The sequence below is a fragment of the Delftia acidovorans SPH-1 genome (assembly GCF_000018665.1).
Taxonomy (GTDB): Bacteria; Pseudomonadota; Gammaproteobacteria; order Burkholderiales; family Burkholderiaceae_C; genus Comamonas; species Comamonas acidovorans.
This window is the reverse complement of sequence record NC_010002.1, coordinates 2,143,826-2,370,100: the sequence shown is the minus strand read 5'-3', so window position 1 is coordinate 2,370,100 and position 226,275 is coordinate 2,143,826. Positions and strand designations below refer to the sequence as shown.

209 protein-coding genes and 4 tRNA genes (2 of these 213 only partly in view) are annotated in these 226,275 nt (G+C 67.0%); 121 read left to right on the top strand and 92 right to left on the bottom strand.

The genetic code is table 11. The annotated features are described in order from the left end of the window. Positions 1-326, top strand: partial view of a symmetrical bis(5'-nucleosyl)-tetraphosphatase gene (locus DACI_RS10790; protein WP_012204079.1) — the 3' portion only. Its footprint begins 520 nt before the window's first position; 326 of the gene's 846 nt are visible here — the last part of the coding sequence; its start codon lies beyond the left edge, outside the window; it ends in the stop codon at positions 324-326. 85 nt (positions 327-411) lie between these two features. Here the strand turns inward: DACI_RS10790 and DACI_RS10785 are convergent, their stop codons facing one another. The 3 genes from DACI_RS10785 to DACI_RS10775 form a co-directional block, all read right to left on the bottom strand. Further along, positions 412-1,926 carry a DEAD/DEAH box helicase gene (locus DACI_RS10785; protein WP_012204078.1) on the bottom strand — a complete coding sequence of 505 codons (1,515 nt, stop codon included), beginning with the start codon at positions 1,924-1,926 and terminating at the stop codon, positions 412-414. Positions 1,927-2,145: 219 nt separating this feature from the next. Continuing rightward, the gene (gene ypfJ, locus DACI_RS10780) at positions 2,146-3,024 is read right to left on the bottom strand and encodes a KPN_02809 family neutral zinc metallopeptidase (protein ID WP_012204077.1); all 879 of its coding nucleotides are present in this window, start codon (positions 3,022-3,024) and stop codon (positions 2,146-2,148) included. Between the two features lie 108 nt (positions 3,025-3,132). After that, a complete protein-coding gene (locus DACI_RS10775; protein WP_225971072.1) occupies positions 3,133-3,489 on the bottom strand; it encodes a hypothetical protein in 357 nt (118 codons plus the stop codon). A 101-nt stretch (positions 3,490-3,590) separates the two neighbouring features. On the opposite strand from DACI_RS10775, the gene DACI_RS10770 reads away from it, so the two are divergent. The 4 genes from DACI_RS10770 to nadB all read left to right on the top strand — a co-directional run bounded on the left by DACI_RS10770 (position 3,591) and on the right by nadB (position 9,092). Beyond that, the gene (locus DACI_RS10770) at positions 3,591-4,538 is read left to right on the top strand and encodes a delta(1)-pyrroline-2-carboxylate reductase family protein (RefSeq protein WP_012204075.1); all 948 of its coding nucleotides are present in this window, start codon (positions 3,591-3,593) and stop codon (positions 4,536-4,538) included. A gap of 15 nt (positions 4,539-4,553) precedes the next feature. Continuing rightward, the gene (locus DACI_RS10765; protein ID WP_012204074.1) at positions 4,554-6,305 is read left to right on the top strand and encodes a sensor domain-containing diguanylate cyclase; all 1,752 of its coding nucleotides are present in this window, start codon (positions 4,554-4,556) and stop codon (positions 6,303-6,305) included. Positions 6,306-6,448: 143 nt separating this feature from the next. After that, complete coding sequence (gene nadA, locus DACI_RS10760) at positions 6,449-7,582, top strand: quinolinate synthase NadA (RefSeq protein WP_012204073.1); 1,134 nt, start codon at positions 6,449-6,451, stop codon at positions 7,580-7,582. Between the two features lie 10 nt (positions 7,583-7,592). Next, a complete protein-coding gene (gene nadB / locus DACI_RS10755) occupies positions 7,593-9,092 on the top strand; it encodes an L-aspartate oxidase (protein WP_012204072.1) in 1,500 nt (499 codons plus the stop codon). 49 nt (positions 9,093-9,141) lie between these two features. On the opposite strand, the gene dcd is transcribed toward nadB, so the two are convergent. The 3 genes from dcd to DACI_RS10740 all read right to left on the bottom strand — a co-directional run bounded on the left by dcd (position 9,142) and on the right by DACI_RS10740 (position 12,294). Continuing rightward, complete coding sequence (gene dcd / locus DACI_RS10750) at positions 9,142-9,714, bottom strand: dCTP deaminase (protein WP_013803686.1); 573 nt, start codon at positions 9,712-9,714, stop codon at positions 9,142-9,144. Positions 9,715-9,782: 68 nt separating this feature from the next. Continuing rightward, positions 9,783-11,075: a guanine deaminase gene (gene guaD / locus DACI_RS10745; RefSeq protein WP_043781152.1), complete on the bottom strand. Its 1,293-nt coding sequence runs from the start codon at positions 11,073-11,075 to the stop codon at positions 9,783-9,785. A gap of 112 nt (positions 11,076-11,187) precedes the next feature. After that, positions 11,188-12,294, bottom strand: a complete 1,107-nt coding sequence (locus DACI_RS10740; RefSeq protein ID WP_012204069.1) for a BMP family ABC transporter substrate-binding protein — start codon at positions 12,292-12,294, stop codon at positions 11,188-11,190. A gap of 461 nt (positions 12,295-12,755) precedes the next feature. Here DACI_RS10740 and DACI_RS10735 point away from each other — a divergent pair, with 461 nt between their 5' ends. After that, complete coding sequence (locus DACI_RS10735; RefSeq protein WP_012204068.1) at positions 12,756-13,196, top strand: HIT family protein; 441 nt, start codon at positions 12,756-12,758, stop codon at positions 13,194-13,196. A gap of 6 nt (positions 13,197-13,202) precedes the next feature. Here DACI_RS10735 and DACI_RS10730 read toward each other — a convergent pair whose 3' ends face one another. The 4 genes from DACI_RS10730 to DACI_RS10715 form a co-directional block, all read right to left on the bottom strand. Further along, positions 13,203-14,252, bottom strand: coding sequence for an adenosine deaminase (locus DACI_RS10730; RefSeq protein ID WP_012204067.1), 1,050 nt, complete (start codon positions 14,250-14,252; stop codon positions 13,203-13,205). Further along, positions 14,252-15,259 carry an aromatic ring-hydroxylating dioxygenase subunit alpha gene (locus DACI_RS10725; protein ID WP_043781150.1) on the bottom strand — a complete coding sequence of 336 codons (1,008 nt, stop codon included), beginning with the start codon at positions 15,257-15,259 and terminating at the stop codon, positions 14,252-14,254. Before DACI_RS10725 ends, DACI_RS10730 begins: the two co-directional genes overlap by 1 nt. A gap of 187 nt (positions 15,260-15,446) precedes the next feature. After that, positions 15,447-16,604 (bottom strand): BMP family ABC transporter substrate-binding protein, encoded by a 1,158-nt coding sequence (locus DACI_RS10720; RefSeq protein ID WP_012204065.1) that lies wholly within the window; start codon positions 16,602-16,604, stop codon positions 15,447-15,449. Between the two features lie 192 nt (positions 16,605-16,796). After that, positions 16,797-18,266: a S41 family peptidase gene (locus tag DACI_RS10715; RefSeq protein WP_012204064.1), complete on the bottom strand. Its 1,470-nt coding sequence runs from the start codon at positions 18,264-18,266 to the stop codon at positions 16,797-16,799. 141 nt (positions 18,267-18,407) lie between these two features. Between DACI_RS10715 and DACI_RS10710 the strand changes: the two genes are divergently transcribed. Next, positions 18,408-19,088 carry a response regulator gene (locus DACI_RS10710; protein ID WP_012204063.1) on the top strand — a complete coding sequence of 227 codons (681 nt, stop codon included), beginning with the start codon at positions 18,408-18,410 and terminating at the stop codon, positions 19,086-19,088. Further along, the gene (locus DACI_RS10705) at positions 19,085-20,515 is read left to right on the top strand and encodes a sensor histidine kinase (RefSeq protein ID WP_012204062.1); all 1,431 of its coding nucleotides are present in this window, start codon (positions 19,085-19,087) and stop codon (positions 20,513-20,515) included. The genes DACI_RS10710 and DACI_RS10705 overlap by 4 nt, the downstream gene beginning before the upstream one ends. Positions 20,516-20,544: 29 nt before the next feature. Here DACI_RS10705 and DACI_RS10700 read toward each other — a convergent pair whose 3' ends face one another. The 5 genes from DACI_RS10700 to DACI_RS10680 all read right to left on the bottom strand — a co-directional run bounded on the left by DACI_RS10700 (position 20,545) and on the right by DACI_RS10680 (position 26,433). Beyond that, positions 20,545-21,717 carry a BMP family ABC transporter substrate-binding protein gene (locus DACI_RS10700; protein ID WP_012204061.1) on the bottom strand — a complete coding sequence of 391 codons (1,173 nt, stop codon included), beginning with the start codon at positions 21,715-21,717 and terminating at the stop codon, positions 20,545-20,547. Between the two features lie 48 nt (positions 21,718-21,765). Next, positions 21,766-22,686, bottom strand: coding sequence for an ABC transporter permease (locus DACI_RS10695; RefSeq protein ID WP_012204060.1), 921 nt, complete (start codon positions 22,684-22,686; stop codon positions 21,766-21,768). Then, a complete protein-coding gene (locus tag DACI_RS10690; RefSeq protein WP_012204059.1) occupies positions 22,686-23,792 on the bottom strand; it encodes an ABC transporter permease in 1,107 nt (368 codons plus the stop codon). The genes DACI_RS10695 and DACI_RS10690 overlap by 1 nt, the downstream gene beginning before the upstream one ends. Then, on the bottom strand, positions 23,779-25,380 hold the full coding sequence (locus DACI_RS10685; RefSeq protein WP_012204058.1) for an ABC transporter ATP-binding protein: 1,602 nt from the start codon (positions 25,378-25,380) through the stop codon (positions 23,779-23,781). The genes DACI_RS10690 and DACI_RS10685 overlap by 14 nt, the downstream gene beginning before the upstream one ends. Before the next feature lie 120 nt (positions 25,381-25,500). After that, entirely contained in the window at positions 25,501-26,433 is a 933-nt protein-coding gene (locus DACI_RS10680) for a LysR family transcriptional regulator (RefSeq protein WP_012204057.1), read from the bottom strand. A gap of 282 nt (positions 26,434-26,715) precedes the next feature. On the opposite strand from DACI_RS10680, the gene DACI_RS10675 reads away from it, so the two are divergent. Together DACI_RS10675 and DACI_RS10670 are read left to right on the top strand one after the other, a co-directional pair. Further along, the gene (locus tag DACI_RS10675) at positions 26,716-29,007 is read left to right on the top strand and encodes a DUF6351 family protein (RefSeq protein ID WP_012204056.1); all 2,292 of its coding nucleotides are present in this window, start codon (positions 26,716-26,718) and stop codon (positions 29,005-29,007) included. 101 nt (positions 29,008-29,108) lie between these two features. Then, a complete protein-coding gene (locus tag DACI_RS10670) occupies positions 29,109-29,804 on the top strand; it encodes a Crp/Fnr family transcriptional regulator (protein WP_012204055.1) in 696 nt (231 codons plus the stop codon). A gap of 16 nt (positions 29,805-29,820) precedes the next feature. Here DACI_RS10670 and DACI_RS10665 read toward each other — a convergent pair whose 3' ends face one another. After that, on the bottom strand, positions 29,821-32,103 hold the full coding sequence (locus DACI_RS10665; RefSeq protein ID WP_012204054.1) for a sensor domain-containing diguanylate cyclase: 2,283 nt from the start codon (positions 32,101-32,103) through the stop codon (positions 29,821-29,823). 120 nt (positions 32,104-32,223) lie between these two features. After that, positions 32,224-32,859: a Crp/Fnr family transcriptional regulator gene (locus tag DACI_RS10660; RefSeq protein WP_043781147.1), complete on the bottom strand. Its 636-nt coding sequence runs from the start codon at positions 32,857-32,859 to the stop codon at positions 32,224-32,226. A 140-nt stretch (positions 32,860-32,999) separates the two neighbouring features. On the opposite strand from DACI_RS10660, the gene DACI_RS10655 reads away from it, so the two are divergent. Then, positions 33,000-34,883, top strand: a complete 1,884-nt coding sequence (locus DACI_RS10655) for an EAL domain-containing protein (protein ID WP_012204052.1) — start codon at positions 33,000-33,002, stop codon at positions 34,881-34,883. A 97-nt stretch (positions 34,884-34,980) separates the two neighbouring features. On the opposite strand, the gene DACI_RS10650 is transcribed toward DACI_RS10655, so the two are convergent. Both DACI_RS10650 and xdhC read right to left on the bottom strand, forming a co-directional pair. Then, positions 34,981-36,312, bottom strand: a complete 1,332-nt coding sequence (locus tag DACI_RS10650; RefSeq protein ID WP_012204051.1) for a urate hydroxylase PuuD — start codon at positions 36,310-36,312, stop codon at positions 34,981-34,983. 186 nt (positions 36,313-36,498) lie between these two features. Beyond that, on the bottom strand, positions 36,499-37,383 hold the full coding sequence (gene xdhC / locus DACI_RS10645) for a xanthine dehydrogenase accessory protein XdhC (protein ID WP_012204050.1): 885 nt from the start codon (positions 37,381-37,383) through the stop codon (positions 36,499-36,501). A 130-nt stretch (positions 37,384-37,513) separates the two neighbouring features. Between xdhC and DACI_RS10640 the strand changes: the two genes are divergently transcribed. Further along, on the top strand, positions 37,514-38,002 hold the full coding sequence (locus tag DACI_RS10640; RefSeq protein WP_043781144.1) for a hypothetical protein: 489 nt from the start codon (positions 37,514-37,516) through the stop codon (positions 38,000-38,002). A 43-nt stretch (positions 38,003-38,045) separates the two neighbouring features. Here the strand turns inward: DACI_RS10640 and DACI_RS10635 are convergent, their stop codons facing one another. Further along, positions 38,046-38,435, bottom strand: coding sequence for a hypothetical protein (locus tag DACI_RS10635; RefSeq protein ID WP_012204048.1), 390 nt, complete (start codon positions 38,433-38,435; stop codon positions 38,046-38,048). 93 nt (positions 38,436-38,528) lie between these two features. On the opposite strand from DACI_RS10635, the gene DACI_RS10630 reads away from it, so the two are divergent. After that, a complete protein-coding gene (locus DACI_RS10630) occupies positions 38,529-38,858 on the top strand; it encodes an Arc family DNA-binding protein (RefSeq protein WP_012204047.1) in 330 nt (109 codons plus the stop codon). Between the two features lie 65 nt (positions 38,859-38,923). Here the strand turns inward: DACI_RS10630 and DACI_RS10625 are convergent, their stop codons facing one another. Then, positions 38,924-39,508 carry a BPSL1445 family SYLF domain-containing lipoprotein gene (locus DACI_RS10625; RefSeq protein WP_012204046.1) on the bottom strand — a complete coding sequence of 195 codons (585 nt, stop codon included), beginning with the start codon at positions 39,506-39,508 and terminating at the stop codon, positions 38,924-38,926. A gap of 316 nt (positions 39,509-39,824) precedes the next feature. Here DACI_RS10625 and DACI_RS10620 point away from each other — a divergent pair, with 316 nt between their 5' ends. Beyond that, a complete protein-coding gene (locus tag DACI_RS10620; protein ID WP_012204045.1) occupies positions 39,825-40,214 on the top strand; it encodes a DoxX family protein in 390 nt (129 codons plus the stop codon). A 110-nt stretch (positions 40,215-40,324) separates the two neighbouring features. Here DACI_RS10620 and uraH read toward each other — a convergent pair whose 3' ends face one another. Continuing rightward, positions 40,325-40,675 (bottom strand): hydroxyisourate hydrolase, encoded by a 351-nt coding sequence (gene uraH, locus DACI_RS10615; RefSeq protein ID WP_012204044.1) that lies wholly within the window; start codon positions 40,673-40,675, stop codon positions 40,325-40,327. A 339-nt stretch (positions 40,676-41,014) separates the two neighbouring features. Here uraH and ggt point away from each other — a divergent pair, with 339 nt between their 5' ends. Next, on the top strand, positions 41,015-42,835 hold the full coding sequence (ggt, locus tag DACI_RS10610; protein WP_012204043.1) for a gamma-glutamyltransferase: 1,821 nt from the start codon (positions 41,015-41,017) through the stop codon (positions 42,833-42,835). A gap of 96 nt (positions 42,836-42,931) precedes the next feature. Here ggt and glxR read toward each other — a convergent pair whose 3' ends face one another. The 3 genes from glxR to gcl form a co-directional block, all read right to left on the bottom strand. Beyond that, a complete protein-coding gene (gene glxR / locus DACI_RS10605; protein ID WP_012204042.1) occupies positions 42,932-43,846 on the bottom strand; it encodes a 2-hydroxy-3-oxopropionate reductase in 915 nt (304 codons plus the stop codon). A gap of 50 nt (positions 43,847-43,896) precedes the next feature. Beyond that, a complete protein-coding gene (gene hyi / locus DACI_RS10600; RefSeq protein WP_012204041.1) occupies positions 43,897-44,697 on the bottom strand; it encodes a hydroxypyruvate isomerase in 801 nt (266 codons plus the stop codon). Between the two features lie 115 nt (positions 44,698-44,812). Continuing rightward, positions 44,813-46,603 (bottom strand): glyoxylate carboligase, encoded by a 1,791-nt coding sequence (gene gcl / locus DACI_RS10595; protein ID WP_012204040.1) that lies wholly within the window; start codon positions 46,601-46,603, stop codon positions 44,813-44,815. 121 nt (positions 46,604-46,724) lie between these two features. Here gcl and DACI_RS10590 point away from each other — a divergent pair, with 121 nt between their 5' ends. Further along, positions 46,725-47,642 carry a LysR family transcriptional regulator gene (locus DACI_RS10590; RefSeq protein ID WP_012204039.1) on the top strand — a complete coding sequence of 306 codons (918 nt, stop codon included), beginning with the start codon at positions 46,725-46,727 and terminating at the stop codon, positions 47,640-47,642. A gap of 83 nt (positions 47,643-47,725) precedes the next feature. Here the strand turns inward: DACI_RS10590 and DACI_RS10585 are convergent, their stop codons facing one another. From DACI_RS10585 to DACI_RS10575, 3 genes are all read right to left on the bottom strand, one after another. Continuing rightward, positions 47,726-49,048: a glycerate kinase type-2 family protein gene (locus tag DACI_RS10585; protein ID WP_012204038.1), complete on the bottom strand. Its 1,323-nt coding sequence runs from the start codon at positions 49,046-49,048 to the stop codon at positions 47,726-47,728. A 104-nt stretch (positions 49,049-49,152) separates the two neighbouring features. Further along, positions 49,153-50,130, bottom strand: coding sequence for a tripartite tricarboxylate transporter substrate binding protein (locus DACI_RS10580; protein WP_012204037.1), 978 nt, complete (start codon positions 50,128-50,130; stop codon positions 49,153-49,155). 52 nt (positions 50,131-50,182) lie between these two features. Continuing rightward, complete coding sequence (locus DACI_RS10575; RefSeq protein WP_012204036.1) at positions 50,183-51,289, bottom strand: tartrate dehydrogenase; 1,107 nt, start codon at positions 51,287-51,289, stop codon at positions 50,183-50,185. Positions 51,290-51,413: 124 nt separating this feature from the next. On the opposite strand from DACI_RS10575, the gene DACI_RS10570 reads away from it, so the two are divergent. The 8 genes from DACI_RS10570 to DACI_RS10535 all read left to right on the top strand — a co-directional run bounded on the left by DACI_RS10570 (position 51,414) and on the right by DACI_RS10535 (position 61,689). Further along, positions 51,414-52,337, top strand: a complete 924-nt coding sequence (locus DACI_RS10570) for a LysR family transcriptional regulator (protein ID WP_012204035.1) — start codon at positions 51,414-51,416, stop codon at positions 52,335-52,337. Between the two features lie 86 nt (positions 52,338-52,423). Then, positions 52,424-53,101 (top strand): GntR family transcriptional regulator, encoded by a 678-nt coding sequence (locus tag DACI_RS10565; protein ID WP_012204034.1) that lies wholly within the window; start codon positions 52,424-52,426, stop codon positions 53,099-53,101. Further along, positions 53,098-54,054 (top strand): allantoinase PuuE, encoded by a 957-nt coding sequence (gene puuE, locus DACI_RS10560; RefSeq protein WP_012204033.1) that lies wholly within the window; start codon positions 53,098-53,100, stop codon positions 54,052-54,054. Before DACI_RS10565 ends, puuE begins: the two co-directional genes overlap by 4 nt. A gap of 6 nt (positions 54,055-54,060) precedes the next feature. Next, positions 54,061-55,836: a 2-oxo-4-hydroxy-4-carboxy-5-ureidoimidazoline decarboxylase gene (uraD, locus tag DACI_RS10555; RefSeq protein ID WP_012204032.1), complete on the top strand. Its 1,776-nt coding sequence runs from the start codon at positions 54,061-54,063 to the stop codon at positions 55,834-55,836. Further along, positions 55,833-57,125, top strand: coding sequence for a M20 family metallopeptidase (locus tag DACI_RS10550; protein WP_012204031.1), 1,293 nt, complete (start codon positions 55,833-55,835; stop codon positions 57,123-57,125). Before uraD ends, DACI_RS10550 begins: the two co-directional genes overlap by 4 nt. Positions 57,126-57,529: 404 nt before the next feature. Then, positions 57,530-59,017 carry a nucleobase:cation symporter-2 family protein gene (locus DACI_RS10545; protein ID WP_012204030.1) on the top strand — a complete coding sequence of 496 codons (1,488 nt, stop codon included), beginning with the start codon at positions 57,530-57,532 and terminating at the stop codon, positions 59,015-59,017. A gap of 185 nt (positions 59,018-59,202) precedes the next feature. Then, entirely contained in the window at positions 59,203-61,500 is a 2,298-nt protein-coding gene (locus tag DACI_RS10540) for an NADP-dependent malic enzyme (protein WP_012204029.1), read from the top strand. A gap of 101 nt (positions 61,501-61,601) precedes the next feature. Further along, a tRNA-Ser gene (locus DACI_RS10535) sits at positions 61,602-61,689 on the top strand. On the opposite strand, the gene DACI_RS31145 is transcribed toward DACI_RS10535, so the two are convergent. Continuing rightward, complete coding sequence (locus DACI_RS31145) at positions 61,675-61,974, bottom strand: YdaS family helix-turn-helix protein (RefSeq protein ID WP_012204028.1); 300 nt, start codon at positions 61,972-61,974, stop codon at positions 61,675-61,677. The genes DACI_RS10535 and DACI_RS31145 overlap by 15 nt on opposite strands. A gap of 128 nt (positions 61,975-62,102) precedes the next feature. On the opposite strand from DACI_RS31145, the gene DACI_RS10530 reads away from it, so the two are divergent. The 12 genes from DACI_RS10530 (at position 62,103) to DACI_RS10490 (ending at position 71,050) form a co-directional block, all read left to right on the top strand. Then, on the top strand, positions 62,103-62,459 hold the full coding sequence (locus DACI_RS10530) for a hypothetical protein (RefSeq protein WP_012204027.1): 357 nt from the start codon (positions 62,103-62,105) through the stop codon (positions 62,457-62,459). A 94-nt stretch (positions 62,460-62,553) separates the two neighbouring features. Beyond that, positions 62,554-62,775, top strand: a complete 222-nt coding sequence (locus DACI_RS10525; RefSeq protein ID WP_043781133.1) for a hypothetical protein — start codon at positions 62,554-62,556, stop codon at positions 62,773-62,775. A 466-nt stretch (positions 62,776-63,241) separates the two neighbouring features. Further along, positions 63,242-64,348 (top strand): replication initiation factor domain-containing protein, encoded by a 1,107-nt coding sequence (locus DACI_RS10520; RefSeq protein WP_012204026.1) that lies wholly within the window; start codon positions 63,242-63,244, stop codon positions 64,346-64,348. Between the two features lie 20 nt (positions 64,349-64,368). Then, complete coding sequence (locus tag DACI_RS10515; RefSeq protein WP_012204025.1) at positions 64,369-64,689, top strand: hypothetical protein; 321 nt, start codon at positions 64,369-64,371, stop codon at positions 64,687-64,689. Positions 64,690-64,731: 42 nt separating this feature from the next. After that, positions 64,732-64,935 (top strand): hypothetical protein, encoded by a 204-nt coding sequence (locus tag DACI_RS10510; protein WP_043781130.1) that lies wholly within the window; start codon positions 64,732-64,734, stop codon positions 64,933-64,935. 82 nt (positions 64,936-65,017) lie between these two features. Further along, positions 65,018-65,239, top strand: coding sequence for a major capsid protein (locus DACI_RS10505; RefSeq protein WP_012204024.1), 222 nt, complete (start codon positions 65,018-65,020; stop codon positions 65,237-65,239). 121 nt (positions 65,240-65,360) lie between these two features. Beyond that, entirely contained in the window at positions 65,361-65,714 is a 354-nt protein-coding gene (locus DACI_RS31935) for a hypothetical protein (RefSeq protein ID WP_085121353.1), read from the top strand. Between the two features lie 355 nt (positions 65,715-66,069). Next, a complete protein-coding gene (locus tag DACI_RS31140) occupies positions 66,070-67,038 on the top strand; it encodes a virulence factor TspB C-terminal domain-related protein (protein WP_157059642.1) in 969 nt (322 codons plus the stop codon). Further along, entirely contained in the window at positions 67,038-67,328 is a 291-nt protein-coding gene (locus DACI_RS10500; RefSeq protein ID WP_012204021.1) for a DUF2523 domain-containing protein, read from the top strand. Before DACI_RS31140 ends, DACI_RS10500 begins: the two co-directional genes overlap by 1 nt. Beyond that, a complete protein-coding gene (locus DACI_RS31135; RefSeq protein WP_012204020.1) occupies positions 67,329-68,354 on the top strand; it encodes a zonular occludens toxin family protein in 1,026 nt (341 codons plus the stop codon). Positions 68,355-68,597: 243 nt separating this feature from the next. Beyond that, complete coding sequence (locus DACI_RS10495; RefSeq protein WP_012204019.1) at positions 68,598-69,170, top strand: recombinase family protein; 573 nt, start codon at positions 68,598-68,600, stop codon at positions 69,168-69,170. Between the two features lie 347 nt (positions 69,171-69,517). Next, the gene (locus DACI_RS10490) at positions 69,518-71,050 is read left to right on the top strand and encodes an ArnT family glycosyltransferase (protein ID WP_012204018.1); all 1,533 of its coding nucleotides are present in this window, start codon (positions 69,518-69,520) and stop codon (positions 71,048-71,050) included. 24 nt (positions 71,051-71,074) lie between these two features. Here the strand turns inward: DACI_RS10490 and DACI_RS10485 are convergent, their stop codons facing one another. Beyond that, positions 71,075-71,602, bottom strand: coding sequence for a hypothetical protein (locus tag DACI_RS10485; RefSeq protein ID WP_012204017.1), 528 nt, complete (start codon positions 71,600-71,602; stop codon positions 71,075-71,077). Between the two features lie 260 nt (positions 71,603-71,862). Between DACI_RS10485 and DACI_RS10480 the strand changes: the two genes are divergently transcribed. The 10 genes from DACI_RS10480 (at position 71,863) to DACI_RS10435 (ending at position 81,701) form a co-directional block, all read left to right on the top strand. Continuing rightward, positions 71,863-73,296 (top strand): amidase, encoded by a 1,434-nt coding sequence (locus tag DACI_RS10480; protein ID WP_012204016.1) that lies wholly within the window; start codon positions 71,863-71,865, stop codon positions 73,294-73,296. Position 73,297: 1 nt separating this feature from the next. Next, on the top strand, positions 73,298-74,173 hold the full coding sequence (locus DACI_RS10475) for a polysaccharide deacetylase family protein (RefSeq protein WP_012204015.1): 876 nt from the start codon (positions 73,298-73,300) through the stop codon (positions 74,171-74,173). Positions 74,174-74,201: 28 nt separating this feature from the next. Then, positions 74,202-75,647, top strand: a complete 1,446-nt coding sequence (locus DACI_RS10470; RefSeq protein WP_012204014.1) for an MFS transporter — start codon at positions 74,202-74,204, stop codon at positions 75,645-75,647. A 7-nt stretch (positions 75,648-75,654) separates the two neighbouring features. After that, positions 75,655-76,431: an SDR family NAD(P)-dependent oxidoreductase gene (locus DACI_RS10465; RefSeq protein WP_012204013.1), complete on the top strand. Its 777-nt coding sequence runs from the start codon at positions 75,655-75,657 to the stop codon at positions 76,429-76,431. Positions 76,432-76,442: 11 nt separating this feature from the next. Further along, a complete protein-coding gene (locus DACI_RS10460; RefSeq protein ID WP_012204012.1) occupies positions 76,443-77,201 on the top strand; it encodes an SDR family NAD(P)-dependent oxidoreductase in 759 nt (252 codons plus the stop codon). Between the two features lie 191 nt (positions 77,202-77,392). Continuing rightward, positions 77,393-77,737, top strand: coding sequence for a hypothetical protein (locus DACI_RS10455; protein ID WP_225971097.1), 345 nt, complete (start codon positions 77,393-77,395; stop codon positions 77,735-77,737). Further along, entirely contained in the window at positions 77,734-78,828 is a 1,095-nt protein-coding gene (locus DACI_RS10450) for a CobW family GTP-binding protein (RefSeq protein WP_012204011.1), read from the top strand. The genes DACI_RS10455 and DACI_RS10450 overlap by 4 nt, the downstream gene beginning before the upstream one ends. Positions 78,829-78,851: 23 nt before the next feature. Next, the gene (locus DACI_RS10445; protein WP_012204010.1) at positions 78,852-80,042 is read left to right on the top strand and encodes an ABC transporter substrate-binding protein; all 1,191 of its coding nucleotides are present in this window, start codon (positions 78,852-78,854) and stop codon (positions 80,040-80,042) included. A 64-nt stretch (positions 80,043-80,106) separates the two neighbouring features. Then, entirely contained in the window at positions 80,107-81,183 is a 1,077-nt protein-coding gene (locus DACI_RS10440; RefSeq protein WP_012204009.1) for a GntR family transcriptional regulator, read from the top strand. A 128-nt stretch (positions 81,184-81,311) separates the two neighbouring features. Next, on the top strand, positions 81,312-81,701 hold the full coding sequence (locus tag DACI_RS10435) for a hypothetical protein (protein WP_012204008.1): 390 nt from the start codon (positions 81,312-81,314) through the stop codon (positions 81,699-81,701). A 57-nt stretch (positions 81,702-81,758) separates the two neighbouring features. Here the strand turns inward: DACI_RS10435 and DACI_RS10430 are convergent, their stop codons facing one another. Both DACI_RS10430 and DACI_RS10425 read right to left on the bottom strand, forming a co-directional pair. After that, complete coding sequence (locus DACI_RS10430) at positions 81,759-83,258, bottom strand: L,D-transpeptidase family protein (RefSeq protein ID WP_012204007.1); 1,500 nt, start codon at positions 83,256-83,258, stop codon at positions 81,759-81,761. Further along, on the bottom strand, positions 83,258-84,622 hold the full coding sequence (locus tag DACI_RS10425; RefSeq protein WP_225971071.1) for a L,D-transpeptidase Cds6 family protein: 1,365 nt from the start codon (positions 84,620-84,622) through the stop codon (positions 83,258-83,260). Before DACI_RS10425 ends, DACI_RS10430 begins: the two co-directional genes overlap by 1 nt. Positions 84,623-85,100: 478 nt before the next feature. On the opposite strand from DACI_RS10425, the gene DACI_RS10420 reads away from it, so the two are divergent. From DACI_RS10420 to DACI_RS10315, 22 genes are all read left to right on the top strand, one after another. After that, positions 85,101-90,212, top strand: coding sequence for a beta strand repeat-containing protein (locus DACI_RS10420; RefSeq protein ID WP_012204005.1), 5,112 nt, complete (start codon positions 85,101-85,103; stop codon positions 90,210-90,212). An 82-nt stretch (positions 90,213-90,294) separates the two neighbouring features. Next, positions 90,295-90,819 carry an OmpA family protein gene (locus DACI_RS10415; protein WP_012204004.1) on the top strand — a complete coding sequence of 175 codons (525 nt, stop codon included), beginning with the start codon at positions 90,295-90,297 and terminating at the stop codon, positions 90,817-90,819. 112 nt (positions 90,820-90,931) lie between these two features. Continuing rightward, the gene (locus tag DACI_RS10410) at positions 90,932-94,150 is read left to right on the top strand and encodes a Mur ligase (RefSeq protein WP_225971070.1); all 3,219 of its coding nucleotides are present in this window, start codon (positions 90,932-90,934) and stop codon (positions 94,148-94,150) included. A gap of 99 nt (positions 94,151-94,249) precedes the next feature. Continuing rightward, positions 94,250-96,121: a peptidase domain-containing ABC transporter gene (locus DACI_RS10405; RefSeq protein WP_012204002.1), complete on the top strand. Its 1,872-nt coding sequence runs from the start codon at positions 94,250-94,252 to the stop codon at positions 96,119-96,121. Continuing rightward, complete coding sequence (locus DACI_RS10400; RefSeq protein ID WP_012204001.1) at positions 96,118-97,494, top strand: HlyD family type I secretion periplasmic adaptor subunit; 1,377 nt, start codon at positions 96,118-96,120, stop codon at positions 97,492-97,494. Before DACI_RS10405 ends, DACI_RS10400 begins: the two co-directional genes overlap by 4 nt. Continuing rightward, positions 97,494-99,236 (top strand): TolC family protein, encoded by a 1,743-nt coding sequence (locus tag DACI_RS10395; RefSeq protein WP_012204000.1) that lies wholly within the window; start codon positions 97,494-97,496, stop codon positions 99,234-99,236. The genes DACI_RS10400 and DACI_RS10395 overlap by 1 nt, the downstream gene beginning before the upstream one ends. Before the next feature lie 105 nt (positions 99,237-99,341). Then, positions 99,342-99,518: a Flp family type IVb pilin gene (locus DACI_RS10390; protein ID WP_013803749.1), complete on the top strand. Its 177-nt coding sequence runs from the start codon at positions 99,342-99,344 to the stop codon at positions 99,516-99,518. Positions 99,519-99,609: 91 nt separating this feature from the next. Beyond that, positions 99,610-99,786 carry a Flp family type IVb pilin gene (locus DACI_RS10385; RefSeq protein ID WP_012203998.1) on the top strand — a complete coding sequence of 59 codons (177 nt, stop codon included), beginning with the start codon at positions 99,610-99,612 and terminating at the stop codon, positions 99,784-99,786. Between the two features lie 2 nt (positions 99,787-99,788). Beyond that, entirely contained in the window at positions 99,789-100,358 is a 570-nt protein-coding gene (locus DACI_RS10380) for an A24 family peptidase (RefSeq protein WP_012203997.1), read from the top strand. A 192-nt stretch (positions 100,359-100,550) separates the two neighbouring features. After that, entirely contained in the window at positions 100,551-101,597 is a 1,047-nt protein-coding gene (gene cpaB, locus DACI_RS10375; protein WP_043781123.1) for a Flp pilus assembly protein CpaB, read from the top strand. 25 nt (positions 101,598-101,622) lie between these two features. Then, positions 101,623-103,101: a type II and III secretion system protein family protein gene (locus tag DACI_RS10370; RefSeq protein ID WP_012203995.1), complete on the top strand. Its 1,479-nt coding sequence runs from the start codon at positions 101,623-101,625 to the stop codon at positions 103,099-103,101. A gap of 4 nt (positions 103,102-103,105) precedes the next feature. Further along, entirely contained in the window at positions 103,106-104,632 is a 1,527-nt protein-coding gene (locus DACI_RS10365; protein WP_012203994.1) for an AAA family ATPase, read from the top strand. 7 nt (positions 104,633-104,639) lie between these two features. Continuing rightward, positions 104,640-105,962: a CpaF family protein gene (locus tag DACI_RS10360; RefSeq protein ID WP_012203993.1), complete on the top strand. Its 1,323-nt coding sequence runs from the start codon at positions 104,640-104,642 to the stop codon at positions 105,960-105,962. Next, positions 105,959-106,921 (top strand): type II secretion system F family protein, encoded by a 963-nt coding sequence (locus tag DACI_RS10355; protein WP_012203992.1) that lies wholly within the window; start codon positions 105,959-105,961, stop codon positions 106,919-106,921. The genes DACI_RS10360 and DACI_RS10355 overlap by 4 nt, the downstream gene beginning before the upstream one ends. A 48-nt stretch (positions 106,922-106,969) precedes the next feature. Further along, a complete protein-coding gene (locus tag DACI_RS10350; RefSeq protein WP_012203991.1) occupies positions 106,970-107,974 on the top strand; it encodes a type II secretion system F family protein in 1,005 nt (334 codons plus the stop codon). 2 nt (positions 107,975-107,976) lie between these two features. Beyond that, on the top strand, positions 107,977-109,008 hold the full coding sequence (locus DACI_RS10345; protein WP_012203990.1) for a tetratricopeptide repeat protein: 1,032 nt from the start codon (positions 107,977-107,979) through the stop codon (positions 109,006-109,008). 10 nt (positions 109,009-109,018) lie between these two features. Then, positions 109,019-109,459: a DUF3613 domain-containing protein gene (locus tag DACI_RS10340; protein WP_012203989.1), complete on the top strand. Its 441-nt coding sequence runs from the start codon at positions 109,019-109,021 to the stop codon at positions 109,457-109,459. Positions 109,460-109,492: 33 nt separating this feature from the next. Then, a complete protein-coding gene (locus DACI_RS10335) occupies positions 109,493-110,008 on the top strand; it encodes a TadE/TadG family type IV pilus assembly protein (protein ID WP_012203988.1) in 516 nt (171 codons plus the stop codon). Then, positions 110,005-110,547 (top strand): TadE/TadG family type IV pilus assembly protein, encoded by a 543-nt coding sequence (locus tag DACI_RS10330; RefSeq protein WP_012203987.1) that lies wholly within the window; start codon positions 110,005-110,007, stop codon positions 110,545-110,547. The genes DACI_RS10335 and DACI_RS10330 overlap by 4 nt, the downstream gene beginning before the upstream one ends. A gap of 16 nt (positions 110,548-110,563) precedes the next feature. Next, positions 110,564-112,852: a TadG family pilus assembly protein gene (locus DACI_RS10325; protein ID WP_012203986.1), complete on the top strand. Its 2,289-nt coding sequence runs from the start codon at positions 110,564-110,566 to the stop codon at positions 112,850-112,852. Positions 112,853-112,902: 50 nt separating this feature from the next. Beyond that, positions 112,903-114,297, top strand: a complete 1,395-nt coding sequence (locus DACI_RS10320) for a sigma 54-interacting transcriptional regulator (RefSeq protein ID WP_012203985.1) — start codon at positions 112,903-112,905, stop codon at positions 114,295-114,297. A gap of 34 nt (positions 114,298-114,331) precedes the next feature. Then, positions 114,332-115,606: a glycosyltransferase gene (locus DACI_RS10315; RefSeq protein WP_192812316.1), complete on the top strand. Its 1,275-nt coding sequence runs from the start codon at positions 114,332-114,334 to the stop codon at positions 115,604-115,606. Positions 115,607-115,649: 43 nt separating this feature from the next. Here the strand turns inward: DACI_RS10315 and DACI_RS10310 are convergent, their stop codons facing one another. Continuing rightward, positions 115,650-117,089: an EAL domain-containing protein gene (locus tag DACI_RS10310; protein WP_012203983.1), complete on the bottom strand. Its 1,440-nt coding sequence runs from the start codon at positions 117,087-117,089 to the stop codon at positions 115,650-115,652. Between the two features lie 15 nt (positions 117,090-117,104). After that, complete coding sequence (locus tag DACI_RS10305) at positions 117,105-117,662, bottom strand: hypothetical protein (protein WP_043781120.1); 558 nt, start codon at positions 117,660-117,662, stop codon at positions 117,105-117,107. A gap of 300 nt (positions 117,663-117,962) precedes the next feature. Here DACI_RS10305 and DACI_RS10300 point away from each other — a divergent pair, with 300 nt between their 5' ends. From DACI_RS10300 to DACI_RS10275, 6 genes are all read left to right on the top strand, one after another. Then, positions 117,963-119,387, top strand: a complete 1,425-nt coding sequence (locus tag DACI_RS10300) for a sensor histidine kinase (RefSeq protein WP_012203981.1) — start codon at positions 117,963-117,965, stop codon at positions 119,385-119,387. Beyond that, the gene (locus tag DACI_RS10295) at positions 119,372-120,718 is read left to right on the top strand and encodes a sigma-54-dependent transcriptional regulator (RefSeq protein WP_012203980.1); all 1,347 of its coding nucleotides are present in this window, start codon (positions 119,372-119,374) and stop codon (positions 120,716-120,718) included. The genes DACI_RS10300 and DACI_RS10295 overlap by 16 nt, the downstream gene beginning before the upstream one ends. Before the next feature lie 191 nt (positions 120,719-120,909). Beyond that, positions 120,910-121,569 carry a hypothetical protein gene (locus tag DACI_RS10290; protein ID WP_012203979.1) on the top strand — a complete coding sequence of 220 codons (660 nt, stop codon included), beginning with the start codon at positions 120,910-120,912 and terminating at the stop codon, positions 121,567-121,569. Between the two features lie 137 nt (positions 121,570-121,706). Next, positions 121,707-122,054 (top strand): DMT family protein, encoded by a 348-nt coding sequence (locus DACI_RS10285; protein ID WP_012203978.1) that lies wholly within the window; start codon positions 121,707-121,709, stop codon positions 122,052-122,054. 11 nt (positions 122,055-122,065) lie between these two features. Continuing rightward, complete coding sequence (locus DACI_RS10280; protein WP_012203977.1) at positions 122,066-123,277, top strand: MFS transporter; 1,212 nt, start codon at positions 122,066-122,068, stop codon at positions 123,275-123,277. Positions 123,278-123,417: 140 nt separating this feature from the next. Further along, on the top strand, positions 123,418-124,383 hold the full coding sequence (locus DACI_RS10275) for a DNA/RNA non-specific endonuclease (RefSeq protein ID WP_012203976.1): 966 nt from the start codon (positions 123,418-123,420) through the stop codon (positions 124,381-124,383). A gap of 370 nt (positions 124,384-124,753) precedes the next feature. Here DACI_RS10275 and DACI_RS10270 read toward each other — a convergent pair whose 3' ends face one another. From DACI_RS10270 to DACI_RS10255, 4 genes are all read right to left on the bottom strand, one after another. Further along, on the bottom strand, positions 124,754-125,359 hold the full coding sequence (locus tag DACI_RS10270) for an ATP-dependent Clp protease proteolytic subunit (protein ID WP_012203975.1): 606 nt from the start codon (positions 125,357-125,359) through the stop codon (positions 124,754-124,756). Between the two features lie 106 nt (positions 125,360-125,465). After that, positions 125,466-125,822: an SRPBCC family protein gene (locus DACI_RS10265; RefSeq protein WP_012203974.1), complete on the bottom strand. Its 357-nt coding sequence runs from the start codon at positions 125,820-125,822 to the stop codon at positions 125,466-125,468. After that, a complete protein-coding gene (locus DACI_RS10260) occupies positions 125,819-126,133 on the bottom strand; it encodes an ArsR/SmtB family transcription factor (RefSeq protein ID WP_012203973.1) in 315 nt (104 codons plus the stop codon). Before DACI_RS10260 ends, DACI_RS10265 begins: the two co-directional genes overlap by 4 nt. 25 nt (positions 126,134-126,158) lie before the next feature. Continuing rightward, positions 126,159-126,560: a hypothetical protein gene (locus DACI_RS10255; RefSeq protein ID WP_050771833.1), complete on the bottom strand. Its 402-nt coding sequence runs from the start codon at positions 126,558-126,560 to the stop codon at positions 126,159-126,161. A 107-nt stretch (positions 126,561-126,667) separates the two neighbouring features. Between DACI_RS10255 and DACI_RS32365 the strand changes: the two genes are divergently transcribed. Further along, on the top strand, positions 126,668-126,973 hold the full coding sequence (locus tag DACI_RS32365; RefSeq protein WP_192812315.1) for a hypothetical protein: 306 nt from the start codon (positions 126,668-126,670) through the stop codon (positions 126,971-126,973). An 11-nt stretch (positions 126,974-126,984) separates the two neighbouring features. Here the strand turns inward: DACI_RS32365 and DACI_RS10245 are convergent, their stop codons facing one another. Both DACI_RS10245 and DACI_RS31930 read right to left on the bottom strand, forming a co-directional pair. Beyond that, complete coding sequence (locus DACI_RS10245; RefSeq protein ID WP_157059641.1) at positions 126,985-127,563, bottom strand: DUF1129 domain-containing protein; 579 nt, start codon at positions 127,561-127,563, stop codon at positions 126,985-126,987. A gap of 224 nt (positions 127,564-127,787) precedes the next feature. Next, complete coding sequence (locus tag DACI_RS31930; protein WP_157059640.1) at positions 127,788-128,219, bottom strand: hypothetical protein; 432 nt, start codon at positions 128,217-128,219, stop codon at positions 127,788-127,790. A gap of 730 nt (positions 128,220-128,949) precedes the next feature. Between DACI_RS31930 and DACI_RS31130 the strand changes: the two genes are divergently transcribed. After that, a protein-coding gene (locus tag DACI_RS31130; RefSeq protein WP_085930546.1) for an IS5 family transposase occupies positions 128,950-129,758 on the top strand; the annotation gives its coding sequence in 2 pieces (ribosomal slippage) (positions 128,950-129,280 and positions 129,280-129,758; 810 coding nt in all). A 249-nt stretch (positions 129,759-130,007) separates the two neighbouring features. Then, the gene (gene hchA / locus DACI_RS10230) at positions 130,008-130,856 is read left to right on the top strand and encodes a glyoxalase III HchA (RefSeq protein ID WP_012203971.1); all 849 of its coding nucleotides are present in this window, start codon (positions 130,008-130,010) and stop codon (positions 130,854-130,856) included. A 50-nt stretch (positions 130,857-130,906) separates the two neighbouring features. On the opposite strand, the gene DACI_RS10225 is transcribed toward hchA, so the two are convergent. Continuing rightward, on the bottom strand, positions 130,907-131,842 hold the full coding sequence (locus DACI_RS10225) for a LysR family transcriptional regulator (RefSeq protein WP_012203970.1): 936 nt from the start codon (positions 131,840-131,842) through the stop codon (positions 130,907-130,909). Between the two features lie 66 nt (positions 131,843-131,908). Between DACI_RS10225 and DACI_RS10220 the strand changes: the two genes are divergently transcribed. The 3 genes from DACI_RS10220 to DACI_RS10210 all read left to right on the top strand — a co-directional run bounded on the left by DACI_RS10220 (position 131,909) and on the right by DACI_RS10210 (position 133,689). Next, a complete protein-coding gene (locus DACI_RS10220) occupies positions 131,909-132,691 on the top strand; it encodes an SDR family NAD(P)-dependent oxidoreductase (RefSeq protein WP_012203969.1) in 783 nt (260 codons plus the stop codon). Positions 132,692-132,773: 82 nt separating this feature from the next. Beyond that, on the top strand, positions 132,774-133,241 hold the full coding sequence (locus DACI_RS10215; protein WP_012203968.1) for a MerR family DNA-binding transcriptional regulator: 468 nt from the start codon (positions 132,774-132,776) through the stop codon (positions 133,239-133,241). Next, complete coding sequence (locus tag DACI_RS10210; protein ID WP_012203967.1) at positions 133,234-133,689, top strand: PaaI family thioesterase; 456 nt, start codon at positions 133,234-133,236, stop codon at positions 133,687-133,689. The genes DACI_RS10215 and DACI_RS10210 overlap by 8 nt, the downstream gene beginning before the upstream one ends. Before the next feature lie 106 nt (positions 133,690-133,795). Here the strand turns inward: DACI_RS10210 and DACI_RS31125 are convergent, their stop codons facing one another. From DACI_RS31125 to DACI_RS10200, 3 genes are all read right to left on the bottom strand, one after another. After that, positions 133,796-135,097, bottom strand: coding sequence for an MATE family efflux transporter (locus DACI_RS31125; RefSeq protein ID WP_012203966.1), 1,302 nt, complete (start codon positions 135,095-135,097; stop codon positions 133,796-133,798). Between the two features lie 453 nt (positions 135,098-135,550). Beyond that, a complete protein-coding gene (locus tag DACI_RS10205) occupies positions 135,551-136,666 on the bottom strand; it encodes a 3-deoxy-7-phosphoheptulonate synthase (protein ID WP_012203965.1) in 1,116 nt (371 codons plus the stop codon). Between the two features lie 72 nt (positions 136,667-136,738). After that, positions 136,739-138,970 carry a hypothetical protein gene (locus DACI_RS10200; RefSeq protein WP_012203964.1) on the bottom strand — a complete coding sequence of 744 codons (2,232 nt, stop codon included), beginning with the start codon at positions 138,968-138,970 and terminating at the stop codon, positions 136,739-136,741. Positions 138,971-139,159: 189 nt separating this feature from the next. On the opposite strand from DACI_RS10200, the gene DACI_RS10195 reads away from it, so the two are divergent. From DACI_RS10195 to DACI_RS10175, 5 genes are all read left to right on the top strand, one after another. Next, complete coding sequence (locus tag DACI_RS10195) at positions 139,160-139,903, top strand: GntR family transcriptional regulator (RefSeq protein ID WP_012203963.1); 744 nt, start codon at positions 139,160-139,162, stop codon at positions 139,901-139,903. Next, positions 139,900-140,718, top strand: a complete 819-nt coding sequence (locus DACI_RS10190; protein WP_012203962.1) for a 3-hydroxybutyrate dehydrogenase — start codon at positions 139,900-139,902, stop codon at positions 140,716-140,718. The genes DACI_RS10195 and DACI_RS10190 overlap by 4 nt, the downstream gene beginning before the upstream one ends. Positions 140,719-140,792: 74 nt before the next feature. Next, the gene (fahA, locus tag DACI_RS10185; protein ID WP_012203961.1) at positions 140,793-142,109 is read left to right on the top strand and encodes a fumarylacetoacetase; all 1,317 of its coding nucleotides are present in this window, start codon (positions 140,793-140,795) and stop codon (positions 142,107-142,109) included. A 150-nt stretch (positions 142,110-142,259) separates the two neighbouring features. Next, complete coding sequence (locus tag DACI_RS10180) at positions 142,260-143,861, top strand: SPOR domain-containing protein (protein WP_012203960.1); 1,602 nt, start codon at positions 142,260-142,262, stop codon at positions 143,859-143,861. Between the two features lie 151 nt (positions 143,862-144,012). Continuing rightward, complete coding sequence (locus DACI_RS10175) at positions 144,013-144,363, top strand: I78 family peptidase inhibitor (protein ID WP_012203959.1); 351 nt, start codon at positions 144,013-144,015, stop codon at positions 144,361-144,363. A 78-nt stretch (positions 144,364-144,441) separates the two neighbouring features. Here the strand turns inward: DACI_RS10175 and hemW are convergent, their stop codons facing one another. The 4 genes from hemW to DACI_RS10155 all read right to left on the bottom strand — a co-directional run bounded on the left by hemW (position 144,442) and on the right by DACI_RS10155 (position 148,318). After that, positions 144,442-145,686 (bottom strand): radical SAM family heme chaperone HemW, encoded by a 1,245-nt coding sequence (hemW, locus tag DACI_RS10170; protein WP_012203958.1) that lies wholly within the window; start codon positions 145,684-145,686, stop codon positions 144,442-144,444. After that, positions 145,683-146,285: an RdgB/HAM1 family non-canonical purine NTP pyrophosphatase gene (gene rdgB / locus DACI_RS10165; protein ID WP_012203957.1), complete on the bottom strand. Its 603-nt coding sequence runs from the start codon at positions 146,283-146,285 to the stop codon at positions 145,683-145,685. The genes hemW and rdgB overlap by 4 nt, the downstream gene beginning before the upstream one ends. A gap of 99 nt (positions 146,286-146,384) precedes the next feature. After that, entirely contained in the window at positions 146,385-147,290 is a 906-nt protein-coding gene (locus DACI_RS10160) for a PP2C family protein-serine/threonine phosphatase (protein ID WP_012203956.1), read from the bottom strand. Next, positions 147,287-148,318 (bottom strand): serine/threonine protein kinase, encoded by a 1,032-nt coding sequence (locus DACI_RS10155; protein ID WP_012203955.1) that lies wholly within the window; start codon positions 148,316-148,318, stop codon positions 147,287-147,289. The genes DACI_RS10160 and DACI_RS10155 overlap by 4 nt, the downstream gene beginning before the upstream one ends. A gap of 89 nt (positions 148,319-148,407) precedes the next feature. Between DACI_RS10155 and DACI_RS10150 the strand changes: the two genes are divergently transcribed. From DACI_RS10150 to DACI_RS10135, 4 genes are all read left to right on the top strand, one after another. After that, on the top strand, positions 148,408-149,301 hold the full coding sequence (locus tag DACI_RS10150; RefSeq protein WP_043781110.1) for a YicC/YloC family endoribonuclease: 894 nt from the start codon (positions 148,408-148,410) through the stop codon (positions 149,299-149,301). Between the two features lie 44 nt (positions 149,302-149,345). Next, the gene (gene gmk / locus DACI_RS10145; RefSeq protein WP_013803794.1) at positions 149,346-149,975 is read left to right on the top strand and encodes a guanylate kinase; all 630 of its coding nucleotides are present in this window, start codon (positions 149,346-149,348) and stop codon (positions 149,973-149,975) included. An 18-nt stretch (positions 149,976-149,993) separates the two neighbouring features. Next, entirely contained in the window at positions 149,994-150,197 is a 204-nt protein-coding gene (gene rpoZ, locus DACI_RS10140; protein WP_012203952.1) for a DNA-directed RNA polymerase subunit omega, read from the top strand. Positions 150,198-150,298: 101 nt separating this feature from the next. Beyond that, on the top strand, positions 150,299-152,566 hold the full coding sequence (locus tag DACI_RS10135) for a RelA/SpoT family protein (RefSeq protein ID WP_012203951.1): 2,268 nt from the start codon (positions 150,299-150,301) through the stop codon (positions 152,564-152,566). A 27-nt stretch (positions 152,567-152,593) separates the two neighbouring features. On the opposite strand, the gene DACI_RS10130 is transcribed toward DACI_RS10135, so the two are convergent. Further along, positions 152,594-153,460 (bottom strand): NAD-dependent protein deacetylase, encoded by an 867-nt coding sequence (locus DACI_RS10130; protein ID WP_012203950.1) that lies wholly within the window; start codon positions 153,458-153,460, stop codon positions 152,594-152,596. 86 nt (positions 153,461-153,546) lie between these two features. Between DACI_RS10130 and DACI_RS10125 the strand changes: the two genes are divergently transcribed. Continuing rightward, a complete protein-coding gene (locus DACI_RS10125; protein WP_012203949.1) occupies positions 153,547-154,920 on the top strand; it encodes a lytic murein transglycosylase in 1,374 nt (457 codons plus the stop codon). Between the two features lie 4 nt (positions 154,921-154,924). Here the strand turns inward: DACI_RS10125 and greB are convergent, their stop codons facing one another. The 3 genes from greB to DACI_RS10110 form a co-directional block, all read right to left on the bottom strand. Beyond that, entirely contained in the window at positions 154,925-155,491 is a 567-nt protein-coding gene (greB, locus tag DACI_RS10120; RefSeq protein ID WP_012203948.1) for a transcription elongation factor GreB, read from the bottom strand. 117 nt (positions 155,492-155,608) lie between these two features. Continuing rightward, positions 155,609-155,685, bottom strand: a tRNA-Arg gene (locus DACI_RS10115). A gap of 169 nt (positions 155,686-155,854) precedes the next feature. Then, positions 155,855-155,931 (bottom strand) — tRNA-Arg (locus DACI_RS10110). A gap of 183 nt (positions 155,932-156,114) precedes the next feature. On the opposite strand from DACI_RS10110, the gene pdxR reads away from it, so the two are divergent. Beyond that, the gene (gene pdxR, locus DACI_RS10105) at positions 156,115-157,644 is read left to right on the top strand and encodes a MocR-like pyridoxine biosynthesis transcription factor PdxR (RefSeq protein WP_012203947.1); all 1,530 of its coding nucleotides are present in this window, start codon (positions 156,115-156,117) and stop codon (positions 157,642-157,644) included. A gap of 47 nt (positions 157,645-157,691) precedes the next feature. Here the strand turns inward: pdxR and DACI_RS10100 are convergent, their stop codons facing one another. Both DACI_RS10100 and DACI_RS10095 read right to left on the bottom strand, forming a co-directional pair. Next, positions 157,692-159,134: an amino acid permease gene (locus tag DACI_RS10100; RefSeq protein ID WP_012203946.1), complete on the bottom strand. Its 1,443-nt coding sequence runs from the start codon at positions 159,132-159,134 to the stop codon at positions 157,692-157,694. 124 nt (positions 159,135-159,258) lie between these two features. Then, on the bottom strand, positions 159,259-159,657 hold the full coding sequence (locus DACI_RS10095) for a nuclear transport factor 2 family protein (protein WP_012203945.1): 399 nt from the start codon (positions 159,655-159,657) through the stop codon (positions 159,259-159,261). Between the two features lie 335 nt (positions 159,658-159,992). Between DACI_RS10095 and DACI_RS10090 the strand changes: the two genes are divergently transcribed. Beyond that, the gene (locus DACI_RS10090; RefSeq protein WP_012203944.1) at positions 159,993-161,414 is read left to right on the top strand and encodes an NAD(P)/FAD-dependent oxidoreductase; all 1,422 of its coding nucleotides are present in this window, start codon (positions 159,993-159,995) and stop codon (positions 161,412-161,414) included. An 80-nt stretch (positions 161,415-161,494) separates the two neighbouring features. Here DACI_RS10090 and DACI_RS10085 read toward each other — a convergent pair whose 3' ends face one another. Together DACI_RS10085 and DACI_RS10080 are read right to left on the bottom strand one after the other, a co-directional pair. After that, positions 161,495-161,896: a group II truncated hemoglobin gene (locus DACI_RS10085; RefSeq protein ID WP_012203943.1), complete on the bottom strand. Its 402-nt coding sequence runs from the start codon at positions 161,894-161,896 to the stop codon at positions 161,495-161,497. Between the two features lie 39 nt (positions 161,897-161,935). Beyond that, positions 161,936-163,453 carry an MFS transporter gene (locus tag DACI_RS10080; RefSeq protein ID WP_043783304.1) on the bottom strand — a complete coding sequence of 506 codons (1,518 nt, stop codon included), beginning with the start codon at positions 163,451-163,453 and terminating at the stop codon, positions 161,936-161,938. Positions 163,454-163,691: 238 nt separating this feature from the next. Between DACI_RS10080 and DACI_RS10075 the strand changes: the two genes are divergently transcribed. Further along, positions 163,692-164,573 carry a LysR substrate-binding domain-containing protein gene (locus DACI_RS10075; protein WP_043781107.1) on the top strand — a complete coding sequence of 294 codons (882 nt, stop codon included), beginning with the start codon at positions 163,692-163,694 and terminating at the stop codon, positions 164,571-164,573. 814 nt (positions 164,574-165,387) lie between these two features. On the opposite strand, the gene DACI_RS10070 is transcribed toward DACI_RS10075, so the two are convergent. Beyond that, a complete protein-coding gene (locus tag DACI_RS10070) occupies positions 165,388-167,922 on the bottom strand; it encodes an ABC transporter permease (RefSeq protein ID WP_012203940.1) in 2,535 nt (844 codons plus the stop codon). Between the two features lie 84 nt (positions 167,923-168,006). Further along, positions 168,007-169,227 (bottom strand): porin, encoded by a 1,221-nt coding sequence (locus DACI_RS10065; protein ID WP_043781105.1) that lies wholly within the window; start codon positions 169,225-169,227, stop codon positions 168,007-168,009. A 246-nt stretch (positions 169,228-169,473) separates the two neighbouring features. On the opposite strand from DACI_RS10065, the gene DACI_RS10060 reads away from it, so the two are divergent. From DACI_RS10060 to DACI_RS10050, 3 genes are read left to right on the top strand one after another with little or no spacing between them, the layout of a single operon-like run. After that, on the top strand, positions 169,474-170,442 hold the full coding sequence (locus DACI_RS10060) for a Bug family tripartite tricarboxylate transporter substrate binding protein (RefSeq protein ID WP_012203938.1): 969 nt from the start codon (positions 169,474-169,476) through the stop codon (positions 170,440-170,442). 20 nt (positions 170,443-170,462) lie between these two features. Next, entirely contained in the window at positions 170,463-171,308 is an 846-nt protein-coding gene (locus DACI_RS10055; RefSeq protein WP_012203937.1) for a TauD/TfdA dioxygenase family protein, read from the top strand. 58 nt (positions 171,309-171,366) lie between these two features. Next, positions 171,367-172,425, top strand: coding sequence for a BKACE family enzyme (locus DACI_RS10050; RefSeq protein WP_012203936.1), 1,059 nt, complete (start codon positions 171,367-171,369; stop codon positions 172,423-172,425). Positions 172,426-172,429: 4 nt separating this feature from the next. On the opposite strand, the gene DACI_RS10045 is transcribed toward DACI_RS10050, so the two are convergent. The 5 genes from DACI_RS10045 to DACI_RS10025 are packed head-to-tail and all read right to left on the bottom strand — an operon-like array spanning position 172,430 to position 177,455. Then, positions 172,430-173,512 (bottom strand): AraC family transcriptional regulator, encoded by a 1,083-nt coding sequence (locus DACI_RS10045; protein ID WP_012203935.1) that lies wholly within the window; start codon positions 173,510-173,512, stop codon positions 172,430-172,432. A 12-nt stretch (positions 173,513-173,524) separates the two neighbouring features. Further along, the gene (locus DACI_RS10040) at positions 173,525-174,496 is read right to left on the bottom strand and encodes a quinone oxidoreductase family protein (RefSeq protein WP_012203934.1); all 972 of its coding nucleotides are present in this window, start codon (positions 174,494-174,496) and stop codon (positions 173,525-173,527) included. Positions 174,497-174,535: 39 nt separating this feature from the next. Beyond that, positions 174,536-175,504: a Bug family tripartite tricarboxylate transporter substrate binding protein gene (locus DACI_RS10035; RefSeq protein ID WP_012203933.1), complete on the bottom strand. Its 969-nt coding sequence runs from the start codon at positions 175,502-175,504 to the stop codon at positions 174,536-174,538. 14 nt (positions 175,505-175,518) lie between these two features. After that, positions 175,519-176,577, bottom strand: a complete 1,059-nt coding sequence (locus DACI_RS10030; RefSeq protein ID WP_012203932.1) for a BKACE family enzyme — start codon at positions 176,575-176,577, stop codon at positions 175,519-175,521. Between the two features lie 29 nt (positions 176,578-176,606). Further along, entirely contained in the window at positions 176,607-177,455 is an 849-nt protein-coding gene (locus DACI_RS10025; protein WP_012203931.1) for a TauD/TfdA dioxygenase family protein, read from the bottom strand. A 162-nt stretch (positions 177,456-177,617) separates the two neighbouring features. Here DACI_RS10025 and DACI_RS10020 point away from each other — a divergent pair, with 162 nt between their 5' ends. From DACI_RS10020 to nirD, 3 genes are all read left to right on the top strand, one after another. Further along, the gene (locus DACI_RS10020; RefSeq protein WP_012203930.1) at positions 177,618-178,625 is read left to right on the top strand and encodes an AraC family transcriptional regulator; all 1,008 of its coding nucleotides are present in this window, start codon (positions 177,618-177,620) and stop codon (positions 178,623-178,625) included. A 251-nt stretch (positions 178,626-178,876) separates the two neighbouring features. After that, positions 178,877-181,393, top strand: a complete 2,517-nt coding sequence (gene nirB / locus DACI_RS10015) for a nitrite reductase large subunit NirB (protein ID WP_012203929.1) — start codon at positions 178,877-178,879, stop codon at positions 181,391-181,393. A 48-nt stretch (positions 181,394-181,441) separates the two neighbouring features. After that, positions 181,442-181,783: a nitrite reductase small subunit NirD gene (nirD, locus tag DACI_RS10010; protein WP_012203928.1), complete on the top strand. Its 342-nt coding sequence runs from the start codon at positions 181,442-181,444 to the stop codon at positions 181,781-181,783. 41 nt (positions 181,784-181,824) lie between these two features. On the opposite strand, the gene DACI_RS10005 is transcribed toward nirD, so the two are convergent. Both DACI_RS10005 and DACI_RS10000 read right to left on the bottom strand, forming a co-directional pair. Continuing rightward, on the bottom strand, positions 181,825-182,562 hold the full coding sequence (locus DACI_RS10005; protein ID WP_225971068.1) for a hypothetical protein: 738 nt from the start codon (positions 182,560-182,562) through the stop codon (positions 181,825-181,827). Between the two features lie 314 nt (positions 182,563-182,876). Further along, positions 182,877-183,212, bottom strand: coding sequence for a hypothetical protein (locus DACI_RS10000; RefSeq protein WP_225971067.1), 336 nt, complete (start codon positions 183,210-183,212; stop codon positions 182,877-182,879). Here DACI_RS10000 and DACI_RS09995 point away from each other — a divergent pair. Further along, positions 183,148-183,675: a low molecular weight protein-tyrosine-phosphatase gene (locus tag DACI_RS09995; RefSeq protein ID WP_012203926.1), complete on the top strand. Its 528-nt coding sequence runs from the start codon at positions 183,148-183,150 to the stop codon at positions 183,673-183,675. The two genes, DACI_RS10000 and DACI_RS09995, sit on opposite strands and share 65 nt — an antisense overlap. Positions 183,676-183,697: 22 nt before the next feature. After that, a complete protein-coding gene (locus DACI_RS09990; protein ID WP_012203925.1) occupies positions 183,698-184,465 on the top strand; it encodes a hypothetical protein in 768 nt (255 codons plus the stop codon). A gap of 63 nt (positions 184,466-184,528) precedes the next feature. Here the strand turns inward: DACI_RS09990 and DACI_RS09985 are convergent, their stop codons facing one another. From DACI_RS09985 to DACI_RS09975, 3 genes are all read right to left on the bottom strand, one after another. Continuing rightward, positions 184,529-186,367 (bottom strand): sensor domain-containing diguanylate cyclase, encoded by a 1,839-nt coding sequence (locus DACI_RS09985; protein WP_012203924.1) that lies wholly within the window; start codon positions 186,365-186,367, stop codon positions 184,529-184,531. 228 nt (positions 186,368-186,595) lie between these two features. After that, on the bottom strand, positions 186,596-187,261 hold the full coding sequence (locus DACI_RS09980; protein ID WP_012203923.1) for an SCO family protein: 666 nt from the start codon (positions 187,259-187,261) through the stop codon (positions 186,596-186,598). A gap of 124 nt (positions 187,262-187,385) precedes the next feature. Then, positions 187,386-187,754 (bottom strand): DUF2946 family protein, encoded by a 369-nt coding sequence (locus tag DACI_RS09975; protein ID WP_012203922.1) that lies wholly within the window; start codon positions 187,752-187,754, stop codon positions 187,386-187,388. Positions 187,755-187,857: 103 nt separating this feature from the next. Here DACI_RS09975 and DACI_RS09970 point away from each other — a divergent pair, with 103 nt between their 5' ends. After that, positions 187,858-188,622 carry an alpha/beta fold hydrolase gene (locus DACI_RS09970; protein ID WP_012203921.1) on the top strand — a complete coding sequence of 255 codons (765 nt, stop codon included), beginning with the start codon at positions 187,858-187,860 and terminating at the stop codon, positions 188,620-188,622. A gap of 94 nt (positions 188,623-188,716) precedes the next feature. On the opposite strand, the gene DACI_RS09965 is transcribed toward DACI_RS09970, so the two are convergent. The 3 genes from DACI_RS09965 to DACI_RS09955 are packed head-to-tail and all read right to left on the bottom strand — an operon-like array spanning position 188,717 to position 192,195. Then, complete coding sequence (locus DACI_RS09965; RefSeq protein ID WP_012203920.1) at positions 188,717-190,408, bottom strand: cobaltochelatase CobT-related protein; 1,692 nt, start codon at positions 190,406-190,408, stop codon at positions 188,717-188,719. Then, entirely contained in the window at positions 190,398-191,375 is a 978-nt protein-coding gene (locus tag DACI_RS09960) for an AAA family ATPase (protein ID WP_012203919.1), read from the bottom strand. Before DACI_RS09960 ends, DACI_RS09965 begins: the two co-directional genes overlap by 11 nt. After that, entirely contained in the window at positions 191,368-192,195 is an 828-nt protein-coding gene (locus DACI_RS09955) for an IclR family transcriptional regulator (protein WP_012203918.1), read from the bottom strand. Before DACI_RS09955 ends, DACI_RS09960 begins: the two co-directional genes overlap by 8 nt. Before the next feature lie 131 nt (positions 192,196-192,326). On the opposite strand from DACI_RS09955, the gene xsc reads away from it, so the two are divergent. From xsc to DACI_RS09935, 4 genes are all read left to right on the top strand, one after another. After that, the gene (gene xsc, locus DACI_RS09950; protein WP_012203917.1) at positions 192,327-194,138 is read left to right on the top strand and encodes a sulfoacetaldehyde acetyltransferase; all 1,812 of its coding nucleotides are present in this window, start codon (positions 192,327-192,329) and stop codon (positions 194,136-194,138) included. A gap of 223 nt (positions 194,139-194,361) precedes the next feature. Further along, positions 194,362-195,336 carry a bifunctional enoyl-CoA hydratase/phosphate acetyltransferase gene (locus tag DACI_RS09945; RefSeq protein ID WP_012203916.1) on the top strand — a complete coding sequence of 325 codons (975 nt, stop codon included), beginning with the start codon at positions 194,362-194,364 and terminating at the stop codon, positions 195,334-195,336. Continuing rightward, positions 195,333-196,379, top strand: a complete 1,047-nt coding sequence (locus tag DACI_RS09940; protein WP_012203915.1) for a YeiH family protein — start codon at positions 195,333-195,335, stop codon at positions 196,377-196,379. The genes DACI_RS09945 and DACI_RS09940 overlap by 4 nt, the downstream gene beginning before the upstream one ends. Positions 196,380-196,621: 242 nt before the next feature. After that, the gene (locus tag DACI_RS09935; protein ID WP_012203914.1) at positions 196,622-196,831 is read left to right on the top strand and encodes a hypothetical protein; all 210 of its coding nucleotides are present in this window, start codon (positions 196,622-196,624) and stop codon (positions 196,829-196,831) included. Between the two features lie 19 nt (positions 196,832-196,850). Here the strand turns inward: DACI_RS09935 and DACI_RS09930 are convergent, their stop codons facing one another. Continuing rightward, positions 196,851-197,744, bottom strand: coding sequence for a LysR family transcriptional regulator (locus DACI_RS09930; protein ID WP_043781100.1), 894 nt, complete (start codon positions 197,742-197,744; stop codon positions 196,851-196,853). A gap of 101 nt (positions 197,745-197,845) precedes the next feature. On the opposite strand from DACI_RS09930, the gene DACI_RS09925 reads away from it, so the two are divergent. Next, positions 197,846-198,832 carry an NAD-dependent epimerase/dehydratase family protein gene (locus DACI_RS09925; RefSeq protein WP_012203912.1) on the top strand — a complete coding sequence of 329 codons (987 nt, stop codon included), beginning with the start codon at positions 197,846-197,848 and terminating at the stop codon, positions 198,830-198,832. Positions 198,833-198,878: 46 nt separating this feature from the next. Here the strand turns inward: DACI_RS09925 and DACI_RS09920 are convergent. From DACI_RS09920 to DACI_RS09900, 5 genes are all read right to left on the bottom strand, one after another. Continuing rightward, a tRNA-Gln gene (locus DACI_RS09920) sits at positions 198,879-198,955 on the bottom strand. Positions 198,956-199,031: 76 nt separating this feature from the next. Beyond that, on the bottom strand, positions 199,032-200,042 hold the full coding sequence (locus DACI_RS09915; RefSeq protein ID WP_012203911.1) for a CobW family GTP-binding protein: 1,011 nt from the start codon (positions 200,040-200,042) through the stop codon (positions 199,032-199,034). After that, complete coding sequence (locus tag DACI_RS09910) at positions 200,039-201,703, bottom strand: amidohydrolase (protein ID WP_012203910.1); 1,665 nt, start codon at positions 201,701-201,703, stop codon at positions 200,039-200,041. Before DACI_RS09910 ends, DACI_RS09915 begins: the two co-directional genes overlap by 4 nt. A 13-nt stretch (positions 201,704-201,716) precedes the next feature. After that, a complete protein-coding gene (locus tag DACI_RS09905) occupies positions 201,717-203,099 on the bottom strand; it encodes a sodium:solute symporter family protein (protein ID WP_012203909.1) in 1,383 nt (460 codons plus the stop codon). A gap of 13 nt (positions 203,100-203,112) precedes the next feature. Continuing rightward, the gene (locus DACI_RS09900; RefSeq protein WP_012203908.1) at positions 203,113-203,319 is read right to left on the bottom strand and encodes a DUF3311 domain-containing protein; all 207 of its coding nucleotides are present in this window, start codon (positions 203,317-203,319) and stop codon (positions 203,113-203,115) included. Positions 203,320-203,461: 142 nt separating this feature from the next. Here DACI_RS09900 and DACI_RS09895 point away from each other — a divergent pair, with 142 nt between their 5' ends. Beyond that, on the top strand, positions 203,462-204,373 hold the full coding sequence (locus DACI_RS09895) for a LysR family transcriptional regulator (RefSeq protein WP_012203907.1): 912 nt from the start codon (positions 203,462-203,464) through the stop codon (positions 204,371-204,373). Between the two features lie 17 nt (positions 204,374-204,390). On the opposite strand, the gene DACI_RS09890 is transcribed toward DACI_RS09895, so the two are convergent. After that, the gene (locus DACI_RS09890) at positions 204,391-205,293 is read right to left on the bottom strand and encodes a LysR family transcriptional regulator (RefSeq protein ID WP_043783299.1); all 903 of its coding nucleotides are present in this window, start codon (positions 205,291-205,293) and stop codon (positions 204,391-204,393) included. A gap of 157 nt (positions 205,294-205,450) precedes the next feature. On the opposite strand from DACI_RS09890, the gene pdxA reads away from it, so the two are divergent. From pdxA to DACI_RS09855, 7 genes are all read left to right on the top strand, one after another. After that, the gene (pdxA, locus tag DACI_RS09885) at positions 205,451-207,163 is read left to right on the top strand and encodes a 4-hydroxythreonine-4-phosphate dehydrogenase PdxA (RefSeq protein ID WP_050771832.1); all 1,713 of its coding nucleotides are present in this window, start codon (positions 205,451-205,453) and stop codon (positions 207,161-207,163) included. A 1,146-nt stretch (positions 207,164-208,309) separates the two neighbouring features. Continuing rightward, positions 208,310-210,505, top strand: coding sequence for an SdrD B-like domain-containing protein (locus DACI_RS09880; RefSeq protein WP_225971066.1), 2,196 nt, complete (start codon positions 208,310-208,312; stop codon positions 210,503-210,505). A 73-nt stretch (positions 210,506-210,578) separates the two neighbouring features. Next, positions 210,579-211,190, top strand: a complete 612-nt coding sequence (locus tag DACI_RS09875) for a hypothetical protein (protein WP_012203903.1) — start codon at positions 210,579-210,581, stop codon at positions 211,188-211,190. Next, positions 211,190-211,810, top strand: a complete 621-nt coding sequence (locus DACI_RS09870) for a hypothetical protein (protein ID WP_012203902.1) — start codon at positions 211,190-211,192, stop codon at positions 211,808-211,810. The genes DACI_RS09875 and DACI_RS09870 overlap by 1 nt, the downstream gene beginning before the upstream one ends. Before the next feature lie 26 nt (positions 211,811-211,836). After that, on the top strand, positions 211,837-212,292 hold the full coding sequence (locus tag DACI_RS09865) for a hypothetical protein (protein ID WP_012203901.1): 456 nt from the start codon (positions 211,837-211,839) through the stop codon (positions 212,290-212,292). Further along, positions 212,289-213,095, top strand: coding sequence for a fimbrial biogenesis chaperone (locus tag DACI_RS09860; RefSeq protein WP_012203900.1), 807 nt, complete (start codon positions 212,289-212,291; stop codon positions 213,093-213,095). The genes DACI_RS09865 and DACI_RS09860 overlap by 4 nt, the downstream gene beginning before the upstream one ends. Beyond that, positions 213,095-213,736 carry a hypothetical protein gene (locus DACI_RS09855; RefSeq protein ID WP_043781097.1) on the top strand — a complete coding sequence of 214 codons (642 nt, stop codon included), beginning with the start codon at positions 213,095-213,097 and terminating at the stop codon, positions 213,734-213,736. Before DACI_RS09860 ends, DACI_RS09855 begins: the two co-directional genes overlap by 1 nt. A 33-nt stretch (positions 213,737-213,769) precedes the next feature. Here the strand turns inward: DACI_RS09855 and DACI_RS09850 are convergent, their stop codons facing one another. Both DACI_RS09850 and DACI_RS09845 read right to left on the bottom strand, forming a co-directional pair. Continuing rightward, on the bottom strand, positions 213,770-214,120 hold the full coding sequence (locus tag DACI_RS09850; protein WP_012203898.1) for a DUF1304 domain-containing protein: 351 nt from the start codon (positions 214,118-214,120) through the stop codon (positions 213,770-213,772). Between the two features lie 100 nt (positions 214,121-214,220). Further along, positions 214,221-214,598, bottom strand: coding sequence for a hypothetical protein (locus DACI_RS09845; protein WP_012203897.1), 378 nt, complete (start codon positions 214,596-214,598; stop codon positions 214,221-214,223). A 403-nt stretch (positions 214,599-215,001) separates the two neighbouring features. On the opposite strand from DACI_RS09845, the gene DACI_RS09840 reads away from it, so the two are divergent. From DACI_RS09840 to DACI_RS32705, 5 genes are all read left to right on the top strand, one after another. Next, on the top strand, positions 215,002-215,358 hold the full coding sequence (locus tag DACI_RS09840; RefSeq protein ID WP_012203896.1) for a PRC-barrel domain-containing protein: 357 nt from the start codon (positions 215,002-215,004) through the stop codon (positions 215,356-215,358). A 129-nt stretch (positions 215,359-215,487) separates the two neighbouring features. Beyond that, a complete protein-coding gene (locus DACI_RS09835; RefSeq protein ID WP_012203895.1) occupies positions 215,488-215,838 on the top strand; it encodes a four-helix bundle copper-binding protein in 351 nt (116 codons plus the stop codon). Positions 215,839-215,989: 151 nt separating this feature from the next. After that, entirely contained in the window at positions 215,990-216,349 is a 360-nt protein-coding gene (locus tag DACI_RS09830) for a hypothetical protein (protein WP_012203894.1), read from the top strand. Positions 216,350-216,483: 134 nt separating this feature from the next. Continuing rightward, entirely contained in the window at positions 216,484-216,765 is a 282-nt protein-coding gene (locus DACI_RS09825) for an H-NS histone family protein (protein WP_012203893.1), read from the top strand. A 57-nt stretch (positions 216,766-216,822) separates the two neighbouring features. Continuing rightward, positions 216,823-216,951, top strand: coding sequence for a hypothetical protein (locus tag DACI_RS32705; protein ID WP_012203892.1), 129 nt, complete (start codon positions 216,823-216,825; stop codon positions 216,949-216,951). A 67-nt stretch (positions 216,952-217,018) separates the two neighbouring features. On the opposite strand, the gene DACI_RS09820 is transcribed toward DACI_RS32705, so the two are convergent. The 5 genes from DACI_RS09820 to DACI_RS09800 all read right to left on the bottom strand — a co-directional run bounded on the left by DACI_RS09820 (position 217,019) and on the right by DACI_RS09800 (position 219,814). Then, on the bottom strand, positions 217,019-217,309 hold the full coding sequence (locus tag DACI_RS09820; protein ID WP_034390857.1) for a hypothetical protein: 291 nt from the start codon (positions 217,307-217,309) through the stop codon (positions 217,019-217,021). 106 nt (positions 217,310-217,415) lie between these two features. Beyond that, positions 217,416-217,850, bottom strand: a complete 435-nt coding sequence (locus DACI_RS09815) for a PIN domain-containing protein (RefSeq protein WP_012203891.1) — start codon at positions 217,848-217,850, stop codon at positions 217,416-217,418. Positions 217,851-218,091: 241 nt separating this feature from the next. Continuing rightward, positions 218,092-218,430 carry a hypothetical protein gene (locus DACI_RS09810; RefSeq protein WP_225971065.1) on the bottom strand — a complete coding sequence of 113 codons (339 nt, stop codon included), beginning with the start codon at positions 218,428-218,430 and terminating at the stop codon, positions 218,092-218,094. Between the two features lie 437 nt (positions 218,431-218,867). Next, positions 218,868-219,311: a holin family protein gene (locus tag DACI_RS09805; protein WP_012203889.1), complete on the bottom strand. Its 444-nt coding sequence runs from the start codon at positions 219,309-219,311 to the stop codon at positions 218,868-218,870. Next, positions 219,308-219,814 carry a glycoside hydrolase family 108 protein gene (locus DACI_RS09800; protein ID WP_012203888.1) on the bottom strand — a complete coding sequence of 169 codons (507 nt, stop codon included), beginning with the start codon at positions 219,812-219,814 and terminating at the stop codon, positions 219,308-219,310. Before DACI_RS09800 ends, DACI_RS09805 begins: the two co-directional genes overlap by 4 nt. On the opposite strand from DACI_RS09800, the gene DACI_RS31120 reads away from it, so the two are divergent. Beyond that, a complete protein-coding gene (locus DACI_RS31120) occupies positions 219,793-220,398 on the top strand; it encodes an HNH endonuclease signature motif containing protein (RefSeq protein ID WP_080518183.1) in 606 nt (201 codons plus the stop codon). The two genes, DACI_RS09800 and DACI_RS31120, sit on opposite strands and share 22 nt — an antisense overlap. On the opposite strand, the gene DACI_RS09790 is transcribed toward DACI_RS31120, so the two are convergent. The 7 genes from DACI_RS09790 to DACI_RS31925 all read right to left on the bottom strand — a co-directional run. Then, positions 220,399-220,686 (bottom strand): hypothetical protein, encoded by a 288-nt coding sequence (locus DACI_RS09790; protein WP_157059639.1) that lies wholly within the window; start codon positions 220,684-220,686, stop codon positions 220,399-220,401. 98 nt (positions 220,687-220,784) lie between these two features. Then, positions 220,785-221,207 (bottom strand): hypothetical protein, encoded by a 423-nt coding sequence (locus DACI_RS09785; protein WP_012203885.1) that lies wholly within the window; start codon positions 221,205-221,207, stop codon positions 220,785-220,787. Between the two features lie 146 nt (positions 221,208-221,353). Beyond that, positions 221,354-223,501: a hypothetical protein gene (locus DACI_RS09780; RefSeq protein ID WP_012203884.1), complete on the bottom strand. Its 2,148-nt coding sequence runs from the start codon at positions 223,499-223,501 to the stop codon at positions 221,354-221,356. Further along, positions 223,501-225,006 carry a hypothetical protein gene (locus DACI_RS09775; protein WP_012203883.1) on the bottom strand — a complete coding sequence of 502 codons (1,506 nt, stop codon included), beginning with the start codon at positions 225,004-225,006 and terminating at the stop codon, positions 223,501-223,503. Before DACI_RS09775 ends, DACI_RS09780 begins: the two co-directional genes overlap by 1 nt. After that, complete coding sequence (locus DACI_RS30735; protein WP_012203882.1) at positions 225,006-225,806, bottom strand: hypothetical protein; 801 nt, start codon at positions 225,804-225,806, stop codon at positions 225,006-225,008. Before DACI_RS30735 ends, DACI_RS09775 begins: the two co-directional genes overlap by 1 nt. A gap of 1 nt (position 225,807) precedes the next feature. Continuing rightward, positions 225,808-226,164, bottom strand: a complete 357-nt coding sequence (locus tag DACI_RS09765) for a hypothetical protein (protein WP_043781094.1) — start codon at positions 226,162-226,164, stop codon at positions 225,808-225,810. Further along, positions 226,164-226,275, bottom strand: the 3' end of a protein-coding gene (locus DACI_RS31925) for a hypothetical protein (protein WP_012203880.1). It continues 899 nt past the right edge of the window; only the last 112 of its 1,011 coding nucleotides appear in the window; its start codon lies beyond the right edge, outside the window — the gene reads right to left on this strand; it ends in the stop codon at positions 226,164-226,166. Before DACI_RS31925 ends, DACI_RS09765 begins: the two co-directional genes overlap by 1 nt.

The window sequence follows — 226,275 nt, the reverse complement described above, 5'->3', positions numbered from 1 at the left end:
AGCGCCTGCGGGTCATCGTCAACGCCTTGACCCGGCTGCGCTTTTGCACCGCACAGGGTGTCATGGATTTCGACAGCACCGAGTCGGCCGAGCAGGCGGCGCCCGGCCTCATGCCCTGGTTCGATGTGCCGGGCCGCGCCACGGCGAGCGCAACGATTGCGTTTGGCCACTGGTCCACGCTGGGCCACATCAGCCGGCCCGACCTGGTGGCGCTGGACACCGGCTGCGTCTGGGGCGGCTGCCTGAGCATGATGCGTTTCGGCGATCACCTGGCGGACCGGGAACTGATCCAGGTGGACTGCCCGCAGGCACAGGCCCCGGGCTGACCTGGACGACTCCGATGGGCGAGCGCCCATGAAAAAACGCCTGCTAGGCAGGCGTTTTTCGTGAGGCAGGCGGCTTGCGCGGCGCTCAGACCTCGGAAGTGGCGACGGGTGCCACAGGCGGGACCGGCGCGACAGGTGCAACAGGCGCCTTGAACAGCGCGGCCAGCTTGCGCTTGGGCTTGATGCCGCTGCCCGCCTTGGGCGCGGCAGCACCCTGGCTGTCCCAGCTCGCATCGACGCTGGCGGATGCCTCGTAGGGCTTGTCGAAGAACGGGTCCGAGTGCGCCGGGCGCTGGGTCATGCGCGAGCCGCGATGGCCAAAACCGGAACTGCCCCGCGACGCATCACCGCCGCGATCGCCACGCTCGGCGCCGCGATCCCGTTCACGACCGTAGCCGCCGCTGCTTTGGCGCGGCAGCTCGTCAAAACGGTGACCACGCGGTGCGCTGCCACGGAAATCTTCCATGGGGCAGGGCTCAACGTTGATCTTCTTCTTGATGAGCTTCTCGATCTCGCCCACCAGGCGCGCATCGTGGTTGGTCACCAGGGTCACGGCAATGCCGGAGGCGCCTGCACGGCCCGTGCGGCCGATGCGGTGCACATAGTCTTCGGCGTTGAAGGGCACGTCGTAGTTGAAGACGGCCGGCACGTCCTTGATGTCCAGGCCACGGGCCGCGACATCGGTACACACCAGCAGATCCACCTCGCCGCGCTTGAAGGCTTCAAGCGCCTTCAGGCGCTCGTCCTGGCTCTTGTCGCCGTGCAGCGCCGTTGCGCGCAGGCCATCACGCTCCAGGGCGCGCGTCAGGCGCGCACAGCCCAGCTTGCTGTTGGAGAAGACGAAGGCCTGGCGGATGTCGCGCTGCTTGAGCAGGGAGCGCAGCGCATAGCGCTTGTCGTCGTCGCTGACGCTGTAGAAGCGCTGCTCCACCGTGGACGCCGTCTCGTTGGGGCGCGCCACTTCGATGGTGACGGGGTCCTGCAGGTAGCTGCTGGCCAGGCGCTTGATCTCGGGCGAGAAGGTGGCGCTGAACAGCAAGGTGGTGCGTGTCTTGGGAAGATGGGACAGTATGCGCTGCAGATCGGGCAGAAAGCCGATGTCCAGCATGCGGTCTGCCTCGTCAAGCACCACGTACTCGACCTGGTTGAGCACGGCGTTCTTGGCTTCGATGTGGTCAAGCAGACGGCCCGGCGTGGCCACCAGCACCTCGACGCCCTTCTTGAGCTCCAGCGTCTGCGGCTTCATGTCCATGCCGCCGAACACCACGGTGCTGCGCAGCTTGGTGTACTTCGCATACTGGGCGATCTGCTGGGCCACCTGGTCCGCCAGTTCGCGTGTGGGCAAAAGCACCAACGCCCGCACGGGGTGGCGTGCAGGCGAAGCGGAGGTATTTTCGTGGCGCATCAGCCGCTGCAGCAACGGCAGCGAGAACGCCGCCGTCTTGCCTGTGCCGGTCTGGGCGGCGCCCATGACATCCTTGCCGGTCAGAACGACCGGAATGGCCTGTGCCTGGATGGGCGTCATGGACTCGTAGCCCATGTCGGCCACGGCGCGCGCCAGGGACTCAGCCAGCTGGAGATTGGAGAAAGAGCTTGTCATTGAGAGTGCTATTGTCGCACCTAGCGCGATTTGTGCGTTGCAATAACGCCAATTGGCACCTGGACAAGCATGGCGTTGTGTGAGCGCAACCCGCAAAAACCCGGTATGAGGGCCCGCAATGCGGGCATTTTTTCGTCGCCGGGCAGCCTCCAGATGAAAAAGCGGCCCCTCGCAGGGGCCGGCGAAGCTTGCGCAGCAACGCGAGCGTGGGGGTCCTCCTCAGAGGGAAGCGGCCGAAAAAGTGTCGCAGGACTTGACGCTGCCGGTACGCAGGCCGGTGCTGAACCAGCGCTGGCGCTGGGCGCTGGTGCCGTGCGTGAAGCTGTCCGGCACCACGGCGCCGCCGCCTGCGCGCTGCAGGGCGTCGTCGCCGATCTTGGATGCCGCATTCATGGCCGACTCCACATCGCCCTGCTCCAGGATCTGGCGGGCGCTTTGCGCGCGGTTCGCCCAGACGCCGGCCAGGCAATCGGCCTGCAGTTCCAGCTTGACCGACAGATGGTTGTATTCGACCTTGCTGACGCGGCCACGGGCGCGGTCCACCTGGGCGCTGATGCCCAGCAGGTTCTGCACGTGGTGGCCCACCTCGTGGGCAATCACATAGGCCTGGGCGAAATCGCCGGGCGCGCCCAGCTGGTTCTTGAGCGTTTCGTAGAAGCCCAGGTCGATATACACCTTCTGGTCGGCAGGGCAGTAGAAGGGTCCCATGGCCGACTGCCCCGTGCCGCAGGCCGTGGGCGTTGCGCCACGGAACAGCACGAGCTTGGGATCGGTATATTGGGCGCCGCCCTGGCGGAACACATCGCGCCAGACATCTTCGGTATCGGCCAGCACGGTGGAGACAAAGCGGGCGAGCTTGTCATCGGCCGGCGGCTTGTGGGCCGGGCCCTGGGGCTGCTGCACCTGCACCGGCGAGCCGCCGCTGAGCGCACCCAGGATGGTCAGCGGGTTGATGCCCAGCACCCAGCCGCCGACCAGGGCGATGACGATGGTGCCAATGCCTATGCTGCGTCCGCCGAAGACGGGGCCGCCGCCACCGCCACCCTCGTCACGGCGGTCTTCCACATTGTCCGACTCGCGGTTGCCATCCCATCTCATGGTGTTCACTCCTGGATCTGTGCTGCAGCCTGCAGCATCGGGCGGCGATATTACGTCGGAACCTGCGGGACTGCAGCGACCGCAGCTGCGGCAATGATACGGCGTGTATCAGCGCACGGGCTGCACCGCCATGGGGGCGGTGGCCGGTGGCGCCTGGCTGCGCAGGACCTGCTCGCGGGCCACCAGCACCATGGCGGCCAGCAGCGCGGCGACGATGCCCAGGCCGATGACGACCGCCAGGCCCAGCCCCCATCCGCCGCGCCTGCGCCGCTCGCGTGCAGGCTCGCCGTGCCGGCGGGGCGCGGGAGCCTGCTCGCTGGGCGGTTGCTCGCGCTGCCACGGCTCAGGCGCGGGTCCGCGCCGCTGCTGCTCATAGCGCGGGGCCGATTCCTTGCGCGGAGCTTCGGGCCGCGCCGAACCGTCCCAGCGGGGCTCTTCGCGCGGATAAGAAGGCTTTTGTGACATAGGCGACATCGTAGTGCCTGCGCAGGCCCTCACGGGCCTGTGCGCAGCACTGGACACATCGCGAATTGGCCGGTCCAAGCCTACTGTGTACAGTCGCGGCCATGAGCCATTCCAGCATGCCCTCCTCCACCGCCCTTGACGCCCAGGCCACGGCCGGGCTGTTGCCCTGGAACGAACTGGCCGAAGAGATCGCCGCCGTGCTGCTGCAGCCCCAGGCAGCGCAGGTGCCGGCGCGCATCGTGATGCCCCTGCCGGCCGGTGGCAGCCTGTTTTGCATGCCCGCCACCGACGGCCAGGTGGCCATGACCAAGCTGATCAGCTTCACGCCCGGCAACGCCGGCACGCCGCGCGCCACCATCCAGGGGGATGTGGTGGTCTTCGACGTGGCCACGGGCGAGCGCCGCCTGATCCTGGACGGCCCCACGGTCACGGCGCGGCGCACGGCCGCCGTATCGCTGCTGGCCGCGCAAAGGCTGGCGCCGAATCCGCAGGGTCCGTTGCTGATCGTGGGCGCCGGCGTGCAGGGCCTGGCCCATTTGCAGGCCTTTGCCGCAGGCCTGGGCGTGCGCGAGGTTCAGGTGGCATCGCGCAGCGCGCAGAGCGCCCAGGCGCTGGTCGACCAGGCCCGGGCCATGGGACTGCAGGCCACCACCGTGGAGGATGTGGAGGCGGCGGCGCGCCACTGCCCGCTGATCGTGACCTGCACGCCCGCCCGGGGCGTGGTGCTGCGCGAGGCGCCGCGCAGCGATGCCTTCATCTCGGCCGTGGGCGCCTTCACGCCGCAGATGGTGGAGCTGGCACCCGGCCTGTGCCAGGGCTTGCTGCAGTCGGGCCGCGTGGTGGTCGATACCGGGGATGCGCTGCATGAGGCCGGTGACCTGCTGCAGGCCGGCATCGATGTCGCCGCCCTGCCCACGCTGGAGCAGGTGGTGCGCGAGCAATGGCCGCGCTCGAATTTGCCCGTGCTGTTCAAATGCTGCGGCTGGGGTGGCTGGGATCTTGCAGCCACCCGCCTGGCCATGCGCCGGGCCGCACTCCAGAACAGTTGAAAGCGGATTTCTGCGTTGAACGAGCTTTTCCCCCCGGATTCCCCCGCCCCGGCTTCCAGCACCGCGCCCAGTCGCTGGCAGCGCCTGGGCCTGCGCACGCAACTGGCCCTGGTCTTCGGCTCGCTGCTGGTGGGCGTGACGGTGCTGATGTCGCTGGCATTCGGCGAGCTGCTGCGCTGGCGCATGGAGCGCGAGGTCAGCGCCTCGCTGCATGCCATGGCCTCCAACGCCGCGCGGCAGCTGTCCGATGGCCTGTTCAGCCGCGCCCATACCGTGGAAGTGCTGGCCGCCTCGCCGGAGCTCTGGATCCAGGGGCTGGAGTCCCCGGGCGTGGGCGCACTGCTCAACCGTGCCCGTTCGCTGACGCCCACCAGCCTCTGGATCGGCGTGGCCGACGCCGAGGGCACGGTGCGCAGCGCGACCGATCAGGTGCTGGTGGGCCACGATGTCAGCGACCGGCCCTGGTTCGAGCCGGGCCTGCAGCGCGTCCATGTGGGCGATGTGCGCGCCTCTTCGCCTGCGATGTCCGCCTTGCTGCCGCCTGCGGCCGACGGCGCGCCGCGCCGGTTCATGGACTTCGCGGCGCCCATTCGCGTGGGCGATCTCACCCAGGGCGTGCTGTGCATGCACAGCAGCTGGGAATGGGTGCGCGAAACCATGCAGACCCTGCAGCAGGCCGACAGCGCCGACCGGCAGATCGGCCTGTTCATCTTCGACCGGCGTGGACGGCTCATCCACGCGCCGGGCGACAGCCTGGAGCCGCTGCTGGCCCTGGACCAGCGCCTGCCGGTGGCCCATACCGTGTCTGCCGATACGGCCGATGCCACGCTGCAGCCCGTACAGGTGGCGCGCTGGCAGGACAGCCCGCAGAGCTTTCTGACGGCCACCGTGCCGCTGCAGGCCCACAACCGGGCAACCGCCATGGGCTGGCACATCGTGGCCCGGCAGCCGCATGACAGCGCCTACGCGCCCGCGCGCCAGGCCATGCACCAGGTGCTGGCCGGCGGCCTGGCGGCCGCGCTGGTGGCCGCCGTCATCGCCTGGCTGGTGGCGCGCAGGCTGAGCCAGGATCTCAAGCGCCTGGCCCGTGCCGCCAACGGCATCGACGGCAGCGGCGCGGCCTCCGACATCCCGCAGCTGCACAGCAGCCGCGAAGTGCATCGCCTTTCGCAAGCGCTGCGCGGCAGCATTGCCCAGTTGCGCTCGGCCAACGAGGCCATGGAGCGCCAGGTGCGCGAGCGCACGCTGCAGCTGCAGCAGGCCAATGCCGAACTGGAGCACCAGGCGCGCAGCGACCCGCTCACGGGCCTGCTCAACCGCCGGGGCTTCGACTTCCAGCTGGACTTCGCCATGGCGCTGGCGCGCCGCAGCGGCCGCCCCTTGAGCGTGCTCGTCATCGACGTGGACCATTTCAAGCGCATCAACGACCAGCACGGCCATGACATGGGCGACGCCGTGCTGCGCACCCTGGCGCGCGCCTTCCGCATGCGGCTGCGCGAGTCCGACGTGCTGGCCCGCATGGGGGGCGAGGAATTCCTGGCCCTGCTGCCCGACACCACGGCCGATGCCGCCGTGGTCATTGCCGAGCAACTGCGCGAACTGCTGGCCACCACGCCCATGGCGCATGGCGAGCCCGTCACCGCCAGCGTGGGCGTGGCCACGCTGCGCGGCACCACGGACACGGCCACCGCCATGCTGCGCCGTGGCGACGAAGCGCTGTACGAGGCCAAGGGCGCGGGCCGCAACAACGTGCAGCTGCAGCGCTGAGGCGGCCCCGCGCCGCTTTTCCCGCCCTCGTTTTCCTGACTGCCGCAAAACACCTGTGCGGCAAAAAACACCACACTAATACTCAAATTGAGCATATTATTCGCAGCCATCACCAGCCCTTTCCACAGTCCCGGACGGCCACCATGCAGCTCAAATCCGTGCAGTACGACAAGCCCCATTTCTCCCACGCCGGCCAGTGCGGCATCGGCGAGGCCTGGGCCCGCATTCCTCCCGAACTTGACCGCGCCCAGCGCCTTCGGACCGCCGAGCGCATACGCGCCCTGCTGCACGAGCGCGATGCCGTGCTCGTGGCCCACTACTACGTGGACGGCGAACTGCAGGACCTGGCGCGCGAGACCGGCGGTTGCGTGGGCGATTCGCTGGAGATGGCGCGCTTCGGCGCCCAGCACCAGGCCAGCACCCTGGTCGTGGCCGGCGTGCGCTTCATGGGAGAGACTGCCAAGATCCTCAGCCCGGAAAAGCGGGTGCTCATGCCCGACGACGACGCCAGCTGCTCGCTGGACCTGGGCTGCCCGGCAGACGAGTTCAGCGCCTTTTGCGACGCCCACCCGGACCGCACGGTCGTGGTCTACGCCAACACCAGCGCGGCGGTGAAGGCGCGCGCCGACTGGGTGGTCACCTCGTCGGTGGGACAGGACATCGTGGCCCACCTGTACGCCTGCGGCGAGAAGATCCTCTGGGCGCCCGACCGCCACCTCGGCGCCCACATCCAGCGCCAGACCGGCGCCGACATGCTGCTGTGGCATGGCTCCTGCCTGGTCCATGACGAATTCAAGGCCGACGAACTGGCCGCCATGGCGCTGGAGTATCCGCAGGCCGCCATCCTCGTGCACCCCGAGTCGCCGGCCGCCGTGGCCGCCCAGGCCGATGTGGTGGGCTCCACCACCCAGCTCATCAACGCGGCAGGCCGGCTGCCCACCGACACCTTCATCGTCGCCACCGACCAGGGCATCCTGCACGACATGCGCATGCGCTACCCGGGCAAGACCTTCCTGCCCGCGCCCACGGCCGGCCAGGGCGCCACCTGCAAGAGCTGCGCCATGTGCCCCTGGATGGCGATGAACAGCCTGCAGGGCGTGGAGCTGGCCCTGGAGCAGGGCCTGTGCGCCATCGAGGTGGACCCCGCCATCGCCCAGGCCGCGCGCCGCCCCATCGAACGCATGCTGGCTTTCGCGGCCGGCCACCGCCAGCCCGTGCGCGCCAGCGGCGACCTTGCGCGCGATGCAGCGCTCTTCCAGCATTTCGGTCCCGCCTGAGGACAGCGCCATGACACAGCCTTGCACAGACGTACTCATCATCGGCGCCGGCCTGGCCGGCATGGCCGCCGCCCTGTCGCTGCCGCCGCATCTGCGCGTGGCCCTGCTCAGCAAGGGCGCGGCCGAGGAATGCGCCAGCGCCTGGGCCCAGGGCGGCATTGCCGCCGTGCTGGATGCACAGGACAGCATCGACGAACACGCGGCAGACACCCTGGTCGCGGGCGCAGGCCAGTGCGATGCGCAGGCCGTGCGCGCCATCCTTGCACAGGCGCCTGCCGCCATCGATTGGCTGGTGGCCCACGGCGTGCCTTTCACGCGTGACGACACCGGTGGCCTGCACCTCACGCGCGAGGGCGGCCACGGCCGCCGCCGCATCGTGCATGCCGCCGACTGCACCGGCCAGGCCGTGCACGCCGCCCTGCTGCGCGCCTGCCGGGAGCGCGCGAACATCGATCTGCATGAGCACACCAGCGCGCTGGACCTGCTGACCGTAGGACAGCCTGCGCACTGCACAGGCGCGCTGGTGCGCCTGCCCGATGGCCGCCAGCAGCGCTGGCATGCCGCGCATACCGTGCTGGCCACGGGCGGGCTGGGGCAGGTCTATCCCGCCACCACCAACCCGGCCACCGCCACGGGCGACGGCGTGGCCATGGCCTGGCGCGCAGGCTGCCGCGTGGGCGACCTGGAGTTCATGCAGTTCCATCCCACGGCGCTGCAGGTGGATGGACGCGCGGCGGGCCTGGTCTCGGAAGCCCTGCGCGGCGAAGGCGCCCTGCTGCGCCTGCCGGACGGCACGCGCTTCATGCCTGCCCATGACGAGCGGGCCGAACTGGCGCCGCGCGACATCGTGGCACGCGCCATCCGGCACGAGATGGACCGCCATGGCCTGGCCTTCGTGCACCTGGATATCACCCACCGGCCACGTGCCTGGCTGCAGTCGCATTTCCCGGGCGTGATGGCCCTGTGCGCCAGCCATGGCATCGACATTGCCACGCAGCCGATTCCCGTGGCCCCATGCGCCCACTACGCCTGCGGCGGCGTGCTGGCCGATATCGACGGGCGCACGGATGTCGATGGCCTGCGCGCCATTGGCGAGGTGGCGCGCACCGGCCTGCACGGCGCCAACCGGCTGGCCAGCAATTCGCTGCTCGAATGCGTGGTGATGGGGCGCGCGGCCGCCCAGGCCATCGCGCAGCAGCCGGCTGCTGTCCCTGCGCCGGCCCAGCCGACCGAAACCCTGCAGGCCGGCGCACAGGAGCAGGACACGGCAGCCATCGCGCAGGAGTTGCGCCAGCTCATGCAGGACTGCGTGGGCATACAGCGCAGCGACCAGGGCCTGGCGCAGGCCGTGCAGCGCATTGCGGCATGGCGTGAAAGGCTGGCACCTGCCGCAGGCCATGCGCTGCGCAATCAGCTCGATGTCTGCTGGCTCATGGCCACGGCTGCCGCCGCACGGCGCGAGAGCTGCGGTGCGCATGCGCGCACCGATGCGCCGGCGCTGGTCGAATGAAAAAGGCCCGCAGCTTTCGCTGCGGGCCTTGTCTTCCGGGTCAACGCCGTCAGGCCTTGGGAAGCGTCACGCCCACCTGGCCCTGGTACTTGCCGCCACGGTCGCGGTAGCTGACCTCGCAGACATCGTCGGGATCGCTCTCGAAGAACAGCACCTGGGCGCAGCCCTCGCCGGCATAGATGCGGGCGGGCAGCGGCGTGGTGTTGGAGAACTCCAGCGTCACATAGCCTTCCCATTCGGGCTCGAAGGGGGTGACGTTGACGATGATGCCGCAGCGCGCGTAGGTGCTCTTGCCCAGGCAGATGGTCAGCACGTTGCGCGGGATGCGGAAGTACTCGACCGTGCGCGCCAGCGCGAAGCTGTTGGGCGGGATGATGCAGCTGTCGCCCTCGAAATCGACGAAGCTTTTCTCATCGAAGTTCTTGGGGTCCACCACGGTGCTGTGGATGTTGGTGAACACCTTGAATTCGGGTGCGCAGCGGATGTCGTAGCCATAGCTGCTGGTGCCGTAGCTGATGATCTTGCGGCCATCGACGTTGCGAACCTGGGCCGGCTCGAAAGGCTCGATCATGCCGTGATCCTCGGCCATGCGACGGATCCACTTGTCGCTCTTGATGCTCATGGCAATTCCTCGTTCCCTAGCTGCACTTGTCAAGCGCCAGCACCCGGCAGGGCACTGGCGCAAAGGCGCTATTTTGCTTGAGAAACGACGGTGCGCTCGATCAGGCGGTCATCGCCCAGGATGATCATGGCGAACAGCAGCTCGTCCAGGCTCTCGGCCTGGCGGGTCTTGCGCTCGAGCAGCGGCGTGCAGGCCGGGTTGATGACCACGAAGTCGGCCTCGCAGCCCGGCTGCAGGTTGCCCACCTGGCCCGCCAGGCCCAGGGCGCGCGCCGCGCCCGCCGTGTGCTGCCACCACAGGCTGCCGGGCGACAGGCTCAGGCCCTGCTTGGTCTGGCCCTCGCGGCCCGCCACGTAGGCGGCCTGCATGGTGCGGAAGGGGCTGAAGCTCATGCCGCCGCCCACGTCGCTGGCCAGGCCGTAGAGGAACTGCGCGGCATCGGCCCGCGCAAAGTCGAAGAAGCCGCTGCCCAGGAACAGGTTGCTGGTGGGGCTGACGGCGGCGGCGGTGCTGCGTTCACGCATCAGGGCGCGGTCTTCATCGTCCAGGTGGATGCAGTGCGCGTAGACGGCGCGCTCGCGCATCAGGCCGAAGTCGTCGTAGACCGACAGATAGCTGCGGGCCTTCGGAAAGAGTTCGGCCACCCAGCGCACTTCGTCCAGGTTCTCGGCCACATGGGACTGGATCCAGACATCGGCGTAGCGTGCGGCGAGTTCGCCCGCGCCGCGCAGCTGCTCATGCGTGCTGGTGGGCGCAAAGCGCGGCGTGATCGCGTAGCCCAGGCGGTCCACGCCATGCCAGCGCTGGATCAGGGTTTCGGTGTCGATCAGGCTTTGCTCGGTCTGGTCGCGCACGCCGTCGGGGCTGTGGCGGTCCTGCAGCACCTTGCCCGTGATCATGCGCATGCCGCGCGCCTGCGACGCGCCCATGAGCGCATCGACCGAACCCGGGTGCGAGGTGGCAAAGGCCAGCGCCGTGGTCACGCCGTTGCGCTGCAGCTCGTCCAGGAAGAACTCGGCCACGCTGTCGGCATGGGCGCGTTCGCAAAAGGCCGACTCGTGCGGAAAGGTGTATTTCTCCAGCCAGGGCAGCAGGCCGGCGGCGGGCGCGCCGATCACATCGGTCTGCGGGTAGTGGATGTGCAGGTCGATGAAGCCCGGCGCCAGGATGCGGCCCGGCAGATGGGTGACTTCGGCGCCCGGCTGTCCGGTGAACTGCGCCTGCAGCGCCTGCCAGCTGCCGGCGGCGACGACGCGCTGCTGCCCCCTGTCATCCGGGGCGACGGCCAGCAGGCCGTCTTCGTCGTAGAGCGCCTGGCCATCGTCGGCAAAACGCAGCAATGAGGAACGGTAGATTTGCATGCCGCCAAGCTTAGCGGGCGGACAGGCAGATGCCATATCCGCAGCGCTATAGGCGCCATCGGCAGGCGCCATCCTAGGGTTTACGCCAGGACCGGACGCCCCGCAGGCCGCATCACTTGGGCAGGGTGGCCTGCACGCCTTCCACCAGCCAGTTCATCTGCAGGATCTGCGCATCATCCAGCTGCTTGCCGGCTGGAATGCGCACCTGGCCCTGGTTGTCGCGCACCGGCTGGTCGCCGGCCTTGAAGGGCTGCAGGCGGCCCTGGGCCATGTCCTTTTGGCGCTGCAGCACTTCCTCGCGCACGGCGGGCGGCAGCTTGGGACCGAAGCCTTCCACGCGGATCATGCCCTCGCGCACGCCGCCCCAGGTGTCCTGGCTCTTCCAGCTGCCGTCCAGCACGGCGCGGGCGCGCGCCGTGTAGTAGTCGCCCCACTGGTGGGTGACGGCCAGCAACTGGGCGTCGGGCCCGTCCTTGCGCATGTCGGAGTGGTAGGCAATCGCCATGCGGCCGCGCTCCTGGGCGGCCTGCATCACGGCCGTGGATGCGACCTGGAAGGACACCACGTCCACGCCGCCGTTGAACAGCGCCATGGCCGCATCGCGCTCGCGCGGCGGGTCGAACCAGGTATCCAGCCAGACCACCTTGACCGTGGCCTTGGGATTGACCGAACGCATGCCCAGCGTGAAGGCGTTGATGCCCTGCAGCACCTCGGGAATCGGAAAGCCGACCACGAAGCCGGCCACGCCCGTCTTGCTGGCACGGCCGGCGGCAATGCCTGACAGATAGCGGCCCTCGTAGTAGCGAGCGTTCGAGGTGGCCACGTTGTCGGCGCGCTTGAAGCCCGTGACCGACTCGAACTTCACCTGCGGGAAGTCGCGCGCCACGCGCATCACGGACTCGGTGTAGCCGAAGCTGGTGGTGAAGATCAGCTGGTTGCCGGAGGCGGCCAGGTCGCGCAGCACGCGCTCGGCGTCGGGGCCCTCGGGCACGCTGTCCACCGCACGCGTCTGCACGCGCGGGCCCAGCGCCGCCTGCAATGCGCGCCGGCCCTCGTCGTGCTGGCGCGTCCAGCCGGCGTCGAGCACGGGCGTCAGATAGACGAAGGCGGCCTTGAGGGGCGCGGAACCTGCGGGGGATGAAGGGGCGGGATGGCCTTGGGACAAGGCCGTGGATACAAGACTTGCGGCCGCGACTGCGGCTGCGAGGTTTTTGTACATGGTGTTCCTCTACATGGCCCGGAAATGAAAACGCACCGGCCATGGGCAGCGGCCGGTGCGGGGCGCGATTATAGGCAGCGGCCCTGAGGGCTGCCTGGGCCTGCGCTTATGGCCTCCATAAGGGACGGCAGATACCGTCCACTAGAGCGTGTTATGCACTTTTAAGTGCCCGCGAAAGCCGGGAAATGGGCCCGGAACGAGGCGCAGCGCGCGCCGCGGTTGCCATACCGCAAGTGTGCTGCAACGAAGGGCCGGGCCCATTTCCCGGCTTTCCCGAAGGGTTGGCTCTGCGCGCAGGCGCTCGCGGCGTTGCAGCGCTTGCCAAGGCTCCAGCCTTGGCGGCGCACTGCGCCTTGCGATCACCAGCGCGCAGAACCAACGCGGGTACTTAAAAGTGCTTAACACGCTCTAAGATCGTCGGCAAATTCCAACCCCAAGCAACCACCAAGGAGTACAGGACCATGCCGATGTTCGTCGATACCTCGCCCCCGGGGCAGTGCCTTTTTTGCCGCCTCGTGGCGGGCGAGATCCCGTCCGCCAAGGTGTTCGAGGACGAGCAGACCATCGCCTTCATGGACATCGGCCAGGTCAACCCCGGCCATGTGCTGGTGGCAAGCAAGCGCCATGCCGTGACCCTGCTGGACCTCACACCCGACGAGGCCGGCGCCGTGATGCGGACGGCCCAGCGCGTGGCGCAGGCCGTGCAGGCAGCGTTCGACCCCGATGGCATCAGCCTGTTCCAGGCCAATGGCGCGGCGGGCGGGCAGACCGTCTTCCACTTCCACCTGCATGTGCTGCCGCGCCACGAGGGCGACGGCGTGGGCCTGGGCTGGCCGCGCAAGGAGCCTGGCATGCAGGCACTGCAGGACTATGCCGAGCGCCTCAGGCAGGCGCTGGCCTGAACGGGCTCAGGCCAGGGCGGCGTATCGGGCGAACACGGCCTCCAGCTGGCGCATCCAGTGGGCGCGCTGCTGGGGTGTGACGAAGCTGGCGTCAAAACTGTTGACCGCCAGTTGCCAGGCCTGCTGCGAGTTCATGCCCGTGGCGGCGAACAGCTGCAGGTAGTTCTCGTTCACATAGCCGCCGAAGTACGCCGGATCATCGGAGTTGACCGTGACCTTGAGCCCTGCCTCCAAGAGCTGGGGCAGGTTGTGCTGGGCCAGGTCGGACACCACGCACAGCTTGAGATTGGACAGCGGGCACACGGTCAGCGGCACGCCGTCGCGGACCAGGCGCTGCATCAGGGCCTCGTCGCGCGCGGCCTGCACGCCGTGGTCTATGCGCTCGGAATGCAGCACATCCAGCGCGCCCCAGATATAGGCGGGAGGACCCTCCTCGCCCGCATGCGCGACCAGGTGCAGGCCCAGCTCGCGGCAGCGGGCGAACACGCGGGCGAACTTCTCGGGAGGGTTGCCGACCTCGCTGCTGTCCAGCCCCACGCCGATGAAGCGGTCGCGCAGCGGCAGCGCGGCCTCCAGCGTGGCGAAGGCGTCCTCTTCGCTGAGGTGGCGCAGAAAGCTCAGGATCAGCGCCGACGAGATGCCCTGCTCTATCTCCGCATCGCGGCAGGCGCGGTACAGGCCGTTGATCACGGTCTCCATGCCCACGCCGCGCTGGGTGTGGGTCTGGGGGTCGAAGAAGATCTCGGCATGGACCACGTTGTCCTGCGCGGCGCGCGTCAGGTAGGCGCGGCCCATGTCGTAGAAATCCTGCTCGTACAGCAGCACGCTGGCGCCGGCGTAGTAGATGTCCAGAAAGCTTTGCAGGTCGGTGAAGGCATAGGCGCGGCGCAGGTCTTCCACGCCGGCGTAGGGCAGCTTCACGCCGTTGCGCTGGGCCAGCGCGAAGATCAGTTCGGGCTCCAGCGAGCCTTCGATGTGCATGTGCAGCTCGGCCTTGGGCATGGCCTTGAGCAACTGGGGCAGATGCGCGGCATCCACGGCGGGTACGGTGTGCATCAGCAGACTCCGAAGGTGATGCCGCTGGCCCGGAGGTAGCGGCGGTAGGCGGACGACATGCGGTCGGCCGCAGAGTGCATTTCGGCGCGCGGGTCCAGCGGCAGGCACTTGGGCTGCTGCGACTCCAGCACAGGCTGGTCCTGGCAGAAGATGGTGTGCTGGAATTCCTGCAGCTGTGCGTCGGGCGAATCGAAGTCTGCCACGGCAAGGCGGAACCAGACGCGGCTGGTCTCGGGCGTGACGGGGCAGATGAACAGGGCGATGGACTCGCGCCAGCCGGCCCGGGTGGTGCCGGACTCGGGCAGCTTGGTCAGCACGGCGGCATAGGGCGCCGTGACTTCGTAGGTGTATTCGACCTCGGCCGCGCTGGTGGAGTGCAGGTTGGACTGCGGCTGCACGGCCTTGCAGCCCGTGGCCAGCACGCCCGTGGCCGTGGTCTCCACGGCATAGGCTTCGATGGCCGTGGCATCGCGGCTGCCCAGCCAGCCTTCGTGGACAAAGCCGAAGTGCGACATGTCCAGGAAGTTCTCGATGATGCGCGGCGCGCTGGCGGCCACGTCGTAGGGGCCGCAGTTGAGCTTGCGCAGGTGCGCGTCCGCCTCGGCTTCAAAGGCTGGAAGTGCCGCCAGGGCCGCCAGGGCCGGAACAGCCGAGAGCTCCTCGCCCGTGGCCAGCCGCACCCAGACCAGGCCGTAGGCTTCCTGTGCCTCGAAGGCCTTCACGCACTGCGAGGGCGGGGGCGTGAAGCTGGGCAGGGCCGGCACCTTGACGCACTGGCCGCTGTCGGCGAACTGCCAGCCGTGATAGGGGCATTCAAGGTGGCCGTTCTCGACACGGCCCATGGACAGGCGTGCGCCACGGTGCGGGCAGCGGTCCACGAAGACGCGGACCAGGCCTTGCGGATCGCGCCACAGCACCAGGGGCTGGTCCAGCAGTTGCACGCCCAGCGGCGCATCGACAACTTCGTGGGCCTGGGCCACGGGATGCCAGAGGGATTTTTCGATCATGGGGGGAATCTCTTGCTGTCTGTCTGTGCCGCGGCGGCGGGCAGGCCGCGGCTGGGAGCGAGCATAAACCCACTCGATGCGCAGCACAGGTACGGCAACTGTGCTGCGCATGAACGCCAAGGCCGCCCGAAGGCGGCCCTGGCGGCAGCGGGCAGCCCGGCCTGCGCCGGGGGGCCTGGCGTCTTGCTTACTTGCTGTCCTGGCCCGGCACCTTGCCTTCCACGCCCTTGACGTAGAAGTTGATGCCCGTGAGGAACTTGTCCTCGGCCACGGCGTCGGCGGCCAGCAGTTCCTTGCCGTCCTGGCCTGCGATCGGGCCCTTCCAGATGTGGAAGGTGCCGTCCTTCAGGCCCTTCTTGACCTCTTCGATCTTCGCCTTGGCTTCGGCAGGCACGTCATCGGCCAGCGAGACGATGTCGATCGCGCCTTCCTTCACGCCCCACCAGGTCTGCTGGCTGCTCCACTTGCCGTCCAGCATCTCGCGCACGGTCTTGGTGTAGTAGGGCGTCCAGTTGATGATGGCCGAGCCCAGGTGGGCCTTGGGGCCGTAGGCCGTCATGTCGGAGTCCCAGCCGAAGGCGCGCTTGCCCTTTTCCTCGGCCGTCTTGAGCACGGCAGCGGAGTCGGTGTTCTGGAACAGGATGTCGGCGCCGCCGTTGATCAGCGAAGTCGCAGCCTCGGTTTCCTTCGGGGGGGCGAACCACTCGTTGACCCAGACCACCTTGGTCTTGATCTTGGGGTTCATGGACTGCGCGCCCAGCGTGAAGCTGTTGATGTTGCGCAGCACTTCGGGAATCGGCACGGAGCCGACCACGCCCAGCACGTTGGACTTGGTCATGGAGCCCGCGATGATGCCGGCCAGGTAGGCGCCTTCGTAGGTGCGGCTGTCGTAGGTGCTGACGTTGGCGGCAGTCTTGTAGCCGGTGGCGTGCTCGAACTTCACATCGGGGAAGTCGGGAGCGATCTTCTGGATGGGTTCCATGTAGCCGAAGGTGGTGCCGAAGACCAGCTTGTTGCCGTTGGCGGCCATGTCGCGCAGCACGCGCTCGGCGTCGGCGCCCTCGGGCACGCTCTCCACATAGGAGGTCTTGATCTTGTCGCCGAATTCCTTCTCCAGCGCCAGGCGGCCCTGGTCGTGGGCAAAGGTGTAGCCGCCGTCACCGACGGGGCCCACGTAGGCGAAGGCGATCTTCAAAGGCTCGGTTGCAGCGGCAGCAGGGGCCTCGGCAACGGGAGCGGGCGCAGGCGCGGCCTCCTCCTTCTTGCCACAGCCGGCCAGCGCGGCGGCGGCCACGGCCGACAGCGCTGCCACCTTGATCAGGGAGCGTTTGTGAAGATCAGTCATCGAAGTTTCCTCAAGTGGTCCTGCGGCAGGCAGGAAGAAGGCAGGTCTGCAGGGCGCAGGCCTGCCGCGATGGGTCCAGAGAATAAAGCAAGAATGACGCCAGCCGGCCTGTTCATGGGCTGCGTGCTCCTGGAAAACGACATTTTCCGGGGTGCGCACGGAATCGGTGCATGAACAGGCCGGCGCCGGCCCTCAGGAACTGCCCAGCATCGCCACCAGGCGCTCCACCGCACGGCGGTGCCCGGTCTCCAGCGCGGCAGGATCGGCGGGATCGAACACCGCGAGGCCGATGCGCGGAGGAATGCCGGTGACCTCGAAGGCCACGCCGGCACCATCGCGGTAGATCTCGTTGGACAGGGACACGAAGAAGTTGCCCGGCAAGGGCTTGACCAGGGAGTTGGACAGTGAGCCCGCCGTTGGCTGGCCCACCTGGGTCACCTGGGGCAGCGCCCGCATCATCAGCGTGAAGGTCTCGGCAGCGCTGACGGTCAGATCGCTGGTCAGCACCTGCACGGGCCTGGCATAGGTCTGGCTGCCCCTGGGCTCGACATACCAGCTTTGTTCGCTGCGGCCCTGCGGGCGATGCGCCTGCTTGGTAAAGCCCAGCACGCGCTGCCGCGTGAAACTGCCCGCCATCTCGGCGCTGACCTGGTCGAGTCCGCCCAGGGTGTTGAGCGACACATCGACGATCAGCGCGCGTGTGTCCGCCAGCGCGGCCAGCGCGCGGTCCATCTCTGCCCGCGCCGCGGCCATGTCCTTGTGCGCATCGAAGGGGCTGGAAAACTCGCCCATGCTGCCGATCTCGATGTAGCCCACATTGCCCGGCAACCGGCCCCAGACCATGGTTCCTCCCAGCACGGGGCCGCTGCCACCCTGCAGGCGGGATGCCAGGTCCTCACGGACCCGCGCCTTCCACAGCTCCTGGAAAACCAGGAAGTCCTTGACCTCGGTCTGCGCCTCGAAGGCCTGGCGCAGGCGCTTGGTGGTGGGCTTGTTGCCCCCCAGGAAGGCATAGCTCAGCGCGCCGTCGCGCGAGCGGATCAGGGCGGTATGCACGTCGTTGAAGTCCTTCAGCGCCTCGCTCATCACGGCCTGCAGGGCATCGTCGTTGGCGGCCGCCGCCGCCCGGGGCGCCAGGCGGCTGGTGATCTGCGGCCAGTCGATGTTGCGTTCCTTGAGAAAGGCGTAGTCCAGGGCAATCACATCGCTCAGGGCCTTGAAGGTGGTGGCAGGGTCGGTCGCCGGCGCATTGCGGCAGGCCGAAGGCACGCTGCCCAGGCGCTCCAGGGAGTAGGTGGCAGGAAAGCCCGGCAGCTCGAACAGCTCGGCGCGGATGCCATGTAGATTGGCCGTGGTGCGGTAGCTGTATCCCTTGAACTGCTCCACCGTGCCGCCTGCAGCGCCGGCCTGGGGGTAGCACAGGGCTCCGGCCTCCTGGTAGCGCGCCACGGAATTCGACTTGAACTCCATCAGCGTGCCTTCTCCCAGGATGCGCCATACGCCCTCCAGATCGCCGGACGTGCGGCCATCCACCACGACCTGGCCGCTGCGCTCCGACAGAATCTTGGAGTCGCCGCCGCCGCAGGCCGCCAGCAGCAGGGATGACAGGGCCGCGGCAAGCAGCCAGCGGGGTTGGGTGGGAGCGGGAACTCGAACGTGCATGAAGCGCCTCCGTGCAATGAATGAAGAGGTCCGCACTGTCGGCGGCGGGCCTGAAGAAAACCGGACGGCCGCCTGAAGGAATCCTGAAGACCCTGTCTGGGAAAATCCGGCATTGCCCCCACCGGCCCCGCGCCCTGCCCCATGAAGCTATTGCTGGTTGAAGATGATCTGGACCTTGGCAACGGGGTGCGCCTGGCGCTGCAGGACCAGCGCTTCGATGTCACCTGGGTGCGCCGCATCGCCGAGGCCCGCCCCCTGCTGGACCAGGGCGCCTGCGACCTGCTGGTGCTGGATCTGGGCCTTCCCGATGGCGACGGACTGTCGCTGCTGGCACGCGTGCGGCGTGAACGCAAGGACCTGCCCATCCTGATCCTCACGGCGCGGGACGGGCTGGACGACCGCCTGCGCGGGCTCGACGGCGGAGCCGATGACTACGTGGTCAAGCCCTTTGCGCTGGCCGAGCTGCTGTCGCGCATCCGCGCGCTCAGGCGCCGCAGCCTGGGCACGGAAGAGCAGGTCTTCGACGTGCGCGGACTGGTGCTGAACGAACGAAGCCGGCGTGTCAGCGTCTTCGGCCGCGAGATTGATCTGTCGCCCAGCGAATTCGCCCTGCTGGCCGCCCTGATCCGCCGCCCCGACCAGGTGTTCAGCCGCCACATGCTCGAAGAGGAGGTGCTGCCGGGCAGCGGGCGCTATGCGAGCAACAGCCTGGAGGTGCACATCTCCAGCCTGCGGCGGCAGATCGGCGAAGGCTATGTGCGCACGGTGCGCGGCGTCGGCTATGTGCTGGACCGCCAGCCCTATGAAGGCAGGCGGCGATGAAGGCCGCAGCCTGCCTGCGCCGCGCCTGGCGCGCCGGGGCCGAACCCAGCCTGATCCGGCGCCTGGTGCTTGCCCAGGCCGTGGTGCTGGTCGTGGTGTGGATCGCCCTCGGCGCGCTGCTGATGGTGGAGTTCCAGAGCGATGCCTCGGAGCTGGACCCGTTGCGCCACGACGCGGTATTGGCGGTTGCCGGCCCCCTGCTGGACCGCCCTGCCGCGCTGCAGGAAGCCCTCGCCCGCATCGACCTGGCCCGCAGAACCGAAGGGCAGTTGCCCGGCCAGCCGCGCTGGCGCGTGAACATGATGGTGTGGCACGGACCGCAGCTGCTGTTTGTCTCGCCCGGCCTTTCCGCCCCCATCGTGCAGACCGCCACGGATCGCATCGAGACAGTCACGGCGGCAGGGGAACGCTGGCGCGCCATGACGCGCTCGGACGCCTCGGGCCAGTTGCGCGTGACGCTGGCCATCTCCAATGAGCCCGGGCGCGGCATGCTCACGCTGGCCTCCAGCAGCCTGCTGGTGCTGCCCCTGCTGATCAGCGCGCCGCTGCTGGTTTTTCCGGCGTGGGCCGCCGTGTGGCTTGCGCTCAGGCCCTGGCGGCGCCTCAGTGCCGAAATCGCGCGCCGTGGCATGGGCGACCTTGCGCCGCTGGGTTTTCAGCCGCGCCACCGCGAGCTCAAGCCCCTGGCCCACTCTGTCAACCGCCTGCTGCAGAGCGTCAGGGACGGGCTGGCCAGGGAGCGCAGCTTCATCGCCGATGCTGCCCATGAACTGCGCACACCCGTGGCCGCCATCCGCGTGCATGCGGAAGCCCTGAACAACCTGCCTTTGCCGGCAGGGCTGGCCGACCGCCTGGGCGCACGCCTGGATGCGCTGGTCGGCTGCAGCGCACGCGCGTCCCGCCTGGTGGACCAGATGCTGGCACTGATGCGGGCCGACGCCGGACCCTCCGCGCCCGGCATGCAATCGCTGGAGATCGACAGGCTGCTGCAGCAGCGCCTGGGTTGTCTGGCGGGCCTGGCCCGCGAGCGCGGCGTGGAGCTTGATCTGGACGCCGAAGGTCCGCTGCCGCTGTGGGGCGAACGCCAGGCAATGGAATCCCTGATCGACAACCTGGTGGACAACGCCATCAAGTACAGCCCGCCAGGCGGCCTGGTGCGCGTGCGCGCGCGCTGGGATGCGGCCACGCAGGCAACGGTGCTCGAAGTCATGGATGAGGGACCGGGCATTGCGCCGGCCTGGCGCAGCCGTGTATTCGACCGCTTTTTCCGCGCGCCCGACCAGGCGGTGGCGGGCAGCGGGCTGGGCCTGGCCATCGTGGCGGCCGTGGTGCGCCAGCATGGGGGGAGCATCGTCTGCGATGACGCGGACGATGGCCCCGGACTGTGCATGCGCGTCAGCTTCCCAGGCGGGACTGCCCCGCACTAGACAAGCCGCCGCGCATGCGGCGCCTGCGCTTACTTGGCGCCCGGCACCTTGCCTTCGACGCCGTTGACGAAGAAGTTGATGCTGGTCATGAAGCCCAGATCGCCGACCTGGCCTGCCGTCAGCACTTCCTTGCCGGTGTTGTCCTTGATGGGGCCGGTCCAGACGGCGAAGCTGCCGTCCTTCAAGCCGTCGCGTGCCTTGGCGACCTTGTCCTTGATGTCCTGGGGCACGTCGTCGGCGATCTTCACGAGGTCGATGGCGCCTTCCTTCACGCCCCACCAGAACGAGCCGCCCTGCCACTTGCCGTCCAGCGTGTCCTGGGTGACCTTGCTGTAGTAAGGCGTCCAGTCGATCACGGCCGAGCCCAGGTGGGCCTTGGGCGCGAAGGCGCTCATGTCGCCGTCCTTGCCGAAGGCGCGCGCACCGCGTTCCTCGGCCGTCTTGAGCACGGCCGGGGAGTTGGTGTTCTGGTAGAGCACGTCCACGCCGCCGTTGATCAGCGAGGTGGCGGCCTCGGACTCCTTGGGCGGGGCGAACCATTCGTTCACCCAGACCACCTTGGCCTTGATCGAGGGATCGACGCTTTGCGCGCCCAGCACGAAGCTGTTGATGTTGCGCACCACTTCAGGAATCGGCACCGAGGCCACGACGCCGACGGTCTTGGTCTTGGTCATGCCACCGGCCACGATGCCGGCAAGGTAGGCGCCCTCGAAGGTCTTGGTGTCGTAGGTGGCCACGTTGTCGGCGTTCTTGTAGCCGGTGGCGTGCTCGAACTTCACGTCCTTGAGGTCGGCCGCCACCTTCTGCACGAACTCCTGGTAGCCGAAGCTGGTCGCGAAGATCAGCTTGTTGCCCTGGCCGGCCATGTCGCGCATCACGCGCTCGGCATCGGCGCTCTCGGGCACGCTTTCGACGAAGGAGGTTTCCACCTTGTCGCCGAACTTCTCCTGGATGGCCTTGCGGCCCAGCTCGTGCTGGAAGGTCCAGCCGCCGTCGCCGATGGGGCTGACGTACATGAAGCCGATCTTGAGCTTCTCGGCCGGCGCCTGGGCGGCAGGCGCGGCAGCGGGAGCAGGCGCTGCGGCCTCTTCCTTCTTGCCGCAGGCGGTCAGGGCCGCCACCGAGATGGCCGACAGGCCGATCATCTTCACAAGCGTGCTTTTCAGGCCAGGTTTCAGGGTGCGTTCGCGCAAAGCGGGCATGCGTTTGTCCTTTTTTGGTTCTGGAGGGAGAGAGAGAAAATGAAAGCGTCAGGAGCCCGGGTAGAAGGGCTTGCCCAGCGAGGCCGGCATGTTGGCACGGATCCAGGTCGGATTGCGCGAGATCAGCACCAGCACGACGATGGTCGCCAGGTAGGGCAGCATGGACAGCAGCTGGCTGGCCACCTGCACGCCCGTGGCCTGCAGGTGGAACTGCAGCATGGTCACGCCGCCGAACAGGTAGGCGCCCAGCAGCACGCGCGCAGGGCGCCAGGTGGCAAAGGTGGTCAGCGCCAGCGCGATCCAGCCCCGGCCCGACACCATGCCCTCCACCCACAGCGGCGTGTAGACGGTGGAGATGTAGGCACCGGCCAGCCCGCACATGGCGCCGCCGAACACCACGGCCGCCAGGCGGATGCGGCGCACCGGGTAGCCCAGCGCATGGGCCGACTGGGGCGACTCACCCACGGCGCGCAGCACCAGGCCGGCCCGCGTGCGGTAGAGGAACCAGACCAGGGCCGCCGCAATGACCACGGCCCCATAGACCAGCGGGTGCAGGCGGAACAGCGCCGTGCCGACCACGGGCAGGTCGGACAGCCAGGGCACGGCGAACTTGGGCAGCTCGGGCAGGCGCGCCTGCACATAGCCCAGGCCCAGGAAGGCCGAGAAGCCCGTGCCGAACAGCGACAGCGCCAGCCCCGTCGCGTACTGGTTGGTGTTCAGCCAGATCACCAGCACGCCGAAGATGGCGGCCAGCAGCGCGCCCGCACCCATGCCGGCCAGAAAGCCCACGGTGGTGCTGCCCGTGTGGACCACGGCGGCAAAGCCCGCAATGGCGGCGCACAGCATCATCCCCTCGGCACCCAGGTTGACGATGCCGGCCTTTTCATTGATCAGCAGGCCCAGCGCGGCCAGCGCCAGCACGGTGCCGGCGCTGAGCGTGGAGCCCAGCAGCAGTGCATAGGATTCCATCAGCGGGCCTCCTTGACGGCAGGCGCCGCTGCGGGCGGAACCACGGGCGTGCGGGACACCCAGCGCACGCGGTAGGCCACCAGCGTGTCGCAGGCCAGCAGCGTGAACAGCAGCAGGCCCTGGAACACGCCGGTCAGCGCCTTGGGCAGGCCCAGGCGCGACTGGGCGAGTTCGCCCCCGATATAGAACATGCTCATGAGAATCGCGGAAAAGATCATGCCCACGGGATGCAGGCGGCCGACGAAGGCCACGATGATGGCGGCGAAGCCGTAGCCGGCCGGGACATAGGGCGTGAGCTGGCCCAGCGGGCCGGCCACTTCCAGCGCACCGGCCAGGCCGGCGGCGGCGCCCGAGATCAGCAGCGCCGTCCACAGCGCGCGGCGCGAGGAAAAGCCCGCGTAGCGCGCAGCAGCCGGGGCCAGGCCACCGACCTGCAGCGCAAAGCCGGCGCGGGTGCGGAACAGGAAGACCCACAGCATGGCCGCCGCAGCCAGCGCCAGCAGCAGCCCGATGTTGGTGCGCATGCCCTGCATGAGCTTGGGGATCTGCGTGACGCGCTCGAAGGTCTTGGTCTGCGGGAAGTTGTAGCCCATGGGGTCCTTCCACGGACCGTAGACCAGAAAGCCCAGCACCAGGGTGGCCACGTAGACCAGCATCAGGCTGACCAGGATTTCATTGGCGTTGAAGCGGTCGCGCAGCAGGGCCACGATGCCGGCCCAGACCATGCCGCCGAGCATGCCGGCCACCAGGATGGCGGGCACGATCCACGGGCCCGTGGTCTTGTCCGCCAGCAGCGCCACGCCGCCTGCGGCCACGGCGCCGATGACGAACTGGCCTTCGGCACCGATGTTCCACACATTGGAGCGAAAGCACACGGCCAGCCCCAGCGCGATCAGCAGCAGCGGCGTGGCCTTGACGGCCAGCTCGCCCAGCGCATAGGTGGACTTGACGGGGTCCCAGAAGAAGGCCTGCAGGCCGCGCACCGGGTCCTTGCCCAGCATCACGAACAGGCACACGCCGATCAGCACCGTGATGGCCAGCGCCAGCACGGGCGAACCGTAGGTCCACAGCTTCGAGGCCTGGGGGCGTTGCTCAAGCTTGAACATGGGCGCCTCCCCTGGCGGCATTCTGGGCGGCGTTCGGGGCGGCGTTCGGGGCGGCAGCACCGTCCCACAGGCCGCTCATCCACTCGCCGATCTGCTGCACGGTGGCATCGGCCCGCGCCACCGAGGGCGACAGCCGGCCCTTGGCCACCACATGCAGGCGGTCACATATTTCGAACAATTCGTCCAACTCCTCGCTGAGCACCAGCACGGCGCAGCCTTCGTCACGCAATTGCAGGATGGCGCCGCGGATCTGCGCGGCCGCCCCCACGTCCACCCCCCAGGTAGGCTGGGAGATGATGAGCAGCTTGGGCCTGGCATCGATCTCGCGGCCCACGATGAATTTCTGCAGGTTGCCGCCCGACAGCGACTGCGCCGCCGCGTTGGGGCCACCGGCCTTGACGTTGAAGCGCGCGATGATGGCGCGCGCCTGCTCCTGCAACTGGCCCATGCGGATCCAGCCGCCCGCGCCCAGCGCGGTCTTGCGCGTCAGCAGCAGGTTGTGCGCCAGGCCCATGCTGGGCACGGCGCCGCGGCCAAGACGTTCCTCCGGCACGAAGTGCAGGCCCAGCGCACGGCGCCGGCCGGGGCCCAGGCGCCCCGCCTCCCGGCCGGCAATCTGCACCATTTCGGGCGCCGCGCGCGTGTCCTCGCCGGACAGCGCATACAGCAATTCCTTCTGGCCATTACCCGAAACACCGGCGATGCCCACGACTTCGCCCGCGCGCACATCGAGCTGTATGCCATGCAGGTCCACGCCGAAGGGCTCCGAGCGCGGCAGCGCCAGGCCCTGCACGCGCAGCACGCTGGCGCCGACCTGGGATTCGCGGTGCGTGAGCTCGGGCGGCTCCGAGCCGATCATCAGCCGCGACAGCGAGGCATTGCTCTCCACGGCCGGGTTGCACACGCCGGTCACCTGCCCGCCGCGCAGCACGGTACAGGCCGTGCACAGCGAACGGATCTCGTGCAGCTTGTGGCTGATGTAGAGGATGGAGCAGCCTTCGGACGCCAGGCGGCGCAGCACGACGAAGAGCTTCTCCACCGCCTGCGGCGTGAGCACCGAGGTGGGCTCGTCAAGAATGAGCACGCGCGGGTGCGTAAGCAGGGCGCGGATGATTTCCACGCGCTGCATCTCGCCCACGCTCAGCGTGTGCACGGGGCGGTGGGGATCGACCTCCAGCCCGTAGTCATGCGCCGTGGACTCGATGCGCTTCACCACCTCGGCCAGCGGCAGGCTCTTGTCCAGGCCCAGCCAGACGTTCTCGGCCACTGACAGCGTGTCGAACAGGCTGAAATGCTGGAACACCATGGCGATGCCCAGCTGGCGCGCCTCCTGCGGGTTGCGGATGTGGACCGGCTTGCCATCGACCTCGATGCGGCCCTCGTCAGGCTTGACGGCGCCGTAGATGATCTTCATCAGCGTGGACTTGCCGGCACCGTTCTCACCCAGGATGGCATGCACTTCGCCGGCGCCCACGGTCAGCGAAATACCGTTGTTGGCCACCACCGCCGGATAGCGCTTGGTGATGCCTGTCAGCTGCAGCCGGGGCGGCGCTGCGGCTGGCAGGGGGACTGTATCGGGGGGATTCATGCCTGGGATTGTCTTTCAATTTCTGCAACAAACTGGAACACAAGTCCTTGAAACCGCCTTGGCGGCCCTCATATCGACCACCACTTTGTCCACCAAAAAGGCGGTTCCTGCCGCCATCGCCTAGCGGGCACGGGACATCAGGGCCACATGCCGCACGGCGTCGCGCAGCCAGCGCGTGGAGGCGCCCATGTGCGTGCGGGCGTGCCACAGCTGGTAGTACACCAGCGGCGCGAACTCCACCGGGCAGGGCAGGATCACCAGGGGCAGGCGCTGGCTGAAGCGCTCGCAGAACAGCCGCCCCGTGGTCAGCACCAGCAAGCTGGTGGCCACGATGTCGGGGATCAGGCTGAAATGCGCGCAGCGCGCCGCCACCTGGCGCTGCAGGCCCATGCGGGACAGCTGGTCGTCGATCACGCCGCGCGCGCCCGGATAGGTGGGCGTGGGCGCGATGTGCTCGGCCTCCAGCCACTGGGCCACGTCCCAGCCGCGGCGCACGGCCGGGTGCTGGGGGCTGACCAGGCAGACCACCTCGTCCTCGAACAGGCTGGCCATGTGCAGGCCCTGCGGCGGCTCGGGCCAGTTGCCGATCACCACGTCCACATCGCCCTGGGCCAGTTGCACCTCGTAGTGCGCGTCGCCGTTGAGCGCCAGGATGTCCACGGGGCAGCCGGGCGCCTCGGTCTTGAGATGGGCCACCAGGCGCGGCAGGAACAGCGGGTCCAGGTAGTCGCTGGCAGCGATGCGGAAGGTGCGTGTGGAGGTGCGGGGATCGAAATGGCGCGCATCGCTGAACAGGCCCTCGGCCGCGCGCAGGATGTCGGCGGCCGGCTGCACCATGCGCAGCCCGGCCTCGGTGGGCTGCATGTGCGCGCCCGAGCGCACCAGCAGCGAATCGCCGGCCAGGTCGCGCAGGCGCTTGAGCGCAGCGGACACCGCCGGCTGGTGCATGCCCAGGCGCAATGCGGCACGCGAGACGCTGCGCTCGGTCAGCACCGTGTGCAGCACCCGTATCAGGTGCAGATCAATCTTGTCGAACAGGGCCTGGTCGCGCATGTAGCGAAGCAATCACCAAAGAGGCACGGCGCGGGGAGCCGCCATGCAGATCATGAAAGCCCGCAGGGTAACCCAGCCCTGGCCCCGGCCAGCTAGATACAAGCACCAAGAATGGCCTGGGCAGGGGGCGTTAAACACTTGTGAGCGCAGCGCATGCAATATGCGCGCCAGTTCCATGGCACGGGACCATCCATGCATTGTCAAAACCTATACAGACTTCCATTTGTTAGCGTGCTTCAATGAAATCGCTTCAAGAAGAAGTGGATGCAGGAGACAAGACCCATGACACAGACAGCCCCTCGTTCGGGCATGGCGATGGCCGCCGTGCTCGCCACGCTGCTGACGGCCTGCGGCAGCAGCGGCGATGCCGGCCCGCAGCCCATCGAGATCCTCAGCCTTTCCAACCGGGCCGACATGATCAGCGATGGCAATGCCTACCTCGAAATACTGCTGCCCAAGGGCATTCCCGCCGGTGCACTGAAGGTGGAATTGAACGGAGCCGATGTCACCGCCCAATTCGCCCAGCGCGCCAATGGCCGCATCCTGGGCCGGATCGACGGATTGCGGGTGGGCGCCAATACCCTCGCCGCCACGGCCGCAGGGAGTGCGCGGGCACGCCTGGACATCACCAACCACGGCCGAGGCGACTCCATCTTCGCCGGCCCGCAGACCCAACCCTGGATCTGCGCCACGCGCAATGGCGCACAGGCCACTGTTTCCGTGCCGGGCACGGCGCTGTCGGCGACCGTGACCACGCGCGCCAGCGGGCTCGACACCGATCCGGTGGATGCCCTTTGCAATACCAGGACCCAATACACCTACTACTACATGCCCAAGTCCAGGCAGGGCAGCGCCTGCACACCAGGGACCACGGGCACCGCCCCCTGCCACCTGGCCTTCGACCCGTCGCAACGGCCTGCCGACAGCGAGATTGCCGACTTCACCAATGACCGTGGCGATACCGTCAAGCACCTGCTGCGCGTGGAAACCGGCGTGATGGGCCGCGGCACCTACCAGATCCTGGCCTACTACGACCCCGCCCAGCCATGGGCGCCCTGGGCTCCGCAAAAAGGCTGGAACGGCAAGCTGCTGTGGAAGTTCGGCGCCTCAGCCTCGGGCAACCGCTTCCAGGAGCCTGCGGTCAACGCCCTCGACCAGGCCACCGGCAGCGTGCTGTTCGACGCCAATGCGCTCGCAGCGGGCCACATGGTGGTGAAGGCCATGCTGACCAATCACTTGCACAACAACAACGAGTTGCTGGCCGCCGAGAGCATGATGCGCATCAAGGAGCACCTGATCGAAAACTATGGCGAAGTGCGCTACACCATGGGCGACGGAAGCTCCGGTGGCTCCATGATGCAGACGGTGATCTCATCGGCCATGCCGGGGCTGCTGCAGGGGCTGCAGACGGGTTATAGCTATCCGGATGCCGCGTCCACCTGGATAGAGACGCGGGACTGTGGCCTTCTGACGAACTACTACGGCACAGCAGCAGGCAAGGCGCTGCCCGACGCCGCCAGGGCTGCCATCAATGGCCATCCAGCCGCCTATTGCAGCGCCTGGACAGCCACCTTCATCACACCGCAAAATCCCAGGCTGCCAATCAATTGCGGCCCAGGCTTTCCGGCAGCCATCACCTACGACCCGCAAACCCGTCCCCAGGGCGTGCGCTGCTCCATCCACGACATGTTGGTGGCGGTCTACGGTACGGCGCGCGACGCCGATGGCAACATCAAACCTGTCATGCCCTACGACAACGTAGGCGTGCAATACGGACTCAAGGCACTGCAGTCGGGAGCCATTGGCGCCGAGGACTTCGTGCTTCTCAACGAAGGCATTGGCAGCTACACCACCGATCTGGACTGGACCGGAGGCACGGCGGCTCCGGTGGCCAGCCGCCAGCAGGCACCGGCTGATCTGCTGCCCAGAATCTACAGCAGCGGCCTGCACAGCAACGCGAAGAATCTCTCGCAGGTGGCCATCATCGACCTGCGGCCAGAGTTGGGCGCAGACATCCATATGAGTTGGCGCAGCCTCCAGCAGCGCGCACGTCTGGATGCAGGCAACGGTGGCCACGACAATCATGTGATCCGCGCAACCCAAGGCCCGCTCACACGGGCCATGGCCGACCAGTCCTTTGCCATGATGGACCGCTGGTTGTCCGCAATCGAAAGCGATACGTCCGCTATCCCGCTGGCACAGAAAGTGGTGCGCAACAAGCCTGCTGACCTGAAGGATGTCTGCCTTGCCGACGGGGGCCGGACTCTGGCGCTTGACGATCCGGCGTGCAGCTTCAAGCCCACGTTGTCGCCGCGCCAGGTGGCTGGAGGTCCCCGCGCCGAGGACGTCTACCAGTGCCAGCGCAAGCCTCTGTCCTTCGCCAGCCAGGACTATCCGGGCGTCACTTTCAGCGCCGCGCAGCAGGCACGCCTTGCGGCCGTTTTCCCGACTGGGGTCTGCGACTGGAGCAAACCTGGCACGGGCCAGACGCAGGAAGCAGCCTTTCTGACCGATTTCAGCGCGGGTCCCGCAGGCAGGCGGGTCGGACCCAAGCCGGTCTCGCGCAACGATTGACGCGTCAAGGACGCCGGTCGGAAAGTACAGATAAGGGTTTGCACAGTGCCGATTGAACCAATGAAAGAACAAACTTCCATTGAAAAATCACATCGCCCGCCATGCAGCCCTTCCCCACGATCAGCGATGTCCTGAAGTCGGCACCCTTTGCGCCCAGCCTGAGCAAGGCACACCTGCTCAGGCTGCGGCGAGAAGTGCTGCTGCGCGAGATACCGGCCGGCACCTCGCTGTATCAGAAGGCGCGCCGGGCCGACCACTGGACCGGCGTCGTCCGGGGCGTGGTCAAGATCCATGCCCTGTCGCCCACCGGACGCACCACCACGCTGGCCACCTTCCCCCCGGGCTGCTGGTTCGGCGAAGGCACGCTGCTCAAGCGTGAAGGCTGGCCTTTCGATGCCACGGCGATCGAAGACACCCTGTTGGCCCTGATGCCTGCCGCCACCTTCCACTGGCTGCTGGAGCACAGCCTCGGCTTCAACCGTTTTCTGCTGGACCAGGTCAATGCACGGCTGGGCCAGTTCATCAGCCGCTGCGAGCATGCGCGCCTGCACCACTCCAGCCGCCACGTGGCGCACTGCATCTCCGAACTGACGGATGCCAGGCTCTATCCGGGCGCCGAGAACCGCCACCTGGGCATGTCGCAGGAGGAACTGGCCAGCCTGGCGGGCGTGTCGCGACAGATCGTCAACCGTGCCCTGGGCGAACTGGAGGACATCGGCGCAGTCCGTGTCTCCTATGGGTCGCTGACATTGATCGATCCCGAGGGGTTGCGGCGCTTCAGCGAGTCCTTCGAATGAGAGGACAGCTTTGCATCTATGCCGCCTCCAGCACCTCGACGCGGTTGCGGCCCTTGCGCTTGGCCGCATAGCAGGCCATGTCGGCCGAGCGCAGCGCGCTGCTGACCGTGTGCTGGCGGGCATCGAGCACCACCATGCCGACGCTGACACCCATCAGGTAGCGCTGCCCCTCGTGGGCGCCCTCCCAGTCCTGCACGGCCATGCACAGGCTTTGCGCCAGCAGCATGCCCTGCTCCGCCGAGGTGCCCGCCAGCAGCACGGCGAATTCATCACCGCCCAGGCGCGCCACCCAGCCCAGCGGCCGGACCACGCTGTCGATCAGCCGGGCCATGTGGCACAGCACCTCGTCGCCCGCCGCATGGCCGCCCTGCTGGTTGACGTGGGCGAAATGGTCCAGGTCCAGGAACAGGATCACGCCATGCTGCTGCAGGCCGACGGTCTTCTCCTCCGCCTCTTCCTCCGCCTCTTGTGCCTCCTCGACCGTGGCGACGGCGGTGTTGTCGCTGTGCTGCAGGGCGGATTCACCCTGCTGCAGCGCCTCGGCCGGCAGGCGCTGGGCGGCACTGCATTCCTGCAGCCACTCATGCAGGCGCATGGCAAAGGCCTCGCGGTTGGGCAGCAGGGTCAGCGGATCGTGCATGGCCTTCCAGCCCGGCTGCTCGCGCACCAGTCGCTGCATGGTCACGTCCTCGACCACCCAGACCAGGGTGGGGTCTGCCGGCACCACGGCGCGCGGCTCCAGGCCGCGCTGCAGGCGCTGCAGGCTCTGGCCGTGCAGGCGCACCCAGATGGGGCGGCCGTCCTTGCGGACAAAGCACTGCTCGCTGTCGAACTGGCCGTACATGTCCAGGTCCTTGCGCACGCGCTCCAGCAATTGGATGTGCGCCGTGTCGGAGGCGCACAGCTGGCGTATCGCCTGCCCCTGCAGCTCGCGCGGCGGGTAGCCGAGCATGCGTGCGGCCTGCAGGCCCACCAGCTCCAGATGCGCCGACCGCGTGACCACCAGGCCCACGGGCGCGTAGTCCATCAGCGTCTGCAGCTGCAGTTGCAGCCGGCCAATCTCATGCGCCTGCTCCTGGCCCATCTGCCCCAGGCGATGCAGGGCCTGCCACAGCGTGGAGGCCTCGCCCCAGGCATGGGTCCAGGGCATGCGCCAGCCGCCTTCCTCGGCATGTCCCGGCTCGGGTTCGGGCGCGGGATCGGGCTCCTCGGCCATCAGCCTTCCCTGGCTCGCCAGCCATTGGCGTGCAGTGCGGTGCAGGGCCGCCATGGGTTCGGTGACCAGGATCAGCAGCAGGACCAGCAGGCCAGCGACACCGGCCACGGCGGCCAGCAGCCACCACAGCACGCGCGGCGCCAGGCTGGGTGCGATGGCTTCCTCGGGGGTGATCCTGACCACCAGCCACTGCGGCAGCGGCATGCCTGCCGTCGTCACCAGGTAGCCCGCGCGCCGCTGGGTGTCGGGGCCCACCTGCACTGCGCCGGCCGCGGGGTCCTGCAGCCAGTCCGCGCCCAGGCCGGGCTCGGCCTCGGCGCGCGCCGACCAGCGCGAGGGGTCGGAGTGGGCCAGGATCTGCCCGTCGCGCTGCATGACCAGCAGGCGCCCGCCGGAGCGCGAGGGATCGATGCTGGGCGGCAGCAGTGCCTGGGCGGACATGCGCACGCCGGCCGACAGCACGCCGCTGACCGTGCCGTTGCCGGTACGCAGCGGCACGGCGTACAGCAACTCCATCATTCCGGGATCGGCCCCCTTGCGCACCATGGTGGAGACCACGGGCCGGCCATCGGCCAGGCTGCGCCGCATCACGTCGCGCACGCCTTCGTCCAGATCGGCCAGGGGCTCGGAACGGCCGCCGCGCAGGCTGAGCTGCAGCTGGCCACGCGCGTCGGCCAGTTGCAGGGTGTCGAACAGCCGCACGGATGCGTCTCCACGCAGCATCTCGCCCATCAGCCGGCTCGGGTCGCTGCCCTGGTCTGCAATGCCCTGGGCCAGCACCCACAGCAGGCGCTGCTGCTGCTCCAGCCGCGCGGCCAGCATGCGCGCCACGGTATCGACCTCGTCGGCCTGCCGGGCCATGGCGCGCTCCAGCGTCTGCTGGCGCATGTTGTGCGAGACCCACCAGGCACTGCCAAGGCCCGCCAGCAGCACGGCTGCAGCGGCCAGCGCCAGCACCGTGCAGCGCATGGCGCCCCAGCCTGTGGCCGCGCGCGGCCGCGAGGGTGAATCCGGCAGCTGCGGAGCATCCTGGGATGCCAGCAGTGCCTGGAAAAAGGGAGATCGGCGGGCGTCCAGTGACATGACGCCATCAATATATGCAGGCCCGAAAGCCGTCCCACTGGGTGGAACCCGCGAACCAGTGGATACCCCGCCCCGCAAGTCCCGGCGCTTGCAGGCCGGCACCCGTCAGCGGCGTGGGAATCAGCCTACTGCGAGCACTTCGAGGGCCGCCGGCTTGGGCAGATCGATGACATTGCCCCGGCCCGCGATGAGCCCGTGCTCACGCAACTGGCGCAGCACGCGCGAGAAGGTCTCGGGCGCAATGCCGAGCTGGGCGGCGATCAGCCGCTTGCGCAGGTGCAGCGTCACGCGCAGGCCCCCGGCCTCGTGCGGCATGGCATGGCGCAGCAGCCACTGGGCGCAGCGCGCCTCGGCGTCCTTGGACAGGCGGCTCACCGCCAGCTCGGTCTGCGCGCAGTAGGCCTGGGCCATGTCCTGCAGCAGTTGCTGGGCGGGCGGCGGCAGCTGCGAGACGGCCTTCAGGAAGTCGGTCTGGGGAAGTTGCTGCACGCGGACATCGCTGTCGGCCAGCATGTCCAGGCTGCTGCCGCGCCGCTGCAGCACAAAGGCGGCGTCCAGCCAGGCCGGCCCCTCCACGACACCGAGCTGGTGGCGCATCTGCCCACCCTGGCCTATGCCCAGAAGCACGCGACCGCGCTCCAGATACATCACCGTATCCGGCGACTGCCGACGCAGCCTGAGCCAGGTACCCGCGGCCAACACCTGGGCGGAACCCGGCGCGAAGGCGAAAGCTTGCAAGGAAGACAGGGCGAACATGCATGCAACTTTGCCGGCTTTGCTCCCGCCGCGTTTTGAGCCATGTCAATCCGCCGCCAGCACACCGGTCCGCAGGCGGCATACTTGTCACAAGAATGTCACCAGTGAAACGTAATGTATCCAGCTGAAAAGTTGAGCCCATGATCGATCCCCAGATGCTCGCCAGCCTGCCCGCTGCCGCGGCCGTGCTATCCGCCGCCGTGCGGTCAGGCGCAGGCCCCGTGGCGCAGCTCATGCGCGCGGGCGGCCTGTACTGCGTCTTCCAGCCGCTGGCCGACTTGCGCAGCGGCAGCATCTATGCGCATGAGGCGCTGATCCGCGGCCCCCGGGGCATGCCATTGCATACGCCCGATGCCCTGCTCAAGGGCGCTGCGGCCGAGGGCATTCTTCGGGAATTCGAGCTGCTGGCGGTCTGCGTGGCGCTGCAGGACTGGGGCCGGCAGAGTGCGCCGGGCCGGCTGTTCATCAACCTCAGCGCCCAGGCGCTGGTGCAGGCCGTGGGGGTCTGCGGCCCCGGCATGGTCGGGGACACGGTGCGCATCTTCGGCGTGCAGGCCCGCTCCCTGGTGGTGGAGATCACCGAGCACGACCATGTGACCGACATGCCCGCCGTCTGCGCCGCCGTGAAGGCCGTGCATGCCACGGGCGCGCGCCTGGCGCTGGATGACTTTGGCGACGGCCGCTCCAGCCTGCGCCTGTGGTCCGAGGCCAAGCCCGACTTCGTCAAGATCGACAAATACTTCATCCACCAGATCGAGCAGCGCCCGGCCACGCTGCAGCTGCTGCAGGCCATCAAGGGCATTGCCGAGGTCTTCGGCACCACGCTGATCGCCGAAGGCATAGAGACCGAGGATGAGCTGCGCACCCTGCGCGACCTGGGCATTCCGTATGGCCAGGGCTGGCTGCTGGGCCGCCCTGCCGAAACCGCCCAGCCCCAGATCAGCACGCAGGCGCGCAGCGTGGCGCAGGACCCGCGCGTGGCCGTGCTGCCCCACCAGGGACACAGCGCGCGCCCGGGGGTGCTGCGCAATCTGATGGTGATGCAGGCGCCCTGCGTGGTGCCCGCAGCCAGCAACGACGAGGTGGCCGAGCTGTTCCAGGCCGGCCAGCAGTTGCATGCCATTGCCGTCGTGGAGGCCGGCCGGCCGCTGGCGCTCATCAACCGCCAGCAGTTCATGAACCACTACGCCACGCTGTACTTCCGCGAAGTGCACGGGCGCAAGCCCTGCCTGGCCTTTGCCAACGTGCAGCCGCGCATCGTGGAGCTCGATTGCGATGTGGACCAGCTCGTGGGCATCCTGACCTCGCAGGACCAGCGCTACCTGAGCGACGGCTTCATCGTCACCGACAACGGCCGCTATGTGGGCCTGGGCACGGGCGAGCAGCTGGTGCGCCGCGTGACCGAGGCCCGCATCGAGGCCGCGCGCCACGCCAACCCGCTGACCTTCCTGCCCGGCAACATCCCCATCAGCCTGCACATGCAGCGACTGCTGGACAGCGGCGCCGGCTTCGTGGCCTGCTACGCCGACCTCAACCACTTCAAGCCCTTCAACGACCACTACGGCTACTGGCGCGGCGACCAGATGATCCGCCTGGTGGCGCGGCTGGCCGTCGCGCACTGCGATGCGCGGCGCGACTTCGTGGGCCATGTGGGCGGGGACGACTTCATGCTGCTGCTGCAAAGCGAGGACTGGCAGCGGCGCTGCGAAGGCATTGTGGGCGCCTTCGCCAGCGAGGCGCGCCAGCTGTTCGACGACCAGGCGCGCGAGGCCGGAGGCATCTGGGCCGAGGACCGCCACGGCATCCGGCGATTCTTTGCCTGCACTACGCTGTCCATCGGCGTGGTGCGCGTCACGCCGGGCAGCATGCTGGCACCCGAGGACATCGCCAACCTCGCGGCCCTGGCCAAGCAGCAGGCCAAGGCGCAAAGCCTGCCGGGGCGCGGCGCCATCGCGCTGCACACGCCGCACGATGAAGCGCGGCGCCCGGCACTGCATGGCACCGCAGCGGCCTGGCCTGCCTGAAACAGAAAGCCCGCAGGCTCTTGCGAGGCTGCGGGCTGGTGGCTGGCCGCCGAACGCTGACAGCAAACGCCGACAGCGTCTGGGCGCGGCCCAGCGATCAATTCACCGATGCACCAGACTCGTACCAGCGCTTGACCATGCTGCGCTCGTCATCGTTCAGGGCACCCGGATTGCCAAAGGGCATCTTGCGCAGTTGCACCACCTGCTGGTAGATCTGCTGGGCGTGGGCCTTGACCTGCTCGGGCGAGTCCAGGCGCACATTCTTTTGCTGCAGGGCGGCACCGTGGCAGACCACGCAATGCTGCTGGAAGAAGGGCGCCATCTGGGCGTAGCCCACGGCGCCGTCGGCGGCGGGAGCAGCGGCCGCAACGGGTGCAGCAGCTTCGGCACCGGGCGCCGCCGTCGCAGCGGGCTCGGCACCAGCAGGCGCCTGCACGGCGGCGGGAGCCGGTGCGGGGGCTGCGGCAGGCGCAGGCACAGGGGCGGCGGCAGGCGCCGGTGCAGGCTTGAGCCAGACGGCCGTGCCGATCAGCACCAGCACGCCGACCAGGGCGTAGGGCCAGGGATGGGCATTGCGGCCCAGCTTGAAGCCGTGGCGCATCACGAAGAACTGGCGGATGGCAGCGCCCGCGAACATCATCAGGATCAGCACCAGCCAGTTCAGCTCATGGCTGTACAGCCAACCGTAGTGGTTGGACAGCATGGCGAACAGCACCGGCAGCGTGAAGTACGTGTTGTGCACGCTGCGCTGCTTGCCGCGCTTGCCGTGGATGGGGTCCACGGGCTGGCCTTCCTTCAGGGCCTTCACCACCGTGCGCTGGCCGGGGATGATCCAGAAGAACACGTTGGCGCTCATCGAGGTCGCCAGCATGGCGCCCATCAGCAGGAAGGCGGCCTGGCCCGGGAAGATGTGGCAGGCCAGGAAGGCCGCGATGCACACCAGCACCAGCACCATGGCGCCCACCGTGGCGTCGCCGTTCTTCTTCTGGCCGAAGACGCGGCAGATGCCGTCGTACAGCAGCCAGAAAACGACCAGGAAGGCCAGGGCCGAGGCAATGGCCGCAGCCGAGCCCATGGCGTTGGGATCGGCCGGATTGACGAGGTAGATCTTGGCGTTCCACAGATACGACACCGTCAGCAGCGCAAAGCCGCTGAGCCAGGTGGTGTAGCTTTCCCAGTAGAACCAGTGCAGGTGGTCCGGCAGCTTGGGCGGGGAGACATTGAACTTGACGGGGTGGTAGAACCCACCGCCGTGCACGGCCCAGAGTTCGCCGCTGACGCCCTGCTTCTTGAGGTCGTCATCGACAGGCGGCGTCAGGCTGCTGTCGAGGAAGACGAAATAGAAGGAGGAACCGACCCAGGCGATGGCCGTAATGACGTGGAGCCACCGCAACAGCAGGTTGGCCCAGTCGAGAATGTAGCTTTCCATAGCTCTCAACCTTGGCAGCGTGGGGGCCGCCGGTGTTCAACCTGCTCACCACTGCGGGCGCTCTGAGCAGAAGAAAAAGGCCGCGCACCCGGTAGATATACCGCCGGTGCACCGCTGCGACCATTTCGTAGACACAAAGTGTATGCAATTTTTCGACAGCCAGCCGGCTTGCGCGATATCAATTCACTAGAGATTTCCCTGATTCTGCGCGGGCGCGGCGCTGCGCCGCTGCAGCAGCTGCGCCGCCACGGCCACCGCGATCACCTCAGGCTCCTTGCCCTTGATGCCGGGCACGCCGATGGGGCAGGTCACATGGTCCAGCTCCGCATCGCTGAAGCCGCGCTCGCGCAGCCTGCGCCGGAAGGTGGCCCATTTGGTGGCGCTGCCGATCAGGCCCACATAGGGCAGGTCGCCTTGCTGGCGCTGGCGGCTCAGGCATTGGGCGACCACCTCCAGGTCCTCGGCATGGCTGAAGCTCATGATCAGCACCTGGGAGCCGGTGGGCAGGTCGGCCACGGCGGACTGCACGGGATCGGAGTATTCACACTGCACGAGCTCGTGCTCCTCCTCGGGGAAGACCGAATCGCGGCTGTCCACCCACATCACGCGGTAGGGAAGATTGCACAGCAGGCGCACCAGCGCATGGCCGACGTGGCCTGCGCCGAACAGCGCCACGCAATCGCGCGGCGGCTGCAGCCGCTCGCGCAGCATGTCCATGCGGCCCTGGGGCACCAGCACGAACCTCAGCATCACCACGCCGCCGCAGCACTGGCCCAGGCTGGGGCCCAGCGGATAGCGGTGCTGGTGCTCGGCAAGGGCGGGACCGGCCTGCCCAGGCTGTCCGGCCAATCCGGCCTGAAGCGCCGCGTCGCGCAGCAGGCTGCGGGCGCGGTCGATGGCGTCGAACTCCAGGTGCCCGCCGCCAATGGTGCCGGCCACGCGGTCGGCAAACACGGCCATCCAGGCGCCGCGCTCGCGCGGCACCGAGCCGCGCGACTCCATCACCTCGACCCAGCACAGCGGCCCCTGCGCAAGGCCCTGCTCGACTTTCTTGAACGTGTCACTCCACATGGGCGCACCTGACAGCCCGTCGTGGCGCCTGCGGGCTTCGTTGGAATTTGTTGCGGGATTTTCCGCTGCGGCACTTGAGTTTTGCGCTCCGACTGCCGGTGCCGCGGCGTTTCAGGATACGCTCGCAATCATGCCCGATTCCCCCGATTCCTCTCAGCACAGTTCCGTGCAAAAGCCACGTTCCGGCCGTCCCTGGCTGTGGGCGGGACTGATGGCCGCCATTGCCTCCCTGGTCACGGCCTGCAAGTCGCCCCCCGGCCCCGGCCCGCGCCCCGACGAGGCCACCTCCAGCGCACAGCTGCAGTACCGCAAGGTGGCGGCCAACCATCTGTACACGCGCAATGCCGAGCGCATCTACAAGGGCCAGCTGCCGCCCATGCTCTACGCGATCGGCGTGCTGCAGGTGCAGATCGACCGCAACGGCCAGGTCCAGCGCCTGCACTGGATGCGCGCGCCCAGCCATGCCCCCGAAGTGGTGAGCGAGATCGAGCGCCTGGTGCGCGCCGCCGCGCCCTTCCCCGCCCCGGCCGGCGCCGCCCGCATCACCTATACCGATACCTGGCTCTGGGACAAGTCCGGCCGCTTCCAGCTCGACACGCTGACCGAAGGCCAGCTCTGAGCCTCAGGCCGCCAAAGGCTGGCTCAGGCCGGTTCATGCCGGTTCAGGCAGATTCATGCGGCTGGCCGTCGGCAAAGCTCCTGGCGCTTCTGAGCAGGCAGGTCACGGCATACAGCACCAGGTCGTCCGGGGCATCGTCGTTCACGCGGTCGATGACCTCGATGGCATAGCCCAGGTCCTGCGACAGCTGCGGCAGCACGCCTGCCGCGCGGTCGCCAGCCTGCAGGCTTGCCACCGCCTGGTCAGCGCTGGCGTGGTAGCCACGCAGCAAATCACGCGCGGCACACACCATGGCCGAGCCGGCGCGCTCTGCATGCAGCTCCAGCACGCCCAGGGCCGCGCCCATGTGGCACAGCGCATCGACCGCCAGCACCTCCTGGTGCTGTGGTGAATATCTTCGGTGGCTGCGGCCCGATGGGTTGACTGTCTTCATGGCTCCCCTTGCGCGGGACCGTGCTGGTCCCGAAGCAACAATACCTTTCAGGTCCCTTGCAGTCAATACCTTTCCGGTCCATGATTGCCGGCGATGAAACAGACCGATCCTCAGTACAAGCTGCGCCTGCCGCAGGAACTCAAGGACCTCGTCGAGGAGGCAGCCAAGCGCACCGGCCGTTCCATGAACGCCGAAGTCGTGGCCCGGCTGCAGACCACGTTCGAGGCTCCTCTGCTCGGCCGCCTGTCGGCCGCGACGGACCCTGCGCTGGAATGCGAGGAGCCCGTGAGCATCTACGACATCAAGATGAGCGCCGAAGCCGTGGAGCGCATCGAAAAGCGCCTCGAACGCATAGAGCAGGCCGTGCTCCCGCCCGCTGCGCCGGGCAGCGCCAATGAAGACGGCGCCGCTGGCGCCGACTGAGACGACCGCACAAAGAAAAACCGGCCCGCAGGCCGGTTTCGTTCAAAGGCCCCTCAGGGCCTGGATCACTCGACCACCTTGGTGATCTTCGAGCCCTGCAGCGACACGCCGGCTTCCAGGCCCGCATTGGTCAGCACATAGCTGGTCACGGGGCCCTGGGCGGTCGTGGTGTCCACGCTGCCATTGGCGCCCACCTTGCCTGCGGCCACCGTGGCATCGGCGCCCACGGACCAGCCATCGCTGGCCAGGAACTTGTCCAGCGCTTCCTGGGTGTTGAACACATAGATCACAGCCTTGGACTGGCCACCGGCCTGCCAGCCCACCGAGGCGCCGGTCGTGCTGTAGTAGCCCTTGTTCTGGCCGCCGACGCGCAGCACGCCGCGGCCATGCTCGACACCGATGACGAAGCTGCCGCCGATCACCGAGGGGAAGATCAGCACGCCCTTGGAGCGGGCCACCATTTCCTTGGAGCCTGGCGCCGTCTGGTACAGCCGCTCCAGAGCGGCGTTGGCGCGCGCATTGACGGTGGTGGCATCAGCGCGCGGCGCGGACTGGGTTTCCGGCTTGGTGGTGGTGCAGCCGACCATGGCAATGCTGCCGGCCGCCAGTGCAGTGGCCATCACGACGGTACGCAAAGAAAACTGACGCATGGGAAAACCTGCCTTTCTTGATTGGACGTTTTGGGGAGACCCCATCGGTTCATTGGATTGATCACCTTGCCTCCCGGTCCCGGGCACCCCTTCCAGTGCTCGCAAACCGTTTCTGAGACAGGCTGGGGATGATGCTAGGCCGCTTTGCGGTACTTGTGATGAGACATGTCACAAGTTGCGCCATAGGACTACAGGCCCGCAGGAAATGTCTGAAAATCCCGTGCCGGGCCGCCACAGCCTGCACCTCAAGTCCGCTGATGCCAGAATGCAGCACGGCAACGCCCGGCATGCCGGGTCATCCACACCGAGGGAGTTCATGAAGTTCTGGAGCCACTTTCACCATCCCCAGGCAGCCATGGTGCTGCTGCGCGTCACGCTCGCGGTCCTGTTGCTTTTTCACGGCTGGGCCAAGCTGCGCTACGGCATAGGCAGCATCGAGCGCATGGTGGAGTCTGCGGGCGCGCCGGGCTGGCTGGCCTATGCGGTCTATCTGGGTGAGGTGGTGGCGCCGCTGCTGCTGCTGGTGGGCCTGTGGGTGGTGCCTGCGGCGCTGGTGATTGCGATCAACATGGTCGTGGCCTTTGCGCTGGTGCACACCGGCCAGGTGATGCAGCTGCACAGCTCGGGAGGCTGGGCGCTGGAGCTGCAGGCCTTCTTCTTCATCACGGCGCTGGTCGTGGCCATGGGGCACGCCAAGGGCAAGTAGCCCGCACGCTTGCTGGAGCCCCAAAAGCAACGGCCCGCAATGCGGGCCGTTCGTCATTTCAGGTTTCACTCCAGGCCATCCCCCGACAGCCTGCGCCTGCAGTCCAGGGCTCAGGAGCCCCGGTACGTGGAATAGCTCCAGGGGCTGACCAGCAGGGGCACATGGTAATGCTGGTCGGCATGGGCCACGCCGAAGTCCAGGCTCACCTTGTTGAGGAAGTTGGGCTCGGGCAGTTGCACGCCACGGGCCTTGAAGTAGGCCGCCACGTCGAAGGTCAGGCGGTAGGTGCCGGTCCTGAGGCTGTTGTTGTCGAACAGCGGCGCATCGGTGCGGCCGTCGTGGTTGAGCACCAGGCTCTTGATCAGCGTGGCCTGGTCGCCATCGGTGGAATACAGCGCGACAGCCATGCCGGCTGCAGGGCAGCCATTCATGGTGTCGAGGACGTGGGTGCTCAGGCCCATGGAAATCTCCTGTGCGGCGGGAGCTGGCCCGCCCGGTTGTCATTGGTTGGTCAATGCACGGAGCGCGGCGCGCGACAGCACTCGCGGCCCTGCCCTGCATTCGCAAAGTGTATACAGTTTTTGTACGCCCTTGAAGGGCGTTGCACGGCCGACACCTAGGCAGATACCCGCACTTTCGGCGCCCGGGCCCGCGCGCGGGAAGCCTGCCGACGCCATGCTTCTACACTGTGGTCCGCCGCCGCCCCGGCCGCAGGACCCTGCGGCCAGGGCGTACAGGGCGGCACAGGACGCGCGCTCTTTTTCCACTGTTCCACAGTTTCATCTGCCAAGGAGATACCGATGCAACTTCGCTCCCCCTTGCTTGCAACCAGCCTGGCGCTGGCCATTGCCAGCCTGGCCGCCTGCAGCAGCACGCAGCCGCCCGCGGCTTCGGCGGCGCCAGCACCCGTGGCCGCAGCGCCTGCCCCGGCAGCGGCGCCCATCACGCAGAGCAGCGCGGCCCAGGCCGCCAGCGCCGCCTATGACTTCGACATGGATGTGTTCCATCCCGTCGTGGGCAGGAGCGGCATGGTGGCCAGCGAGCAGGAGCTGGCCTCGCGCATCGGCCTGCAGATCCTGAAGTCCGGCGGCAATGCGGTGGACGCCGCCGTGGCCATGGGCTTTGCGCTGGCCGTGGCCCTGCCCAACGCAGGCAACATCGGCGGCGGCGGCTTCATGGTGGTGCATGACGCCAAGAGCGGCAAGAACATTGCGCTGGACTTCCGCGAGGTCGCGCCCTCCAAGGCCACGCGCGACATGTACGTGGGTGCGGATGGCAAGGTCATCGACGGCAAATCGCTCTACACCCACTACGCCGTGGGCGTGCCCGGCACCGTGGCCGGCATGGAGCATGCGCTGAAGAAATGGGGATCGCTGCCCTTGTCCACGGTGATTGCGCCGGCCGCAAAGCTGGCCGACAAGGGCTTTACGGTCAGCGAGACCCTGGCCAAGATCCTGGAGCAGGAAAAGAAGAACATGGGCCAGTGGCCCGCCACCCAGGCCATCTTCTGGCGCAACGGCGAGCCCCTCAAGCGCGGCGACCGCCTGGTGCAAAAGGACCTGGCGCAGTCGCTGCGCCTGATCGGCCAGCAGGGCTCCAAGGTGTTCTACGAAGGCTCCATCGCCCGCAAGATCGCGGCCGAGATGGCGCCGCATGCAGGCGCCCTCTCGCTGCAGGACCTCAAGAGTTACAAGGTCGCCGAGCGCGAGCCACTGCGCGGCACCTACCGCGGCTACGAGATCGTGACCATGCCGCCTCCGTCCTCCGGCGGCGCCCACCTGATCCAGATCCTCAACATGATGGAACGCTGGCCCATGAACCAGTGGGGCGTCAACAGCGCGCAGAGCATCCACTACATGGCGGAAAGCATGAAGCTGGCCTATGCCGACCGTGCCGAATACCTGGGTGATCCCGACTTCGTGACCGTGCCGCTCAAGGGCCTGACCTCCAAGCGCTATGCCGAGGCACTGGCCGCCGGCATCGACCCCTACCAGGCGCGCGCCGGCAAGGACATCCGGCCCGGCAAGCCCCAGCCCTACGAGAGCGACCAGACCACGCACTACTCGGTGGTGGACAAGGCGGGCAACGCCGTGGCCGTGACCTATACGCTGAACACCAACTTCGGCAGCGGCATCGTGGCCAAGGGCACGGGCATCCTGCTCAACAACGAGATGGACGATTTCTCGGCCAAGCCCGGAGTGGCCAACGCGTATGGGCTGGTCGGCGGCGATGCCAATGCGGTGGCCGCAGGCAAGCGCCCGCTGTCGTCGATGACGCCGACCATGGTGCTCAAGGGCGGCAAGCCCGTGCTGGTCACCGGCAGCCCCGGCGGCGCGCGCATCATCACCACCGTGCTGCAGACCGTGGTCAACACCATCGACTTCGGCATGAACCCGGCCGAGGCCGCCGCCACGCCGCGCTTTCACCACCAGTGGACGCCCGATGAGCTGCGCGTGGAAAAGGGCATCAGCCCCGACACCGTGGCCCTGCTCAAGTCGCGCGGCCACAACGTTGCCGTGAAGGCGTCGATGGGCCGCACCCAGACCATCGAGCTGCGCGACGGCATGCTCTACGGCGCCTCCGACCCGCGCAACCCCGACGGGCAGACACTGGGCTATTGAAGCAAGAAAAAGCCGCGCCCGTTGCCGAGCGCGGCTTTTCACAACAGGGCGGCGCAAGGCCGCCCTCCCACCAATCGTTGTCTCAAAGGCCGGCCATCAGGCCTGGACCTTCTGGCCCACTTCGAAGTTGGCCTGGATCTCCAGCGCACGCACCATGCCCGAGTGGTCCCAGTTCGCGCCGCCGTGGGCCACGCAGCTGTTGAACAGCTCCTGCGCCTGGGCGGTATTGGGCAGGGACACACCGAGCTGGCGCGCGCTGCTCAGGGCAAGGTTCAGGTCCTTCTGGTGCAGCGAGATGCGGAAGCCCGGGTCGAACGTGCGCTTGATCATGCGCTCGGCATGCACTTCCAGGATCTTGGACGAGGCAAAGCCGCCCAGCAGCGCCTCGCGCACGCGGGCCGGGTCGGCACCGGCGCGCGACGCGAACAGCAGGGCCTCGGCCACGGCCTCGATGTTCAGCGCCACGATGATCTGGTTGGCCACCTTGGCGGTCTGGCCGTCGCCATTGCCGCCCACCAGGGTGATGTTCTTGCCCATGCGCTCGAACAGCGGCTTGACGCGCGCGAACACGTCCTCGGGGCCGCCGACCATGATGGACAGGGTGGCGTTCTTGGCGCCCACCTCGCCGCCGGAGACCGGCGCATCCAGGTACTGGGCGCCGATGGCCTCGATGCGGCGAGCGAAGTCCTTGGTGGCCACGGGCGAGATGGAGCTCATGTCCACCACCACCTTGCCGCTGCTGCCCTTGAGGCCGGCGGCCACGCCGTCCTCGCCGAACAGCACCTTCTCGACATCGGGCGTGTCGGGCAGCATCAGGAAGATGATGTCGGCCCGCTCGGCCACGCCGCGCGCCGTGGTGCACTGGGTGGCGCTGCTCTCGGCGATCTGCGCGGGGATCTTGCCCAGGGTGTTCACGAACAGCTGGTGGCCGGCCGTCAGAAGGTGGCCCGCCATGGGCGCGCCCATGATGCCCAGGCCCACGAAACCAAGCTTGAGAGAGGATGCATTCATGCTGTGTACTCCTTGTCGTTTTTGAAAAGCTGAAAAAACTTTGGCGGCGCTCAGGCGGCGACTGCCGCGCGCACGCTGGTGTGGGCGTCCAGCCAGCCCAGGCCCGATTCGGTATCGCGCGCGGGCTTGTACTCGCAGCCCACCCAGCCCTGGTAGCCGATGCGGTCCAGGTGCGCGAACAGGAAGGGGTAGTTGATCTCGCCCGTGCCCGGCTCGTTGCGGCCCGGGTTGTCGGCCAGCTGCACATGGCCGATGCGCGCCAGGTGCTTTTGCAGCGTGGCCGCCAGTTCGCCCTCGGTGCGCTGCGCGTGGTAGATGTCGTACTGCACGAAGGCGTTGGGCGCGCCCACCTCGTCGAGGATGGACAGGGCCTCGTCCGTGCGGTTCAGGTAGAAGCCGGGAATGTCGAAGGGGTTGATGGGCTCGATCAGCAGGCGCAGATTGGCCGCGCTCAGCGCCGATGCGGCAAAGCGCAGGTTGTCCACGAAGGTGCGGCGCAGCAGCGCGGCATCGGCACCGGCAGGCGCCTTGCCGGCCAGGCAGTTGAGCTGGGGCACGCCCAGCGCATGGCCATAGGTCACGGCCTTGGCCACGCCGGCGCGGAACTCGTCCACGCGGTCGGGGTGGCAGGCAATGCCGCGCTCGCCCGCATCCCAGTCGCCGGCCGGCAGGTTGTGCAGCACGATCTGCAGGCCGTGGGCGTCCACGCGCTCCTTGATCTCTTCGACCGTATGGGCGTAGGGAAACAGGAATTCCACGGCCTCGAAGCCGGCGCGCGCCGCGCGCTCGAAGCGGTCGAGGAAGGGCACCTCGGTGAACAGCATGCTGAGGTTGGCAGCAAAACGGGGCATGTCAGAAGTCTCCGGTAGTCGTTTGGTGGGTTGGGAGCGGCAGGGCACGCAGGGTGCCCCGCCGATAGAAAAAGCAGTGCAGTGCAATGCCGTGCGATGTGCCGTGGCGGGCCGGTCAATCCAGCAGTGCAAGCGCGCTGGGCACGTCGGCAGGCGCTGCGGCCAGGTCCTCGAACTCGATCACGTTGTCGATCTCGGCGCCCATGGAGATGTTGGTCACGCGCTCCAGGATGACCTCGACGACGACCGGCGTGCGGTGCTCTGCCATCCAGGCCTCGGCCTGTTGCATGGCGGGCGCGAAGTCCTCGGGACGGTGCACGCGGATGGCCTTGCAGCCCAGGCCCTCGACCACCTTGACGTGGTCCACGCCGTAGCCCTTGGACTCTTCCTTGTCATCGACATTGATGTTGTCGAAGGCCAGTTGCACGCAGTAGTCGATGGAGAAGGCGCGCTGCGCCTGGCGGATCAGGCCCAGGTAGCTGTTGTTGACCAGCACATGGATGTAGGGCAGCTTGAACTGCGCACCCACGGCCAGTTCCTCGATCATGAACTGGAAGTCATAGTCGCCCGACAGCGCCACGATCTTGCGGGCCGGGTCGGCCACGCGCACGCCCAGGGCGGCCGGCACGGTCCAGCCCAGCGGGCCGGCCTGGCCGCAGTTGATCCAGTTGCGCGGCTTGTAGACATGCAGGAACTGCGCGCCGGCAATCTGCGACAGGCCGATGGTGGAGACGTAGCAGGTGTCCTTGTCCAGGCTGCGGTTCATGCACTGGTAGACGCGCTGCGGCTTCATGGGCACGTTGTCGAAATTGGTCTTGCGCAGGTACTCCACATTGTTCTTGCGGGCCTGGCATTCGGCCACCCAGCCGCTGCGGTCCTTCAGGCGGCCAGCCGCCTTCCACTCGCGCGCCACCTCCACGAAGAGCTTGAGCGCAGCGCCCGCATCCGAGACGATGCCGTAGTCGGGCGCGAACACGCGGCCGATCTGCGTGGGCTCGATGTCCACGTGCACGAACTTGCGGCCCTTGGTGTAGACCTCGACCGAGCCCGTGTGGCGGTTGGCCCAGCGGTTGCCAATGCCCAGCACGAAGTCGGAGGCCAGCATGGTGGCATTGCCGTAGCGGTGGCTTGTCTGCAGGCCGCACATGCCGGCCATCAGGCGGTGGTCGTCAGGGATGGTGCCCCAGCCCATCAGGGTGGGAATCACGGGCACGTCCAGCAGCTCGGCGAACTCCACCAGCAGCTCGGACGCATCGGCGTTGATCACGCCGCCGCCCGAGACCAGCAGCGGACGCTCGGACTCGTTGAGCATGGCGATGGCCTTTTCCACCTGCTTGCGCGTGGCAGCCGGCTTGTAGACCGGCAGGGGCTCGTAGGTGTCGATGTCGAACTCGATCTCGGCCAGCTGCACGTCGATGGGCAGGTCGATCAGCACGGGGCCGGGACGGCCCGAGCGCATCAGGTGGAAGGCCTGCTGGAAGGCGCGCGGCACCTGGGCCGGCTCCAGCACCGTGGTGGCCCACTTGGTCACGGTCTTGGCGATGGAGGCAATGTCCACGGCCTGGAAATCTTCCTTGTGCAGACGCGAGCGCGGCGCCTGGCCCGTGATGCAGAGAATCGGAATCGAATCCGCGCTGGCCGAGTACAGGCCCGTGATCATGTCCGTGCCGGCCGGGCCGCTGGTGCCGATGCACACGCCGATGTTGCCGGCCACGGCGCGGGTGTAGCCCTCGGCCATGTGGCTTGCGCCTTCGACGTGGCGCGCCAGGATATGGCCGATGCCGCCATGGTCCTTGAGCGCTGCGTACAGCGGGTTGATGGCGGCACCGGGAACGCCGAATGCGACGGTCACGCCTTCTTTTTCCAGCACGCGGACTGCGGCTTCGATTGCTTTCATTTTTGCCATGGGAGGTCTCCTTCAAATTGGAGTCAACTCTAGGCAGACAGGCCGATTGGCGGAACGCCTGCGCAGACCATAAAATTTATTCCGTGCAGGAATAACTACCAATGAAAAAGGAGACAGCGCCATGGACAGACTCGATGCCATGCACATGTTCGTGCGCGTGGTGGAGACCAGCAGCTTCACCAAGGTCGCGCACGAATTCGCCACCACCCAGCCCACGGTCACCAAGCAGATCGCAGCCATGGAAGCGCGCCTGAAGGTGCGCCTGCTCAACCGCAACACGCGCGGCGTGAGCCTGACCGAAGCGGGTGCGCTGTACTACGAGAAGTGCAAGACCATCGTCAACGACGTGGCCGAGGCCGACAAGGTGGTCCAGGTGCGCCAGACCCAGGTGCAGGGCCAGCTGCGCATTGGCAGCTCGGTGGCCTTTGGCCGGCGCGTGCTGATACCGCTGGCGCTGGAATTCATGGCGCACAACCCCCAGGTGCAGGTCGACCTGAGCTTCGAGGACCGCTACACCGACCTGGTGGCCAACGGCATCGACGTGGCCCTGCGCCTGGGCAAGCTGGCCGACTCCAGCCTGGGCGCACGCACGCTGGGCGTGAACCCCTGGGTGCTGGTGGCCTCGCCCACCTACCTGCGCAAGCGCGGCACGCCGCGCCGCCCCTCCGACCTCAAGGAACATGCCACGCTGATCTACAGCAGCGTGCAGGGCAACGACATCTGGCGCCTGCGCAACGCCAGCGGAGAACCGGTCTCGGTGGCGGTCACGGGCCGGCTGCGCTCCAACAACCTCTCGGCCCTGCTGGCGGCCTCACGCTCGCACATGGGCATCGCCGCCCTGCCCCGCTACGTGGCCCATGACTCCCTGGAAGCCGGCCGCGTGGTCGAAGTCCTCAAGACCTGCCGCCTGCCCGAGCAGGAAATCCACGCCGTCTACCCCTCGCCGCGCCTGGTGCCGCAGAAGGTGCAGTCCTTCATCGCCTTCCTGCAGGGGCGGTTCGATGCCGAATGGTGGGAGACGCTGCCGCGCGGGGCGTGAGCGCCTGAAACAGGCGAGCCTGAAACAAGTGGCCGGGCGCACGCCCCGGCCTCGAAAAACAACCACCCGGCAGGAGCAAAAACCTAGAGAACCAGAATCGCCCGGAAGTCATTCACGTTGGTATGCGTAGGCCCGGTCACCACCAGATCCCCCAACGCATCAAAGAACCCATACGCATCATTGCGGTCCAGGTACTCGGCAATCCGCATTCCCTGGGCCTGGGCCCGCGCCAACGTATCCGGTGACACGCGCGCGCCCGCGTTGTCCTCCACGCCATCGATGCCATCGGTATCGGCCGCCAGCGCCCAGACCTTCTCCTGCCCCTGCAGGGCCTGGGCCAGCCCCATGCAGAACTCGCCCGCGCGGCCGCCGCGCCCCTTGGGCGTGCCGGCCGGGCGCTGCCGGATGGTGACCGTGGTCTCGCCGCCGGACAGGATCACGCAGGGCTTTGCAAACGGCTGGCCGTGGCGGGCCACGGCGCGCGCCAGGGCGGCGTGGACCTTGGCGACTTCGCGCGATTCGCCCTCGATCTCGTCGGACAGCACGTGGGTGCGCAGGCCCGCCGCCTCGGCCACGCGTGCGGCCGCCTCCAGCGAGTGCTGGGGCGTGGCGATCATGTGGACCTCGTGGCCGTCGAAGCGCGCGTCGCCGGGCTTGGGGGTTTCCAGCTCGCCTGCCTCCAGCGCGCGGCGCACGGATTCGGGCACGTCGATGCGGTAGCGCGCGAGGATGGCCAGCGCGTCGGCGCAACTGCTGGCATCGGGCACGGTGGGGCCGCTGGCGATGATGGAGGGGTCGTCCCCTGGCACGTCGCTGATGGTCAGCGTGACCACGCGCGCAGGCGCGCAGGCCGCGCCCAGGCGCCCGCCCTTGATGCGCGACAGGTGCTTGCGCACGCAGTTCATCTCGCTGATGGCGGCGCCGCTTTCCAGCAGGGCGCGGTTGATGCGCTGCTTTTCCTCCAGGTCTATGCCTTCGGCCGGCAGGGTCAGCAGGGCCGAGCCGCCGCCCGAGATCAGGCACAGCACGAGGTCGTCCTCGGTCAGCCCTTCGGTCAGCGCGAGGATGCGTTCGGCGGCGGCCAGGCCTGCCGCATCGGGCACGGGGTGGGCGGCCTCGACCACTTCGATGCGCTGCGCCAGGCCTTCGGGGCGCGGCGGGATGTGGTGGTAGCGCGTGACCACGAGGCCGGACAGCGGCGCGTCCGCTGGCCACAGCGCCTCCAGCGCCTGGGCCATGGAGCCGCCGGCCTTGCCCGCGCCCAGCACCAGGGTGCGGCCCTTGGGAGGCTTTGGCAGGCATTGGGCCATGCTGTACAAGGGCTGCGCATCCTTGACCGCAGCGCGGTAGAGGTCGAGCAGAAAGGCTTGGGGATCGGTGAGGTGCAGGTCCGTGGTGCTGGTCATGGTGTGTTGTCTCCGCCGGGCATTATGGAATTTCCTGCACCGGCGGTGGCATGCGGTCAAGTCACAACTGATTCGCCCGGCCTCGTTCCTCGTGCCAACTCAACTCAATCCAGGGCCACCTTGGCGTCCTTGACCAGCCTGGCGAAGCGGTCGGTGTCGTCGCGAATCTGGCGCGCCATCTGCTCGGGCGATCCGCCGATGGGCTCGGCGCCTATCTCTTCCATCTTCCTGCGGAACTGCGGGGACTCGATGATGCGGTTCATGTCCGCGCCCAGCCGCGCCAGTACCTCGCGGGGCGTGGCGGCCGGTGCCAGCACGCCGAACCAGGTGCCCATGTCGAAGCCCTTGAGCCCGGCCTCGTCCAGCGTGGGCACATCGGGCAGGGCCACCGAGCGCCGGGCCGTAGTCACGGCCAGCGCGCGCAGCTTGCCGGCCTTGATGTGGGGCAGCACAGGCGTGACGGTATCGAAGGACATGGCAATCTGCCCGCCCAGCAGGTCCGTGGTCAGCGGGCCGCTGCCCTTGTAGGGCACGTGCAGCAGCTGCACGCCGCCCATGGACTCGAACTGCGCGCCGATCAGGTGCTGGCCCGTGCCCGCGCCATTGGAGCCATAGGCCAGCTTGCCGGGCTGGGCGCGGGCCTGGGCCAGCAGCTCCTGCACGGTTTTGGCGGGCACCTGCGGATTGACCACCAGCACATTGGGGACCACGGCCACCACGGTGATGGGCGCCAGGTCCTTCTGGAAGTCATAGCCCAGCCTGCGGTAGACGCTGGTGGCAATGGTGTGGTGCACGGCGCCCATGAGCAGGGTGTAGCCGTCAGGTTTCGCCTTGGCCACATGGTCGGCGCCCAGGGTGGCGCCCGCGCCGGGGCGGTTTTCCACGACCACGGGCTGGCCCAGACTCTTGGACAGCTCCTGGCCCAGCGCACGTGCCAGCACGTCTGTGGTGCCGCCTGCGGGAAACGGCACGATGAGGTTGACGGGGCGCGCCGGCCAGGCCTGGGCCCAGGCAGCTGGGATGGTGGCAGGAATGGCGGCGGCCAGCGCGCACGCGGCGGCAACCCTGGTGATGCGGTTCATGGCTTGTCTCCTGTCTGTTCTTTTGGGGGTTGTCGGACCATGCAGCGCGCGCTCAGGCAGGCACGGGCACGGCCTGGACCTCGGCGGACTGCGCGCGCAGCCGTGCGCAGACCGCGTCGGTGACCTGGCGCGTGGTGGCCTTGCCGCCCAGGTCGCGCGTGTGCAGCGAGGCATCGGCCGTCACCTGCTCCACGGCCTGCATCAGCCGCTGCGCGGCGCGGTGCTCGCCCAGGTGCTCCAGCAGCATCACGCAGCTCCAGAACGTGCCCACGGGGTTGGCCAGGCCCTGGCCCATGATGTCGAAGGCCGATCCGTGGATGGGCTCGAACATGCTGGGGTAGCGGCGCTCCGGATCGATGTTGCCCGTGGGCGCAATGCCCAGGCTGCCGGCCAGCGCGGCCGCCAGGTCGCTGAGGATGTCGGCATGCAGGTTGGTGGCGACCAGGGTGTCCAGCGAGGCGGGGCGGTTGACCATGCGCGCCGTGGCCGCGTCCACCAGCTCCTTGTCCCAGCGCACGTCGGGGAACTCGGCGGCCACCTGCACCGCAATCTCGTCCCACATCACCATGGCGTGGCGCTGGGCGTTGGACTTGGTGATCACCGTCAGCAGCTTGCGCGGCCGCGACTGCGCCAGGCGGAAGGCAAAGCGCATGATGCGCTCCACGCCCGCACGGGTCATCATGCTCACGTCGGTGGCCACCTCGATGGGATGGCCCTGGTGAGCGCGGCCGCCCACGCCCGCGTATTCGCCTTCGGAGTTCTCGCGCACGATGACCCAGTCCAGATCCTCTCGCGCGCAGCGCTTGAGCGGCGCATCGATGCCGGGCAGGATGCGCGTTGGCCGCACATTGGCGTACTGATCGAACCCCTGGCAGATCTTCAGGCGCAGGCCCCACAGCGTGACATGGTCGGGAATGTGCGGGTCGCCGGCCGAGCCGAACAGGATGGCGTCCTGGCCGCGCAGCGCGTCCAGCCCGTCGGCCGGCATCATCTCGCCGTGCGCGCGGTACCAGTCGCCGCCCCAGCCGAAACTGGTGAAGGCAAAGCCCAGGCCGGGCTGGGTTTCGGCCAGCGCCTGCAGCACCTCCTGCCCTGCGGGCACCACTTCCTTGCCGATGCCATCGCCGGGAATGCAGGCGATGCGGTATGTCTTTGTCATGAGGGCTCCTTGGCTTGCGGTGGATGAAGCGCCATGCGGATCCATGGCCTTGTCCGTGAATCTATCGATGGAACAACGCCGCGCGCGCCTCTAGAGTGATGGCATCGTTCACTTTGATTCAACAATGAGCACACCCGTTTCAGCGCCATCGGAGATGGCCTTCTTCTGCCTGCTGGCCCGCAGCGCCAGCCTGTCGGCCACGGCCCGCGAGCTGGGCATCACCACGCCGGCGGCCAGCAAGCGCCTGTCCCAGATGGAGGCGCGGCTGGGCGTGCAACTGGTCAGCCGCACGACGCGGCGCCTGGGCCTGACCGATGAGGGCCAGACCTACCTGGCCCATGCGCGGCGCATCCTGGACGACATTGCCGCCATGGAGCAGGCCGTGGCCGGCATGCCCGGGCAGCCGCAGGGCCTGCTGCGCATCAATGCCACGCTGGGATTCGGGCGCAGCCATATCGCGCCGCTGATCGCCAGCTTCGTGCGCAGGCACCCGCAGATCCAGGTGCAGCTGCAGCTGTCGGCCTCGCCGCCGCCCCTGGTCGATGACAGCTTCGACCTGTGCATACGCTTTGGCGAGCCGCCGGACGCGCGCGTCATCGCGCGGCGCCTGGCGCCCAACCGGCGGCTGCTGTGCGCGTCTGCCGCCTACCTGGCACGGCGCGGCACGCCGGCCACCCCGCGCGAGCTGATGCAGCACGACTGCATCGACATCCGCCAGGGCGACGACACCCACGGCGTCTGGCGCTTCACCCACAACGGCCCCGGCCGCAAGACCGAGGCCATCCGCCTGCGCGACAGCCTGAGCACCAACGATGGCGAGATCGCCGTGGGCTGGGCCCTGGCCGGCCTGGGCATCGTCATGCGCGCCGAATGGGATGTCGCCCGCTACCTGCGCAGCGGCCGCCTGGTGCAGGTGCTGGCCGACCATGCCACGGCGCCGGCCGACATCCACGTGGTCTATCCGCAGCGGCATGCGGCAACCCAGCGCGTGCAGCGCTTTGTGGAGCACCTGGCACGGCACTTCGATACGGCCGCGCCCGGTTTCTGAAAAGGGATGCCGTATGCGGGGAAACGCCAATAAGCAGTAGACAGAAACTGTATACAACTCTTGTGACCAGCCGCTATGATGGCTGAATGGAGACTTCCACCACCAGTTTCATTGTCGAGAGCCTGACCCGGGCCATCGTCGAACACCGTCTTCTGCCCGGCACCAAGCTGGCCGAGCAGAAATTGGCAGACCATTTCGGCGTCTCGCGCACCCTGGTGCGCCAGGCGCTGTTCCAGCTGTCGCAAAACCGCCTGATCCGGCTCGAACCCGCGCGCGGGGCCTTCGTGGCCACGCCCTCGGTGGACGAGGCGCGCCAGGTCTTCGCCGTGCGCCGCATGCTCGAAGCCGAGATGGTGCGCGCCTTCATCGCCCAGAGCACGCCGGCCAAGATCCGCGCGCTGCGGCAGCACGTGGCGGCCGAGAAAAAGGCCATGGACGGCAACGATGTCGGCCAGCGTACCGAGCTGCTGGGCGACTTCCACGTGCGCATGGCCGAGCTCATGGGCAACGAGGTGCTGGCCCAGCTGCTGGGCGAGCTGATCTCGCGCTGCGCGCTGATCACGCTGATGTACCAGTCCAGCACGGCCGCCGAGCATTCCCATGACGAGCATGCCGAAATCGTCACGGCCCTGGCCGGCGGCGACGCCGACCACGCCGTGCAGCTCATGCAGCAGCACCTGGACCACGTGGAAGCCGGCCTGACCTTCGACCGCGACATGCCGACCAGCGATCTTTCGATGGCCCTTTCCTCCGTATCCGCATGACCTACGACGCCACTGCCCCCTATCCCCGCGACCTGATCGGCTACGGTCGCACGCCCCCCCACGCCCGCTGGCCAGGCCAGGCCCGCGTGGCCGTGCAGTTCGTCCTCAACTATGAAGAGGGCGGCGAGAACTGCGTGCTGCACGGCGACGCCGCCAGCGAGCAGTTCCTGTCCGAAATGTTCAACCCGGCCGCCTACCCCGAGCGCCACATGAGCATGGAAGGCATCTATGAATACGGCTCGCGCGCAGGCGTCTGGCGCATCCTGCGCGAGTTCGAGAAGCGCGGCCTGCCGCTGACCGTGTTCGGCGTGGCCACGGCCCTGCAAAAGCACCGCGAGCTGGCCCAGGCCTTCGACGAGCTGGGCCATGAAGTGGCCTGCCACGGCCTCAAGTGGATCCACTACCAGAACATTCCCGCCGAGATCGAGCGCGAGCACATGCGCCAGTGCATGGAGATCTTCGGCGAGCTGTACGGCCACGATGGCGACCACGGCCTGGGCTGGTACACGGGCCGCGACAGCCCCAACACCCACCGCCTGGTGGCCGACGACGGCCGCTTCGCCTACGACAGCGACTACTACGGCGACGACCTGCCCTTCTGGATGAAGGTCGGCAGGAGCGACGGCAGCACCCGCAGCCAGCTCATCGTGCCCTACACGCTGGACTGCAACGACATGCGCTTCGCCCTGCCCCAGGGCTACTCGCACGCCGACCCGTTCTTCCAATACCTGAAGGACACGTTCGACGCCCTCTACGCCGAGGGCGATCCGGCCGGCGATGACTCCCCCAAGATGATGAGCATTGGCATGCACTGCCGCCTGCTGGGCCGCCCCGGCCGCATCACGGCACTGCAGCGCTTTCTGGACCACATCCAGCGGCACGACAAGGTCTGGGTCTGCCGCCGCATCGACCTCGCGCGCCACTGGGCGCACCACCATCCCGACAAGGAATAACGCAGCATGGCTCTGACGCTGGAACAACTCAACGCCGCCGACCTGGCCACCGCCGCCAGTCTGCTGGACGGCCTCTACGAACACTCGCCCTGGATTGCCGAGGCCGCGCTGGCCCAGCGCCCCTTCCGCTCGCTGGCACAGATCAAGTACGCCATGGCCCAGGTGCTGGACAAGGCGCCGGTGCAGGCCAAGCTCGACCTGATCCGCGCCCACCCGGAGCTGGCCGGCAAGGCCATGGAGACCAACACGCTCACGGCCGAATCCACCAACGAGCAGAACAAGGCCGGCCTGACGCGCTGCACGCCCGAGGAGCTGGAGCACATCCGCAAGCTCAACGCCGAATACGGCAAGCGCTTCGGCTTTCCCTTCATCCTGGCCGTGCGCGGTCCGCGCGGCGCGGGCCTGGCCAAGGCCGAGATCATCGAGACCTTCGAGCGCCGCCTGCACAACCACCCCGACTTCGAGCTGGGCGAGGCGCTACGCAACATCCACCGCATTGCCGAGATCCGCCTGAACGACAAGTTCGGCTACACGCCCGAGCTGGGCAACGATGTCTGGGACTGGCAGGAAAAGCTGGCCCAGCACAGCGACCCGGGATATGCCGAAAAGGGCCAGCTCACCGTCACCTACCTGACCGATGCCCACCGCGCCTGCGCCCAGCGCATCAGCCACTGGATGCGCGACTGCGGCTTCGACGAGGTCGAGATCGACGCCGTAGGCAACGTCGTGGGCCGCTACAAGGCAGCCACCGACGATGCCAGGACCCTGCTGACCGGCAGCCACTACGACACCGTGCGCAACGGCGGCAAGTACGACGGCCGCCTGGGCATCTTCGTGCCCATGGCCTGCGTGCGCGAGCTGCACCGCCAGGGCAAGCGCCTGCCGTTCCACATCGAGGTCGTGGGCTTTTCCGAAGAAGAAGGCCAGCGCTACAAGGCCACCTTCCTGGGCTCGGGCGCACTGATCGGCGACTTCAGGCAGGAATGGCTGGAGCAAAAGGATGCCGACGGCATCACCCTGCGCGAGGCCATGCAGCATGCCGGCCTGTGCATTGACGACATCCCCAAGCTGCAGCGCGATCCGGCCCGCTACCTGGGCTTCATCGAAGTGCACATCGAACAGGGCCCGGTGCTCAACGAACTGGACATCCCGCTGGGCATCGTCACCTCCATCAACGGCAGCGCGCGCTACATCTGCGAGATGATCGGCATGGCCAGCCACGCCGGCACCACGCCCATGGACCGCCGCCGCGATGCCGCCTGCGGCGTGGCCGAGTTGGCGCTGTACATCGAAAAGCGCGCCGCGCGCGACGGCACCTCGGTGGCCACCATGGGCCAGCTCAATGTGCCCAGCGGCTCGGTGAACGTGGTTCCCGGCCGCTGCCAGTTCAGCCTGGACCTGCGCGCGCCCACCAACGAGCAGCGCGACGCCATGGTGGCCGACATCCTGGCCGAGATCGAGGCCATCGCCCAGCGCCGTGGCCTGCGCTACAGCACCGAGCTGGCCATGAAGGCCGCCGCCGCCCCCAGCGCCCCCGAATGGCAGCAGCGCTGGGAAGCCGCCGTGGACGCCCTGGGCGTGCCCCTGTACCGCATGCCCAGCGGCGCCGGCCACGACGCCATGAAGCTGCACGAAATCATGCCCCAGGCCATGCTGTTCGTGCGCGGCCTGAACGCCGGCATCAGCCACAACCCGCTGGAAAGCTCCACCGCCGACGACATGCAACTGTCCGTCGATGCCTTCTCCCACGTACTGAACCAGCTGGCCCAAGAGCAGCAATGACCGACATGAACCAAGACAAGCAAGCCACCTACGCCGCCCTGGACGCCTGGATCGACCAGCATTTCGATGAAGAGGTGCAATTCCTGCAGGCCCTGGTCCAGGTTCCGACCGACACCCCGCCCGGCAACAACGCCCCCCATGCCGAGCGCACGGCCGAGCTGCTCAAGACCCTGGGCTACGAGGCCGAGAAGCACACCGTGCCCGAGGCCGACGTCAAGGCCTACGGCATGGAGTCCATCACCAACCTGATCGTGCGCCGCCCCTACGGCAGCGCAGGTGACGCCGGCGGCGGCCTGACCATCGCGCTGAACGCCCACGGCGACGTGGTGCCGCCCGGTGAAGGCTGGACCCAGGACCCCTATGGCGCCGCCATCGAGGACGGCAAGCTCTACGGCCGCGCCGCCGCCGTGAGCAAGAGCGACTTCGCCACCTTCACCTACGCCGTGCGTGCGCTCGAAGCCGTGGCCCGGCCCTCCAAGGGCGCGGTGGAACTGCACTTCACCTATGACGAGGAATTCGGCGGCATCCTGGGCCCCGGCTGGCTGCTGGCCAACAACCTCACCCAACCCGACCTGATGGTCGCGGCCGGCTTCAGCTACGAAGTCGTCACCGCCCACAACGGCTGCCTGCAGATGGAAGTGACCGTGCAGGGCAAGATGGCCCACGCCGCCGTGCCCCACACGGGCGTGGACGCGCTGCAGGCCGCCGTGGTGCTGATGAATGCGCTGTACGCCGAGAACACCAAGTACCAGCAGGTGACCTCCAAGGTGCCGGGCATCAAGCACCCCTACCTGAACATCGGCCGCATCGAAGGCGGCACCAACACCAACGTGGTGCCCGGCAAGGTCGTGCTCAAGATCGACCGCCGCATGATCCCCGAGGAGAACCCGGCCGAGGTCGAGGCCAGCATCCGCGCCGTCATCGCCCAGGCCATTGCCGACTTCAACGCCAAGGGCGGCTACACGGGCGAGGATGCCGTGCGCGTGGACATCAAGCGCCTGCTGCTGGCCAATGCCATGACGCCGCTGGCGGGCAACAAGCCCCTGGTGGACGCCATCCAGGCCCATGGCGAAGCCGTGTTCGGCGAAAAGCCCCCGGCCGTGGGCACGCCGCTGTACACCGACGTGCGCCTGTACGTGGAGCGCGGCATTCCCGGCGTGATCTACGGCGCCGGCCCGCGCACCGTGCTGGAATCCCACGCCAAGCGCGCCGACGAGCGCCTGGTGCTGGAGGACCTGCGCCGCGCCACCAAGGTCATCGCGCGCATGCTGTGCGACCTCACGGCCTGACCATCTGACGGCCCGCATCAAGGCCTGACACCCAAGCCCGGCGCCGCCGGGCTTTTTTGCGCCCGGGCACCGCATCGGGGCGCATGCACCACCGCAGCCCATGCCGTGCGCCAGAGCCGCGCACGAGCCGCGTCCAAGCCGCGCCCAAGTCGCGCCACAGCGGCCGCCAGGCACCAGCACGGTGCCTGGTGCTTGCCAGGCGGCTGGCATCCATCTTGCAATGCACCATGGCACTCCCGCCCTGGCAGGCGATGCGCACCAAAACGGGTTGGCGCGACTGCCGCAACAGGGTTTACCGGGAGCAGAAATTTCCCATGATCTGTATACACTTTTTGTATGGATGTTGGCGCCGAACCCTGCCACGCCGGCGTCCGTTCCCATAAATCCCGAGGAGACAAATCCCCATGCAATCTTCCGTTCATCCCGTCGATGAGATGCTGCCCGCAGGCAAGCTCACGGCGCTGGGCCTGCAGCACGTTCTCGTGATGTATGCGGGCGCCGTGGCCGTGCCCCTGATCGTCGGCCGCGCACTCAACCTGCCGCCCGAGCAGGTGGCCCACCTGATCTCGGCCGACCTGTTTTGCTGCGGCCTGATCACGCTGATCCAGGCCATGGGCGCCACCCAGTGGTTCGGCATCAAGCTGCCCGTGATGATGGGCGTGACCTTCGCCAGCGTGGCGCCCATGGTGTCCATGGCGCAGAGCACGGGCGGCTCGGCGGGGGCGGGGCTGATCTTCGGCTCGGTGATCGGGGCGGGGATCGTGTCCATCCTCATCGCCCCGCTGATCAGCCGCATGCTGCGCTTTTTCCCGCCCGTGGTGACCGGCACCATCATTGCCGTCATCGGCATCAGCCTGATGCGCGTGGGCGTGAACTGGATCTTCGGCAACCCCGTCGGCCCCACCGCGCCCAGCGTGCCCAACCCCGAGCACCTGAAATGGCTGGCCGACGCCCAGGCCACGGCCGGCGCGCCGGGCTCCTCGCTGCCGCCCGTGCCCAAGGGCTTCGCGGTCGTGCCCACCATTCCCAACCCCAAGTACGGCGACCTGACCGGCGTGGGCATCTCGGCCATCGTGCTGCTGTCCATCCTGCTGATCGCGCGCTTTGCCAAGGGCTTCCTGGCCAACGTCTCGGTGCTCATGGGCATCCTGATCGGCGGCGTGCTGTCCGTGGCCATGGGCCTGATGGACTTCAGCAAGGTCGCCAAGGCCGAATGGTTCACGATGGTGCTGCCCTTCGAGATCGCCACGCCGGTGTTCGACCCCATCCTCATCCTCACCATGAGTCTGGTGATGGTGGTGGTGATGATCGAGTCCACCGGCATGTTCCTGGCCCTGGGCGACATGACCGATCGCAAGATCAGCCAGGACGAGCTGACGCGCGGCCTGCGCACCGACGGCCTGGGCACGCTGATCGGTGGCATCTTCAACACCTTCCCCTACACCAGCTTCTCGCAGAACGTGGGCCTGGTCGCCGTCACCGGCGTCAAGAGCCGCTGGGTCTGCGTGGCCGGCGGCGTGATCCTGATCGTGCTGGGCGTGCTGCCCAAGATGGGCGCCCTGGTCGAGTCCCTGCCCACCGTGGTGCTGGGCGGCGCGGGCCTGGTGATGTTCGGCATGGTGGCCTCCACCGGCATCCGCATCCTGAGCAACGTGGATTTCCAGACCAACCGCAACAACGCCATGATCGTTGCCGTGTCCATCGGCGTGGGCATGATTCCGCTGGTGGCGCCGAATTTCCGCCAATGGATGCCCCACGCCATTCATCCGTTGATCGAATCCGGTATCCTGCTGGCCTCGATTACCGCGGTGGCATTGAACATTTTCTTCAACGGAGCCAGCAGCGACACCTCTGCTGCCGTCCAGGCCGCACGCCAGGCAGACGCCCACTGATGAAACAGTGCCCGCCCTGGCGGGCACGCCCAACAATCGCCCGGCCTACCCGCCGGGCTGTGCGCCCCCTGCCGTCCATAGGCGCCAGGGGGCTTGTTGTCGAAATCCCTGAGGCAAAACTGTCCTGACCCTCATAGGCTGTAGCTATCCGGTAAGCTCCGAGAGCATTTGCAGAGAATTCCTGTATGACCCAAAACCTGTCCAACGCTGAACAAGCCCTGCGCGACGCAGCCCGCGAATACCATCGCAGCCCCAACAAGGGCAAGATCTCCGTCACGCCCACCAAGCCCTTGTCCAACCAGCGCGACCTGTCGCTGGCCTATTCGCCCGGCGTGGCCTACCCCTGCCTGGACATCCAGGCCGACCCCTCGCTGGCCGCCGAATACACGGCGCGCGGCAACCTGGTCGGCGTCATCACCAACGGCACGGCCGTGCTGGGCCTGGGTGACATCGGCCCGCTGGCCGGCAAGCCGGTGATGGAAGGCAAGGGCTGCCTGTTCAAGAAGTTCGCTGGCGTCGACGTGTTCGACATCGAACTGGCCGAGCGCGATCCGGACAAGCTGATCGAGATCATCGCCTCGCTCGAACCCACGCTGGGCGGCATCAACCTCGAGGACATCAAGGCGCCCGAGTGCTTCTACATCGAGCAAGAGCTGTCCAAGCGCATGAACATCCCCGTGTTCCATGACGACCAGCACGGCACGGCCATCATCTCCAGCGCCGCCCTGCTCAACGGGCTGGAGCTGGTGGACAAGCAGATCGGCAACGTCAAGATCGCCGTCTCCGGCGCCGGCGCCGCTGCCATCGCCTGCGTGAACGTGATGGTGGGCCTGGGCGTCAAGCGCGAAAACGTCTTCATGTGCGACTCCAAGGGCGTGATCTACGAAGGCCGCCCCGGTGGCCTGGACGCCTCCAAGGCCCAGTACGCGCAAAAGACGGACGCCCGCACCCTGGCCGATGCCGTCAAGGACGCCGACGTCTTCCTGGGCTGCTCGGCTCCCGGCGTGCTCACTGCCGACATGGTCAAGACCATGGCCGACAAGCCCATCATCCTGGCCCTGGCCAACCCCGAACCCGAGATCCGCCCCGAGCTGGCCAAGGCCGTGCGCCCGGACTGCATCATGGCCACGGGCCGTTCGGACTACCCCAACCAGGTCAACAACGTCCTGTGCTTCCCCTACATCTTCCGTGGCGCGCTGGACTGCGGCGCCACCAAGATCACCGAAGCCATGAAGCTGGCCTGCGTGCGCGAAATCGCCGCACTGGCCAAGCAGGACGTCAGCGATGAAGTCGCCGCTGCCTACCAGGGCAAGGAGCTGAAGTTCGGCCCCGACTACCTGATCCCCACGCCCTTCGACACCCGCCTGATCCTGCGCATCGCGCCGGCCGTGGCCAAGGCTGCCGAAGAGTCCGGCGTCGCCACCCGCCCCATCGCCGACTACGACGCCTACCGCGAGAGCCTGACCCGCTTCGTCTACCAGACCAGCATGTTCATGCGTCCGGTGTTCGCCGCTGCCAAGGCCAACCAGCAGCGCGTGGCCTATGCCGAAGGCGAAGACGAGCGCGTGCTGCGCGCCGCCCAGGTCGCCGTCGATGACGGCCTGGCCAAGCCCATCCTGATCGGCCGCCCCGCCGTGATCGAGGCCCGAATCGCCAAGGCCGGCCTGCGCCTGGTGCTGGGCAAGGACGTGGAGATCTGCAACCCCGAGGACGATCCGCGCTTCCGCCAGTACTGGGAAACCTACCACCGCCTGATGGGCCGCAACGGCGTCACGCCCGAGACGGCCAAGGCCGCCGTGCGCCGCTCCAACACGCTGATCGCCGCGCTCATGGTCCACCTGGGCGATGCCGACGCCATGCTCTGCGGCCTGGTCGGCAAGTTCGACAGCCACCTGGCCCATGTGCGCGACGTGCTCGGCCTCAAGCAAGGCGCCGGCGAGTTCGCCACCGTCAACGCCGTGATGCTGGACAGCGGCACGCTGTTCATCGCCGACACCTACATCAACGAGGCGCCCAACGCCACCGAGCTGGCCGACATCGCCCGCCTGGCGGCCGAGGAAGTGGCCCGCTTCGGCCTGCCGCCCAAGGTGGCCTTCCTGTCGCACAGCAACTACGGCTCGTCCAGCCGCCCCTCGGCGCTGAAGATGCGCGCCGCGCGCGACCTGTTCGCCGCCGCCAACCCCGACGTGGAATGCGACGGCGAAATGCACGGCGACTCCGCCCTGTCCGAAGCCATCCGCGACCGCGCCCTGCTCGAGTCCTCGCTGCACGGCGAGGCCAACGTGCTGATCTGCCCCAACCTGGACGCCGCGAACATCCTGTTCAACGTGCTCAAGACCACGGGCGGCCACGGCACGACCATCGGCCCCATCCTGCTGGGCGGCGCTGCCGCAGCCCATGTGCTGACCCCCTCCGCCACCGTGCGCCGCGTGGTCAACATGACGGCCCTGGCCGCAGCCCAGGCCATCGCTGCCCGCGGCTGATCCGCGCCGCACCCAAAAAAGGCGCCCCTTCACAGGGGCGCCTTTTTTACGCCCCCGGCCCCGGCAGGAGCGGCATAAGCCCGGCTAGAATACGCAGCTTCGGAGGTTTGGGTGAGTGGTTTAAACCAGCAGTCTTGAAAACTGCCGACGGGCAACCGTCCGTGAGTTCGAATCTCACAGCCTCCGCCAGTATCCAGCGTTCGGGAACGCATCCACTACGGCCCGCAGCATCTTCGCTGCATCGGCCTGGACCTCGTCAGTAGCGTCCAATCCCTCTATTACTTGCTCGACCAGTGCGACCTTGAGGTCGTAGTCTGCGATCTTGCACAGCTCAATCCGTGTAGGCGTTGTGCAGTAGCGCTTTCCCGTGCGCCATGAGCTGACTTCCTGCTGCTTCACCCCCATCTTTTCGGCCAGTTTTACTTGGCTTCCTGCTGCTGCTACGGCTTTGTCGATTAGCTCAATCAGTGGCATCTAGTGCTCCTCGTGGATACAACAATTTTTGTTGTTGACTTACAAGAATTACTCTTGTAGCATGTCTACATAGATTTTTCATGTACATGAAATTTCAATGTTGATTTTATCCACCCATGGAGCCACCCATGCCAGCTACGCAGCTTGTTTTCCCCGAGATTGAATGCAGCCCCGTCGTGTCCAGGCCTGTCCTGGCTCTGGTGGCTCAGAGCAGCGATGAGGGCTGCACCGGGAACGAAAAGCGCAAGGGCCGTGCTGCAAGGCATTCTGACTCTGCGGCGCGTAAGGCTGCGTACAGGGCTGCAAAGGCCCGCGTTGACTACACAGACAAGCCCGAGATCATCGCCAAGCTTCGGGAGACGGCTGCCGAGCTGGGCTGCTCGGTAAACGAGCTGCTGCAGAGCATGGTTCGCTTCGCCGAATGCAACCGCAACTGGAAGCAGGTGGGTCTGTACGGCGCTCTCCGTGATGGAGCGCTGCAATGATGCCTACTTGGGTCTGGGTCTTCTTTTGGGCTATTTGGTGTGTGTGTGTCGGTGTGGTTCTTCAGACCGTTGACTTTTTGGCGGCGTTTTCGCTATGAGCGATTTCATTGCATCCCGCCAGGAACTGCGCATTCGTGCTCAGGCTGCCATTTCGCGCCCTGTTCCGAAAAGCATCGCGCAGGCTGACGTCCAGTCAGTGCGCGCATACAAGGATTGCGTTGCCCAGGTCGCGCAGTTCGCGCGCACGGGTCGCTATGCGGACCGCAGTACGGCCGCGCTCTACCGCCTCGAGGCTATGCAGGGGGTGCGCCAATGACCGTTCATCTCCACGCTTGCCGTCCTGGTCACGGCATGACTGTTTGCGCTGTTCATCAGGCGCTGACTCAAGCCGCCCCCTGTTCTGGAGACAACCGGGGACCCGCATGCCGACCTTGTGTCGGCTCTGCGGGGCTGGGGGTATGGGGGTGCAGACCCCCCATGTCAACCTTTGTGCAACACGTACCCGTTGCTATCGGCGTTGCTGCTCGTTCTTCCGCGCAAGGGATCGTTACCCGAATGGGCCGAGACCCGAAGGGGCTTGGTTGCGCAGCAATAGAGCCCGGTCCCGAAGGGATGCGCCCTGCCTCGTTTGCCGCTGGAAATTGCGATGCGGGAGCCTTGGGTGATGCCGCTGCGGCCGCGGTGACATGCAGCTTTAGCGCAGGCGCCGCGGCCGCAGCGGCACGTCTTCATACCCCCCCCGAGTAACACGGGGGTAAACAAAGTTCAGGGCGCGGGGCGTTATGAATAACGAAGAAAAACTCGTCATCGAGGGCGGTCGCGTCAAGCTGCTGTGCGAACGTCGCCAGCTTGAGGCCAAGTCTCAAAACGGCATCATTGTTGACTACCTGCGCTTCACCGTTAAGCGCGATTTGATCCCGGACACGAAACGTATCCCGCGCGAGTCTGAGGACCGTGACCTAGTCAAGTACTACGCGCTGATATTCGCAAACCTGCTCGGCTTCGAGCTGGGCATTGAGCGTCCTGGTCGTGACTACTACGAGCACACGTATACGGTCGACAACGAAAACGGTCACGAAGTGGCCAGCGTCAGCGCAGGCGGCGAAAGCCAGCGCGGAACCATCTGTTTCACGCTCAAGGGCGAAGGCTGTACGCATGCCCGTCCAGGCTGGGAAAAGCGCGTCCACGACTACTTTTCGGACATGGTGCCGACCATCACCCGCATCGATGCGGCTAAGGATTTTTTCGCTGGCGAAGTGACCATCGAAGAGGTTGTAGGCCTCTACAAAGATCACAAATTCAGCTACCGCAAGCGCATGCCCAAGTACACGACGCATGGGGCGTGGGAGCTCGGTAGCACCGTCGATGACATTCCGCTGCACGGTCACAGCCGCACATTCCAAGTGGGAAAACGCGAGTCCGGAAAGCTTGCCCGCTTTTACGAAAAAGATCACCAGTACGGCAATTTCGCGGGGTCCTGGCTGCGCGCTGAACTGGAGCTTCGCAATGCTGGCCGGGTCATCCCATGGGATGCTGTCATCAACGCGGCAGAGTACTACGCAGGGGGCTATGAGGCTCTCAAATTGCTCTGTGATCGGGATGCCGGAACGGTCATTCCAACAAGCGTTAAGGCGGGTGAAGCATCAGCGGACAAGTTTGTCCGTTGGATCGTTCGCACCGTCGCGCCAAGCCTTGCGCAGATCACAAAAATCATGCCGGATGAGGACTGGCTGCACGGAATCGTGCTTGATCAGGCTCACCGGAAAGTCCCTCGCAGCTTGCGCGGCCTGAGCCTGCAATCCATGTCGCACGGGGTCACTGAAGCTCTAAGCAAATTCACCCAATTCATGAATCCCGCCGCACCGGCCGGCGCGGGTCTTTTGCAATAAGCCGGATCAAAGGAAACACCATGCGATTCAATCAAACCATCCAGGTCGTGGGCATGAAGGCCAGCAAAGGCACTCTCGAAAACGGCACGGCATACGACAGCACCAAGGTCTATGCCCTGATCGACCTGGACACGTCCAAGGGCAACGCCAAGGGCGCATCTGCAACCGAGTTCAACCTGGGCACGGCCGCGGAATTCGAGGCCTACAAGCACCTTCCTTTCCCCTTCGTGGCAGATGTGGAAATGGAGATGGTCAGCAACGGCAAGACCATGAAGACCGTCATGCACAAGCTCACCCCGAAGGCGGTTGCAGGCGGCTCTAAGTCGGCTGCAGCTACCTAACTACTGGCCGTTAGAGATCGCATTACGTTCCCGGGAACACGTATGCAAATCTCACCACGCTACTACGTGCAGTCGACTGACGACTACATGTTCCTGCGCGCTGATGGTGAGGGCGGTGTGGACTTCACCCCGCTCGTCATCAACGCAACGCCATTCGCGACGCCTGAGGCGGCTGTGGATGCTGTGCATGACCACTGCGGCGGTGAGGCTGTCGTGTTCCGTTGCTACCAACTGGAAAAGGGCTAGTGAGCGGTTTCCGCAAGTCTCGCGTGCGGGGTTTGCTGGTGCTGATTCGCAGCATCGTTTCTCTTTTCAAATGGAGTTTTATATGTTCGAAGAAACCTTTTCCGTTGCCCGCAAGTACGGCGCTCGCGTCGCTGCTGTTCCCGCCCTGGCTGTTGTGGCCATGGGAAATGCCCATGCCGAACTGCCGACCGAGGTCACGACGGCTCTGGGCAGTCTGTCGACTGATGCGCTGAAGGTCGCGGGCATCGTGCTGGCGGCCATCGTGGCCGTCTACGCATTCAAGTTCATCCGCAAGGGGCTGTAATGCAATTGATAGTGCCGCTGCTGGTTGATATGGGCGTCAATGCCGCATGGGTATCTGCAGCGGTGCTATCCGCCCGTGTGGCTTTGTTTGCTCACCGCTTTATTAAGTCGCGGAGTTTGTAATGCCTTCTTTTCAGGTGGGTGCTGCTTGCTACCCGACTCAGATTCAGGCCGCGCAGATAGTCGCCAGCTCGCAGATTGGCGGCATCGTGCAACAAGGCGGATCGGCTCATGTTGTTGAGTTAAGGTCCATAAATCCAACCTCTATCACATATGGCCTTCGTCCTGTCTCTGGTGGCCCGCTGATCGAAGTGGTGAGCACATTCGATGCCCAGCCGTGCGGTTTGCTTCAGGCTTCTGATGGGATTGCGCTCGGCTGGATGGTTGGCGGCGTTTGGATCGTCGTTTATGGCTTGATGTTCATTGCGCGTACTGTCTTTCATGTTGGTGACGGGGGTAATGATGGCAACACCTGAGTTTTATGCTGCCTTTATTGGTGTCCTGGGGGCTGTATGGCTGATTTGCGGGCGTTGGTAATTCTGGCCGCATGTGCGTTTTCGGGGGCGTGTATAGCTGGCTACGCACAATTGGCTCCTCCCGTTGGTTGGAGTCCCACTAGTGTCGGCGGATCTGCTGGCACTTTTAATTTGGGCAACGCTGCAAACGGCTCTAGTCTTGTTGGCAATACCGTCAGAACCACTGCATCGCTGAATGTTGGTGGTCGTGCTATCTCTGTTCCTGCGTCAATGAGATTCGCGCAGAATGCTCCAAAATTTCTTGCAGGGCGTGTTGGTTCGGCTCTCGCTATTGGTGGAGGCGCCGCATTAACGGGTGGATTATCTGTTGCTGCCGCGTTATTGCTTCCTATTGCTGTTGAGTGGTGGCAGCAAACCGAATTCGAGTGGGATGGTAATAAGTGGCTGCAAAAAAAAGAAGGTGCTGAACGGCTATTGGACCGATGTTTATGGTTATGGGCAGTATCCAACTCCTGACGCTGCTTGCAATGCTCGCCTTTCTAACGTTTGGGCAGTGATGGTTCCTGGAAATCCTGCGAAGGCGGATTGTCATGCCGGTCCAACTGCTATTGCGGGATCTGTTATTAGAATTGGAAGCGAAACTACCGAGACGATCGTAGTTCCCTATGAGCCCAAAGTTCGTGAATCTCTTGAAAATACGCCTTTACCTGAAAAGCTACCCGGAATTATTCCTCTCGATTATCCTATCGACTTGCCTGTTATAAATCCCTCTCCGGCAATGCAGCCGCAGCCGCTATTTGTTCCTACTGGCAACCCGGTTCAAAATCCGAGCTATGACCCTAGTGCAGCACCTGGGCCTAACAATAGTCCGTATCTCCAGCCTGGGATCAGAGTCGTTCCGTCCCCAGCTCCTGGTGCACCGTGGCAGGTTGACTTGCAGCCTATAAACAGGCCTGTGGATAGCCCTAATCCTGATCCAAACCCCAAGTCAGATCCTAATCCTAGTGATGGTGACAAGCCATCTGAGAAAGATCCCGGTCTGTGTGATATGTATCCCGATATTCTTGCTTGCAAAAAGCTTGGTGATATCGAGGCTAAAGAATTGCCAAAAAAGACTATTCCGCTGCGAATAGATAAACAGAACGTTGGGCCGGAAAATGGCTCATGCCCTGCTCCTCGCCAGTTCGAGATAATGGGGCAGTCTATGGCGTTTCAATGGGATTTGCTTTGTGACTTTGCCACAGGAATAAGACCAATCCTTATTGGTTTTGCTTGGTTGTCGGCCGCTTTAGCGTTTGTCGGATTAACTAGGAGGGGCGACTAATGGAAGGTATTGCAGAATGGCTTGCCAAAATATCATGGCCCTTGGTATCTCGCGTGCTTGTCTCTCTTGGGTTTGGCTATACGACGTATGAGGGTGCTGATACTGCTATTACTAATGCTATAAGCTCTATACAGGGCGCGTTTGCCGGTCTTGGTGCTGAGGTGCTGCAGCTATTGGCCATGGCGGGGTTTTTTGATGCCATGTCGATCACAAGCGGCGGTATCGTTTCTGGTTTGGCCTGGATGGTAATGAAGCGATTTGCGCTGCAGACTACTGGGCAGGGGGCATAAATGCTTACTCTTATTACTGGCAATCCTGGTACTGGTAAGAGTGCTGCCCTTGTGTCCATGCTCGAAGAGCTTGGTAAAGATCGTCAGCTATATGTGAATGGCATTCCTGAATTGCTCATTCCGCATATCGAATTGACAGAGCCTGAAAAATGGCATGAAACGGTTCCCGATGGCTCCGTCATCATCATTGATGAGGTTCAGCGGATATGGCGGCCTTCTGGTCCTGGCCAGAAGATACCTGACATGATCGCGTTGCTTGAAACGCACCGCCATCGCGGTCTAGATTTCTACATCATCACGCAGGGGCCGAATCTCATTCATGCTAATGTGCGCGCGCTAATCGGCCGGCATGTGCATTTGCGTGATCTTGGTATTCTTGGTCGCTGGTGGTATGAGTGGCCTGAGTGTGCAGATAATTGCCGTACCGGCTGGAAAAATGCGCCGATTAAAAAGCGCTATAGGCTTCCAAAAAGCGTATTTGGGAAGTACAAAAGCGCAAGTATTCACGTCAAACCCGTCAGGTCATTTCCGTGGATGCTTGTTGTGATGATTGCAGCGCTTTTGACAGTATTTGTCATGTCCTGGTTTGCATACAGGGCCATCAATGCCCGTCTGCATCCTGTGGCGCCAGAGCCGGTTTCTGTGACGCCTAATGCATCAGTTCAGCCGTCCCGGCAGGATATTCCAGTTAATACGGTCTCTTCGCCTGTCGTTGCTCCTGATGAGCGCGTCGCATTTATTCCTAGGCTTTCTGATCGGCCCTGGACTGCTCCTGCATACGATGAGATTCGGCGGGTTGTTGCTATGCCTTTGATCACTGGAGCGATGTGTATCAATGACCACTGCGTGTGTTTTAACGGTTCGCGTCGTTTGCTGGACGTTAGCAGTGATGCATGTAATGAGTGGCGCATCCAGCGGCCATTTAATCCTTACGATGCGGAGCCTGTCCTCGTTGACGGCGGTAGTTCTTCGGATCGTACTGAATCGATCGAACGTCAAAGCGCTCCTGCTCACGGCGCGTCTTGATCAGGTTTTTGCTGCGTCGTGTCCTGCTAAAAAGTTTCAGTAGCCATCTGATCATGATTGTCTCTGTTTAGGGCGCTTGGGTCGTTTTTAGAGAGCGCTGGCTATCTAGTCATGCCCTTTTCGTTTTGTGGTTTCGTTCCCGGTGTCGATTTGTTGTGCTTGGCTTTTCTACATGTGGTGTTTGTTGGTGTTGTGTATTGGCGGCAATAGCATCTGTGCATCCATACAGTACAGGAGTTTGCCATGTTGGTAGGCTATGCCCGCGTATCTACACAGGATCAGGATACCGCACTACAGATTGAGGCGATGCGTGCGGCAGGCGTTCTCAAGGTGTTCGAAGAGAAAGCCAGTGGCGCGAGGATCGATCGACCTGTCCTTTGGGAGTGTCTGGGGTCTCTGAGATCGGGTGACCAGTTCGTGTTCTACAAACTCGACAGAGTTGCGCGGTCTTTGTCGGATCTGCTGAAGATCCTTGATCGTGTTGAGCGTGCGGGAGCGTCTATCAAGTCACTGACTGAGCCTATAGACACTGGCTCGGCTGCCGGTCGTTTGATGCTGCAAATCCTGGGGGCGATGGCGGAGTTTGAGCGCACCTTGATCCGGGAGAGGACTGTGGCCGGGCAGCGCGAAGCGATGGCGCGTGGTGTTCACTGCGGAAGATCGTTGTCCGTCGATGCTGAGACTGCTGCGGCAATCGTTGATGCTTATGCATCGGGGCTCTACACGCTAAAGGGTGTGGGTCAACGCTACGGGGTGTCGGACAGTGTTGTTAAGCGCCTTGTCTACAAGCGGACGAAGCCCAGCTATCGTTCGTAGTACCTTGCGAATGTTGTCCGCAAGGTACAGCCTCCGCCAGATCCAGATGATCAGAAACAAAGCGCCTGCCCAGGCGCTTTTTTCTTGTCCATCGCGCGCCAGGCAGGTTCAACCAGCGCCCTGCCCCCGGGCTGCAGCCACGCAGCCCGCCGTGAGACCGCAGGCAACGGTCTCCACACATTCTTCACACAGTCTTTACATTAGATTAACCAGCCAGACATAAGCTGCCGGGCTTCTAGCGCCCGCGTAAGCCAAGAGTCCGTAGCCAACGCTGAAGCTCCCGTTCGACCGTCTCCCTGGGAATTTCCCTTGTGCCAGCGCACTTCTCTCCGCTGCCGGCCTCTGTCATGACCTCTCCTGTTTCCTCTCAAGCAGCGAGCGCGATCACGCGAAGCGCTCCGCTGGCCCTGGCCGCTCCGTCGCTTTCACTCGCACTCAAGATCGCCATCGGCCTGCTGGTCTTTGCCGTGGCCTGGCTGCTGCAGATCGACAGCTCCAGCCTCACCGCACCCAAGGACAACCTCGAACAGCTGACCTGGGTGCACAGCCTGGAATGGGGCTACTACAAGCACCCGCCCCTGCCGACCTGGCTGCTTTCGGTGCCGGTCCATCTGTTCGGGCTGTCTGCGCGCACCAGCTACGCCACCGGCGCGCTTTTCACGCTGGCGGGCCTGTTCCTCTTCTGGAAGCTGCTGAACGACTTGCGCGGCAGCCGCTACGCCACGCTGGCCCTGTTGGCAGCCATGTGCATCACGTACTACAACGAGCGGATGCACTTCTTCAACCATGAAGTCGTGCTGATGCCCTTCTTCGCGGCCAGCGCCCTGCTGGTGTGGCGTGCGGTGGGCAGCAGGCAGCTGCGCTGGTGGGCCGCCCTGGGCTGCTGCCTGGGGCTGGGCGCACTGGCCAAGTACCAGATGATCCTGGCCGCCGTGGCGGTATTCCTGTTCTGGCTGGCGTCAGGCGCCTGGCGCGAGCGGGTCCACATGATCGGCCTGCTGCTGGCGGCAGCCATCTCGCTGGCCATCATCTCGCCGCACCTGTACTGGCTTTTCCTGAACGACTTCGGCCCCATCCGCTATGCCACCGAATCCTCGCTGGGCGCCAGCCTGGGCGGCGGCGCAAGACTGCTCAATACGCTGCACTGGCTGGCCGACCAGCTGCTCAACCGTGCATTGCTCGCCTGGATGCTGCTGGGACTGGTGATAGCCCTGCACCGCCGCAGCCGCCTTGCGCCGCAGGACACACCGCAGCGTCCCGGGACAGCCGATGCATCGCGCGCGCTGATCCTGTGCTTTGGCCTCACGCCCATCGTGCTGACCTGTGCCATAGGCATCTTTGCGGGCTCGTCGCTGCAGCTGCACTGGGGCACGCCCTTTCTGCTGCTGGCCGTTCCCGTCGCCATGGAGCTGGCCGGTGCCAGGCTGCAGCCGTCGCGCATATCGATCACCACCGCCATCAAGTGCTTCGTGGCACTTCAACTGGCCTTGCTGCTCGTGGCCCAGATGACCTCGGCGCGCAGTGAACTGCGGCTTAACAGCCGGCACTGGAGAAACTTCGATTCAAAGGCCTTGAGCCAGGCGCTTGCCGAACCCGCGCGCGAAGCGCTGGGCGGCGACATCCGCGTGATCGCAGGCCCCACGGCCGAGGCCAAGGCCCTGGCCCTGAAGCTGCGCGAAAAGCCCCTGGTGCTGATCGATGGCCGCATGGACATCAGCCCCTGGATTTCCCAGCACATGGTGGATGCCTGCGGCGTGCTGCACCTGCAACTGGCGGCATCGCAGCCGCCCGGCCATCAGCCGGTGGGAGAAGGATTTCCATCCCTCTTCTGGCGTGTCACCCTGCCGGAGGAAGATGCGGGCAGCTGCATCCCAAGCTGAACAGGGTGATGGCTGGGCCGGGCACTAGCGAACCAGCACGTGCCGCACATCGATGGCAAAGCCGCTCAAACCCTTGCCCGGGGTTTCGCCGTCTTCGACGTCCACATCGAACAACTGCCAGTGCGCTTGCCTGCCTTGCGGCAAAGGCAGACAGGAGATCTGCGGCCCCATGTCGATCATGGCTGCGATGTCATTGACAGCATGCGCCTGTGCCGCGCGCACCAGGGGCATCAGCAAGTCGTCGGTAATGCCCAACGCGCGCAGGCGGCCCAGCGCCTGCTGCGCATCGCTGAGCAACGGGCCTTCGTTGACGTTCAGATCTCCTTGGTGCAACTGCTCCAGCCAGCGGCTGTCTCCGGCGGCCGATACCTCGCTGCACAACCCGTGAACCAGTGCCGCCATTGCCACGGTGGGCTCTCCGCGGCTTTCGCTCAGAGCCCATAGCACGGGCTCGGCCATACCCAGGGATTCGTAGTACGGAAAAAGCGCGTGCAGCTCGGGATGCTGTTCGAGCAAGTATTCGCTGTGGGACTTCTTGGGCTTCTTGGGCATGGGCGTGTGCTTTCAGGTCAATGCGCCGTGATTTTCGGCGGTGCTGGCTGAGTCACGGTTACGCAGCCAATGCCGCATTGCCTTGCTCGGGCAATGGCACCGTCCACCAGGGCTTCAAGGCATGGCAGGCGCCCACAGACAGCGCACGCAGCTTTCTCCACCCATCAACAGCGCCACATCCCCCGGGTAACCACCCGGACGCTGGATGCAGGCGCTCACTAGAATCAAAAAATGAACTTTGACATCAACATTCAAATTCAATGAAAACCAATGGCTGCCAGACGGCGCCTTCCTCGGCCTCCGAACTGCATGCGGCCTATGCAGCCGGCACGCTGACGCCCATGCAAGCCACCGAGCACTGCCTGCGGGTTGCCTGCGCAAGCCAGTCCGTGTTCACGCGCATCACGGCGGACCGCGCGCTCGAGGAGGCCCGGCAGTCCACCGAGCGCTGGCGCGCGGGCCGGCCGCTGGGGCCGCTGGACGGCATCCCCATCAGCTGGAAGGACTTGTTCGACGTGCGCGGCACGCCGACCACGGCGGCCTCGGCCCTGCTGCAGTCGGCCGCGCCAGCCCGGGCCGACGCCGCCGTGGTTGCGCTTGCCGCAGCGGCCGGCATGGTCTGCCTAGGCAAGACCAATCTCAGTGAGTTCGCCTACTCGGGCCTGGGGCTCAATCCCTGCTTCGGCACGCCGGTGTTTGCACATGAGGGAGGCCACGACCGGGCGCCCGGGGGCTCGTCCAGCGGCGCTGCGCTGGCCGTGGCCCTGGGGTGCGGGCCGCTGGCCATGGGCACGGACACGGCGGGGTCCGTGCGCATTCCCGCCGCCTTCAACGGGCTGGTGGGCTATCGCGCCAGCAGGGGGCGCTATTGCCTGCAGGGCGTGTTTGCGCTGGCGCCGTCCCTGGACACCCTGGGGCCGCTGGCCCTGAGCGTGGCCGACTGCATGGCGCTGGACCGCGTGCTGCGCGGGCTGACCGACGACGGCCATGCCAACGCATCCCCCGCCGCGGACCTGCGCAATCAGGTGTTCTGCACGGACCTCAGCCTTCTGGATGACGACCGCGTGCAAGCTCCCGTGCGCAACAACCTCCTGTCCTCCCTGGCCTTGCTGGAGACCCGGGGTGCCCGCGTGGAGCGCCGCACGCTGCGCAGCCTGCGCGCCGTACGGACGCTGACCCGGCGCCATGGCTGGCTGGGCGCCCATGAAGCCTTTGCCACCCACCGCGCACGCCTGGACGATGCCGATCAGGCCGCACGCATGGACCCGCGCGTGCGCCAGCGCCTGGAGGCGGCCAGGCATCTGAGTCCTGACAGCTACCGGACATTGATCGCCCAGCGCGCACCACTGATGGCCTTGTTCGCGCAGGAGCTGGGCGATGCCACCCTGGTGCTGCCCACCACGGGCCACACCGCCCCCCTGCTGCTGCCGCTGCTGGACGACGACAGGCTGTTTGCCGAAACCAACCTCGCCACGCTGCGGCTGACCATGCCCGGCAGCTACCTGGACACGCCGGCCGTGGCCCTGCCCAGCGGCGTGCAGCGCATTCCCGGCCTGGACGGCAGGCCTGCGTTTCTGCCCACGGGCCTGCAGCTCATGCGCTCCCGGGGCGATGACGACCGGCTGCTGCGCATTGCGCTGAGCGTCGAACAGGTTCTTTCCCCCTCCACCGTTCCCATTGATAGGAGTGCATGACATGAGCAAGGAAATCCAGATCACGTTTGGCGTGGACGTCGATGCCGTCGGCGGCTGGCTCGGTTCGTATGGCGGGGAGGACTCGCCCGACGACATCTCGCGCGGCATGTTCGCGGGCGAGGTCGGCTCGCTGCGACTGCTCAAGCTGTTCCACAAATACGGCCTGAAGACCACCTGGTTCATTCCGGGCCACTCTGCCGAGACCTTTCCCGAGCAGATGAAGGCAGTGGTGGACGCGGGCCACGAAATCGGCATCCACGGCTACAGCCATGAGAACCCGATTGCCATGACGCCCGAGCAGGAAGAGGCCGTGCTGGACCGCAGCATCGAAGTCATCACGCGGCTGGCAGGCCGCGCGCCCACGGGCTACGTCGCTCCGTGGTGGGAATTCAGCCCGGTCACCAACGAGCTGCTGCTCAAGAAAGGCATCAAGTACGACCACAGCCTGATGCACAACGACTTCCACCCGTACTACGTGCGCGTGGGCGACCAGTGGACCCGCATCGACTACAGCAAGCATCCGGACACCTGGATGAAGCCCCTTGTGCGCGGCAAGGAGACACGGCTGGTCGAGATCCCCGCCAACTGGTATCTGGACGACCTGCCGCCCATGATGTTCATCAAGAAGTCGCCCAACAGCCACGGCTTCGTCAATCCGCGCGACATAGAGCAGATGTGGCGCGACCAGTTCGACTGGGTCTACCGCGAGCACGACTACGCGGTCTTCCCCATCACCATCCACCCCGATGTCTCCGGCCGCCCCCAGGTGCTGCTGATGCTGGAGCGCCTGATCGAGCATTTCCAGTCGCATGAGGGCGTGCGCTTCATGACGTGCGACCAGATCGCCGACGACTTCCTGCACCGCCAGCCGCGTTGATGCCGCATCCCACCTCAGCGAGGACACCATGAATACCTCCGCCATTGCATCCGACGCCCCAGGCGCCGGCCATCCGGCCCCGGCCGGCATCGACGCCCCCTGGACCGCGCCCACCGTGACGCGCAGGCAGGTCAGCTACGCCACCTGGGTCTGCTTTTTCGCCTGGGTCTTTGCCGTCTACGACTTCATCCTCTTCGGCACCCTGCTGCCGCAACTGGGCGAGCACTTCCAGTGGAGCGCCGAGCAGCAGGCGCGGCTGAACACCTGGGTGACGCTGGGCACGGTGATCGTGGCCTTTGCCATCGGCCCCATTGCGGACCGGCTGGGGCGGCGCAAGGGCATCATCATCGCCGTGGCAGGCGCCGCGCTGTGCTCGGGACTGACGGCGCTGGCCGGCTGGGTGATCGGGCTGTCGGCGGGCCTGGGCTTCGTGCTGCTGATCGTGGTGCGCTCGCTGGCGGGCCTGGGCTATGCCGAGCAAAGCATCAACGCCACCTACCTGAGCGAGCTGTTCTCCCTGGTCTATACCGACCCGGCCTCGCTGCGGCGGCGCGGCTTCATCTACTCGCTGGTGCAGGGCGGCTGGCCCGTGGGCGCCGTGCTCACGGCCGTGCTGGTGGCCCTGCTGTATCCGCTGGGCGAGCGCTGGTTCGGCCAGGGCGGCGGCTGGGCGCTGTCCTTCGTGTTCGCCATGTTCCCGGCCCTGGTGATCGCCGTGCTGGGCCGACGGCTGGTGGAAACGCCCCAGTTCCTGACCGCGCGGCGCGTGGCCGATCTGCGCCGCGCCGGGCGCGAGGCAGAGGCCATGCGCCTGGCGCAGGAGCATGGCGCCAGCCCACAGCAGGAGCAGCACACCGGCCTGTCGGCCATGTTCCGCGGTGCTTCGCTGCGGCCCACGCTGTCGCTGGCCCTGGGCTTTTTCCTGAACTGGTTCGCCATCGTGATCTTCGCGGTGCTGGGCACCTCGGTGCTGGGCGGCGCGGGCGGCACGCCGGGCAAGGGCGTGGATTTCTCCAGCGCGCTGCAGGTGCTCATCATCTCCAATCTCGCGGGCTTTCTGGGCTATGTCTTCCACGGCTGGCTCGGTGACCGCATAGGCCGGCGCAACGCCGTGGCCATCGGCTGGATGCTGGGTGGCCTGGCCTTCGCGCTCATGCTGAACGCGCCCTCGGGCGACTTCTGGCGCATCGTGCCGCTGTACTCGCTGGGGCTGTTCTTCCTGATCGGCCCCTATGCAGCCGCCCTGTTCCTGATTGGCGAGAGCTTTCCCAGCCACATCCGTGCCACGGCCAGCTCCTTCGTCAACGCCATGGGCCAGGTGGGCGCAATCGCGGCAGGCTTCGGCGTGACCTGGACGCTGTCGCAGGGGGCGGACTGGGTGCAGGCGGCACTGTACTGGGGCGCCATTCCCTGCGCGGCCTCGGGCCTGCTGATGTTTCTGGCGCCCCATGTCGATCCCGAGACCGTGAAGTGAGGCCGCCATGACCCCGGACACCCCCAGCAACAAGGTGGCCCTCGTCACGGGCGCCGCCAGCGGCATCGGCCAGGCGCTGGCCGTGGCCTATGCGCAGGCAGGCATTGCCGTGGCCGGCAGCTACTACCCCCGGGATCCTCACGATCCCGGCCAGACCCTGGAACTCGTCGAACGCGCGGGCGGGCGGTGCGTCATGGAGGCGGTCGATGTGGGCGATGCCGAACAGGTCGAGCACCTGGCCCGGGTCGCCGTGGACCGCTTCGGCCGGCTGGACTTCGCCGTCGCCAATGCGGGTTTGCTGCGCCAGGCGGCCCTGACCGAGATGAGCGATGCGCAGTGGCTGGAGGTCATCAACATCGACCTGGGCGGCGTGATGCGCACCTTCCGGGCCAGTGCGCGCCACATGGCTGCAGGCGGGGCCATGGTGGCCGTCTCCTCCATTGCAGGTGGCGTCTACGGCTGGGAGCAGCATGCCCACTATGCAGCCGCCAAGGCAGGCGTGCCCGGGCTGTGCCGCGCCGTGGCCATGGAGCTGGCACCGCGCGGCATACGCTGCAATGCCGTGATTCCGGGCCTGATCGAGACGCCGCAATCGCTGGACCCGGTCAACTCGCTGGGGCCGGAGGGGCTGGCGCAGGCGGCCAGGGGCATCCCGCTGGGACGCGTGGGGCAGGCCCGCGAAATCGCCGCCCTGATCCGCTTCCTGACCAGCGAGGAGGCCTCCTACATCACCGGCCAATCCATCATTGCCGACGGCGGCCTGACCGTGCGCTGGCCCAGTTGAGGACATCCGACATGAACACCTCCAAGCCCCTGGACGGCCGCCGCGCCGTCGTGACAGGCGCCGGCAGCGGCATCGGCGAGGCCATCGCCCTGGCCTATGCGCAGGCCGGCGCGCAGCTGTTGCTGGCCGACATCGATGCCGCCCGCGCCGACAGCGTGGCCCGGCGCTGCCGCGCGCTGGGCGCGCAGGCCGAAACCGTGATCGGCGACGTGGGCGACGAGTCCACGGCCCACCGCATCGTCGACCGCTGCGTGCAGGCCTTCGGCGGCATCGACATCCTGGTGAACAACGCCGGCATGCTCACCCAGTCGCGCTGCGCCGACATGTCCACCGCGATGTGGGACGAGATGCTGCGCGTGGACCTGCGCAGCGTCTTCCTGTGCGCGCGGCGCGCGGTGCCGCACATGCAGGCGCAGCGCTGGGGCCGCATCATCAACATCGCATCGCAGCTGGGCATCAAGGGCGGTGTGGAGCTGAGCCACTATGCGGCGGCCAAGGCCGGCGTGATCGGCTTCACCAAGTCGCTGGCGCTGGAAGTGGCACCCGACAACGTCCTGGTCAACGCCATTGCCCCCGGCCCCATCGCCACGCCGCTGGTCGATGGCATCAGCGCGGACTGGAAGCGCGCCAAGGAGGCCAGCCTGCCGCTGGGCCGCTTCGGCCGCGCCGACGAAGTGGCGCCCACGGCGGTGCTGCTGGCCTCCGATCCCGGTGGCAATCTGTATGTGGGACAGACGCTGGGGCCCAATTCCGGCGATGTCATGCCGTGAAAAGAAGCACCCCCTGAGTCGCTTCGCGCCTTCCCCCTCTCTTCGGAGGGGGGCGTACGGGCAGCCGGCGACACCCTCGGTGCGGGGCGGCGCGGCCGGCATAGGCCCTTCCTCGGTGTCTCTGCTCTTTGGCTGCGCCAGTTTCGCAGGCGGCTCCATTCGCAACCGAAAGGGTTTCTGTCATGTGTGGAATGTGCGGTTTGCTGCAGGGCTCCGGCCACTGGAGCCAGGCGCCAGCCGGATCGGCCGGGCGCCGCCAGCGGCTGATTCAGATTGCGCGCGCCAACCGGCTGCTGGCGCTGTGGCGGCTGCGGCTCAGCGATTTCCATGGCCAGTCCTATGTACTGGCCGGCCCCACGGGGGCCAGCGTGCTGATTGCCGATTTCGGCGCGCTGTGGCCCGCCGCCGAGCAGATGCTGGGCCGTGCCCTGGATCCGCTGGCCATGCCGTGGCAGCCGGCGCAGGCACAAGAGCAGGCACAAGTGCAGTCACAAGGGCGTGCACCAGCGCAGGAACACAGGGAGCAGGCGCCATGAGCGGCCTGACGGACCACCACGGCGAGCGGCTGCCCGTGGGCGTGCTCACAGGCTTTCTGGGCAGCGGCAAGACCACGCTGCTCAGGCAATGGCTGCAGGACTCGCCCGCGGGCGAGACTGCGGTGCTCATCAACGAATTCGGGGCCGTGGGGCTGGACCATCTGCTGGTGGGCCGCATAGACGCCGACACGGTGCTGCTGGACAACGGCTGCGTCTGCTGCGCCATACGCGGCGAACTCAAGGACGCTTTGTGGCGCCTGCACCAGCGCCGCCTGCGCGGCGAGCTGCCGCCTTTTCAAAGGGTGCTGATGGAGACCACGGGGCTGGCCGCGCCCGGCCCTGTGATCGCCACCCTGATCGGCGATGCGCAGCTGCGCCAGATCTTCAGGCCGGCCTTCATCTCCACCGTGGTCGATGCACTGCATGCCCCGTGGCAGCAGTCCCGGCGCCCCGAATGGCTGGCCCAGGTCGCGGCGGCCGACCGGCTGTACCTGAGCAAGACCGACCTGGCCACGCCACAGCAGGCCGAGGCACAGCGTGCGCAACTGGCGCAGATCAATCCCCTGGCCAGCATCGTCACCTGCGGCCTTGGCGCAGCGGTACCGCCTGCCTGGCAGATGCAGGAATCCCATGCTCTGCAAACCGATTGGCTGGCACGCGCCATTGCCGGCACGCCGCGCGGCCGCAGGGGCCAGCGCCAGGGCCAGGGTCTGCACGCAGGCGCCCAGGCGTTCTGCCTGGAACTTGACAGCCCGGTGGACTGGTGCGTTCTCACCCTGTGGCTGACCATGCTGCTGCACCGCCATGGCGACCGGCTGCTGCGCCTGAAGGGACTGGTGGCCGTGGCCGCGGATGGCTGGCCGCAGGGGCAGCCCACGGCGCTGCACGGCATGGGCCATCTCATGCACGCCCCCGAGCATTTGCCCGAGTGGCCGGGCGAGGACAGGCGCTCCCGCCTGGTCTTCATCACGGCCGGGCTCGATGAGCAGCATGTCAGGGCCTCCTGGCAATCGTTCCAATCGTTCTACCGCCTCCACTCGCAGGACAATGGCAGCCAGACCCCGGCAAGTCCCTCACTCCACACTGCGTGAACCTCCACGGCAAGGACCGCAACATGCGCAAGAACGATCCCGAACTGCGTGTCCTCGGCACCTCGGTGACGCTGACCGAAGCCCTGCGCCAGCGTGCGCAGCAGGACCTGGGCATACGCATCCATTTCGAGGTGCTGGACGGCTTCGACGCCCAGCGCCAGGCCGTGATGCGCCAGGACAGCTTCGACCTGTACGACCAGTGGTTCCACAGCGTGGATTTCCTGTGGCCCACCGGCACCCTGCAGCCCATCGACACGGCGCGCCTGACCTGTTGGGACGAGGTCAACGCCCTGCCCCGCACCGGCCGCATCACGCCGCAGGCGGCCTTTGGCGCGGGCTGCAATCCTGTCACGCGCCTGTATGTGCAGGCCGATGGCAGCGTCAGCGATGTGCCCAGCGCGCATATCTCCATGCTGCCGCTCACGCACAACGTCGACAGCTTTGTCTACCTGCCCGCCGCCCTGCCCGCGCTGTTCGACCAGGCCGAGGAAAGCTGGTCCTGGCTGGTCTCCCCCGCCTGCCGAGGGCGTGCTGCGCTGCAGGCCGATGCCGCCATCGGCGCGCTGGACGCGGCCCTTGCCCTGCAGGCCAGCGGCGACATGCGTTTCGGCGACATCAGCAACCTGGGGCTGGAGGAAATCGACCGGATGATGGCCGTGCTGCTGCAGCGGCAGGAGTCCGAGCAGTTCCGGGGCTTCTGGGGCAACTACGCCGATGCGGCACGGCTGATGATCGATGCAGGCGTTGCCATCCAGAGCCACTGGTCGCCGGCCATGGGCCACTACCGCGCGGCGGGGCTGGACTACCGGCTGGCCTGTCCGCGCGAAGGCTACCGCGCCTGGTACGGCGGCCTGGGCATCTCCAGCCAGGCCAGGGGCGACACGCTGGACGCCGCCTACCGGTACCTGAACTGGTGGCAATCCGGCTGGCCCGGTGCCGCGATGGCGCGGCAGGGCTACTACATCTCCAACCCGCTGCGCACGCGCGAGTACCTGAGCGCCAGCGAATGGGACTACTGGTACGCCGGCCTGCCTGCCGCCGAAGACCTGCAGGGCACCGACGGCCAGCTCGTGGTCCCGCGCGGCAGCGTGCGCGACGGCGGCTCCTACGAGCAGCGTCTGGGTCGCATCGCCGTCTGGAACACCGTCATGGACGAGCACAACTACCTGGTGCGCCAGTGGGCCACGCTGCTGCGCCGTGCGCGCGCCGTATAGTCCTGCCCGATGACGGCCCCCGCTGGCGGCGGCACACGCACACGCACACGCAGATGAAGCAGGAATGAGAAGAGCCACACAAGCATCCACGCAGACTGCGCGGGACGAAGAGACCGGCGAGCCCGGCGAATCTGGCGATTCCGAGCGCCGGCTGCGCTATGAACTGATACGCCAGCGCCTGCGCCAGGCCATCGTCGAGCAGCGGGTGGCGCCCGGCTTGGTGCTGCTGGAGGGACCGGTGGCCAAGGTCTTCGGCACCAGCCGCATTCCCGTGCGCAAGGCCTTCGAGCTGCTGCATGCCGAAGGGCTGCTGAGCACCTTCGACGGACGCGGCTACCTGGTCGCCCGGCCCGGGCAGGCCGTGCAGCCCCAGCGCCTGACACTGGACGCGCAGGCCCTGGGCCTGGAGGCGGGCCAGGCCACGATCCACATTCCATCGGAAAGCGAGCGCATCCACGACGAGCTGGAGCAGTCCATCTCCATCGCCATGATCTTCGGGCGCTTTCAGATCGATGAGAGCGCCGCCATGGACCACTTCAACGTCAACCGCGTGGCCCTGCGCGAAGTGCTGAGCCGGCTGGTAGATAGAGGGCTGGTAGAGAAAAGCACCTACGCCGCCTGGCGTGTGGCCGCGCTGACGGCACGCGCGGTGAACCAGGACTTCGAGCTGCTCGCCTTGCTGGCGCCCGCAGCGCTGCGCGAAAGCGGGCCGCGCCTGGACAGGGAGATGCTCGCCAGCCTGCGCCAAGGCCTGCAAGGCGCGACAGCGCCAGGTGTTCCGGACACGCAGGAACCATTGCGCCCGGAGCAGCGCCTGGAACAGCGCGTGGAGCAGCACCTGCATGGCGACTTCCTGGCCCGGCATCCCAACGACAAGCTGGTGGGCATGCTGCAGCAGTGCCAGATGCCCTGGCTGATCCACAGCACCTTCTGCCGCATGTTTCCGCAATCGCCCAACCCGCCGCTGACAGAGAACTGCCGGCAGGTCGTCGATGCCTTGTGGGAGGGGGAGTTCGAGCGGGCCGCACAGGCGCTGCAGGACTATCTGGCCCAGGCGCGCAAGCGCGCCCAGCTGCAGCTCAAGGTGCTGGCCGTGCTGCCTGAGACGCAGCTGCCCGCCTACCTGGTGCGGCAGGCCTGATCTTGTGATTGCTGCAGTCGGCTGCCGCTGGCCGGCGCGGCTGGTTGCATGTGGAACCGCTGGTTTGCCTGCCGTTCACCGGGCGTTTACGCAAGCCCGGCATATTGGTCGCCCAAAGGACCGCACCGATGAACGCCTTGCGCATCAGCACCACCGTCTTCACCGAAGCCAGATTCTGGAGCCTGGTGGTTTTCTCGGTCGTTCTTCCCTGCGCCATCTACGCGGCCCTGCTGGCCAAGCGCAGCATCTCGCGCACCACGGTGCTGCTGTTCGGGCTGGCCCTGGTGGCCATGGCGGGGGTGGATGTCTACCTGCTGCAGAGCCTGGCATCGGCGGCCCGGCAGACGCCGTCGCTGTCGGACAACGCCATCTTCGTCTCGGAGCTGTCCACGGCGCTGTACCTGCTGCCGGCCATGATTGGCGGGATCGGCGTGAACATGACCTCGCATGTGCTGATACAGCATCTGTTCGATGCGGAGCGGCGGTTCGACAGCAACCGCAAGAACGAGACCATCTGAGCCGGGCCCCGCCTGGCGCTATCGGACGCTATCGGGAGCAACCGGACTCGGCCCGATTCAGCCCATCACGTCTTCGGAAAAGAGCTGCCAGCGCCCGCCCGTCTTGCGCCAGTACTGGCGCAGCGGCAGGCCTTCGGCGAAGGCCTTGCTGCTGGCGCGCAGGTTGACCACGCGGATCTCTCCCTTGGCATCTTTCCAGGAATAGATGGACAGGTCCTGCAGCGTCACGCCGGGGCGGTTCAGGTAGGCGGCCAGCCGTTCCTGCGATGCGCGCGAGGCGGGCGACTGCAGCAGGTCCGGCGCGTAGAGCGCGGCCAGCTTGCGCGGGTCGGCCCCGTCCCAGGCGCTCTTCCATTCCTCGACGACACGCACAAAGGCATCTGCCGCCTTCTGCTGGGCCTGGGCCTTGGGGGCCACCCACTGCAGCTTCTCGCGGATCAGCACCGGCGTCTGCCGGTCCACGGTCTGCATGAGCAAGGTGAGGTCGGGGTTGGCCAGCACCAGGCAGCCATCGCTGGCCTCGGGCGCGCGCGAGAACTGGTCGGGCGGCGAGCCATGCAGCCAGATGCCGCTGCCCGAGCGGCCCACAGCCTTGTCCCAGTCGTTGGGAAAGTTGACCGTGAGCGCGCCCTTGCCATAGAACTCCGGCAGCCGGGGTCCGGGGATGTGGCGGCCCACGAAGTAGATGCCCAGCGGCGTGCGCTGGTCGCCTTCCTGCCATTTGTCCGTGCCCAGCTTGCCCACGGAGACATAGAAATCCCCCACCAGCCGCAGCCCGCCCGCCTCATGGGCGAACAGGTACAGCCGTGACTTGCTGGCGTCGATGGCAATCGCATGCCGCACCGACGCGCCCAGCATCAGGAACTCGCCCGGAACGGAGCCCGCGGGCGGCGCGCCGCTGTCGGCCTGCAGGCGGCGCTTGAGTTCGTTTTGCAGATCCTGCAGCTGGGCCTGCGTGGGACTGGCCGGGCCTTCCAGCCGCGCGACACTGCCCACGGACAGGTTGTGCCGCACCAGCACGCCCTGGCCCGGATGGCCGGGGGCGGAGGAGGCGGCGACGGGCGTGCCCGCCAGCACCTCGCCGGCACGGCCGGTCTTGAAGCGCAGCAGGTCGGCATACACCAGCTGGGCTGCGCGGAAATTGGGAACCTCGGCAGTGAGATCGCCGGCGGCTTTCAGCGCGCCGTCCAGATCCCGCTGCTCCACCTGGCGGATGATGGCCAGCAGGCGGGCCTCCGCCTGGCTTTGCTGTACGGGGGCGGCGGCCTTGGCATGGGTGGCTGCCACGGCAGCGGCACCGCCCGCCGTGGCCACCGCAGCGGCGGCCAGGGCAGGCTTGCCCGATGCCGCGCGCAGCCTGGCGGCGCCCGCCTTGCCGGAGGCAGGCTTGGCAGCTGCCGTTTTGGAGGCCTTGGCCTTGGCCTGCTTGGCATGGGCTGCCGGGCTGAACGACACCGCGGACAGCGCGACCAGCAGCACGGCCACCCCGGCGGCCCGCGCATGCAGGCGCAGCAGGCCGGTGGGTGGCAGTGCCAGGGGACGCGCTTTTTCAGGCATCAGGAGCCGGTTCCTTCATGGGTGATGCGCCATTGTCCCTTTTCGCGCTGCATGCGCAGGGTCTTGCGGGTAGTGGTCTTGAGCGCGCCCGATGCGTAGTACTGGCGGAACTGGGCCGTGGCCTTGTCGCCATCCACGGTCACCTTCAGGTCGCGCACATTGACGACGATGGCGGTGCGGCCAACGATGCGCTGGCGGCGCTGTTCCTTCCACTTGGCCAGGCTGCTGCCATCGGCCGGGGAGAAGTGGTCGCTGTAGGCGTCCAGGTAGCGGTCCATGTCCTGGCCGGCCCATGCGGTGGACCAGGCCTTGACGGCGGCTTCCACTTCCTGCGCGGCAGCCGATTGTGCGGCCTTCTTCTCATCGACGGCAGGCGCTGCCTTGGCAGGCTCGGCGGCGGCCACGGCGGTGGCGGCGGCTGCGGTGGCGGCGGCTGCGGTGGCGGCTGCTGCGGTGGCCGGAGCCGCGGCCTTGGCCGCTGCCTGCCTGGCTTCCTCGGCCGCGCGGGCCTTGTCCTGTGCGGCCTGAGCTGCCTTTTCCTGGGCCAGCTTGGCCTCTGCCGCCTTGGCTTCCGCCGCCTTGGCCTGGGCCAGCTTGGCTTCTGCAGCCTTGGCCTCGGCAGCCTTGGCTTCCGCTGCCTTGGCTTCCGCCGCCTTGGCCTGGGCGGCCTTGGCATCGGCGGCCTTCACTTCAGCGGCCTTGAATTCGGCAGCCTTGGCCTCTGCGGCCTTGGCTTCGGCGGCGCGGGTCTCGGCCAGCTTGGCGTCGGCTTCGCGGGCCTGGGCTGCCTTGGCATCGGCCACCTTGGTCGAGGCGGCAGTTGCCGTTGCCGTGGCCTGGGCCGTCTTGACCTGGGCGCCGCCCTGCTTGGGGAAGATCTGCGTGATCAGGGCCAGCTTGGGCTGGATGGCCTGGCGCGATCCGTCCAGTTGCAAGGCCTTGGCATAGGCATCGCTGGCCATGCGCGCATACAGGTCGCCCAGGTTCTCATGCGCCGTGGCGTAGCTGGGGTTGGTGCGAATGGCCTGCTCCAGCACTTCCGAGGCCTTGCGCTCCTGGCCCTCGGCTGCGTAGAGCACGGCCAGGTTGTTGTAGGGCTCGGGCAGGCTGGGGTAATCACGGGTCAGCGCAGTGAAGATCTTGATGGCCTGGGCGTTCTGGCGCTGCTCCGCCGCGATCACGCCCTGCAGAAAGCGCATCTGCACATCGGCCGGGTTCTGCTTGAGGTAGGCCTCGGCCTGCTTGGCGGCCTGGGGCGCCTTGCCCTGCTCCAGCAGCCGGGAGACCTCGTCCACCGCCTCCTGCGACGCATGGGCAAACGCCCCGCACAAAGCGGCCCCCAGGCTGAAGGCGGCAATGGCCACAGGTCGGGCTATCCGCAAATAGGTACGACCCGGCACTCGCGACGGAACTCTGGACGAAATCAGCATATGGGCGCTCTCTACGCAATGAAAGTTGGAAGACGGGCCTGTTCGCTTTTGGGCTTCTTGCACACGCCGATATGCGCCTGCAGCCAAAAGCCAGCGATTTTATAGGCGAAAGCCACCTTGCCCCGCTGCATGGGTCCTTGAGACAAGGGCCATGAAACACGGCGCAAAGCCAGCTCCGAGGTAACGGAGCGGACCGGGCGGCGTTACGTAACGTGTGCCGTAACAGGCCGTTGCTGAGACATTGTGATCAATAGCAAAAACCATACAAATCAATATCTTAGGAAGATTCCTAGGCCATCCAGACCTGCCACCGGCACATGGCATGCATGTTGCACAAAAGGGCTCGACAGATTTCACGGCTTCCAAGCCACCGTCTGACCTTGTCGTTTCAACCCTTGTCTGGAGAGAGCAAATGACCGCCCAATCGATGCAGCCCACTGGCAACACCACCGTCAGCCCCGTGCAGCTTGCTGACCAGCAGCCCTCCGCCGTTGTGCTTGCACAGCTGGACACATCGAACACGCAGCCCGGCGCGGCTGCGGTGCTCATGCCCCGGGGCGCCGGTCCCGCCACGATGTCCCAGGTCAGCCCGGGCGTGCAGATCGTGCGCAACGGCGAAACCCTGATGGCCCAGCCCGGCAGCGCTCTGCAGGTGGGCGACAAGATCATCGTGCCCGCCGACGGCAGCGCCAAGGCGCTGTTCCAGGGCAAGGACGGCCAGACCCTGGTCGGCACCTTCGAGGGCGGCACGCAGGCCACGCTGACCCAGCGCGACGGCGACGGCGCCGGGGCCATGGTGCTGGACCTGGCCTCTGGCAACGTCCAGGTGGCACCCGCCAATGACGGCGACGCCCTGGGCCTGATCGTCACCAAGGAAAGCGCTGCGGCCGCAGCCGGTGGCTCCGTGCTCAGCGACTTCCTGCTGGCCGGCCTGATCGGCGCGGGCGGCGTGGGCCTGATCGCAGCAGCCAACAGCAGCGACGACGATCCGGCGCCCCCGCGCCCGACCGACCCCACCAACCCGACGGATCCCACGAATCCGACCAACCCCACGAACCCGACAAACCCCACCAATCCGACCAATCCGACGGACCCCACGAATCCGACCAATCCCACGAACCCGACAAATCCGACCAATCCTACGAATCCGACCAATCCCACGGATCCTACGAACCCGACCAACCCCACCAATCCAACAAACCCAACGAACCCGACCAATCCGACCAATCCCACGGATCCGACCAACCCCACGAACCCGACAAACCCGACGAATCCGACCAATCCCACGGAGCCCACCAACCCGACGAATCCGACCAACCCCACGGATCCCACGAACCCGACCAACCCTACGAACCCCACCAATCCGACCAACCCCACGGATCCCACGAACCCGACCAACCCTACTAACCCCACCAATCCGACCAACCCCACGGATCCCACCAACCCGACCAATCCTACGAACCCGACCAACCCGACCAACCCCACGGATCCCACCAACCCGACCAATCCCACGAACCCGACGAATCCGACCCATCCCACGGATCCTACGAACCCGACCAATCCGACCCACCCCACGGACCCCACCAATCCGACCAACCCGACCCATCCCACGGAACCCACCAACCCGACGGATCCCACGGACGGCCATGGCCTGATCACCTCGGTGCAGGACGTGGTGGGTGCACTGGCGGGCGGCACGGTGGCCGGCCCGGTGGGCAACCTGATCGATACGCTGGTCAATCCCGGCAGCGGCACGCTGTCCGGGGTGACAGGCCTGCTGGAGAGCCTGACCAATACCAACGGCGGCCCGCTGGGCGTGCTGACCGAGCTGGTCGATGGTCTGGTCAACATCCAGAACCAGGGCCTGGAGCCCCTGATCAGCACGCTCAATGAGCTGCTCAAGGGCCTGGACGAAGCGGGCTCCGGAGGCGCCATCGGCACCGTCGTGGACAACGTGCTGGGCGGCCTGCTCGATGAAAACGGTGCGCTGGGCGGCCTGCTGGCCGGCGTGGGCGGACTGCTGGGCGGCCTGGTGGGTGGCGGAACGGGCAACCCGCCCGGCACGCCTGACAGCGGCGTGGTCACCTCCGTGCAGGACGTCGTGGACGGCCTGCTGGGCGGCACCGTGGCAGCCCCCGTGGGCCAGTTGCTCGATGCGCTGACCAATCCCACGGACGGACTGCTGTCCACCGTGACCGGCGCGCTGGAGAACCTGACCAATGTGGAGGGCGGCCCGCTGGGCGTGCTCACCGAGCTGGTCAACGGCCTGACCCAGGTGGACGGCGAAGGCCTTGCCCCCGTGATCGGCACCCTCAACGAGCTGATTGCCGGCCTGGGCAACGGCCTGGGCGAAGGTGGCCTGGGCGGACTGGTCGGAGGCCTGCTGGGCGGCCTGGTGCCCGGTGGCGGCACGGGCGGTGGCACGGGTGAAGGCCTGGTCACCACGGTGCAGGATGTGGTGGACGGCCTGCTCGGCGGCACCGTGGCAGCCCCTGTGGGCCAGCTGCTGGATGCGCTTACCAATCCCACCGATGGCACGGCCTCGGTCGTCACTGGCCTGCTGGAAGGCCTGACCAGCGTGGACGGCGGCCCCCTGGGCGTGCTGACCGAACTGGTCAATGGCCTGACCCAGGTGGACGGCCAGGCCCTGCAGCCGGTGATCGGCACCCTCAACGGCCTGATTGCCGGCCTGGGCAACGGCCTGGGCGAGGGCGGCATCGGCGAGCTGGTGGACGGCCTGTTGGGCGGCCTGATCCCCGGCGGCACGGGCGGCGGCAGCGGCGACGGCCTGGTCACCACGGTCCAGGGCGTGGTGGACGGCCTGCTCGGCGGCACCGTGGCAGCCCCTGTGGGCCAGCTGCTGGATGCGCTTACCAATCCCACCGATGGCACGGCCTCGGTCGTCACCGGCCTGCTGGAAGGCCTGACCAGCGTGGACGGCGGCCCCCTGGGCGTGCTGACCGAACTGGTCAATGGCCTGACCCAGGTGGACGGCCAGGCCCTGCAGCCCGTGATCGGCACGCTCAACGGACTGATTGCCGGCCTGGGCAGCGGCCTGGGTGAAGGCGGCATTGGCGAGCTGGTCAGCGGTCTGCTGGGTGGCGATGGCGGCCTGCTGGGCGGTGTGATCGGCGGCGACGGTGGCCTGCTGGGCGGCGTGCTCGGCGATGACGGCCTGGTCGGCGGTCTGCTGGGTGGCGACGGTGGCCTTCTGGGCGGCGTGCTCGGCGGCGATGGCGGCCTGCTGGGTGGCGTGCTTGGCGAAGACGGCCTGGTCGGCGGCCTGCTGGGCGGCCTGGTTCCGGGCGGCGGCACAGGCAGCGGCGACGGCCTTGTCACCACGGTGCAAAACACCGTTGGCGACCTGCTCGGCGGCACGGCCGGCGCCCCTGTGGGCCAGGTACTGGATGCGCTGATCGACCCCGGCACCGGCGCACTGTCCGTGGTCACGGGCCTGGTGGAAGGCGTGACCCAGGTCAACGGTGGTCCGCTGGGTGTCGTGACGGACCTGGCCAACGGTCTGACGCAGGTCCCGGGCCAGGCACTGCAGCCGGTGATCGGCACCGTCAACGGCGTGCTGGCCGGCCTGACGGGCGGCGATGGCCTGCTGGGTGGCGTGGTCGGCGGCGACGGCGGCCTGCTGGGTGGCGTGCTTGGCGACAACGGCCTCGTCGGCGGTCTGCTGGGCGGCGATGGTGGCCTGCTGGGCGGCGTGCTTGGCGGCGATGGCGGCCTGCTGGGTGGCGTGCTTGGCGATGACGGCCTGGTCGGCGGCCTGCTGGGTGGCGACGGTGGCCTGCTGGGCGGCGTGCTTGGCGGCGATAGCGGCCTGCTGGGCGGCGTGCTTGGCGGCGATAGCGGCCTGCTGGGTGGCGTGCTTGGCGATGACGGCCTGGTCGGCGGTCTGCTGGGTGGCGACGGTGGCCTGCTGGGCGGCGTGCTGGGCGGCGACGGTGGCCTGCTGGGTGGCGTGTTGGGCGAAGACGGCCTGGTCGGCGGTCTGCTGGGTGGCGACGGTGGCCTGCTGGGCGGCGTGCTGGGCGGCGACGGTGGCCTGCTGGGTGGCGTGTTGGGCGAAGACGGCCTGGTCGGCGGCCTGCTGGGCGGCCTGGTTCCGGGCGGCGGCACAGGCAGCGGCGACGGCCTTGTCACCACGGTGCAAAACACCGTTGGCGACCTGCTCGGCGGCACGGCCGGAGCGCCTGTGGGCCAGGTACTGGATGCGCTGATCGACCCCGGTACCGGCGCCCTGTCTGTGGTCACGGGCCTGGTGGAAGGCGTGACCCAGGTCAACGGTGGTCCGCTGGGTGTAGTGACGGACCTGGCCAACGGCCTCACACAGGTCCCGGGCCAGGCACTGCAGCCGGTGATCGGCACCGTCAACGGCGTGCTGGCCGGCCTGACGGGCGGCGATGGCCTGCTGGGTGGTGTGGTCGGCGGTGACGGCGGCCTGCTGGGTGGCCTCACGGGCGGACTGACGGGCGGCCTTGGTGGCGGCTCCGGCCTGGTCGGCGGCCTGCTCGATACGGTGGTCGGCGACAACGGCATCGTTGGCGGACTGCTGGGTGGCGACGGCGGCCTGCTGGGTGGCCTCACTGGCGGACTGACGGGTGGCTCCGGCCTGGTCGGCGGCCTGCTCGATACGGTGGTCGGCGACAACGGCATCGTTGGCGGACTGCTGGGCGGTGACGGCGGCCTGCTGGGTGGCCTCACTGGGGGCGTCACAGGCGGATCGGGCCTGGTCGGTGGCCTGCTGAACACCGTGACGGGCGACAACGGCATCGTCGGCGGGGTGCTCAACACCGTGGCCGGTGACAACGGCGTCGTCAGCGGCGTGCTCGACACCGTGGCCGGTGGCAGCGGCATCGTCAGCGGCGTGGTCAACACCGTGGCGGGTGACAACGGTGTCGTCAGCGGGCTGGTCAACACGGTGGCTGGTGACCACGGCATCGTCAGCGGCGTGGTCAATACCGTGGCAGGCGACAACGGTGTCGTCAGCGGGCTGGTCAACACCGTGGCAGGCGACAACGGAATCGTCAGCGGTGTCGTCAATACCGTGGCCGGAGGCAGCGGCATCGTCAGCGGCGTGGTCAACACCGTGGCGGGCGACAACGGTGTCGTCAGCGGACTGGTCAACACGGTGGCCGGCGATCACGGTGTCGTCAGCGGGCTGGTGAACACCGTGGCTGGCAGCAACGGAATCGTCAGCGGCGTGGTCAACACCGTGGCCGGCGACAACGGAATCGTCAGCGGCGTGGTCAACACGGTGGCCGGCAACAACGGCATCGTCAGCGGCCTGCTGGGTGGCGGCAGCAGCGGCGGCGGCCTGCTGGGCGGGCTGCTGGGGGGATCGTCCGGCGGCGGGCTGCTCGGTGGCCTGCTGGGTGGCACATCGCACGCGGCAGCGGCCTCGGTCGCCGAGCTGGATCCGATTGCCACCTCCATCAGCAGCCATGCCAGCAGCACGGCCGATGCAGCAGCCAGCGTGCTGACGCAGCAACTGCACCACAACACCCTGCTCTGAGCGGCCGCGGCGCCTGCGGGCGCCGCATCCATCCCCTGCGCCGCCGCCCCACGGTGGCGGCGCACGCCCCAGGAGACCCTCCATGTCACACACTTTCAGGCTGTGCACCATCGTGCTGCTGGCCGCAGGGCTGGCCGCCTGCGGATCCACCGCCACCACCAGCACGCAACGTTCCGAGCACCACTACGCCTTCGGCAAGGCCCCGGCACCAGCGCCGGCAAGCTCCGGCGTCGCGCCCGTGGTGGCCACCACGCAGGCCGACCAGCGCGGGCCCGCCAACGTCGCCCACATCGTCTACTTCGACTTCGACGCCTACACCATCCGCAACAGCGACCGGGCCATCGTGGAAAGCCATGCGCAGTGGCTGCGCAGCAATCCCGGGCGCTCGGTGATGCTGCGCGGCCATACCGACAGGCGCGGCGGCATCGAATACAACCTGGCGCTCGGCCAAAAACGTGCCGACGCGGTGCGCAACAGCCTGCAGCTGCTGGGCGTGAACCCGGCCCGCGTGGAGTCCGTCAGCTACGGCAAGGAGCGGCTGGCCGACGAGGGCACGAGCGAAGAAGCCCACCAGCGCAACCGGCGGGTGGAATTCGACTACCGCTGAGCCGCCGCGCTCCGCATCCGCCTGCCGCCGGGCCGCCATGAAGGAACAGATCCGCACGCGGTCGGTGCACCGCAGCCCGGCGTCCCGTCCCCACGGGAAGAGCAGCCTCCCAATGACCCTGACCGAGGCCGAGAGCATGTTGTCGCAGCAATTGGCAAATGGCCTGGAGTACCTGGCACGGCACATGGTGCTGCTGCCCGAACCCTACCCCGGCTGCATTCTTTTCTTCACGGTGTCGGCCGAGAACAAGGTTGCCTCCGTCTTCCATGTGCGCGCCACCACGCTGGAGGCTGCCTGGCGCGAGGGTGCGACACGCGTGCGCCAATGGGCCTGGGCCCGCAAGCGTGACGAGGTCGATCTGCGCATCGACTGGGCGCAGGACATCACGCCCCTGAAGGCGGACAGTCCGCTGCCGGACTGCAGCGCCTGGACCCAGGCGCCCATGCGCTCCCTGGCCCTTGCAGATGCCAGCCTGGAGCGTGCGCAGCTGCTGCAGCCCCTGCTGCCAGATCCGCACCCGCTGGGCAGTGAAACAGGCAGCGCCCAACCGCCCCTGCACCCGCCCTGCCTGCTGCTGCACCTGCGCGGCATCTATATCAGCGGGGAGCAGCCCGCCCTGGCCGTGCCGCGCACCGACCCGCCCGAGCAGCGCCTTTGGCCCCACCTCGTGCCCGTGCACGCTGCGCTGCAGCAACTGCTGGCGCAGCAGGGCAAGGACGGAAGCTGGCCCGGTTGCGAGGATGTCTGCGACCACCTGGGCGTGACCTACGCCCTGCTGCAGGCCCAGCGCCATGCGGGCAGCGCCGCGCTGGCGCAGGCCATTGCGCTGGCCGTGGACCATGTGGAGCAACGGCTGCAGCCATTGCCCGGCGACTGCCTGCCCAGCGCGCTGGCCATGCTGGTGCTGGCCCGCCACCTGCGCAACAGCTTTGTCCTGGGGCAGGGAGCCGACAGCCAGGCCCGCGCCCGCATTCCGGCGCTGATGGACCCGCTGGCGGAAAGCCTGCTGTCCATGGCTGCCGCTTCGGCCAGCACCACCGAGGCTGCCGCCGCTGCCGCCAATGCGGCTGAAGCCGGCACACCCCGCTCCGGCCAGCCCATGCTGACCTGGGCCGAGCTGGCCATGCATGTCTATGCAAGCTCGCGCCCCCCCACCAGCGACAGCCCCACGCTGCGCGCGGCGCGCAGCGCCCTGCCCGACACGGCGGCCCTGCCTGCCGCCTTCCTGCAGGCCGCGCTGCCGCAGCTGCTGGGCATGGATGGCGGCAATGACGGCAATGACGGCAATCGCGACGATGGCGAAAGTGTCGACAAGGCAGGCGCCCCCTGTGCACGCTGGATAGGCATTGCCCTGGTCGAGAGCCTGCAGCTCGACGCAGGCCTGGAGCCGCAGCCCACCGACCTGCTGCGCCAATGGCAGATCAGCCTGCAGCGCCATCTGCAAGGCATGGCCCAGCGCGCCATCTGGCCTGAGCAGGCGCTGTACCTGCCGCCCGCCCGGCGCCGCCATGCAGCCTTTGCCGATGCAAGCCTGCGCCAGGTGCTGCAGTCCTCGCGCGAAATCGCCTGGCTGCTGGCATCCAGCCTGGCAGGCCTGGAACTGCTGGACGCTCTGACCCAGGCACTGCGCGCGGCCACCAGCCATGCCGCGGCCGAATCCGAGGAAGACGCACTGCCTGCGCAGGCAGGCCATGCCCTGAGCGCGGGTGACAGCCCCGCCAAAGCTTCCCCGCCCTCGCCATCACTCTCCATCACGCCGCGGGCCGATGTGACTGCGGGCCAGCCGGCTTTCCCACCCACAGCGGGCTCCATGTACCCATCCATGTCCTGGGACAGAGCTTCCCTGGCCGAACTGATGAACGGGTGCTGGCTGGATGCAACGACAGAGCCCGGCACAGATCCCAGCACCGATAGCGGCACAGATAGCGGCACCGGCTGCGCGGGATTGGACGCCAGCCGCCTGCACCACCAGCCCGGCGCAGCCGTGCTGGTGCGGCGTGCGGGCATGGCCCTGGGCGTGCAGGCTGCGGCCCTGCCCACGCTGCGCGCCTCGGCGCTGATCAGCAGCAGCCCGCAGGGGCTGCTGGACCACGGCGTGCCGGTGCTGCATGTGCCGGATATGGAAGAGGGCCTGCGCAATCTGGCGCAGGCGGCCCGCCGCCGCATCCAGTCGCCTGTGGTCGCCGTCAGCGGCTGCGTGGGCAAGACCTCCACCCTGGGCATGATGCGCCAGTGCCTGCAGGACGGGGGGGACGCGCGTGGCGATGCCCTGCTGTCCCAGGGCACGGCGCTGCAGATGATCAATTGGAGCGAGGCCTCGCCCTGCGCCCTGCTGGAGCTGCCATTGCAGGCACTGCGTGGCGACCTGCCGCTGATTGACCCAGATATTCTGGTTATTACTAACCTTTCAATAAATAACACCCCCCATTCAGGGGAGTCCGAGCCCTCCGGACAGGCCGGTCTGCCCGGCGAAAGAAAATACGAAGCACTGCAGGAAGTGCTTGAAGCCATGCAGCACATGCACAAAGGCAGTGCGCTGGTGACCGACCAGGACATAGGTGAAAACCCCAGTGTTATTGAGCATGCGAAACGTATGGGACTGCGCCTGATCACGTTTGGCCCCCATTGCAATGCACAAGTCCGTGAAATGGGGTTTCACAATGGAAATCTGCAAATAGGCATGGGCAGCCTGCGCCTGGGCATTTCCCTGCAATCCGACGGCCACCACATGGCACTCAATGCGCAGGCGGCCTTGGCGGCCCTGCATGCTTTGGGCTATGCGCCCGCACAGGTGCAGGCCTCCCTGGCCCATTGGCAGCCCATGATCGGAGCCGGGCAGCCGCAGTTCCTGCCCAGTGGAATCTGCCTGCTGGACCACAGCCTGAGCAACCACTTACTGTCCATGACGGCTGCATTTTCCCAACTGCAGTCGGTCGCTCCCCATGTGAGCAGAAGGCTGATCGTGCTGGCGGGCATACAGCCCGGCCAGGCCAGCATCGACGCTGCGCAGCTGGCCCTGGAGCCGCTGGTGCGGGATGCCCAGGCCCGGCGCGTGCTGCTGTACGGGGAGCCGCTCAGGCCGCTGGCGGCAGCCTTGGGCGATCTTTTGCACGTCAATTGGTATGACGATCTGAATCAGCTGATTTGCTCGCTGCTGAGAACAACCCATAAAGGCGATACGGTTTTGTTGGCCGGCCGCGCCACGACCAATCTTGCCCTGGCAGCCGATGCCATACGGGATAGTTTCAGTGGGCACGGGAGCCATCCAATAACGCCTATTCAAGCCCCCTGCTTTGATCCACATCAAAAACAAATGAATATGCATTCTTGATTGAATAAAACTTATAGAGGGCTGTATATAACTCGCTACAGTGTTTGTAAAACGAGTGCCTTTACATTTTGTAAAGACGCTTACTAAGCCCATCAGAACATGATCCGATACCTTCTTCCCCGTCAGTTGGCCAAGGCCACGGCGATGCCGTCGGGAACGGAGACGGTGGGGGCTTTTGCATCTGCCATCGCCGAGTCCTTCGACCGGGCTGCGCACCAGCTGCGCCGGGCTGGCTGGCTGTCGCTGCCCATCAGCCTGCTGGGACTGCTGCCGTCCATCTTCCTGCTGCAGGTCTACAACCGCGTCATTGCGCGTGGCGGCACCGCCACCCTCACGGCCATGGTGGCGGGCGTGCTGTTCTTCCTGGGCGTGGAATGGTGGCTGCGGCGCAGGCGCGCCCGCGCCCTGCGCGAAGCCGGCGCCATCATCGACCGCGACGTGTCCCAGGCGCTGATGCACTCCATGCTGCGCCACCCGCTGGCCGCGCTGGAGCAGCGCTCCTCCAGCCAGTGGCTGCAGCTGTTCCGCGACGTGAGCGCCATGCGCTCGGGCATGTCCGGGGGCCTGGCGACCTCGCTGCTGGACCTGCCCATGGCCCTGCTGGCCCTGGTCGTCATCGGCATCATTGCCTGGCCCGTGCTGCCGGTGATCCTGGTGGCCATGCTCATCATGTGCGCGCTGGCCTGGTGGTGGGCCGACGAGGTGCGCAGCGGCCGCGTGGAGGAAATCGCCCAGGCCCGCATGCTGGACCGGGGCACGGCCGAGATCTGCAATGCCCGCGCCACGCTCAAGGTGCTGGGCTACGACGCCGCCGCACGCCAGAACTGGCAAAGCGGCTATGACCGCTGGCTGGCCGAGAGCTTTGGCAAGAACGGCGAGATGGAGAACGCACGCGAGGCCAGCACCGTGCTGCTGACGCTGTTCTCCATTGCCGTGATCACCGTGGGCGCCATTGCCATCAATGCGCAGTGGATGAGCATCGGCAGCCTGATGGCCGTGAACCTGCTGTCGGGCAAGGCGCTGGGCCCCATCTCGCAACTGGCCAGCAACTGGCGCTCGCTGGCCCATGCCAACGAGGCCGCACGCCGCCTGCAGGCGGTGCTGGAGGAACCCGTCGAGGCCATGACCGACACCGTGGACCTGCCCCGGCCCCAGGGCCGGCTGCGCCTGGACCAGGCAAGCTTCCACTACCCGGGCGGCCATGTGGCGCTGGAGCAGGCATCGCTGGAGATCGGCCCCGGCGGGCTGCACGCCATCGTGGGGCGCAACGGCGCCGGCAAGTCCACCCTGGCCAAGCTGCTGGCCGGCCTCTACCAGCCCACGCAGGGGCGCATCTTCATCGATGAATACGACATGGCCCAGTTCCCGCGCGCCGAACTGGGCCGCTGGATAGGCTGCCTGGCCCAGCAGGTGTACTGGTTCAGCGGCCCCATCGTGGACGGGCTGCGCATGGTCAACCCCGATGCCGACGACCACAAGATCGTCACCGCCTGCCAGATCTCGGGCGCGCACGGCTTCATCAGCCGCCTGCCCCAGGGCTACCAGACCGTGCTGGGCGAAGGCGGCGCGGGCCTGTCGGCCGGCGAGCTGCGCAAGCTGGCCCTGGCCCAGCTGTTCCTGCGCAACCCCTCGGTACTGATCCTGGACGAGCCCAGCAACGACCTGGACTTCGAGAGCGAAACCGCGCTGCTGCAGACGCTGCGGCAGATTGCGCTCAAGCACACGGTCATCGTCGTCACGCACTCGCTGCGCGTGGCCTCCATGGCCCAGCATCTCTACCATGTGCGCGGCGACGGCGGCATCGAGCATGGCTCGCCCCAGCTGCTGCTGCCCCAGCTGTTCGGCACGGCGCGCGAGCCTGCGGCTCCCGCAGCACCAGCAGCGTCCGCAACATCCGCAGCCCCCGCAACGCCGGCCGACACGGCCCCGCATGCCGATCACCCCGCCGTGGCGCAGGAGCTTGCCTCATGAGGGCCGGGCGCTACGACGACCTCCCCCTGGTGCTGCGCCAGTCGAGCGAAGCGCAGGCGGCCGTGCACGGCCAGCCGCCTGCGGACGCGTCCGGCGCAACGCCCCCCAGCCCTCGCCGGACCGCCCTGGCGCGGGGCAAGTGGCTGCTCGTCATTCCCGTCGCCGCCCTGGTGGTCACCGGCCTGTTCTATCCGGTGGAGAACGTGGTGGTCGCCAGCGGCCAGGTCATCCCTTCCGACCGCGTGCAGACCGTGCAGCATTTGGAAGGCGGCATCGTCACCGCCGTCCATGTGCGCGAAGGCCAGGCCGTGACCCAGGGCCAGCCGCTGCTGGAAATCGACCTGGGCAGCAACAGCCTCAACCTCGAACAGCTCACCGCCCGCATGGCCACGGCCCAGGCCGTCAAGGCGCGTCTGGGCGCGGAAAGCCAGGGCCGGCCGCTGCAGCGCACGGCCTTCCCCGCCGACCTGGACGCGCAGGTGGTCCAGGCCGAACTGGGCGCCTTCTCGGCGCGCGCGCTGGAGCACCAGGGCAGCCTTGCCGCAGCCCAGGCCCAGCTGCAGCAGGCGCGCGGCGACGTGGCCCAGGTGCAGGCGCGCATCGAGGGGCTGGAGACCAATCTGCGCCTGCACCAGCAGGAAGCCTCCATTGCCGGCCAGCTTGCTTCCGAGCAGCTGATAGGCCAGCTGGAAGTGCTGGACAAGCAGCGGGCGCTGGAGCAGGTCCGCGCCGAGCTGGCTGCCTCGCGCCAGACGCTTTTCAGCAACCGCGCCAAGATCGAGCAGGCCCAGGCCAAGCTGCAGGAGACCCAGGGCGCCTTCCGCCGCCGCGCCTCCGACGAGCTGGCCCAGACCGAACGCGAGCTGGCCAGCCTCAACGAAGACCTGGTCCGCGCCCGCACCCAGCGCACGCGCACGGCCGTGCTGGCGCCCACCAGCGGCTTCGTCAAGGGCCTGCGCAGTTCGGGCGCCGGTTGGGTGGTCAAGCCCGGCGAGCCCATCCTCGAAATCGTTCCGGACAAGGATGAAGTCATCGTCGAGGCGCGCCTGAGTCCCGCCGACCGTGGCTATGTGCACCCCGGCCAGGCCACCCGGGTGAAGATCTCAGCCTACGACTTCCTGCGCTATGGCTCGGTGCCCGGCCAGGTCACCCTGGTGGCGGCCGATGCCGACCGCGATCCCAACCTGGCCGACTCGCCCTCGTACTTCCGCATCCAGGCCAGCCTGGAGCAGCCCTGGGTGGGCCGCACCGACAACCGCATCACCACCGGCATGCAGGCCGAACTCGACCTGCTGCTGGGCCACGAACCCTTTATCTGGTATTTGCTGCGGCCCGTGCTGCGCATCCAGAGCGAAGCCTTCCGGGAGCCCTGATGCCAGGCCGCCCGACCTCCCCTTCCATGGGCTGGCACGCCCGCTGCCACGCCCGGCTGCGCCAGCTGCTGGCCGCTGCCTGCTGCCTGTCCGCACTGCAGGCGCTGCAGGCCGCTGCCGCGCCCGTGGCTGCGGCGGACAGGGACCTTGATACGGACATCGGCATGGTTGCAGCAGCCGCAGCCGCAGCCGCACCCGCATCCACATCCGCAAACACGGCCGCAGCCGCACCGGACCCCGTGGTCCTGCGCCTGGCCCAGCACCTCACGCCCGGCACCCTGGCCAGCGACGGCGGGCAGCGCCGCCTGCTCGATGCGCTCTACGCCCTGATCGACGAATACCCCGACGTGCGCAAGGCGCGCGCCGCGCTGGAATCGGCCGGGCATGACGTGAACACCGCGCGCGGCGCGCGCTGGCCCACCTTCAAGGTCGGCACCAACACGGGCGATGCCCAGCTGCGCCGGGGCCGCGAGTCCTACACCGCCGTCAACGCCGAAGTGCGCATGGCCCTGCTGGACGGCGGCGCCATCGGCGCGGGCATACGCTCGGCCGAATCGCAGGAGGCGGCCCAGGGCAGCGTGCTCTACGGCACGCGCCAGAACGTGCTGCTGGAGGCGCTGACCGCCCTGCTGGAGCTGCACCGCTTCGAGGACAAGGCGCGCGTGGCGGCCGAGTCGGCGCGCATCATCGGCCAGCTCGCGCGCATCGAGGAGCGCCGCGCCGAACTGGGCGCCGTGGGCCGCAACGACCTGCGCCAGGCCGCCTCGCGCCAGGCCGGCGCCCTGGCCCAGCAGCACGCGCTGGAGTCGCAGCGCATGGATGCGCAGGCCCGCTTCACGCGCTACTTCGGCTTCACGCCCCAGCCAGGCTGGCTGCCCCAGCTCAACGTGCCCGTGCAATGGATGCCGGCCAACGAGGACTCGGCCCTGCAGGCCTCCGAAGCCGTCAGCCCCGAGCTGCAGGAGATGGAGCAGCAGATCGAGAAGGCCCGCGCCGAAGTGGACCGCAGCAAGTCCCAGCGCTTTCCCACGCTGGCCGCCGTGGTGGCCCACACGCGCGACCCCAGCGGCGTGCTCTATGCCGAGGGCACGCGCTACGGCGTGGAGCTGAGCTGGAACTTCGGCAACGGCTTCGAGCTGCGCGACCGCATCCTCAAGGCCATCAACGAACTGCAGGCCCAGGAAGCGCAGCAGGAAACCGTGCGCCGCCAGGTGCGCGAAACCGCCTCCGCCGCCTGGGGCCGCACCCAGTCCGGCCGCCAGCGCGAAAGCCAGCTGGCCGACGCCGTGCGCGAGGCGCGCGCCGCCTTCGAGGGGCGCCGCCGCCTGCTCGAAGTCGGGCGCGGCAGCCTGGCCCAGGTGCTGGACGCCCAGCTGGACATGCAGCGCCTGCTGCTGGACGAGGCCGACGCCATCTACGACCAGCGCATCAACGAACTGCGCCTGGCACGCACCACCGGCCGCCTCCTGCCCCAGGACCCGCCCGACCATTGGCTGAACGCGCTGTTCACCCCGCAAAAACCGATTCCGGCAGGCGGTGGTGCGCCAGGCACTGCCCCCATGGACGAGCCCGGGAACGCGCCCGGCCCTGCGCCCTCGCGCAGCCGCCCCGAACCCCAGGACGCTGCCGTGGCCACCCTGTCCGCCAGCGCCATGCCCCAACGAATACAGCTGCGCCTTGAGCAGCAGTTGCGCCCCGTTTCAGACGCTTTTCCAACCACCGCCTCGCGACAGCAGTGGTGAAGTGAGAAGCGGCAGGTGAGGTTTCCCGTGCAGCGGCCGGCTTCTGCCCATCGCCAGCCGCCGCCATCGACAACGATGGGCTTTTGCAACCGAAAGGACGATGCCATGACCGACATCATCAAGAACTTCTGGAAAGACGAAGAAGGCGCCACCGCCATCGAGTACGGCTTGATCGCCGGCCTCATCGCCGTGGGAATCGTGGTGGGCGCCACCGCGCTCGGCACCAACCTGAATGGGCTGTTCACCCGGATCGCCACCAAGCTCACCGGCTTCGTTCCCTGAGCGCCGGCTGCGGCGCGATCTGGCCGGGCTCGGGCGGAGCTTGCCTCCGCCCCCGGCGCCAAGGCATTTTGCAAACCGAAAGGACCATGCCATGACCGAAATGATCAAGAACTTCTGGAAAGACGAGGAAGGCGCCACCGCCATCGAATACGGGCTGATCGCCGGCCTGATTGCCGTGGGCATCGTCGTGGGCGCCACCGCGCTGGGCACCGATCTGAACGGACTGTTCAACCGGTTGGCCACCAAGCTCAACGGACTTGCCCCCTGAAGATGGAGCGGACCTCGCTATGGCTGTGCGTCTGCATCACATGGCTCGCAACGATTGCGGTCATGGATCTGCGCATCCGGCGCGTGCGCAACTGGATGGTGCTGCTCGGCCTGGCCACAGGCGCGGCGGCACTGGCCAGTGGGGCGCAGCCGTTCCAGGTCTCGGCCTGGAACGCGCTGGCCGGACTGCTGGCGGGGTTTGTCGTGCTGCTTCCTTTCTATGCACTGCGCTGGATGGGAGCGGGCGACGTCAAGTTCGGCGCGGTCGCAGGGCTGTGGTTCGGGCTGAGCTTCGACCTGCTGCTGATCTGGACTGGCGGCAGCCTGCTGGCCGGCCTGCACGGCCTGCTGGTGCTGTCATTGCGCCACCTGAGCCACAGCCCCACCGGCCTGTGGCTGCAGGCCCGGCTGCCCCTGGCCTGGGCGGCCCGCCTGGCACCGCTGGGCGCTGCGTCTCAGCCCGCAGGCGCCACCGATGGACCGCGCCAGCCCCAGCGCTCCATTCCCTATGCCGGCTACATGGCCATTGCGGCCATCGCCCTGGCCTGGCGCCACAGCCAGCCGCTTGCCTGAACGGGAGATGCCCATGCAGATCGCTTTCCCCGCGCCACGCACCACACGGCCCGGCCCCGCCGCAAGCCGCCGCTGTGCGCTATCCGGACGCTTTCCTGCCCTGGCGGACCCTCTGCGCCATGGCAGGAAAGCGCCAGGGCAGCCCCCATGCCTGAACACCGTCGCCACCCACTTGCACCAGGAGCCCCAGCCATGAACCTCACCAAGATTCTTGCCGGACTGCTGGTGGGGCTGGCCATCGTGCTCGCAGGCCTTGCCTGGCTGCTGGGCAGCCAGCCCGCACGCCCCGTGGCCCAGCCCTCGCCGGCCGCCTCGGCGCAGCCGGCCCCCGAGCCCGTGCCGCAGCATGCCGTCGTGGTCGTGGCCCAGGCCATTGCCGCAGGCCAGCGCATCGGCAGCGAGGATGTGAAGCTGGCCCAGCTGCCCGCCCCCGTACCCGGCAGCTTTGCCGCGACCGACGACGTGCTGGGCCGCACCACGCTGATGGCGCTCACCCCGGGCACCCCGCTGTTCGAGCAGCAACTGCTCAGCGGCCTGGCGCTGCAGCTGGAGCCGGGACAGCGCGCCCTGGCGATCGCCATCCGGGAGCAGATGGCCGCGGGCCACCATGTGCGCCCCGGCGACTTCGTGGATGTCTACTTCACGCTGGACGGCAAGTCCGACCAGGCACCCGTGGACGCGCAGACCCGGCTGCTGCTGGCGCGCAGCCGCGTGCTGGCCTACGGCTCCGGCAGCGTGGAACGCCCACCCATGCCGGCCGTCCAGCGCCAGGCGCAGCAGGACAAGGAATCGGCAGGCTCGTCGCTGCGCCGCGCCAGCGCTGCGGATCAGACGGGCCAGCGCCCTGAGAACGTGCAATCGGCCGTGCTGGCCGTGCCGCTGGACGATGTGGAGCGCCTCACGCTGGCCGAGAAATTCGGCCAGCTCACCCTGGCGCTGCGCAACCCGGACGACCTGTCCGTGCCCGATCCCAAGCTCTTCGCCGCCCTGCCCGGCGCACTGCAGCCGGTGGCGGGCCGCCTCAGGAAAGACCAGGCACTGGAAGGAGCCGACCGCGCCTTCGCCGGCCTGCGCATGCAGGACCTGGCCACCGGCGCCGACGCCAGGAACATCCGCAAGCCTGCCGCCCAGCCCATGACGGCCTTCGCCCCCGCCGTGCGGCCGCCGCAGCAGCGGGCCCCGCGCGAACGCACCGTGGAGCTGCACAACGGAGCCGCGGTGCAGATGGTGAACTACTGAAAACACACAACAAGAGGGAGATGCCATGAAGTGCAAGAACATCTCGACGGCCGGAGCAACACCGCTGCAGCGCGCGGTCTGGACACTGTGCGGCAGCATGGCCTTGCTGGCATTGCCGCCAGCGGTGTCGGCGCCTGCGGACACCGCTGGCGTCCAGGGCATGCACGCCCCCGGCGCCGGGGACATGCCCTCTGGCGACTCCCTGCAGCTGGTGGCCGGACGCCAGCACCTGATGCCGCTGGCCAGTACTCCGGGCCGCATCGCCGTGGGCGACCCCAATGTGCTGGACGTGAAACTGCTACGCGCCACGCCGGGCTCCGGCGCCGGCGCCGGAGGAACCGAGCTGCTGCTCACGCCCAAGGCCCAGGGCAGCACCACGTTGGTGGTGTGGCCCCAGAAAGGTGGCGCACCCCAGCGCTGGGAGGTCCAGGTCCGCGGCCAGCACCTGCTGCTGGAAAAGCGCCTGACCTCGGTTCCAGAACATGCCCAGGCCGTGGCCGAACTGCGCCAGTACGCGCCCGCCCAGACGCTGCTGGTGGACAACGCGCAGATCGACGTCAAGAGCAACACCGTTCAGGTGGACGTGCAGGTGGTGGAGTTCAAGAAATCCGCGATGAAGCGCATCGGCGTCAACATCTACAGCGGCGGGCGCAACAACCAGGGCTTCAGCTTCGGCAGCTTCAGCCCCGGCGTGGTGGGCAGCATCAGCACCAATACCAACGGCACGGGGACAGGGACGGGAACGGGCAATACCGGCACGGGAGGCACGGGCTCGGGCGGCGTGTCCAACAACACCTCGTCGGCCATTGCCAGCGCCATGAGCCTGGTGATGACCTTCGGCAAGGCCTTCAGCGGCGCCGGCATCGTCACGCAGCTGAGCATCCTCGAAGGCAACGGCATGGCGCGCGTGCTGGCCCGGCCTACCCTGCTGGCCCAGACCGGCCAGAACGCCAGCTTCCTGGCCGGTGGCGAGCTGCCGATCCCGGTGCCCGCGCGCGACGGCAACATCGCCATCCAGTACAAGGAATTCGGCATCAAGCTGCAGCTGACGCCCACCATCCTGTCGGACGATCGCATCGCCCTGAAGGTCTCTCCCGAGGCCAGCGACCTGGACTTCAACAGCGGCGTGACCATCAGCGGCGTCACCGTGCCCGCCATCCGCACGCGCCGCGCCGACACCTCGGTGGAGCTGGCCGATGGCGAGAGCTTCGTCATCGGCGGGCTGGTCAGCCGTGCCACCACCTCCAACGTCAGCAAGGTGCCGGTGCTGGGCGATCTGCCCATCCTGGGCACCTTCTTCAAGAACCTCAACTACACGCAGGAAGAGTCCGAGCTGGTGATCATCGTCACCCCGCGCCTGGTCCACCCGCTTCCCGCCAGCACCAATCTCGAAGCCCTGCTGCCCGGTGCGCAATCCGAGCAGCGCAACGCCGGCAAGGTCTGGCTGCCCTACCTCGCCGGCGGAATGAGCACCCAGACCGCCGTACCCGGCTTCTCGTACTGACGACATGACAAGCAAGCCCACCGCAACCGATTCGCCTGTGGACGCCACAGGCTCGCCGGCCATCGGCTCACCCACCTCGCTGGAGACCCTGCTGGGGCTGCGTTCCTCGGCCTCGCTGGCCGGCAAGCCGCAGCCCGGCACCGATGCGCTCGCGCAGGACAAGTCACCGCTTGCGCAGGACAGATCACCGCTTGCACAGGACAAGTCACCACTGGACAGGATGCCCGCGCCCGCCGCGCCCCGCCCGACGCCGCAGCCGCTCGACGACGACCTGCAGGTGGAGCTGCTCTTCATCCACGCAGGCACCCCCGAAAGCTCGCTGGCCCAGGCCTGGCTGCAGCACATGCTGGACGGCGCACGGCTGCATGTGGCGCGGTTCCAGGACAACGTCACCGAGCAGGTGCAGCGCTACATGCCGCATGCCGTGCTCGTGCATTTCGACCCGCTGTCCACCGACGAGGCGGCCCACCTGGCCTCCCAGCTGCACATCTCCCACCCCCACCTGCCCTGCCTGGCCGTGGGCCGCACCAAGTACCCGCAGTGCATGCTGGCCGCGCTGCGCGCCGGGGTGCAGGACTTCCTCGACGTGGACGGCCCCGTGCAGGCCGCGCACCAGACGGTGATCGATCTGATCAAGCGCGTGCCCCCGTCGGCCTCGGGCATGCCCAACGCGCCGCTGACCGCCATCATGTCGGCCCGCGCCGGCCTGGGCAGCAGCCTCATGGCATCGCACCTGGCCTGGTACCTGCAAAAGCGCCTGCATGGCACGACGGCCGTGCCGGGCAAGGACGCCACGCCCCGCGAGATCAGCAACGAGACGCTGGACGGCCTGCTCATCGACCTGGGCTTTCCCAGCGGCGACTGCGGGCTGTACCTGGGCACGCTGGGCGACTTCGACTTCATCGAGGCCGTCAACAACCTGCGCCGCTTCGACCGGCGCCTGGCATCGACGGGACTGGCCCGCCATGAAAGCGGCCTGCGCCTGCTCACGCTGCCGCGCCAGCCCGCCCGACTGCGCGACGTCTCCTATGCCGATGCCGACGCGCTGCTGCTGCGCCTGCGCCAGTACTTCCGCCACATCGTGGCCGACCTGGGGGCCGTCGTGCCCACGCAGCTGGCCATGCGCGTGGCGCTGCGCGCCAGCCAGATCTGGGTGGTGTGCGACCAGAGCGTGGCCAGCGTGGTCTCCACCACCGAGCTGCTGCGCCAGCTCGACGAGCAAAAGGTCGATCGCGAGCGCGTGCAGCTCATCGTCAGCCGGCACGACAGCCAGCTGGAGCTGGAAGCCCCGCAGATCGCCAGGCAACTGCAGCTGCCGCTGCTGGCCACCATTCCCGAGCGCCGGCGCGAACTGGTCCAGGCCGTCAACCAGGGCCAGCTGCTGCCCAGCCGGCTGCAGCGCGAGCCCTATGTGCAGGCCGTGGACAAGCTCGCCACCTTGCTGATCACCACCCACCACCAGGCCCATGCGGGCGATCAGGCCGCGCCCGCGCGGGGCCTGAACCGTTTCTTCCACCGAACAAGAAGCTGAACGCACCATGACGACCACGGCTTATTCCCATCTGGCCGACGCCCAGGCCAGCGAGTTCGAGCGAAGCGCGCTGTTCCTCGACCTGAAGAACCGCACGCACGAGCACCTGCTCAGCCGCATCGAGGAGCTGGGTGCCGAGTTCGGCCGTTGGTCGCAGGCCGCCATCGCGCAGTTCGTGCTGATGGAGCTGGACAGCTTCATCCGCCTGCACTCCGTGCCCGTCAACGAGCAGGAGGCGCTGCAGGTGGCGCGCGCCCTCACGCGCGAGCTCACGGGACTGGGGCCGCTGCAGCCGCTGCTGGAAGACCCGCTGGTCGAGGACATCCTCATCAACGGCCACGGCAACATCTACGTCTCGCGCGGCGGCGTGCTGCAGCGCGAGACGCTGCACTTCAAGGACGACGAGCATGTGCTGCGCATCGTGCGCCGCATCCTGGCGCCGCTGGGCCGGCGCCTGGACGAGTCCAGCCCCATGGTCGATGCCCGCCTGCCCGATGGCGGGCGCATCAACGTCATCATCGAGCCGCTGTCCATCGACGGCCCCTCGGTCTCCATCCGCAAGTTCCGCAAGGACCCGCTGACACCGCCCGAACTGGTGCAGCTGGGCACCTTCAACCAGGACATCTGCCGCATCCTGGAGATGGCCGTGCAGGCGCGCTGCAACATCCTGGTCAGCGGCGGCACCAGCTCGGGCAAGACATCCCTGCTCAATGCGCTGGCCAGCTTCATCCCGGGCAGCGAGCGCATCGTCTCCATCGAGGACACGGCCGAGCTGGCCCTCAACCACAACCACGTGGTGCGGCTGGAAAGCCGCCCCGGCGGCTTTGACGGCTCGGGCCACGTCAGCATCCGCGACCTGCTGCGCAACAGCCTGCGCATGCGGCCCGACCGCATCATCGTCGGCGAGGTGCGCGGCGGCGAGGTGCTGGAGCTGCTGCAGGCCATGAACACCGGCCACGACGGCTCCATGGGCACCATCCATGCCAGCTCGCCGCGCGAATGCCTGTACCGCGCCGAAATGCTGGCCGGCTTCGCGGGCTTTCAGGGCAGCGAGGTCAGCCTGCGCCGCCAGATCGCCAATGCCGTGGACTTCATCGTGCAGATCGGCCGCCTGTCCAACGGCCGCCGCCGCCTGCTGTCGCTGACCGAGGTCACGGGCATGACGGACAACATGATCTCCATGCAGGAGCTGTACCGCTACGAGCCCCAGGTGGGCCCTGACGGGCAGGAGATCGACCAGTGGGTGTCGCTGGGCATCTCGCCGCACTCGCCCAAGCTGCTGAGCTGGTGGCGCATGCAGCAGCAGACCGGCCACGGAGGCGTGCGATGACAGGCCTGGCACCCGCCGTCCTCATCCTCGGCGCGCTGGCCTGCCTGCTGCTGGCTCTGGCGCTGTGGGTGATCATGCGCGGGCGCCGCAAGGAACAGGAGCAGTCGATCAACCTGCACATGAAGCGCAGCGTGGACGGCCACCGGGAGGTGATCTCGCCCTCTCCGCCCATGGCCGAGCCCGCCTTCCGCGCCCCCGCCGCGCAGCCCGCGCCCTCACACGCTGCCGTGCAGTGGCTGGCCCAGCGGCTGGGCGTCCAGTCCTGGGGAATCTCGTCCAACACCCTGGCCCTGTTCGCCATCACCGGCCTGGTGCTGGCCTTGCTGGCGACCAGCCAGGCAGGTGCTGCCGCGGGACTGGTGGTGGCCGTGCTGTATGCCGTGGTGCTGGCCTTCGGCATCTGGCGGCGGCAGGCCAAGCGCCGCGAAAGACTGCTGCAGCAACTGCCCGGCTTCCTGGACAACATGGTCCGCCTGATCTCCATCGGCAACTCGCCCCACGCGGCCTTCCAGATGGCGCTGAACAACGTCCCCGATCCGCTGGGCGACGCGCTGCAGCAGGCGGCGGCCATGCTCAGCGCATCGCCCGACCTGGGGCAGGCCATGGGCCAGCTGGAGCGCAACTGGCGCCTGCCCGAATTCGGCCTGCTGGCCGCCGTGTTCCGCATGAGCGTGCGCTATGGCGGCCGCGCCGACCTGGTGCTGGAGCGTGTCTCGGCCTACATCCGCGACCGCCAGTCCGCCGAGCGCGAGCTGCATGCGCTGTCCTCCGAGATCCGCATGTCGGCCTGGGTGCTGGCCCTGCTGCCCCTGGTGGTGGGGGCGCTGATCATGGTGATCAACCGCGGCTACTTCATGCGCATGTGGAACGACGACAGCGGCCAGACCATGGTCCTGGTCGCCGCCGCCCTGGAGGCCCTGGGCGCCTTTCTTCTGTACCGGCTGGCCAAGCTGAGGTGAACCCATGACAGCACAGGCCCACCCATCCGTCTGCGCAAGGAGCCACGCATGACCCCGCAGCAACTGTGGATCGCCAGCATCAGCCTGGGCGCGCTGGGACTGGTGCTGTGGGCCTGCGCCCTGGTGTGGAAGCTGTGGCGCTCGGCCCGTGCCTCCAGCCAGGTCGCCAGGATATTGCAGGCGCGCGATACCGCATCGACCCCGAAGGCCGCCACGAAGAGCGCCATGCAGGCCAACGACGCGCAGCTGCTCAACCCGCTGTCCATCAACGTGCGTTCCTCCGATTCGCCACAGGCGGTGGCCGCCAACCTCCCGCCCCCGGCCTGGCTGCAATGGGGCGTGGCCAAGGCCTTGCTGGCCGATGAGGACCGCAAGCTGCTGGACCAGGCCGGCGTGGGCACGCGCAACGGCAGCATGGCCTATGTGGCCAGCCGCATGGTGCTGTGCGTGGTCCTGCCCCTGCTGGCGCTGGGTGTGCTGCGCCCCGGCGAGAACGCGGCGCTGATGTACGGCTTTCTCGGGGTGAGCCTGGGGCTCATGCTTCCCAAATGGTTTCTGCGCTCGCGGGCCAAGGGCCGGCGCGAGCAGGTGGTCGAGGAACTGCCGCTGTTCGTCGACCTGCTGCGGCTGCTGCAGGGCGTGGGCCTGAGCGTGGACCAGAGCCTGCAGATCCTGGCCTCGGAATTCAAGAGCGTGCTGCGCGTCATCAGCGGAGAACTGGCCTTGGCCAACCAGCTCTACAACACCGGGCGCACGCGCGAGCAATCCTTCCAGCGCATGGTCAACATGAGCGCCGACGACGACATGAGCGCCATCGTCAACCTGCTGGTGCAGGTGGACAAGCATGGCGGCGCCGTGCAGGAGCCGCTGCGGGAATTCAGCATCCGGCTGCGCGAAAAGCGCCAGGCCAGCTTCAAGGAAAAGATAGGTTCCATCACCGTCAAGATGACGGGCGTCATGGTCCTCACGCTGCTGCCCGCCCTGCTCGTCATCACGGCGGGCCCCGGCTTCCTGGCCGTGATCAGGGCATTGACCACCATGGGAGGACGCTAGGCATGCGACACCAGGAAAACACCCGCGCAGGGCGGACGCCAGCGCCGGCACCCCTTGCAACCCTGGCAGCCCTGGCGACCCTGGCCCTGGCCCTGGCCGGCTGCGCCAGCAAGGGGCCGCAGGGCTACGGCGCCCCTTCCGCGCAGCAGGAAACCGCCGCCCAGGCTCAGCAGCAATTGCAGAACGCCCAGCAGGCCACCCAGGTGGACAACGCCCAGACCTATCTGGACCTGATCACGCAGATGCAGCAGGCGGGCCAGTGGTATGCCTCGCTGGCGCACACCGAAGCCTTCGAGCAGCAGTACGGCGTGAACCCGGAGTCGCGCCTGATGCGGGCCGACGCGCTGCGCAACACCGGCCAGGTCGAGCAGGCCCGCCAGGCCTACCTGGCGCTGCTGCAGGGCGCCACCACGGCGCGGGCGCGGCGCGGCCTGGGCCTGCTGTACGCAAGCCAGGGCCAGTATGGCCAGGCCGTGGAGCAGCTGGACAAGGCGCGCCAGCTCAACCCCATCGACGCCAACGTGCTCAGTGACCTGGCCTACGCCCACATGCTCGACGGCCGGCTGGCCGCCGCGCAGATGCCCATCATGCAGGCCTCGCAACTGGCCCCGGCCAACGCGCGGGTGCAGCTGAACATGGCGCTGTTCTGGCTGGCCAGCGGCAACCAGGCTCAGGCGTCGCAGCTGCTGCGCCAGCTGGCCCAGCCCCAGGCCAAGGGCGCCCTGCCCATGATCGACCAGACCTCGCTGCAGACCCTGCAGGCACAGCTGGCCAGCGTGCGCGATGCCGTGCGCCTGCGCGGCGACAGCCTGCCCGCCGAGGCCGGTGCCGCTGTGTCCAGCGCCCCTGTGCTGCCTTCTGTGCCGCCTTCTGCGCTGCCCCCTGCACTACCCCCTGTGCCGACCCTGGGCACCCGCCCCGAAGCACGCGCCACCGAGGCCCTGCCCGAGACCCTGCCGGCCGGCATCACCCGGCGCATTCTTCTTTCCGAGCCGCCCGGCGCCGCAGGCGCAGCACCGGCCTCGCCACTTTGAGGAGCACGACATGCCAGACACATACCGCATGGCCCCACCGCGCCGCACTGCAGTCGCCAACGCTCTGGCCCCCTGGCTGCTGGCCGCCGGCCTGGCCCTGCTTCCCGCGGCCGCGCTGCATGCCCAGGCCTTTGGCGAAGTGCAGAGCCCGCCCGAGCAGGTGGATGCACGGCCCCATGTGTTCGCCGAGCCCTCCACCGACTCCATCCTGGTCGGCTACACGCTCTACACCAACCCCGATGGAACCGTGATGTACCTGCCCCGGCGCGAGATCGACATCGGCGGGGGCACCCTGCGGCTGCTGGAAATGCAGCACAGCCAGCCGGGCCAGCGTGCGCGCCCCATCGCAGGCGAGCAGGCGCGGCGCAGCTATGCGCGCTACCTCAAGAGCTTCGAGACGGAAATCCCCGCCCTGTACAAGACCGGCGTCGAAGCCGGCGGCAAGAACTGAGGCCGGCCCCGGCCACGGCTTGCAGGAACGACCATGACCCGGCGCCAACCCCGCGCTCACCGCCCCCACCGATCTGCCAGCCTGCGGCAGCGGGGGGTGTATGCGCTGGAGTGGGCCATCATCTTCCCGGTGTTCTTTGCCCTGCTGTATGCCTGCATCAGCTACGGGCTGGCGTTCCTGGTGCGCGAATCCATGCAGGCCGCCGCCGAAGACGCCGCGCGGGCCACGCTGCGCTACCAGACCAGCCGCAGCGCCCGCCTGGACGCGGCCCGCAGCCTGGTGCAGCAGCGGCTCGACTGGCTGCCGGCCGACCTCCGGCCCACGGCTGGCAGCATCGACGTGCGCATCTGCAGGCTGCAGAACAGCGAACTGTGCTCGGCCACGCTGACCTGCGGCGTGCTGGTTGCCGAACGCTGCATGGTGCGCGTGGGCTTCACCATCCCTTATGGAACCAGCCCGATAGCGCCCGCCCTGCCGGGCTTCGGCCTGGTCATGCCCACCACGTTGACGGCCAGCGCCAACATCATGGTGGACAGGGGGGGGCTATGAAGCTCCCCCTGAGTCGCTTCGCGCCTTCCCCCTCTCTCGCTTCGCGGGAGGGGGGCATACGGGCCACCGGCGACACCCTCGCGGCAGGGCTGCGCAGGCGGCAGCGCGGCGTGGCGGCGGTGGAGTTCGCGCTGATCGCCGGGGTGATGGTGATGCTGCTGATGGGCATGTTCGTGTACTGGCGCGTGCTGCAGGCACAGCAGTCGCTGGCACGTGCCACGGGCGATGGCGCGCGCATGGTCCAGCATCTGGCGTTTGGCGGGATGGCGGGCTACAACCCGGCCAAGCCGGCCGAACGCGCCAACATCCTGCAGGCCACCAGCGATGTGGTGAACCAGAGCCTGGCGGCCAGCGGCATTCCGGCGGGCACGGCGCCCACCCAGATACAGATCGACTGGGGCACTTCCCAGGCCACGCTGAGCGTGGTCTACATGCTTCCCCCCGTGCTGGGCCAGGGCCTGCAGGTGGGCAGCCAGACCTTGGGCGAACCCACGCGCCTGGAGTCCCGCAGCCTGATCAGGCTTGCGCCCGGCAGCTAGACAGGAGGAACAGAGCATGCTCACCCACCTCCCCGCATCCGCACACAGCCCCCGCACGCGCCGGCAAGGGCGCCGGAAAGAGCGCTGGCAAGGGCGCCGGCAAGGCGGCAGCCTGCTCGTGCAGTTCGCCCTGCTGGGCTCGGTGCTGTTCCTGTTGCTCGGCGTCGTGGACCTGGGCTACATGTACTACGCCAAGCGCGACCTGCAGCGCATTGCCGATCTGGCGGCCACCCAGGCGGCCCAGGCCATCAATGCCGAGCGCAGCAACCGCGCCGCCTGCGTGGCGGCGGGCGAGGACAGCATCACGGCCAACTGGCCGGTTCCACTGACCCGCAACAGCACCCAGACCGTGGTCAGCTGCGGCAACTGGAACCCGGCGGACCCGGCGCGCCAATCGAGCGGCGGCCGCTTCTTCGACGCCAGCTCCGGCCCGCTCAACGCGGCGCGCGTGACGGTGGGCGGCACCTCGCCGACCATCTTTCCCGGCCCCTGGAGCCGTGCCGTGGTGGCCGAGGCCATTGCCATGCGCAACGACTCGGTGGCGTCCTTCCAGGTGGGCTCGCAGCTGCTGCGCTTCAACAAGGACACGCCGCTGGGAGGGCTGCTGGGCCTGGTGGGGCTGGACGTGGGCATGCTGACCCTGCTGGACTCCAAGGGCCTGGCCGATGCCAAGATCAGCCCGGCCGGCCTGCTCAAGGCCCTGGGCGTGAACCTGGGCATAGAGCAGCTGCGCGCGCTGTCGCCCGAGGGCCTGGCCAACATCGCCAGCGTCACCCTGCTGAACGTGATCGACGCCTCCATCAGCGCCATCACCGACAACGCGCTGGCCGTGCAGCTCAATGCGCTCAAGACCCAGGTGATCAACCTGGGCCTGAGCACCATCAAGATCCCGCTGGGCAGCCTGGATGACCAGAAGGGCCTGTTCGCCTTCCTGGGCGCCGGCCGCACCGATCCGCTGAACGCGGCCATGGACGTGCAGCTGGGCATTGGCGACCTGCTGAAGACGGCCATTGCCATCGGCGCCAACGGCCACGCGCTGCAGGCCAACCAGCTGGATGTGGCCGGGCTCATCAAGGGCCAGCTGACCATCGTGCAGCCGCCCACCATTGCCGTGGGCCCCGTCGGCACGCAGGGCTACAGCGCGCAGATCCGCCTGAACCTGAACGTGGACACGGACCAGCTGCTGGGCGGCGCACTCAAATGGCTGGTCAAGGACATCCTTGGCACCCAGGTCAAGCTGCCCATTGCCGTGGACATCACCAACGCCACCGGCACGCTGACCGCGCTGCAGTGCAGCGCCAGCCCGCAGACCATGGACCTGTCGGTCAAGTCCTCCATCCTCAACGCCTGCGTGGGCAAGATGGACCCCAACAACAAGCAAAGCTGCGAGAAGGGCCTGCAGGACGAGCAGCTGATCACCCTGCTGCGCCTGCCCGTGCTGACCGGCAAGCTCTGGGTGCCGGCACTGGAGTACACGGACTCCACCACGGGCCTGGGCATGGAGCCGGGCTACGAAGACCCGGCCGACCCCAACTGGTCCAAGACCAACCGCTCCACGCAGGTGAACCAGCTGGCGCTGGGCGACACGGTCAACAACATCGTCACGGGACTGCTCAACCTGCTCAGCGGCCTGCTGCAGCCGCCGAACAGCACGCCCACCGACATCACCACGCGCCTGCTGGGCTCCTACCTGGACGCCTCCATGGTGAACGGGCTCTACAACGTGACCGGCCTCACCAACCTGCTGCTCAACGGGCGCGGCGTGGCCGGCGACAAGGACTACATGCCGCCGCTGCTCACGTCCAACTTCACGTTCAACAACGCCATCGCCAAGTCCTGCCTGCTGGTGGCCTGCCCGTCCTCCACCTGGAACAGCGGCACGTTCTCGGCCGCCCTCAACTCCTACACCAGCGTGCCCGGCGGCCTGCTGGATGTGCTGGGCATCTCCACCTACGACAACGGCTACCAGAGCTGCGCGGGCCTGCTCAGCTCGCTGCTCAACTGGAATGGCTGCGTCAAGAACAACGTGACCAAGCTGCTGACCTCGCACCCGCAGTACCTGTACGCGATCAACCCCAACAGCCCCGAGATCCAGTCCCTGCTCAACCGCGACAACAACCTCACCTGCACCGGCGCCCTGTGCACCCTGCTCAAGCCGCTGGTCACCACCGTGCTCAAGCCCATCCTCAACGGCGTGGGCACGCTGCTGACCAGCGTGCTCAAGGACACGCTGGGGCTGGAGGTGGGCCGCACCGACATCAAGGCCCTGTCCATCGGCTGCGACACGGCGCAACTGGTTTTCTGAACGGCAGGCAAGGCCATCCAATCCATGAATCGACAACGAGGGAATGCAACGTGAATCTGGACGAGCTCGTCATCTATGTCTGGGAAGGCCAGGCCGACATCGCCGAGCGGGTGGAGCGCTGCGTGCTCAACCTGGGCGTGGACGTGGTGCGCGCCGACGGGCTGGCCCTGCCCGCCGACACCAGCGAGCTGGGCAATGCGATCGCCGTGGTCAGCGTCTCGGTGCTGGAGGGCGCGCGCTTCACGCGCCAGGGCGTGGAGGGCACCTTCGGCATGCCCGTGCTGTGGGTCAGCGCCAAGCAGCGCGACGCCAACGCCGGCACCTATGCCATGGAGTACTCGCATGTGCTGCCCTTCGACTTCACGGGGGCCGAGCTGCGCGCCATGCTGGTGCGCATCCTGCGGCGCATGCAGAGCAACCAGCGCCAGGTGCAGCGCTCGGAGGACATCATCGCCGTGGCCGACTGCATGCAGCGCCTGCTGCGCGACGTGGACACCTTTGCCGACTGCGAGCACAGCGTGCTCATCATCGGCGAGACCGGCGTGGGCAAGGAACGCATTGCCGAGCGGCTGCACGAGCGCAACAACCGCTACGGCCAGGGCCCCTTCGTGGTGGTCAACTGCGGCGCCATCCCGGACGGGCTGTTCGAGTCCCTGTTCTTCGGCCATGCCAAGGGCTCGTTCACGGGCGCGGTGAATGCCCACAAGGGCTATCTGGAGCAGGCCAACGGCGGCACGCTGTTCCTGGACGAGATCGCGGACCTGCCGCTGTACCAGCAGGTCAAGCTGCTGCGCGTGCTGGAAGAGCGCGCCATCACGCGGCTGGGCTCGGCCGCCGCCGTGCGGCTGGATTTCCGGCTGGTGGCGGCCACCAACAAGCCGCTGCGCGGGCTGGTGCGCGAGGGGCGCTTCCGGGCCGACCTGTTCTTCCGCCTGGCCGTGATCGAGCTGCAGATCCCCAGCCTGGAGGAGCGCGGCGAGGCCGACAAGCTGGCCATCTTCCACGCCATCCTGCACAAGGTGGTGGGCGAGGCCACGATGAAGGAGCTGGGCGAGCCGCCCTTCTTCATCCTCGACGCCGTGGCCCAGATGTACTTCCCCGGCAATGTGCGCGAGCTGCGCAACCTGGCCGAGCGCATCGGCGTGGCCGCCCGCCAGACGCGCGACTGGAACGCCGACGGCGCCACGCAGCGCATCCTGCAGCACGCCCAGGCCCTGTCGGCCACCACCTTCCCGCCGGACGCCGGCGCCGCCGAGCCCCTGCTGGCCGACCGCAGCAACTGGGACATGGACGAGCGCAACCGCATCATCGCGGCGCTCAACACCAACGACTGGAAGCGCCAGAACACGGCCCAGCACCTGGGCATCAGCCGCAAGGTGCTCTGGGAAAAGATGCGCAAGTACCAGATCAGCGACGGCGAGCCCGAAGTGCCCGTGCCGGGCTGAGCACGCCCTCCGACACATCCCCATTCCCCACGCCATGGAGACTTCCACGAACATGCAGGACAAGCCGGTCATCATCTTCGTCAGCGCCGTCTACCCCAGCCAGTACAGCCTGCTGTGCAGCCACCTTCGCGCCAGCGGCGCGGCCGACAGCTGGTTCATGACCATGCCCGGCCATGCCGAGAACTACGCCAGCCAGTGCGACCACCTGCTGTCGTTCCGGCCCGATGGCGACATCGTCGGCCCGCAAAGCTACTACTACTCCAGCAAGGTGGAGCGCTCGGCACGCATAGGCCGCGGCCTGCTGCAGGGCCTGCAGGCCTTCGAGAAGGAAAAGGGAAAACGCATCGACGTGGTGGTCGCCCACTCGCTGTGGGCCGCGCCCAACCTGCTGTACGGCGAGATCGATGCGGCCATCGTCAGCTACATCGAGTTCCCCAGCTACCGCGTGCACGGCAACGAGCCCGACTACCCGCCCGACCTGTCCCAGCGCCTGGCCGACCGCAACATGGAAATGCTGCACTACCACCAGGTGCTGTGCAGCGACCTGACCATCGCGCCCAGCGCCCATGCGCGCTCGCTGTTCCCGCCGCTGCTGCAGGAGCGCGTGGCCGTGCAGTTCGAGGGCTTCGACATCCAGGCGCCCGACGAGCAGGCCGAGCCGCCGCCGCGCCAGGACACGCGCTTCACCGTGGCCTTCTCATCGCGCGACCTGTCCAGCTCCAAGGGCTTCGAGACCTTCATGCGCCTGGTCGACCGACTGGTGCGCGAGGGCGACGGCCAGCAGATGCGCTTCATCGCCCTGGGCGACCCCACGGCCGTGACCTACGGTTACGAACAGCAATGGGTGGAGCGCCGCTACCAGGGCAAGGTGGCCAGTTTCCGCGACCATCTTCTGCAGATCCACCCGGCCGCCCAGGTGGTGGAGTTCCCGGGCAAGCTGCCGTATGACGAGTTCGCGCGCACGCTGGCCTCGGTGGACCTGTTCCTCTATCCGCTGCGCTACGGCGTGGCCAACTGGGGATTGATGGAGATCCTGGCGCGCGGCGGCTGCGTGATCGGATCGAACTGGGGCTTTGTGCCGGAGCTGGTGCAAAACGATGTCAACGGCCTGCTGCTGCCCGACAGCGACGACGCCTGGATAGGCGCCATCCGCCAGCTGCGCGACGACCCGGCCCGGCGCCAGCGCTACGGCCGGGCCGCGCGCGAGACGGGCAAGCGCTTTCACATCTCCAACGTGGCCCCGCGCTTCATGGACCTGTTCCGCCTGGCCATGGCGCGGCGCAAGGCCGCCCCGCTGATGCTGGAGTGAGGTGCCGCACCGGCCCGGGCCAGGGCCGGGATCGGTCCAGGCCTCAGGCCCGCGCCCGCAGGAAAAATCCCGTGCCCATGCCGGTCTCGGCGGCCGACACCTCGGCTCCACCAGACACGGCTGAGGCCGCCACAAGGGCAGACATGCGCTCCATGCCGCTCCAGCTCAGGGCCATGTCCAGCTCGTCGCCGTCCTGCACCTCGGTCGCCTCCAGCACCTCCAGCACGTCTTCCACGCGCACCACCTGGTCCAGCAGGCCATGCAGCGAGGGCCGGGCGATGAAGAAGCCCTGCGCGCCATGGGCTCCCGCCAGCGCCACGGCCTCCAGGCCCTGGGCGGACTCGATGCCTTCCACGATCACGCAGGCGCCCCGGTCGGCGCACAGGCTGACCAGGCCCTGCATCATCCGGGCCGAAGGCCGGGCCTGCAGGCTCTGGTCCAGCACGGACTTGTCGATCTTGACGATGTTGGCGCGCAGCTTGCCCAGAATGTCCAGGCCGCCGCGCCGGGGCACGATGTCGTCCAGCGCCACGCGCACGCCCAGGATCTGCAGGTGCCGCACCAGGCCCAGCGCGGCCTTCTCGCAGGGGAAGGCGCCGGTCTCGGTGATCTCCAGCACCAGGCGCTGGGCGATCTCGGGCCGGTCCTCCAGGTAGTCGAACACGCCATCCCACCAGGCGTCATCGCAGAACGAGGCGGCCGACAGATTGCAGCCCAGGCTGTGGCCGGTCTCCATCTCCAGCGCGCCTATCACCGACCACAGCACGCTGCGGTCCAGCCGCGCGGCCAGGCCCAGGCGCTCCAGCGCCTCGATGGCGTGGGGCACGGCGTAGTTGTCGTAGGCAGAGAACACGCTGCGGCGCAGCAGGCACTCGTGGTAGAGGGTGCGGCCCGCGCCGGCCCCACTGCCCCCGCCTGCCATGCCTGCCGGCTCCAGCAGCGTCACGGGCTGGAATGCCAGCGCCAGGTGGCCCAGCCGCAGGTCGTCCAGCAGGCGGCCCGCCAACTGCATGTCGGCCTGGTAGGCCTTGATCAGCCTGGGGTGCATCCTGCGCACCGCCATGTCCTGGACGCCCGCCGTGGCGTGGCCCTTGCCGCGTATCTCGTGCAGGCCCGTCAGGGAGACGCAGCCCAGCGCCTGCACCTCGGCGCGCAGATAGGCCTGGCGCGCGCCGTCCACCACCGGGTCGCGCACCAGGGCGGACTCCAGCGCATGCATCCAGCCATGCCGGGCCTGATTGCCGGGCAGCACCGTGTCAGCCATCGTGCGGGGATCGAAGCCCCGAACCAGCACCGTGTCGCCCGCACGCTCCAACGATTCGGCATCAATCCCCAGGCCCGTGAGCCGCTCCACGCAGACCCGCATGGCCTCCTCGCAGAAGCCGTTGCCGTAGACGCTGCGCCAGGTCTGCAGGGGCGACAGCCAGATGGCCAGGTCCACGGGGGTGTCGCCGGGCGGAGCTTCGATGATGTCGTCGTGCATGGTGTGCTCCTTCATTCAACGGCCTGCAATGGGTTGTGAATAGCAGTGAAATCCGATCGCCCTGCGCCCCCGGCCGGACGGCCCGCCGCCGAGCACGCCGGCATCCACGGCCGACAGCGCCAGGTCCACATGGCCGGCCACCAGGTCAAAGACCACCGAGCAGGCATCCGCCTTGCGGCTGAAATACGCCAGCGTGGCGTCCGTGCCACCAGCGAAGCTGCCCAGCAGCGCCTGCCCGTCCTGCTCCTGGAACACGGCCTGCGCGCCGCCCTGCTGGGGCACGATGACGCGGTCGCCCTGCTGCAGCACGGCGCCGGCCTGGGCCGCGATCACATCGTTGCGCCGCACGATGCGCACGCCCTCGCTCACGCGCGTCAGCATTGCCACCGGCGCCATCTGTGCATGCGCGCCTCCATCACCGGCCTCGCGCGCAGAGGCAAAGCCAGAAGCGCGCGGCACCGCCGCAGACGCAAACGAGGCGGGCACGTTCAACGGCTTGCTGCGCGCCCTGTCCGGGTGGGCGCGCAGTCGCGGCAGAGGCACGCCTGCAAACGACAACGAGACAGCGGCCATGGTTTCTCCTCCGAAAGACGGCGATCGATGGGGCGGGTGGCGCAGTGCCCGGTTTTCCAGACACTGCGACAAGCTTTTTGCATCCTGTTGCAACAAGCGTGCCATGGGCCTGGACGTCTTCATCCAACGCAAATCCATCTGTAACCTATTGATTTATTTGAACAGCCACGCACAACCGCCGCCATGTCACCCCGCGGCGTTACGGGCGATGTCACGTAACGCCGACGCGCCACGGCGTTACTTTCGCAGCGGCCGCGCAGGACGACGCGGCCCTGGCTGCCAGGCGCGGACCCCCTTTCGGTGTATGTTCCAGCGCATCACTTTCAGGAGCCGGCCCTGTCCCCGCAAAAGTCCATCCAACGGGATCTGGTGATCCTCTGGCTCACCATCTCGGCCGTCGCCCTGGTGCTGGCGTGGCTGCTGCTGCTGCTGACACGGCAGGGCACCGACCAGCAGGTTTCCCGCGCCCGCGACGCCGCAGGCGTCAGCTGCAGCGCACTGCAGGCCGGGGCCGCGCGCATGGGGCTGGCGGGGCTGATGGCGGACACGCCCAGCGCACAGGCCCGGTCCGCCGCGCAGGCCGTGCTGGACCTGGCGCTGCGCGAGCGCCCCGGCATGGAAGGCGGCTTCTGGCGCGAGGGCCCTGGCGTGGTGGCCTATGCCTTTCCCACCTATGACGGCTCCGGCATCAAGCGCGATGCGCCCAGTGCGGAGATGGAGCGCATCGCCTCCACCGCCCAGCGCGCGCGGGACAGCGCAGGCCTGGTGACCGACCTGCGCCCCGGCCTGCGCGAGGCGGTGGTCTTTGCCGCCTGCCCGGCCCAGGCCGATGCGCCCGCCCTGGTGGCCTGGACACTGATGCGCGTCCCCCTGATCAGCGCCGACGTGGTCAACCCCCTCATCCTTGCCGTCAGCCTGCTGCTGGGCATGGTCCTGGTCTCGGGCCTGTGGCTGGGCAGAATGCTCCGGCGCTGGCAGCGGCAGTCGGCACAGATGGAGCAGCAACTGCTCAGCGCCGAACGGCTGGCCACCCTGGGCCGGCTGTCCGCAGGCCTGGCGCACGAGATCCGCAACCCGCTGGGCACCATGCGCATGAAGGCCGAGAACGCGCTGGCAGCGCCCGCGCCACTGCGCGAAGCGCGCAGCCAGGGCGCACTGGAGGCCGTACTGGCCCAGACCGCGCGCCTGGAAGACCTGGTATCGAGCCTGCTGGCCTTGACCCAGCCCTTCCGGGTGCAGCCGGAGCCGGTGGACCTGCAGCAGCTGCTGGACGAAAGGCTGCAGGCACATGCCGAGCTGGCCCAGGCCAGGGGCGTGCAACTGGCAACGGCAGTGTCCGCCGGCCTTGCCCGGGACCTGCAGGATGGGCGCCGCCCTCTGCTGGACCCCGCACAGATGGCCAGGGCGCTGGACAATCTGCTTCTCAACGCCCTGGCGCACACGGCGGCCGGCGGCCGGGTGGAACTGGGCGCGGACCGCAGCGGCACCACCGTTTCCCACCGCAACAGCCCGCTGCAACTGTGGGTGGCCGATGACGGCACGGGCATTGCGCCCGAGCTGCGCGACACGCTGTTCGAGCCCTTCACCACCGCGCGCCCCGGCGGCACCGGGCTGGGATTGGCGCTGGTGCGCGAAATCGTGCTGGCCCATGGCGGCCGCATCGCGCTGGGCAAGACAACACAAGGCACCCGCATAGAAATGGAATTTCCATGGCCCGCATCCTGATCGTTGACGATGACACGGCCTTCCGCGAAAGCCTGGCCGAGATGCTGGGCGACCTGGGCCACGCGGTCAGCGCGGCGCCCACGGTGGCGGCGGGGCTGCAGGTGCTGCAGGGCGGTTCGGTGGATGTGGCCATCGTCGATCTGCGCATGCCCGGCGAGGACGGGCTGGCCTTCCTGCGCAAGGCCCGCGGCCTCTCGCGGGCGCCCTGCATCATGCTCACGGCCTATGCCAGCGGCAGCAACACCATCGAGGCCATGCGCCTGGGCGCCTTCGATCACTTGACCAAGCCCATTGCCAGAACCTCGCTGGTCGAGGTGCTGGAGCGCGCCTTGCTCAGTGCCGGCCAGGCCGGCAGCCCTGAGAACGCCGCACAGAATCCGGCGCAGAACCAGGAGCCGGAAGGCGATGACGCCGAACTGGTCAGCGGCAGCGAGGCCATGCGGCAGGTCTTCAAGCGCATCGGCCTGGCGGCGGACAGCGACGCCACCGTGCTGGTGCTGGGCGAGACCGGCACGGGCAAGGAACTGGTGGCCCGAGCCCTGCACCGCAACAGCGCCCGGGCGGAGCGCCCCTTCGTGGCCGTCAACTGCGCGGCCATTCCGGCCGACCTGATGGAAAGCGAACTCTTCGGCCATGTGAAGGGCGCCTTCACGGGCGCCGCCAGCGACCGCGCAGGGCGCTTTCGCGAGGCGCAGGGCGGCACGCTGTTCCTCGATGAAGTGGGCGACATGCCGCTGCCCACGCAGGCCAAGATCCTCCGGGCGCTGCAGGAGCGCGAGATCACGCCCGTGGGCGCCAGCCGGGCGCTGCCCGTGAACGTGCGCATCATCGCGGCCACGCACCGCGACCTGCCCGCCGCCGTCAAGGAGGGTCGCTTTCGCGAGGATCTCTGGTACCGGCTCCAGGTCGTGCCCGTGCACCTGCCGCCGCTGCGCGAGCGCCTGGGCGACGTGCTGCTGCTGGCCGAGCATTTCCTGCGCCAAGGCGGCGGCGCCTCGCCCAAGCGCCTGGGTGCCGACGCCGCGCAGCTGCTGCTGGCGCACGACTGGCCCGGCAATGTGCGCGAGCTGCGCAACGCCATGGAGCGCGCGGCCCTGCTGTGCCCCGGGCCGGTCATCGGGGCCGAGCACATCGGCCTGCAGCCTGCCGCGGCGCACGGGCCCGCCATCGACTGGAACGGCCCGCTGGCCGCCGCCGTCGCCCAGTTGGAGCGCGAAATGGTCACGCGTGCCCTGGCCGCCGCCACGGGCAACCGTGCCGAGGCCGCGCGCCGCCTGGGACTGTCGCGCCAGCAGCTGTACCGCAAGCTGGCGGAGTTCGGGCTGGGCTGAGGCCGCAATGGGCGCACGGACGCACGGACGCACGGACGGCGCCGCATGTGTCCGATACGGTGACACCGGCTGTCTCCGCATCGGACACCGGGCCCGCAGCATCCTCTGCAAGTTATTGATTTCATGAGGATTCCTGATGGCATGGCACTTGCATTGACGGATGCGTGTCCATCGCCAACCAAGGAGCCCTCATGTCCCGATTTGTTCTTTCCTCCGCCGTTCTGTGGCTGGGTTCCAGCGCATTGAATGCGCATGCCGTGCCGCCCGGCGGCTTCGCCCCTGCAGGGCCTGGCGCGCCGCACGCACAGGCCGTGCTCGAAAGCGCCGTCGCCCGGCTGCTGACCAATCCGTATGGAGAGGTGGACGGCCTGCGCCTGACCGACGGCACGGTGGTCCGATTCCCGCCGCATATGTCCGACGCGCTCACGGCAGCCGTGAAGGTGGGCGACACGGTGCGCATCATCGGCCGCAGCGAAGCCGGTGGTGCGGTCAAGGCGGATGCCATCGTGAACTCGGCCAGCGGCCAGACCGTGTACGACCAACCGCCCGCCCGCGACGGCGCGCGCCCCATGCCGCCGCACCTGCGCATGGCCGGCCTGCAGACGCAGCAGGCCCAGGGCCGCATTGACGTGGTCCTTACCGGCCCGCGCGGCGATGCCAACGGCGTCATCCTGTCCGACGGCGCCATCGTGCGCTTTGCCCCCCATGCGCTGCAGCAGCCGCTGCAGCAGGGGCAGCTGTTTGCCGCCTCGGGCCTGGGCACGCGCAACGCGCACGGCACTTCGCTGGAGGCCACCAGCATGGGTGCCAGCCTGTCGGACCTGCAGCCGCTGTACGACCGCGCGCGCTGACGCCACCGCCCGGTCCCCGGGGCCGGGCGGGCTCCTGCCCCTTCCTGCTGTTCTGCTGTTCTGCTGTTCTGCTGTTCTGCTGTTCTGCTGTTCTGCTTTCCTGCTTTCCTGCTTTCCCGCCTTCACCGAACCCCGCCATGTCCCCCAAGATCGCCCCCGTCCTGCTGCTGCTGATCTCCAACGTCTTCATGACCTTCGCCTGGTACGGGCACCTGAAGTTCGAGAACCGGCCGCTGTACCTCGTCATCCTGGTGAGCTGGCTGATCGCGCTGGCCGAGTACTGCTTTGCCGTGCCCGCCAACCGGCTCGGTCATGAGGTCTACAGCGCGGCCGAGCTCAAGACCATCCAGGAGGTGATCACGCTGGTGGTGTTCGCCGTCTTCTCCGTGCTCTACCTGGGCGAGAAGCTCACCCTCAACCACCTGGTGGGCTTCGGCTTCATCTGCCTGGGCGCCTTCTTCGTGTTCAAGGGCCCCCTGCGCTGAAGGAAGCCGCCATGCACCGCACACACCACCATGCGCGGCGCTGGCTGCCGGGGCTCAACTTCTTCCTGGCCGATGTGCGCGACGGCCTGGGACCGTTCCTGGGCGTGTTCCTGCTCGCCCAGGGCTGGCGGCTGGACGACATCGGCTACGTCATGGCCCTGGGCGGCATCGCGGGCATGCTGGCCACCACGCCGCTGGGCGCGCTGGTCGATGCCTCGCGCCGCAAGCGCAGGCTGCTGGCTGCGGCCATCGCCCTGCTGCTGGCGGGCAACCTGGCCATCTGGATCGCACCATCGCTGGCCGTGACGGCGGCATCGCAGGTCATCACCGGCGTGGTCGCGGCCTTGATCGCACCCTGCCTGCTGGGCATCACGCTGCAGATCACCGGCCATGCGGACCTGCCCCGGCAGCTGGGCATCAACGAAGCCTGGAACCACGCAGGCAACGTGGCCACGGCCGCACTGGCGGGGGCCATGGGCCTGCGCTGGGGACTGCCTTCCGTCTTCGTGCTCATGGCCCTGATGGGCTGCGCCTCGCTGGCCTGCCTGGCGCTGATGCGGCTGGATGAAACCCCGCAAGACACGCCGCGCCCAGAGCAGGCCGGGCCTTGCGCACCCGGCCTGCTGCACGCGCTCACGGGCACGCCGGCGCTGCGGGTGCTCGCCGTGGCCATGCTGCTGTTCCACCTGGGCAATGCCGCCATGCTGCCGCTGCTGGGCCAGGCTGCCGTGGCGCGCGGCCATGCCAATCCCAGCGGCTTCACGGCGCTGACCATCATCGTGGCGCAACTGGTCATGATCCCCATGGCCTTGCTCGCCGGGCGCCACGCCCAGCGCAGCGGCTACTGGCTGCTGGTCAAGGCGGCCCTGCTGTCGCTGCCGCTGCGCGGCCTGGTTGCCGCCACCTGGGATTCGGACTGGGCGCTGATTCCCGTGCAGGTGCTCGACGGCGTGGGCGCGGGGCTGCTGGGCGTTGCCCTGCCAGGCCTGGTCGCGCAGACGCTGCGCGGCACCGGCCACGTCAACGCAGGCCTGGGCGCCGTGATGACGCTGCAGGGCCTGGGCGCGGCCGCCAGCCCGGCACTGGCGGGCTGGATTGCGCAGCGCTTCGGCTTTGATGCGGCCTTTCTTTCGCTGGGCGGCATCGCGGTGCTGGCCCTGGCGCTGTGCTGGTTCGGCGCGCCTGCCGAACACCGGGCAGCCCGTCTCCAGCCCAAGACCTGACATCAGGCCATGCGCGGCCCGCTTTCAGGGCATCTGGAAACATTTGGGGGCCTGGAAACATAGGAGAATTCCTAGGACCCGAATCAGAACCCGCGCCATCGCGGACTTGCCTCCCAGCGGCCAGCGCCTGCCGCCCCCGAATGACTGTCAAGAACAAGAAGCCTTCCGCGCGCAAGCGCAGTTCCTCCCCCGCCTCCAAGAAGAAAGCCTCCAGCCGCAGCGGACTGTGGCGCTCCATGCTCGCCGCCCTTGTGGCGGCAGCGGGCACCTTCCAGATCGCCAGTTGCAGCCTGGACCCGAACTGGCACCCCAAGCTTCCCGAGCCGCCCTTCCTGTCCACCCTGCCCATCCCGGGGCTGGAGCACCTGCGCAAGCAGCCGGAGACAGGTTCGGGCACGGCCTCCGGTGGCGGCAGCCCGCCTGCCGGCAGCATGGCCACGGGCTTTTCGCACTGCCGCGATTTCTTCCCCGGTGGCGAGCCCCCTGCCCTGCAGATCCAGCCCCAGCAGCGCGAGCTGTGCTTCAGCGCCTTCGCCGTGCTGCACAGCGGCCAGACCAAGACGCCCGTCTTCGTGGTGGAGCGCCTGAACCGCAAACTGCTGGACCAGGGCCAGGGCCTCAAGCGCAGCGACAAGTTCTATGCCGATGCCCGCCTGCCCCGCGCCGAGCGCGCCGAACTGGACGACTACCGCCGCTCCGGCTACTCGCGCGGCCACATGGCGCCGGCCGGCGATATGTACTCGCCCGAGGCCATGGCCCAGAGCTTCAGCCTGGCCAACATGGTTCCGCAGGACCAGACCCACAACGGCGGCGTCTGGAGCAAGGTCGAGCAGGACACGCGCCGCTACGCCCAGCGCGCCCAGGGCGATGTCTATGTGTTCACCGGCCCGGTGTTCGACGGCCAGCCGCTCACCATCGGGCCGGGCAAGGTCCATGTGCCCAGCCATATCTTCAAGCTGGTCTACGACGCCAGCACGGGGCGTGCCTGGGCGCACTGGCAGGCCAACAGCCCGGATACGCGGATGAGTGCGCCGATCAGTTATGAGGAGTTCACTCGGAGGACGGGGATGCCGTTGTTGGCGGGGGTGATGAGGGGGCGGGGTTAGCCTTCTGGCGTGGGCCAGGGGGCTGCTTCTTGCCCCTGCCGGGTGGTTGTTTTTCGAGGCCGGGTCTCGGCCCGGCGGCCGACTGCCCTTTCTTGATTCGCCAAGAAAGGTCAGATCAAAGAAGGCGACCCGGATGTCCGCGACCCCTTCGCTTCGCTGCGGGCAACCTGCGTCGTGGCGGTTGCGGGGTTTGCCGCAGAACTCGCTTTGCGCTTCGCGCGCCGCTCAAACAACTGCGGCGAGTCAGATGACGAAGCAGTCCTGTCCTTCGGCAGGACTGCAACCCCGCAACCGCCACGCCGCAGGCGCGGACATACGGGAGTGGGGAGAAGGGGGCGCGCGGTGCGCTGCGCCCTGCTGGCGCTGCGGCTCAGGGGGTTGCCGTGCGCCGGTCCAGAACCTTGTCTATCAGGCCCCATTCGCGGGCTTCTTCTGCGGTCATGAAGCGGTCGCGGTCCAGGTCGCGTTCCACCTCTTCGTAGCTGCGGCCGCAGTGCTGTGCGTACAGGCGTGTCACGCGGTCCTTGGTGCGCAGCATTTCCTCGGCATGGATGCGGATGTCGGAGGCCTGGCCCTGCACGCCGCCCAGCGGCTGGTGCACGTGCAGGCTGGCGTTGGGCAGGGCCATGCGGTGGCCGGGCTCGCCGGCCATGAGCAGGAAGGAGCCCATGGAGCGCGCCGTGCCCATGCACAGCGTGTGCACGGGTGACTTGATGAACTGCATGGTGTCGTACATGGCCAGGCCGCTGGTGATCACCCCGCCCGGCGAGTTGATGTAGAGGTGGATGGGCTTGTCCGGGTTCTCCGCCTCCAGGAACAGCAGCTGCGCGCAGACCAGGGCAGAGACCGCATCGTTGACCTCGCCGTTGAGAAAGATCACGCGGTCGCGCAGCAGGCGCGAGTAGATGTCGAAGGACCGCTCTCCGCGCGCCGACTGTTCGACAACCATGGGGACGAGCATCATCGATTCGCGCATGGGCGAACTCCTGTGTGTAGTGGTGAAAAAGAAAGGGCTGCGGCCCTGCGCCGCATGCCCCGTTGCCGGGGCAGGGCTTCAGGTCGCGTGTATCAGGTCAGGTGTATCAGGTCGCGTACATCAGGAAGCCGCCGTCGTTGGCCGCTTCCCTGGCGGGCTGCACCCGCGCATCGGTCAGCACATGGACGATGCGCAGCAGCGTGCCGCCATCGGCGCCGGGGCTGATCTGCAGGTCCACCGTGCTTTCCAGAAAGGGCGGCTCCGCCTCGCGCAGCCGCAGGCGCAGTTCCTGCTGCGGCACCTGCCGCAAAGGCTCGGCATGCTCGGTGCCCGGCAGCCACTGCGCGCGCAGCTCGGGAATGCTCAGAGCGCGCCAGACCTTCTCGGGCGGGGCGTCCAGCGCGTACTCCTGCACCAGCTCGCGGGCCGCATCGTCGGTGTCCATATTGCTCATCTTGTTCATTGGTCCATGTCCTTGAGCAGGCCCTTGAGTGCATCCACGCGCTGCGGCCAGTAGGCGCGGTACTTCGCCAGCCAGCCCGCAATCTGCGCCAGCCCTTCGGGATCAACCTCGTAATGCATGAAGCGCCCCTGCCGCTGCTCGCTCACCAGCCCCGCGTTGCGCAGCACCGCCAGATGCTGGGACATGGCCGACTGGCTGATCTCCATCCCCTCGCGCAGCGCGCTGGCATGCATGCTGCCAGCCGCCAGCTTCTCGAAGATGGAGCGGCGCGTAGGGTCGGCCAGGGCCTTGAAGATGTCGTTCTCGGGCATGGCGACACTTTAGCAACCACTTATTTCAAATGCAAGCCCCGCACGCCAATCCCACCGCCACGCCCTCATCCGCAAACCGCTTGGCCGCCTTGAGCAGATAGCTCACGGCATAGAGGATGGGGTCATCGGCCTCGTCGCCATTCAGATGGTCCACCACCTCGATGGCATAGCCCAGATTCACCGCCGTGTCGTGCAGCAGGCCCAGCAATTCCTTGTCCTGCGGCTCCAGCGACTGCGCCTGATCGGCCTTCACGTAGTAGATACGCAGCAGGTCCCGGCAGACGCAATTGATGGCCGTGATGTTGTGGCGTGCGTGCAGGTCCAGCACATCCAGCGCGGCGCCCATGTGCAGGACGGCGTCGATGGCGAGGTCGTCGAGCCGAGGCGTTGCAGAAGCAGCCGATGAAGGATCGGGATGATGAGGCATCCTGCGATGCTCGTTGAATCGGCGATGGGCGTCTCTACGGAATTCGTAGAACGGAAGGCAAGCCAGGATGGTTGTCTTCGGCTTGGATACGACGATGGCGACCATCCGTGGAAATGTCTCACCGGATTGCGCAAGTCCTCGGGGTGCCGACTGCCTATCTTTACTGCGAGGACGATGATCTTGCCGAAGTGATCATGGCGTGGAGCAAGCTTGCTCGCGGCGGTCGGGCGCAGGCGAAAAAAGCTGTGCTGGGGTGGTGGGTGGGCGCCAGGGTTGAACGCCTGGACAGCCGCAATGACGGGATGTCGGCAGGATTGGGCGGCAAGAGATTGCTGGCTGCGTATCAATATCGTCAAAGAGGCGGCCTTCTCAGACGACGGCAGACGGCCAGGAGCTGCCAGTGGAAGAAATAATAAGAAGTCACTCAACGTTCAATATGAACTGCAGTTGTAGGCTGCTCCCTCAATGGAGGCAGGTTCGGTTTCTCAGTCGAGAGTTTTACCAGTTTTCGCTCGACTTTCTTGGCCAAGAGAACCGATCTCGCATCCCGCCCAAAAAACCAAAACAAGCCAAAGGTCAATACAAGCACAATCAATGCTGCTATTGAAGGGAGAACGCTCTTGAGACTTAAGAGAGAGACCACCACAACAGCAGAATACCCAGCCATCGCAACGATGAAAAAAATCGTAAAACCCAGTATCAGTCCCCCGGACTTCCCAGGGGTCACTACAAGCGAACCATCATCCTCAATCTTCGAGTAGAGGAAGCTGGCTCGCAGCTCTTCCAGCGAGAAGTGCCCAGATTGGTAGGCGGCCATGACAGCTGCCGCCATTCGTGGTGAGGCAGGTCTGCCGAATGTTGAACGAAAGACAGCCTCATGCCTGGCGGCTTCGATAAATGCCGTTAATTCTCGGTGCTGCTCAGCTTCGCCACGCAGAAATGAGTGCCGCTTGAATTGCCGCTTACTGAGATATTCGTCATTGAACTCGAGCAGTGTCTTCATCGCTTTGTATAGCGCTCCAGCAACTGCAACGACTGCCGCGCTTACTGCCGGCGTAGACTTCCAAAGTTCCGAGAGGTCCATAGATGTGGAAAACTAATCTTGAGTTAAGCCGCAAAGCAGCGTCTGCTTTTATCTAATTTGCTGCTGTGGGTCGGTCGGAGACAGTCGCAGCCGGCCAAGAACTGTCAGTGGCGCCAATAAAATCGGATGCTCAACGGCTGAGCTCAGCCGCGACCAAAGGCGGTCAGTTGCGGCGAATGGCTAACTCTTGCGAAGTAACCGCCAAGAAGGGCGGCGGGAATTATTGATAGGAATGATATGATGCTATACCAGAGCGGTAATCCGTCGGCCATAAATATACCAATAATTATGCCCGCCAGCCCCACTAGCCCGGAGTTTATATATTGCGCTTGTTTTGCAATGCGTGCTGCAATATATCCACCGAATACGGTGACCATAATACCCAAAACAAGACAGGTGATTAGATATAGATTTGAATTGCTAAGTTTTAGTAATGCCGCCTCAAGTCTTTCTGGAGGCTGATTTATCAGTGAACTATCAACGAAAGCAATCGTCAGCCCGATTCCCAAAATAAGACTGAGAAATAGATCGCAGAATATTCCAATGGCAATCCCTTTGATACTCACTCTTTTCATGTAATTTCCTCTAATGACAAACGTTTGACATGAGAGGCGACGTCCTCTCGATGGAAGGGTCAGGCGGCACGGCGGTCAGCCAACTGGGGAACGGCACTCACGCTGCACTTCATGTACTCCTGATACTCCTGTCCGTGTAGACCGCGCCAACCCACAAGCCATATCTAGCGCGTGCGGTCTAATTGGCACAGAAAAATCGGCAAGCGGTTTGAAGCCTAGCTTTGCGGTATGCATGCTGTGTAAATATGCAGTGCTAAATTCAACCATGAAACCCGCCGCCCTCCTATGTAGCGCGCCACACGGTTGCTGGATCAGGTCCGTGAGCGAATTCGTACGATCACTATAGCCTACGCACCGAGCAGGCCTATTTGCAATGGGTCGTATGTTTGTGAAATGGCACGACTTGCGGCATCCATGAGACATGGGGCAGCTGGAAATCGAAGGATTTTTTGGCCATCATGGCTGAATGACAGCTTTAGAGCTTCTAGCTGAACGGCGGCTCAGGGTCGACAGCCGACTGCTGGCCGCCAGATTCAGGCTGATTGCGATCGGTGAACTGATGCGCAACCAGCGATAGCCACCGAGCCTGAACCTGCCATTGCCTGCAAGCGCCATTCATGCAGCAACAGCGACTGGCGCATCGAGAGACCCGAAGGCCTTGAAGTGCACTTAGAGTGGCTAACACCACTTCGTCACAGGCCCCCGCAGAGCAGTTATGCTCGCTGCCCTCATGGCAAGACGACCCGTTAGCAAAGAACTGTGGCGACAGCTACAACCCCTGATCCCAGCCTTCGTGCCTTCTGCCAAAGGCGGTGCGCGCAAACTCGCAGTCAGCGATGAAGCTGCCCTCAACGGCATCTTGTTCGTGCTGCAAACAGGCATTCCATGGGAAGACCTTCCCCAATCCCTGGGCTACGGCAGCGGCATGACTTGCTGGCGGCGTCTGCGCGACTGGAATGCCGCTGGTGTCTGGGAGCAGCTGCACCAAGCCATGCTGACTCGCTTGCGTGAACATGACCAAATCGATTGGAGCCGGGCCAGCATTGATGGCTCCTCGGTACCAAGCCCCCGGGGGGCCAGGAAACGGGCCCAAACCCCACGGACAGAGGCAAGCTCGGCTCCAAGCGGCACATCGTCGTAGATGCCAGAGGCATCCCGCTGGTGATCTTGGTCAGCGGCGCGAACCGGCACGACTCCAAGATGTTCGAGAGGTGCGTGGACGCGATTCCTGCGATTGCTGGCCTGCCAGGACGTCCCCGTAGAAGACCGGCAAAGCTGCACGCCGACAAAGGCTACGACTTCAAGCGATGCCGAGCCCACCTGAGGCAGCGGGGCATCATTGGCCGGATTGCCAGACGAGGCATTGAGAGCAGCGAGAGGCTGGGCAAACACCGGTGGGTGGTGGAGAGGACGCACAGCTGGTTTGCAGGCTTTGGCAAGCTGCGAATCCGCTTTGAACGACGGCTGGATATCCACGAAGCGCTGCTGAAACTGGCAGCGGCGATCATCTGTGCGCGCTTCGTGGATCGGTGGTGTTAGCCACTCTTACACCGCATCAGCCGCACAGGCCGCGCCGGTTAGAAAGGTTTGGCTCTGAGTCTTGCGACGAAGAACGACATGGGCTCGGTCGGGAACATCCAACAGATGCAGGGCTCCCGGAGATCCTGACCAGAGGCTACAAACGGATCGTCAACTTTGTCTGCACTGCATTGACGGAAATGCCTCACTGCCACAGGATTTTTGCCGCAGCATCGTTGGACCTTCCGCAACCTACCCGAGAGGTACCCCATGGCTGAACAAGCGACCCCGGACAAGCAACCTCAACCTGATCCGGCCGAGTTCAATGCGTTCTTTCCATCCCGCTACTCGCTCAGTCAGTTCACGTCGCCCAAGTCCGACCTGCGGGATGCCGATTACGCGACAACCTATCAAGGAAGCAAGAAGATCCTGATGATCGGCGCGGACGAGCGCTACCTGCTGACCGACAACGGCAGCTTCTTTTCCACCGGCAACCATCCGGTCGAAACCTTGCTGCCCATGTACCACCTCGACAAGGCAGGCTTCGCCTTCGACGTGGCAACGGTTTCGGGAAACCCCGTCAAGTTCGAGTTCTGGGCCATGCCCTCCGAAGACGAGACGGTCAAGGGCTTCTTCGACAAGTACCACCCGCAGTTCAAGCAGCCGTTGCGCCTGTCGTCTGTGCTTGCGCAGGGCCTGGAGCAATATGCAGCCATCTTCGTGCCTGGCGGGCATGGCGCACTGATCGGCCTGCCCGACAGCCGTGACGTGGGGGCGGTGCTGAAATGGGCGGCCGCCCACAACCGGTTCGTCATCTCCCTGTGCCACGGCCCTGCCGCATTCCTCGCGGTTGGCGACAGCGACATCTACCGGGGCTACAAGATATGTGCTTTTCCCGACGCGCTCGATGCGCAGACCCCCGACATCGGCTACATGCCGGGTCACCTGACCTGGAAGTTCGGCGAAAGACTCAAGGCCTTGGGAATCGAGATCGTGAACGATGGCATCTCGGGCGCGGTGCACCGGGACCGGCAACTCATCACGGGCGACAGCCCGCTGGCTGGCAATGCGCTCGGCAAGCTTGCCGCCAAAACCTTGCTCGCGGAAGTCGCAGCCTGAAGTAAACGTTTCCGTTTCGTGTTGTCAGCCGCAGCAAGGCGAAGTTCGACTCAGGGTCGTTCCACTGTCGCCTTTTCTGCTGGCAGTTGCAGCCCGTCTGCCAGCGCCGCACCCAGCGCGTCAATGACCGCCCGCACGCCCGGCACGTTGCGGCGGTCGCGGTGATAGGCCAGGTACACCGGGCAGGATGGCAGTGGCGCGTCCACCTCCAGCCGTGCCAGGCCGGGCACGGCATGGGCCATGGCGTCGGGCAGCAGGCAGATGCCCTGCCCTTGCTCCGTGGCCTCCTGGCGGGCCATGTCGGAGCCGGATCGAAAGACGAACCGGGTGGCGCCCCGGCTGGCCAGCCACTGGTTGGATGCGTCCTGCCGGCCGGTGGCCAGGTCCTGTCCCACGAAATCGTGGCTGGCGAAGTCCTGCACGCGCAGGTGGCGATCCGGCAGGCGCTGCTCGACATAGCCGTGCGAGGCGTACAGGCCAAACGTCAGTTGCCCCGCCCATTTCTCCACCACCACGGCCGAACTGGAGCGCCCGACCCTGAGCGCGACATCCACTTCGCGCCGCCCGACATCCGTGAAGCGCGACTCCACGGCCACTTCGATATGCAGCCCGGGATGCGCGCTTCTCAACTGCGAGAGCACGGCGGTCACGGGCTTCACGAAGCCCTCGCCCATGCTGACGCGGATGGTGCCGGTCAGCGCATGGGCCTTCTCATCGGGCCGGTCGTCGCGCTTGATGCCGCCCAGTCCCAGCTCGAACTGCTCAGCCAGTTCCACCAGTTCCATTGCATCGGGCTCGACCGTCGTCCCTGCGCTGCTGCGGTGTACCAGGGCGCGGCCCAGGGATTGCTCCAGCGCCTCGATGCGCCGCGCGACGGTGGAGGTGGACAGGCCCAGGGCAGCGCCTGCGGCAAGCAGGCTTTGGTGGCGGTGAAGCGCCAGGAGCACGCGCAGGTCATCCCAGGTGGTGGGCGGTTGGTTTTTCATGAATGCAAATCAGCTTACCAGCGCTGCCCATTCCCAGCCGGGCACCCCGTCGCAATACTCGAGTGCATGAAAACCCCTTTTGATTTCTCCCAGAAAACCGTCCTGGTGACCGGCGCCTCCATGGGCATCGGCGAAGTATTCGCCAGGGAACTCGCCCGCCGTGGCGCCAAAGTCGTGCTGATCGCGCGCAGCCGCGACAGGCTCGAGAAGCTCGCCAGCGAATTGCCCGGCGCCGAATTCCTGGTGGAGGACTTGGCCACACCCGGGGCGGCCCGGCGGGTCTTCGATGCCGTCAGCGCCAGGGGCCTGCTGCCGGATCTGCTGGTGAACAACGCCGGCTTCGGCACCCACGGCAGGTTTGATGAACTGGCGCTGGACATGCAGCGGGAGACCATCGATCTGAATGTGGGTGCCCTGGTGGAGCTGACGCACCTGTGTCTCCCCGCACTGGAGCAGCGCCAGGGCGGCGTCATCAACATCGCCTCCACGGCAGCGTTTCAGCCGGTCCCGTACATGGCGGTCTACGCCGCGACCAAGGCCTTTGTCCTTTCGTTCAGCGAAGCGCTCTGGGCCGAGTACCGGCCGCGCGGCGTGCGCGTGCTGGCGTTGTGCCCGGGCGCTACCGACACGGCGTTCTTCGCCCGCGCCGGCGAGGCCGCATCCTTCGGGAAAAAAGCGTCCAGCGAGGACGTGGTTCGCCTGGGGCTGAAAGCCTTCGACGACAACCGCGCCTCGGTGGTGCACGGTTGCGCCAACTACCTGACGGCCCTGGGCGCCCGCGTTGCCACACGCGAGTTCATGGCCCGGTTCACGGCGCGCGTGATGAGGCCTGCAGCGCAGCCGGCTTGAAGACGACTGGCCAGAGACAGCGATAGAAAAACCTGTCCCCTTCCCAACCCTAGTCCAGCACGAGCCTTGCTAGCCTTGGCACATGCTGATCTCCGAACTCGCCCAGCTCACGGGCGTCTCCATCCACGCGCTGCGCCACTACGAGCGCGCGGGCCTGCTCAAGCCCCGGCGCCTGCCCAATGGCTACCGCGACTATCCGCGCTCGGCCCGGCGCGAGGTGGTGTTCATCGCCATGTCCCGCGCGCTGGGGTTCGGGCTGCCGCGCATTGCGGAGAACCTGCGCGCCTGGCGTGCGGGGCGCATAGGCCCCGGTGACCTGGCCGATGCCGTGCAGCAGCGCGTGCAGGAGATAGACGAACAGATCGCCGCGCTGCAGGCCCAGCGCGCCCAGGCCCTGGACCATGTGCAGTGGCTGCGCGCCCGCCAGGCCGAGCGGGATCTGGCGCAAATGGCACCGGCCCCAGCCAGCACCCCCGACAAACCCGCCGCGCCCTGGCCGCGCGTGCGCCGCGCCGCTTCACCCACCACGAAGGAGACAAGCCATGACTGAGCCGACCACGCACCCCACCCCATCCACCCAGGCGCTGCAGAACGCTGTGCTGGCCATGCCCATGGCGCGTACCCTGGGCCTGCGCTTTGTACGGGCCGAGCCCGGCGCCACCGAGCTGGAGATGCCCATTGCCGATGCCCTGTGCTTTCAGCCGGGCCAGTTGCAGGCCACGGCGATCTTTGCGCTGGGCGACTTTGCGGCGGTGTCGGCCGCAGGTTCGCTGCTGCCTGCTGGCTGGGCCAATGCCACGGTGGACGGCAGCGTGAAGCTCTTCGCGCCCGCACGCGGCACCCACCTGCGGGCGCGCGGCCGCGTGGTGGATGCCGGCCGCGTGCTCAGCATCTGCGCAGCGGACCTGTACGCGGTGGCCGAGGATGGTCATGAAACGCATTGCGCCACCTGGCTGGGCACGGCGCGCAATCTGGAGCCCAGGCCAGCGTGGGCCTGAGGGCGCCCCCGCCGCCTCCCCACCCCGTATGTCAGCGCCTGCGTCGTGGCGGTTGCGGGGCTGCGAGGTTGTCGAAGGGCAGACGACCTCGCCAAGGCCACCACGGCTACAAGCTTTCCTTCAAGCCAATCTTCTCTTCAGATAGAGACTCTCGCCTATTGTGAACAAGCAATACCAACATCACACAGGACACGAGAGAAGAAAACGAGAAAATATAATTGATCATGGAATAACTGGAGCCATGGAAGCCCAATGACATTGGAGCAAAAAATATCACTGCATAAATAGTCCAAAAAATCATTCTTGATGACCAATAAAGACCTAGCCCGCCAGAAATTGCTGCCGCATAGAAGAACACCACATCCGTAGTTCCTTTGCACACCAAGGAAAGGAATCCCTCACCGACAATTTGAGAACCATTCGCTTCTGATATTTCATAGAACAGCATGAATACAGACAATGCAACAACTGGGATAATTGCACAAAAAATCATCAATGACGATGAATCTTTGATGAACTGAAATTGCACTGCCCATTTTCCACGATTTTTGGATATCTCCATTGCCAGAAGAGCACAGACTCCCATGGCAGGCAGTTCTGCCAACAGCAATATGGCAGAAGCTTGGGATTGAATTGCAGAATACATTGCACCCAGCCCTGCAACAGACATTGACAATATATAAAGCAGATATTTCCCAAAGAACGCATTGGCATAGCCAGGGATCAAGACGGAAAATATTCTTCTGCCAGGCAATCCACGAAAATTGAATGAAAAACTGAATTGACAGTATTTCCGCATCAAAGCATATGCAGCAACGGAAAAAATGATGTCACTGAACAGATAGGCAAGAGCGACCGAATCATCACTCATCCACTCATTCTTCCCAAGCAGCGCCAGCACGACAATCACACAGGCTGTATGGAAAAAAACCTGCCACATTCTGAATTTTGCAACGATGGCAGTATGTGATCTTGACTCAAGAACGCAGCCGCATACATTGATGATTCCGAAGAAGGGAATACACAGAATTATCAATCTTGCCTGGGATATGGCTCCATCCAATAGCTCCTCTGGCAAACCAGATATCAGGGTTTTCGAGATAACAGGAAGCCAATACACCAAAATAAAACAAAACCCGGCATACAGGAATACCAGCCAAAACAGCAAACTGATGAGTGAGTCCGATTGCTCCTTATCTTTGCTGGCAGACATTTCCGAAAAAAAGATCGCACCAATACTCGCTGGCAACACAAAGAAAAGTGATGCAAAGGAAAGGGCTATGCTGAATTGGGCAACGAGAGTCGAGCTATAGAAACTAATGGCAAAAATGGTGACCATGGAGGCAAGCGGTGGAGCAGATCGCCCAACTGCAAGATCAAATACCCGCTTTGCATCACCAGGCCCCATATCTATCCCTCCTCCGCAGAATCAAAACCCATGATATATGACTCGAATTCTTTGAAATGAAGATCCTGGGATTCTTTGATAGAGCCATTCATTTCCCTTGTCCTCCGCCCTCTCATCCCGGAATATGGACCACCATAACAATGGTGGCCAAATATATTGGTGCAACCCTCGAAATACATCTGGATGCAGCAATAGAAGAATCTTTTAATCCGATATGAATAAATCAATCATTCATTGCAAAAATGCATGATGCAATCGGACTGATCTGAAAGTCTTGATGCACAGCCTGTGCTGCACCAGCGCCTGAATTGAATTCGCAGTCTGCCAACCCTGCTTTTACATCGGCGGCTCATATGCATGCCACTGCGCTGTGGCTATTGCATTGCAGTCCTGCCGAAGGACAGGACTGCCCCATTGCCTGACGCGGGTCCAAAACAGACCCGGCCAATCAACTCACCCCCGCAGCTTCGCCCGCCGCGCCTTCACCGCCGCAGCCAGCTGCTCCAGCACAGGCACGGTCTGCTCCAGGCTGATGCAGGCATCGGTCACGGACACGCCATGCGCCAGCGGCTGGCCGTCCACGATGTCCTGCCGCCCTTCCTGCAGGTGGCTTTCGACCATCAGCCCCGTGATGCGGGCATCGCCACCGGCGATCTGCTGGGCCACGTCGGCCGCCACGTCGATCTGGCGGCGGTGCTGCTTGCTGCTGTTGGCGTGGGAGACATCGATCATGACCTGCGGGCGCAGGCCTGCGCCTTCCAGCAGGGCGCAGGCGGCCTGCACATGCTCGGCGCCGTAGTTGGGCTGCTTGCCGCCGCGCAGGATGACGTGGCAGTCGCCATTGCCGCGAGTCTCGAAGATGGCGGACTGGCCCATCTTGGTCATGCCCATGAAGGCGTGGGGCGCGCTGGCCGCCTGGATGGCATCGCTGGCCACCTTGACGCCGCCGTCCGTGCCGTTCTTGAAGCCCACGGGGCAGGACAGGCCGCTGGCCAGCTGGCGGTGGCTCTGGCTTTCCGTGGTGCGCGCGCCGATGGCGCCCCAGCTGACCAGGTCGCTGATGAATTGCGGCGACAGCAGGTCCAGGAATTCCGTGCCCACGGGCAGGCCCAGGGCCAGCACGTCCAGCAGCAGGGCGCGGGCCATTTCCAGGCCTTCGTTGATGGCGAAGCTGCCGTCCAGGTGCGGGTCGTTGATGTAGCCCTTCCAGCCCACGGTGGTGCGGGGCTTCTCGAAGTAGACGCGCATGACCACGAGCAGCTCGCCGGCCAGGGCGTCGGCCTGGGCCTTGAGCTGGCGCGCATAGTCCATGGCCTGGTCGTGATCGTGGATGGAGCAGGGTCCGACGACGACGATGAGCCGGTCGTCCCGGCCCTGCAGCACGTCCGAGATGGCGGCGCGGCTGGTTTCCACCAGTTGCTGCGCGGCCTCGGGCGCGGGCAACCATTCCTGCAGCAGGGCCGGGGTGATCAGGGGGCGCACGGCCTTGATGCGCAGGTCGTCGATGCGGGTGGTGTCGTGCGTGCTCAGGGGCACGGCACTGCGTTGTACGTGGGTGGGGGTGGTCATGGCGCTATTGTCGCGCCTTGAGGCTTCCCGACCGGGGCGGGGCAAGTGGCTTGCCCGCCCCTTGGCATCGACTTACTGAGCCGCCGCTGCCGGTGCCGGTGCCGGTGCGGACTCTGGCACGGCCGGCACAGCGGCCGGTGCCGCGCCGTACTGCCAGCCGGCGGGCAGCAGGCCATCGACCCAGTGCAGGCGCCAGGCCATCAGCGCCAGCAAGGCCACCACGGCCAGCGCCACCAGGGTGTTGCGCAGGCCGTTGCCTTCCGCATAGGGGTCGCCCGCCGTGCGCCGCGCGCCCACCGGCACCTTGGCGGTCTGCGACAGGCTGCGGCCCAACGGCAGGTTGATGCGCATGCGGCCGTTGATGGCCCAGCCGCTGGCGTCCAGGATGGGCCCCAGGCTGCGCTGGCGCAGCTTGAGCCAGGCAATCATCATGCTGGGCCCGGAGATGGCCGCGATGAGGCCGACCAGGGCCACGGGAATCCAGGGTCCCAGGTCGATGAACTTGCCGAAGATGCCCACCAGCACGGCGCTGATGGAGCCCAGGGCCACGCCCAGGGCGGCCACGGTGCCTACATCGGTCTTGCGCGATGCGGCCGCAGCCGTGGCGGCTGTGGCGTTGGCCGCAGCGGTGCCGGGCGCCGTGACCAGCTGACCGGCCTGCGTGCCCAGGCTGGCGGTCACGCCCTCTTCCTTGGCCGAGGCGCGCTTGGCCACCTGTTCTTCCACCATGCGCAGGAATTTCTTGTAGGGCAGGAAGAAGGCCTGGCCGATGCTGGTGGGGTTCTCGATGAGCTTGACGATGGTGGCGTCCCAGTCGTTGCCCGCGCGGTCATAAAACACGCCGTTGCGGCCCACGAAGAGAAAGTCCACGTCGCCCGCCGTGAAGGCCGCGACGATGGCTTTCTTCTTGCCCTCGCGCCGGAGCTCGCAGTAGGCCAGGCAGGTCTTGGCGCGGCCGGCCAGCGCGGCGTGGGCGGCGGTGTCGCTCACTTCCACGGTCAGGTCGCAGCTGCGCGCATCCAGGTAGAGCGTGCCGGCCTGGAAGGCCGCGCCCTCGCGCCGGTAGAAGCTGCTGAACGAGACGAAGTTGTTGAGCAGCGCCAGCAGGTCGCGCTGCAGGCGGATGAGCTTTTCCAGCGCCACGGCCTGCAGGCTGTGTTCCTTCTCGGACTCGTCCTGGGCAATGAGGTCCAGCAGCGCGGCTTCCTGCCCGCCGTCCAGCAGCGCCTGCACCTCCTGTTGAGGCAGGGCATCGAGCGGCGTGGCGGGCCGGGCCGCCAGCCATTGGCGGCAGGGCTGCAGGGCGGCCTTGACCTGCTCCCACTGCGCGGCGGTGATCTCCTGCAGGTCTTCGCCCAGCACGGGCTGCACGGCCTGCTCGCGCAGGGCCTGCAGCGCGCCGGCCCAGGCGGGGTTGACGCCCTGCGCCAGCGGCAGCGCGCGGTCGGCCGCCACGGCGGCCAGCGGCAGGGAGGCAATGGCCTGGGCGCCGCTGTCCAGCACTTCGCGGCCCAGGGCGGCATAGCCTTCGATGGAGGGGTTGAGCGGGTCCTGCGCGCGCGTGTCGAAGGCGGCCAGCCGCGTGCGTGCGAAGAAGTCGTCCACCTTGGCCTGCACCGCGTCCACGGCGCGGGCCGCGGCCAGGGCCTGGTCGCGCTCGGCAATGCCGCAGCCCAGGGCCTCGGCGCCTGCATGCCAGTCGCGCAGGGAACGCAGGTCGGCATAGAAGGACTCGGCCTGCTTGCGTGCGATGCCGGCCACGCCATCGGCGCCCGCCGCCGTGCCGTAGGCCTTGCCGATGCGCTCGACCAGCGCGGCCAGCGCCTTGTCGTCCCCGGCGGTGGCGGGGCTGACGATGCCGTCGCCATTGAAGCGCATGGCAGCCAGGGAGGCCAGGCGCTCGCGCACCTGGGCCAGGCTCAGCGCGGCGCCGCCGGCCTGGCCGGACAGGGCCAGCATGCGCTCGGCCTCGGCATGCAGCAGGGCGCCCTGCTCGCTGTCGCGCTCCAGGCTGGACAGTTGCAGCACGTCGCCGCCATCGGCCAGCACCTGGGGGTCACGCACGCGCGCCACGGCCCATTGGCAGGCGGCGATCAGTTCGGGCGGGCGGATGCGGCCGTCCTTGTCCTCGTCGATCAGGTCCAGCGTGTCGCTGTCGAACTCGATGCCGCGCGTGGGGCAGGCCAGGGCCACCCACAGCTTCTGGTCCAGCTCGCCGATGTGCGCAATGTCCTGCCCGGTGCGGATGACCACCTGGTCCACTCCACCGGCGCGAAAAAACTCCCAAGCATGTTGCTGCTGCATGAAATACCCAACGGCCGCTCTGGCCAACATTCAAAAAACGAAAACGAAAAACGGAAAAAGGGCCGCAGTTTAAAAGTCATTCGGCCTGCTCAATTGAAGACATTTGTCAACGATGGGCGTCAGCACAGGCTGTCAGGGCTGGCGCTTTGTGTGAAAATAAAAGCACTGAATAGATACTTTATTGTCTCCATGCCCTCCAACTCCACCGCGTCGGCCCCTCAACAAGGCCGGGACAAGCTGCACCTGCAGCTGGCGCGGCTGTTCCGCAGCAAGGTGTCCACGGGCGCCTGGCCCGTAGGCAGCGCCATTCCCACGGTGCAGGAGCTGGAGGCGCTGCATGGCGTGTCGCGCACCACGGTGCGCATGGCACTGGGTGCCCTGGTGGCAGAGGGCCTGCTGCTCACGCGCAAGCGCGGCGGCACGCGGGTGATCGCGGCGCCCTACAAGCCGCCGTCCTTCCTGCTGCCCACCAGCTGGAAGGAGCTGGTGGCCTTTGGCGCCCACATCGGCCAGATCACCCTGCACACCGGGCGCGACTGCCTGCCGCCAATTCCCGAAGGCTTCCCCGACGTGGGCCGCATGGCCCCCGCCTACGTGCACCTGCTGCGCGTGTACGACCATGACGCGGCGCGGTTCTGCCTGTCGCAGCTGTACCTGGAGCAGGAACTGTTCCCCGAGATCGAGGCCCAGCTGGAGCGCAGCTCCCTGGCCGTGGCCCTGAGCAGCGACCCCTCGCGCATTGCCGTGGCGCGCCAGCACCTGAGCGTGGCGCCGGCCGACGAACTGGCCGCCGAGCACCTGGGCGTGGCCCTGGGCACGCCGTTGATGCAGGCGCTGCGCTGGGCCTGCAACGCCGACGGGCTGCTGATCTACTGGGCACGGGTCCGCTTTCTCAGCGAGTACGTGCATATGGAAATGGATCTCCTGAAATGAACCCCACCCCCTCCTCCCCGGCTTGCCGCCCGCATGCGGGCCGCGTGGCCTGGATCACCGGCTCGACCAGCGGCATCGGCCTGGCCGTGGCGCGCCATCTGGCCAGCGAGGGCGCAGCCATCGCGCTGCATGGCCAGGCCGCCGCATCGGCCGAGACCGATGCGCTGGTGCGCGAGATCGCCCAAACGCATGGCGTGCCGGTGCGCCACTACGGGCTGGACCTGCGCGACGGCTGCGCCATCGCACCGCTGGCGCAGCGCATTGCGGCCGAGATGGGCGCCATCGACATCCTGGTCAACAACGCAGGCATGCAGCATGTGAGCCCGCTGCTCGAATTCCCGGCCGGCAAGTGGGACGAGCTGCTGGCCGTCAACCTGTCGGCGCCCTTCCACGCCATCCAGGCCTGCGCGCCGCAGATGCTGGAGCGCGGCTGGGGCCGCATCATCAATATCGCCTCGGTCAGCGGGCTGGTGGGCGTGGCGCGCAAGCCGGCCTATGTGGCCAGCAAGCACGGGCTGATCGGGCTGACCAAGTCGGTGGCGCTGGAGTTCGCCACCACGCCCGTGACCTGCAACGCCATCTGCCCCGGCTGGGTGCTGACGCCGCTGGTGCAACGGCAGATCGATGCGCTGGCCGCGCGCGAGGGGCTGGATGCCGACGCGGCGGCGCGCCAGCTGCTGGGCGCCAAGCAACCCTCCCAGGCCTTCGTGACCGTGGAGCAGGTGGCGGCGCTGGCCGGTTTCCTGGCCAGCGAGCAGGCCGCCCAAGTGCGCGGCGCACACTGGAACATGGACGGCGGCTTTGCCGCTGCCTGAGCCGGCCACGCTCGCCCTGCCCCGCCAAACCCCTTTTCATACCAACGACAGACAAACCCAACCAGGAGAGACAGATGTCCTTGAACGAAACCCATGACGCAGGCTTGCGCAGCTGGGTGGCCTCGGCCAACACCGGCGCCAGCGACTTTCCCATCCAGAACCTGCCGTTTGCGGTGTTCCGCCGCGCAGGCAGCCAGGAGGCCTGGCGCGGCGGCGTGGCCATTGGCGACCAGGTGCTGGACCTGGCGCGCGCAAGCGCGATCAAGGCGCTGGGCGATGCCGTGCAGCCGCAGCTGGAAGCCGCTTCACAACAGCACCTGAACGGCTTCATGGCCATGGGACCTGCCGCCTGGTCGGCCCTGCGCCTGGCGCTGTCGCGCGCGCTGCGCGAAGGCGCTGCCGCACAGGCGGCCCTGCAGGATTGCCTGGTGGCCCAGTCCGACGTGGAGTACACGGTGCCGGCCCAGGTGGGCGACTACACGGACTTCTATACCTCGGTGCACCACGCCACCAACGTCGGCCAGCTGTTCCGCCCGGACAACCCGCTGATGGAGAACTACAAGTGGGTGCCGATTGGCTACCACGGCCGTGCGTCCAGCCTGCGTGTGTCGGGCGTGGACTTCCGCCGCCCCATGGGCCAGCTGAAGGCGCCCGACGCCACCGCACCCGCGCTCAAGCCCTGCGCACGCCTGGACTATGAGCTGGAGATGGGCATCTACACCGGCGCCGGCAACGCCTGGGGCGAGGCGATTTCCATGGACGAGGCAGAGAACCACATCTTCGGCCTGTGCCTGCTCAACGACTGGTCGGCGCGCGACATCCAGGCCTGGGAATACCAGCCGCTGGGCCCCTTCCTGTCGAAGAACTTCGCCACCACGGTCTCGCCCTGGATCGTGACGCTGGAGGCGCTGGAGCCCTACCGCACGGCCTTCACGCGGCCCGCCACAGATCCCCAGCCCCTGCCCTACCTGAGCTCGGCCGCCAACTCCGAGCGCGGCGCGTTCGACGTGCAGTTGAGCGTGGCGCTGGAGACCGGCCGCATGCGCGCCGAAGGCCAAGCCGCCCAGCAAATCACCCACACCAGCTACCGCCACGCCTACTGGACCATGGCACAGCTGGTGGCCCACCACAGCGTCAACGGCTGCGACCTGCAGCCCGGTGACCTGCTGGGCACGGGCACGCTGTCCGGCCCCACCTCCAGCGAGGCCGGTGCGCTGCTGGAGCTGACCGAAGGCGGCAAGAAGCCCGTGGCGCTGGCCAATGGCGAGAGCCGCACCTTCCTGCAGGATGGCGATGCCGTGATCCTGCGCGGCTGGTGCGAGAAGCCGGGCGCCGCGCGCATCGGCTTCGGCGAGTGCCGCGCCACCGTGCTGCCCGCGCGCCAGGCCTGATGGCAAAGGCAGATCGATCGGGGCCGATGGAGGGGCCCGATTGATCTGCGCGATTGATCTGCGCGATGGATCTGACCGATTGATTCACCCGATCGATCCGCCCGAATGTCGTGATTCCGACAGCCATGAGTGCATGACACAATTGCTGACATGCCCGCCCCATCGGAAGACGCCATCTCAGCACCTCCCGCCACCATCGACTTCGGAAGGCAGGCGGCCCCTGCCCGGCAGGAGCCCGCCTTTGCCGAGCCCGGCAGTGCCAGCAGGCCCGACACGGCCGACTCTCCCAAGAGCCCCAGCAAACTGCCGCCCTCGATAGCCAGCGCCTTCGCCGCCGCAGCCTATGCGCTGCAGCACGGCGATGACGCCGCTGCCCCCAACGAGCGGGCAGGCGCCGGCGCACATTCCGGCGTCACCAGCTTCACGGGCGGACAGGGCACCGGCCTGATGCCGGGCCTGTACGCCAGCCTGATTGGCGAGCCCTCGCGCGACTACTACCTGCGCCTGTTCGAGCGCTTCGACGCGCTGGGCAAGCCCTTGCCTACATGGAACCTGGCCGCAGGCCTGTTCACCCTGCCCTGGTGCGGGCTGCGCGGGCTGTGGCAAGAGGGCGGCCTCTATGCGCTGGCCGCCGGCGGCACGGGCCTGGTCTGGGGCCTGCTGCTGCGCCCCGCGCTGGGCCTGCCCCCGGCGATTGCCCACGGCATCGATGCCACGCTGATCCTGCTGGCCATTGCCATTCCCGGCCTGGGCGCCAATGCCCTGTACTGGCACCATGTGCGCCGCCACACGCTGCAAGCCATTGGCGAGGCCCCCAACATGGCCGCAGCGCACGAACGCCTGGCCCGCCGCGCGGCCACGCCCCTGCGCAAGCGGCTGGCCGTGGCGGCCGGTGCGGTGCTTGCCGCCGCTGCCGGTGCAGGCATCTGGGCGCTGTCGGGCATGCCACATTTCATGGCGGCACAGACCGAGGTGATTCCGTCCGAGGTGATCCCGTCCGAATCCATACCGGCCGCTGCACCAGTTGCGCCAGCTGCACCAGCCGTGGCGCCAACGCCCGCCGCAGCCGTACCTGCCGTTGAAACGCCAAGGACGGAACCGGCGCCCACACCCGCCCCCACTCCCGCCCCCACGCCCCAGCCGCAAGAGCCGGTTGCCCAGACCGAGGCGCGCCCTGATCCGCAAGCGCCCTTGCCCGCTGCCGGCAGCACTGTCTCCGGCACGGTCGAACCCATGCCCGTAGTGGCAGCGGCCGGCGCTGCGGGTGCCGTCGCTGCCACTGCAGCGGCAGCCATTCCCGTCAAGGCCGCGTTGGTGCCAGCCAAAGCGCCTGCACCTGCACCTGCGCCAGCGTCCGTGCACGCAGCCACGCCAGCGCCCGCCAAGCCCTCCAAGGTGGCGGCTGAAACCAAACCAGCCAAGCCCGCCAAGCCCGCCGAACCCGTCGCAAAGGCCCCGGCACCTGCCAAGGCCGCCTCGGCGGCTCTGGAGCCGGGCAACTACTACATCAACATCGGCGTGTTCTCTGAAGCTGGCAATGCCGGGCGCGTGGTGGAGCGGCTGGAGAAAGCCAAGCTGCCCACGCTCAGCCAGACCCTGCACAGCAACAAGGGCGAGGTCGTGCGCGTGCGCTCGGGCCCCTTTGCCAAGCAACGCAGCGCCGATCAGGCGGCCGCCAAGATACGCGCCATGGGCATGGAGGCCACGGTCTTCCACCACGCCCCTGCGGAAGGCCGCAGCGCGCGACGCTGAAGCCTTTGCTGCCACCTGTTACTTCCGCATGCCTTCGGCTTCGCCTTGGCCCGGCTCAGCCCGGCTAAGGTATGCGGCATTGTCCGAGGCAGCGCGCCCGCGCCCGCCCTGATACTGCGCAGCAACACCCCATGAATCGAGGAGACAGACCATGCCGATGACCGCCCCCGCCCTCCAACGCCGCCTTGCCGCCCTGGCCCTGCTGGGCGCCACCACCCTGGTGGCAGGCTGCGCCGGCATGAGCAATCCTTTTGGTGGCAGCAGCGGCGGCGCGGCGCAACCGGCCCCGCGCCCCGTGCAGGTCTGCAATGCGGCATCGGCCCAGTCCTTCGTGGGCAAGAGCAATACATCGGCCACGCTGGAGGCCGCCCGCAAGCAGTCGGGCGCCTACATGGCCCGCGTGCTGCGCGAAGGCCAGCCAACGACGATGGAGTTCAACCAGGAACGCCTGAACCTGGTGGTCGATGGAACCGGCCGCATCGTGGCCGTGCGCTGCGGCTGATCGCCGACCGATTGCGCTGTGGCGCTGGATGAAAAAAAGGACGCCTCGGCGTCCTTTTTTCAACGGCGGTGCGCAGGTTCACTCGGCAAGAAACAGTTCCTGCAGATCGCTGAGGAAGTCAAAGCCGCGCTCCGTGGGCACCACCCGCCCCAGGTCGCGCGTGATCAGGCCCTTGGCCTGAGCGGCGTCCAGCCCCTTGGCGATGGACGAAAGCGGCAGGCCCGTGCGCTCCATGAAGTCCTGCAGCGCAAAGCCTTCGCGCAGGCGCAGCGCGTTGAGCATGTACTCGAAGGGCAGGTCGGCACGGCGCACCTCGCCGTCCTGCGCCAGCGGCGCGCCGGCCAGGGCCTGGTCCATGTAGCGCGCGGGATCGCGAAAGCGCACCTGGCGCACGATGCGGTGCGCAAAGCTGAGCTTGCTGTGCGCGCCCGCGCCTATGCCCAGGTAGTCGCCGAACTGCCAGTAGTTGCGGTTGTGCCAGCACTGGTGGCCCTCACGCGCATAGGCCGAGATCTCGTAGCGCTGCATGCCCGCGGCAGCGGTGCGCGCGGTGATGCGGTCCAGCATGTCGTAGGCCAGGTCGTCCTCGGGGATGGCAGGCGGAAACTTGGCGAAATACGTATTGGGCTCGATGGTCAGGTGATAGACCGACAGGTGCGGCGGGGCGAAGGACATGGCCACATCCAGGTCCCGCGCCAGGTCCAGTTCGGTCTGGCCGGGCAGCGCGTACATCAGGTCGATGTTGAAGGTCTCGAAGCTGTCGGCCGCCTCGCGCACGGCCGCACGCGCCTGGGCGCCGTCATGCACGCGGCCCACGGCCTGCAGCAGGCGGTCGTCAAAGCTCTGCACGCCAATGGACAGCCGCGTGACACCGGCCGCGCGGAAGGCGCGGAAGCGGTCGGTCTCGAAGGTGCCGGGGTTGGCCTCCATGGTGATCTCGCAGTCGGCCTCCATGCGCAGGCGCGCGCGGATGGCAGCCAGCAGCCGGTCAATGGACTCGGGCGCGAACAGGCTGGGCGTGCCGCCGCCGATGAAGATGCTGTGCACGGTGCGGCCCCAGATCAGCGGCAGCGCGCTCTCCAGGTCGGCGACCAGGGCATCGATGTAGCGGTCTTCGGGCAGCTCGGGGCCGTCGCGGCCATGCTCGTGCGAGTTGAAGTCGCAGTACGGGCACTTGCGAATGCACCAGGGCAGGTGCACATACAGCGACAGCGGCGGCAGGCTGCCAAGCTGCAGCGTGCCGGGGCGCATGTAGTGCTGGATGTCGCGCTGCACGGCGGCCTGGGCGCCGGAGGCCGAATCCTGGGGCTGGATGGGAATCATCGCACCCAGCGCTCGCGCACGAGTTCGATCATCTGCAGCGTGGCGCGGCCGCGGTGGCTGTGCGCGTGCTTCACGGCCGGGTCCATCTCGGCAAAGGTCTGGCCCAGCTCGGGGATGTACATCACGGGATCGAAGCCGAAGCCCTGCGTGCCACGGCGCTCGGTGGTGATCTCGCCGAGCACACGGCCCATGGCGATCAGCGGCTCGGGGTCCCTGGCGCTGCGCACGCCCACCAGGGTGCTGACCATGGCGGCGCGGCGGTCGGCCACGCCCTGCATCTGCTCCAGCAGGGCGCGCACGTTGTTGTCGTCGCTTTTCTCGTAGCCGAACTGCGTGCAGTAGTAGGCCGTGTCCACGCCCGGCAGGCCGCCGAAGTGCGAGACGCACATGCCGGCGTCGTCGGCAATGGCGGGCAGGCCCGTGCGCTCGGCCGCGAAGCGGGCCTTGGACAGCGCGTTCTCCACGAAGGTGCAATGCGGCTCGGGCGCCTCGCCCTCGAACAGGTCGCCCTGGCGAATCAGTTCAACGCCCAGCGGGGCGAACATGGCTTGCAGCTCGGCGAGCTTGCCGCGGTTGTTGGAGGCCAACACAATCTTCATCGTAGAAATCCAGTCGGGCGCCCGTGCGCCCTTTGTCGTCAATAGGTTCGGTAGTCCATGCGCGCCACCGGCACCGCTGCTGCGGGCCGGCAGCGGCGTTCAGCGCTTGAACTGGCGCTCGGCCGAGCGGCGTATCGCCTCGTTGATCTCGGCGATGGAGCGCTCGATGGCGGCGTCATCCAGCTCATCTTCCAGGTCTTCGATTGGCCCCCCCTGGATCGTGGATTCAAACGCGTCGTTCTCGATATCCTGGGTGGAGATGCCCATGGTGGACTCGAATGCGTCGGGCGTCTCCCACTCCATGGCGATGGCCGTGACGTTGTCGCTGGCATCGCCCGCGTTGCGCAGCGCCGTTTCCACCAGCTGGGGGATGGCCTGGGACACGGTGCGGCCATGCAGGGTGCGCATCAGGTGCCCTTCGTCCACGCTGCCCCACAGGCCGTCGGAGCACAGCAGCAGCTTGTCGCCCTGCTCCAGCCGGCGCGGCTCGGTCACGTCGTAGATGGGCTTGGACGGCGAGCCCAGGCAGGTGAACAGCACATTGCGGCTGGATGTCTTGAGCTGCGCGGCGATCTCGCCCATCTCCAGATAGGAGTGGTCGCGCGTGCGCACCAGCAGCTCGCCACCGCGCACCAGGTACAGGCGCGAGTCGCCGCAGTGGATCCAGGTGATCTTGCCCTTCTGGATGACGGCCGCCACCAGCGTGGTGCGCGGCGTATCGATCATGCCCTTGGCGCTGGCGTAGCGCAGGATCTGCCGGTGCGCGTGCAGCAGCGCATCGACCAGAAAGCCCTGCGGATCGTCCAGCAGCGGCTTGGCCTGGCGCTGGAAATGCACGGACATCACCTGCAGCGCCAGCTGCGCGGCGACCTCGCCTTCGGGATGGCCGCCCATGCCGTCGGCCAGCACGAAGAGCACGGCCTCCCGCGTGTAGCAGTAGCCCATGCGGTCTTCATTGAGCGCCCGGCCGCCGCGGCGGCTCAGCTGAAATACCGAAAACCTCATGGCTTGCGCTCCTGGCCGACGGCCGGCAGGCCTGCCGCGCCGCTGATCTTCTGCATGTTCTTCTTGGCGTCGGTCACCAGCGTGTCCAGTTGCAGGCGCATGCGCTCGGAGACACTGAGCTTGGTGTAGCGGCGCTCACCCTCGCGGCTCAATTCCTTTTGCAGCGCAAACACCGACTGCGGGCGCGAGCCCGGGTCCATGGCCATGCACCATTCGACGACTTCGATGAGGTTGTCCGAGTACACGCCGCGCAGCTTGGTCAGCGCCAGCGTGAGCCGGTCCTTGTCCTGGCGCTGCGGCGCCTCGTTGGGCGGAAAGCCCTGCATGCAGGCATAGATGCAGGCGCCAATCGCGTAGATGTCGGTCCAGGGGCCGAGCGACGCATCGCGGCGGTACATCTCGGGCGCGGCAAAGCCCGGCGTGTACATGGGGCGGATGAAGTTGCCCTCCTTGGACAGCACCTCGCGCGCCGCGCCGAAGTCGATCATCACGGCGCGGTCGTCATTGGTGATGAAGATGTTGGCCGGCTTGATGTCCAGGTGCAGCATCTTGTGCTGGTGCACGATGCGCAGGCCGCGCAGCACCTCGTCGAACAGCGAGCGGATGGTCGATTCGCGGAACACCTTCTCGGCCTTGAGCTCGCGCGCGGTGACAACGAAGTCCTGCAGGGTGGCACCCTCCAGGTAGTTCATCACCATGTAGACGGTTTCGTTCTCGCGAAAGAAATTGAGCACGCTGACCACGGAAGCGTGCGAGATCTGTGCAAGGGAACGCCCTTCCTCGAAGAAGCTCTTGAGGCCCAGGCGGTACAGTGAAAGCTTTTCGGGAGCCACGGCGGGCTGCAACTCTCCGGGGGCACGGGTGGCCAGCGATGCGGGCAGGTATTCCTTGATCGCAACCTGCTTGCCCTCTGCATCCAAGGCCAGGTAAACGACGCCGAAACCGCCGGAAGCAAGCCTGCGCACCACCCGATAGCCGCCGATCGTGCTGCCTGGCGGCAATGGCGCCGGCTTGATCTTGGAAGACATTTTTCTCCGGTGAGTCTCAGGGATGAGGCGAAACCCGGATAATCGGGCAATTGCAAGCATCCATCAAAAGTCCAATGCCAGTTTACAGCATGACCGGATACGCCAGTGCCCAGCACGGCGCGTCCGCAGAAGATGGTGGAGCGTCGGGCCGCAACAGCCGGCTCGGTCTGGAGATCCGCTCGGTCAACAGCCGCTTCCTGGATCTTTCGTTCCGCCTGCCCGACGAGTTGCGCGCCCATGAGCCGGCCCTGCGGGCCCTTCTGACCGCCCGCCTCAAGCGCGGCAAGGTCGAAGTGCGCGCCGCCATCGACAACGACGACGGCAACTCCCTGCCCGACCCCTCCACCGCCATGCTGCAGCGCCTGGCCATGCTCCAGGACACCGTCCAGTCATGGCTGCCCGACGCTCGCAGCCTGTCCGTCTCCGACGCACTGCGCCTGGCCAGCGGCGGCGCTAACTCGGCCATCGACTGGAGCAGCGTGCTGCCCACGCTGGCAGAGCAGGCCCTGACCGAACTGCTGGAAGCCCGCGCCCGCGAAGGCAAGCGCCTGGCCACCATGCTGCTGGACCGCATCGCCCAGTTGCGCAAGCTCGCGGCAGACGCCACGCCCCTGGTGCCCCAGCTTGTGGAGCAGCAGCGCCTGCGCTTCATGGAGCGCTGGAAGGATGCGATGGCCCTGGCCGAAGGCGCCGTGGCGCCCGAAGCCGCCCAGGACCGCGCCCTGACCGAGGCCACGGCCTTTGCCATCCGCATCGACGTGGCGGAAGAAGTCACCCGCCTGGACTCGCACCTGGACGAGATCCAGAGCCTGCTCAAGAAGGGCGGCGAGATCGGCAAGCGCCTGGATTTCCTGATCCAGGAACTGCACCGCGAAGCCAACACGCTGGGCTCCAAGTCCGCCACGCTGGAGCTGACCCGCATCAGCGTGGACATGAAGGTGCTGATCGAGCAGATGCGCGAGCAGGTGCAGAACATCGAATAAGCCCATCACAGATGCCCATGCGTAACCAAACTGCGCACAAATCCATGGATTACCCCGGAAACCTCTTTGTCGTCTCGGCCCCCAGCGGGGCCGGCAAGTCCAGCCTGGTGCGAGCCTTGCGCGAGTTCGATGCGCGCGTCTCGCCCTCCGTCTCCCACACCACCCGCGCGCCGCGTGGCCAGGAAAAGCACGGCCGCGAGTACTACTTCGTCTCCGACCAGGAATTCGACACCATGGTGTCGAACAACGCCTTTGTCGAATGGGCGAATGTGCACAGCCGCCGCTACGGCACGGCCAAGAAGGCGCTGGAAGAGCGCATCCAGGTCGGCACCGACGTGCTGCTGGAGATCGACTACCAGGGCGCGCTGCAGGTCAAGGAAGCGTTTCCGAACGCCGTTCTGATCTTCATCCTGCCGCCCAGCTGGGACGAGCTTCGCGCACGCCTGGAAAACCGGGGCGAGGACGCGCCCGAGGTGATCGAGCTGCGCCTGACGAACGCGGCCGAGGAGATGGCCCAGGTGGCGAAATTCGACTTCGTTATAATCAACGAATTGTTCGAGAGCGCACTGTTTGATCTCAAGACGATCATCCACGCCCAGCGCCTCAAGTATGCGGCTCAGCGCAGCCGCCGCGCAGAGACCTTCGAGTCTCTCAATATTTCTGTACCCAACTGACGTTTCCCGGAGATCCTGATGGCACGCATCACTGTTGAAGACTGCCTGGAGCAGATCCCTAACCGCTTCCAGCTCGTGTTGGCCGCCACCTACCGCGCCCGCATGCTGAGCCAGGGCCACACGCCCAGGATCGAAACCAAGAACAAGCCCGGTGTCACCGCCCTGCGCGAGATCGCCGAAGGCAAGGTCGGCCTGGAGATGCTGAAGAAGGTTCCGGGCTGATTTGCTGCAAAGCAACACAATGGCCCCACAAAGAGCACCGCACAGCGGTGCTTTTTTTACATGAAGCCTGCACAAACCCGCATGCACGCTACATTTAAGTCATGAAAGCGGCCTTGACTTCGTTCACAGCCCCCTCTGATCCCGTACCGACACCCCGGCCCGAGCGCATGTCTGCAGAGCAGGCAGCGAGCGTGTCGGCCAATGCCTTTGCCGGACTGATGGAGCACCTGGGTTACCTGGATGCCACCAGCATCGAGCAGGTGCGCGAAGCCTATGCCTTTGCCGACCTGGCCCACAGCGACCAGTGGCGCAGCAGCGGCGAACCCTACATCACCCACCCCATTGCCGTCACCGCGCTGTGCGCGAGCTGGAAGCTCGACGCCCCGGCCCTGATGGCCGCGCTGCTGCACGATGCGATGGAAGACTGCGGCGTCACCAAGGCGGACCTCGCCCAGCGCTTCGGCCAGGACGTGGCCGAGCTGGTCGACGGCCTCACCAAGCTGGACAAGCTGCAGTTCAACACGCGTGAGGAAAACCAGGCCGAGTCCTTCCGCAAGATGCTTCTGGCCATGGCGCGCGATGTGCGCGTCATCCTGATCAAGCTGGCCGACCGCACCCACAACATGCGCACCATGGGCGACATGCCGCGCAACAAGTGGGGCCGCATCTCGTCGGAGACGCTGGAGATCTACGCACCCATCGCCCACCGCCTGGGCCTGAACCAGACCTACCGCGAGCTGCAGGACCTGGCCTTCCGCCACCTGCATCCCTGGCGCTATGCCACGCTGGAAAAGGCCATCGCCCGCTCGCGCAAGCGCCGCCGCGACCTGGTCCAGCGCGTGCAGGACGAGGTCAATGCGGAGTTCGCCGGCGCAGGCCTGCAGGCACGCCTGGCCGGGCGCGAAAGCACGCTGTATTCGCTCTATCTGCGCATGGAGAAGAACCAGCTGAGCTTTGCCAAGGTGACGGACGTCTACGGGTTTCGCGTCATCCTGCCGCGCGTGATCGACTGCTACACCGCGCTGGGCGTGCTGCACCAGATGTACAAGCCCATGCCGGGCCGCTTCAAGGACTACATCGCCATTGCCAAGAACAATGGCTACCAGTCGCTGCACACCACACTGGTGGGCCCCTCGGGCGTGAACATCGAGTTCCAGATCCGCACCGAGGAAATGCACATCGTCGCCGAAGCCGGCGTCGCCGCGCACTGGCTGTACAAGGCCCAGCCCGGCCACGATTCCGAGCAGCTGGGCACGCAGTGGCTGCAGTCGCTGCTGGACATACAGAACGAGACGCGCGATGCCGCCGAGTTCTGGGACCACGTCAAGGTGGACCTGTTCCCCGACGCCGTCTACGTGTTCACGCCCAAGAGCGAGATCATGGCCATGCCGCGCGGCGCCACCGTGGTGGACTTCGCCTACGCCATCCACAGCAAGGTCGGCAACCACATGACGGCCGCGCGCATCAACAACGAGGAAGTGCCGCTGCGCACAGAACTCAAGAGCGGCGACGTGGTGCAGATCGTCACCTCCGAGGACGCCACGCCCAACCCGGCCTGGCTGGGCTTCGTGAAGACGGGCCGCGCGCGCTCCAAGATCCGCCACTACCTGAAGTCGGCCGCGCAAAGCGAATCGGCCCGCCTGGGCGAGAACCTGCTGGCCCAGGCCATGCGTGCCGAAGGCATGGATGCCGTGCCGCCGGCCGACGAGGCCAACCAGGCACTGTGGGACGAGGTGCTGCGCATGGCCGGCAGCCGCAGCCGCGCCGACCTGATGGTGGACATCGGCATGGGCCGGCGCATTGCGTCGCTGGTGGCCTCGCGCCTGACGGCGCTGATGGCGCGCCACGGCCACCGGCCCGACGCCCTGCTGCTCACACGCGAACGCTTCAACTCCAGCAACCGCCCCTTCCAGGGTGCCGTGCTGCTGGACGGCTCCAACCAGGGCTCCATCCACTACGCGCAATGCTGCCGCCCCGTGCCGGGCGACCCCATCGTGGGCTACCTGGGCAGCGGCGAAGGCCTGATCGTCCACCATGCGCAGTGCAAGATCGCGCAGCGCCTGCAGGAAAAGGACAGGGACCGCTTCATCGTGGTCGAGTGGGCCGATGACATGGATGCCGCGCGCCTGTTCGAGGCACGCATCGTGGTCACCGTCAACAACGGCAAGGGCGTGCTCGCGCGCGTGGCGGCCGAGCTTGCCGGCGCCGAGGTGGACATCCTGCGCGTGGACATGGCCGACGAGGCTGCCATGAGCACCACGGACCTGTGCTTCGTGATCTCGGTGCACGACAACCAGCAGGTGGAGTCCGCGCTGCGCAACCTGCGCCGCGTGCACTCGGTGGTGCGCGCATCGCGCGTCATCCCCTGAACACTGCCCCGCTCCTGCGGGGCTTTTTCATTGCGCCAGGTCCTGGGCCAGCTGCTGCAGCAACGGGCCGCAGTCCTGCTCGATCTTGAGGGCCAGCAAATCCTCGGAGCGCATGCGGCCCTGGTTGATGGCGGCCACCGGCTTGCCCTGGGCCACGGCCTCATGCACAAAGCGCAGGCCTGAATACACCATCAGCGAAGAACCGGCGACCAGCAGCCCGCCGGCCTGCTGCAGCATGGCGCGCACGGCCTGCACCCGCTGGCTGGGCACGCCTTCCCCGTAGAACACCACATCGGGCTTGAGCACGCCGCCGCAGTGCGGGCAGGCCGGCACGTCGAAGCGGCTGAAGTCGCGCCCCTCCAGATCGGCATCACCGTCGGGCGCAGCCTGGGCGCTCAGGCCGGCCCAGCCGGGGTTGCGCTCCAGCAGCATGGCCTGCAGCACGGCGCGCTCCATGCCGGCGCCGCAGCCCATGCAGCGCACGGCGGCGATGCGGCCGTGCAGGTCGATGACGCCATCGCTGCCCGCGGCCGTATGCAGGCCGTCCACATTCTGGGTGACCAGGCCTTCGATCCATCCACGCTGCTGCAACTGCGCCAGTGCCGCGTGGGCCTGGCCGGGCCTGGCCTGCGCCATCACGGGCCAGCCCAGCAGGCTGCGCGCCCAATAGCGCTGGCGCGTGGCATGGCTGCCCATGAAGGCCTGCAGCGTCACCGGCTGGGGGCGCTTCCACTGGCCCTCCAGATCCCGGTAGTCCGGAATGCCGGAGCCCGTGCTGCAGCCCGCGCCCGTCAGCACCAGCCAGCGCCGGCCGGGCGGCAGCAGGGCGCGCAGGGCCAGCGCGGCATCGTGCAGAACCGGGGATGGTGATGGCGGCGGAGCGATGGCGGTCATGGCCGCACAGCATAGCGGCCCCGCACGCCCAATGCAGAAACACCGTGTTGCACTCAGAGCCGGGGCGCAGCGGAGACAATGGCCGGATGCCCCACGCACACGCCACCGCCCAAGCCGCCGCCCAAGCCACAGCCCAGGTCTTTCCCACCGCCCGCCATCCCGCCGCGCTCAACCGTGCCGCCCTGGCCACCGCCCTGGCCGCCGTGCTGCTGGCCGGCTGCGCGTCCCGGCCGGCGCCTGCGCCGGTCACGGTGCCGCCCTCCATGCCCGCCCCCACGGCGCCTGTCGCACCCGTGCAGCCCGAACCAGCCACCGCGCCGGATGCCGCCCAGCAGGCCGAGGCCACCAGCTTCGAAGCATGGAAGCGGGATTTCGCGCGCAAGGCGCTGGACGCCGGCATCTCGGAGAAAACCGTGCGCAGCGCGCTGGAGCCTGCCCGGCTGCAACGCCGCGCGGTGCAGCTGGACCGCTCGCAGCCCGAATTCACGCGCACGCCCTGGCAGTACCTGGACAGCGCCGTATCGGCCCAGCGCATTGCCCAGGGCCGCGCCAAGCTGCGCGAAGCGGCTGCACCGCTGCAGTCGGCCAGCCAGCGCTATGGCGTGCCGGCCGAGGTGATCGCCGCCATCTGGGGCATGGAAAGCAATTTCGGCGGCAACTTCGGCAACTTCCCCACGGTCGATGCGCTGGCCACGCTGGCCTTCGACGGCCGGCGCGCCGCCTGGGCGCAAAAGGAGCTGCTTGCAGCCCTGCGCATCATCGACAACGGCGATATCGATGCGGCCCACATGATCGGCTCCTGGGCGGGTGCCATGGGCCATACGCAATTCCTGCCCTCCGTGTTCCTGGCCTATGCGGTGGATGCCGATGGCGACGGCCGCCGGGACATCTGGGGCAGCCTGCCCGATGTGACTGCCTCCACGGCGAACTACCTGGCCCATTCGGGCTGGAAGACGGGCGAGCCCTGGGGCGTGGAAGTGCGCCTGCCGGCAGGCTTTGACCATGCACGCGCCGAGACCAGCGTGCGCCAGGACAGCGCGCAATGGGCGGCCGAAGGCGTGCAGGCCGTGGACGGCTCCGCCCTGCCCTCCATGGCCGATGCCAGCGTGATCGCGCCGGCCGGCGCGCGCGGGCCGGCCTTCATGGTGGGAGCCAACTTCCGCACCATCCTGCGCTACAACAACTCCGTGAATTACGCGCTGGGCGTGGGCCTGCTGTCGCAGCAACTGGCCGGCGGCCCGGGCGTGCAGGCGGCCTGGCCGCGCGATCTGGCACCGCTGTCGCGCGACCAGTTGCGCGCCTTGCAGGCCGCGCTCAACGAACGGGGATTTTCGGCCGGCACCGCCGATGGCGTGATGGGCCCGGCCACGCGCGCGGGCCTGCGCCAGTTCCAGCAAAGCCAGGGCCTGGTGGCCGACGGCTATCCCACGCTGGAGCTGCTGCAGAAACTGCAGCCCTGAACGCTCACCCGGCGGCGCTGCCCGGCTCCGGGTAGGTGACTTCCAGCACTTCCAGCGTGCGCACACCTGCAGGTGTGGGCAGGGCCACCTCGTCACCCACACGGGCCTTGAGCAGGGCGCGCGAGACGGGTGCGATCCAGCTGACCTGCTGGCGTGCGCTGTCGGCCTCGTCGATGCCCATGATGGTGATGGTGCGCTCCTCGCCCTCGTCATCGACATAGGTGACGGTGGCGCCGAAGTAGATCTGCTCGCTGCCGGCATGCACGGAGGGATCGACCACCTCGGCGATCTCCAGCCGCTTGGTCAGAAAGCGGATGCGCCGGTCGATCTCGCGCAGGCGCTTCTTGCCGTAGAGATAGTCACCGTTCTCGGAGCGGTCGCCATTGCTGGCCGCCCAGTGCACGATCTCCACGATGCGCGGGCGCTCGTTGTCGATCAGGTCCAGCAGCTCCGTCTTCAGCCGCTCGAAGCCCTGGGGCGTGATGTAGTTCTTGCCGCCCGGCGGCAAGGGCGGCAGGCCGACTTCATCATCGTCGTCGCCGTCGGATTCCTTGGTGAAAGCCTTGCTCATAGGGAGCCGATCTTCACACAGATCACCGCAGGAGGCGAAGACGCCGCACAAACCACGACACCAACCGAGCACAAACGAAAAAGCCTCAGAACTTTGCAGTTCTGAGGCTTGTCGTTTTGGTGCGGCTGGCAGGAATCGAACCCACGACCCCTTGGTTCGTAGCCAAGTACTCTATCCAGCTGAGCTACAGCCGCCAAGCTTCGAATTATAGCGTGCTTTTTGAACGCTTACGGAAAACCATGAAAATATCGAAAAATAACCGTTGACCAGCGCCTGAACCATTGCCACGGCCTCTGTGCGGGCCTGTGCGGGCGCCTGAAACGAAAAAGCCTCAGAACTTTGCAGTTCTGAGGCTTGTCGTTTTGGTGCGGCTGGCAGGAATCGAACCCACGACCCCTTGGTTCGTAGCCAAGTACTCTATCCAGCTGAGCTACAGCCGCCAAGACAACGATTGTATATCAATTTCCGGCCTCTCCGCAAAAATTGCAACCATCGCAAACTCCCGGCCCCGTGGCGCACCGCGCTGGCCTATATTGGCCGGTCGCGGATGCAGGCCCTGCCCTGCACCTGCGCGGGAGACAAACACAGCGAGCGGCCCGCCGCAGCGGCGGGAACGACAAGACATGACAGACAAGCGCGCGGCCACGCAGCCGCAACCGCCCGAGGGCGCCATGTGGGGGCAGCTGTTTCGCCGCAGCGCCCGCCCCTCCCTGAGCCTGCAGGGCCAGATCCGCGAGATGCTGGTCGATGCCATCCTCTCGGGCATCCTCGCACCCGGCGAATCCATTCCCTCCAGCCGCGAGCTGGCGCGCCACCTGGGCGTGGCACGCATCACCGTGGTGCTGGCCTACCAGCAACTGGCCGAGGAAGCCTTTTTGCTGAGCCGCCAGCGCAAGGGCCACTTCATCCATCCCGACGTACTCAAGGGGCGCACGCCAGGCGGCGCTGCGGCCAGCAGCCCCCCTGGCGAAGGCCGCCGCACCGACTGGTCGCGGCGCCTGTGGCTGCTGCCCAGCCAGCAGCGCAGCATCGTCAAGGAAGAGGACTGGCAGCGCTACCCCTATCCCTTCCTGTACGGCCAGTTCGACAAGGAGCTGTTTCCCACGGCCGCCTGGCGCGAATGCTGCCTCAAGGCCCTGGGCGTGCTGGACATACGCCAGTGGGCGCCCGACCAGATCGCGCGCGACGACGAGATGCTGATCCAGCAGGTGCAGACCAAGATCCTGCCGCGCCGCGGCGTCTGGGCCTCGGCCGACGAGCTGATCATCACCGTGGGTGCGCAGCACGCCCTCTACATGGTGGCCGACCTGCTGATGCGCGAGGGCACGGCCGTGGGCATCGAGGAGCCCGGCTACCCCGACGCGCGCAACATCTTCAGCAGTCGAACCTCCCAGGTCATCCCGCTGCCGGTGGACGGCCAGGGTCTGCCGGTCACGCCGCTGCTGCGCCAGCTCGACTACCTCTACGTGACGCCCAGCCACCAATGCCCCACGGGCGTGACCATGCCGCTGGCGCGGCGCGAGGCGCTGCTGGAGATGGCCGAGGCGCACGACATCATCCTCATCGAGGACGACTACGAGAGCGAGAGCAGCTTCGACGGCCAGCCCATTCCGGCGCTCAAGAGCCTGGACCGCAGCAACCGCGTGATCTACGTGGGCAGCCTGTCCAAGAGCCTGGCGCCGGGCCTGCGCGTGGGCTACATCGTGGCTGCGCCCGAGCTGATCCGCGAACTGCGCGCGCTGCGCCGGCTCATGATCCGCCACCCCGCCACCTTCGTGCAGCGCACGCTGGCCATGTTCATCTCCCTGGGCCATTACGAGGCCCAGCAGCGGCGCCTGGCCCAGGCGCAGAAGGAGCGGCACGCGGCGCTGACGGCCGCCATGGCCGAGCATGCCCCCGGCTGCCGCATCACGCCCGTGCGCGGCGGCGGCTCGTGCTGGGTGCAGTTGCCCGACAACATGCCTGTGCAGGCCCTGGCGCAGCGCGCCGCAGCGCATGGCGTGCTCATCGAGCCCGGCGATGTGTTCTTCGCCCGCCCGGGCACGCCCGGCAGCTTCATGCGCATGGGCTACCAATCCATACCCGCCAACGACATCGGCCAGGGCGTGAAGGCCCTGGCCGATGCGATCCGTGAGGAGCAGCCCGAGAAGTAACGCAAGGAGTGGCCGGGACCGGCACTGCCGGCCCCGTCGCCCCTGGGTCAGTACTTCTGCGGCTCGGGCTGCGCGGCCTCGGACAGCGAGGACACCACCGGCGCCACGCCACGCTGCAGGAACTGCCGCACGCCATAGGCCAGCAGCAGGATGCACAGGCTGGCCACGCCCAGCGCCAGCGGTGTGCGCTGCTCGGGGATGAAGGCCATGGCGATGACGATGGACAGCATGCCGAAGATGGCGAACCAGGTCAGGTACGGATAGCACCACATGCGCACCTTGAGCAGGTGCGGCGCCTCGCGCTCCAGGCGGGAGCGCAGGCGCAGCTGCGAGATGGCGATCAGGATGTAGACGAAGATCGCCACCGTGCCGTAGGAATTGACCAGGAAGGCGAACACCTTGTCGGGCGACACATAGGACATCACCACGGCGCCGTAGCCGAACACCGTGGCCACCAGGATGGCGCGCGTGGGCACGCCGTTGCGGCTGACCTTGGCCAGCGCCTGGGGCGCATCGCCGCGCCGCGTCAGCGCGAACAGCATGCGCGAGGATGCATACAGCCCCGAGTTCAGCGCCGACAGCACGGCCGTCAGCACGATGGCGTTCATGATCTGCGCGGCAGCCGGCACGCCCATGGTGTTCAGTGCGCTCACATACGGCGTGGCGATGCCAACCGCATTCCAGGGCACCAGGCAGGCCACCAGGAAGATGGAGCCCACATAGAACACCAGCACGCGCGTGATCACCGAGCTGGTGGCCTTGGCCACGGCCTTCTGCGGCTCGGCCGTTTCAGCCGCCGCAATGGTCACGATTTCGGCGCCGAAGTAAAAGCCCGTGGCCGCCACGGCCCCGGTCAGCACCGGCACGATGCCGTTGGGCATGAAGCCGCCATTGCCGGTGAGGTTGCCGAAGTGCATGCCCTGCGACGCAGGCGTCAGGCCCAGCACGTAGACGCCGGCCACGAACAGGAAGACCACGATGGCCGCCACCTTGATGGAGGCGAACCAGAATTCGAACTCGCCAAAGGACTTCACCGAGACCAGGTTGGTCAGCGTCAGCATCACCAGCAGCACCAGGCTGATGCTCCAGTTGGGGACATCGGGCAGCCAGTAGCGCACCAGGTCGGCACCGGCCACGGCCTCCAGCGCCACGACGATGACCCAGAAGTACCAGTACATCCAGCCCGTCAGAAAGCCTGCCAGCCGGCCCACGCCGGGGCGGTCGCGCCAGGCCTCTCGCGCATATTCGTAGAAGGACCCTCCGCCGGGCATGGAGCAGGCCAGCTCGCCCAGCATGCGCATGACCAGCACCACGAGCAGGCCCGTGATGAGGAAGGAAAGAATCGCGGCCGGCCCGGCCGACTTGATGACCACGCCGCTGCCCACGAACAGCCCGGCGCCGATGACGCCGCCCAGGGCGATCATGGTCATGTGCCGCTGTTTGAGCCCGTGTGAAAGCCCCGGCGAAGAGGCTTGCTGATGTCCGATCATGTCTTGTCTCCTGTTGCGTTCAGGCGCCACGGCTGATGCTCTGTTGTGGTGGCTGCGCAGGTGCGCGCCTTGCCGTGGCGTATCCGGTGTTCCCGGTGGCACGGGGCCGCAAGGCCCCGCGCCGTCAGGCGGCCGCCACCGGCGGGCGGTCCTTGCGGAAGGCGTTCTTCACGGCGATCTTTCCGTCCTTGAAGGTGAAGACATCCACCATGCGCGCTTCCACGCGCAGGCCGTCGGCCTTGGTGCCCCTGAAGGTGCTCTCGGACACGCCACGGTCGCCGTGCACGAAATGGTCTCCATCGAGCCAGGCCGCATCGGGGAAGGCCTGCCAGGCCATCTGGAAGCCCTCGCGCACCGCCTGGCGGCCGACGAAGCTGCGGCCCATGAGATCGGGCCCGGCCACGGCGTGGAACTCGCATTCATCGGCCATGAAGCCCATCAGGGCCTCGATGTCGTGGCGGTTCCAGGCCTCGGCGAAGCGGGCCAGGAACTGGGCATCCGGAGGGTTGGTGTCTGCGCTCATGCTGTCTCCTTGTCTGTGGTGGGTACCACGGCGCCGGGCCCCGGGCAGGGCCGCCGCGCCGCGTCATCGAAATGTCGATGGGCCATGGTAGGTAGCAGGCACACGGACCCGTTAGAACCAGATGCCATCAATCGTTAGGTCCAGGCGCGCGCACCGGCCGCCACTGGCTCTATCGAAAGCTGGGCTGTGGCGCTAACTGGCTCCATGGCCTGCTGGCTATGCTGATTCCATCGTCGGCGCACCGCCTTGCAGGGCTTGCCGGCATTGGCCCCATTCCACCGAATCCATAGCAAAAAGCGGCAGATCCCAAGCCGCCGCACCAGGAGACATCCGCCATGAAAGCCGAGGACATCCGCCCCAGCCACCTGCGTCCCTACGACCCTCAGTACGACCCGCTGGTGGCCGCCAACCCGGGCCACGGCACGGGCTATGCGCCCACCTACTGGGTCGGCACGGCGGGACGACCGCCAGACGATGACGGCCCGGTCACCGGCGACATGGACGTGGACGTGGCCATCGTCGGCTCGGGCTTCACGGGCCTGGCCACGGCCCTGTTCCTGGCGCGCGAACACGGCATACGTGCCGTGGTGCTGGACGCCAACCAGACCGCCTGGGGCTGCACCAGCCGCAACGGCGGCCAGGGGCAGAACGCTAGCGGGCGCCTGTACCGCTCGCAGTGGATTGCGCGCTGGGGCAAGGACGTGGCGCTCAAGCTCGACGCCGAGATCCGCGAGGGCTTCCAGACCTTCAAGGACCTGGTGGCCGAATTCCCCGAGTGCGAGCCCCAGCCCGGCGGCCACCTCTACATCGCCCACCGCGAAAAGAAACTCGACTTCCTGCGCAACGAGACCCAGATCATGCGCGAGGTCTTCGGCTACGACGCCCGCATGCTCAGCCCCGAGGAGCTGCGCCGCGACTATGTGAACGATGCCGACAGCCATGGCGCCATGCACGAGCCCGACGGCATCGGCGTGCACCCGCTCAAGCTGGCCTTCGGCTACCTGCGCAAGGCGCGGGAACTGGGCGTCAAGGTGCACCCGGCCAGTCCGGTGCTGGGCGTCGAGACGCGCAACGGCGTGCACCATCTGCGCACGCCCGGCGGCACCGTGCGGGCGCGCGCCGTTGGCTTTGCCACGGGCGGCTACACCAGCAACGCCCTGCATGGCAGCCTGCGCTCCAAGATCATGCCCATCCTCTCGAACTCGCTGGTCACGCGGCCGCTGACCGAGCAGGAGCTGGAGGCCACGGGGTTCAAGACCACCCAGGTCATCACCGACACGCGCACGCTGCGCTTTTACTACCGCCGCCTGCCCGACAACCGCGTGCAGATCGGCAGCCGCAGCGCCGTCACGGGTGCCGATGCGCCCAACCCCATCCACATGGCCAAGCTGGTGGACGGCCTGCACCGCAAGTTCCCGGCGCTCAAGGGCATCACCATCGACTACTCCTGGTGGGGCTGGGTCGATGTGAGCCACGACATGATGCCGCGCGTCTTCCAGCCCGATCCGGCCCAGAGCATCTTCTACGCCGTGGGCTATGGCGGCAACGGCGTCTCCTTCTCGGCCCACGCGGGCCGGCGCATGGCCGAGCGCATCGCGGGGCGCCAGAGCAAGACCTTCGAGCTGCCCATCTACAACTCGGAGCTGGAGTATCCGAACGTCTTCAACATGGTGCGTTCGCCCGCGTTTGCGCCGTTTCGCCGGTTGGGGCAGCGGTTCCTGTACCACTGGTACTACATGCGCGACGAAAAGCTCTGAACCCCAACCGATTGCTGCTTGGGCCGGCCTCCTGCAGGGGGCCGGCCCTTTTTTTCAGCAGCGCCGGGGGCAGCCACCTGCTACCGGTTCCGCATCCAGTCGGCCGTGTTCATGAAGCTGGCCTTGAGGCGCACGCGCAAATCCTCGGGCACGCCGGTCTCGCCCATGGCCTGGTCCATGCAGGCCACCCACTGGTCGCGTTCCAGGATGCCGATGGAAAACGGCATGTGGCGCATGCGCAGGCGCGGGTGGCCGAAGCGGTCCTGGTAATGGTCGGGGCCGCCCAGCCAGCCGCACAGGAACCAGAACAGCTTCTGGCGCGCATCGGCCAGGGTGCTGCCATGGGCGGCACGCAGTTCGGCATAGCCGGGCTCCAGGTCCATGAGATCGTAGAAACGGTCCACCAGGGCCTGCACCCTGGGCTCGCCGCCGATCCATTCATAGGGGGTCTGGGGGGCGTTGTTCTGGGATTCCTCTGACATGGCGAAAAGCGGCTGGCGGCTGAGTGAAACCCGCGATTGTCAGGCATGTGCCATGTCCGTGCCCGTACCGGTATCCGTGGGGGCCCCGGCACGCAGGAACCCGTACACCGCCAGCGCCGTGAGCACCGTGATGCCCGCCAGCACATCCAGCAAGATGCCAAAGGCCTGGCCATAGGCCGCCAGCACGGCGGGTGCAGACAGGCCGGGCAGCAGGGCCATGGCCTCGGCGATGTTCCCCGTCACCAGCAACTGCGCCGCGCGGCCGGTGGCATGCAAGGACTGCACCGCGTTCACCGCCTGCACCGCCTGGGGCGCCTGAGGTGCCAGGGCCGACAGACGCCATGCCAGCAATGCGGCCAGCCCCGCGCCCACCAGCGCCAGCGCCATGCCCTCGCCCGCCACGCGCACCGTGCTGAAAATTCCCGTGGCCATGCCGGCGCGCTCGCTGGGCACCACGCTCACGGCCAGGCCATCCATCAAACCCCAGGGCAGCCCGATGCCCAGGCCGATCAGCAGCAGCGGAGGCGCCATCTGCGCAAAGGCCGTGCCCGGCGCGCACCCGCCCAGCCACAGCAGGCCCGCCGCGCACACCAGCAACCCCGCCAGGCACAGCAGCGCGGCCGAAACCCAGCGCGTGAGCCAGCCCGCCAGCAACGGCACGAACAGCATGGGCAGGGACAGCACAAACATCAGCTGCCCCGCCTGCAGCGGCGCCATGCCCTCCACGCCGATGAAGCGCACCGGCAGCAGCACCAGCAGCACCACGAAGGCATAGGCCGGCGCACCCGCCAGCAACTGCACGCCCACGAAACGCGGATAGCGAAACAGCGACAGGTCCAGCATGGGCTGCCCCGGGCGCTGCTGCACGCGCCGCTCCACGGCCACAAAGGCCGCCAGCGCCAGCGCGGCACCGGCCAGCGGCAGCAGCGCCGCCCCGCTGGACCAGCCCGCCTCCGGCCCCTGCAGCACGCCCCAGGTCAGCAGCGCCAGGGCTGCGGTGAACAGCAGCGCACCGGCCCGGTCCAGCCGCTGCGCCTTCGGGTTGCGCGACTGCGGCATGCAGCGCAGCCCCAGCACCAGCGCGGCCAGCGCCACGGCGGCCACGCAAAGCACCACGCCGCGCCAGCCCGCCACGCCCAGCAACCAGCCAGACAGCAACGGCCCGAAGGCCAGGCCCACGCCGAACGACGTGCCCACGCCACTGAAGGCACGCATGCGCGCCGTCCCGTCGAACACCTGGGCCAGCGCCGCCGTGCCGCCCGCCAGCGCGGCGGCCGCGCCCAGGCCCTGCAGCGCACGCAGCAGGTTGAACACGACAATGGCCCCCTGCCCGCCCAGGCAGGCCTGGGCCAGCGCACTGGCCAGCACCACGCCCAGCCCCATCAGGAAAACGCGCCGCCGCCCGTGCAGATCGGCCAGCGCGCCGGCCGCCATCAGCGTGGCGCCAAAGCTCAGCATGAAGGCATTCGTCACCCAGTTGAGCGCCAGCGGCCCGCCGCCCAGCGCCTCGCGCAGCGCAGACAGGGCCACGGCCGGCCCGGTAAAGCTCAGCGGCATCGCCAGCGCCGCAAGGCAGACCGACAACAGCACCCAGACCGGGGATGCATGCGGTCGCGCTGTACCGTGGAGCGCATCCGGTGCGCGAGAAGAAGTCAGGCAGGAGGACATGGTTGGCAAGGCTTTCGCAATTTCCCGGCCGCACATGGCCAGGCATGCATGAACGATAAAAGCGCTGCAATGCCGTGAAAATAGGCGCCAGACTCCCCACACTCCCAACCCCAGGTTGGCAATCGACATGGACAGCTTCAGCGGACTCGAATCCTTTGTGCGTGCAGCCGACCTGCTGAGCTTTGCCGAGGCCGGGCGCGCCCTGGGCATCTCGGCCTCGGCCGTTGGCAAGAACGTGGCGCGGCTGGAACAGCAACTGGGCCTGCGCCTGTTCCAGCGCACCACGCGCCAGGTACGCCTCACGCAGGAAGGCGCGCTGTTCCACGAGCGCTGCCGCCGCATCCTGGACGAACTGCACGATGCGCGCGCCACCATGCAGGCCGCCGCCGAGGCGCCGCGCGGACGGCTGCGCGTGAGCCTGCCCACCATCGGCTACCGCTTCCTGCTGCCCGTGCTGCCCGAGTTCCAGGTCCTGTACCCGGAGGTTGACCTGGACCTGGACTTCAACGACCACCTGGTGGACGTGGTCGAGGCCGGCCTGGACGTGGTCATCCGCAGCGGCGAACTGGCCGACTCACGCCTGGTCGCGCGCCGGCTGGGGCCGTTCCGCTTCATCCTGGCCGGCTCGCCCGACTACCTGGCGGCACGGGGCATACCGCAATCCCCCGCCGAACTGGCACAGCACAGCTGCCTGCGCTACCGCTTCCTGAGCAGCGGCAAGCTGGAGGAATGGGTGCTGCCCGGCATGCCGCCCCACCTGCCCGCCGCCCTGGTCTGCAACAACATGGAAGCCATGCTGGGCGCGGCCGTGGCGGGCATGGGGCTGGCCTATATGCCGGACTTCCTGGCGCGGGATGCACTGGGGCGTGGCGAGCTGCAGCGGGTGCTGGCGGAGGACCTGACGCACACGGGGCAGTTTTCTGCGCTGTGGGCGTCGAGTCGGCAGTTGTCGCCTAAGGTGAGGGCGTTTGTGGATTTTGTGGGGGGGAGGTTGTTCAAGGAGTCTTGAACGGGGCCGTCCCCTGCTGTTGCTCGTTCTTGTCCCTGCTGTTGCTCGTTTCTGCCCCTGCCGGGTGGTTGTTTTTCGAGGCCGGGTCTCGGCCCGGCGGCCGACCTACTTTCCTTTGTTTCGCCAAAGGAAAGTAGGCAAAGCAAAGGCGACCCGAATGTCCGCGACCCTCCGCTTCGCTGCGGGCAACCTGCGTCGTGGCGGTTGCGGGGTTCGCTGCGGAACTCGCTGCGTTCACTTCGTGAACTCCGCTCAGACAACCGCAGCGAGTCAGTTGACGAAGCAGCCCTGTCCTTCGGCAGGACTGCAACCCCGCAACCACCACGCCGCAGGCGCTGACACACGGGGAGTTTTGACGGGCCGTCGCTTCGCTCGGCGCCGGTTTCACGCCGAGCGGAGCGATGGCGCCGGCTGTTGGCTGTTGGCTGTTGGCTGTTGGCTGTTGGCTGTTGGCTGTTGGCTGTTGGCTGTTGGCTGTTGGCTATCCCTCAGCCTCCCCCCTTCTGCCCACGCCTGCGTTGGGCGGGATGCGGGGTGGCAAGCCTGCCGAAGGACAGGCTTGCTTCGTCATCTGACTTGCCGCAGTTGTTTGAGCGGCGCGCGAAGCGCAAAGCGAGTTCTGCGGCACACCCCGCATCCCGCCCAACGCAGGTCGCCCGCAGCGAAGCGAAGGGTCGTGGGCAGTTTGGGGCGCGCTTCTTTGCCTACTTTCTTATCGCGCGATAAGAAAGTAGGTCGGCCGCCGGGCCGAAACCCGGCCTCGAAAAACAACCACCCGGCAGGGTCAAAAAACAGGCCCGGACCTGGCCCCAAACTACTCAGCCACCTGCCTCAACGTATCCATCACAGGCCTCCTCAACACCTCCCGCAACGCCCACCACCCCGCCATCCAGGCCAGCAAGGCCCCGGCAACAGCCCCCGCCAGCGGAGCCCACCAAGGCACGGTCCAGTTGAACTCGAACACCCAGCGCGCCAGGGCCCAGCCCACGGCCCCCGCCGCGCAGCTGGCCAGGAAGCCCGCCAGCAGGCCCACACCGGCCAGCTCGGCGCGCTGCACCTGCGCCAGCAGCCGGGCCTGGGCACCGACGGCGCGCATGATGGCGTACTCGCGCGCACGCTCCTCGCGCGTGGCGGTGACGGCGGCGAAGAGCACGACCAGGCCGGCGGCCAGGGTGAAGCCGAAGAGGAATTCCACCGCGCGTATCACCTGGTCCAGCACGCGCTGCACCTGGGCCAGCGTGGTGCTCAGGTCCACGTTGGTGATGTTGGGAAACTCGCGCACCAGGGCGTTGTCGAAGCCCGCCACGTCCGGCGCGCGGTAGGCGGCCAGGTAGCTGACGGCCACGTCGTCCAGGTGGTCCACAGAATAGATGACGAAGAAGTTGGCACGCATCGATCCCCAGTCCACCTTGCGCAGGCTGGTGATGCGCGCCTCGCTGGGCACGCCGCCCACGTCGAAGCCCAGCGTGTCGCCGAGCTTGAGGCCCAGGGTCTCGGCAATGCCGTCCTCCACGCTGATCTCGCCCTTGGCGCCAGGCGTCCAGGTGCCCGCCGTGATCAGGTTGTGTGCGGGCGCCTGCGCCGTGGTGGAGAGGTTGAACTCCCGGTCCACCAGGCGCTTGGCGCGGTCTTCGCTGAAGTCGTCGGGGCTGACCGGCTTGCCGTTGACGGTGACCAGACGCCCCCGGATCATGGGGAACCAGTCATAGGAGGTGACGCCAGCCTTGTCCAGCGCCGCGCGGAAACCGTCGGCCTGCTCGGGCTGCACGTTGATGACGAAGCGGTTGGGCGCATTGGCCGGCGTGGCCTGGCGCCAGCTGCCGATGAGGTCGGTGCGCAGCAGCACCAGCAGCATGAGCGCCAGCAGCCCCACGGCCAGGCTGCTGATCTGCACCACGGCATAGGCGGGGCGCGCGGCGATCTGGCGCGTGGCCAGCACCAGCCAGCGCGGCGCCGTGCTCTCGTGCACCAGGCGGCGCAGCACCTGCACGGCCAGCCAGCCCAGGGCCGCGAACAGCAGCACGGCCACGGCAAAGCCGCCCACGGCGATCAGGCCCAGCTTGATGTCGCGGCTGGCCGCCAGCAGCAAGGCCGCAAAGCCTGCCACGCCCACAGCCAGCACCACCACCGAGGCAGGCTTGAGCGCGCCCAGGTCGCGGCGCATGACGCGCAGCGGCGGCACGCGCGCCAGCTGCAGCACGGGCGGCAGGCCAAAGGCCAGCAGCAGGGTCAGCCCCATGCCCACGCCGAAGGCCGCAGGCCACAGGCCCGGTGCGGGCAAGGCGGTTTCCACCAGCCCGGCCAGCAGCAGCACGAACACATGGTGGATGGCCCAGCCCAGCAGCACGCCAGCGGCGCTGGAGGCCAGGCCGACCAGCACGAACTCCACCGTATAGGCCCCTGCAATGCGCCGCTGGCTCTGGCCGAGCACGCGCAGCATGGCCGAGGCGTCGAGGTGGCTGTTGGCAAAGCCGCGCGCAGCCAGGGCCACGGCCACGGCCGACAGCAGCGCCGCCAGCAGGGCGACCAGGCTCAGGAATTTCTCGGCGCGGTCCAGCGTCTGGCGCATCTCGGGGCGGCCGCTGTCCAGCGACTCCACGCGCACGCCATGCACGCCGGGCGCCTTGGCCTGCTGCTCGGCCCAGATGCGGTAGCGCTGCACGGCCGACTCGGAGCCATCACCCGCGCCGGCCACGGCCAGGCGGTAGGTGATGCGGCTGGCCGGCTGCACCAGGCCCGTGGCGGCAAGGTCGGCGGAGGTGATCATCACGCGCGGCGCAAAGTTCATGAAGCCCGCGCCCCGGTCAGGCTCGATGGAGATGATGCGCGCCACGCGCAGTTGGGCGTCGCCCAGCAGCAGCATGTCCCCCACGCCTATGCCCAGCGACTCCAGCAGCGGCGCATCGACCCAGGCCTCGCCTCGCGCCGGTATCTCGCGCGTGGCCCGGTCGGCCGCGCCGGGGGCATCGGCCACGCGCAGGCTGCCGCGCAGCGGATAACCTTCGGGCACGCTCTTGAGCGCCACCAGGCGGCTCATGCCGCCTTGCGCGTCGCTGGCGCGCGCCATGGTCGGGAAGCTGGATGTCTCCAGGGCCTGCAGCCCTTCGGCGCGTGCGCGCTCGGCAAAGGCCGGCGCCGTGGGGTTGTCGCCGACCACGACCACGTCGCCGCCCAGCAGCTGGCGCGCATCGCGCTGCAGCCCCGCCTGCAGCCGGTCGGCAAAAAAGCCCACCGAACTGAGCGCGGCCACGGCCAGCATCACGGCGACGATCAACAGGCGCAACTCGCCCGCGCGCAGGTCGCGCCACAGGGTGCGCCAACCCAGGGTCCATGCAGAAGATCCATTCATGCCGCGCAGATTAGCGCAGGCGAAGATGGGCACCCGGGCGCCACGGCTATTGGCACGGCCGCTCAGGACTATTGGCGCGGCCGTTCAGAACATCAGCCGCAGGCCCAGGTCCAGCCCGAGCGCACCGGCCGGCTGCATGCCGCCCGTGGTCAGGTAGCCGGGCTGGGGCAGGATGGCCGGGTTGCTGACCACCAGCGGCGTCACGCCCATCACGCCCGGGTTGTTGCGCCCGTTGCCCACGCTGATGCGCGACACCGTGGCGTACAGCGCCGTGCGTTTGGACAGCGGGTGCACATAGCCCAGAGCGAGCTTGTTCACCGAGGAATCGCCGTCGGCCAGGCCCTGGCCATTCCTGAACTGCACACGTGCATAGGAGGCGCGCAGCGCCCCCTGGCCCACGGGGATGTTCACGCCGGCCAGCACGCCCAGGTAGCGGTCGTTGATCGCGGCCAGCGTGCCGGCGTCGCGCCGCTCGTTGCGCACGCCGGACCATTCGCCAAAAAGCTTGACCGGGCCGAAGTCATAGGAGCCGCCCAGGTTCAGCGAACGGATCTTTTCCGCGCCGGCGCCCGAGGTGCCCAGGGTGTTCTCGCCATAGCCCAGCGCCACATCGGCCGCCCCCATGGCCCAGCCGATGCGGGCACCCGCGTAGCGCCCCCGCTTCGAGCTGTTCTCGGGGAAGGCGTACATGGCCTGCCCGTAGACGCCGCCCAGGCCCGGCGGCAGGAAATAGCCGATGGAGTTGCCTGCGCGCAGATAGGTGTCCGTGCCCGCCGACAGCCCGCCACCCAGCAGGCCGCCCGTGGCCAGCGCACGGGCGATGGCCAGGTTGCTGTTGACCACGGCGATCAGGTTGGTGCCCACGCCGTTGACGGTGAAGGGGTCGAAGGCCCAGTCGTTCAGAAACGAAGGCGTGTGGTCGCGCCCCATGCGCAGCTCGCCCAGGCGCCCGGACAGGCTGATGGTGGCGCGCCGCCCGAAGTTGAGCGCGCCGCCGCCCGTGTCATTGGCCACCGGCGCCTCCAGCCACAGGCCGGCCATGAGGCCGCCGCCCAGGTCCTCGCTGGCGCGTATGCCGATGCGGCTGGCCAGGTTGCCCGAAGGCGATAGCGCCCAGGTGCTTTGCCGCGCCGAGCGCGCGGGGCCCGCGTCCCAGGAATCGCTGCGCACGCTGTAGCGGCTGATGCCGGCGTCCATCACGCCGAACAGCGTGACCGAGGTGGGCGCCTGGGCGGCGGCCGCGCCTGCCAGACACAGCAGGCCCAGCGCGTGCAGGCCGCAGGGATGGGGGTGAAGTCGGGGCATGGGGGTCTCCTGTTCGTCGTGGGGCTGGCGCGGTCCTGCGCCACGAATCGACTCTAGGAACGCCATCGCGCCGCTTCTTGGCAGTTCATGCCAACGGCTTTGCAATTCACGACATGCGCGGGTTGCCCTGGTCAGGGTTGCCATGGATTTGTCCCAACAAGGCAAATGCCTGTCCCCCAATGGCAAGTCCCGGGACAGCGGGCTTTCGATACTGGATGCCAGAACACGGAACAAGGAGACACGGACATGAGACTGCCCCACGCCATCGCCACGCTGCTCGCGGGCTGCGCCATCACCATCGCCATCGCCGGCACGGCCTGGAGCCGCCAGCCGCTCAGGCTCATCGTTCCCGCACCGCCGGGCGGCACCATGGACATCGTGGCGCGCGTCGTGGGCCAGCAGCTCGCGTCTGAAACAGGCCAGGCCGTGGTGATAGACAACCGCCCGGGCGCAGGCGGCCTGCTGGGCATGCAGACCCTGCTGCAGGCGCCCGCCGATGGGCAGACGCTGCTGGTGGGCGCAAGCAATCTGCTGGCAGAGATCCCCCATGTGATCAAGATGCCCTTCGATCCGCTCAAGGACCTGGTGCCCCTGGCCTCGCTGGCCCGCTCGGGCGTGGTGCTGGTGGCCGCGGCCAGCCAGCCCGCCCAGGACTTGCAGGAGCTGCTCGCGCAGCTCAAGGCACGCAAAGGCCAGACCAGCTTTGCCAGCTACAGCCCCGGCACCGTGTCGCACTACGCCGGCCTGATCCTCAGCGACAGGGCGGGCCTGGACCTGCAGCACGTGGGCTACGCGGGCTCGCCGCCGGCCGTGCAGGCCCTGCTGGGCGGTCAGGTGGACGTCATGTTCGACGGCATGCTGACCTCGGTGCCCCTGATCAGGGCCGGCAAGCTGCGTGCCTACGCGTTCTCCGGCCCCCGGCGTTCGCGCCACCTGCCCCAGGTGCCGACCACCGCCGAACTCGGCTACCCCGAGCTGCAGTTTCGCGGCTGGGTGGGCCTGATCGCGCCGGCCCGCCTGCCGACCGAAACCATGGAACGCCTGCGCGCCGCCATCGGGAAAGCCGCCAGCGCGCCGGCCGTGCAGCAAAAGCTCTCCGACGTGGGGCTGGAGCCCGAGGTGCTCACCGACACCGCCGCGCTGCAGCGCGAGACACGCCAGATGTCCGAGCGCAACGCCGGCATCGTGAAGAAATACCAGATCACCGCGAACTGACTTCCAGGGAAACACCGACCATGCAGATCCGACAGATCACCCCCGCCATCGGCGCCGAAATCTCCGGCGTCCATCTCGGCGATGCCGCACGCGACGCCGCACTGTTCGCGGACATCCGCGCCGCGCTGCTGACCCATCGCGTGCTGTTCTTCCGGGACCAGGACATCACGCGCGCCGAACATGTGGCCTTTGCCAGCCGCTTCGGCCCACTGGAGGACCATCCCGTGGCAGGCAGCGATCCCGAGCACCCTGGCCTGGTGCGCATCTACCGCAGCGACGATCCGCACAGCTACGAAAACACCTGGCACTGCGATGGCCTGTGGCGCCCCAACCCGGCCATGGGCGCGGTGCTGCGCTGCATAGAGTGCCCGCCGATCGGCGGCGACACCATCTGGGTCAACATGGTCAAGGCCTACGAGGAGCTGCCCGAGAGCATCAAGCGCAGCATCGGCGGCCTGCGCGCCAAGGCCGGCATAGAGCACACCTTCGGCGCCGTGATGGCGCCCGAGGCGCGCGCGCGGCTGGCCAGCGAGCACCCGCCCGTGGAGCATCCCGTGGTGCGCACCCACCCCGAGACCGGCGAGAAGCTGCTGTTCGTGGGCGCGGGCTTCAGCACCCACTTCGTCAACTACAGCACGCCCGAGAACGTGCGCCACGGCATAGACAAGGCGCCCGGCGCCGCGCTGCTGATGAACTACCTGATCAGCCGCGCCACGATTCCCGAATACCAGGTGCGCTGGTCCTGGAAGCCCGGCGACGTGGCCGTCTGGGACAACCGCAGCACCCAGCACTACGCGCTCAACGACTACTACCCGGCGCCCCGCCGCATGGAGCGCGCGGGCATCGTCGGCGACATCCCGCGCTGAGGCCCTGCACAGACTCTTTCCACACCCACCCCTCCCCCCCCATCCACCGGAGCGTCCCATGAATTTTCTCGATGGCCACCTTTTCCCCGAAAACCAGCAGCCCCTGATCATCACGGCGGCCCCCTATGCGCCTGGCTGGCTGCCCGGCGATTTCCCCGAAGACATTCCCGTGACCATGGACGAGCAGATCCAGAAGGCCGTGGACTGCTACAACGCCGGCGCCACCGTGCTGCACCTGCATGTGCGCGAGCTGGACGGCAAAGGCAGCAAGCGCCTGTCCAAGTTCAACGAGCTGATCGCCGGCGTGCGTGCGCGCGTGCCCGAGATGATCATCCAGGTGGGCGGATCGATCAGCTTTGCTCCCGAGACGGACGGCGCGGCCGCCAAGTGGCTGTCCGACGACACGCGCCACATGCTGGCCGAGCTGGAGCCCGTGCCCGACCAGGTCACGGTGACCGTCAATACCTCGCAGATGAACGTGACGGAGCAGGCCGAGGACGCGGACTTCAGGGGCACCTCGCGCGAGAAGCCCGCCATCTTCGACGCCTACAAGGAGATGACCGTGCCCGCCCAGCCCGGCTGGGCCGAGGAGCACATCCGGCGCCTGTCGGCCGCCGGCATCCAGAGCGCCTTCCAGTGCTACAACATCAACAGCTTCGAGTCCGTGGAGAGGCTCATGCGCCGCGGCATCTACAAGGGCCCGCTGGTGATGAACTGGGTGGCGATCGGCGGCGGCATGGACGCACCCAGCATCTACAGCCTGGCCCACTTCGTACGCGCCGTGCCCGACGGCGCCGTGCTCACCGTGGAAAGCAATGTGCGCAACGTGCTGCCCGTGAACATGATGGGCATCGCCATGGGCCTGCACGTGCGCTGCGGCACCGAGGACTGCCTGTGGAACCAGTCGCGCAGCGCCAAGGCCAGCACGGTCTCCCAGATCGAGCAACTGGTGCGCATCGCGCGCGAGTTCGGCCGCCCCATCGCCACGGCGCAACAGGCGCGCGCCATCAGCAAGATTGGCGTGTTCTACGACACCGCCGAAGAGACATTGGCGGCCAACGGCTTCGCGCCCAACCGCAACGGCGGCAACCAGGGATTTCTGCGCAAGACCGCCTGACGCACTAGGCCTCGCCAACCCGTCCCTGCCCGCGCCTGCGCCAGTCCGAGACGCTGGCGCCGAAAGCGGCCCGGAACCAGTGGCAAAAGCCGCTGGGCGCGGCAAACCCCAGCAGGCCCGCCACCTCGCCCAGGGGCTGGCCACCGTCTTGCAGATGGCGCAGCACCAGTTCCCTGCGGATGGTGTCGAGCAGCGCCGAGAAAGTCTGCCCCTCCGCAAGCAGGCGGCGGTGCAGCGTGCGGCGGTCCATTCCCAACTGGCGTGCCACCTGCTGGGCCGTACAGCGGCCGCCCGGCAGCAGTGCAATGATCAGCTCCCTGCAGGCCGCCTGCATGCCTTCGCCCCGGCTGCGCAGCGCCTGCTCCAGATGGCTTCGCGCAAAGCGCGCAACGCCCGAGCCCTGCGCCTGGCCGCATTCGCGCAGCAGTTGCAGATCCGCCAGGCGGCAGACCATGCCGTTGAAAGGCTGGTCAAACAAAGGGGTCACGCCGAAGAAGGCACGGTGGGCCGATGCATCGGCCGGTGCGCGGTGTACGAAGCTGACCTGCTGCGGGCGCCACTGGGCGCCGATCAGCTCGCGCAGCACGCGAAACATCACGCCCACCGCCAGCTCCATGGACTGGCGCATGGCCATGCCCGCGATGGGCACCAGGTCCTGGCGCACCAGCACCCCGGAGCCCGCGTCCTCGATGCGTACGAACATGCCCGCACTCAGCAGCTTGAGGTAGCGGCACAGCGTGTCCAGCGCCTGGCGCGGCGTGGGCTCTTGCTGCAGCACAAGGCTGATGGGGCCCAGGTGGGACAGGCTGCGCCGCGCCGCCAGGCGCAGCGCGAAATCCTGCGTTCCCGTGGTGCGCGCGGCCACCTCCAGCAGCTCGCGCACGGCATGGATGGGAATCAGCGTCTCCGGGTCGTCGAGCAGGCGCGCCGACAATCCCGCCGCGCGCACAAGGACGGCGGGATCATGGCCCAGGCTTTTCACCAGGTCGGCATAGCCATGCAGGCTGGCACTGCGGATAAGGCCGCAGGTGACGGGCCTGCGGCCTGCGGCCACGGTACCGATGGCATGGAGCGCAGGGGTCTGCATGGCAGGTCCATTTCAGGGAATCAGCACCGTCGCGCCCGTGGTGCGGCGCGACTCCAGCGCCCGGTGCGCCTGGGCCGCATCAGCCAGCGCAAAGCTTTGCTGGGGCTCGCTGGCGATGCGCCCGGCCAGCACATGGTCGAACAGCTCGCGCGCCATCTCCAGCATGTGGGCGCGCGGCTGGATGTAGTGCACCATCGCGGGCCGCGTCATCCAGATCGAACCCTTGGCGGCCAGCAACTGGGAGTCCACCACCACCGAGCCCGACGAGGTGCCGTTGCTGACCAGCCGGCCGCGCGGCTGCAGGCAGTCCAGCGAATCCATGAGCGTGTCCTTGCCCACCGAGTCATAGACCACGGGCACGCCCTTGCCGCCCGTGATCTCCATCACGCGAGCGACGGTGTTCTCGCGCGAGGTCACGATGACGTGGGCGCAGCCGTTGGCGCGCGCGGCGGCGGCCTTCTCGTCGGTGCTCACCGTGCCGATCATGGTCACGCCCAGGGCCCGCGCCCATTGGCAGGCGATCAGCCCCACGCCGCCGGCCGCCGCGTGGTAGAGGATGGTTTCGCCACCTTGCAGCGGATGGACCTGGCGGAACAGGTACTGCGCCGTCATGCCCTTCATCATCAGCGTGGCCGCCGTGCGGTCGCTGATGCCGTCGGGCAGCGGGATCAGCACCTCGGCCGGCATCACGCGCACATCGCTGTAGGCGCCCTGCGGGCCCATGAGGTAGCCCACGCGGTCGCCGGGCCGCACTTCGGTCACGCCCTCCCCCACGGCCTCGACAACGCCCACGGCGTCCGAGCCCAGGCCGTTGGGCAGGGCCAGCGGATAGCGGCCCGTGCGGAAATAGATGTCGATGAAGTTGACGGCGATGAAGCTGTGGCGCACGCGCGCCTGGCCGGGTCCCGGCGCGCCGGCCTCGGCATGCTCCAGCCTGAGCACCTCGGGGCCGCCGGTGGTATGAAAGCGTATGGCCTTTGCCATGAATTCTCCTTGTGTAGCGCCTGCGTGAGGCGCCCTGCATCAGTTGAGCCGGATGTCGAAGTTCCGGACGATCTCGGCATTGCGGTCGAACTCGGTGCGCAGGTCGGTGGACATCTGCTCCAGCGAGCGATCGCCTTCTACGGGCTCGAAGCCCGTGCCCGCATAGCGTTCGCGCACGGCCTTGCGGGCGTTGACCCGGGCCAGCGCGCCGTGGATCTTCTCCAGCAGCGGGCGCGGCGTCTGCGCCGAGGCGAACACGCCGCTCCAGTTGCTGAAATCCACCTCGGGATAGCCCAGCTCGGCCAGCGTGGGCACCTGCGGGTAGTCGGGCAGCCGGCTCTTGTAGGCCACGGCCAGCAGCCTGACCTTGCCGCCCGCGATCAGCGGCTTGGAGGTGACCGATCCGTCGAACATGAGCGGGATCTGGTTGCCCATGACCTGGGCCAGCGCGGGTGCCGAGCCCGGGAAGGCCACATGCTCCATGTCCAGGTGGGCCCTTCTGTTGAGGATGGCGCCTGCGTACTGCGAGGCCGTGCCCTGGCTGTACGAGGCGAACGACAGCGTGCCCGGGTGGGCCTTCACGTAGGCGATGGCCTCGGCCCCGTCGCGCGCTGGAAACTGCGGCGAGGCGATGAACAGCATCACCGAGCGCGCCATCTGCGCCACGGGCCGCACGTCCTTCAGGGGGTCGAACCCGACCTTGAGCACATGGGGCACCTCGGTGAGGATGTTGGTCACCGTCACCAGCAGCGTGCTGCCGTCGGCCGGCTGGGACAGCATGTGCTTGACGGCGATGGCGCCACCGGCACCGGGCCGGTTCTCGACGATGACGGGCTGGCGTATCTCCTGCGCCAGCTGGTCGCTGATGATGCGCGCGAACACATCGATGGTGCCGCCGGGCGGCGCCGGCACGATGAGCCGGACCGGCTTGTCGCCGAAGGCGTGGGCGCCACCGGCCAGCAGCGAGGCGGCCAGGGCGATGGCCGTCCAGGGGGGCATGCGTTGCATCATGGGCTCCCGGTTCAGGCGGCCTTGCGCAGAAATCCCTGCTGGGCGCCATTGCGGTTGGGTGCGAAGCCATTGGCCGCCAGCGTCTCGTCCACGGTGCCGTAGAACTGGCCGATCCGGCAGATCTCCCGCGCCTGTTGCGCCGTGGCAATGGGGCGGCCGAACTCGCCTGCGATGCGCACCAGCTGCTCGATCTGCGCCACCGTGCCCATCTTGGCCGTGCGGCGCTGGTTCCAGAGGTTGTCCTCGGTGCCGCAGCGCACATGCAGGCCCATGGCGATGCCCATCATGTTCACGGGCAGCACGTTGAGCACCGAGCTTTCCACGGTGAGCACGGCACCATCGGGCACGGCACGCACGAAGTTGGCCAGGCTGTAGATGCTGGGCGCGTCCATGCCGCCGCCAATCGCCACCCAGTTCATCACCAGCGGGCCCTTGTAGATGCCGCGGCGCATGAGCCGCTCCACGGACTCGAAGCTGTTGATGTTGTAGCACTGGAAGGCGCTCTGGATGCCGGCGGCGGACAGGCGCCGGATGTGCTCCTCGGCCCAGCCGGGCTGGGCGGGCACGGTCATCTCCCGGTAGGCATTGAAGACGGCCGGGTCCTCCATGGAGGTGCCGCGTATGTCGCGCGCATCGAACTGCTCCAGGAAATTCATCTGCGAGGTATTGATGGTCACCGTGACCTGGTCGGGCACGGGCTCCAGCTCGGCCAGCATGTGGCGCGTGTCGTCGGACAGCCACTTGGCGGCCGCGCCGTCCGTCTCGGGAGCAAAGCTGATCGATCCGCCCACCTGGATGATCATCTCGGGCACGCGCGCGCGCACGCCGGCGATCAGCTCGTTGAACTTCGACAAACGCTTGCTGCCTTTGCCGTCCAGCTCGCGCACATGCAGGTGCAGCACGGTGGCGCCGGCGTTGTAGCAGTCCACGGCCTTCTGGATCTGCTCGTCCATGGTCACGGCGATCTCGCCGGGAAAGTCCGAGGGCAGCCACGAGGGCGCATAGGGAGCGGCCGTGATGATCAGGGGCTGCTGGTTTTCGGGGAACAGGTGGCCGTCGAGAAAGTTCATGGCATGTCTCCTTGTGTCGTGATCGTGGTTCAGAAGGTCGGCGTGCCGACGATGCCCGCGCGCTCCATCTTCCGGTGGCTGGGCGGGTAGTCCATGGCCGCGTAGTGCTGGGTGGCGCGGTTGTCCCAGATCGCCACGCTGCCCGCCCGCCAGCGCCAGCGCACCTGGTACTCGGGGATGGCAGCCTGGCCGATCAGGTACTGCAGCAGGCCGGAGGCACCCTGCGTGAAGTCCTGGCCCACGCGCACATTGGCGGGCGTATGGAAATTGGTGAAATGCGTGGTGAAGCCGTTCACGAACAGCACCTTCTCGCCGGTCTCGGGATGGGTGCGGACCACGGGATGCTCGGCATCGGGGTACTGGGCCTTGAGCGCCAGCCGCCTTTCGATGGGCATGGCCGCACCGAACGTGCATTCGATGCTGTGGCGCGCGCGCAGCGGCGCGATCAGCGCCTTGACGGCGTCCGGCAGGCGTTCGTAGGCCAGCGCCATGTTGGCCCACAGGGTGTCACCCCCCACGGGCGGGCATTCCACGCAGTGCAGCACGCAGCCCATGGGCGGCGCCTCGCGCCAGGTGGCGTCGCAGTGCCAGGAATTCTCGTAGCGGTCGTTGGGCTGCTCGGGCGTCCTGTAGATGCGCACCAGGCCCGGATGCTCGGGATCGCTGCCGGCCACAGGATGGTCCTCCAGCTCGCCGAAGCGCCGCGCAAAGGCCACGTGCTCGGCGCGCGTCAGGCCCTGGTCGCGCAGGAACAGCACCTTGTGGCGCAGCAGCGCCGCCCGGATCTCCGAGAAAAGCGCGTCGTCGCGCACCGCGTCGGCCAGCCGCACGCCGAGCAATTCGGCGCCGATGGCGCATGTCATGGGCTCTATGCGCATGCCTGTCTCCTGTCATTGTTGTGAAGGCCCGTGGCGGCACGGTCCGCCCGGCGTGGGGCCGGTCTCTGCAATGTAGGAAAACCCGGTTCCGCGGACTATGCAAGCCATGCCATCCTCTTTGCATTTCGTGCCACCGGGCCACGGACTGACAGGAGGGCAAGCATGGTCACCATGGTGCGCGCGGCGGCCTTGACCCATTTTTCGGACGTCATGCGCGAACTGGGCGGCGACCCCGACAAGGCACTGCGCCAGGCCGGCCTGCGGCCCGCGCTGCTGCGCGAGCAGGACCAGCTGATCGACGTGGCCATCGTCGCGCGCCTGCTGGAAGACGCGGCCCAGTCCACGGGCTGCGAGTCCCTGGGCCTGCGCATGGCCCGGCACCGCCAGCTGTCGAGCTTCGGCGCCGTGAGCCTGCTGCTGCTGCACCAGCCCACGCTGCGCCATGCGCTGGACACGCTGGTCGCGCACATGCACCTGGTCAACGAATCGCTGCTGATCCACCTGGAGGATGCAGGGGACATCGTCATCCTGCGCGAGGACTTCGTCCTGCACGGCGCCATGCGCCAGTCCGTGGAACTGGCCATGGGCGTGCTGTGGCGCATGTGCGAGGCATTGCTGCGCGAGCGCTGGCGGCCGCAGGGCGTCAGCTTCAGCCACGCGCCACCGGCCGACCTGTCCGAACACCGCCGCATGTTCCGCTGCCGCATCACGTTCGGCGCCGAGTTCAACGGCATCGCCTGCCGCGCCGCCGACCTGGACGAGCCCAACCCGCTGGCCGACCCCGCGCTGGCGCGCTATGCGCTGCGGCTGGTGGAGGCCATGCCGGCCCACCGTGCCGCCTCCGTGGGCCACCAGGCGCGCCGGGTCATCTACCTGCTGCTGCCCTCGGGCAACGCCACCTGCGCAGGCGTGGCCCAGGGCATGGGGCGCAGCCTGCGCACGCTGCAGCGCGAACTGGACCGCGAAGGCCTGAGCTTCAGCGAGCTGCTGACCGAAGTGCGCCACGAACTGGCCCTGCGCTACCTGGACCATCCCCACTACAGCGTGGGCCAGATCGCGTCCATGCTCGGCTATGCCAGCCACAGCGCCTTCACGCGCTGGTTCGCTGCGCAATTCGGTTGCGCGCCCGAGGCCTGGCGCAGCCGCGCGCAGGGACTGCCTCGCGCCTGACGCACCCAGCGTTCCTGGCGCACTTGGCGCACTTGGCGCACTTGATCGCACTTGACGCACCACCACGGCGCACCCCGCCCCTGCACGGTGCGGCGGGCGCATTGCGGTGCACGCTGTCTGCGCACCAGACAGCGTGCACCACGGGCAGGCACCGCGCAGCGGTGCTGGCACGGCACTTGCATTGGCTGCCCTGACCCGCTGGCCCTGGCCTGCGGCCCGCAAAACACTGGATGCGCAACGCAGGACGCCAGATGAACATCGTTGTGATCGGCCACGGCATGGTGGGCCACAAATTTCTCGAGCAGCTGCATGCCCTGGGCGTGGCAGACGCGAACGTCACCGTGCTGTGCGAGGAGCCGCGCGCCGCCTACGACCGTGTTCACCTGTCGGAATTCTTCTCCGGCAAAAGCGCCGAGGACCTGAGCCTGGTGGCGCCCGGCTTCTTCGAGGCCAGCGGCTTCACGCTGCGCCTGGCGGCCAGGGCGGCAGCCGTGGAGCGGCGCGAGCGCACCGTGACCACGGCCGATGGCGAAATCATCCCCTACGACAGGCTGGTGCTGGCCACAGGCTCGGCGCCCTTCGTGCCGCCCGTGCCGGGGCGCGACCGGCCGCACTGCTTTGTCTACCGCACCATCGAGGATCTGGAGGCCATGCAGGCATCGGCCGCGCGCTCCAGGACCGGCGTGGTGGTGGGCGGCGGCCTGCTGGGCCTGGAATGCGCCAAGGCCCTGCGCGACCTGGGCCTGGAGACCCATGTGGTCGAGTTCGCCCCGCGCCTGATGGCCGTGCAGGTGGACGACGGCGGCGGCCGCGTGCTGCGCAGCAAGATCGAGGACCTGGGCGTGCAGGTGCACACGGGCCGCAATACGCTGGAGATCACCGACGGCGCCACGGCACGCCACCGCATGGTGTTTGCCGACGGCACGCACCTGGAGACCGACATGATCGTCTTCTCCGCCGGCATCCGCCCGCGCGACGAGATCGCCCGCCAATGCGCCCTGGCCATAGGCCCGCGCGGCGGCGTGGCCGTGGACGACCATTGCCGCACCAGCGACCGCAGCGTCTACGCCATTGGCGAATGCGCCTCCTGGCGCGAGCAGACCTTCGGCCTGGTGGCACCCGGCTACGACATGGCGCGCGTGGCGGCCCGCCACATTGCGGGCGAGGCCGAGGCCGCCTTCGGCGGGGCCGATCTCAGCACCAAGCTCAAGCTCATGGGCGTGGATGTGGCCAGCATCGGCGACGCCCAGGGCAAGACGCCGCGCAGCCGCAACTACCAGTTCATCGACGAGCGCAAGCAGGTCTACAAGAAGATCGTGGTCAGCGAGGACGGCCGCCAGCTGCTGGGCGCCGTGCTGGTGGGCAATGCCGATGAGTACGGCACGCTGCTGCAGATGACGCTGGGCGGCATCGCCCTGCCCGAGGAGCCCGAGTTCCTCATCCTGCCCTCCAGCGACGGCAAGGCCAAGCCCGGCCTGGGCGTGGACGCCCTGCCCGACACGGCGCAGATCTGCTCGTGCAACAACGTCACCAAGGCGCAGATCTGCGTGGCCGTGGGCGAAGGCGCCTGCACCATGGCCGAGCTCAAGTCCTGCACCCAGGCCGGCGCCACCTGCGGCGGCTGCGTGCCGCTGGCCACCCAGGTCATGAAGGCCGAGATGGCCCGGCGCGGCATGGCCGTCAACAACCATGTCTGCGAGCATTTCCCGCACTCGCGCCAGGAGCTGTACCACCTGGTGCGCGTGGGCGGCATCAAGACCTTCGACGAACTGCTGCACCGCCATGGCAAAGGCCTGGGCTGCGATGTCTGCAAGCCGCTGGCCGCCAGCATCCTGGCTTCGTGCTGGAACGAGTTCGTGCTGCAGCCGCAGCTGGCCAGCCTGCAGGACAGCAACGACTACTACCTGGGCAATATCCAGAAGGACGGCAGCTACTCCGTGGTGCCGCGCATGCCCGGCGGCGAAGTCACGCCGGACGGCCTGATCGCCGTCGGCCAGGTGGCCAAGAAATACGGCCTGTACACCAAGCTCACGGGCGGCGCCCGCGTGGACCTGTTCGGCGCGCGCGTGGAGCAGCTGCCGCTGATCTGGGAGGAGCTGATTGCCGCCGGCTTCGAGTCCGGCCATGCCTACGGCAAGTCGCTGCGCACCGTCAAAAGCTGCGTGGGCTCCACCTGGTGCCGCTACGGCGTGGACGACAGCGTGGGCCTGGCCGTGCAGTTGGAAAACCGCTACAAGGGCCTGCGCGCGCCGCACAAGATCAAGTTCGGCGTCTCGGGCTGCACGCGCGAATGCGCCGAGGCCCAGGGCAAGGACGTGGGCGTGATCGCCACCGACAAGGGCTGGAACCTCTACGTCTGCGGCAACGGCGGCATGAAGCCGCGCCATGCCGAGCTGATCGCCTCCGACCTGTCCAAGGACAGGCTGCTGCAGCTCATCGACCGCTTCCTGATGTTCTACGTGCGCACGGCCGACCGGCTGCAGCGCACCAGCACCTGGCGCGAAAACCTGGAAGGCGGCCTGGACTACCTCAAGGACGTGGTGGTCAACGACAGCCTGGGCCTGGGCGCCGAACTCGAGGCCCAGATGCAGCATGTGGTGGACACCTACCAGTGCGAGTGGAAGACCGCCGTCACCACGCCCGAAGTGCGCCAGCGCTTTCGCAGCTTCATCAACAGCGACCAGCCCGACGAGCACATCGTCTTCGTGCAGGAGCGCGGCCAGATCCGCCCGGCGCGCAGCGAAGAGCGCAGCGAGGCCCTGGTCTGATCCAGGCCTGATCCAGGCCCGCACCCACACCACCGACAAGGCACCGCCATGACACACCCCGCCCAAGAACAGTGGATGCCCGTCTGCGCCACCCGTGACATCGTCCCCGACACGGGGGTCTGCGCCCTGGTCGAAGGCCGGCATGTGGCGGTCTTTCGCCTTGGCGAAGACCGCTTCTACGCCATAGACAACGTGGACCCGCGCTGCGGCGCCAGCGTGCTCGCGCGCGGCCTGGTCGGCAGCCTGGGCGAGCGCGTCGTCGTCGCCTCGCCCATCTACAAGCACCACTTCGACCTGGCCACCGGCGAATGCCTGGAGGCGCCCGAGCACTCCGTGCGCGTGCATGCGGTGCGCAATGAGAATGGGCAGTTGATGGTGGCGCTGCACTGAGATTCGTGCGGAGCACAGCCGCGCAGGAAGGTCCTGCGTGCCTAGCTTCCCACACCATCCCTGCGCCGTTGCCACGCTGCAAGACCGGCCACGCCGCCCATCAGCGCCAGCAGCGCAGGCCACCCCAGCAGCGGCACGGCCACCGGGCCGGGCTGCGGGGGAATGTAGGGTTGCATGCTCCAACTGCCTTGGGCAGGCGAAAAAGTGAATCCTGTACCACCAGCAAGCACCTGGCTGCACACATTGCCATTCAACAAGACGCATGTGGTGTCCGAATGGTCACCAGCGATGTCCCCCGAGCCTGAGGCGATATTGAAAGCGTCCACCGGCTGGCCTGGGACATGGGGCGCAGCAGGTGAAACCATCGCCAGGTTCCAGGCAGTGATATTGCCGCTGCCATCGGTAGAAACCTTGAAGCGCGGCGGATCACCGATCGAAATACCAGCCAGGATCTGCGCATTGGCCTGCGTATAGGTATTCACGCCGTCGCTGAACGACCAGCTGCTGATCGGATAGGACGTTCCCGGGCCGATGACGATGTCCGTCTGGCTGGCCGGCAGGGTCGCAGGCAGGACCATCGAGCCGCTGAGGCTCATGGCTGTGGTGTAAGGGGCATGGGCATCGTTGTAGTTGACGCCGACATAGGTGTACTGGGTATCCGCCAATGCGAGGCCAAGGCCCGAGAAGGAAAGGCACACGCTGGCGGCAAGAGCTTTTATTTTCATCAACTTTTCCTTCAGATATTTAATAAAAACAATAAAACAGCCTGAATAAAGCAATTATCCAAATCTATTAACTCAAGCACAGACGCCAAAAATATATTCTGAAAATCCCAGAGATAACAATTGATTTGCTCAATAAAAAAATGCCGTCAATTAATGACTGGCACGCGTTGATGCCTTGAGCGTTCAATACACTTTTACGTGCCTGGAAAAGTCGGGGCACATGCTTGATGCCTCTTTTGCGCGGTGATCGAAGAATCCGCACTGACGTGCAAGATGGCGCTGCATTGAGTTCAGCCACGTCCCATGCCGGCGGCGCGGCACCATGAAATCCGCCCGACAGGGCGCCTGCCCGTGCCCGACCTGCGGGCTCAGGCGTACAAGGACAGCAACGCCAGGCACACGATGACCACGATGGCCGCCGTGATGAGCATCACCCTGAAGCCGCCGTCGCTGCTGCGCAGCAACCGCAACTCCAGCAGGGCCGCGCCCACCCGGGCCATCCAGAAACAAAGCAGTTCCACCATGGGCGCAGCATAAGCGGCCCGGCAGTTCAGGGGCGGGGCGTGGAAAATGCCGGCGAGCGCCTTGGCATCGCAGGCCATCGAGATGTCGTGAAGCCCGTTACCCACAGGGAGGTTTATGGAACAGATTCGGGAACAGTCAGCTGGCAGCAGGCCAGCCACAAAGAGGAAAAGAATCCTCATGGTCTGCACAGGGAACATCTGCCGCAGCCCCACGGCCCATGGCGTGCTCGAGAAAATGGTGGCCGACGCGGGCCTGGCTGACCGCATCGAAGTGGACTCCGCAGGCACGCACGACTACCACGTGGGCGAGGCACCCGACCGCCGCTCCCAGGCCCATGCCGCGCGGCGCGGCTATGACCTTTCGCAGCAGCGCGCGCGGCAACTGCGGGCCGAAGACTTCACGGCATTCGACCAGGTGCTGGTGATGGATGGCGCCAACGAATCTGCAGCGCGCAGGATTTGCCCCGAGTCCGAATGGCACCGCGTACAGCGGCTGACGGACTTCTGCACCGAGCACTCCGCGCGCGAAGTGCCCGACCCCTACTACGGCGGCGACCGGGGTTTCGAGGACGTGCTGGACCTGGTGGAAGACGCCTGCGCGGGGCTGCTGGCCACGCTGGGCATGGCGCCGCGCAAGGGTTGACAAGCCACGGCACCGCTTGCGCATGCGAACCCTCATTCTTTGCTTCGGCATCCTGGGCACGCTTGTGTTCGGCGCAGCCTTCGCCCTGTCGTTTTCCTCGCCATTGCTGGTCGAGAGCCTGGGCAAGGAGATCATCCGCATCGAGATCGAGCGCAGGCTGGGCACCCAGCTGGATACGCTGACAGGCTCGCGCATGGCGGGCCTGGCCCAGAAGGCGCTGGGCAGGACAGATAGCGAGATCGCTGCAGTGCGGCGCGAGATCGAGGCCGGCATTCCCGACAAGCTGGCTTCGGTCATGACCGACATGCGCCGCGCCGACTGCGAATGCCGCAAGCGCAAGGCCGTCTACGCGCAGCAACGCCAGGCCACCCAGTTGGCATCGCTGATCCAGATGCGCGCCCGGCTGGTGGAATTCATCGAGTCGGCCTACCACCAGACCACGGCCAGCCTGGTGCGGGAGTTCAGGATCTTCACTGCGTCCAATGCGCTGGTGTTTCTGGCCCTGACCAGCGTGACGGCGCGACGCAGACGGGCGGGGCTGCAGCTGGCCCTGCCCGCTATCGTGCTGGTGACCGCCTCGGCGGTGACTGCCACGCTGTATCTGTTCGCCCAGGACTGGCTGCACACCATTGTGTTTGGCAGTTACATCGGCCTGGCCTACATGGCCTATCTGGCCTTTGCCATCGCGCTGCTGTGCGACATCACATTCAACCGGGCACGCGTGTGCACACGGGCCATCAACGGCGTTGCGTCGTCTTTTGGCTCGGCATTCGAGGTCTTGCCTTGTTGAGCCCAAGGCCCCACCTGCCCCGGCAACTGCCCCGATCACAGCAGCGGCACAGCCCCCAAGTCCCTACCCGCCCGCCACCACTATCCGCCCCTTGCCCGCGCGCTTGGCCGCGTACATGGCCTCGTCGGCGCGCTGCAGGAGCTGGGTGGCATCTTCCCGGGAGGCATTGAGGGCGATGCCCATGCTGGCGCCGACCTGCACGGTGGCGCCGCTGTGCAGGCGGATGGGCTGGCGGATGGAGGCCAGGCAGCGCTGCATGATCTGCAGGGCGTCGTCGGCCGAGGCCAGTTCGTCCAGCAGCAGCACGAATTCGTCTCCGCCCAGGCGGGCGACGCAGTCGGTTTCGCGGGCCTGGGTGGTGAGGCGGCGGGCGATGATGCGCAGCACTTCATCGCCGGCGTCGTGGCCTTCGGTGTCGTTGACTTGCTTGAAGCCGTCCAGGTCCATGAAGCAGACGGCCAACTGGCCGGGGCCGCTGGCCTGGGCCAGCGCGCGCTGCAGCCGCGCCTGCAGCGCGCGGCGGTTGGCCAGGCCGGTCAGCACGTCGTGCATTGCCTGGTGCTGGGCCGCCTGCTCGCCGCGCTTGAGGGCGTCGATGTCCACGAAGACCCATATCGATTCGCCATCGGCCAGGCCCGCGCCGCTGACATCGACCCAGAGCAGGCTGCCATCGCTGGTCTGCAGCTGCATCTGGGCGTGGCATTTGCCGCTGGAGCGCAGTGCGCCATAGGCCAGTTCGCCGGAGCGTTCGTAGGTTTCCTCGTCCGGGTAGAGGATGCGCGCCGAGTGGTCCAGCAGCTCGCCAGCCGGGCGCTTGAGCATGCGTTGCAGGGCCTGGTTGGTCCACAGCAGCCGGCGCTCGCGCAGGCGGGCGATGCCGATGAGGTCGTTGTCCATGAACAGTTCCTGCTGGCGCAGCAGCTCGGCGAGCCGGATGCGCGCCACGCGTTCGCGCTGCTGCAGCAGATAGAGGCTGACCGAGCCCAGCGCGATCAGCGCGATGCTCAGGCCCGTGAGCGCCCAGGCACGCCAGGCCGATGCGCGCCACCCCGCCAGGTAGCTTTCCGTGCCCAGGCCGGTGAAGACGGTCAGCGGATAGCCGGCCAGGCGCTGGTAGGCCGTGATGCGCTCCACGCCATCGAGCAGCGTGGGCGTGATGTACCAGCCAAGCTCCCGGTCATCGGCCAGGGCCCGGTGGTACTCGCCCGAGACTTCCGAGCCGCCGATGCCGGCCATGGGCTGGGGATCGCCTGCCGCGTAGCGGGCCACCAGCAGATCCTTGTCCGAACGCAGCGCAATGGCGCTGTCGGGCCCGAAGGCCTGGCGGCGGAACAGCGACTGGAAATGCTCGGCCGCGACGACCGCGTAGACGATGCCCTGGAAATCCCCATCGCCGGATTGCAGCCGCCGCGCCAGCACGATGGCCCATTTCTTGAAGGAGTGACTGACCAGCGGATCGGAGACCACCATGCGGTCGGTGTTGCGCGCCCGGTCGAAGTAGCCTCGCTCGGCCACGGAGAATGCCGGCTCCTCCTCGTTCGCACTCTGCAGGACCTGGCCATTGGCGTCGGTGACGCGCAGCGCCGTGACGAAGGGAACGAGGGCGCGCTGCTCCTGCAGGATTTCATAGAGGGCCAGCGCCGCCACGTCCGCGCCTTCCAGACTCCGGCTGCGGTAGCGGCCCGCGACGGTGGCCAGGGCGTTGTCCACCAGCCGCATCTCGGCGTTCAGCTCCAGGCTCAGGCTGCGGGCCTGGTTCCGGGTGACGGCCACGCCCAGGTCCAGGTCGGCCTGGTGGTTGGCGCGCAGGCTCAGCCAGGTGGCCAGGCCCAGCAGGCCGGCCACCAGCAGGTTGCCGAGCACCAGGCGCAGGAGCACCTTGTCGGAAAGAAGCCTCTTCATGGCGCCGGGTGTCCCTTTCCTACTTGCTGGATGGGCATCGGGGTGGATGGAGCCGCACATTTTTAGCACAAGGACGGGACGATCCAGACAAGGTTTTGACCGATGGCAACGGCGCTCGCGCCGCTGGCGCGTACCTTCACCTCCGCAAGAATGGTCGCTGCCTGGGCCAGGGCGGAGGCTGCTGCGCAAAGGCCTGTTGCGCCGGCCACCTGAGAAAGTGCAGAGCCGTCATGCAGCCTGCAGGATCTGCCGCAGATCGGCCGCGCAGTCCTGCGCGTCCTGCTCATGGCGGAACGCCACGCGCAGCCGGCCCTCGGGATCGAAGACATAGGTGATGGCCGAGTGGTCCATGGTGTAGGACGCACCCGTGGGCACCTTCTTGTAGAAGACCTTGAACTCCCTGGCGACCTCGGCCGTCTGCGCCTCGTCACCGCGCAGCGCGACAAAGCCGGGGTCGAAGGCGCCCACATAGGCCTTGAGCACCTGGGCCGTATCGCGCTCGGGATCGATGGTGATGAAAGCCACGGCCAGGCGGGCGCCGTCGGCACCCAGAAGCTCGCGTATTTCCAGCGCGCGCGTCAGCGCCGTGGGGCAGACATCGGGGCATTGGGTGAAGCCGAAAAAGACCATCAGGGCCTGGCCCTTGAAGTCGGCCAGCGTGCGCTCGCGCCCATCGGCATCGCGCAGGCGGAAGTCCCGGCCGTACTGCGCGCCGGTCAGGTCGATGCCCTTGAACGGCACGGTGGCGGGCTTGCAGCCGGCCAGCAGCGCCAGTGCGGCCAGGCCGCCACCAAGGCAGGCACGGCGAGACAGGGCAATGGAAGCAACGGATGGGAGGGTCGAAGAAAAATCGGCGGCGCGCTGCGGCGCCACATGGCAATCGGAACGGAACATGGCATCCCTGCGTGGAATCTTGGCGAAGCCGCACCGCCAAGGCTGCGCCCGGCCGTTGCGGCAATGTTCTGAGACAGGCCAGCGGCCAGACAGCGCGGGACAGCGCTGCACAGCAGCCGAGGGCTCAGGCGATCAGCAGCAGCAAGGGAGGCCCGCGCGGCGGCAGCGGCGCGCCGACCAGGGAGGCAATGCGGGCAGAGACGATGGGCTGCAGCGCGCGGCCCAGCGGCTGCGGTTGCGCCCAGGAGGGGGAGACATGCGCGGGCGGCGGCGTCACCGCCAGGCACAGCGGGCAGTCCAGCGAATGCTGGGCAGACACCGCCTGCCCTTCTTCACCGTTGACCACGACCAGCTTGACGCTGCCGCCAGCCGTGCAGACCAGTTCCATGGCCTGCGGGTGCACCAGGGGCGATGCAATCGCCAGGCCCAGCGTCAACGCGAACCACGCCATGACCAGGCGGGCCAGTGAGACGGAGTTGCGCAGGGCGTGCATGGCTGGGGATTATGGGGCTGGGATGCCGGATATGCGTGGTATCCGTAGCCGCCCGCCCGCATGGGCCATCCCATAATCGCCTTTTCCCCAAGCAGTGACCGCCATGTCGAAACTCCATGTTGTGCAGCAGGGCCAAGGCCCGGCCATCGTTCTGAGCCACGCGCTCGGTTGTGACCTCCAGATGTGGGACGGCGTTGCCCAGGCGCTGGAAGACCGCTTCACCGTGGTGCGCTACGACCACCGGGGCCACGGCCGCTCGCCCGCCATCGGCGAGGCTTTCGACATGAACGATCTGGCAGACGACGCAGCCGGCGTGATCGAGGCGCTGGGCCAGGGGCCGGTGCACTTCGTGGGCCTGTCCATGGGCGGCATGACGGCCCAGGCCCTGGCCGTGCGCCATCCGGCGCTGGTGCGCAGCATCACCATCGCCAATTCGGCCAGCTACTACGACGAGGCCGCGCGCGCAGGCTGGCAGGCGCGCATTGCCACCGTGCACGACCAGGGCGTGGCGGTGATTGCCGACGGCGCCATGCAGCGCTGGTTCACCCCAGAGTTCCGCACCGGGCAGGCGGCCCGCGTGGCCTCCTTGCGCGCAGGGCTGGAGGCTTTGGCGGCCAAGCCCTATGCGGCCGCCTGTGCGGCCGTGGGCGGCATCGATTTTCGCGAGAGCAACCGGCGCATCGCCTGCCCCGCGCTGCTCATTGCGGGCAGTCGCGATGAGGCCACGCCGCCTGCCCTGTCCGAGGACATGCAGGCGCAGATTCCGGGCGCGCAGCTGGTGTCGCTGCCCGCCGCGCATTTGAGTGCCGTGGAAATGCCCGTGGAGTTTGCGCAGTTGGTGAGCGACTTTGTCGCGCAGGTCCGCTAGATCTGCAGTCCCAGCCGGGCGGGATGGGGACTGAGCGAAGTCGCTATCGTGGAGGAGATCACGGAGGGCACCACGGCCGGCACCAGGGCCGGCATCACCGCCGGCAGATCAACTCCGCCACGTCCATCAGCAGGGCTTCATCGATCTGCTCGCGCAGGTCCACCGCCAGCCTGCGCCGGTAGAACACGCCCAGGTCCAGCCCCACGCCCAGCGCGCGGATCTGCACGTCGCCCGCGCGCTCGTGCCGGGCGATGACCTGGCGCAGGTGCTGGTCCAGGTAGTGCTCGTCGTTGGCCTGGTGCGTGGCCGTGTCCATGGGGCAGCCGTCCGAGATGACGAGCAGGATGCGGCGCTGCGCGGGCCGCGCCAGCAGCCGCTCGCAGGCCCATTGCACGGCCTCGCCGTCCACGCCCTCGCGAAAGAGGTCGGGCCTGCGCAGCGCGGCAATGCCGTGGCGGGCGTGGCGCCAGGGTTTGGCGGCGTCCTTGAAGACGATGTGCAGCCGCTCGTTGAGCCGGCCCGGGATGTGGGGCTGGCCCGCGCGCTGCCAGTCGCGGCGGGCGCGGCCGCCGTTCCAGGCCTGGGTGGAAAAGCCCAGCACGTCCACCGGCACGCCGGCCATGGACAGCGCGCGGCCCAGCAGGTCCACCAGCAGGGACAGCGGGCGCGCATGCGCCTTCATCGAGCCCGAGCAGTCCAGCAGGAGGGCCACGGCCGCATCGCTGACGGGGTGCGGCAGCTCGTTCCTGAAGATGGCGCGCTGCTGCGGATCGCTGACCAGTTGCGCCAGCCGGCTTGCATCCAGGTGTCCATCCTCCAGGCCGAACTGCCAGCCGTCGTGGCGCGGCACGGCCAGGCGCTGCTGCAGGTGGCGGGCCAGCCGGCCCGCGTGCAAGCCGCTGCGCGCCAGTTCCTCATCCATCTGCCCGCGGAACTCGGCCAGTTGCGCTGCGCGGATCAGCTCGGCCGCCTGCGCCTCGCGGTCATAGGCGCGCGTGAACACGCGGTAGCTGTGGGCCGAGCCGGCCCAGGCACGGCTGTCGCCGCTGAGCGCCACGGGCGGCGCATCCAGGCTTTGCGATTCAAAGTGCAGCGGCAGCGCGAAGCTGCCCCGCCGGCGCGGCCCGGCAGCGCCACGCGGCGCCTCTTCCTGGGCTGACCGCACGGCCTGGCCCACCCAGCGGCTGATGGCCAGGGCCGGCGCAATGAAGGCCTGCTGGTCCTGCCGGTGGCGGCGCAGCAGGGCCCACTGCGCGCCCAGTTGCGCGGACAGGCCGGCGCGCGTGGCCTCGGCCAGGTCGCCCAGGGCATCGGGCGGCTCATGGCCGCTCAGGCGGCTCCAGGCGGTCAGCGCCACGGTGAACAGCAGGATGCCAAGGCTGCTTTCGGTCAGGCCCGAATCGGCAAAGGCCTGGCTCCAGTGCACAAAGCGCGCATGCAGGTTGGCGCGTGCGCCGGGCCATTCCTCGGGCGCCAGGCTTTCCACGCGCAACTGCTCCAGCAGTTCGAACACCAGCCGCTCCACCGGATCGCCGGGCAGGTGGCGCGCGTGCAGCGCGGCATCGCTCAGGCGCAGGCGCAGGCTGGCGCCGTCGAGCAGGCCGCGCTGGTCGGCCAATCGGGCCGGCACATCGGATTGGTGGGCCGCTGCCAGCACCACGGGCGCCGTGCCCCGGTATAGCGTCTGCCCGCTCCATTGCAGCGAGGCATCGCCCGCCATGGCGCGCAGCAGCGCCCCGCCCCAGGCCTCCATGTGCGCCAGCGAGGGGGATGCCTCAGCAGGCATGGGCGGGCTCGTCGCGCAGCGCCAGTTCCTGGCCGAAGCAGCGCTGGAAGTACTCGGCCACGATGGCCCGCTCGGCCGGCTCGCACTTGTTGAGGAAGGACAGCTCGAAGGCCAGCCGCAGGTCGTGGAAGATCTGCGCGTTCTCGGCCCAGGTGATGACGGTGCGCGGCGACATCAGCAGCGACAGGTCGCCCACCGCAAAGCCTTTGCGCGTGAGCGCAGCCAGCGCCACCATGGCAGCCACCTGCTCGCGCCCCTGCGGCGTGGCCAACTGCGGCACGCGCGCCAGCACGATGGCGGCCTCCTCGGCCGGTGCCAGGTAGTCCAGGCTGGTGACCAGGTTCCAGCGGTCGAGCTGGGCGTGGTTGAGCATCTGCGTGCCGTGGTACAGGCCGCTGAGGTTGCCCTGGCCCAGGGTGTTCATGGTGGCGAAGAGGCGGAACTGCGCATGCGGCTGGAGCACGCGCTTTTGGTCCAGCAGGGTGAAGCTGCCCTCGCGTTCGAGCACGCGCTGGATGACGAACATCACGTCGGGCCGGCCCGCGTCGTATTCATCGAAGACCAGGGCCACGGGCCGCTGCAGCGCCCAGGGCAGGATGCCTTCCTGGAACTGCGTGACCTGGCGGCCCTCTTGCAGCACGATGGCGTCCTTGCCCACCAGGTCCAGCCGGCTGATGTGCCCGTCGAGGTTGACGCGCACGCAGGGCCAGTTCAGCCGCGCCGCCACCTGCTCGATATGGGTGGACTTGCCCGTGCCGTGCAGCCCCTGGATGACCACGCGCCGGTTGTGCGCAAAGCCGGCCAGGATGGCCAGCGTGGCCTGCGGGTTGAAGCGGTAGGCCGGGTCCACGGCCGGCACATGCTCGCTGCGTTCGGCAAAGGCGGGCACCTGCATGTCGGTGTCCAGGTCGAAGGTCTCGCGCACGCCAAGCGTGCGCGTGGGATGCATCAGGGTCAGCTCAGTCATCGTCAGGGGCTCCCGGGGGGACTTCGTCGTTGATGCGCGCAATCGCCTCGGCCGCCGCGCGCAGTTGGGGAAGAAAGGACAGCGCCCGCTCGCGCGTGAAACGCATGATGGGCGCCTGCACGGCCAGCCCCATGTTCGAGGGGCCGCCCTGGATGGAGGGCACGAGCACGCCCAGGCACAGCAGGCCGGGCAGGAATTCCTCGTTGTCGAAGGCATGGCCCTGGGCGCGCACCTGGTCCAGTTCGGCGTCCAGCGCGTCAAAGGCCGTCAACGTATTGGCCGTGAAGCCTTCCAGCGGCACGGCCGACAGCAGCCGCCTGCGCTGCGCGGGCGCCATCTGGCTCAGGAACAGCTTGCCCGTGGCCGAGCAATGGGCCGGCACGCGCGAGCCCGGGTGCAGATAAAAGCGCAGCGGCGCGGGCGTCTCCACCCGGTCCAGGTACAGCACCTCGCTGCCCGAGAAGGCGGTGATGTTGCAGCTCTCGCCGATGTCGCGCACCAGCTGGGCCAGCACCGCGTGGCGTGCGCCGTGCGTGGTGTTGTTGAGCAGCACGCTCTCGGCCAGCCGCATCAGGCGCCGGCCCGTGCCGTAGTGCCGGCCGTTGCCCTCGCGCTGCAGGATGCCCGCGCCCTCGAGCTGCTGGAGCATGCGGTGCATGGTGGGCTTGGGCAGGCCTGTCTCCTCGACCATGGTCTGCAGCGTGAAGGGCTCGTTCTTCTGGGCAATGGCCTCCAGCAGGGCGAACAGCCGCAGGTTGGGCGTGTCGCCATCGATACGGGCAGGGATGGGGTCACGGGTGTTCATGGTGTTGGTCATCATATGTTTTTCAATTTTTCGAGTCAATTTGTTCCGAAAAAAGAAATTTGTTTGACATCCAGGCGAAGTCAGTCCTAGACTTGCGCCGTAATTTCTTTTTTCGGAACATTAAGTTCCATTTTTAAGGAGACAACATGACTGCAGCCAACAATCGTACGGTGGTCGAAGGCGTCCAGAAGATGACCCCTTCCGAAGCCTTTGTGGAGACCTGCGTTGCCAACGGCGTCACGGAGATGTTCGGCATCATGGGCTCGGCCTTCATGGATGCCATGGACATCTTCGCGCCCGCCGGCATCCGCCTGATCCCCGTGGTGCATGAGCAGGGCGCCGCCCACATGGCCGACGGCTATGCGCGCGTCTCGGGCCGCCACGGCGTGGTGATCGGCCAGAACGGCCCCGGCATCAGCAACTGCGTGACCGCCATCGCCGCCGCCTACTGGGCCCACAGCCCCGTGGTCATGATCACGCCCGAGACCGGCACCATGGGCATGGGCCTGGGGGGCTTTCAGGAAGCCAACCAGCTGCCCATGTTCCAGGAGTTCACCAAGTACCAGGGCCATGTCTGCAACCCCAAGCGCATGGCCGAGTTCACGGCCCGCTGCTTTGACCGCGCCATCTCCGAGATGGGTCCCACCCAGCTGAACATTCCGCGCGACTATTTCTACGGCGAAGTGCAGTGCGAAATCCCCAAGCCCATGCGCGTGGAGCGCGGCTCGGGCGGCGAAAACAGCCTGCAGGCCGCCACGGAACTGCTGGCCACGGCCAAGTTCCCCGTGATCCTGGCCGGCGGCGGCGTGGTCATGGGCGATGCGGTCGAGGAGTGCAGGCAGCTGGCCGAGCGCCTGGGCGCACCCGTGGTCACGGGCTACCTGCGCAATGACGCCTTCCCCGCCAAGCACGCGCTGTGGGCCGGCCCGCTGGGCTACCAGGGCTCCAAGGCCGCGATGAAGCTCATCGCCCAGGCCGACGTGGTGATCGCGCTGGGCTCGCGCATGGGCCCCTTCGGCACCCTGCCCCAGCACGGCATGGACTACTGGCCCAAGAACGCCAAGATCATCCAGGTCGAGGCCGACCACACCAACCTGGGCCTGGTCAAGAAGATCTCGGTGGGCATCCACGGCGACGCCAAGGCCGTGGCACGCGAGCTGGGCCGCCGCCTGCAGGGCCAGACCCTGGCCTGCGACGCCACCAAGGCCGCGCGCGCCGACACCATTGCCACCGAGAAGGCCGCCTGGGAGAAGGAGCTGGACGAGTGGACGCATGAGCGCGACCCCTACAGCCTGGACATGATCGAAGAGGCCAAGGGCGAGCGCACGCCCACGGGCGGCCAGTACCTGCACCCGCGCCAGGTGCTGCGCGAGCTGGAAAAGGCCATGCCGCCGCGCGTGATGGTCTCCACCGACATCGGCAACATCAACTCCGTGGCCAACAGCTACCTGCGCTTTGACGAGCCGCGCAGCTTCTTCGCGCCCATGAGCTTCGGCAACTGCGGCTATGCCCTGCCCACCATCATCGGTGCCAAGTGCGCGGCGCCCGACCGTCCGGCCATCGCCTACGCCGGCGACGGCGCCTGGGGCATGAGCATGGTGGAGATCATGACCGCCGTGCGCCATGACATTCCCGTCACGGCCGTGGTCTTCCACAACCGCCAGTGGGGCGCCGAGAAGAAGAACCAGGTGGACTTCTACAACCGCCGCTTCGTGGCCGGCGAGCTGGAAAGCGAAAGCTTCGCGGCGATTGCCAGCGCCATGGGCGCCGAGAGCATCGTGGTCGACCAGATCGAGGACGTGGGCCCGGCGCTGCAAAAGGCCATCGACCTGCAGATGAACCACGGCAAGACCTGCGTGATCGAGGTGATGTGCACGCGCGAACTGGGCGACCCGTTCCGCCGCGATGCGCTGGCCAAGCCCGTGCGCTTCCTCGAAAAGTACAAAGACTTCGTCTGACGCCGTCTGACACCCCCTGAGGCGCTGCGCGCCTTCCCCCTCTCTACCCGCTGCGCGGGGGAGGGGGACGACACCCTCGGTGCGGGGCGGCCCTTCCTCGGTGTCTCTGGGATGGGCCGCGCCGGTTTCATGCGCCTGGGTGAAGCGCAAGGCCCTCGAAAGCCGATTCCCAGATTCCCTGCGTTGCTCGCGCCGGGCCCTGTACTTTCCCGCAGGAGCTTTCATGGTCCCCCCACTTTCACTTGCCGTGGCCGCCGATGATGCGCCCGCCACGCACCGCCCCCATCTCCAGCACTTGCTCGACCAGGCCAAGGCGCAAGGCCCCATTCCGGTGGCCGTGGCCTATCCCTGTGATGCGGGCTCGCTGCAGGCCGCCATGCAGGCCGCGCAGGCGGGCCTGATCACGCCGCTGCTGGTCGGCCCCGAGGCGCGCATCCGGGCATCGGCCCAGGCAGCCGGGCTGGATCTGGCGGGCGCGTCCATCCACTCCACAGCCGACGATCCACGCGCGGCGGCGGCCCAGGCGGCGGCGCTGTGCGGCAGCGGCCAGGCCCGCGCGCTGATGAAGGGCAGCCTGCACAGCGACGAGTTGCTGGGAGCTGCCGTGGCGCGCGAGGCCGGCCTGCGCGGCAGCCGCCGCGCCAGCCATGTGTTCGTGATGGACCTGCCGGGCTTCGAGCGCCCGCTGCTGATGACCGATTGCGTGGTCAACATCTTCCCCACGCTGATGGACAAGCGCGACATTGCGCAGAACGCCATCGACCTGGCCCGTGCCATCGGCATTGCCCGGCCGCGCGTGGCCGTGCTCTCGGCGGTGGAGACCGTCAACCCCGCCATTCCCGGCACCATCGACGCGGCCGCGCTGTGCAAGATGGCCGACCGGGGGCAGATCAGCGGCGCCATCCTCGACGGGCCGCTGGCCTACGACAACGCCATCTCACTGCGCTCGGCGCATCACAAGGGCATCGTCTCCGATGTGGCCGGCCAGCCCGACGTGCTGCTGGTGCCCAGCCTGGAGGCCGGCAACATGATCTACAAGCAGCTGGTCTACATGGCCGACGCCGAATGCGCGGGCCTGGTGCTGGGCATGCGCGTGCCCATCGTGCTGACCAGCCGTTCGGACTCGGTGGCCAGCCGCATCGCCTCCTGCGCGCTGGCGGTTCTGGCCGATGCGGCGGGCGGCAAGGAGCAGCCATGAGCCAGGTTCAAGCCCCGTTGGCAGCACAGCCGCCCGTGCCGCGCATGCTGCAATGGCTCAAGCTCCTGCCCGGCACAGGCCTGTCGGGCGTGATCGCGCTGGCAGCCACCTTCGTCTCCACGCTGCATGGCGGGCCGCAGCTGCTGTTCGCGCTGTTCTTCGGCGTGGCCTTCCACTTCCTGAGCCAGGACGCGCGCGCCAAGCCGGGCATCGAGTTCTGTGCACGCGGCGTGCTGCGCCTGGGCGTGGGCCTGCTGGGTGCGCGCATCACGGCCACGCAGATCGCGGGCCTGGGCTGGACCACGGCGCTGATCGTCATCGCCGCCGTGGTCACCACGCTGCTGTGCGGCACGCTGCTGGGCCGGCGCCTGGGCCTGACGCGCCCGCAGGGCGTGCTGTCGGGCGGCGCGGTGGCCATCTGCGGCGCCTCGGCGGCGCTGGCCATCTCGTCGGTGCTGCCGCGCGACAAGGACAGCGACCGCTTCACGCTGACCGTGGTGGTCACGGTCACGGTGCTGTCCACGGCCGCCATGGTGCTGTATCCGCTGGTGGCGCGCGCCCTGCATCTGCCGCCCGAGCTGGCGGGCCTGTTCATCGGCGGCACCATCCACGATGTGGCCCAGGTGGTGGGCGCGGGCTACACCATAGACCAGGCCACGGGCGACTACGCCACCATCGTCAAGCTGTTCCGCGTGTCCATGCTGGCCGTGGTGGTGGTCATGGTCTCGGCCCTGTTCAAGCGCCAGCGCGAGGCTGCGGCCGAGCAGCACCACGGCAAGAAGCCGGGCCTGGTGCCCTGGTTCCTGTGGGTGTTCGTCGCGCTGGTGGCCATCAACTCGCTGGGCTGGGTGCCGCCGGGCCTGCAGCACCAGTTGAGCGACCTGTCGCGCAACTGCCTGGTGCTGGCCATTGCGGCCCTGGGCCTGAAGACCTCGTTCCAGCAACTGGCCCAGGCCGGCTGGCGGCCTTTTGCACTGCTGGTGGTGGAGACGCTGTGGATGGCGGCCTTCGTGCTGGTCGCCATCGAGTTCGAGATGCGGTGAACGCTGGCGCAATACGGCAGTTTTCCAGGGCCCGCCATGCGCGGGCCCTTCTCATTTCTCATGGAGTCGGCGCATTTGATGTTCGCGCATTGAGGTGATACATTTGCACACAATTTTTTGACCCACATCAACGCCCGACACTAGCCGTGAACGTTCTTCGCAAGCAAGCCGGCAGATTCCGCAGACGCACTGCCATCCAGGTCCTCGCCCTCCTGCGCAGGCAACAACCCCTGCAAGCTGCCTTGCTGCGGCTGCTTCCGTGCCTGCTGCTGCTGGCCGGCTGCGCCGTGCTGCTGGACTCCCTGGTGCCCATCCCGCTGTGGGCCGTCGCCGGCCTGACGGGGGTCATGGCGGGCTACATCGCCCACAACTGCCAGGCGTTTGTTGCATCCCAGCGCAGGAAATCCATGCTGCGCCATCTCGCGCGCTGCTGCCTGTTGCACGCCCAATGAAACACAGGCGCCCGGGTCGTCAGGAACCGCTGCTGGCATAGGCCGTCAGCGCCTGCGCGACCGCCTTGAAGACCACGGCGCAGCGCTCGCTCTTGCGCAGGTCCTCATGCATGGCCACCCAGGTATCGAGCTTCCATGAGAATGCCTGCGGCAGCACCCGCACCAGGCCCGCGTCCCTGGCCGCCAGCGCCGACTGGCAGATGCCGATGCCAAAGCCAGCGCGGATGGCGCCCAGCTGTGCCAGGTCGCTGTCCGAGCTCAGCGCCATGGCCTCGCGCGTGAACATCGGAAACTGCTGCTGAAACCTGCGGATGAAGGCGTTCTCATGGTCGAAGCCGATCAGCGAGTGCCCGGCCAGCTCCTGCAGCGAAGCCGGCACGCCATGCCTGGCCAGATAGCTCTCATGGGCATGAAGCCCCAGTTCGATGGCGCCGATATGGCGGGCCACCAGCGCCTCCTGCTGCGGCCGGAACATGCGCACGGCCACATCGGCCTCGCGGCGCAGCAGGTCATCGACCGCGTTGGACAGCACCAGTTCGATGCGCAGTTCAGGATGGGCCGCGCGCAATTGCGCCAGCACGGGCGGCAGCAGCTCCACGCCCACGACCTCGCTGGCCGTCAGGCGCACCGTGCCGCGCACGCCCGCGCCATGGCTGGCCGCCACGCGGCGCAGCGCGGCAGCCGTCGCGGCCATGCTGGCCGCATAGGGCTGCAATTCATAGGCCGCCTCGGTGGGCGCGAAGCCATCGGACGAACGGGTGAACAGTTGCAGGCCCAGCGCCGACTCCAGCCCGTCGATGTGCCGGCCCACGGTTGGCTGTGCCAGGCCCATGGCCCGGCCCGCCGCTGACAGCGACCCGGACTCCAGCACCTGCAAAAAGCTGCGATACCACTCCCAATGGGGTTCCGACATCACTGATCCATTCATTTATGCATGGACACCAGAAGATTCTAGGCAATTTTCCTTTTGCGGCGTGTTGCGGACACTGGCGTGGTCACCACAGGACCCGCACCATGCCATCCATTGCACTTTTCGGCGCCGCAGGCGCCATCGGCCAGAGCCTGGCCGCCGCGCTCAGACAACAGGGCCGCGCCTATCGCGTGGTCGGCCGCAACGCAGCCAGCCTGCGCCAGACCTTCGGCGCCGATCCCCTGGCCGAGATCGCCACCTGGAACCCGGATGTCGCCGGCTCCATCGAGGCGGCCGCCCACGGCGTGGACACGCTGATCTACCTGGTGGGCGTGAACTACTGGCAGTTTCAATTGCATCCCGAACTGATGCGCAAGACGCTGGAAGGCGCCATTGCCGCGGGCGTGCGCCGCATCGTGCTGATCGGCACCGTCTATCCCTACGGAAAGGCCCGCACCCTGCCCGTGGCGGAAGACCATCCGCGCGAGCCCCATACCTTCAAGGGCCGCATGCGCAAAGCCCAGGAGGACCTGCTGCTGCAAGCCCATGCACAGGGCCGCATCGAGGCCACCGTGCTGCGCCTGCCCGACTTCTACGGCCCCGGAGTGCACAACAGCCTGCTGCACGGCGCCTTCGAGGCGGCGGCCCACGGCGGCCGGGCCGACATGATCGGCCCGCTGGACCGTCCGCACGAGTTTGTCTATGCGCCTGATGTGGGCCCCGTCGTGGCGCGCCTCATCGACACGCCGCAGGCATTCGGCAGGGTCTGGCACCTGGCTGGCGCGGGGGCGACCACGCAGCGCGACATCGTCTCGGAGATCGAACGCCTGAGCGGCAGGCCGTTGAAACTGCGCATCGCGGGCAAGACCGCGCTGCGCCTGGCCGGCCTGTTCAGCCCCTTGATGCGCGAGCTGGCCGAGATGCACTACCTGCTGACCGATCCGCTGATCATGGACGACTCGGCCCTGCACACCCTGCTGGGCCCCATCGCCAAGACCCCCTACGCCCAGGGCATACGCGCCACGCTGGATGCCGCCAGGGCGGGCGCGGGTTCAGCTGTGAACTCCAGCCCGCAGCAGGCCACGGCCTGAAAACAAAAAAGCCCTGACAGCAGAACTGTCAGGGCTTTTGTCTATCTGGCAGGGGAGGAAGGACTCGAACCCTCGCATGCCGGAATCAAAATCCGGTGCCTTTACCAACTTGGCGACTCCCCTAGAAGACCTAAATTCTAATACGTTTTTTTGGGCCGAAATCCAAAATTCAGAAAATTTGGTCCAAAACGTTCTTCCATCATTCCGGCGCCAACGCGGCATCCAGCTGGCCACGAATCGCCTGCTGCCCCGCCGCCGTGAAGCAGCCAATGAAGACAAAGGCGGACCCGGCCACCTGCTCCGCGCCCAGATCCGCCACGCGCAGCCGGCCTCCCACCACATGGATTTCTTGCAAAGGCTGCTGTCCCCGCAGCCGCACGATGCCCTTGGCCCGCAGCAGCGGCACCGGCAGGGTGCGCAGTGCCTGCCTGAGGCGCTGCTTGTCGAATTGCCGGTGCGTGGTGTACGAGAAACTGGTGATTCCTGCCATCCCGGCAAGACCTGCCGTGCCATCCACGGCCCTCTTCCAGGCGCCACCTTCACCCGCAAGCGCACCCAGCAGGCGCTGCGGGTGCTGCGGTTGGCGTGGCAGGGGCACAGCGTCCAGGAAGACGGCCAGGGGAATCTCGCCGCACTGTGCGGTCAGCACCATGGTGTGCGGGGCGATCTCGGCCAGGCGCTGCCTTGCCTTGCCGATCATCGGCGCACTGGCCTGGTCGGCCTTGGTCAGCACCAGCGCCGTCGCGCCGGCGATCTGGCGGCGGACCATGTCGCCGACCAGCGGGTCGCACAGTTGCTCATCGACGTCCTGGACATCCACCGCCACCAGGATGGCGTTGAGCTGCAGCGCGGGGTCGAGCATGCCGACCTGGGCGATGCGCACGGGGTCGGAGACGCCGCTGGCCTCGATGACCAGCAGGTCCGGGCGGTCGGGCCGCGCGCCCACGGCGGCCAGGGCCTCGGCCAGCCGCCCGCCGATGGAGCAGCAGATGCAGCCGTTCTCCAGCTGCAGCACGTCGCTGCTGCGTGTGCGGATCAGGGCGGCGTCAATGTTGATCTCGCCGAAGTCGTTGACCAGCACGGCCACGCGCAGGCCATCGGCGCGCTCCAGCAGCCGGTTGAGCAAGGTGGTCTTGCCCGCGCCCAGGTAGCCGCCCACGACGACCATGGGAATGGGCGCCCGCTGCGCCGCGGCGGCCGGCGTGCTCATGGCTGGGACCCGGGCGCGGGGAAGATACGCCCGCCCAGCACGGTGCCCCAGACCTTCACGTCCTTGAGGGCGGCGGGCGCCACCGCGCGGGGATCGTCCTCCAGCACGGCGAAGTCCGCCAGCTTGCCGGGCTCGATGCTGCCCACGCGCTGCTCCAGCTTGAGGGTACGGGCCGCGCCCATGGTGATGGCGTGCAGGGCATCGTCCACCGAAAGGCGCTCGGCCTCGCCCAGCACGCGGCCTGACGCGGTTTCGCGCTGCACGGCGCACCAGGCGGTGAACAAGGGGTTGATGGGGGTGATGGGCGCATCGGAGTGCATGGAAAAGTCCATGCCCAGGCGCCGTGCGGTGCCCGCCGCATTCATGCGCGACGCCCACTCGATGCCCACGGTCTGCCCGGCGTGCGCATCGCCCCAGTAATAGAGGTGGTTGGAGAAGAAGTTGACGCACATTCCCAGGCGCGCGGCGCGCTGCAGCTGGGCGCTGCTGGCCAGCTGGCAGTGCTGCAGGGTGTGGCGATGGTCGGCGCGCGGGTGCCTGGCCAGCAGGTCCTCGATCACATCCAGCACCACCTCGGTGGCCTCGTCTCCGTTGGTGTGGATGTGCAGTTGCAGCCCGGCCAGGTGGAAGGGCTCGAACAGCGCGGGCAGCTGCGACGGCGGAATCAGCCACAGGCCGTTGGGCTGCCCGCCCGCGTAGCCGGGAGCGCGCAGGCGCGCGGTGAAGCCCTGGATGGAGCCGTCCACGATGAACTTGACGGGGCCGAACTGCAGCTTGTCGCTGGCCGACGATGCGGCAGCGGCATGCACGCGCGCGGCGCCGCCTTCCGGGTTGCGCTGCGGCGCAAAGGCCGGGACGATGCGCAGCGGATAGGCTGCGTCGCCCGTCACCTCGCGCAGCGCGGCCAGGCCCTGGGGCGAGAGATCGCTGACCAGGTCGGTGGCCGTGGTCACGCCCGCGAGCTGGGCCACGCGGCCAAACTTCCAGATCGCCTCGCGCTGCTCGGCAGCGGCCAGCGACAGCGCGCTGCCGATCACCTTCTGCACCGGATACATGGCGGCGAACTCCTGGAGTTCGCCCGTGGGCTGGCCCTCGGCGTCCTTGTGGATGCCGTCGATATCGGTGTCCTCGTCGATGCCGGCCAGCGCCAGCATGGCCGAGTTCACATTCATCAGGTGCACGCTGGCGTGCAGGATGACGATGGGCCGCGTGGTGGAGACGCGGTCCAGCTCGCGCACCGACAGCCGGCTGCTGCCAAAGAGGATGGGATCGAACCCCCAGGCCAGCAGCGTGGCCTGCGCGTCGGGCAGGGCACGCTCGGCCTCGGCCAGGCGGGCCAGCACGGCGTCCAGCGTGCGCAGGCCGGGCCACAGCCGCCCGTCGGGATCGCGGCGGTCAAAGTAGCCCAGGTAGACCGCATCCCACATGGCGCCTTCCATCAGGTGGCTGTGGGCCTCGATCAGGCCGGGCATGAACACCTTGCCGCGCAGGTGGTCGATGCGTTCGGCATCGGGCCAGGCGGCCATGTCGGTCTCGCCGCCCACCGCCAGCACCGTGCTGCCCCGCACGGCCACATGGGTGGCCTGTGGCTGGGCCGGGTTCATGGTGAGGATGGTGCGCGCCGCGAAGATGCGCACACGCTCGCTGGTTTCGTGGTTCATGGGGATGTTTCCCTCAGGCGGTCTTGACGTGTGCCGCACGCGGCAGGCAGTGGACGATGGCCGTGACCAGCAGGTTCAGCGCCAGGCTGATGAAGCCCAGGTTGATGCCGCCGAAGTCCGGTTGCTGCAGGTACAGCACGATGGCCAGCGCCTGCCCGCAGACGATGCCCAGGGCAATGGCCAGGGGCCGGATGCGCCAGCCAAACAGGATGGCCATCATTCCCGGGAAGAACTGCGTCACGCCGTAGTAGGTGGTGTTGATCAGGGTCAGCATCAGGTTGGGCGTGAGCAGCGTCATCACGATGGACAGCAGCAGGTAGATGACGATCACCACCTTGGCGCCCTGCTTTTGCTTGGCCTCGGGCAGGCCGGGCAGCAGGTTGCGCGCCACGATGGGGCCGATGGCCAGGCAGATGCCCGCCAGCACCAGCAGGCCCGACAGCGCGGCGCCTGCGGCCACCAGCCCCAGCAGCCAGTCGGGCAGCAGGCGAACGGCAGCGGCGAAGAAGGCCTCGTTGGGCGATGCCAGTTCCAGGTTCTGGCTGATGGCGTAGTACGAGGCCAGCACCAGGAACGGGTACATCAGCATGTACAGCGGCATGGCGATCTGCGTGCGGCGAATGGTGTGCGAACTCTTGGCCGTGAAGAAGTTCTGCACGGCGAACGGCATCATGTAAAAGCCCAGCGCCTGGAACAGCATGGTGCTCATGGAAAAGCGCAGCTGCGTATCGGTCATGTGGTTGCTGACCTTGGCGCTGGCGGCGGCGAACACATCGCCCACCCCGGCATGCCAGCCCACGGCCACGCCCGTGGCGATGATGGCCACCACCATGAGGATGTCCTTGAGGATGGCGATATAGGCCGAGGCACGCACGCCCGAGATGGCGATGTAGGTGAAGGCCAGGCCCGCCGAGATCAGCAGCAGGTGCAGCGGCTGGAAGTTCCAGCCCAGCCCCTTGAGCGCCGCCACCAGCCCCGTGAACTGCAGCTGGCCCCAGGGCAGCAGGAACAGGATGGCCGAGCCGGCCACGATCAGCTCCAGCGCGCGGCTGCCGAAGTGGCCCTTGAACAGGTCCGGCAGGGTGATGGCGTTGTGGCGCAGGCCGGCCTTCCAGATCATGGGGCCGAGGAAGTAGCCCAGCGGATAGGCCAGCAGGATGTAGCCCAGGAACCAGACGCCATAGGTCGGCCCCTTGGCGTAGATGCCGCCCGGAAAGCCGACCATGGTGCCGATGCTGTAGATCTCGCCGGCGGCGAGGAAAAACACCAGGAAGGCGCCGAACTGGCGCGAGGCGACGAAGAAGTCATGCACGCTTTGCGCACCCTTGCCCGTGCGCGAGCGGATGGCCAGGTACAGGGACAGTGCGATGAAGCCCAGGAAGACTGCGGTGGTCATGGCGGTGCTCCCTTCAGGCCGACTGCACGTCGTCGGCTTCGTGGCGGTCGAACATCAGCCAGCACACGAGCATGCACAGCGACGTCAGCACGAACCACATGAAGATCCACAGGTAGATGAAGGGCACGCCGAGCAGATGGCGATCGACGGACGCGACCCAGGGAAGCAGGCCGATCACCGCGATGTACGGGATGCCTATGCCGATGAACAGCTTGAGCATGGTTTGTCTCCTTTTGCTCCGATGAAAGAGTTGGCGGTTGTGGCCGCTCTATAGGACGTTTCAATGTCCATGGATGCGATCTTAGGAAGTGCCTACCTATAATTCAAATGAGAAATTAGCCAACAAACCATGAGGATCACGCATGGATACCCAGAAGCTGCGGCACTTGCTGGCCATCGTCGAGCACGGCACTTTTTCGGACGCGGCGCGCGCCGTGCACCTGACCCAGCCGGCGCTGAGCCGCAGCATCCGCGCGCTGGAAGACGAGCTCCGGGCGCAGCTGTTCGACCGGGGCGCGCGGCGTGCCCGGCTGACGGTCTTCGGCGAACTGGTGGCCGAGCGCGCACGCCGCATGCGGCTGGAGGAAACCCAGCTGCGGCGCGACCTGGAGCTGCTGCGCGGCGGCCAGGAGGGCGCACTGGCCATAGGCGTGGCGCCGGCCCCCGCGGCACTGCTGCTCAAGCCCTTTCTGATCCACATGGCGCAGGCGCATCCGCGCATCAAGGTGCGCACCGAGATGGGCGCCACCAGCGCCCTGCTGGAGCTGCTGCGCAATGAATCGATAGACGCCATCGTCGGCGACGCCTATGTGCTGCGCGCCGCCGATGACGTGGACATGGAGCTGCTGGGCGAGTTGCCCGCCGGCCTGGTCTGCCGCGCGGGCCACCCCGTGCTGCAAAACCCCGGCATGGACGAGATCCGCCGCTACCCCCTGGCCACCACCACGCTGAGCACGGCCATGGCGCGGCAACTGGCCGAGCTGTGGGGCGAGGGCGCCGAGCCCGACAAGCTGTTCACCCTGCACTGCAACAACCTGGAACTGCTGCGCAGCGTGACCCTGGCCACGGACACCTTGCTGTTCGGCGTGCTGTCCATCACGCGCCAGGAGCGCGCCAGCGGCACCATGGCCGAAGTGCCCCTGCCCGCCGATCCCCGGCGCTGCGGCCGCTACGGCATGGCGCGCATGGGCGCGCGCAGCCTGTCACCGGCGCTGGAAACCGTCTATGCATTCACCCGCACGCACTGGCGGGAGCTGTCCGAGCACGACCAGTGAAGCCGGGCAGGCGCAAGTCATGCGTCGGCCCGCGCCAGCGGCAATGTCTGCGTGCGCAGCCACTCCAGCACCAGGGCGAAGCGGGCCTCGTCATGCACCGGCCTGGGTGACATGAGCACGTAGTGCGAGCCGTCGGCCACAAAGCCGCGCGGCGCGCACAGGGTGCCGCTGGCCAGATCGTCGGCCACCAGCGCCAGCGGCCCGATGGCAATGCCCGCCCCGGCAACGGCGGCCTGCAGGCTCAGGTAGAAATGCTCGAAGCGGGCCTCGCGCCCGGGCTGCAGCGGCACGCCGGTCAGCTCACTCCAATGCCGCCATGCGTCCGGGCGCGATGCCGTGTGCAGCAGCACGCCGCCCAGCGGCCCGGAGCGTGCCAGCGTCTTCGCAAGTGCAGGCCGGCACACGGGACCCACGTGCTCCTGCAAAAAGGGCTCGGCAACCACATCGGCGCCCAAGTCGAAATCCGCGCGGCGTATGGCCAGATCGATGCCTTCACGCGCAAAGGGCACCGAGCCGCCGGCCGATACCAGGCGCAGCTCGCGCTGCGTGCCGATCGCTTCCTGCAAACCGCCCAGGCGGGGAATCAGCCAGCGCATCAGAAAGGTGGGCTCGCAGGACAGCACCAGCGGCCGGTCCGGCCCGGCGGCCTGCCGCGCTCGGCCCAGCGCGCCGCGCAGGCGCTCCAGCGCCAGGGCCACCTCCTCGGCCAGCACACGCGCCGTGGGGGTGGCAATGATGCTGCGGTTGCTGCGCTGGAACAGCGCAAAGCCCAGCGCCTCTTCCATGTCGCGCACGGCGCGGCTCACGGCGCCATCGGTCAGGTGCAGCTCGCGCGCGGCCTTGGAAACGCTGCCATGGCGCACCGTGGCCTCGAAGGCACGCAGGGCGGACAGCGGCGGCATATGGGTGGGTGGGGCCATGGGACTGGAGGGCGGCATCGGACACATCGGACACATCGAAGAAAGGGAGTGGGGGAGAGATTTCAGTTGACTTTTGATCAACTGAATACTGAATCCATATCGATTTTCTGCAGTGCGATTTTCATGCAAAGTACCTCCATCGATTGAGCTTTCAGCAATGACCATGAATGAAGCCCCCACCATCGCCCCCGCACCCCTGGCCATCACCATGGGCGATCCCGTGGGCATAGGCCCCGAGATCATCGTCAAACTGGCCATGGACCCTGCCCGGCCCCATGCGCCTTTTTTCGTCATCGGCGACACGGGGCGGCTGCAGCGGGCAGCCGACATGCTGGGCGTGCGCCCGCGCATCCAAGCCATCGATGCGCCGGCCCAGGTTCCCGCCACCGTGCCACCCGCCACCCTCTTCGTGCTCCAGACCGGAGGCCCGCTGCCCGAGGACCTGGCCTGGGGACGCATCGATGCGCGCGCCGGGGCCGCCTGCCATGCCTACATACAGCGCGGCATCGACCTGGCCCTGGCCGGCGAAGTCGCAGGCCTGGTGACCGCCCCCATCCACAAGGAGGCGCTGCGCGCCGCGGGCTGCCCGCATCCGGGCCATACCGAGATGCTGGCCGAGCGTTCGGGCACGCGCGACTTCGCCATGATGCTCGCCAATGACGAGCTGCGGGTGCTGCTGGTCTCCATCCACGTGCCGCTGCAGCAGGCCATTGCCGCAGTCACGCCGGACAACGAACTGCGTGCCATCCGCCTTGCGCACCAGGCCTGCCGGGCGTTCGGCATCGCCCGGCCCCGTGTGGCCGTGGCGGGACTCAATCCGCACGCCGGCGAGAACGGGCTGTTCGGGGACGAGGACCGCTCGGTGATCATCCCCGCCATTGCAGCCGCACGGGCCGAAGGCATAGACGCCAACGGCCCCTGGCCGGGCGACACGGTCTTCATGCGGGCACGCCGGGGCGAGTTCGACGTGGTGGTCGCCCAATACCATGACCAGGGGCTGATTCCCGTGAAGTACCTGGGCGTCGAGCAGGGCGTGAACATTACCGTGGGCCTGCCCTTCGTGCGCACCTCGGTGGACCACGGCACGGCCTTCGACATCGCCGGCACGGGCCGTGCGGACCATGCCAGCCTGGCCTGCGCGCTGCGCCAGGCGGCGGCCATGGTGCAGGCGGGCCGCTCCGGCGCCAGCGGGCAGGCGCAGCGCCCGGACTTCATCTTCATGCTCACGCAGCAGGACAAGACCATTGCCGATGCGCGCGAGCGGCTGCGCGAAGTGCTGGCCCAGGGCGTGCGCCATGTGGGCTTCAAGGACATAGGCCTGCCCCTGCCACAGCTGCGCGAGCTGGCCCGGGACATCCGCGCGGGCGGTGCCAGGGTCTATCTGGAAGTCGTCAGCCTGGACGAGGCCAGCGAGGTGGCTTCGGCCCGCGCGGCGGTGGAGCTCGGTGTGGACGTTCTCATGGGCGGCACGCGCCCCGAGGCGGTGCTGCCCGTGCTGCGCGGCAGCGGCATTGCCTACTATCCGTTTCCCGGCAGGATCAGCGGGCATCCGAGCGTGCTTTCAGGGCCGGCCGAGGACATCGTGGCCAGCGCGCGCCGCATCGCGGGGCTGGAGGGCGTTCATGGCCTGGACCTGCTGGCCTACCGTTTCCGGGGCGACGTGCCGGCCCTGATCAAGGCGGTCTGCGATGCGGTGGACAAGCCCGTGGTCGTGGCCGGCTCCATTGATCGCAGCGAACGCATCGCGGCCGTGCTTGCCAGCGGTGCCGCGGGTTTCACGGTAGGCACCGCCGCCTTCGAGGAGACTTTTCCAGCCGCGCGGCCCGGGCTGGCGGCGCAGTTGCAGGCCATACAGGCGCTGGTGGACTGAGAGCGGGCCGGCCACCGCGCGCACCTCCCGCAACTCCCGCACCTCAGACAACGCACGCAACTCTCGCACCTCTCGCGCCTGCCACGCCTCCCGCACATTCCGCGCGCCGGTGTCACGGGCCAGCAACTGGCGCCGCTCGGCTTCGGCCAGGCGGTGGGTCTTCAGCCGCTGGACCACATGGAACTGGCGCTTCTTGGTCATGAGGGACGCGCCGCCTGCAAAGCCTTCCATGCGGCTTGCCGCCTTGCCATGCTGCGGGGCATTCCAGGGATACAGGCCTGCCACCAGGGTCACAACGGCAGCCAACACCATGACCACGAGCGCCCTCCAGGGTGCCCGGGGTCTGCGTTGGCCTTGCCTGTGATGCGCCTGAGAGTTCATGAAGACAGGGCAAATGATTGCGGCAGCTTGCATTGGTGCAGGTGCTTTAGCCTGCATCAATGAACCTGGCCGGATACCAGTCCAAAAACCAATCAGAACCTGGCGCACTTCAGTTGCGCCATTCCTTGATTCTCCAGCAGCCGGAATCCGATGAGAACCCTCGTTTTCCAACAGATGCATTGCCTGAATACGGAGATTACGCCCAGCGACCTCTATTGCCGCATGAAAAACAAATGATTCATTGCTATCAATAGAAAACCTGAAACCCATCCATGGCCAAAAAGCAAAGCCTGCCAACTGCCCTCTGGGCACTGCCAGCCAGGCACCGCAGCGCCACAGATGAACATCGAATGGCATCACCATTTCCCCTACCATCCGGCAGCGTGTCGTCCTACTGGATAAACCATGCCATTTAGGGAACGATGATATTCACCCTGAATACCTCTCATTCGGCACACCATTGACAACGGCCGGTCTTTGAAGTGCAGCGCCGGTATTTGCAGGGCCCAATCGATGGCTGCACGCATTCAGCCATTTTCCGCAGTTTTGTGATCCGTTGTTTTGGCCAGATGGCTTGGCATCCGATGAATAAAGCAGGGATCTTGGTTGATGATTCGAACGCTGCCGCGGACCGTTGCCGGCCCCGCTGGAGTCTGGTCGGGCCTGCCGCTCGCGTGCCTTGGGTGGAGCCTGGCAGCCGCTCCCGTCTTCCTGTGCGGCGCACAGGCGCAAACACCTTCTTCGGCGGCCGTTGCCGGTACCTCCATGGCTGAGGCACGCATCGAATCCCTGGACCGCGACCAGGCCGAGCAGGCCCGGTTCAAGGCACTCTCCGAAGGGGCCGCCCCCGCCTACCAGGACCGTTTCATGGATCCGGACGAGATCGCACAGTCCGCTGCCGCCGAGCCCGAAGCCGAGCAGCCCGAGGGCTTTCGCGCCTGGGTGGTGGAAAGCCGCCTGGGCCTGGGCGAATCCCGCACCACCGGCTATGGCCGCCAGCGCGCCACAGAAATCGGCCAGCGCCTCGAATACCGCCGCGAGACACTGAACTACGGCGAGTTCACCCTGCAGGCCGAAGGCCGGCACCTGAGCGGCGACAACTTTGGCAATGGCCTGGGTATGGGTGGCTTGAGTATTGGTGGCTTGAGTATTGGTGGCCTGGGCTATGCCCGGCAAGCCACGAGCGAGCGCTTCACGCTGCGCAACCTTGGCTTTCCGCTGACCACGCAGACCTTCGCCGACACGGCCGTGGGCGACCTCTACAGCGAGCTGACCGATGGCCTGGCGCGCAACTACCGGCTGTCGCTGGGCTCGACCACGGTGCGCGGCGCCTCGGCGCGCATCTTCCGCCCGGATCTGGACCTGCGCGCGGGCTACGGCCAGCGCGGCCTTCTCACGGGAGGGCCCTACCCCGGGTTCGAGAAAAACCAGGGCACGCTGGGCTGGCTGGGCGCCACCGTGCGGCTGGATGGCCCCTGGTTTGCCGCCTTCCAGCTGGACCAGGCCAACGATGTTCCCGCCTACTACAGTCCCAGGCACTACCCCGGCGATGACACGCAATACGACCCCGGCTCCGCCCTGGGCCTGGGCAGCAAGCGCGTGACCAGCTGGGCCGCCTCGCTGGGCTACGGGCGCGGCGTGCTGCGCGATGGCGACTTCAGGCTCCGCACCACGCTGCTGGGCAGCCGTACCAGCGCGCCCCTGTTTTCTCCAGCGGCAGGCACCGCCGGCACGGAGGGCAGCAGCGCCCAGGGCCTGTTCATCGAGGCCAGCGCGCGCGCTGGCGCCTACCGCCATGAATTCGGCCTGCATGCAGCCCAGCCCCAGCTGCACTTTGGCGACTACGCGCTGTCCAGCGCGGCGCGCGGCGCCTATTGGCGCGTGGACCGCCATGTCACCCGCCTGAGCTGGGGCATGGGGCTGGACTACGAACGCACGCCGCAAACCACGGCGCAGGATACAGGCTTTCAACTGTCGGGCTACCGCCGCCTGGGGGCGAATGGCAATGCCCAATACCAGTTCGACCGGCACACGGCCGTGGGCGGCAGCTTCAGCGCCTACCAGACGCGCAACGATGCGGGCACCGCAGGCGGCGGCCAATCGCGCAGCCTTTATGGCAGCGCGTTCTACCAGACCCGCTTTTTCGACTGGCCGCGCAGCCGCTTCATGCTGACCGTTCGGCGCAACGAGCTCATCGTGCTGGGCGACTCCTCCGCGACGGGCCAGGAGGTGCAGTGGGAGCAGGACTGGGCCGGTGCACGCCAGGCAACGCTGCGGTCCGAGCTCACCACCACGCTGGGCTATGCGCGCGACCGCAGCGGCGGCATGTCGCGCAACTATCCAACAGCCGGGCTGCAATGGCGCTACTGGCTGGAAAGCGGGCTGCAGCTGGCCGGCAACCTGCGCTACACCTCGCAAAGCGGCAGCCTCTACACCAGCCGGGGCCTGTCGGGCTCGCTGTCGGCCGAGAAGGAACTGGGCCGAGGCTGGCGCATGGGCTTCATGGCGCACTTCAACCAGGCCCGGTCCTCGCTGCTGCCCACGCCCTCTTCCCTGCCCAACCTCTACCGCAGCGACGAGAAGACTGCCTATGTCTACCTGCGCTGGGAAGGCAGCGCGGGCACGGCCTATGCGGCCGCAGGCGCACCCGGTGAAGGCGTGGGCGGCGGTAGCCTGTCCGGCCGCGTGTTCTACGACGCCAACCGCGACGGCGAACAGCAGGCGGGCGAGGTGGGCGTGGCCGGCGTCGAGGTGGTGCTTGACGGCCGCTACCGCACGGTGACCGACCGCGATGGCCAGTTCGAATTCCCGGTGGTGCCCACGGGCCACCACCGGCTGTCGCTCACCCAGGAAAGCGTACCGCTGCCCTGGGGCGCCTCCGGCGACAACACCAGCAGCGTGCACGTGCCCCTGCGCGGCCAGGCCTCGGCGTCGATTGCCGTGGTCAAGGTGGGCGAGTGAGTGAATGAGTGAATGAATGACTGATTAAGGCGCACAGGCTTCCCAGGCAACCCGTTCCATCCAAGGAGATTCCATGAACCGAACACCCATCGCCCAACGCCTGCTGGCCGCATCGCTCGGCGGCCTCGGCCTGGCCCTGACCGCGTTGCCTGCCATGGCCGAGAGCCAGTACGGATCGGGCACCGGAACCATCACGGCCCAGGCCAAGGTCAACCTCAGCGTGACCGTGCCCAAGCTCATCTTGCTGCGCGTGGGCTCGACCAATACCACGGTGGACACGGTGACCTGGACCTCGACGCTGAGCATCCCCGGCGTGCCCACCACGCCGCTGGCCTCCGTCAACAACACCAATGTGGACTGGAACGGCGCCGCGCCCACCGTGGCCACCGCCTCGGCTGCCGCCACGCTCACGGTCTATGCCTGGACCAATGCCGGCGCCGGCACCATCAACTGCGCGGTCGGCGCCTGGAATGCCACGGGCGGCCCCGCCAATGCGGACTTCACCGTCACGACCACAGGCACCCTGCCCCACCCCGGGCCCAATCTGGGTGCCTGCGCATCCACCTCGTTCCCTTCCAACGTGGTTGCTACGGGAACCTGGGCGTATGCGCTGGGAGGTACGCCGGCCAGCTGGGCTGCCAATACCTATACCAACGTCATCACGTATACGGCCCAGGGCATCTGATGGACAAGGCATTGCCTCGCCTGCTGGCCGCAGCGGCCCTCTGCGTTGTGCAGCCGCCCGCGCAGGCCGTGTTCACCATCGTGACCGACACAGACCTGCTCAACTACAGTCTGACACTGCGCGTGGGCACGTCCGGGGCAACCGTGGACACCGTGGCCTTCAGCGTGACGGGAGCCAACGCCGGCCTCACGCCCGTGGCCGTGACGGGCACGCCCAGCATCAGTGTCTCGGTGTCTCCCACACGTCCCGCGCTGGGCACCGCCGTGGCCCGGCCAGTCACCCTGGTCGTCGATTCATCCACCGCACTTTCCTGCCAGTCGGGTGGCTGCGGCAGCGCGACCATTCCGTTCAGCAAGATCAGTTGGGTGGCATCGAACAACGGCAATGCTGCGTCCGGCGACATACAGAACGGGCGCTTCACCGCCAGCGCCGGCCAGTCCATCGCCAGCTACAACGCCAACGCATCCGTCTGTTCTGGCGCGCTGTGCCCGGTCGCTGGCTGGACCGTCCAGTCACGGCAACTGACCGGCACCGTGCTGCAGTTCACCTACGACAACGACGTGGTCTACCCGGGCGGCAACTACAAGGGCACCGTGCGCTTCACGGCATCGATGGTATGAGGCGGTTGGCCTGGCCGCTCCTGTGCATGGCACTGGCTTGGGCCACGGCCCTCGCGGCGCATGCCGAAGTGGCGCGGCTGGACGACTCGGCTTCGCCCCGGTCCCAGGTGCGCAGCGACTTCGCCCGGGCCAGGGTCGTCGGCGAGCGGCTGCTGGAGCTGCCCATGGGACGCATCGAATACCGGCTGGCCACGGCGCCCCATGTCGGCCGCACGGCGCGCATCTTCTATGTGATTCCCGCCCTGGTCACGGGCCTGCGCTCACCTGCGGGCATGCAGGTGCAGTGGCGCGGCAACGGCGTCTTTGCGGGCGGCACGGGCCGGCCCGGCGACCGGGTCCAGGTCTGGAACGGCGTGGTCCGCACGCCCTGGATGGCCGAGGTTTTCGACCTCACGCTGCACATCGACCCCGCCGAGCTGCGCCTGACCCGGGGCTCGGCGCTGAGCTTCGAGTCCTACTTCGAGATCGAGACCCTGCCATGAAAGCTCCTCTCATCGCCGCTTCACTGGCCCTGCTGATCGCCTGCAGCGGCGCCGCCGCCGCACCGTTCGAGCTGGCCGTGGCGCCCTCGCGTTTCGAGCTGTCGGCCAAGCCGGGTGCGCGCACGGGCCAATCGCTGGACATCCACAACCTGGCCTCGGCACCCACCGAGGTGGCCATGCGCACCATCGACTGGACCTATTCCGACACGGGCGACATCACCTACCACGACGAACTGCTGCCCGGCAGTTGCCGGCCCTGGGTGCTGCTGGAGCGGCGCAGCGTCACGATTGCAGGCCGCAGCAAGAAGGCCTTCCGCTTCCAGGTGGAGCCGCCTGCCGATGCGCCGCGCGGCGAATGCCGCTTCATGATCGCCATCGAAGGCGTGGAGCCCGCGCAGCAGACCGTCATACGCAGCGGCGGCGCCAGCCTGAGCCTGCCTGTCACGGGCCGCATCGCGGTGGCCGTCTACGTGACGCTGGGAGGTGCTTCGCCCCAGCTGGACATTCGCCAGCTTTCCATGGCCGAAGACGGCAAGACGCGCCGCGCCCTGGTCACCGTCAGCAACACCGGCGATGCCCATGGCCGGCTGGAAGGCAGCCTGGACGCCGTGGACAACAAGGGCCGCCGCTTCGAACTGGTGCCGGAAGGCACGCCCATACTGCCCGGCCAGACACGCACGCTGGCCCTCATGCCCAAGGGCGAAGACGGCCAGCCCGCCCCGCAGCCCGTGTATCCGGTCAAGGCCAAGGGCAGCCTGGACTGGGAAAAAGGCAGCTTCAAGATCGATGTGGAACTGAAGTGATGGCAACCAGGCCGATGGCGTGGCTGGCCCTGTCCATGGCGTTGGGCGGCCTGGGTCACGCCGCGCATGCGGCGTCCAGCACCACAGGCCCCAGCCTGCTGGTGCCGCTGAGCACCTCGGTGAACCTGGACTTCACCATCGCCATCGACAAGTTCATCTTCTTTCGCATCGGCGACGGCACCTGGCCCACGCCCGGCGGCACGACCAGCAGCGTGGCCTTTGTGCTCGCCCCGTCCATCCCTGGCGTGCCCACCACGCCCGTGGCGGGCAGCAACACCTCGGTGAACTGGAGCGGCGCGGCCCCCAGCTTCAGCATCACGCCCAGCGGCAATGTGCTGCCGGTGGAGGTGCGCAGCAACGCAGGCCAAGTCACGCTGCGCGCAACCGCCACCACGGCGCTGACCAGCGGGGCCAATACCATCCCGCTGTCGGAGATCACCATCGCCACCAGCGACAGCAACCTGCCCGCGCCGCTGATACCCAATACGGGAACGGGCGCAGCGGTCAACGTGGTGGCCACCGCCTTTGCGGGGCTGGTCACCCAGCGCACGGCGAACTGGACCCTGTCCTATGCCAACCTGGCCTCCCGCAGGGCAGGCACCTACACCGGGCAGGTCACCTTCACGGCCAGCTCGCCCTGAGCGCTTTGGGAGCTTTGGGCGCTTTGGGCGCGCTCAAAGGCCCAGGTACAGCGCAATCAGCGACACAGCCGCCGGCACGGCCTGCACCCAGAGGATCTTGCGGCTGGCCGTGGCGGCGCCATACACGCCGGCCACCAGCACGCAGATCAGGAAGAAGTACTTGAAGCCCAGGCCATCGGCCCCCTGCGCCAGCCCCCAGATCAGCCCGGCGGCGAGAAAGCCGTTGTACAGGCCCTGGTTGGCGGCCAGTGTCCTGGTCTGCTGGGCAAATTCGGGCGTCAGGCCAAACGCGCGGCGTCCGGCCGGCTTGTCCCAGAGAAACATCTCCAGCACGAGGATGTAGACATGGATTGCGGCGACGATGCCGATGAGTACGTTGGCCATCTGGGGTGGGAAGAAAGTGGATAGGCCTCTGTATACGGGATGCACCCACACCCGTCCATGGCCGCTGCGCTACACAGGGCCTGCCACCACCCCTTCCCTGTCACCCGGAAGACTTGCTGCCGGGGTGCGACGGTTTTTCCGCCCCCTGCGCAGGTGCCACGGCGCCAGCGGCCGCACCGCCCAGCGCACCGGCCACGCTGCCTACCGTGCCGCCGACCACCACGCCCACCGGGCCGGCAATCGCAGCACCCGCCGCAGCGCCTGCAGCGGCTCCGGCCAGCACGCCGCCGCCGATGAAGACCGAGCGCGACTCGCGCTCTGCATCCTCGGGCGACAGTTCGAACTGCGCAGACGCATCGGGGTCCTGCGAAGGAACACCGTGGCCGGGGCGTGCCTGCTCGGCAAGGTCTTCATCCTCGGGGGCATCCGTGGACACCGGCTGGATGGGCTGGATGGATGGCTTGTTGCTTGCATTCATGGGGCTCTCCTTCGGGGCATGCCACACGCATGCGGGACTGCATGCGCTTAATTGCCCTGTCGTTTTTGTTGTACGCCCCGCCCTGCCGCACCGCAGCCGGCCCAGGCTGCTGCCCCGCGTCAGCCAAGGCCCGCCGCCCCGCCGACCGTGACTACAGGGGCTCGTAGGAACTGGCCTCCGCCGCCCAAGGCACCTCCTACGCCCGTCGCGGCGGCCCGACTACCCGGTGTCCGCAGATGCCGTCCTAAGCTAGAACCCAGAAGCACACAGGCTTCGACTTCGCCAGGCGATGCACAGGTTTTCTTGACAGGCCGGCTACCGCGCCCCATTCAAAGCCGCATCGCTCAGCCGCCAGACGCACCGCGCTGGCGGGTCAGCACAAACCCACTCACTGGAGAACGTCATGGTCACACCCAACACCGTATCGAGCGTCATTTCTTCCGAAACCGTCAGCGGCACCAATGTCTACAACCCGGCAGGCGACAAGCTGGGGACCATAGACACGCTGATGATCGACAAGCTGTCCGGCAAGGTGCGCTATGCCGTCATGGAGTTCGGCGGCTTCCTGGGCATCGGCACGGATCGCTATCCGCTGCCCTGGGAATCCCTCAAGTACGAGCCCAACATGAATGGCTACGTGGTGTCGCTGACGCGTGAGCAACTGGACAACGCTCCACGCTACGAGCGCGATACGGCTCCGGCATACACCGATGAATATGGCCGCCGCGTGAACGATTACTACGGCGTGCCCTACCTGTAAATCCCGACCCTTGCGGTCTCTGACACAGCCCCGTTCGCGGGGCGTTTTCTTTGGTGCGGATAGCTGCCAGCGAATGGCCAAGGAAGAACGCCCTGCGCGACTTCACTCCCTCATTCCTGAAGAACTGCCATGAATACCACCCCACCTGCCATCGACTACAAGGCCTGCATGGACGCCTGCCAGGCCTGCGTCATTGCCTGCAATACCTGCGCCTCCGCCTGCCTGAAGGAGTCAGACGTCCAGATGATGGCCGCCTGCATTGCCCAGGACCTGGAATGCGCGCAGATCTGCGAACTGGCCGTGGCCGCAATGGCGCGCCAGAGCCCGCATGCGCCGGACATATGCCGCCTGTGCGCCCAGATCTGCCAGGCCTGCGCCGACGAATGCAGCAAGCATTCCCACGACCATTGCCAGACCTGCGCGGCAGCCTGCCAGCAATGCGCCATGTCGTGCAATCTCATGGGCATGCAGTCGCACTGATACGGCTGGCATGGGCCATGACAGCCGCCCTGGCAGAAATCCTGCAAACACGAAGGAAAAAACGCCACCGGCGCTGTCGCCAAACGCCGCGCCTTCGCGGAACCGGGCCTGCCTACACTTTGATGCATATCCAGGCACACAGGAGGCAATCATGGCACTCGAAATCAGCGCAGAGGAACGGTTCTTCACCCTGCTGAACCAGTTGAAGCACATGCCTCCCTGCTCATCCCGCCAGGAGGCACACGACATGCTGTTGCTGCTCTGGATGCGCATCTGCGAAGGCGCCGGCGCTCGCCGTGAATTGCTCAACCGCATGCGGCAACGCACGCTGTGCGCAGAACATGGCTGGAAAAACCTCGACAAAAGCCCTTGCCATCTGGATTCGGACACCCTGCCGGGCATCCGCATCTATCTGCATTCCAACGGCACCATCGTCATTCAAAGACAGGGGGGAGCGCAGGATTCCGAAATCCTGCACTTCAGCGCCAGGCGCGAATTTGCCGAGGCCTAGGCCCGGTCCGCGCACAGCGCCTGGGGGCAGGCGGAGCAGAGGCTAGGTGCAAACACCAACGATGTCCCACATGCGACATTGGCCCTGTCTCCATAGAATGCGTCATTGTGTAGCACACTATCCATGAGGAATACATGACAGCAGATTACAAAACCCTCCTCCAGCAGAAGGCCGAGCTTGAGGCAAAGATCGCCGCCACCCTGAAGGCGGAAAAAGGCGGAGTCATCGCCAAGGTCCGCGAACTCGTCGAGCAGTTCGGTCTGACCCAGGATGACATCTTCAGCACCGGCAAGGCCAAGTCCGCCAGCATTGGCGTGGCCAAATACCGCGACCCCGCCAGCGGAGCCACCTGGACCGGCCGGGGCAAACCGCCGCGCTGGATTGAAGGCAAGGACCGCAAGGCCCTGGAGATCTGAGCACGGCCCGCCAACGCGGGCCTTTTTTATGGCCGCAACTGCCTGCTGCGCGAGAACGTGAGCATCCAACTACTGGACGAGGTCTTCGCATCCACCGGCGAAATCGGCTTTGCCTGCCACGTCTGCGCTGATGTGGTGATCCCCTACCCGCAGACATTCGCAGTGGTCAAGGGCGTGCGCGCGTAACTACCGCAGGCCCAGACGCAACAAAGCCCCGCATGGCTCGCCCAGCGGGGCTTTTGCTTGTTCGGGGCTAGCTGGTGCTCAAAGAGCGCTCCACTGCAGAAAAGAGCTTTTCCGTCTGGTGCTTGCTCTGGATGTTTTCTCTTCTGAGCCACTCTTGTTGCTGAGGCGTGAGATGGACGCCGCCTGTGTTCATCGGTGCGATCTCCAAAGAAGCAATCGCCGCCCTTCGCATCTCCGCCACCAGCTGTGCCGCATTGTCCATTCCAGATAGTTGCTGGACAGCCAATTGCTCCACAACCTTCTCCAGCGCTGAAATCCTGGCAGAGAGGACAAGCCTGTAGTCCTGAGATTGCTCCATTTGCACTCCATCGTTCGGTGATAGGGGAGCCTGATCGTAAGCGCCTGAGCCTGGCTGACGCGCCTCAGAGGCATTGTCGGGCCAGCAAAGGGAGAGGGCGCGGGTGCTAGGAGGCGCTGTTCTCGCAGAAAACCACGAAATCTGGCCATTCGCTGGCGGAATGAAAGACGCGGATGCCGAGCAGCGCGTGCAGCTCGTCGCGGTGACGCCAGATGTCGCCTTTGTCGGAGGTGAGCATAGCGTCGCAGCCGGCCGCATGGGCAGAGGCTAGGTGTTGAACGTCGGCCACGTTGTGCGCGCCAATAACCTTTGCGATCGCCGCATGCATCGGCTTCTCGCCAGTGTCGGACCAAGACATGCCTGCGAGATCGGCATGAGACGCCGCGCTGCCGCCCCAAGACAGATTGGATGGCTTTGCAGTCGTGTCAATGCGTTTGAGGCGTTGCTCATAAGGGAAATGGACCGAACCCGCCAAGCCTCGCGCCCTGAGGTGTTTCAGACCCGGCATCTCGCCCCCTGTGTCCACGTAGACCTTAATCATCGATGCCTCCTTGGTGTCTGGTGATCGTAGGCCAGTGGGTGGACCGAAGTCCACAGCCCTTGCCGGCCTAGGCCGCCCTGTTCCGCACGCGCAAAAAATTTCCCCCATTTGAATTTTGTTAATCAAACAGAAACGCCCCGAAACCCAGCATCCATGCGGGTTTTCGGGGCGTTTTGATTCTTTGATTCTTTGTTAAAGCTTTAACGTCCAGCCATCGCACCTGACGATGCTCAGCAATACGTCAAACTGGCGACTCATCCAAGGTCCAAGTGGCAAGACGCTTCCGGAAGCCGATGGGGGTAGCAACCGCATCAAACAGCTTGATAGAGAAGTTCTGCAGCAGTGGGTAGTAAGGGATGGTCTTTGCTCCTGTCACTATGTACTCCAGCTCCTTCGCCTTGTACATCACATTGAACAAAGTCAGCGCAGACTCATCAGAAGCTTGCCATTGAAGTACTGTGCCAAGGCCGTTTTCCTTGCTGCTGCTGAATGCCCACTCCAAATCATGGCCCAGCTCGTAGCGAATGTGCTTGAGAGTGACACCCTTGCTCAGTAGAAAAGCCTTGAAGGTGAGCTCCAACCCATGCCCCAAAAGATACAAGACTGGGATTGGTGGACACGGAACCAGTGGAGGTCTTGGCTGGGCCGCACGCTCGTACATAACGAAAGCAGACTCCAAGAACTCATACCCGTAGCGGACCAACCCCATGGGCGTCGTTCGCTCCTGGTCGTCATGGAAACCAGGTCGTTTCGCTAAACCTGCCATCGCTTCATCCAATGATGGGTAGATTGATGGGCACAACAAAAAAGCGCCTCGGAAGGCGCTTGTTTGCTGACACATTGGCGGAGAGGGAGGGATTCGAACCCTCGGTACGTTCGCACGTACGCCTGATTTCGAGTTTTGTACGCAGTCCTTGCAGATGCCGCAAGTTGTTGATCTACATTGGGTTTGTCGTCTGCCTCGGTCGCATTCTGTGAAGCCTGTGCGGGGTATGTGTCAAAAATCCCCCCACCACTTCACCCCTTCGAAGCGCCTGCGGACTTGACCTTTTCGACCGTGCGCAGACTTGCGATGCCCAGCATACCGGACAGGATCACCCAAAGCGACTCTGCTTCCAGCATGGGCGGCGCACTCATCGTCACCGGAACCCAGCCCTTGGCCTGCATCAGTGCCCAGGCCCAGACCAGGAACGGATAGATCAGGAATTGGTACAGCATCGACGCAGCGCCGACCCAGCCGATGGCCGGACGCCACCCAGCCACGAACAGGCTTGCATTCGTGGCCTCGGCCTTATTGACCTCCATCTGGCCGGTAGCCAGGCTGGCATCGATCTTGGCGGCCTCAATGCTGACCTTTTGCAGTTCGATCTGCGCGTCCAGACGTTCTTTGTCGGACGTGAAGAGGTCGTCAGCAATCTTGCCGATGGCATCCACGATGCCGCCCAGGATGATCGGGTTCATGCGGCCTCCTTGAGGGTACGGTTGAGCCAGCCCAGCAGGAATTTGCTCTGGCTCCTGTCGCGCGTGACGATATCGCGGTAGCGGGCCATTTTGGCGATGGTGTACCGCGCGCTGAAAAGCTCAGGGTCGGCCATGTTGAGCGCCGCCAGGGTGAGCGGGCCGACTGCGCCATCTGGCGTGACTCCAGCCACCACCTGGGCAATCTTCACAGCCGTGCCCGTTCCGGCATTCACCCCGAAGTCAAACAGGTGCCGGGCGATCACTTGTGACGACACGTCATCCAGCCGCATCACATCCCAGAAGTTCTGCTTGTAGAAGGCTCGTACTGCATCTGCAGCAGGCCGGCCACCAGCATCGATGGCATCCCACCCGCTCCAGTTCGGCCAGCGGTTGCGCGCGATCCCGGCATACGTCATGCCGCCCTTGTCGCCAGAAACGTTGGTCAGCTGATACCCTCCTTCATTCATAAGGGCATTTTCAAATGCAGAAAGAAAATCTGACATACGGTGACACCATGAACAGTTTAGAGAAATTAACGCATGAAGATGAAATATGGTCGGATACGGAGTATCCGAACTATGCAATATCCTCACATGGCAGGCTGAAAAGAAATGAATACGTATCAACCATAGCTGGCGGATTAAATAGAAAATATAAGGAGAAAATATTTACTGGGAACATCCATGAGAATGGTTATCTATACGTATCACTAAAACCTCACAGGAGCCAAGCACCTGTGCACGAACTTGTCGCGAAGGCATTCCTGGGAGATATGCCAGAAAAGGCAAGAACAGTAAATCATATAGACGGAGACAAGCTAAACAACCGCTCTTCAAACTTAGAATGGGCTACATACGCCGAAAATAACAGACATGCAAGAAAAATGCTGCTAAATATGCAGCATGGGGAAGTATGCAACTTGACAAAGTTTAGTGACAATATAGTAGATGCTGTAAGGATTCTTTATTCATCACGGAGATTTACAGCAAAAGAGATAGGAGGATTTTTTAACATGTCTCCTACTCATGTATACGAGATATCAAGCTTGAAGAGCAGGGCAAGACGATCCACCCATAAGGAAAAGTGATCATTTGGTCTTCCTCGGTACGGGCTCGCCCTGCTTCAGAACGCGGATGTCGGATTCGGCGGTCTCCAGGCGGAACTGCAAGAGCGTCAAGGCACCAGACAGGCCGTTGGTAGTGGTGTCCTTTACCTTCAACTCGGCCCGCAACTCGCGGATGTCGCCCCGCAAGGCCACGATCTCCTCCGCCGCTTTCTCGCCCTTGAAGTACATAGTCACGATCATCATTCCGATGGCTCCCAATATCGAAAGCAGATATTGAAGGGAGAGCTTGAATTCGATGATCTTTTGCAAGCGCCCAGACGGCTCTAGGGAGGTTCTCATCTGTGTGGCCCTATCTGTCCTATTTCCTGGTGCCATTTGCAGCGCTTGGACTGTTGCTGATCGCCAAGCTAGTAAGCGGCGGCTTTGCTCGGCATCGAAAGAAGGCCGCCAAGCGCGCGCCCGGAGAGCTGACTGGCCGGGCCGAGGAGCCCGAACATCGCAGCGTTGCGCAACGTCTCATCAGTGGACCCGCTGGGCTGCAGGAGGCCCATCCCGGCGCCCAGGAGGCCTGCTCCGGCCAATGTGTTTGCGCCAGGCGCGAATGCGACGGGAACCATGCTCAGCGTGCTCCCCAGGACTGAGCCCGCGCGCCCCATCCCGGTGGCCAGCAGCGGCGAGTCGAGATCGCGCAGATCGCGAATGTCTTGCTTCGACAGTTGACCCAGCGACTGTTGTATCCCAGACTTCGTGTTGTTCATGCCCTGGCCGATGCCAGCAAGGAGCAATTCCAGCGGACTCATGCCGCTTGTGGGGTCGTATTCACCAGCCATACTTTTGCAACAAAAAGCCCGCTCAAGGCGGGCATAGGACTATGGAAAATTTGCGTGAGACCATCAATCAGATGATCAGGAACAGCAACTTCAGCCCGGGCTTCATAGGCTGGATCGGCGCGCTGATCGTGCTTGCCATCTACGACTCATGGCGGGGGCGCAAGTAGGCCGCCCGTGTATGCCAGGGCTGGGTTGAGCAGGCCGCGCATCACGGGCTCCTTCTGGACAGGGCCCAGCAGCCCAGGGCGCACGTTTTGCGCTGCGCCCTCACGTATGCTGATCTGCAGGTTGTTCAGCGGGTTCGCGGCCATTGGGCCAATGAATGGAACCTTTCCAAGAAGGTCAAGACCTCTCCCCAGCAGCACCGCAGGGGTGTTGCTATTGCCAACGGCAGACCCCACTGGCTGAACTTGCGTGTAGCTTGCGACACGGCCAAGTCGTTTGAGTGACTCTATTTCTTCTGGCTGAAAGAACAAGCCTAATTTCTTCTCTCCAATATCGGCTAACGCTTTGTTGTAAGCGGACTGACTGAATTTCCCAACCTCATCCGACCCACGGTTCAGAGCCTTCTCTTTCAGGTGGGCAACGATGGCGTCCCGAATGACTGGCACTCCTTGTGGGCCGATTTCTTTGGCCAGCATCTGGGCTTGGTTTGGAGTCCCACCGATCACATACTTTTTAGCAATATTGGCCGGGTCGGCAGAGTTGCCGCCAGAAAGTGCCTCGCGCACCAACGGAGATGAATCCTCGTATGCATAAGCTGAACGCGTGGCGCCACGTGCACGGTTCACTGCGTCAATGGCCGATCCTGGCGCCGCGTCCATAGTGCGCAGCCGCTGCGCCATGTCTCCGGTAAGAACCGAGTTCCCAAAGTCGATCCCTCCAGGATTTGTAATCGGCTGCACCTGTGACTCACTCAGAACGCGTGCTGCAGTCTTCGCTGCGTACCCTTCATTGCCACCCCTAGCGATCTCGCGGGAGAGCATGGACTGCAGGTTTCGGTAGTCCTGAGGCGTGAAGGGCTGCTTCCCATCCATGAAGGCTTCCATGTACCTGGAAACTCCGGGATTCATGAAAGGCATCAGTCCCTCCTCGCCCAGCGTCTGGTTGATGTCGCTGATCACCTTTGGCGAGATCGGCTGGCGATATCCTGGCGAAGATTTTGCCGCATCCCATGCCGCCTGCTCCGCAGAGCGAAGATTGTCACGACGACCAAGGATAGAGGATGTGATCTGCTCTCCAGCACGTTGCAGATCGCCACGAGTTGCACCTTGCTCATTTAGCGACTGGATGAGTCTAACGTTGTTCTCATTTTGAATTTGCGCCAGTCCTTGCAAATCAGCATTGCCGGCATTGGCACCGATCTTCGCCAGATTCATTTCACGGGTGATCTGTACCGGGTTCAGGGTCACAGACCCCCTGGTAGGAGTAAGGCCAGTCGCAGTGAAGTCAGCGAGACGGCGCACAGCATCTGGGTTCAGCTCCTTCCCCGCTTGCAAGGCATCACGCAACTCGGTGCGCAGTGCTTGGCGCGCACGCTCCGGGATCTGCGAATAGTCGCCTCCCGAGCGCTCGAATATCACATTGATCTGTGCATCCAACTGCTGGGGCGTCATCTTCGGCGCCAGGGCACGCTTCACACCCGCTGTGGCACCCTGCACCAGACCGGGAGCAAAGCCGCCAGCGACCCCGCCGATCAATCCAGCGGCGGCCTGCTGCAACTCATCCCCACCACCCTCGCGCGACAGGCCAGACAAGCCACCACCGCCAGCAGCAGACGAAAGCTGAGCGGTTGGTGCAGTAGACAGCGCACTCCCCACGGAGCCGATCATGCCGGGCAGCTTTGCCAGTTGCTGGGCGCCACCAAGAGTGCCACCCGCGCCCGCGACAAGGCGGGTTGCGTCGCCCACCACACGCTCCAGCTCGTCGCGTGGCTTGGGCAAGCCAATGGCATCGGCCGCACTGGTTGCAACCTGCCCCAAGGGCGCGGTGTTGATGCCTGCCATGCGCATGAGTCCGGCCACAGGTTCAGTGAAGACCTGTGCTGCGTTTGCCAGCCCCTCCAAGCCGTAGCGGCCAGCAAGACCGACTTGGCGTGGCAGGTCAGAGATGCCGCGGTTGACTGCGCGGCCGGCGTCCTGAACGGGGTTGGAAGGCGCAGCGGGCGCGCTTTGCTGCAGCCAATCAGCAGGCACAGCCATCCCGTTTTTCTGGAGTTTCGTGACCAGATCGGCTTTTGTCGTGCCGTCCGGGACATTGCTGATGATGGTGCCATCCGGCAGACGTACATCCATTATTTGAGGTCCGAAAAGTTGATCACTTGCCCGCTCTTACCGCCTCCTGGCGACCCTCCCCAGCTGCCGGTGGCGCCGCCAGTCTGCTGCCCGCCAGCTTGACGAAGAGCTTTCTGCTCGAAGTACTTCACCTCCTGAGCGGCAGCAATCCGCTGGTCAATTGGCAGAGATCGATCAGCCACGCGGCCCGCAGCGGACTTGTAGCCCTCAACGTCAATATTGGACTGCGGTCCCTCGAAACGCGGGACGTTCTTCACCATGTTGGCAGACACGATATCGAGCTGAGCCGCGATCTTTCCCCCTGGAGTGGATCGGCCGAACACAGCTGATCCACTATCCATCAGGGAGCCGATGACGCTTCCCGTCGGGCCTAGCTTCAGCAGCTCGATGGCGCGGTCTGCATTGGACAGGTTGTCGTTTGCATTGCGAACCTTGCTGCGGTTGTCGGTATCGCGCACCACATCGGCTTTTGCTGTGTCCACGGCACGCGCCCGGGCAGCATCTGATAGAGCGGCTTCGGCAGAGCTAGGGCCTGCAGCATAGTTCCCAGACGCAGGCGCCGCGCCCTCCCCCTTCGGCATGAACTGAAGCCGTCCAATCTCACGCGAAATGGCGTCCTTCTCGGCTTGCGTGCGTCCAGGCTGCTGCATTTCCATCTGCAGGATCTGGATGCTCTCCTGATTTGCAGATGCACGCGATCCGCCCGCATATGCAGAGCTGCGGATGTCTTGCTGGCCGCCTCCAGCGCCGCCACGTGCACCGCGGACCACCGCGCCTTCGCTGGTGTATTCGTCTCGGCCTGTCTCGGGGTTGTAGATCTTGATGGGCTTGTAGCTGGCCTGAACACCTTGGTAGTTGTTGAAGGTCTCCAGCGCACCTTGAGGCGCCGATACGACCGGCAGGCCATCAGGCCCGATACGGACCATGCTCGTCTTTCCGTCTTGGGAGGTGGAAAGGCTGGGCATGAAGCCGGCGCCCACACGGTTCTTGTCGTAGGCATAGCCGTTCGTGACCTGCATATCCCGGCCGCCGTTCTTTTCGATCATCGCGGCGATGCCCTTGCCGCCATTGAAAGCCATGTCAGCTTGAATCGCCTGCTCAGGGATGCCCAGGGAGCGCGCTAGCTCCAGAATGCCGCCACCGCCCTGGCCGCCACCACCAGCCGCTGGCATGCCGGCACCAGGCGCAGCGCCAGACGCTCCAGCAGCACCGACAAAGCCAGCGCCTTGGCCCTGAGTCGGGCTTCCGCCCATCAGGCGCTCAATCCAGGCCTGCTGCCGCGCGTCTTTGACGGCCGCTAGCTTGCGGGCCTCAATCTCGCTTTGGTAGTTGTCCATCTGAGCTTGCAGCAGCTTCTGCTGCAGATCGCCCTTGCGCTGCGAGTCCGCGTATTGGACGGCGCTCAAAAGGCCGGGGCCGAACTTCTGCCCAGAGCCCGCCGCCGCCAGTAGACCGAGACCAAGCTGAGACTCAGGCGCGCTCAGGAAGTCAAGAAGTCCAGCCATCACGCACCTCCATCGCCGTAGCCGTACTGGTCACGGCGGAACTGATCCTGGGCCGCCTGCCGGCGCAGATACTCGATCTCGGCGTCGGTCAGATTGCCGGTGTTGCTCTCTGGCGCCTTGGGCTCTGGGATCGCGCCGCTTGTCCAGGGGTTCAGTGCGCCGAAGTCGATCTGCCCGTACGCTGTCCCGGGATTCGTCATCATCGTGGGAATCATCGGACTCGGGCGGATGCCACCAGATTGCATCGCTTGTCCTGCGCCAGAATCCGGGCCTTGTGCACCCGGCAGGCTGCCAGCTGCCCCAGAGATGCCGCCGAGCAGTCCGCCGCTTTGCATCAGAGGAGAATATCCCTGTCCAGCTTGGCCCAGCAACCCCTGCAATGCGCCACCAGCACCATTGCCGCCAGCCACACTGCCGCCTGGCGTCGCGCCAGTGCGGTATGTGCCAGCGCCCATGCCACGCTCCGGCTGCAGGAATCCGCCCAGCTCCGACCCTGCAGGAGCGCGCTGGTAGTTGCTGTTCATCAACCGGTTGGACAGGGCCATCATGCTCGGGGCCATGTTCTGCCGATAGTTGTCGATGTCCCCGTACAGGTTCTGATAGCTGGTCTGCTGAAGTTGGTTCAGCGGGTTTTGCTGGTAGTACGTGCGAAGCTTTGTCGCATCATTCAGCACATCTTTCAGGCCTTGCTGGGCCGGTCCCCACGGCTCACGCGTCTGGGTCTGAGATTGGCCGCCGCCGCTGTCGCTGAACAGGCCGCCCACCAGGCCGCCTGCGATTTTTCCGATTGAATCTGGCATGTCACAGGTCCTTTTCTACTGCTACTGATTTGATCCTGTAGCCAGGGCGACGGCGGGTCATGCCGCGTCGCACCTCGGCCACTACCTTCTTGCACCCGATGGACCGGCCCCAGGCCTCCACCTCATCCACCAGCTCGTTGTTGAACACGCCTGCGCTTGCCACAAGGTGCAGCACGCGGCATGTCTTGCCGTCGATGACCTCGCTGATTGCCCAGTAGCCCTGGTGCTCCCAAAGCTGGGCGAGGTCCGCGCGGCAACGCTCCAACCACATCTCCACGGTGTCCGTATGTGTGCGGCGGAATGCCGGCTCCAAAGCTGCCGCGGCTTCATCAGGAACGGTGCTGGGAAGAAAGTGCATTACGGCGTGCTCCAGAATCCAGAGCCAGGCGCCTTCAAGCCAAGGCCAGAACCGCTGCCAACGGAACTGCCGCCGCTGTTGCCGGTCCCCCACAGATTGCCGATCTGGCCG

Excerpts from the sequence above, each read along its gene's own strand:
- DACI_RS10630 (WP_012204047.1), top strand. The coding sequence starts at position 38,529 with ATGAAACAGACCGATCCTCAGTACAAGCTGCGCCTGCCGCAGGAACTC.
- DACI_RS10080 (WP_043783304.1), bottom strand. The coding sequence starts at position 163,453 with ATGCCGCTGAGCTTTACCGGGCCGGCCGTGGCCCTGTCTGCGCTGCGC.
- DACI_RS10445 (WP_012204010.1), top strand. The coding sequence starts at position 78,852 with ATGCGCAAGAACGATCCCGAACTGCGTGTCCTCGGCACCTCGGTGACG.
- DACI_RS09860 (WP_012203900.1), top strand. The coding sequence starts at position 212,289 with ATGAAAGCTCCTCTCATCGCCGCTTCACTGGCCCTGCTGATCGCCTGC.
- DACI_RS10200 (WP_012203964.1), bottom strand. The coding sequence starts at position 138,970 with ATGCAGCAGCAACATGCTTGGGAGTTTTTTCGCGCCGGTGGAGTGGAC.
- pdxR (WP_012203947.1), top strand. The coding sequence starts at position 156,115 with ATGACAGACAAGCGCGCGGCCACGCAGCCGCAACCGCCCGAGGGCGCC.
- DACI_RS09870 (WP_012203902.1), top strand. The coding sequence starts at position 211,190 with ATGGACAAGGCATTGCCTCGCCTGCTGGCCGCAGCGGCCCTCTGCGTT.
- DACI_RS10640 (WP_043781144.1), top strand. The coding sequence starts at position 37,514 with ATGCCCGATTCCCCCGATTCCTCTCAGCACAGTTCCGTGCAAAAGCCA.
- DACI_RS09985 (WP_012203924.1), bottom strand. The coding sequence starts at position 186,367 with ATGAAGAGGCTTCTTTCCGACAAGGTGCTCCTGCGCCTGGTGCTCGGC.
- DACI_RS09855 (WP_043781097.1), top strand. The coding sequence starts at position 213,095 with ATGGCAACCAGGCCGATGGCGTGGCTGGCCCTGTCCATGGCGTTGGGC.
- DACI_RS31125 (WP_012203966.1), bottom strand. The coding sequence starts at position 135,097 with ATGGGGCCTGGTGATGCAAAGCGGGTATTTGATCTTGCAGTTGGGCGA.
- DACI_RS10075 (WP_043781107.1), top strand. The coding sequence starts at position 163,692 with ATGGACAGCTTCAGCGGACTCGAATCCTTTGTGCGTGCAGCCGACCTG.
- DACI_RS10055 (WP_012203937.1), top strand. The coding sequence starts at position 170,463 with ATGCAGATCCGACAGATCACCCCCGCCATCGGCGCCGAAATCTCCGGC.
- DACI_RS10680 (WP_012204057.1), bottom strand. The coding sequence starts at position 26,433 with ATGCGCGACCAGGCCCTGTTCGACAAGATTGATCTGCACCTGATACGG.
- DACI_RS09825 (WP_012203893.1), top strand. The coding sequence starts at position 216,484 with ATGACAGCAGATTACAAAACCCTCCTCCAGCAGAAGGCCGAGCTTGAG.
- DACI_RS10670 (WP_012204055.1), top strand. The coding sequence starts at position 29,109 with ATGCAGCCCTTCCCCACGATCAGCGATGTCCTGAAGTCGGCACCCTTT.
- DACI_RS10585 (WP_012204038.1), bottom strand. The coding sequence starts at position 49,048 with ATGACCAGCACCACGGACCTGCACCTCACCGATCCCCAAGCCTTTCTG.
- DACI_RS10510 (WP_043781130.1), top strand. The coding sequence starts at position 64,732 with ATGCAAATCTCACCACGCTACTACGTGCAGTCGACTGACGACTACATG.
- DACI_RS10150 (WP_043781110.1), top strand. The coding sequence starts at position 148,408 with ATGACCGGATACGCCAGTGCCCAGCACGGCGCGTCCGCAGAAGATGGT.
- DACI_RS09930 (WP_043781100.1), bottom strand. The coding sequence starts at position 197,744 with ATGTCGGAACCCCATTGGGAGTGGTATCGCAGCTTTTTGCAGGTGCTG.
- DACI_RS10725 (WP_043781150.1), bottom strand. The coding sequence starts at position 15,259 with ATGATCGAAAAATCCCTCTGGCATCCCGTGGCCCAGGCCCACGAAGTT.
- DACI_RS10415 (WP_012204004.1), top strand. The coding sequence starts at position 90,295 with ATGTCACACACTTTCAGGCTGTGCACCATCGTGCTGCTGGCCGCAGGG.
- DACI_RS10690 (WP_012204059.1), bottom strand. The coding sequence starts at position 23,792 with ATGTTCAAGCTTGAGCAACGCCCCCAGGCCTCGAAGCTGTGGACCTAC.
- DACI_RS10440 (WP_012204009.1), top strand. The coding sequence starts at position 80,107 with ATGAGAAGAGCCACACAAGCATCCACGCAGACTGCGCGGGACGAAGAG.
- cpaB (WP_043781123.1), top strand. The coding sequence starts at position 100,551 with ATGAACCTCACCAAGATTCTTGCCGGACTGCTGGTGGGGCTGGCCATC.
- DACI_RS10450 (WP_012204011.1), top strand. The coding sequence starts at position 77,734 with ATGAGCGGCCTGACGGACCACCACGGCGAGCGGCTGCCCGTGGGCGTG.
- puuE (WP_012204033.1), top strand. The coding sequence starts at position 53,098 with ATGACCTACGACGCCACTGCCCCCTATCCCCGCGACCTGATCGGCTAC.
- DACI_RS10485 (WP_012204017.1), bottom strand. The coding sequence starts at position 71,602 with ATGCCCAAGAAGCCCAAGAAGTCCCACAGCGAATACTTGCTCGAACAG.
- DACI_RS10310 (WP_012203983.1), bottom strand. The coding sequence starts at position 117,089 with ATGCACGACGACATCATCGAAGCTCCGCCCGGCGACACCCCCGTGGAC.
- hchA (WP_012203971.1), top strand. The coding sequence starts at position 130,008 with ATGGCTGAACAAGCGACCCCGGACAAGCAACCTCAACCTGATCCGGCC.
- DACI_RS10515 (WP_012204025.1), top strand. The coding sequence starts at position 64,369 with ATGCGATTCAATCAAACCATCCAGGTCGTGGGCATGAAGGCCAGCAAA.
- DACI_RS10180 (WP_012203960.1), top strand. The coding sequence starts at position 142,260 with ATGCCCGCCCCATCGGAAGACGCCATCTCAGCACCTCCCGCCACCATC.
- dcd (WP_013803686.1), bottom strand. The coding sequence starts at position 9,714 with ATGAGCATCAAGAGCGACAAGTGGATCCGTCGCATGGCCGAGGATCAC.
- DACI_RS10245 (WP_157059641.1), bottom strand. The coding sequence starts at position 127,563 with ATGAAGACACTGCTCGAGTTCAATGACGAATATCTCAGTAAGCGGCAA.
- DACI_RS09945 (WP_012203916.1), top strand. The coding sequence starts at position 194,362 with ATGGTCCCCCCACTTTCACTTGCCGTGGCCGCCGATGATGCGCCCGCC.
- DACI_RS10430 (WP_012204007.1), bottom strand. The coding sequence starts at position 83,258 with ATGCCTGAAAAAGCGCGTCCCCTGGCACTGCCACCCACCGGCCTGCTG.
- DACI_RS10400 (WP_012204001.1), top strand. The coding sequence starts at position 96,118 with ATGAGGGCCGGGCGCTACGACGACCTCCCCCTGGTGCTGCGCCAGTCG.
- DACI_RS09960 (WP_012203919.1), bottom strand. The coding sequence starts at position 191,375 with ATGACTGAGCTGACCCTGATGCATCCCACGCGCACGCTTGGCGTGCGC.
- DACI_RS10530 (WP_012204027.1), top strand. The coding sequence starts at position 62,103 with ATGCCAGCTACGCAGCTTGTTTTCCCCGAGATTGAATGCAGCCCCGTC.
- DACI_RS10265 (WP_012203974.1), bottom strand. The coding sequence starts at position 125,822 with ATGAACAAGATGAGCAATATGGACACCGACGATGCGGCCCGCGAGCTG.
- DACI_RS09980 (WP_012203923.1), bottom strand. The coding sequence starts at position 187,261 with ATGTTCCGTTCCGATTGCCATGTGGCGCCGCAGCGCGCCGCCGATTTT.
- DACI_RS10130 (WP_012203950.1), bottom strand. The coding sequence starts at position 153,460 with ATGACCGCCATCGCTCCGCCGCCATCACCATCCCCGGTTCTGCACGAT.
- DACI_RS10495 (WP_012204019.1), top strand. The coding sequence starts at position 68,598 with ATGTTGGTAGGCTATGCCCGCGTATCTACACAGGATCAGGATACCGCA.
- DACI_RS10160 (WP_012203956.1), bottom strand. The coding sequence starts at position 147,290 with ATGAGGTTTTCGGTATTTCAGCTGAGCCGCCGCGGCGGCCGGGCGCTC.
- DACI_RS10660 (WP_043781147.1), bottom strand. The coding sequence starts at position 32,859 with ATGTTCGCCCTGTCTTCCTTGCAAGCTTTCGCCTTCGCGCCGGGTTCC.
- DACI_RS31935 (WP_085121353.1), top strand. The coding sequence starts at position 65,361 with ATGCCTTCTTTTCAGGTGGGTGCTGCTTGCTACCCGACTCAGATTCAG.
- rpoZ (WP_012203952.1), top strand. The coding sequence starts at position 149,994 with ATGGCACGCATCACTGTTGAAGACTGCCTGGAGCAGATCCCTAACCGC.
- hemW (WP_012203958.1), bottom strand. The coding sequence starts at position 145,686 with ATGATTCCCATCCAGCCCCAGGATTCGGCCTCCGGCGCCCAGGCCGCC.
- guaD (WP_043781152.1), bottom strand. The coding sequence starts at position 11,075 with ATGCAAATCTACCGTTCCTCATTGCTGCGTTTTGCCGACGATGGCCAG.
- DACI_RS10435 (WP_012204008.1), top strand. The coding sequence starts at position 81,312 with ATGAACGCCTTGCGCATCAGCACCACCGTCTTCACCGAAGCCAGATTC.
- DACI_RS10045 (WP_012203935.1), bottom strand. The coding sequence starts at position 173,512 with ATGCAGACCCCTGCGCTCCATGCCATCGGTACCGTGGCCGCAGGCCGC.
- DACI_RS09910 (WP_012203910.1), bottom strand. The coding sequence starts at position 201,703 with ATGAACCACGAAACCAGCGAGCGTGTGCGCATCTTCGCGGCGCGCACC.
- DACI_RS10085 (WP_012203943.1), bottom strand. The coding sequence starts at position 161,896 with ATGTCAGAGGAATCCCAGAACAACGCCCCCCAGACCCCCTATGAATGG.
- DACI_RS09895 (WP_012203907.1), top strand. The coding sequence starts at position 203,462 with ATGGATACCCAGAAGCTGCGGCACTTGCTGGCCATCGTCGAGCACGGC.
- uraD (WP_012204032.1), top strand. The coding sequence starts at position 54,061 with ATGGCTCTGACGCTGGAACAACTCAACGCCGCCGACCTGGCCACCGCC.
- DACI_RS10020 (WP_012203930.1), top strand. The coding sequence starts at position 177,618 with ATGGTCACCATGGTGCGCGCGGCGGCCTTGACCCATTTTTCGGACGTC.
- DACI_RS10740 (WP_012204069.1), bottom strand. The coding sequence starts at position 12,294 with ATGTACAAAAACCTCGCAGCCGCAGTCGCGGCCGCAAGTCTTGTATCC.
- DACI_RS10525 (WP_043781133.1), top strand. The coding sequence starts at position 62,554 with ATGAGCGATTTCATTGCATCCCGCCAGGAACTGCGCATTCGTGCTCAG.
- DACI_RS10395 (WP_012204000.1), top strand. The coding sequence starts at position 97,494 with ATGCCAGGCCGCCCGACCTCCCCTTCCATGGGCTGGCACGCCCGCTGC.
- DACI_RS10420 (WP_012204005.1), top strand. The coding sequence starts at position 85,101 with ATGACCGCCCAATCGATGCAGCCCACTGGCAACACCACCGTCAGCCCC.
- DACI_RS10135 (WP_012203951.1), top strand. The coding sequence starts at position 150,299 with ATGAAAGCGGCCTTGACTTCGTTCACAGCCCCCTCTGATCCCGTACCG.
- DACI_RS10205 (WP_012203965.1), bottom strand. The coding sequence starts at position 136,666 with ATGACCACCCCCACCCACGTACAACGCAGTGCCGTGCCCCTGAGCACG.
- hyi (WP_012204041.1), bottom strand. The coding sequence starts at position 44,697 with ATGCCCCGTTTTGCTGCCAACCTCAGCATGCTGTTCACCGAGGTGCCC.
- DACI_RS10100 (WP_012203946.1), bottom strand. The coding sequence starts at position 159,134 with ATGATCGGACATCAGCAAGCCTCTTCGCCGGGGCTTTCACACGGGCTC.
- DACI_RS09990 (WP_012203925.1), top strand. The coding sequence starts at position 183,698 with ATGCGAACCCTCATTCTTTGCTTCGGCATCCTGGGCACGCTTGTGTTC.
- DACI_RS10330 (WP_012203987.1), top strand. The coding sequence starts at position 110,005 with ATGAAGCTCCCCCTGAGTCGCTTCGCGCCTTCCCCCTCTCTCGCTTCG.
- DACI_RS10215 (WP_012203968.1), top strand. The coding sequence starts at position 132,774 with ATGCTGATCTCCGAACTCGCCCAGCTCACGGGCGTCTCCATCCACGCG.
- DACI_RS09890 (WP_043783299.1), bottom strand. The coding sequence starts at position 205,293 with ATGGCCCCACCCACCCATATGCCGCCGCTGTCCGCCCTGCGTGCCTTC.
- DACI_RS09805 (WP_012203889.1), bottom strand. The coding sequence starts at position 219,311 with ATGAACCCGATCATCCTGGGCGGCATCGTGGATGCCATCGGCAAGATT.
- DACI_RS10665 (WP_012204054.1), bottom strand. The coding sequence starts at position 32,103 with ATGTCACTGGACGCCCGCCGATCTCCCTTTTTCCAGGCACTGCTGGCA.
- DACI_RS09800 (WP_012203888.1), bottom strand. The coding sequence starts at position 219,814 with ATGTCAGATTTTCTTTCTGCATTTGAAAATGCCCTTATGAATGAAGGA.
- DACI_RS10490 (WP_012204018.1), top strand. The coding sequence starts at position 69,518 with ATGACCTCTCCTGTTTCCTCTCAAGCAGCGAGCGCGATCACGCGAAGC.
- DACI_RS09955 (WP_012203918.1), bottom strand. The coding sequence starts at position 192,195 with ATGATGACCAACACCATGAACACCCGTGACCCCATCCCTGCCCGTATC.
- DACI_RS09785 (WP_012203885.1), bottom strand. The coding sequence starts at position 221,207 with ATGGCTGGTGAATACGACCCCACAAGCGGCATGAGTCCGCTGGAATTG.
- DACI_RS09775 (WP_012203883.1), bottom strand. The coding sequence starts at position 225,006 with ATGGCTGGACTTCTTGACTTCCTGAGCGCGCCTGAGTCTCAGCTTGGT.
- DACI_RS31930 (WP_157059640.1), bottom strand. The coding sequence starts at position 128,219 with ATGAAAAGAGTGAGTATCAAAGGGATTGCCATTGGAATATTCTGCGAT.
- DACI_RS10635 (WP_012204048.1), bottom strand. The coding sequence starts at position 38,435 with ATGAAGACAGTCAACCCATCGGGCCGCAGCCACCGAAGATATTCACCA.
- DACI_RS10735 (WP_012204068.1), top strand. The coding sequence starts at position 12,756 with ATGCCGATGTTCGTCGATACCTCGCCCCCGGGGCAGTGCCTTTTTTGC.
- DACI_RS09995 (WP_012203926.1), top strand. The coding sequence starts at position 183,148 with ATGGAACAGATTCGGGAACAGTCAGCTGGCAGCAGGCCAGCCACAAAG.
- DACI_RS10590 (WP_012204039.1), top strand. The coding sequence starts at position 46,725 with ATGGACAGACTCGATGCCATGCACATGTTCGTGCGCGTGGTGGAGACC.
- DACI_RS10255 (WP_050771833.1), bottom strand. The coding sequence starts at position 126,560 with ATGCCTCATCATCCCGATCCTTCATCGGCTGCTTCTGCAACGCCTCGG.
- DACI_RS09925 (WP_012203912.1), top strand. The coding sequence starts at position 197,846 with ATGCCATCCATTGCACTTTTCGGCGCCGCAGGCGCCATCGGCCAGAGC.
- DACI_RS10270 (WP_012203975.1), bottom strand. The coding sequence starts at position 125,359 with ATGCGCGAATCGATGATGCTCGTCCCCATGGTTGTCGAACAGTCGGCG.
- DACI_RS10050 (WP_012203936.1), top strand. The coding sequence starts at position 171,367 with ATGAATTTTCTCGATGGCCACCTTTTCCCCGAAAACCAGCAGCCCCTG.
- xdhC (WP_012204050.1), bottom strand. The coding sequence starts at position 37,383 with ATGTGGAGTGACACGTTCAAGAAAGTCGAGCAGGGCCTTGCGCAGGGG.
- DACI_RS10155 (WP_012203955.1), bottom strand. The coding sequence starts at position 148,318 with ATGTCTTCCAAGATCAAGCCGGCGCCATTGCCGCCAGGCAGCACGATC.
- DACI_RS10325 (WP_012203986.1), top strand. The coding sequence starts at position 110,564 with ATGCTCACCCACCTCCCCGCATCCGCACACAGCCCCCGCACGCGCCGG.
- DACI_RS10520 (WP_012204026.1), top strand. The coding sequence starts at position 63,242 with ATGAATAACGAAGAAAAACTCGTCATCGAGGGCGGTCGCGTCAAGCTG.
- DACI_RS10730 (WP_012204067.1), bottom strand. The coding sequence starts at position 14,252 with ATGCACACCGTACCCGCCGTGGATGCCGCGCATCTGCCCCAGTTGCTC.
- DACI_RS09965 (WP_012203920.1), bottom strand. The coding sequence starts at position 190,408 with ATGCCTGCTGAGGCATCCCCCTCGCTGGCGCACATGGAGGCCTGGGGC.
- DACI_RS09840 (WP_012203896.1), top strand. The coding sequence starts at position 215,002 with ATGGTCACACCCAACACCGTATCGAGCGTCATTTCTTCCGAAACCGTC.
- DACI_RS10260 (WP_012203973.1), bottom strand. The coding sequence starts at position 126,133 with ATGCCCGAGAACGACATCTTCAAGGCCCTGGCCGACCCTACGCGCCGC.
- DACI_RS10280 (WP_012203977.1), top strand. The coding sequence starts at position 122,066 with ATGCACCGCACACACCACCATGCGCGGCGCTGGCTGCCGGGGCTCAAC.
- DACI_RS09940 (WP_012203915.1), top strand. The coding sequence starts at position 195,333 with ATGAGCCAGGTTCAAGCCCCGTTGGCAGCACAGCCGCCCGTGCCGCGC.
- glxR (WP_012204042.1), bottom strand. The coding sequence starts at position 43,846 with ATGAATGCATCCTCTCTCAAGCTTGGTTTCGTGGGCCTGGGCATCATG.
- nirD (WP_012203928.1), top strand. The coding sequence starts at position 181,442 with ATGACACACCCCGCCCAAGAACAGTGGATGCCCGTCTGCGCCACCCGT.
- DACI_RS10715 (WP_012204064.1), bottom strand. The coding sequence starts at position 18,266 with ATGCACGTTCGAGTTCCCGCTCCCACCCAACCCCGCTGGCTGCTTGCC.
- DACI_RS09815 (WP_012203891.1), bottom strand. The coding sequence starts at position 217,850 with ATGATTAAGGTCTACGTGGACACAGGGGGCGAGATGCCGGGTCTGAAA.
- DACI_RS10700 (WP_012204061.1), bottom strand. The coding sequence starts at position 21,717 with ATGCCCGCTTTGCGCGAACGCACCCTGAAACCTGGCCTGAAAAGCACG.
- DACI_RS10365 (WP_012203994.1), top strand. The coding sequence starts at position 103,106 with ATGACAAGCAAGCCCACCGCAACCGATTCGCCTGTGGACGCCACAGGC.
- DACI_RS10030 (WP_012203932.1), bottom strand. The coding sequence starts at position 176,577 with ATGAACTTTCTCGACGGCCACCTGTTCCCCGAAAACCAGCAGCCCCTG.
- DACI_RS09845 (WP_012203897.1), bottom strand. The coding sequence starts at position 214,598 with ATGAATGCAAGCAACAAGCCATCCATCCAGCCCATCCAGCCGGTGTCC.
- DACI_RS10655 (WP_012204052.1), top strand. The coding sequence starts at position 33,000 with ATGATCGATCCCCAGATGCTCGCCAGCCTGCCCGCTGCCGCGGCCGTG.
- DACI_RS10465 (WP_012204013.1), top strand. The coding sequence starts at position 75,655 with ATGACCCCGGACACCCCCAGCAACAAGGTGGCCCTCGTCACGGGCGCC.
- pdxA (WP_050771832.1), top strand. The coding sequence starts at position 205,451 with ATGACCATGAATGAAGCCCCCACCATCGCCCCCGCACCCCTGGCCATC.
- DACI_RS09975 (WP_012203922.1), bottom strand. The coding sequence starts at position 187,754 with ATGCACGCCCTGCGCAACTCCGTCTCACTGGCCCGCCTGGTCATGGCG.
- DACI_RS09820 (WP_034390857.1), bottom strand. The coding sequence starts at position 217,309 with ATGGAGCAATCTCAGGACTACAGGCTTGTCCTCTCTGCCAGGATTTCA.
- nadA (WP_012204073.1), top strand. The coding sequence starts at position 6,449 with ATGCAGCTCAAATCCGTGCAGTACGACAAGCCCCATTTCTCCCACGCC.
- xsc (WP_012203917.1), top strand. The coding sequence starts at position 192,327 with ATGACTGCAGCCAACAATCGTACGGTGGTCGAAGGCGTCCAGAAGATG.
- DACI_RS10090 (WP_012203944.1), top strand. The coding sequence starts at position 159,993 with ATGAAAGCCGAGGACATCCGCCCCAGCCACCTGCGTCCCTACGACCCT.
- nadB (WP_012204072.1), top strand. The coding sequence starts at position 7,593 with ATGACACAGCCTTGCACAGACGTACTCATCATCGGCGCCGGCCTGGCC.
- DACI_RS10035 (WP_012203933.1), bottom strand. The coding sequence starts at position 175,504 with ATGCAACGCATGCCCCCCTGGACGGCCATCGCCCTGGCCGCCTCGCTG.
- DACI_RS10775 (WP_225971072.1), bottom strand. The coding sequence starts at position 3,489 with ATGTCACAAAAGCCTTCTTATCCGCGCGAAGAGCCCCGCTGGGACGGT.
- DACI_RS10350 (WP_012203991.1), top strand. The coding sequence starts at position 106,970 with ATGACCCCGCAGCAACTGTGGATCGCCAGCATCAGCCTGGGCGCGCTG.
- DACI_RS10295 (WP_012203980.1), top strand. The coding sequence starts at position 119,372 with ATGGCCCGCATCCTGATCGTTGACGATGACACGGCCTTCCGCGAAAGC.
- DACI_RS30735 (WP_012203882.1), bottom strand. The coding sequence starts at position 225,806 with ATGCCAGATTCAATCGGAAAAATCGCAGGCGGCCTGGTGGGCGGCCTG.
- DACI_RS10360 (WP_012203993.1), top strand. The coding sequence starts at position 104,640 with ATGACGACCACGGCTTATTCCCATCTGGCCGACGCCCAGGCCAGCGAG.
- DACI_RS10290 (WP_012203979.1), top strand. The coding sequence starts at position 120,910 with ATGTCCCGATTTGTTCTTTCCTCCGCCGTTCTGTGGCTGGGTTCCAGC.
- DACI_RS10770 (WP_012204075.1), top strand. The coding sequence starts at position 3,591 with ATGAGCCATTCCAGCATGCCCTCCTCCACCGCCCTTGACGCCCAGGCC.
- DACI_RS10460 (WP_012204012.1), top strand. The coding sequence starts at position 76,443 with ATGAACACCTCCAAGCCCCTGGACGGCCGCCGCGCCGTCGTGACAGGC.
- DACI_RS10785 (WP_012204078.1), bottom strand. The coding sequence starts at position 1,926 with ATGACAAGCTCTTTCTCCAATCTCCAGCTGGCTGAGTCCCTGGCGCGC.
- gcl (WP_012204040.1), bottom strand. The coding sequence starts at position 46,603 with ATGGCAAAAATGAAAGCAATCGAAGCCGCAGTCCGCGTGCTGGAAAAA.
- rdgB (WP_012203957.1), bottom strand. The coding sequence starts at position 146,285 with ATGAAGATTGTGTTGGCCTCCAACAACCGCGGCAAGCTCGCCGAGCTG.
- DACI_RS10210 (WP_012203967.1), top strand. The coding sequence starts at position 133,234 with ATGACTGAGCCGACCACGCACCCCACCCCATCCACCCAGGCGCTGCAG.
- DACI_RS10175 (WP_012203959.1), top strand. The coding sequence starts at position 144,013 with ATGCCGATGACCGCCCCCGCCCTCCAACGCCGCCTTGCCGCCCTGGCC.
- DACI_RS09765 (WP_043781094.1), bottom strand. The coding sequence starts at position 226,164 with ATGCACTTTCTTCCCAGCACCGTTCCTGATGAAGCCGCGGCAGCTTTG.
- DACI_RS10455 (WP_225971097.1), top strand. The coding sequence starts at position 77,393 with ATGTGCGGTTTGCTGCAGGGCTCCGGCCACTGGAGCCAGGCGCCAGCC.
- DACI_RS10720 (WP_012204065.1), bottom strand. The coding sequence starts at position 16,604 with ATGACTGATCTTCACAAACGCTCCCTGATCAAGGTGGCAGCGCTGTCG.
- DACI_RS10500 (WP_012204021.1), top strand. The coding sequence starts at position 67,038 with ATGGAAGGTATTGCAGAATGGCTTGCCAAAATATCATGGCCCTTGGTA.
- DACI_RS31145 (WP_012204028.1), bottom strand. The coding sequence starts at position 61,974 with ATGCCACTGATTGAGCTAATCGACAAAGCCGTAGCAGCAGCAGGAAGC.
- DACI_RS10225 (WP_012203970.1), bottom strand. The coding sequence starts at position 131,842 with ATGAAAAACCAACCGCCCACCACCTGGGATGACCTGCGCGTGCTCCTG.
- DACI_RS10410 (WP_225971070.1), top strand. The coding sequence starts at position 90,932 with ATGACCCTGACCGAGGCCGAGAGCATGTTGTCGCAGCAATTGGCAAAT.
- nirB (WP_012203929.1), top strand. The coding sequence starts at position 178,877 with ATGAACATCGTTGTGATCGGCCACGGCATGGTGGGCCACAAATTTCTC.
- DACI_RS10060 (WP_012203938.1), top strand. The coding sequence starts at position 169,474 with ATGAGACTGCCCCACGCCATCGCCACGCTGCTCGCGGGCTGCGCCATC.
- DACI_RS10480 (WP_012204016.1), top strand. The coding sequence starts at position 71,863 with ATGAAAACCAATGGCTGCCAGACGGCGCCTTCCTCGGCCTCCGAACTG.
- DACI_RS10040 (WP_012203934.1), bottom strand. The coding sequence starts at position 174,496 with ATGGCAAAGGCCATACGCTTTCATACCACCGGCGGCCCCGAGGTGCTC.
- DACI_RS10385 (WP_012203998.1), top strand. The coding sequence starts at position 99,610 with ATGACCGAAATGATCAAGAACTTCTGGAAAGACGAGGAAGGCGCCACC.
- DACI_RS10505 (WP_012204024.1), top strand. The coding sequence starts at position 65,018 with ATGTTCGAAGAAACCTTTTCCGTTGCCCGCAAGTACGGCGCTCGCGTC.
- DACI_RS10550 (WP_012204031.1), top strand. The coding sequence starts at position 55,833 with ATGACCGACATGAACCAAGACAAGCAAGCCACCTACGCCGCCCTGGAC.
- DACI_RS10285 (WP_012203978.1), top strand. The coding sequence starts at position 121,707 with ATGTCCCCCAAGATCGCCCCCGTCCTGCTGCTGCTGATCTCCAACGTC.
- DACI_RS10675 (WP_012204056.1), top strand. The coding sequence starts at position 26,716 with ATGACACAGACAGCCCCTCGTTCGGGCATGGCGATGGCCGCCGTGCTC.
- DACI_RS10470 (WP_012204014.1), top strand. The coding sequence starts at position 74,202 with ATGAATACCTCCGCCATTGCATCCGACGCCCCAGGCGCCGGCCATCCG.
- DACI_RS10620 (WP_012204045.1), top strand. The coding sequence starts at position 39,825 with ATGAAGTTCTGGAGCCACTTTCACCATCCCCAGGCAGCCATGGTGCTG.
- DACI_RS31135 (WP_012204020.1), top strand. The coding sequence starts at position 67,329 with ATGCTTACTCTTATTACTGGCAATCCTGGTACTGGTAAGAGTGCTGCC.
- DACI_RS10275 (WP_012203976.1), top strand. The coding sequence starts at position 123,418 with ATGACTGTCAAGAACAAGAAGCCTTCCGCGCGCAAGCGCAGTTCCTCC.
- DACI_RS10000 (WP_225971067.1), bottom strand. The coding sequence starts at position 183,212 with ATGAGGATTCTTTTCCTCTTTGTGGCTGGCCTGCTGCCAGCTGACTGT.
- DACI_RS10070 (WP_012203940.1), bottom strand. The coding sequence starts at position 167,922 with ATGAATGGATCTTCTGCATGGACCCTGGGTTGGCGCACCCTGTGGCGC.
- DACI_RS10650 (WP_012204051.1), bottom strand. The coding sequence starts at position 36,312 with ATGGAAAGCTACATTCTCGACTGGGCCAACCTGCTGTTGCGGTGGCTC.
- DACI_RS10025 (WP_012203931.1), bottom strand. The coding sequence starts at position 177,455 with ATGCGCATAGAGCCCATGACATGCGCCATCGGCGCCGAATTGCTCGGC.
- DACI_RS10065 (WP_043781105.1), bottom strand. The coding sequence starts at position 169,227 with ATGCCCCGACTTCACCCCCATCCCTGCGGCCTGCACGCGCTGGGCCTG.
- DACI_RS09850 (WP_012203898.1), bottom strand. The coding sequence starts at position 214,120 with ATGGCCAACGTACTCATCGGCATCGTCGCCGCAATCCATGTCTACATC.
- uraH (WP_012204044.1), bottom strand. The coding sequence starts at position 40,675 with ATGGGCCTGAGCACCCACGTCCTCGACACCATGAATGGCTGCCCTGCA.
- DACI_RS10390 (WP_013803749.1), top strand. The coding sequence starts at position 99,342 with ATGACCGACATCATCAAGAACTTCTGGAAAGACGAAGAAGGCGCCACC.
- ggt (WP_012204043.1), top strand. The coding sequence starts at position 41,015 with ATGCAACTTCGCTCCCCCTTGCTTGCAACCAGCCTGGCGCTGGCCATT.
- greB (WP_012203948.1), bottom strand. The coding sequence starts at position 155,491 with ATGAGCAAGGCTTTCACCAAGGAATCCGACGGCGACGACGATGATGAA.
- DACI_RS10095 (WP_012203945.1), bottom strand. The coding sequence starts at position 159,657 with ATGAGCGCAGACACCAACCCTCCGGATGCCCAGTTCCTGGCCCGCTTC.
- DACI_RS09865 (WP_012203901.1), top strand. The coding sequence starts at position 211,837 with ATGGCACTGGCTTGGGCCACGGCCCTCGCGGCGCATGCCGAAGTGGCG.
- DACI_RS09835 (WP_012203895.1), top strand. The coding sequence starts at position 215,488 with ATGAATACCACCCCACCTGCCATCGACTACAAGGCCTGCATGGACGCC.
- DACI_RS10380 (WP_012203997.1), top strand. The coding sequence starts at position 99,789 with ATGGAGCGGACCTCGCTATGGCTGTGCGTCTGCATCACATGGCTCGCA.
- DACI_RS10540 (WP_012204029.1), top strand. The coding sequence starts at position 59,203 with ATGACCCAAAACCTGTCCAACGCTGAACAAGCCCTGCGCGACGCAGCC.
- DACI_RS10545 (WP_012204030.1), top strand. The coding sequence starts at position 57,530 with ATGCAATCTTCCGTTCATCCCGTCGATGAGATGCTGCCCGCAGGCAAG.
- DACI_RS10370 (WP_012203995.1), top strand. The coding sequence starts at position 101,623 with ATGAAGTGCAAGAACATCTCGACGGCCGGAGCAACACCGCTGCAGCGC.
- ypfJ (WP_012204077.1), bottom strand. The coding sequence starts at position 3,024 with ATGAGATGGGATGGCAACCGCGAGTCGGACAATGTGGAAGACCGCCGT.
- DACI_RS10125 (WP_012203949.1), top strand. The coding sequence starts at position 153,547 with ATGCCCCACGCACACGCCACCGCCCAAGCCGCCGCCCAAGCCACAGCC.
- DACI_RS09915 (WP_012203911.1), bottom strand. The coding sequence starts at position 200,042 with ATGAGCACGCCGGCCGCCGCGGCGCAGCGGGCGCCCATTCCCATGGTC.
- fahA (WP_012203961.1), top strand. The coding sequence starts at position 140,793 with ATGTCCTTGAACGAAACCCATGACGCAGGCTTGCGCAGCTGGGTGGCC.
- DACI_RS10705 (WP_012204062.1), top strand. The coding sequence starts at position 19,085 with ATGAAGGCCGCAGCCTGCCTGCGCCGCGCCTGGCGCGCCGGGGCCGAA.
- DACI_RS10570 (WP_012204035.1), top strand. The coding sequence starts at position 51,414 with ATGAGCACACCCGTTTCAGCGCCATCGGAGATGGCCTTCTTCTGCCTG.
- DACI_RS10345 (WP_012203990.1), top strand. The coding sequence starts at position 107,977 with ATGCGACACCAGGAAAACACCCGCGCAGGGCGGACGCCAGCGCCGGCA.
- DACI_RS10625 (WP_012204046.1), bottom strand. The coding sequence starts at position 39,508 with ATGCGTCAGTTTTCTTTGCGTACCGTCGTGATGGCCACTGCACTGGCG.
- DACI_RS09830 (WP_012203894.1), top strand. The coding sequence starts at position 215,990 with ATGGCACTCGAAATCAGCGCAGAGGAACGGTTCTTCACCCTGCTGAAC.
- DACI_RS31120 (WP_080518183.1), top strand. The coding sequence starts at position 219,793 with ATGCAGAAAGAAAATCTGACATACGGTGACACCATGAACAGTTTAGAG.
- DACI_RS10475 (WP_012204015.1), top strand. The coding sequence starts at position 73,298 with ATGAGCAAGGAAATCCAGATCACGTTTGGCGTGGACGTCGATGCCGTC.
- DACI_RS10710 (WP_012204063.1), top strand. The coding sequence starts at position 18,408 with ATGAAGCTATTGCTGGTTGAAGATGATCTGGACCTTGGCAACGGGGTG.
- DACI_RS10315 (WP_192812316.1), top strand. The coding sequence starts at position 114,332 with ATGGAGACTTCCACGAACATGCAGGACAAGCCGGTCATCATCTTCGTC.
- DACI_RS10220 (WP_012203969.1), top strand. The coding sequence starts at position 131,909 with ATGAAAACCCCTTTTGATTTCTCCCAGAAAACCGTCCTGGTGACCGGC.
- DACI_RS10685 (WP_012204058.1), bottom strand. The coding sequence starts at position 25,380 with ATGAATCCCCCCGATACAGTCCCCCTGCCAGCCGCAGCGCCGCCCCGG.
- DACI_RS09875 (WP_012203903.1), top strand. The coding sequence starts at position 210,579 with ATGAACCGAACACCCATCGCCCAACGCCTGCTGGCCGCATCGCTCGGC.
- DACI_RS10335 (WP_012203988.1), top strand. The coding sequence starts at position 109,493 with ATGACCCGGCGCCAACCCCGCGCTCACCGCCCCCACCGATCTGCCAGC.
- DACI_RS10355 (WP_012203992.1), top strand. The coding sequence starts at position 105,959 with ATGACAGGCCTGGCACCCGCCGTCCTCATCCTCGGCGCGCTGGCCTGC.
- gmk (WP_013803794.1), top strand. The coding sequence starts at position 149,346 with ATGGATTACCCCGGAAACCTCTTTGTCGTCTCGGCCCCCAGCGGGGCC.
- DACI_RS09780 (WP_012203884.1), bottom strand. The coding sequence starts at position 223,501 with ATGGATGTACGTCTGCCGGATGGCACCATCATCAGCAATGTCCCGGAC.
- DACI_RS10190 (WP_012203962.1), top strand. The coding sequence starts at position 139,900 with ATGAACCCCACCCCCTCCTCCCCGGCTTGCCGCCCGCATGCGGGCCGC.
- DACI_RS10695 (WP_012204060.1), bottom strand. The coding sequence starts at position 22,686 with ATGGAATCCTATGCACTGCTGCTGGGCTCCACGCTCAGCGCCGGCACC.
- DACI_RS09880 (WP_225971066.1), top strand. The coding sequence starts at position 208,310 with ATGGCTGAGGCACGCATCGAATCCCTGGACCGCGACCAGGCCGAGCAG.
- DACI_RS10305 (WP_043781120.1), bottom strand. The coding sequence starts at position 117,662 with ATGGCCGCTGTCTCGTTGTCGTTTGCAGGCGTGCCTCTGCCGCGACTG.
- DACI_RS10565 (WP_012204034.1), top strand. The coding sequence starts at position 52,424 with ATGGAGACTTCCACCACCAGTTTCATTGTCGAGAGCCTGACCCGGGCC.
- DACI_RS10340 (WP_012203989.1), top strand. The coding sequence starts at position 109,019 with ATGCCAGACACATACCGCATGGCCCCACCGCGCCGCACTGCAGTCGCC.
- DACI_RS10580 (WP_012204037.1), bottom strand. The coding sequence starts at position 50,130 with ATGAACCGCATCACCAGGGTTGCCGCCGCGTGCGCGCTGGCCGCCGCC.
- DACI_RS09905 (WP_012203909.1), bottom strand. The coding sequence starts at position 203,099 with ATGACCACCGCAGTCTTCCTGGGCTTCATCGCACTGTCCCTGTACCTG.
- DACI_RS09970 (WP_012203921.1), top strand. The coding sequence starts at position 187,858 with ATGTCGAAACTCCATGTTGTGCAGCAGGGCCAAGGCCCGGCCATCGTT.
- DACI_RS10195 (WP_012203963.1), top strand. The coding sequence starts at position 139,160 with ATGCCCTCCAACTCCACCGCGTCGGCCCCTCAACAAGGCCGGGACAAG.
- DACI_RS09900 (WP_012203908.1), bottom strand. The coding sequence starts at position 203,319 with ATGCTCAAGCTGTTCATCGGCATAGGCATCCCGTACATCGCGGTGATC.
- DACI_RS10405 (WP_012204002.1), top strand. The coding sequence starts at position 94,250 with ATGATCCGATACCTTCTTCCCCGTCAGTTGGCCAAGGCCACGGCGATG.
- DACI_RS10575 (WP_012204036.1), bottom strand. The coding sequence starts at position 51,289 with ATGACAAAGACATACCGCATCGCCTGCATTCCCGGCGATGGCATCGGC.